Origin of the sequence: Corynebacterium doosanense CAU 212 = DSM 45436 (genome assembly GCF_000767055.1) — a bacterium.
In the GTDB taxonomy this organism is placed as follows: domain Bacteria; phylum Actinomycetota; class Actinomycetes; order Mycobacteriales; family Mycobacteriaceae; genus Corynebacterium; species Corynebacterium doosanense.
In genome coordinates this window covers 1,348,764-1,575,875 of the sequence record NZ_CP006764.1, presented here as the reverse complement: position 1 = coordinate 1,575,875, position 227,112 = coordinate 1,348,764, and the positions used below count along the sequence as shown (strand labels likewise).

Here is a 227,112-nt window from a genome sequence, read left to right as displayed (position 1 = left end):
CGTCCTCTGCGTCTCCCGCGACCTGCCCTTCGCCCACGCACGTTTCTGCGGCGCCGAGGGCATCGACCGCGTGACCTCCGGCTCGACCTTCCGCTCCAGCTTCGGCGAGGACTTCGGCGTCACCCTCGAGGGCTCGCCGCTCAAGGGCCTGCTCGCGCGCGCCGTCGTGGTCACCGACACCGACCACAAGGTCGTCTACACCGAACTCGTGCCGGAGATCGGCCAGGAACCGGACTACGACGGTGCCGAGGCGGCGCTGAAGTAGTGCAGCTCTCCGGATTCGCCGCTGGGCCCTACAAGACCAACACCTACGTCATCTCCGACGGGGACTCCTGCGTGGTCGTCGACCCGGGCATGCACTCCTACGATCGTGTCATGTCGCTGGGCCTGCGTGTCGACACCGTCCTGCTCACCCACGGCCACATCGACCACACCCGCGACGCCGGCGCGTTCGGTGTGCCCGTGTACATCCACCCGGACGACGAATTCATGCTCGCGGCGGGTGCGGGTGTGTCCGAGCAGTCCCGGGCACTGTTCGACGCGGAGAACATGGAGCGTATCGACGACCTCCGCCCCCTCACCGACGGCTCCGAGCTGTCCTTCTTCGGCGAGTCGTTCGTGGTGCGCCACACTCCTGGGCACTCCCCGGGATCCTGCCTGCTGGTGCACTCCGAGTTTGTCTTCGCCGGGGACGTGCTGTTCCGCGGGTCCATCGGGCGCACCGATCTGCCGGGCTCGGACCCGGCGGCGATGGATGCGTCGCTGCGCGGGCCGGTGTGGTCTCTGCCGGATGCGCTGGCGGTGCTGCCCGGGCACGGACCCACGACCACGATGGCTACGGAACGTGCGAGCAACCCCTTCCTGACCGCTCTGTAAGGTATGGGCCTGTGAGTGACAAGAAGAAGTTCCAGGCCCTGTCCGCCCCCAAGGGCGTGCCCGACTACGTCCCGCCCGTCTCGGCGACGTTCCTACGCGTGCGCGACGAGTTCGCCCGGCAGGCGCACCTGGCCGGCTACCAGCACATCGAGCTGCCCATCTTCGAGGACACCAACCTCTTCGCCCGCGGAGTCGGCGAGTCCACCGACGTGGTCTCGAAGGAGATGTACACCTTCGCCGACCGCGGCGACCGCTCCGTCACCCTGCGCCCCGAGGGCACCGCCGGCGTCATGCGCTCGGTCATCGAGCACAGCCTCGACCGCGGCCAGCTGCCCGTCAAACTCAACTACTACGGGCCCTTCTTCCGCTACGAACGCCCCCAGGCCGGGCGCTACCGCCAGCTCCAGCAGGTCGGCGTGGAGGCCATCGGCATCGACGACCCGGCCCTCGACGCCGAGGTCATCGCCCTCGCCGACCGCTCCTTCCGCGCGCTCGGCCTCACCGGCTTCCGCCTCGAACTCACCAGCCTGGGCGACGACACCTGCCGCCCCGCCTACCGCTCGAAACTGCAGTCCTTCCTCTTTGAACTGCCGCTTGACGACGACACCCGCCGACGCGCCGAGATCAACCCCCTGCGTGTGCTCGACGACAAACGCCCGGAGGTCCGCGAAATGACCGCCGACGCGCCGCTCATGCTCGACCACCTCTGCGACTCGTGCCGCGCGCACTATGAGACGGTCACCGGACTGCTGGATTCAATGGGCGTTGCCTATGAGGTCAACCCCCGCATGGTCCGCGGCCTGGACTACTACACCAAGACCACCTTCGAGTTCGTCCACGACGGCCTCGGTGCCCAGTCCGGCATCGGCGGCGGCGGGCGTTACGACGGCCTCATGGCCCAGCTCGGCGGCCAGGACCTCTCCGGCATAGGCTACGGCCTCGGCGTCGACCGCACCGTCCTGGCACTGGAGGCGGAGGGCGTTGTTCTGGACGGCGTGGACCGGCGTGTCGACGTCTATGGCGTCGCGCTCGGTGCCGACGCCAAGGTTCGGATGGCGCTGCTGGTGGACGCGCTGCGCGCCGCCGGGGTTGCGAGCGACATGTCCTACGGCGACCGCGGCCTCAAGGGCGCGATGAAGGGTGCCGACCGGTCGCATGCGCGGTTCGCGCTGGTGCTCGGCGAGCAGGAGCTTGCCGACTCCACCGTCGCCGTCAAGGACATGGCCGACCAGTCGCAGACCTCGGTGTCGCTGGATGCCGTGGTGGGCGAGCTGGTGGCGCGGCTCGGGCGCTAGTTTCTCGGGGGGTTTGTTCGACCACGGTTTGTCGACCGCAATGTGGATCGGGGGTCAGGCACATTGTGGTCGAGCAACCGTGGTCGAGGTTTCTGTGCCCCGGGCTATCTTTCGAATAGCTTCGGTCGGACACTTCGTGGGCACGAAGTGTCCGACCGAAGCTATTCGAAGGACAGGGGGCGGGGCCTTGAGCGGGGTGGTCGTGGCAAGCCTGGCGTGGACTGGGGCTGACCATGTGCAGTTTGCTGAACTGTCGTTTCGGGGTTTGAAGACCCGACGGAGGTCCTCTTGGGGAAAAATCGTCAGAACCGTACCGAATATGGTACGGTTTTGACGAAAGGGGAGGGGCAATGACCTATCGGCGAGATCTCTGGGAGATCGCTGCACATCAGCATGGGATAGTTACCGTGCGTGACGCTGAGGAAGCAGGAATTCCGGCAGTGGAACTACGGAAGCTGGCTCAGCGGGAAGCGTTGGATTCTTTCGGCAACGGGGTTTACATGCACGCGGATGTTCCACTGACCCGATTTTCCCAACCGGCCCTCGCGGTCAAACTGGCCGGAGAGCGAGCAATGCTGCACTGTGAGGCCGTCTTGGATCTAGTCGGAGTGGGACAGTTCAATCCTCCGAAGATTCGTGTCGCCACCACACGTCGGGTTCGCCGGACGCTGCCGGAATGGCTGGCACTTGAGCGACGGACTGATATTTCGGACGAGAACGTGACGTCGTACGAGGGAATCCTGGCGACAACTGTTGCACAGGCGTTGGCCGATGTTCGTGGGCGGCCGTCACTTCTGAGATGGGAATCGATGGTCGACCAGGCAATGGGGCTCGGGCTAGTGGACAAACAAGACTGCGAGGCGCTTCGGTTGCAGACAAAGGAATATTCATCGTGAATACTCCACCGCTGAACACTGCCCAGCTCAATGACCGGGTGCGGACCGTTGCGCGCATGCATCAGACATCTGAGGCGAGGGTCCGGAGAATGCTCGCCGCGATGATCATCTCGCAGATGCTTCCCTCCGGCGTCGCGGTCAAGGGTGGAATGGGCATCAAGCTACGCATGGGTGAAGCCGGCACACGCGCTACTGCGGATCTCGACGTGTTCTCAGCGGATCGCAGCGATCTCTTGACGGAGGACTTTGCTACGCGACTCCGCGAGGGCTGGGGAAGTGTGCCTGCGTCGAAAGGCGCGAAGAAGAAGAACCCGGAAGCTCCCGATCGAGTGGCTTTCACGGGTTCACTAAAGCGGTTTCCGGTGCACGACCCTGGCCTGGAAAAACCCCAGTATCTCATGCACCCGTTCAAGGTGACCCTTGAATTTCTGGGAAAGCCCTGGTCTTCCCTCGATGTTGAGGTGGCGGATCCGGAGGTCGGAGAAGCCGCATCGCACTCGAGAACTGTCGATGCGGAGTTGATCGAGCTCAATGGGCACTTCGGCTTCGGAGATCTGCAACCCGTACTTTTGATTGATCTGGAGTTTCAGATTGCGCAGAAGATTCACGCTCTGACTTTTCTCGGCGATGAGCGCCCCCAAGACCTGGTCGATCTGCAACTTCTGTGGTCCGCAGGGCCGAACGTAAGCAAGCTTCGAACCTACTGCGAACGCACTTTTGCTTTCCGGCGCGCCCAATCGTGGCCGCCGGTACCACTGAGGCCGATGGACGGCTGGGAGGACAGGTATCGGCTGGCAAGAGACGAGACTGTAGTGGACGGTCAGAGTCCCGTGCTCGAGGAAATTGGGGCCGCCCGCGACTGGCTGACGGGGAAAATCAGCGAGATCTGAACGCCTAGCACTCCGTGAGTGCCACCGGGAAGCCGAGGCGCGTGGCCAGCCCGCCGGTCGAGGTCTCCTTGTACTTGGTGAGCATGTCTCGGCCGGTCGCGGCCATGGTGTGCACGACGTCGTCAAGCGTGACTCGGTGATCGCCGTCGCCGTTGAGCGCCAGGCGCGCCGCGTTGACGGCCTTGACGCCGCCGATGGCGTTGCGCTCGATGCAGGGGATCTGCACCAGTCCGCCGACGGGGTCGCAGGTCAGGCCGAGGTTGTGCTCGAGCGCGATCTCCGCCGCGTTGCCGACCTGGGCCGGGGAGCCGCCCTCGATGGCGCACAGGCCGGCGGCGGCCATGGATGATGCCGAGCCGACCTCACCCTGACAGCCGACCTCCGCGCCGGAGATCGACGCGTTCTCCTTGATGATGATGCCCACCGCCGCCGACGTGAGCAGGAACTCGCGGGAGCGCTCGCGCAGGAACGCGCCGACGAAGTCCTTGGCGTAGTGCATGACGGCCGGGATGATGCCGGCGGCGCCGTTGGTCGGGGCGGTGACCACGCGGCCGCCGGCGGCGTTCTCCTCGTTGACCGCCAGGGCGTAGAGGTTGATCCAGTCCATGGCGGGCAGGCCGTGGGTGACGTCGTCGGAGTCGCGGTTCTTCAGCTTGTCCAGCAGGTCGGGGGCGCGGCGGCGCACGTCGAGGCCACCGGGAAGCGTTCCCCGGGCCGCGAGGCCGGAGGTGACGCAGTCCTGCATGGCGTCCCAGACGGTGTCGAGGTGATCGAGGGTGACCTGGGCGTCGCCGTGGATGGCGGCCTCGTTGGCCAGCATGACCTCGGCGATGGACATGCCGGTCTCGTCGCAGATCGCGCGCAGGTCCTCCCAGGTGGAGAACGGGTGCGGGACGGACTCGTCATGCTGCGCCGCGGCCGCGATGCCCGCGCCCTGGTCCTCGAGCTCCTGGCGGGTGGAGACAAAACCGCCGCCGACGGAGAAGTACTCCACACCCTCGGCCAGTACGTTTCCGTCGGCGTCCCAGGCGTCGAAGATGAGGCAGTTGGGGTGCTCGGGGACCGGGACGGGGTTCATGTTGAGTTCGTAATCGAGTTCTCCCGAAGGGCCGGAGAGGTGGCCGCGGGCGTCGATAGGCTCTCCCAGAACCGGACGCACGTCGGCGGTGACGGTGGTGGGGGTCCAGCCCACCAGGCCGAGGATGGTGGCGCGGTCCGTGCCGTGGCCGCGGCCGGTGGCGGCGAGGGAGCCGCGCAGATCGACGCGCACGCGGGCGGGGAAGGTGTCCAGGGAGTCGATGAAACTCAGCGCGGCGCGCATGGGGCCGACGGTGTGGGATGAGGACGGGCCGATGCCGATGCTGAAGAGGTCGACTGCGCTGATAGTCATGTGGATCTCACACTCCTTGCTGGACGTTGGGGTGACGGGGGTGACCGTCGAGTTGTCCCGGCCATCCTACGTGGCGTGGTGGCGGGCCCCGGGTCCCCGGGTCACAGTGCGTTCTACGTACTCACGGCTTGGGGGTTTGTGGGCCGAATCCGCCGAGTTTGTGAGTACGTGGAACGTCCGCGGGTCTGCCACGTTCCCAGTACTCACAAACCCGCGGATTCCACCCCGAATCCGCCGAGTTTGTGAGTGTGTAGAACGCCCGGCTGAACTACCCGCGCCCGTCCAACCCTCTGAGCATCTCCGTGAAGGGCGTGACCTCGGTGTCGGGGGAGACGCCGGAGTTACGGCGCCGCGCCCCGGACTGCCCCTCGGCCGTCACGCCGCCGAGACCGCCGACCGCGCCCGAGCCGCCGAGCATGCGCTCGGCCAGCTCCGCGGCCGCGCGACCGACGCGGCGCGTAAAACCAGCGCCCTCGGAGTTGCCGAAGTCCTCGGTGGCGGCGAACAGCGAGGTGGGCACGACGTCGGCGTGCATGTAAACCAGCAGCGGGCGCACCGCGAACTCCAGGGCCAGCGAGTGCCGGGCGGTGCCGGCGGTGGCCGCGATGATGGTGGGCATGGCGTTGATCGCGTCGTCGTCGAGCGCATCGAAGAACATCTTGAACAACCCCGAGTAGCTGGCCTTGAAGATCGGCGTGACCACCACCAGGCCGTCCGCGGCGGAGAGCTGCTCCTTCGCGCGGTCCAGCGCAGGGGAGGGGATGCCGGTGGTCATGACCTTGGCCAGGTCGTTGGTGAGCTCGGAAACCTCGATGACCTGCACCTCAAGCCCCTCGCCGCGGGTGGTAACCGCCGCCTGGACCGCCGAGGCGATCTGGTCGGCGATCTGGCGGGTGGACGAGGGCGTGGACAGCCCGGCGGTGACGACTGCGAGGGTGGGCATTAGTTCTCCTGTCCCGGGGTGACCTGGAAGTGCGGGTTGTCGCGGTGCTCGGCGAGCCAGGCGTGCGTCGGCGGCTCGGAGGGCACGTGCTCGGGGCGGCGTGCCTCCATGCGCTTGCGCAGCTCGGGCACGATCTGGGTGCCCAGGATCTCCACCTGCTTGAGCGCGAGCTCCAGGGGCAGGCCGGCGTGGTCGAGGAGGAACAGCTGGCGCTGGTAGTCGCCCACCCAGTCGGCGAACTGCATGGTGCGGTCGATGACCTGCTCGGCGGTGCCGACGGTCAGCGGCGTCATCTCGGTGAACTCCTCCATGGACGGGCCGTGGCCGTAGACGGGCGCGTTGTCGAAGTAGGGGCGGAACTCCTTCTTCGCCTGCTCCTCGGTGTCGGCGACGTAGAACTGCCCGCCGAGGCCGACGATGGCCTGATCGGCCTGGCCGTGGCCGTACTTCTCGTAGCGGTTGCGGTAGAGCTGCACCATCTTGGCGGTGTGCTCCTTGTTCCAGAAGATGTTGTTGTGGAAGAAGCCGTCGCCGTAGAAGGCGGCCTGCTCCGCGATCTCCACGGAGCGGATCGAGCCGTGCCACACGAAGGGCGGCACCTCATCCAGCGGGAACGGGGTGGAGGTGAAACCCTGCAGCGGGGTGCGGTGTTTGCCGGCCCAGTTGACGTTCTTCTCGCGCCACAGCCGGCGCAGGAGGTGGTAGTTCTCGATCGCCAGCGGGATGCCCTCGCGGATGTCCTTGCCGAACCACGGGTAGACCGGCCCGGTGTTGCCGCGGCCCATCATGAGGTCGACGCGCCCGCCGGAGAGGTGCTGCAGGAAGGCGTAGTCCTCGGCGATCTTCACCGGGTCATTGGTGGTGATCAGCGTGGTCGAGGTGGTGAGTTTGAGCTTCTCCGTCTTGGCGGCGATGTAGGCCAGGTGTGTCGTCGGCGAGGAGGGCACGAATGGCGGGTTGTGGTGCTCGCCGGTGGCGAAGACGTCCAGGCCGACCTCCTCGGCCTTGAGCGCGAGCTGGGTCATCGCGTGGATGCGCTCACCCTCGGTCGGGGTGGTGCCGGTGGTGGGGTCGGTGGTGACGTCACCGATGGTGAAGATGCCGAACTGCATGCTGCTGTGCTCCTAATCTCGGGGGTGACCTACAGTGTATATGACGTGTCAACAACTATCGACGGTTGTTATTCCCGAGCCGCCCAGACTCACGCCCCTGCGGCCTTGACCAGCTCCATCAGGTCAGAATTGCCCACTACCCGGATGGGCGCCTGCGAGTCCTTGCCGTGTTCGGTGAGGATGGCCACTACGGGCAGGCGCTTCTGCGTGTCGGGATGCGTGAGCGCGTCAATGGTCTCCCGGGCGGTGGCGGTGCGCGGGAGGAACACCGCGAAGTCCGAGCTCTCCGCGAACTCCAGGACCTCGCGCACCGTGCGGGCGTCGAGTTGGCTGTTGTCCCCCAGATCGGCCGCCACCCAGCGGGCGATGACGTTGGTGGTCAGCAGTCCCACGTACTGCCGGCCCTCGTAGACGGGGAGCTGGGAGATGTCCGTGCCCGCGATGATGTGCAGCACCTCGCGGATGTCCTCGCCCGGGGAGACGGTGCGCACCTCCTGGTTTCCCAGCACGCCGAGGGCCGTCGGGGGATCGAGCAGCCGGTTGCGGATCAGCTGGAGATGCGCCACCGTCTCGGGCAGCGGGTCGGCGATGGGGCGGAGATCGTCCGTGTACTCCCCGTGGCTGATGGCGTTGCGCAGCTGCGAGTACTCCTGCAGATCGCCCGCATCGCCGGGGGTGAGCAGCCGCCGCTCGCCCGCCTTCCGCGACAGCCAGCTCATGCCGTCGCTGTCCTTGGCGCGCAACCGGTCGCGCAGCTCCTGCTCGATGGCGTTGAAGGCGGCGAGGAACTCGGTGGCGCGTTGTCCGGTGGGTTCAGTCATGCCCACCACCGTAGTGGCGTCAGGCGCGGGCCCGGGCGCGTTTGGCGAGCAACCAGTCGTCGATAAGCCGGTCCGTGACCAGCGGGTCGATCTCCCGGACGCTGGCCGGGGGAGTGCGGGTGATCACCACGAGCTCCGCGGCGACGCTGAAGAACGTGGAGTCGGCGGGGACGAGCTCGGCCTCGATGGCCAGGTCGGCGAGAGAGTCGGCCTCGCGGATGAGCTGCGCACGTTCCGCGGCGACCTCGGCGGGGAGATCGCGGAGCGAGGACGGCGCGAGCGCAGGGAAGAGCGTGCCCATCCCGCCGGAGACGACGTCCTTGATGAAGCTGTCGAAGGCCGCCTGCGGATCCTCGGCGAACTCCTCCCGGGCCTGCCGGGCGCGCTGGGCCACCCGCTCGAGGGCGAACGCGCCGCAGGCGACGTGGAGGGAGTGGCGGTCGGGGAAGTTGCGGTAGAGCGTGGCCACCCCGACCCCGGCGTGCTCGGCGATGGACTCGAGGGTGACGTCCTCGATGGCGTTGGTGCGAAACATCGCCACCGCGGTCTCGATGATCGCGCGGCGTCGCCGTGCTGCGTCAGCTCTCATGGGGGAATCCGGGGGTTGTGTTGACCACTGGGTGGTGGAGGGGCATGATCTTCAGTCTAAGAAGTGAGAGTTTATCTACCGGTTAGCCGGATCGCCACCAGGGCCGTCTGCAGCTACCCCTTGAACCACCAGGAATGCCTGTGTCCACCAGATCCACCGAAACCCCCGAGGCGCCCCCAGCCCAGGCCGCGTGTTTCCACGTCACCGACCTCATTGTCTCCCGGAAGCAGTCCGGCCCCGCGTTGACCTTCGACACCGCGCCGGGCCTGACGCTGCTGCACCACGAGCGGGAGAACTTCGCCACCTCGCTCTCGCTGGCGCTGGCCGGACGGATGCGCACCGCCTCAGGAACCATCGCCCTGGAGACCGCCCACGGCACCTACGACACACCCCGGCAGCGGTTCCCGCACGTGGCGCTCGCCGGGGCCGCCGAGGTGGACCGCCTGGAACGCCTCGTGCCCACGGAGGAGATCGTGCGCGAGCAGATCGCCTGGCAGCAGCCGGCGTTTCGCCGCGCGCCGAGGCGTGCCCTCGAGGACACGCGTTACACCCGCTGGGCGGAGATCATGGGCCTGGACATCCGGCCCTCCGCCCCGCCGAGCGATCTCCCGGTGCTGGACCGCTTCCGGCTCCGCGTGGTCCTGGGAATGATCGCCCGCCCGGAGGCGGACATCCTCGTCGTCGACGACCTGGACCAGGTCAAGAACGCCGTCGCCCGCGACCAGATTCTCGCCGGGCTCCACCGGCTGTCCGCGACCCTGCCCGTGGTGGCGTCGACGGTGAACTCCGATGACGATGGGCGGGCAACGGCCGTCGTCACGCTTCTCTCCGGAACCGAGGCCTGACATGTCGCTCTTTCACATCGGCTCCGACACCCGCCGCTTCGGCCACGGCCTGCTGCCGCCGGCCGCGCTGGCGGTCATCTGCCTGCTGCCCCTGATCTTCGGCGGCATGTTCGTGTGGGCGTACTTCGATCCCTTCGGCGAGCTGGACCAGCTGCCCGTCGCGGTGGTCAACTCCGACACCGGCGCAGAGGGCCCGGACGGCCGCGTCGAGGCCGGCGACCAGGTCGTCGACGGGCTGCTGGAGAACCACGCGCTGAACTTCGTCGAGGTCGATGCCGAGGAGGCGAGGGAGGGGATCGCGCAGGGGCGTTACTACCTGGGCATCGAGATCCCCGAGGACTTCTCCGCGGCCTCCGTCAGCGTGCGCGACGAGCAGCCGCACCCGGCGACCATCAACGTGGTGCTCAGCAACACCAACGGTTTCATCCCCACCATGCTGGGCAACAACGCCACCACCATCATGACCGACACCATCGGCCGCCGGATCGGCCACGAGATCGTGGACCAGCTGTTTGTCGGCTACAACACCCTGGGCGACGGCATCGACCGGGCCGCCGACGGTGCGGGGCAGCTTGACGACGGCGCCCACCAGCTCAACGACGGCACCGCGCAGCTCGCCGACGGGACCGGTACCGCCAGCAACGGGGCCGGTCAGCTGGCCGACGGCGCGGGCCGACTCCGCGACGGGCTCTCCGCGGCGGAGTCGGGCATCGGCGAACTGCAGGACGGCGCCGTGGCGCTGGACGAGGGCGCCGGCCGGCTCGCCGAGGGCGCGGCCACCCTGGACGCCGGCCTGGGCACCGCCTCCACCGGTGCCGACAGCCTCGCCGAGGGCATGACCGCGCTGCAGGGCGGCACCGACCAGCTCGGCGCGGGCGCGCAGGCCGTGGCCGGGGGTGTGGACCAGATCGCCCAGCTCGCCGGTGGTCTCGCCGCCGCGGGGGAGCAGGCCCAGGCCGCGCTCGCGCCGCTGGAACAGCTCGCGGTCGACGTGGAGAACACCGGCCTCCCCGGCGCCGCGGAGACCGCCGCTCAGATCCGCGCGGTGGCCGGCCAGGTCGCGGCCGGCACCACCGTTCCCGCGGGGCAGCTCGTCGAACTCCAGGCCGGCGCGCACACCATCGCCGACCAGCTCACCAACCCCGAGGCGCAGTACCGCTCGGGAATCGACACCGCCGCTGCCGGATCGCAGGAGCTCGCGGACGGCCTGCGCCGCCTCAGCGAGGGCAGCGGCCAGCTCGTCGCCGGCACCGCCACCCTCTCTGACGGCACCGGCCGCCTCGTCGTGGGAGTGCAGACGCTTGCCGACGGCTCCAGCCAGCTCTCCGCCGGCTCCCAACAGCTCGTCATCGGCGCCGACGACCTCGCCGCCGGACTGGTCCGCCTCGACGAGGGGGCGGGCGCGCTGCACGACGGCTCCGGCCGCCTCGCCGATGGCACCTCCCAGCTGCGCCTGTCCATGTCTGACGCCTCCGGCCAGGTGCCCCGCTGGGAGGGCGATCGCCTCAACCAGGCCTCCGACACCGCCTCCGCACCCGTCACCCGCGAGCTCGTCGCCGAGAACCAGGTGCCCTTCGGCGCGGGCATGTCCCCGTTCTTTGTCTCGTTGTCCATGTGGTTCGGCGCCCTGGCCATGTTCATGGTCCTGCGCCCGCTCTCGCGCCGCGCCATGGACTCCGGCACCTCCCCCTTCCGCGTCGCCCTGACGTCCTACCTCCCGGCCGTGGTCATCGGCCTCATCCAGGCCACCCTGGTGTGGCTGGTGCAGACCGCGCTCATCGGCGTGCACCCGCAGCACCCCGTGGGTTATCTCCTGGGCATGTTCTTCGTCTCCGCCGTCTTCGTCGCGGTGGTGCAGTCCATCAATGCGCTCCTGGGCACCACGTCCGGCCGCCTGGTGGTGATGGTGCTCATGTCCTTCCAGCTCGTCGCCTCCAACGGCCTCTACCCGCCGGAGATGCAGCCGCGGTTCTTCCAGTGGCTGCACACCATTGACCCCATGCGCTTCAGCGTGGACCTGTTCCGCCACGCGCTCTTCGGCGTGCTGCCCTCGGATCACCGCCTACTCCAGGCGCTGGTGGTACTCACGCTCATCGGCCTCGGCGGGCTGGCGCTGAGCACGTTCGCGGCGTGGCGACACCGCGTGATCATGTACAAGGACCTGCACCCGGAGCTGAGCATTTAGACTCACTTCCCATGGCCGCCCCCGAGATCACCTCCACCCAGCTGTCGGAACTGCTCGGACGGGCGTCGTCGCTGCGCGATCTCAGCGCCAGGGGATCCGCCGCCGCGGCCGCGTTGACGGACGGCACCCACGGCGGCGCGGCGCACCCGACCTACCTCCACGAGGAGGAGGACTGGGTATTCTTCATCCCGCCCTGGGACGTGACCTGGCCCGCCGGCATGTACGCGCGCGCCGAGGCCGCCCGGATACCCGATCTGGCTTCTCTCATCGGCCGCGTCGCGGAGGCCTCCGCGCGGGTGGACGCGCTCGTTCCCCAGGCCCGCCACGCCGCCCCCGGTGTGCTGACCCGCCTCTTCGCCGGCGCCCGCACCGAACGCGCGCGCCAGGCCGCGCAGCAGGTCGATGCCGAGCTGCGCGCCGTGACCCCGGCAGCGGCCCGCCTCTTCGACCAGCTCGCCGTCCTCTCCGTAGCCGAGGAGCGGCAGCGCCAGGGGGTCTCGCTTATCGACGGCCCCGCCCACCTCACCGCCGCAGCCCGCGAGGCGCTGGCCACGGCCCTGTGCAGCCACATCGGCCAGCCCCGCGAACTCACCATCGAACCCTTCGACCCCACGCCCCACGTCGGGGTGCTCGAGCGAGCGCGGCTTTTGGCCGAGGCACCCGGCGGCGAGCCCGTCCTGCGTGCCCGCGCGGAGAAACTGCTGGACCAGCTGGTCTCCCAGCGGGTCGACGCCCTGCTGGAGCAGCTGCCCGTCTCCGCGCTGCGCCAGGCCACCGCCGACCGGTTGCGCATCGAGGGTCTCGAACCCGCCGGCCTCACCAGCGTCGCCTGGGTGGCCGAGGCACCCCGCGGCCGGCTCACCCAGCTCCCCGGCATCGGCGAGCGCACCGCGGAACGCCTGCACGCCGCGGCCGAGACGCTGCGCCGGGAGGCCGCGGCAGCCGAACCCCGCGCCATCGGCACCGAACCCACTGCGGCGGCCCGCGAACTCCTCCGGGTGGTCGCCCAGTTCGCCGGCGCGGACACCCTGGAGCCCGAGGAACGCGCCCGGAGGCGCCGCCTCGTGGACTACGTCCAGCTCATTCCCGACCCCGCCCGCACCTCCGAGTGGATCGTCGCCCGCACCGGCGACACGCTGTTCACCCGCCTCACCGAGGATCTCGCCTGGGGTGCTGCGCACACCGCGCTGCTCGACCCGCCCGCACCCGTTTCCACCCACGAGGCGACGTGGGACGACTACCTCGCCCGCCCCGCCTACTACCAGGGCCTGCTGGCCACGCTCCTGGCCGACGGCGACGGGGAGGACGGCCACGACCTCGACGCCCGCACACTCGAGGCCATCCGCGAACTCCGCCTGGACCGCTCGCTGCTCAACGACGATGTGCACCTGCGCGGCTACCAGTCCTTCGGCGCCCGCTTCGCCGTAGTGCGCTCGAAGATCATCCTCGGCGACGAGATGGGCCTGGGCAAGACCGTCCAGGCACTCGCGGCGGCCGCGCACATCGCCGCGGTGGACGGGGTGGAACGCACCCGCATTCTCGTGCTCTGCCCGGCATCGGTGGTGGTCAACTGGCGTCGAGAAGCAAGCAAATTCACGCGCCTGCCCGTCTACGTCGCCCACGGGACAACCAAACACGACGCCGTCGACGCTTGGCAGGGCACCGGAGGGATCTGCATCCTCACCTTCGACGGCGCGCGCACCATGGACATCGCCGCGCCGGAGGTGGTCATCGTCGACGAGGCACACATGATCAAGAACCCCCAGGCCCGGCGCTCAAAGGCGGCACGGACGCTAATCGACGCCGCCCCCCACGCCCTCCTCATGACCGGCACCCCGCTGGAGAACCGGGTCGAGGAATTCGCCACCCTGGTCAGCTACGTCGACCCCGAACTGCTCGCCGACGGGGAGTGGACCTCGGTGGAGTTCCGGCGCCAGATCGCCCCCGTGTACCTGCGCCGCAACCAGTCCGACGTGCTCGACGAACTGCCCGGCGTCACCGAGACCACCGACTGGATCGACCTCACCGAGGCCGATGCGGCGCACTACCGCGATGCCGTGGCCAGCGGCAACTGGATGGCCATCCGGCGCGCGCCGATGACCACGCCCTCGGCCATGCCCGCGAAGCTGGAACGCATCCTCGAGATTGTCGACGAGGCCGCCGAGGCGGGGCGCACCGTGGTGATCTTCACCTACTTCTTGCCGGTCATCGAACGCCTGGAGCAGGAACTGGGGGAGCGGGTGCTGGGCACGATCACCGGGGCGCTGGCGCCGGAGGCGCGGCAGGCGGCCGTCGACAAGCTTTCCGGGGCCGCACCCGGGTCGGTGCTGCTCAGCCAGATCTCCGCCGGGGGAACCGGGCTGAACATGCAGGCGGCGAGCGTGGTCATCATCGTCGAGCCGCAGGTCAAGCCGTCGATCGAGGCGCAGGCGCTCGCACGCGTCAACCGCATGGGTCAGACCCGGTCCGTGCTCGCGCATCGACTCATCGCCGACGACACCGCCGACGAGCGCATGCTGGAGATGCTCGGGCGCAAGGAGCGGATCTTCGACGCGTTCGCCCGGGAAAGCGAAGCGGCCGCCGTCGCCGACGCGCGGGACGTCAGCGAGGGGCGGCTCGCGGAGGAGATCATCGCGGCGGAACGCGCGCGGCTGGGGTTGGATCAGGCGTCGCGGTAGTTCCCGCGGCGCAGGAAGTCACACGAGGACATGTTGCCCGACTGGTAACCGGCCATGAAGGCGTTCTGGCGATCCTCGGAGGAACCGTGGGTCCAGGTGTCAGGGTTGACGTCGCCGCCGGAGCGCTGCTGGATGTTGTCGTCGCCGACCGCGCGGGCGGTCTCGATGGCGGTGGCGAGCTGATCGTCGGTGATCGGCTCGAGCAGGGCGTCCTCACCCTGGGCCGCGTGGTGCGCCCAGATGCCGGCGTAGCAGTCCGCCTGGGTCTCCAGAGCCACCGCGGCGGAGTCCTCGCCCGGATCGTTGTAGTTGCTCAGCCCGAGGGTGCCCTCGAGGTTCTGGATGTGGTGGCCGACCTCGTGCGCGACGATGTACTCCTGCGCCAGGGGAGCGTCGGAGCCACCGAGCTGCTCAATCTGCTCGAAGAACGTGACGTCGAAGTACGCGGTCTGATCGTTGGGGCAGTAGAAGGGGCCGGTCGCCGAGGACGCGCCGCCGCACCCGGTCTGGGTCTGGTTGGTGAACACCGTCACGCCCGGCTCGGCGTATTCGATCCCTGCCTGGGCCGGCAGAAGCTTGGCCCACATGGCGTCCAGCGACTTCACGGTGAAGTCCACGCGGCATTCGGCGTTGGCGTTGGCGTCCGCGCCGGTGGAGCAGTTCTCCAGCTGCTGGCCCTGGGCGCCCTGGCTGGGGTCCTGCTGGGCACCCTGGTTGAGATCCTCGGGGTTACCGCCGAGAAGGAGGAACAACCCCACGAGGAGCAGGCCGCCGATGCCGCCTCCCGCACCCAGGGCCATTCCGCCACCGCCGCCGCCACGGCGGACACGGCCGCCACCCTGTGCATTGTTCTTGAAAGTCATGCGCTGATCATGCCACAAAACCGGACGTTCACTTGCCGGCCCGCCAGAGGGCGACACCGGCGAGGCTGACCGGACAGCGTAGACTTGCCCGCGAATTAGTGTGCGCGAGGGTGCTGCCCCCGCGACATGCGGCCGAGAAGAATTAAGCAAACGGAAAGGACGTCAAGCGATCGTGCTGCGTACCCACCTCGCGGGAGACCTCCGCAAAGACACCGCTGGACAGACCGTCACCTTGACCGGCTGGGTGGCCCGCCGGCGAGACCACGGCGGCGTCATCTTCGTCGACCTGCGTGACCGCTCCGGCTACGCCCAGGTCGTCTTCCGTGATTCCGAGGTCGCCGAGCGCGCCCACGACCTGCGCAGCGAGTTCTGCATCCAGGTCACCGGCGTGGTCGAGCCCCGGCCCGAGGGTTCGGAGAACCCCAACCTGGCCTCCGGTGCCATCGAGGTCAACGTCACCGAGCTCACCGTGCTCAACGCCGCCGCCGCGCTGCCCTTCCAGATCGAGGACTCGTCCTCCTCCGAGGCCGGTGAGGAATCCCGCCTGAAGTACCGCTACCTGGACCTGCGCCGCTCGCGTCAGGCCCGGGCTCTGCGCCTGCGCTCCGACGCCAACCGCGCCGCCCGCGCCGTGCTGGACAACCACGACTTCGCTGAGATCGAGACCCCCACGCTGACCCGGTCCACGCCCGAGGGCGCCCGCGACTTCCTCGTGCCCGCTCGCCTCAAGCCGGGTAGCTTCTACGCCCTCCCGCAGTCCCCACAGCTGTTCAAGCAGCTGCTCATGGTCGGTGGCATGGAGCGTTACTATCAGATCGCCCGCTGTTACCGCGACGAGGACTTCCGCGCCGACCGCCAGCCGGAGTTCACCCAGCTGGACGTGGAGATGAGCTTCGTCGACCAGGACGACGTCATCGCTCTGGCCGAAGAGATCCTCACCTCCCTGTGGAAGCTCATCGGCTACGACATCACCACCCCGATCCCGCGCATGACCTACGCCGAGGCCATGAAGAAGTACGGCTCCGACAAGCCGGACCTGCGCTTCGACATCCCGCTCGTGGAGTGCACCGAGTTCTTCGCCGACACCACGTTCCGCGTGTTCAAGAACGAGTACGTCGGCGCCGTCGTCATGGACGGCGGAGCGTCGCAGCCGCGTCGTCAGCTGGACGCGTGGCAGGACTGGGCAAAGCAGCGCGGCGCCAAGGGCCTCGCCTGCATCCTCGTGGGTGAGGACGGCGAGCTGGGCGGACCCGTCGCCAAGAACATCACGGACGCCGAGCGTGCCGGCATCGCCGAGCACGTCGGTGCCAAGCCCGGCGACGCGATCTTCTTCGCCGCCGGCGACACCAAGAGCTCCCGCGCCCTGCTCGGCGCCGCCCGTGGCGAGATCGCGCGCAAGCTCGACCTCATCAAGGAGGGCGACTGGGCCTTCACCTGGGTCGTCGACGCCCCGCTCTTCGAGCCCGCCGCCGACGCCACCGCCTCCGGCGACGTCGCCCTGGGCAACTCCAAGTGGACCGCCGTACACCACGCCTTCACCTCCCCGAAGCCGGAATGGAAGGACAACTTCCAGGACAACCCCGGAGAGGCCACGGCCTACGCCTACGACATCGTCTGCAACGGCAACGAGATCGGCGGCGGCTCCATCCGTATCCACGAGCGCGACGTCCAGGAGCGGGTCTTCGACGTCATGGGCATCTCCCACGTGGAGGCCCAGGAGAAGTTCGGCTTCCTGCTCGACGCCTTCGCCTTCGGCGCGCCCCCGCACGGCGGCATCGCCTTCGGCTGGGACCGCATCGTCTCCCTGCTGGGCGGCTTCGACTCCATCCGCGACGTCATCGCCTTCCCCAAGTCCGGCGGCGGAGTTGACCCGCTGACCGACGCGCCGGCGCCCATCACGCCGCAGCAGCGCCGCGAGTCCGGGCTCGACGTCAAACCCAAGAAGGCTGAGGCAGGCCAGGCCGAGTCCGTCGTGGCCGACGTTCCCGTCACCGACGAGTCCTAGCTCGCATCCAGTCCCAACGAGGGGCGTCGCCCACCGGCGCCCCGAGGAGAAGTACCACTCGTGCACACCACGGAAACCGAGATCGTCGCCCTCGCCCAGGAGCTGCTGTCCCACCGCTACGGCGGCAAGCAGCACCTCTCGGAGGTGCACCGGCTCTCCGGCTCCGGCTCCGGCCCCGCCGTGGTGCTCCGGGCCCGGCTGGCCAACCAGCCGTTTCTCCAGCAGCGCTCCGTGGTGATCAAGTACGTCCCGGGCACCGGCGACGGGCTCGATGACGCGGCCCTGCTGCGCGAGGTCGCGGCGTACCAGTTCACCACCTCGCTGAGCGAGGAGGTGCGCCCCGGCCCCATGCTCATCGCCCACGACGTGGACAAACGTGTGCTTGTCCTCTCCGACTCCGGGGAGGGCACCACGCTCGCGCAGATCCTGGAGCAGCGTGACCCGGAGACCCGCGGCCGGATCCTGCGCAAGCTCGGTGTCGCGCTGGGCCGCATGCACGCGGGCACCGCCGGCAAGGGTGACGGCTTCGACGTCCTGCTCGGGCGGCTGCTCAAGGCGCACCCCGGCCTGCAGGAGGGCGGGGACATGCGCGAAAACTCCATCGGCCCGGCCATCGTCATCGGGCTGTCCCTCGTGGAGAGCGCCGGCTTCGACATCCCGGAGGAGGTACGCCACCTGGCCACCGAGGCGGGCCACCAGCTCACCTCCGAGCGCACCAGCGCCTTTTCCCCCTTCGACCTGTCCCCGGACAACATCATCGTGGCCGAGCAGGTCCAGTTCCTCGACTACGAGTGGGCGGGCTTCCGCGACGTCTTCTACGACCTCGCCTGCGTCATCGGCGGCTTCCCCCAATTCGTGGGCACCCGCCGCATCGAGGACGAGGAGACGGAGACCTTCCTCCGCGCGTGGGTGGACACCGTCGCGCAGGTCTGGCCCTCGGTCACCGACACACACCAGCTCCAGCACCGCATCGCCGCGGCGCTGACGGGGTGGGCGCTCTCCTCGGTGGCCATGCTGCACCACGGCTCGCTCACCAGCGCGCTCACCGCCGACGACGCGGCCAGCCCCGATCTCCTGCGCCCCGCGCACGAGGGCCCGTTCGACGCGGAGGAGCAGCTCATCCGTCAGGACTTCCACGAGACCTTCGACGCGCTCGCGCGCTTCGCCGCCGGCTCCGGGGACCCGACCCACGCGGTCGTTGCCACGTTCGCGGCCGCTGTCGCCGAGCGTGTCGACGCCCGGGAGAGGTAGCCGCCATGGCCCAGGACGGTCTGTTCGACGGCCCGGATGAGGTCGCGGAGGCCGATGTCGGCGCCCGCGGCTCCTCCTTCTTCGCCGCCGGGCCCTCGGCGCCGCTGGCCGCCCGCATGCGCCCGGCCTCGCTGGACGAGATCGTCGGGCAGGACCAGATCCTCGGCCACGGCAAACCCCTGCGCCGCCTCGTCGAGGGCTCCGGGGAAGCCTCGGTCATCCTCTACGGCCCGCCCGGCACGGGCAAGACCACCATCGCCTCGCTCATTGCCCAGGCCATGGGGCAGAACTTCGTCGGCCTTTCCGCGCTCAACGCCGGGGTCAAGCAGGTGCGCAGTGTCATCGACCGCGCCCGGCGGGACCTCGCCCGCGGCGAGCGCACGGTGCTCTTCATCGACGAGGTGCACCGCTTCTCCAAGACCCAGCAGGACGCCCTCCTGGGGGCGGTGGAAAACCGGACTGTTCTGCTGGTGGCGGCCACGACGGAAAATCCGTCGTTTAGCGTCGTTGCCCCGCTGCTCAGCCGTTCCCTGCTGCTCCAGCTCGTGTCGTTAGAGCCCGAGGGGCTGCGGGAGGTGCTCACCCGGGCGATCACGGACGAGCGCGGACTGGCGGGGCGGATCACCGCCACCGACGACGCGATCGAGCAGCTTGTACTGCTGGCCGGGGGAGACGCGCGCCGCTCGCTGACCTACCTCGAGGCCGCCGCCGAGGCCGTGGCGGACGGCGGGGTGCTGGACGTGGACGCGGTGAAGGACAACGTCAACCGCGCCGTCGTGCGCTACGACCGCGACGGCGACCAGCACTACGACGTGGTCAGCGCGTTCATCAAGTCCATCCGCGGCTCCGACGTCGACGCGTCGCTGCACTATCTCGCCCGCATGATCGAGGCGGGGGAGGATCCGCGGTTCATCGCCCGGCGCCTCGTCGTGCACGCCTCCGAGGACGTCGGGATGGCGGACCCGACGGCGCTGCAGGTGGCCGTCGCCGCCAGCCAGGCCGTAGCGCTGATCGGGATGCCCGAGGGTCGACTCGCGCTCGCCCAGGCCACCATCCACCTGGCCACCGCGCCGAAGTCGCCGGCGGTGAACTACGCCATCTCCAAGGCGCAGGCCGACGTGGCCGCCGGTCGGATCGGCCCCGTGCCCGCCCACCTGCGCGACGGGCACTACGAGGGCGCCAAGAAGCTGGGCAACGCCGTGGGTTACGCCTACCCGCACGACGACCCCCGGGGAGTGCTCGCCCAGCGCTACATCCCGGAGGACCTCGACGACGCCGTGTACTACGAACCCACCGACCACGGCGCGGAGAAGCGCATCCGCGACTACCTCGGCCGACTGCGAGGGATCGTCCGCGGGAAGGATCGGGGGCAGGGGTAAACTCGAGGGCCGATACGCCGGTGGCACGCCCGCCGGCCGATTTTTACGCCGTCTACGTTAGGAAACCCTCGCCGTGCAGACCCATGAAATCCGCGACCGGTTCACCCAGCACTTCGTCAACGCCGGGCACCAGGCCGTGCCCAGCGCGTCGCTGATCCTGGACGATCCGACCCTGCTGTTCGTCAACGCCGGCATGGTGCCCTTCAAGCCCTACTTCCTCGGCCAGCAGAACCCGCCGTTCCCCTCCGGCACGGCGACGTCGATCCAGAAGTGTGTGCGCACCCTCGACATCGAGGAGGTGGGCATCACCACCCGCCACAACACCTTCTTCCAGATGGCCGGCAACTTCTCCTTCGGGCAGTACTTCAAGGAAGGCGCCATCAAACACGCCTGGTCGCTGCTCACCGGCCCAACTGACGACGGCGGTTTCGGCCTCGATCCCGAGCGGCTCTGGGTGACCGTCTACCTCACCGACGACGAGGCTGCCGAGATCTGGGAGAAGGAGATCGGCGTGCCCGCCGAGCGCATCCAGCGCCTGGGCATGGAGGACAACTACTGGTCCATGGGCATCCCCGGCCCCTGCGGCCCCTGCTCGGAGATCTACTACGACCGCGGCCCCGAGTACGGCGCCGAAGGCGGACCGGAGGCGGACGACAACCGCTACCTGGAGATCTGGAACCTCGTCTTCATGGAGTTCGAACGCGGCGCGGGCGACAAGAAGGGCAACTTCGAGCTCGTCGGCGAGCTGCCGCAGAAGAACATCGATACCGGCATGGGCATCGAGCGGGTCGCCTGCATCCTCCAGGGCGTGGAGAACGTCTACGAGACCGACCTCCTGCGCCCCGTCATCGACGTCGCCGAGGCCGTCACCGGTGCCGTCTACGGCAAGGAGCACGAGTCCGATGTGCGCTTCCGGGTCATCGCCGACCACTCCCGTACCGCCATGATGCTCATCCTCGACGGCGTCTCCCCGTCCAACGAGGGCCGCGGCTACATCCTGCGTCGACTGCTGCGCCGCATCGTGCGCTCCGCCCGACTGCTCGGCGCGCAGGGCGAGACCCTGGGCCGTTTCATGGACACCATCATGGACACCATGACGCCCTCCTTCCCGGAGATCGCCGCTAACCGCGAGCGCATCTCCCGCTCCGCCGTGAACGAGGAGAAGGCCTTCCTCAAGACCCTGGAGTCGGGCACCGCGCTCTTCGACCGCACCGCTGCCGGCGTGCGCGAGTCCGGTGCTGCCGTGCTCGGCGGCCACGACGCCTTCGAGCTGCATGACACTTACGGCTTCCCCATCGACCTCACCCTGGAGATGGCCGCCGAGGCCGGCCTCGAGGTGGACATGGCCGGCTTCGATCTGGAGATGAAGCAGCAGCGTGAGCGCGCCAAGGCCGACAACAAGGCCAAGAAGCACGGGCACGTCGACGAGTCCGTCTACCGCGAGTGGGTGGACAACAACCCCACCGTCTTCACCGGCTACTCCGAGCTCACCGGCGACGCCACCGTCATCGGCCTGGTCAAGGACGGGGTCTCCGTGACCTCCGCGGCCGCTGGCGACGAGGTGGAGATCATCCTCGACGCCACCCCGATGTATGCCGAGTCCGGTGGTCAGATGGCCGACCGTGGCACGCTCACCGCGGGCGACGCGCTCATCGAGATCAGGGACGTCCAGCGGGTGGCCAAGCGGGTCTCCCTGCACAAGGCCACCGTCGTCTCCGGGGGCATCGAGCTGGGCACGACCGTCACCGCGCAGGTTGACGGCGGCTGGCGCCACGGCGCCCAGCAGGCGCACTCGGCCACACACCTCATCCACGCCGCGCTGCGTCAGGTGCTCGGACCCACCGCGGTCCAGGCGGGCTCGCTCAACCGGCCCGGTTACCTGCGCTTCGACTTCAACTACACCGAGCAGCTCTCCGACGAGCAGATGAGCGAGATCGCCACCATCGCGAACCAGGCCGTCGACGCGGACTGGGCGGTCAACACCGTCGAGACGTCCCTGGAGCAGGGCAAGGCCATGGGTGCGACCGCCCTGTTCGGCGAGAACTACGGTGACGTGGTGCGTGTCGTCGAGATCGGCGGACCGTTCTCCATGGAACTGTGCGGCGGCACGCACGTCGCACGCTCCTCCCAGATCGGCCCGGTCGCCGTGCTCGGCGAGTCCTCCGTGGGCTCCGGCGCCCGGCGCATCGAGGCCTACTCGGGCATGGACGCGTTCTCCTACTTCTCCAAGGAGGCCGCGCTGGTCTCCGGCGTGGCCAGCCAGCTCAAGGCCAAGAGCTCGGACCTGCCCGACCGCATCGCCCAGCTCACCGAGCGCCTGAAGTCCGCGGAGAAGGAGATCGCGCAGCTCCACCAGGCGCAGCTCATGTCCCGTACCGGGGAGCTCGTGGACCAGGCGACGCAGGTGGGTCAGTTCACCGTCATCGCCCTGAAGCTTTCCGACGGCATCTCCGCAGGTGATCTGCGCACCGTGGCCACCGACCTCAAGGGCCGGATCCGGGACCGCGCCGGAGTCGTCGTCCTGGCCTCGGCTGATGCCGGGTCCGGAAAGGTGCCCTTCATCGTCGGCGCCACCGAGCAGGCCGTGGCCGCCGGGGTGAAGTCCGGCGATCTGGTGAAGCTCCTGGGCCAGTACGTCGACGGCCGGGGCGGCGGCAAGGCCGACCTCGCGCAGGGCTCCGGCTCGGACGCGGCGGGCGTCGATGCCGGCCTCGCCGCGGTGCGGGACGCACTCGCCGGTATGTAGTCCGCCTACGGCAGGGTAAGGTAACGAACAGATTACGGACACGCCGCGGACAGTACGGAGAGCCCGCCGCCAGGCGGCTACATTGTGGCGTGCGCCGAATCATATGACCGTTGCACCCCCGTGAAGAAAGGCCGACCGTCCGTGAAGATCCCGATCCCCGATGCCCCCGGCGAGGACGACCCGGGCGCTGGTCGTCGCCTGGGCGTCGACGTCGGCACCGTGCGCATCGGGGTCGCCTCCTCCGACCGGGGAGCCGTCCTGGCCACCCCGGTAGAGACCATCCCGCGCAAGACGGGATTCACGGACCGGGACCAGGAGGACATCGACCGGCTGATCGAGCTGGTGGAGTCCTACGAGGCGGTCGAGGTCATCGTCGGCCTGCCCCGTGACCTCAAGGGCAACGGCTCCGCCAGCGTCAAACACGCCCGGGAGATCGCCTTCCGCATCAACCGCCGCCTGGTCAACCAGGGGCTGTCCATCCCCGTGCGCTTTGCCGACGAGCGGCTCACCACCGTCGCCGCCACGGCCGCGCTACGGGCCTCCGGAGTCTCGGAGAAGGCCGGCCGCGCCGTGATCGACCAGGCCGCGGCCGTCGAGATCCTGCAGTCCTGGCTCGATGCCCGGGCGGCGTACCTCCGCCGGGTCGAAGAATCCCGCGCCACCACGACCATCGACCACCCGACCGTCAGCAACGACCCGAACCACAGTGAGGTTTAGAACCACATGAGCAACTCGAGCCGGCCTCGCCCCGTCCGTCGTCAGATGGATCCGCTCTACGTCAGGCGCCGTCAGCGCGGCCTGGCCGTCCTCGTCGCCTCACTGGTGCTCATCATCGGCGCGATCGCCTGGATCGGTTACCAGCTGTCCTCCGGCTCCGCGGGCGGCGGGGTCGGTGACTACGAGGGCACCGGCAACGGCGTCGAGCAGCTCGTGGAGATCCCCGAAGGAGCCGCGCTGTCCCAGCTCGGCCCGGAGCTGGAGGAACGCGACATCGTCGCCTCCGACTCCGCCTTCCAGACCGCCGCGGCCAACAACCCCAACGCCGCCGCCGTGCAGCCGGGGTTCTACCGCCTGCAGGAGAAGATGAGCGCCACCGCCGCGGTGGAGGCGCTCACCAGCCCGGAGAACCAGGTTGAGCTGCTCGACGTCCACGGCGGAGCCACGCTGCTCGACGTCAAGGTCGTCGGCGGCGACACCCGCTTCGGCATCTACTCCCAGATCTCCCAGGTCTCCTGCCAGGACGGCCAGCAGGAGGGCTGCGTCTCCGTCGACCAGCTCCAGCAGGTCGCGGCGACCGTCGACCCGGTCGAGCTCGGTGCCCCGGAATGGGCCGTCGAGCAGATCCGCGAGCGCGGCAACGACGCCAAGCGCATCGAGGGCCTCATCGCCCCGGGCCAGTACGTCATCGACCCGAGCATGGACGCCCAGCAGATCCTCACCGACCTCATCAGCCGGAGCACCCGCAAGTACAACGACACCGGCATCGTCGACCGGGCCAGCGCCATCGGCCTGAGCCCCTACGAGCTGCTCACCGCGGCGTCCCTCGTCGAGCGCGAGGCACCGGCAGGCGAATTCGACAAGGTCGCCCGGGTCATCCTCAACCGCATCGCCGAGCCCATGCGCCTCGAGTTCGACTCCACCGTGAACTACGGCCTGGAGGACGTCGAGGTGGCCACCACCGACGAGGCCCGCGCGGCCGTGACGCCGTGGAACACCTACGCCATGGACGGCCTGCCGCAGACCCCCATCGCCTCGCCCAGCGATGAGGCCATCTCCGCGATGGAGAACCCGGCCGAGGGCAACTGGCTCTTCTTCGTCACCGTCGACCAGAACGGCACCACCGTCTTCAACGACACCTTCGAGGACCACCTCGCCGACGTGCAGCAGGCCATCGAGGGCGGCGTGCTGGACTCGAACCGCTAGCCGCCGACGTGGAGATCCGCCACCGCGCCGCCGTCCTCGGCTCACCCATCGAGCACTCCCGCTCGCCCGTGATGCACAACTCCGGGTACCGGGCGCTGGGCCTGGACGACTGGGAGTACTCCCGCATCGAGGTCGACGCGGCCGGCCTGGCCGCGACCGTCCGGGGGGCGGACCCGTCCTTCGTCGGTTTCTCCGTGACCATGCCGGGGAAGTTCGCGGCGCTGGAGCTCGCCGACGAGGTCTCCGAGCGCGCGCGCCTCATCGGCTCCGCCAACACCCTGGTGCGCCGCGGTGCGGGATGGTTCGCCGACAACACCGACGTCGACGGGGTCACCGGCGCACTCTCCGAGCTCTTCCGGGGCGACCTCTCCCGCGTCACCTCCGCCGTGATCATCGGCGCCGGCGGGACGGCCCGGCCCGCGCTGTGGGCCCTCGCCGACGCCGGGGTCACCGACATCACCGTGCTCAACCGCTCGGACCGCTCGGCGGAGCTCGGCGACCTCGTCGCTCACCGCGGGCTCAACGTCACCTACGTCGACTTCTCGGCCGACCTCCTCTCCCTGAGTAGGGCGAATGATCTCATCGTCTCCACCGTCCCCTCCGCCGGACTGGCCGGGCATGAATCGTCGCTCGGCCACGCGCCGATCCTCGACGTCATCTACGATCCCTGGCCCACGCCGCTGACCGTCAGCGCCGCCAGCAACGGTTATCCCACAGTGGGTGGACACGTGATGCTCGCGCACCAGGCTTATCCACAGTTCGAGCTTTTCACGGGCCGCGCCGCACCTTATCCACAGATGTGGGACGCCCTCCTCCTGTCCCTCGCGCAGGTGTCCTAGCGTCAGACCCCATGTGGGTCACCGTCTGTCTCTCCGCCCCGGTGCTGTGCTGCTGGGGTGCGTCCCTGATGCTTGTCGACGCCCGTTCCCACCGCCTTCCCGACCCCCTCACCCTGCCCGTCGCGGCCTCCGCGCTGGTCACTTCAGCGCTCCTCGCCCCCGGGGTGCTGCTCGCCGGGCTGCTCTGGCCGGCGCTCTACCTGGTGGTCGGTCTGCTCGTCGGCGGGGTCGGGGGAGGGGATATCAAACTGGCCGTCACGCTGGGCATTCTCGTGGCCGCGGCGGCGGGTGTGGCGGGCGTTCTCGCCGCCATCGGCCTGGCCGGGCTGGCCGGAGTGGTGGCAGGGGTCGTCGATAAGCAGCCCGCGACCGCGCACGGCCCACCGATGATCGTCGTGGCCGCCGTCGCGCTCGCGGTGGGTGTGGTGTGGTGACTAGACGAGGTCAATTCCGCAGCGTGGCGCGGGCCGTGGGATACTGGGGTAATGCTTCGTTGGACTACCGCAGGGGAATCACACGGCCAGGCCCTGGTGGCCATGATCGAACACATGCCCGCCGGCGTGCCCGTCGATGCCGGGGAGATCTCCCGGCAGCTCGCCCGCCGGCGCCTGGGCTACGGCCGCGGCGCACGCATGAAGTTCGAGGCCGACGAGTTGACCCTGCTTACGGGAGTGCGTCACGGGTTGACCATGGGCAGCCCCATCTCCATTCTCATCGGCAACTCGGAGTGGCCGAAGTGGACCACCATCATGTCGCCGGAGGCGGTGGACCTGGAGGATCCCGAGATCGCCCAGGCCATGAACTCCGGGCGCGGCGCCCAGCTCACCCGCCCGCGCCCCGGGCACGCCGACTTCGCCGGCATGGTGAAGTACGGCGTCGACGAGGCCCGGCCGATCCTCGAGCGCTCCTCCGCGCGCGAGACCGCCGCCCGGGTCGCCGCCGCCACCGTCGCGCGGTCCTTCCTGCGCGAGACCCTCGGCGTGGAGGTCATCTCCCACGTCATCTCCATCGGCGAGTCCGAGCCCTACACCGGCCCGGCACCCACGGCGGCCGACATCGACGCGATCGACGACAACCCCACCCGCGCTTTCGACGCCGCGGCGGGTGAGTCCATGGTCGCGGCCATCGACGCCGCGAAGAAGGCCGGTGACACCCTCGGCGGCATCGTCGAGGTCGTGGTCGAGGGCCTGCCCATCGGCCTGGGATCACACATCTCGGGCGACGACCGGTTGGACGCCCAGCTCGCCGCCGCGCTCATGGGCATCCAGGCCATCAAGGGCGTGCAGATCGGCGACGGCTTCGAGGAGGCCCGGCGCCGCGGCTCCGAGGCGCACGACGAGATGGTGCGCACCGAGGACGGCGTGGACCGGCTGAGCAACCGCGCCGGCGGCCTCGAGGGCGGCATGACCAACGGCCAGGTCCTGCGTGTGCGCGCGGCCATGAAACCCATCTCCACCGTGCCCCGGGCTCTGAAGACCGTGGACATGAAGGACGGTTCGGCTGCCACGGGTATCCACCAGCGCTCCGACGTGTGCGCGGTCCCCGCGGCGGGCGTGGTCGCCGAGGCGATGGTCGCGCTCGTGCTGGCCCGCGCCGTGCTGGAGAAGTTCGGCGGCGACTCGCTCGCGGAGACCCAGCGCAACATTGATTCGTATACTGCGTACGTGCGGCAGCGACTGCGCTTCGGAGAGTAGGGACATGCCCAACACAGAGGTAGAGACCGTGGCGAACATGTGTCCCACCACGCCCGTAATCGTGCTTGTCGGACCGCCCGGGGCGGGGAAGTCGTCGATCGGGCGCCGATTGGCGCGGGCCCTGAGCCTCACGCTGGTGGACTCCGACCACATCATCGAGCAGTCGCAGCAGAAGTCCTGCGGCCAGGTGTTCACTGAGCTCGGTGAGCCGGCGTTCCGTGCGCTGGAGGAGGAGGCGGTGGCCACCGCGCTGAAGTCGGGCGGGGTGGTCAGCCTCGGCGGCGGCGCCGTGCTCTCCGCGGCGACCCGCGCGCAGCTGCTCAACCACACCGTCGTGTGGATCGACGTCAGCGCCGAGGAGGGATTCCGGCGCACGCGCAATGAGGATTCCCGCCCGGTGCTGCAGGCGGAGGACCCGCGCGCGCACTACCGTCGCCTGCTGGAGAGCCGGGAGGACTACTACCGTGAGGTGTCTGACTACCGCGTGCGTAGCGACGAAAAGACGCCCCCCGGCCTGGTCGCCGAGATCCTCGGTTTCCTCGAGACCATCTGACACGTAAAGGAGCACCGAGAACCATGCAGACGATCACCGTCACCGGCCCGAATCCCTACGAAGTCACCATCGGCCACCGCCTCACCGGCTCGGTGGCCGCCAAGGTGCGCGCGCACGGCGCGGCGCAGGTGGCCATCATCCACCAGCCCACGCTGGCGGCCGTGGCCCGCGAACTGGCCGAGGAGATCGGCGCCTCGGGCACCACCGTGCACCTGCTGGCCACCCCGGACGCCGAGGACGGCAAGACCGTCGAGACCGCCACCCAGCTGTGGGATGCGCTCGGTGCGGAGGCGTTCGGTCGCCGAGACCTCATCATCGGCCTCGGCGGGGGAGCGGCCACCGATCTCGCGGGTTTTGTGGCCGCCACGTGGATGCGCGGGGTGGATGTCGTCCTCGTGCCCACCACGCTGCTGGCCATGGTCGACGCCGCGGTCGGCGGCAAGACCGGTTTCAACACCGCCGCGGGCAAGAACCTCGTCGGCGCCTTCCACGAACCCCACGCGGTGTTCATCGACCTCGACCGGCTCTACACCCTCGGTGAGGAGGACGTCAGCGCCGGCTCGGCGGAGATCATCAAGACCGGATTCATCGCCGACGAAGAAATCCTGCGTCACTACGAGGAGAACGTGCGCGAATGCCTCGAGCCCTCGGCGCGGATGGCGGAGCTCATCTACCGTTCCGTCGCCGTCAAGGCCCGCGTGGTCTCGGCCGACCTCAAGGAGGCCGGGGAGCGGGAGATTCTCAACTACGGCCACACCTTCGGTCACGCCGTCGAGCACTTCGAGAACTACCGCTGGCGCCACGGCAACGCCGTCGCCGTGGGCATGATGTTCATCGCGGAGCTCTCCCACGCCCGCGGGCTCATCGACGACGACCTGCTCGCCCGCCACCGCGCGGTGCTGGAGTCCGTGGGCCTGCCCACCACCTATGAGCCCGGCCGCTTCGACGACCTCTACCGGGTGATGACCCGGGACAAAAAGAACCGCGACGGCCGTCTCCGTTTCGTCGCCCTCGACGGCGAGGTCGGGCGCACCACCCGCATCCAGGGCCCGGGGCTCGACGAGCTGCGCGCCGCCTACGACCGCATCACTAGCTAAAGGAAGCCGCAGACAATGAGTACTACCGTGATGATCCTCAACGGCCCCAACCTCAACCGGCTGGGCAAACGCCAGCCGGAGGTCTACGGAACCGCCACGCTCGCCGACGTCGAGCAGGCGTGCGCCGCGCGCGCGGGCGAGCTCGGTCTCACCGTCGACTTCCGCCAGTCCAACCACGAGGGCGAACTCATCGACTCGGTCCACGAGGCCGCGGACCACGGCTGGCCGGTGATCATCAACCCCGGCGGCTTCACCCACACGTCAGTGGCGCTTCGCGACGCCCTCGCGGAGATCGCCGACGGCGACGGCTTCGTCGAGGTGCACCTGACCAACGTGCACGCCAGGGAGCCGTTCCGCCAGCACTCCTACCTCTCGCCGATCGCCCGCGGGGTCATCGCCGGCCTGGGTTCCTACGGTTACCTCGCGGCGCTGGGGTATTTCACGCCCTAGTGCCCGCCCCGGCTGGGTAGTGTGGGTGCATGGTATTCGCAGACAACCGCTTTGACACCCGCCGGCGTCAGCTGGCCACGGAGCTCGCCGCGCGGCGCCTGGACGCGATGCTGCTCACCGACCTCACCAACATCCGCTACCTCTCCGGGTTCTCCGGTTCGAACGCGGCCCTGCTGGTGGGCAGTGACCGCAGCGCACGCATCGCCACCGACGGCCGGTACACCACCCAGATCGCGGCCGAGGTCCCGGACATCGCCGCGCTCATCGACCGGCGCACCACCCTCGCCCTGCTCGAGGGCATCGACGAGTCTCGCCGGGTCGGCGTGGAGTCGGCGCACCTCAGCGTGGCGGCCTTCGAGAAGCTGCAGGGCTCCGTCCCCGAGGACATCACCCTCGTCCCGGTCTCCGGGTTGGTGGAGCCGCTGCGCCTGGTCAAGGACGGTGGTGAGCTGGCCGAGCTGGAATCCGTCGCCCAGCTCGCCACCGCAGCCTTCACCGAGCTGCTGGAGCAGGGCGGGGTCGCCGCCGGGCGCACCGAGCGCGACGTCGCCGCGGACCTGGAGTACCTCATGCGCCGCGCCGGATCGGAGCACACCAGCTTCGACACCATCGTCGCCTCCGGGCCCAACTCCGCGAAGCCGCACCACGGCGCGTCCGACCGGGTCATCGAGACCGGAGACCTGGTCACCATCGACTTCGGCGCGCACGTGCGCGGCTACAACTCCGACATGACCCGTACCCTCGTGGTCGGCGAGGTGGGGGAGTTCGAGCGCGAGATCTACGAGCTGGTGCTGCAGGCGCAGCTCGCCGGGGTGGAGGCCGCGACGGTGGGTACAGAGCTTGTCGACGTCGACGCGGCCTGCCGGGACATCATCGCCGCCGGCGGCTACGGCGAGTACTTCTCCCACTCCACCGGCCACGGCATCGGCCTGGACGTGCACGAGGGCCCGTACGCCGCGCAGTCCGGGACCGGCACACTCGCGGAGAACATGACGCTGACCATCGAGCCGGGAATCTACGTCCCCGGCCGGGGCGGGGTGCGGATCGAGGACACCCTCATCATCGGCGCGGGCGGCCCGAAGATCATCACCAATGCGGGGAAAGACCTGCTCGTGGTGTAGACTGACCACGTTTTATGCCCTGACCCAATCAGATTCACCCAGGAGACTATTCGTGGCATCCACCGCCGATTTCAAGAACGGCCTTGTGCTCAAGGTTGACGGCAAGCTCCAGCAGATCATCGAGTTTCAGCACGTCAAGCCCGGCAAGGGCCCGGCCTTCGTCCGCACCAAGCTCAAGGACGTCGTCTCCGGCAAGACCGTGGACAAGACCTGGAACGCCGGCGTCAAGGTCGAGACCGCGCAGGTGGACCGCCGCGACATGACCTACCTGTACAACGACGGCACCAACTACGTCGTCATGGATGACAGCTCCTTCGAGCAGTTTGAGCTCGACGAGTCCAAGTTCGGCGACGCCGCCAAGTTCCTCCTGGAGAACATGCGTGTGCAGGTCTCCTTCAACGAGGGTGAGGCGCTCTTCGCCGAGCTGCCCATCACCGTGGAGCTGGCCATCTCCCACACCGATCCGGGCCTGCAGGGCGACCGCTCCACCGGTGGCACGAAGCCCGCCACCCTGGAGACCGGTGCCGAGATCCAGGTCCCGCTGTTCATGGAGACCGGCAACGTTGTTCGCGTGGACACTCGCACGGGCGAGTACCAGTCCCGCGTGGCTCAGTAGTCCCACCTTGAGCAACACCGACATCAACTATCGCCGCCGCGGCTCCCGCTACCGGGCCCGCCGCCGCGCCGTGGACATCATCTTCGAGGCGGAGTTCCGCGACGTCGACCCGGTCTCCGTGGTCGAGCAGCGCGTCGCGCTCGCCGATGACCGCGACGCCGAGGTCGCGCCCGTCGCCGACTACACCCGGCAGCTGGTCACCGGCGTGGCGGAGCGTCTCGACGAGCTCGATGACACCATCTCGCGCTACCTCTCCGAGACGTGGCAGCTGCGCCGCCTCCCGGCCGTCGACCGAGCCGTGCTGCGCGTGCTGGCTTGGGAGATCGTGTTCAACGACGAGGTCGACGCGCCCGTCAGCGTGGTCGACGGCGTGGAGATCGCCAGCGAATACTCCACCGACGTCGCCGCCCCGTACATCCACGCCGTGCTCGACGACATCGCGCAGTCGATGTCCGCGGACAACCCGATGAACGTGGTTTCCGACGACGAGTAGGGTTTAGCGTCATGGGATTCAGCACCGACGACGCACTCGCCCCCAAAGTCTCCGAGGGTTTCCACCTGTCCGACCTGGACCCGGCCACCACGCCGGGTCTTTCGGCTGACGACAACCTGGACAAGGAGTTCGCTCAGCACGACGACGAACTCGGTGAGCTCCAGGAGAACCTCTTCGCCAGCAAGGCAGGATCCGTCCTCGTCATCCTGCAGGGCATGGATACCTCCGGCAAGGGCGGCATGATCGAGCGCCTGCTCAAACCGATGAGCCCGCTGGGCACCCGCGTGGTGGCCTTCGGCGCGCCGACGAAGGAGGAGCGCGAGCAGGACTTCCTCTGGCGCGTGCGCCCGCACCTGCCCAAGGCCGGAGAGATCGCCGTCTTCGACCGCTCGCACTACGAGGACGTACTCATCCAGAAGGTCGAGTCCATGGCGGATCCGGCGGAAATCGAGCGTAGATACGCCGCCATCAGCGACTTCGAGTCGGAGATCGCCGCGTCGGGGACAACCATCATCAAGGTGTTCCTGCACATCTCGCGCGAGTTCCAGTACGAGAACCTCGTGGAGCGGCTGACGAACCCCGAGAAGATGTGGAAGTACGACCCCGCCGACCTGGTCGCGCGCAGCAAGTGGGAGGAGTACATGACCGCCTACCAGATCGCCATGGAACGCACGTCGACTGATGACGCACCCTGGTACGTCATCCCCGGAGACGACAAGACCTACGCCCGCATGGTGGTCAAACACCTGCTGGTCGACGCGCTGCGCGATCTCGAACGTCCCTGGCCCGGGCTCGGCGAGGGTGTCGACGCCGACGAGGAGCTGGAGAAGCTCAAGAAGAGCTAGCGGCGAACTGCTCCGCCACGACCTGCAGGGTGTCCTGGATGTGCAGAACGCCGTCGACGGCCACCTCGAGCGCGGCGTCGAGCTGCGCGTCGCTCATGCCGGCGGCGGAGAAGATCTCGTGCTCCGTGCGGGCGATGAGGGTGTCGGCGTAGTCGAGGACGGCGGCCGAAGCCTCCATCTGGATGCTGTTGACGTGGTTGGCGGCCAGATACAGCGTGGCGTCGCCAGCCGAGGACGGAGTGTCCGAGAGCCTGTCGGCGCGGACGATGACCACCGAGCCGATGGCGGCGAAGGTGACGGGGAAGCCGTTGAGGTTGGCGGTCGCGGCGGGGGAGTTTTCCTCGGATTCGAGGGTCACGCAGAGGCGGGCCATCGCGTCGATGACTCGTGGCTGGTCCACGGGATTCATGACTGGTACCTCCAGGTAACGAGTTCGGGGAACTGCTGCTCGACGTAGGAGAACGCCGCGTCGATGGTCTCCAGGCAGGAGAGGACGAAGGCGCCGAGCTGGTCGTGGCTCAGGCCCTCGCTGACGTTGGCTTGGCGATACGCGCTGACCACGAGGTGCGAGCCCTCCTGCTCGAAGAAGCGCAGCGTCGGTGCGATCTGGTTCTGGTTCCACTGATTGAGCGCGTGCATGAGGCCAGCTCCGTCGCTGAGAGCCACCTGCCCGCGCCACAGTGAGTCGCAGACGAGGCGGTCGTTGTCGATGGTCAGCGCGATGGCGGAGTTGGAGTAGCCGGTGCGCAGGACCCGGCCCTCCTGCACGCACTCGATGCCCTCGGTAAGGAGGATCTCCTCGATGCGCTCGAGGGTGACCTCGGCGATGTCGTCGTTTTCCATGGTGCCTTTCCTCGGTCGGGGCAGTCTGATACTCACCCTATGCGGTCGCGGGTGGTTGGCCTCCCTCCCACGCGTTGGTCTTAACGGCGCGCCCTTAAGTCGTCGAGCTTTCGGAAGGTGTGCTCAAGACCGACTCCCGGGGCACCGGCCATCGAGTCCCAGGCCAGCCAGGCCAGCCAGGCCAGCCAGGCCAGCCAGGCCAGCCAGGCCAGCTAGGCCAGGGACTGGCCGCCCAACTCGTGCGCCAGTGCGCCTGCCAAATCGGGATAGCGGTAAAAGTGTCCACGGGCAGCCAGGGCCGTGTTCGACACCCGCTGGTCGGCGAGCGCCAGCTCCCGCGCGCCGTCGCGGCCGAGCAGCACGGCCGGGGCAAACTTGGGCAGCGGCACGAAAGCCGGGCGGTGCAGCTCCCGGCCCAGCGCCTTGACCAAGCCCCGGTTGCGCACCGGGTGTGGTGCGACGGCATTGACCGGGCCTGTCAGCCCGGAATCGACGACCGCCGTGGCATAGATGTCGGTGAGGTCATCGAGCGCGATCCAGGACATCCACATGCGGCCGTCCCCGAACGGACCGCCGAGCCCGGTAGATATAGCCGCAGACAGCAGCGGAAGCATCCCGCCTCCGCCGGACAGGACGATCCCCGTGCGCACCGTAACCACCCGCTTGCCGGCCCTTTCGGCAGGGGCGGTCGCGTTTTCCCAGTCGGTGACCACGTGGGCGAGAAAATCCTCGCCGGGTGCGGAGTCCTCGTCGAGCGGCTCGTCTCCGCGCTCGGCACCGTAGTAGCCGATGGCAGACGCACTGATCATGGCGCTCACCTGGGGACTCGAGGCCACGATCTCGGCCAGTCGCCGGGTCGGCCCGACTCGGGAGGCGTAGATCTTTGCTTTGTGGCTGTCGTTGAACCGGCCGAAGATCGGCTCGCCGGCGAGATGGACGAGGACGTCGACGCCGTGGAGAAGCTCCGGTGCAGGGCTGTTCATGTCCCAGTGCCGCTCGCCGTCTGAAGCCTCGCCCCGCACGAGCGGTATTATCGTGTGCCCCGCGACGGTGAGCAGCGCCCACAGCGCCGAGCCGACGGTGCCCGACGAGCCCGTCATGGCGATGGTCAGGGGAGTGGAGGATTGACGGGCGAGGAACGCCAGGTCCTGCTCGAGCTGGTGCTGCCGGTAGGCGAAGGCTGGGCGGAGCAGCCGCTCGGGGATGCGCGTGGACACCTCGTCGGTGATTCGTGTGCCTCCCGAAGGATCATCCGAGAAGTTGTGGGTGTGTGTCCATTGAGTGATCTGCCTCAGCGGGGAATTTACGCAGATATCCCGGAATGAGGACCCCTCGACATAACCCTCTGGGAGGTGCTGCGCGTTCCACCGCAGCCCGCCGGGAAGAGAAAACACCGTCATCCCACCGCGCAGGCTGTTTGCCTCGGTAACCGGGCGCATCGGCAGGAACCCAGGGGTCAGGCGGGTGACCGCTCCGGAACGAGTGTGGTAGTTCCAGACGAGGTCGCGAGGAAAATTGATGAGCTGATCCGCAGTGAACGACATAGCCCCACACTACGTAAGCAGACGTGCTATATTCTTCGGGACTTCGATTCACCATCCTTTAACGGACCGCACAGTGAGGCGGGAAAGGAGGCCACGATGAGTGAAGCACCAGCGCATCCGACGGAACTGCTCAGTTCCGACGACGTCGCACGCACGGTCGCACGCATCGCGCACCAGATCATCGAGAACACTGCGCTCGACTCGGAAGAGGCGCCGATTGTAGTTCTCCTGGGCATCCCCTCGGGCGGTGTCCCGCTGGCGGAGATGCTCGCGGCCCGGATCGAGGAATTCTCCGGCCAAACCATCCCCACAGGTTCGCTGGACATCACGCTCTACCGCGATGACCTGCGCAGCAAGCCACACCGCGCCCTCTTGCCCACCCGCATTCCGGCCGGCGGCGTCGACGGGGCGGTGGTCGTGCTTGTCGACGACGTCCTGTTTTCCGGCCGCACCATCCGCGCGGCGTTCGACGCTCTCGCCGACCTGGGACGCCCCGCGAAGATCCAGCTCGCTGTCCTCGTCGACCGCGGCCACCGGGAGCTGCCGATCCGCGCCGACTATGTGGGCAAGAATATTCCCACGGCCCGCGCGGAGGACGTGCGGGTGTACTTCGAAGCCATAGATGGCCGCGACGGCGTCGAACTCGTCCGGGCGGAAGGATAAATGCCCATGAAACATCTGCTCGATATCGCGAGCCTGTCCAGGAACGAGATCGTCGGCCTCATGGACGAGGCGGATCGTTTCCGGGAGACGCTGCTCGACCGGGAGATCAAGAAGCTGCCCACCCTGCGTGGGCGGACGATCTTCACCCTGTTCTATGAGAACTCCACCCGAACCCGGTCCTCCTTTGAGGTCGCGGGCAAGTGGATGAGCGCGGACGTGATCAACCTGTCGGCGTCGACCTCCTCGGTGAAGAAGGGCGAATCGCTCAAGGACACGGGCTTGACTCTCTCGGCAATCGGCGCGGACGCGATCATCATGCGCCACCCGTCCTCGGGCGCGGCGAACCTCCTGGCCGAGTGGGTTGCCCCGGGTGGCAACGGTCCCAGCGTGATCAACGCCGGCGACGGCCAGCACCAGCACCCGACGCAGGCGCTTCTCGACGCCGTGACCATGCGCCAGCAGCTCGGCGACCTGAACGGCCGCAAGGTGCTCATCGTCGGCGACTGCTTGCATTCTCGGGTGGTGCGTTCGAACGTTGACCTGCTGACCAAGCTCGGCGCTGAGGTCGTGCTGGTGGCGCCCAACAGCCTGCTGCCCACCGGTATGCAGCAGTGGCCGGTACGCGTCTCGCAGGACTTCGATACTGAGGTGAAGAGCGCTGACGTGGTCATGATGCTGCGGGTTCAGGCGGAGCGCATGAACGGCGGATTCTTTCCGTCGCAACGCGAATACGCCACCTACTTCGGCCTCAGTCGTGAGCGCGAGCGCGCGCTGAAGCCGGGAGCGATCATCATGCACCCGGGCCCGATGCTGCGCGGCATGGAGATCAACTATGGCGTGGCCGACTCCGAACGCGGACAGATCCTGCGCCAGGTCGCCAACGGCGTGCATGTGCGCATGGCCGTGCTGTTCACCCTCATCGCCAGCCCGAAGGAGCTCACACCATGAAAACCCTGATCAAAAACGTGCGCCCCTATGGCGAGGGCGAGCCCACCGACGTGTTCATTGAGGACGGTGTCATCGCCGCGATCGGTGAGAACCGCGACGCCGACGAGACCATCGACGGCGACGGCGCCGTGCTGCTGCCGGGTCTCGTCGACCTGCACGTGCACTTCCGCGAGCCCGGCCGCGAGGACACCGAGACCATCGTCACCGGCTCCCAGGCCGCGGCCGCCGGCGGGTTCACCGCCGTGTTCACCATGGCCAACACCAACCCGGTCACCGACCAGCCCGTCATCGCCGACTCTGTCTGGGCCAAGGGCCAGGCGGCGGGGCTGTGCGACGTGCACCCCGTCGGCTCCATCACCCAGGGCCTTAAAGGCGAGGCGTTGACGGAGTTCGGCATGATGAACCGTGGCGACGCGGGCGTGCGCATGTTCTCCGACGACGGCAAGTGTGTCACCGATCCGCTGCTCATGCGCCGCGCCATCGAATACGCCGCCGGGCTGGATGTTCTGCTCGCCCAGCACGCGGAGGAGCACCGCCTCACCGAGGGTGCCGTCGCTCACGAGGGCGAGAATGCCGCGCGCCTGGGCCTGCGCGGCTGGCCTCGCGTAGCCGAGGAATCCATCGTCGCGCGCGATATCCTGCTCACCCGCGACTACGGGGGCCGCCTGCACATCTGTCACGCCTCCACCGCCGGAACCGCCGAGCTGCTGCGCTGGGCCAAGTCCCTGGGCGTGAACGTCTCGGCCGAGGTCACCCCGCACCACCTGCTGCTCACCGACTCCGTGCTGGACAGCTACGACGGCGTCTTCCGTGTCAATCCGCCGCTGCGCGAGGAGTCCGACACCCTGGCTCTCAGGGAGGCGCTTCTCGACGGCACCATCGACGTCATCGCCACGGACCACGCACCCCACGGCTCCGAGGACAAGTGTGTGGAGTTCGACCACGCGAAGCCGGGCATGCTCGGACTGGAGACCTCGCTGGCCATCGTGTCGGAGATCTTCGTGCGCTCCGGACTGGCGGACTGGCGCTTCATCGCCCGGGTGATGAGCGAACGTCCCGCCGAGATCGCCCGCCTGGCGGATCAGGGCCGACCGATCGCCGTGGGTGAGCCCGCCAACCTCACGCTGGTGGCCGAGAAGGACTGGACCGTCGACCGCGGCCAGCTCGCGTCGAAGTCGGAGAACACACCCTTCAACGGCATGGACTTCTCCCACCGGGTGGTGGCCACGCTACTGCGCGGCCGGGTGACCTCCCGCGACGGCCAGGCCTGCGCGCCCGCGAATGCCTAGAACACCTCATGCTGAACAACCTGCACCGAAAGGCCAACATCAAGTGAGCACCTCCACCCGCCCCCGGGCCGTCCTCGTCCTCGCCGACGGACGCACCTTCGTCGGCCGCCCCTTCGGCGCCAGGGGCACATCGCTCGGTGAAGCCGTCTTCACCACCGCCATGACCGGCTACCAGGAGACGATGACCGACCCCTCCTACCACCGCCAGATCGTCGTCGCCGCCGCGCCGCAGATCGGCAACACCGGCTGGAACGACGAGGACTCCGAGTCCGTCAGCGGCAAGATCTGGGTCGCCGGCCTGGCCGTGCGCGACCTGTCCAAGCGCGTCTCCAACTGGCGTGCAGAGCGCACGCTGGCCGAGGAGATGGAGAAGCAGGGCGTCATCGGCATCGAGGGCGTGGACACCCGCACCATCGTGCGCCACCTGCGCAACTTCGGCTCCGTCGCCGCCGGGCTGTTCTCCGGCGAGGACGCTGACCAGCCCGTCGAGAAGCTCATCGAGATCGTGCGGGCCCAGCCCTCCATGGCCGGCCTCGACCTCGCCGCCGAGGTGAGCACCGACGAGCCGTACACCATCCCCGCGGAGGGGGAGAAGAAGTACACCGTCGTCGCCTACGACATGGGCATCAAGTCCGCCACGCCGAGGCACTTCGCCCAGCGCGGCATCGAGACGGTCGTCGTGCCCGCCGGCACCTCGCTGGAGAAGGTGCGCGAGTACCAGCCCGACGGCGTGTTCATCTCCAACGGCCCCGGCGACCCCGGCACCGCGGACGAGATGGTCGCCGTCACGCGCGACATCATCGAGGAGAAGATCCCGCTGTTCGGCATCTGCTTCGGCAACCAGATCCTCGGCCGCGCGCTGGGCCTGGACACCTACAAACTCAAGTTCGGCCACCGCGGCATCAACGTGCCCGTGATCAACCACGTCACCGGCAAGATCGACATCACCTCGCAGAACCACGGCTTCGCGCTCAGCGGCAAGCCCGGCGAGCAGTTCGACACCGACTTCGGACCCGCCACGGTCACCCACTCCTGCCTCAACGACGACTGCGTCGAGGGCGTCGCCCTGGACAGCGGCCTGGCCTACTCGGTGCAGTACCACCCCGAGTCCGCCGCCGGACCCCACGACGCGAACCCCCTGTTTGACCAGTTCATCGACCTGATGAGCAACCACTCGCCGAACGCCAAGTAAGCACGAAGGATCACTCACCACATGCCTAAGCGCAACGACATCAACCACGTCCTCGTCATCGGCTCCGGCCCCATCGTCATCGGCCAGGCCTGCGAGTTCGACTACTCCGGCACCCAGGCCTGCCGCGTGCTCAAGGAGGAGGGCCTGCGGGTCACCCTCATCAACTCCAACCCGGCCACCATCATGACCGACCCGGAGTTCGCCGACCACACCTACATCGAGCCGATCCACCCCAGCTACATCGACAAGATCCTCACCCGCGAGGCCGAGCAGGGCCACAAGGTAGATGCGGTGCTGGCCACCCTCGGCGGGCAGACGGCGCTCAACGCGGTCATCCAGCTCGACCGCGAGGGCATCCTGGCCAAGCACGGCGTGGAGCTCATCGGCGCCGACATCGAGGCCATCGAGCGCGGCGAGGACCGGCAGAAGTTCAAGGACATCGTCACCAAGGTCGGCGGCGAATCCGCCCGGTCCGCGGTGTGTTACTCCATGGAGGAGGTGCATGCGACCGTCGAGAAGCTCGGGCTTCCCGTCGTCGTGCGTCCCTCCTTCACCATGGGTGGCCTGGGTTCCGGCCTGGCGTACACCACCAAGGATCTCGAGCGCATCGCCGGCGGCGGGCTCGCGGCCTCCCCGGACGCCAACGTGCTCATCGAGGAGTCCATCCTCGGGTGGAAGGAGTACGAGCTCGAGCTCATGCGTGACACCGACGACAACGTCGTGGTCATCGCGTCGATCGAGAACGTCGACGCCGTCGGCGTGCACACCGGCGACTCCGTCACCGTCGCCCCGGCCCTGACGCTCACCGACCGCGAGTTCCAGGACCTGCGCAACCTGGGCATCGCCATCATCCGCGAGGTCGGCGTGGACACCGGCGGCTGCAACATCCAGTACGCCATCAACCCGGAGAACGGGCGCATCGTCGTCATCGAGATGAACCCGCGTGTCTCGCGCTCCTCCGCACTGGCGTCGAAGGCGACGGGCTTTCCCATCGCCAAGCTCGCCGCCAAGCTGGCCATCGGTTACACGCTCGACGAGGTCACCAACGACATCACCGGCGTCACTCCGGCGGCCTTCGAGCCGACGCTGGACTACGTCATCGTCAAGGCTCCGCGCTTTGCCTTCGAGAAGTTCCCGGGTGCCGACGAGACCCTGACCACCTCCATGAAGTCCGTCGGTGAGGCCATGGGCATCGGCCGCAACTACATCGCCGGGCTGAACAAGGTCATGCGCTCGCTGGAGCAGAAGCAGGCCGGGTTCTGGACCCGCCCCGACGAGTACTTCGCCGGCGAGCGCGCCACCGACCTCGACGCCGTGCTCGCGGACCTGAAGACACCCACCGACGGCCGCATGTACGACGTCGAGCTGGCACTGCGCCTCGGCGCCACCGTCGAGCAGGTCCACGAGGCCAGCGCCATCGACCCGTGGTTCCTCGCCGAGCTGGAGGCGCTGGTCGCCTTCCGCGAGGAGCTGTCCGGCGCCCCGGTCCTCGACGAGGACCTGCTGCGCGAGGCCAAGGTCTTCGGGCTTTCGGACGCCCAGATCGCCGCCCTGCGCCCCGAGCTCGCCGGCGAGAACGGCGTGCGCTCCCTGCGCTGGTCGCTCGGCGTGCGCCCGGTGTACAAGACCGTGGACACCTGCGCAGGCGAGTTCGAGGCCCAGACCCCGTACCACTACTCCGCCTACGAGTTGGACCCCGCGGCCGAGTCCGAGGTCTCCGAGACCGGCAAGGACAAGGTGCTCATCCTCGGCTCCGGCCCCAACCGCATCGGCCAGGGCATCGAGTTCGACTACTCCTGCGTGCACGCGGCCCTGGAGCTCTCCGAGCGCGGTTACGAGACCGTCATGGTCAACTGCAACCCGGAGACCGTCTCCACCGACTACGACACCGCCGACCGCCTCTACTTTGAGCCGCTGACCTTCGAGGACGTCATGGAGGTCTTCCACGCGGAGTCCCAGTCCGGCAACGTCGCCGGCGTCATCGTCCAGCTCGGCGGCCAGACCCCGCTGGGCCTGGCACAGCGCCTCGCCGACGCCGGCGTGCCCGTCGTGGGCACCAGCCCCGAGGCCATCAACCTCGCCGAGGACCGCGGCGAGTTCGGTCGGGTGCTTGCCGACGCCTCGCTGCCCGCCCCCGACTTCGGCACCGCGACCTCGTTCGCCGAGGCCCGCGACGTGGCCAAGGGCATCGGCTACCCCGTGCTCGTGCGTCCGTCCTATGTGCTCGGCGGGCGGGGCATGGAGATCGTCTACGACGAGCCCAGCCTCGAGGACTACATCAACCGCGCCACCGAGCTGTCCCCGGACCACCCGGTGCTGGTGGACCGCTTCCTCGACTCCGCCATCGAGATCGACGTCGACGCGCTGTGCGACGGCGAGGAGGTCTTCCTCGGCGGCGTCATGGAGCACATCGAGGAGGCCGGCATCCACTCCGGCGACTCCGGCTGTGCGCTGCCGCCGATGACCCTCGGCCCGGAGGACATCGAGAACGTCCGTCGCTCCGCCACGGCCATCGCCTTCGGCGTCGGCGTCAAGGGCCTGCTCAACATCCAGTTCGCCCTGAAGGACGACGTGCTCTACGTCATCGAGGCCAACCCGCGCGCCTCGCGCACCGTGCCGTTCGTGTCCAAGGCCACCGGCGTCCCGCTGGCCAAGGCCGCCGCGCGCATCATGCTGGGCGACACCATCGCCGGGCTCAAGGCCGAGGGCATGCTGCCCACGGACTACGACGGCGGCTCGCTGCCGCTCGAGCACCCCATCGCGGTGAAGGAGGCCGTGCTGCCCTTCAACCGTTTCCGGCGTGCCGACGGCTCCATGCTCGACACCCTGCTCAGCCCGGAGATGAAGTCCACCGGCGAGGTCATGGGCCTGGCCGACAACTTCGGCGCGGCCTACGCCAAGGCCGAGCACGCCTCGTTCGGCGAGCTCCCCACCGAGGGCACCGTGTTTGTCTCCGTGGCCAACCGCGACAAGCGCACCCTGATCTTCCCGATCCAGCGCCTGGCCACCATGGGCTTCACCCTCCTGGCCACCGCCGGCACGGCGCAGATGCTGCGCCGCAACGGCATCGAGTGTGAGACCGTGCTCAAGGCCTCCGACGTCCGCGAGGGCGCCGAGGGCCAGTCCATCGTCGAGCGCATCCTCGAGGGCGAGGTCGACCTCATCCTCAACACGCCCGCCGGCTCCGCGGGAGCACGCCACGACGGCTACGACATCCGCGCGGCGGCCGTGAGCAGCGGCATCCCGCTCGTCACCACCGTCCAGGGTGTCACCGCCGCGGTGCAGGGCATCGAGGCGCTGCGCCAGGGCGACCTGGATGTGCGCGCGCTGCAGGAACTCGACCACTCCCCGGCGCAGCAGTGAGCTTCGGCGAGCGGCTGCTGACAGCGACCCGGGAACATGGCCGGCTGTGCGTGGGCATCGACCCCCACGCGGCGCTGCTGGATTCCTGGGGGCTGGGCGATGACGTCGCCGGCCTGCGCGAGTTCTCGCAGCGGTGCGTCGAGGCCTTCGCCGGCCACGTCGCCCTGGTCAAACCCCAGGTGGCGTTCTTCGAGCGCTTCGGCTCCGCGGGGTTTGTGGTGCTCGAGGAGACCCTGGCCGCCCTGCGCGAGGCGGGGACACTCACCGTGGCCGACGCCAAACGCGGCGACATCGGCTCCACGATGGCCGGTTACGCCGACGCGTGGCTGGGGGAGACCTCGCCGCTGCGTAGCGACGCCGTCACCGTCTCGCCCTACCTCGGCGTGGATTCGCTGGCCCCGGTGTTCGAGGCCTCCCGGCGCACCGGCGGGGGAGTGTTCGTGCTCGCCGCCACCTCCAACCCGGAGGCGCCCGGTCTGCAGAACACCGCGGGTCCGGACGGGCGGAGCATCGCCCAGTCAGTAGTGGATCGCTGCGCGGAGCTCAACGCCGGGCAGACGACCGGGTCGATAGGGGTGGTGGTTGGCGCGACCGTCGATACGCCCCCCGATCTCTCCCGTCTCGCCGGTCCGGTGCTCATGCCCGGAGTCGGTGCCCAGGGCGCCGGGGCGGCGGACGTGGCGCGGATTGCGGCAGGGGTGGAGCACCTCGCCATCGCCAATGTGTCACGTTCCGTGCTCGGCGCTGGTCCGGACCCCGTCTCCCTGCGGAAACAGGCTCTGGAGGCGGCCCGGGACTTCCCGGCGACCGACGTAAACTGACCAGGCAGTTTCCCCGCCTTAGTGCCCTGACGTGGCAGTTTACGGGTGGGGAATGCCGCGTTGGCCGACCACGGTGCTAGACTTGCCCGGAGTCAGTGCCGAAAGATCCTAAAACTATCCGTAGTTGCAGGTCAGACGGCTGCTGAGCACCGGGCGGTAACGTCCAACAGACCACTACTCAAGAATCGAAAACGGAGGAACCCCGTGGCCCTTCCCAAGTTGACCGACGAGCAGCGCAAGGCCGCGCTCGCTAAGGCTGCTGAGGCTCGCAAGGCCCGCGCTGAACTCAAGGCTGAGCTCAAGCGCGGCGGAACCAACCTCAAAGAGGTCCTGGACAAGGCTGAGACCGACGAGATCATCGGCAAGACCAAGGTCTCCGCGATCCTCGAAGCTCTCCCCAAGGTCGGCAAGGTCAAGGCCAAGGAGATCATGGACGAGCTCGAGATTGCCCAGACCCGCCGCCTGCGCGGCCTCGGCGAGCGCCAGCGTCGCGCTCTGCTCGAGCGCTTCGGCTTCTCCGAGGATTAATTTATGGCTGGCGACAACCCCCGGGGTCGCCTGATCGTCCTAGCCGGACCCTCGGCCGTCGGGAAATCCACAGTGGTATCTCGGCTGCGCGCTGCCGTGGACAATCTCTATTTCAGCGTCTCCATGACCACTCGTTCGCCTCGTCCCGGGGAAAGTGACGGGGTGGACTATTTCTTCGTCACTCCCGAACTGTTCCAGCAGCGGATCGAGAACGGCGAGATGCTGGAATGGGCCGACATCCACGGCGGACTCCAACGCTCCGGCACACCGGCTTATCCGGTCAACGCAGCGCTGGACGAGGGCCGACCCGTCCTGGTGGAGGTCGACCTTGAAGGCGCCCGCGCCATCAAGGAACTCAAGCCGGACGCGGTCACCGTCTTTCTCGCCCCGCCGTCCTGGGAGGAGCTCGTGGAGCGCCTCACCGGGCGGGGGACCGAGTCGGAAGAGGTCATCTCCCGGCGCCTGCGAACAGCGGAGGAGGAGCTCGCCCACAAGGACGAGTTCGACCACGTGGTGGTCAACGACGACGTCGATGCCGCCGTCGGAGACATCAGCGCAATCCTGCTGGGAAGCTTCGACGCTGAGACGCTGGGACCCCGTGACTCAAATGAATGACAATCAGGAGTAGGTGCAAGTGACCAACCCGAACAACGAGACCAAGCCCGAGCCGGTCTATGACCCGCCGTCAGGCATCACCGGTCCGCCGATCGACGACCTGTTGGACACCGTGTCCTCCAAGTACGCCCTGTCGATCTTCGCCGCCAAGCGCGCGCGCCAGATCAACAGCTACTACCAGCAGCCGGACGACGGCGTCTTCGAGTTCATCGGCCCGCTGGTGACCCCGGAACCCGGCGAGAAGCCGCTCTCGATCGCGCTGCGCGAGATCGAGGCCGGACTGCTCGAGCACGAAGAAGGCAAGTAAGTCCGAGTCTTTTTCCTCTGAGGCCGCCCCCACCCCTGACGCACACCGTGCGACGAAGTGGGGGCGGTTTTGTGTGTGGAGGTGGCTAGACTCGGAAGCCTTAGCCACCGCCTTCTCACCCCTGGGGGAATCACCACCGTGTCAGATCCTTGCCCGAACCAGAGCACCGACCGCACCGCCCGCATCGTCGTCGGAGTGGGCGGCGGGATCGCCGCGTACAAGGCCTGCCAGCTGGTGCGTAACTTCGCCGAGGGGGGCGACGGCGTCCGGGTTGTGCCCACCGAGTCGGCGCTGCGGTTCGTCGGTTCGGCCACCTTCGAGGCGCTCTCCGGCCACCCGGTGTCCACCACCGTGTTCGACGGGGTGGACGAGGTCCGGCACGTGCGCATCGGCCAGGAGGCGGACCTGCTGGTCATCGCCCCGGCCACCGCCGACCTTATGGCCCGCCTCGCCCACGGGCGTGCCGACGACCTGCTCACCGCCACCGTGCTGGTGGCCACCTGCCCCGTGCTCGTCGCCCCGGCCATGCACACCGAGATGTGGAACAACGCCGCGACGAGGGCCAACGTGGAGATCCTCCGCAGCCGCGGCATCACCGTCATGGAGCCGGCGCACGGGCGGCTCACCGGGCCGGACACCGGCGCGGGCAGGCTTCCGGACGCCGAGCAGATCGCCGAGCTGAGCCGCACGCTGCTCGCCGGCCGTCGTCTGGAGCACGACTGGGACGGCAGGCGCGTGCTCATCACCGCCGGCGGCACCCAGGAGAACATCGACCCGGTGCGTTACATCGGCAACCGCTCCTCGGGGCGACAGGGATTCGCCCTGGCAGAGGCGGCCGCGCAGCGTGGGGCGCAGGTGACCATCGTCGCGGGCAACACGGTGGCCCTGCCGACTCCTGCGGGCGCGGAGATCGTGCCCGTGGTGAGCACCGAGGAGATGTACCGCGCGGTGCAGGAGCGGGCCGCGGCATCGGACCTGATCATCATGGCGGCCGCGGTGTCGGACTTCCGACCCGCCACCCAGGCCACGTCGAAGATGAAGAAGGGCAGCGACGACGGGGCGCTCAGCCGCGTCGAACTGGTGGAGAACCCGGACATTCTCCGGTGGAGCGTCACCGCACGCGACGAGGGGGAGATCCCGGCCGACACGGTGATCGTGGGTTTTGCCGCCGAGACCGGTGGGGACGGGCACAGCCCGCTCGAGCTTGCCCAGCAAAAGATTCAGCGCAAGGGCTGCGACCTGCTCATGTGCAATGACGTCTCCGGCGGCGGGGTGTTCGGCCAGGCGCGCAACGCGGGCTGGCTGCTCAACCGGGAGGGCGAGGTCCGCGACATCGCCGACGGCACCAAGCTGGACGTGGCGGTGCAGATCCTCGAGGGCGTCGACGAGCTCGCCCACGACCGCGATTAGACAGCTTGGTCTATTTGGGGGTAGGGTGGGGCGCATTAGCGATTAAAGCGCTCCCCGAAACTTCCACAGTGAGGACACCCCAGTGACGGAAAGCAACCCGGCCACCTCCCAGGCCGCCCGCACGGCCACGCGCCTGTTCACCAGCGAATCGGTCACCGAGGGCCACCCGGACAAGATCTGCGACGCCATCTCGGACACGATCCTCGACGCCATGCTCGAGCAGGATCCGGCATCACGCGTCGCCGTGGAGACGCTGGTGACCACCGGTCAGGTGCACGTTGTGGGCGAGGTACGCACCACGGGTTACGTGGAGATCCCCAAGCTCGTGCGGGACAAGCTCGTCGAGATCGGATTCATCTCCTCCGAGGTCGGCTTCGACGGCCACACCTGCGGCGTGAACATCGCCATCGGCGAGCAGTCCCAGGAGATCGGCATCGGCGTGGACACCGCCATGGAGGTGCGTGACAACGGCAGCGTCGACGTCGACGACCAGGCCGGCGCCGGCGACCAGGGCCTGATGTTCGGCTACGCCACCAACGAGACCCCGGAGTTCATGCCGCTGCCCATCGCGGTGGCGCACCGGCTCTCGCGCCGGCTGACCCAGGTGCGCAAGGAGGGCATCGTCGACCACCTGCGCCCGGACGGCAAGACCCAGGTCACCTTCGCCTACGACGGCGACCGTCCGAGCCACCTCGACACCGTGGTCATCTCCACGCAGCATGACAGCGACATCACCCAGGATGAGCTGAAACTGGAGCTGCGGAAACATGTCATCGACTGGGTCATCGCCGACGCCGGCCTGGAGCAGTACGTCACCGAGGACTTCGACGTGCTCATCAACCCCTCGGGTTCCTTCGTCCTCGGCGGTCCCATGGGCGACGCGGGCCTGACCGGCCGCAAGATCATCGTGGACACCTACGGCGGCATGGCCCGCCACGGCGGCGGCGCCTTCTCCGGCAAGGACCCGTCCAAGGTGGACCGCTCCGCCGCCTACGCCATGCGCTGGGTGGCCAAGAACATCGTCGCCGCAGATCTCGCCGAGCGCGCCGAGGTGCAGGTGGCCTACGCCATCGGCCGCGCGCAGCCGGTGGGCCTCTACGTGGAGACCTTCGGCACCGCCCAGAACGGGCTTAACGACGAGCAGATCCAGCAGGCCGTCTCCGAGGTCTTCGACCTCCGACCGGGCGCGATCATCCGCGAGCTCGACCTCCTGCGCCCCATCTACGCGCAGACCGCCGCCTACGGTCACTTCGGCCGCACGGACCTGGATCTGCCGTGGGAGTCCACGGACAAGGCGCCCGCCCTGCGCGCCGCCGCCGGCCTGTAGTATCGGCGGTCTTATGGCCAGCAGAAGCACCGCAGACACCGCGCAGCACAAGCCGGTTGCTGCGGTGCTTCCGCTGTTGGGCCTGGCGCATCTGGACCGCCCCTTCGACTACCTCGTCGCCGAGGAGCATTCCGCCGACGCGCAGCCCGGGGTCCGCGTGCGGGTGCGTTTCGCCGGCCGCCTCGTCGACGCCCTCGTCCTCGAGCGCCGCTCCGCCTCGGACCACGACGGCAAGCTGCGTTTCATCGACCGCGTCATCTCCCCGGAGGTCGTCTATCCCGAGCGGGTAAAAAAGCTTGTCGACGCCCTGTCCGACCGCTACGCCGGCGTGCGCTCCGATCTCCTGCGCTCCGCGATCCCCCCGCGCCACGCTGGGGCGGAGTCCTCGGACACCGACACCGCCTGGGAGGGCCTCGGCGAGGTGACCGAGCCCGACCTCTCCCCGTGGTCCGCCTACGAGCACGGGGAGTCCTTCGTCGACGCCGTGGTCTCCGGCACCCCCGCGCGCGCCGCCTGGCAGATGGCGCCGGGGGAGGACTGGGCCGCAGCGCTCGCCGCCCTGGCCGTCAAGGTCGCCCTCGGCGGCCGTGGCGCGCTCATCGTCGTGCCCGACCAGCGCGACGTCGACGCGCTCGAGGCCGCACTGCGCGAGCTTGTCTCCGCCAAACAGGTCACGGTGCTCACCGCCGGGCTGGGCCAGCAGGCGCGTTACCGGCGGTACCTGGCGATCCTCCACGGGCAGGCCCGCCTGGTCATCGGCACGCGCTCCGCGGCGTTCGCGCCCGTCGATAAGCTCGCCCTGACCGTCGTGCTTCACGACGGCGACGACAACCTCGTCGACCCGCGCGCCCCCTACGCCCATGCGCGGGAGGTGTTGACCACCCGCTCGAGCATCGAATCGAGCTCGTTCATCGTCGCCGGCTACACCCGCAGCGCCGAGGCGCAGCTACTTGTCGAGGCCGGGTGGGCGCACGGCCTGGTCGCCCCGCGCGAGACCCTGCGCACCCGCATGCCACTCATCCGAGCCGCCGGAGACAGCGAGTTCGAGCTGGTCCGCGACCCGCGTGCGCAGTCCGCCCGCCTGCCGCTCGTGGCCTTCGAGGCGGCGCGCAAGGCCCTGGACCGCAACCAGCCGGTGCTCATCCAGGTGCCGCGCAAGGGGTATGTGCCCACGCTGGCCTGCGGCAACTGCCGCGCACCCGCGCGCTGCCGGGTGTGCAACGGGCCGTTGGGGCTCCCGCCCGGAACCGGCGAGCACGGCTCCGTGCCCACGTGCCGCTGGTGCGGGCGACCCGACCCGCAGCACCGTTGTTCCGAATGCGGCTCGGTGAAGACCCGCGCGGTGGTGCTCGGCACCGAACGCACCGCCGAGGAGCTCGGGCGGGCGTTCCCGTCGACCCGGGTGATCACGTCCGGGGGCAGCCGGGTCATCGACGAAGTCGGGTGCGCGGCTGGACTGGTCGTCGCCACGCCGGGTGCCGAACCCCGCGTCACCGGCGGGCACTACGGCGCCGCACTGCTGCTGGACACCTGGGCGCTGCTCGGCCGGCAGGACCTGCGCGCCACCGAGGACACGCTGGCGAAATGGGCGGCGGTGGCGGCTCAGGTGTCGCCGCGGCGCGACGACGGCGAAGTCATCGTGGTCGCCGATCCGGGCCTCACCGTGGTCCAGGAGCTGCTGCGCTGGGACATGGTCGGCGCGGCAGAACGCGAGCTTGCCGAGCGACGTGCCGTGCGTTTCCCACCCGCCGTGCACATGGCCGCCGTCGACGGGGCGAATGCCTCGCTGGATCTGTTCCTCGAACTCACGGAACTTCCCGCTGGCGCCGAGGTGCTCGGGCCCGTCGACCTGCCTGCGTCAGCCAAACTGCCGGGTGACTACGATGAATCCCGGTTTGGCCCGGCCCAGCGCCTGCTCATCCGCACCCCGCTCGGCCCCCGTTCGGAACTGGGCAGGGCGCTGCGGCGCGGGATGGTGGCCCGGGCCACGCGCAAGGACGACCTGGCGCTGAGGGTGCAGGTCGATCCGGTGCATGTGGGTTAACAAACGAGGGAGTGCAATGACAGTCAGGCCGATCAGGATGTACGGGGACCCCGTGCTCAAGACCCGTGCCTCCGAGGTGACGGAGTTCGGCACGCCGGGCCTGCGCGCGCAGGTCACCGACATGCTGGAGACCATGGACTCGGCCGGGGGAGTCGGGCTGGCATCCAACCAGATCGGGCTGCTCAACCGGGTTATTGTCTTCGACACCTCTCACCAGCCCGGCGGACTGCGTGGGCACCTCATCAACCCCTCGTGGGTGCCGATTGGCGACCAGACGCAGATCGGCAAGGAAGGCTGCCTCTCCATCCCGGGCATCTCCATGGACACCGAACGCCACATGCAGGTTCTGGTCCGCGGCCGGGACGTGGACGGGCGACCGGTGGCAATCCAGGCCTCCCGACTGCTCGCACGCTGTTTCCAACATGAGATCGACCACCTGGACGGCATCCTCTTCCTCAAACGCCTCAGCCCCGAGCTGCGCAGGGAAGCCAACGCAATACTTAACGAAGAAAGGCCGTGACCATGCGCCTCATTTTTGCCGGAACACCGGAACCCGCCGTCGTGGCGCTGCAGGCGCTCATCGACTCCGAGCACGAGGTCATCGCCGTGCTCACCCGCCCGGATGCACGTAAGGGGCGGGGCCGTTCGCTGCACCCCTCGCCGGTGGCGGAGCTCGCGGTCGAGCACGGCATCGAGACGCTCAAGCCCTCGACGCTCAAAGCTGGCACCGAGGACGGCGACGCCATCCGCACCCGGCTTGCCGAGCTCGCCCCCGAGGCCATCCCCGTGGTGGCCTACGGCAACCTCGTGCCCAAGGACCTGCTGGATCTGCCCACCCACGGCTGGGTCAACCTGCACTTCTCGCTGCTGCCCGCGTGGCGCGGCGCCGCCCCCGTGCAGGCCGCCATCAATGCCGGGGACGAGGTCACCGGAGCCACGACCTTCCGCATCGACGAGGGGCTGGACACCGGCGAGATCCTCGGCGGGATCAGGGAGGAGATCCGCGACACCGACACCGCGGACGACCTGCTCACCCGCCTGGCTTACTCCGGTGCGGACCTCCTCGTGAGCACCATGGACGATCTCGCCTCCGGCGCCGCCAACCCGCAGCCCCAGGAGGGCGAGGCCACCTACGCCGCCAAGATCAGCACCGAGGATGCGCGCATCGACTGGGCGCGCGACGCCGATGCCATCGACCGGCACATCCGGGCGCACACTCCGGGCCCCGGCGCGTGGAGCATGCTGGGAGAGCAGCGGTTGAAGGTGGGGCCGGCAACGGTCGTCGATACGCGTCTTGAACCCGGGGAAATCCAGGTGAGCAAGACGTCCGTGCTGGTGGGCACGGGCACCACGGCGGTGCAGCTGGGCGAGCTCCAGGCGCCGGGCAAGAAGCGCATGAACGCGGCCGACTGGGCGCGCGGGCTGGCGGAAGACATCAACGGAAAGGTTCTCTCATGAGCGGCGGATTCAGGTCCAGGTCCAGGGGCAGCGACAAACCCGCGCCGAAGAAGCAGGTCAAACGCCGGGAGGAACAGTTCCGACCCGTTCCGGGCATCGACGCCGCGCGCCAGACGGCCTACGACACGCTGCGCCGGGTGAGTTCGGACGACGCCTACGCCAACCTCACGCTGCCGGGCCTGCTCAAGCAGCGCCGCATCACCGAGCGTGACGCGGCCTTCGCCACCGAGCTCACCTACGGCACGCTGCGCGTCTCCGGCGTGCTCGACGCCGTCATCGCCGAATGCTCTTCGCGCCCGCTCAGCGACATCGCGCCGGAGGTGCTCGACGCATTGCGCCTCGGCGCCTACCAGCTGCTCTACACCCGCGTCGAGGACCACGCGGCCGTGGACACCTCCGTCCGCCTCGTCGAGGCCGCGGGGATGGAGCACGCCAAGGGCTTCACCAACGGGATTCTGCGTACCATCACGCGCTCTCCGGACCTGTTGGAGAAGCTGACCCCCGCAGACCCCATCGCGGCGGCCGCCTTCCAGACCGCGCACCCCACGTGGATCGCCGAGTCCTTTTTCCAGGTGCTGCCCGCCGACGAGCTACTCCCCGCGCTCGAGGCCGACTCGGAACGCCCCAAGGTGCACCTCGTGGCCCGGCCTGGAGAGATCTCCGCTGAGGAACTCGCTCTGTCGGTCGGCGGCGATGAGGGCCAGTACTCGCCCTACGCCGTCTACCTCGACGGCGGCGACCCCGGCCAGCTCGAGCCCGTGCGCGACCGGCTGGCCGGCGTGCAGGACGAGGGCTCCCAGCTCATCGCCCGCGCGGTCGTCGAGGCCCCCGTCGCGGATGACCAGGGCCGCTGGCTCGACCTCGCGGCCGGCCCCGGCGGTAAGGCCGCGCTCATGGGCTCGCTCGCGCGTATCGACGGCGCGCACATCGACGCCGTCGAAATCTCCGAGCACCGCGCCGAACTCATTCGGAAGTCCGTCGTCGGCCTCCCCGTGACGATCCACGTCGCCGACGGCCGCGACCCGGGCCTGGAGCCCGGCTTCGATCGTGTGCTTCTCGACGCCCCCTGCTCCGGCCTCGGCGCCCTTCGGCGCAGGCCCGAAGCCCGTTGGCGAAAGACCGACGCCGCCCTCGCTTCGTTGAATGTGTTGCAGTTCGAGCTGCTGCGCTCGGCGCTGTCCCTGGTGAAGCCGGGCGGCGTGGTTGTGTACTCCACGTGTTCACCCGATGTGCGGGAGACCCGCGGGGTGGTGGATCGTGCGGTGCGTGAACTCGGTGCGGTGGAGGAGGACGCGCACGCGCTGGTCCCGGGCATGTCCGACACGGGCGAGGAGCTCAGCGTGCAGATGTGGCCGCACCGTCACGGCACGGACGCAATGTTCTTCGCGGTGCTGCGGAGGGGGTAGGAAGTCCACACGTGTGGACTGGCGGGGACAGGTATTGGGGGCCGTTCGGAGCACTCACAAACCAACGAAATTCGGTGGTTTGACGGTAGTTTGTGAGTGGCTAGAACGGCGGGAGTCCACACGTGTGGACTCCCCTCGGTGTGCACTAACTCCACCCAATCGAGCTAAAATTGACCGCTCGAGCTGAGTTTGGGTGGAGTTAGTAACGGCCCGTCCGCTACCGCCCCCGAAACTCGGCCTCCCGCTTCTCCGAACGCGCGGCCCGCGCCTCCTGCACGTCCTCCGAGTTCCACGCCGCGAGCTGGAATTCCTGCCGCTCCTCGTCGCTGAACGGGCGGTAGCCGCCCCAGGCGAATTCGGCCTTGAGGTTGCGGATGGTCAGTGGGGCTTTGGTGGCGCAGACGGAGGCGAGGGCCAGGGCGTCGTCAAGCGTCCCCGACATCGCGGCAAACCCGCACGTTACTGCTTCCTCGGAAGACAGCGTCGCGCCGGTGAGCAGCATCGTTCGCGCGCGGGCGCCGCCGACAAGGCGTTCCAACGAGCGCACGGTGACGTCGTCGAGGGCGATCGCGACGTCGACCACCGGAACGCGGAAGTAGGCGGAATCGGCGACGACGCGCAGGTCGCAGGCCATGGCCAGCTGGGTTCCGGCGCCGACGGCCGGGCCGTTGATGGCGCCGATGACCACGGCGGGCACGCGCTGAATGTGGCCGAGCATGGAGAACAGGGCGTCGAAGAAGCCGTCGGCGTAGACGCCGCCGCCGAGGTCTGCGCCGGCGCAGAAGGCGCTTCCGTCGCCGGTGATGACGATGGCTCGGGCGCCGGCGTCGACAACTTCGTCGAGGGCGGCGTCGATGGCGCGGCACATGTCCTGATCCAGTGCGTTGCGTTTGTGGTCGCGGGTGAGGGTGAGGGTGGCGACGGAGCCGTCGACAAGTGTGGACACGAGGTCTGCAGACATGGCACTCATTGAACCACGACGCGGTAGTCTGAGGGGCATGTCAGCACCGCTCATCTTCCCCTCGATCCTCAACGCCGACTTCGCCCGACTCGGGGAGGAGATCGCCGCGATCGCCACCGCCGACGGCATTCACGTGGACATCATGGACGGGCATTTTGTGCCCAACCTGTCCTTCGGCCCCTCGATCACCGAGACGGTCAACCGCCTGTCTGATCAGACGCTGGATATTCATCTCATGATCGAGAATCCCGAGCAGTGGGTCGAGCAGTACATCGATGCGGGCGGGGACATCATCACGTTCCACATCGAGGCCACCGAGGACCACGTCGCGCTGGCGAGGAAGATCCGCGGGCTCGCTGCCAAGGCCGCGTTCAGCGTCAAGCCCGGCACCCAGATCGAGCCCTACCTCGAGGATCTCGCCGAGTTCGACCAGGTGCTGGTCATGAGTGTGGAACCCGGTTTCGGCGGGCAGTCCTTCATGCCGGAGCAGCTGGACAAGGTGCGCACGCTGCGCACGTACATCGACGAGAACAACCTCGACGTGATCATCGAGATCGACGGCGGCATCAGCGCCGACACCATTGCGCAGGCCGCCGAGGCCGGCGTGGACGCCTTCGTCGCCGGTTCTGCGGTGTACAAGTTCGGCGACCCGGCGGCGGCGATCGCCAAGCTTCGCGAGCTGGCCACCCGCTAGGTGAACGACAACGCGCTAGCCGCAGCCATCGCCGCCGGCGACTCCGTCCGCGGCACCACCAGCCCGAACCCGTCGGTCGGTGCGGCAATCGTCTCCGGAGATGAGATCGCCGGCGTTGGTGCCACCCAGCCACCAGGCGGCCCGCACGCCGAGGTCATGGCCCTGCGCCAGGCAGGCGAGCGGGCCCGCGGCGCCACGGCCGTGGTCACGCTGGAGCCCTGCAACCACACCGGCAGGACCGGACCATGCTCGAGGGCGCTTATCGACGCCGGAATCAACCGCCTCCTCTACCTCAACAGCGACCCCTTCCCGCAGGCCGCCGGCGGCGCCGACTACCTCCGCGAGCGCGGCGTCGAGGTCGAGTTCCTGAACCAGCGCGTGGAGGCACTCGAGCCGTGGCTCGCGGCCACCAGGCTCGGCCGGCCACATGTGACGCTGAAGTTCGCCCAGACTCTGGACGGGTTCACGGCGGCCGAGGACGGCACGAGCAAGTGGATCACCGGGTCGGAGGCGCGCCGCCACGTGCACGAGGACCGGCAGCTGCGCGACGCCATCATCGTCGGCACCGGCACCGCCCTGGCGGACAACCCCTCGTTGACCGCGCGGGACGCCGACGGGAATCTGTTGGCGCGTCAGCCCAGGGGGGTGGTGATCGGGCGTCGAGAAGTGAACGCCAGCCATCTGGTGCAGTATCCGGACATCGACACCGCGCTGGACGCACTGTGGGAGGACGGCGCGCGGGACGTGCTGGTCGAGGGCGGGGCCGGACTCGCCGCGTCGTTCCTGCGCGAGGACAAGGTCGACGCCGTGCGCGCGTATGTCGCGCCGATGCTGCTCGGATCCGGCCTGTCCACCATCGGCGGCGGGTTGGCCACGACGCTTGCAGAAGCTCAGAGATTTAGCCTCGTGAATCACCGGCAGGTGGGCGAGGACATCGTCATCAACCTGACCAGAAAGGTCTGAATCATGTTCACCGGACTCGTGGAAGAAATGGGCACCGTGACGGCGTTGGAGCCGCAGGGCGACGCCGTGCGCCTGACCATCGGCGCGTCGACCGTGCTCTCCGACGCCAGGCTCGGGGACTCCATCGCCGTCAACGGCGTGTGCCTGACCGTGGCCACCCGCGATGACGCCAGCTTCACCGCCGACGTCATGCAGGAATCCCTCGACCGCTCGGCGCTGGGCGCGCTCACGAAGGGCACGAAGGTGAACCTCGAGCGTGCGATGGCCGTGGGCGATCGCCTCGGCGGCCACATCATGCAGGGCCACGTCGACGGCACCGCCTCACTTCTCAGCAGGACCGTCTCCGAACACTGGGAGGTGCTGCGCTTCAGCCTGCCCGCCGAGCTGAACCGCTACGTGGTGGAGAAGGGATCCATCGCGGTCAACGGCACGTCGCTCACCGTCAGCTCCGTTGGAGAAGACTTCTTCGAGGTCTCGCTCATCCCCACCACCCTCGCGGAGACGACCCACGGCTCGCTGGAGGTGGGCGACGAGGTGAACCTCGAGGTCGATGTCATGGCCAAGTACGTGGAAAAGATGCTGGGCAACCGGCAATGACGGACGTGCGCTAGGGGAGGGCTAAACTCAGCCGCTATGACCGAGGACTCCAGCCGCACCACTCTCGATTCCGTCGAGCGCGCCATCGACGACATCAGAAACGGCAAGGCCGTCGTCGTCGTCGACAACGAGGACCGCGAGAACGAGGGCGACCTCATCTTCGCCGCATCGAAGGCGACGCCCGAGCTGGTGGCGTTCATGGTGCGCCACACCTCCGGCTACATCTGCGTGGCCATGGAGGACGAGCGTGCCGACGAGCTCAACCTCCCGCCGATGGTCGCCCGCAACCAGGACGCGCGCTCCACGGCCTACACCGTGACCGTCGACGCGGCCACGGGAACCACCGGCATCTCCGCCACCTCGCGCTCCGAGACCATCACCCGCCTCGCCGATCCCGCACGCGGTGCCCAGGACTTCACCCGCCCCGGCCACGTCGTGCCCCTGCGCGCCGTCAAGGGCGGAGTGCTCGCGCGCAACGGACACACCGAGGCCACCGTCGACCTCGCCCGGATGGCCGGGCTCGAGGCCGTGGGCGCGCTGTGTGAGGTCGTCTCCACCGAGGACCCGGCGGACATGGCCCGGCTGCCGGAGCTGCGGCGATTCGCCGACGAGCACGACCTGGCGCTGATCTCCATCGAACAGCTCATCAACCATCGGCGCCGGACCGAGAAGCAGGTGGAACTGAGCGTCGCGACGCAGCTTCCCACCAAATTCGGCGAGTTCACCGCGCACGGCGTCCGTGGGCTTGTCGACGGCTCCGAGCACATCGCCCTGGTCTGCGGCGACGTCACCGGCGTCGAGGACAACAGCGAGGTGCTCGTGCGTGTGCACTCCGAGTGCCTCACCGGCGACGTCTTCGGCTCGAGGCGTTGCGACTGCGGCCCCCAGCTGGAGGAGTCCATGCGCCTGATCCAGGAGGCCGGTCGCGGGGTGATCGTCTACCTGCGCGGGCACGAGGGCCGGGGGATCGGGCTGCTGGCTAAGCTGCACGCCTACCACCTGCAGGACCGCGGCCTGGACACCGTCGACGCCAACCTCGAGCAGGGGCTGCCCGCGGACGCGCGCGAGTACTCCGTCGCCGGGCAGATCCTCGACGCCCTCGGGGTGGAGAAGGCCCGCCTGCTCACCAACAACCCGGCCAAGTGCCAGGCGTTGACCGGGTACGGCCCGGAGATCGTCGGGCGGCTCGGCGTGGACATCGAACCCACCCCGGAGAACATCACCTACCTGCGCACCAAGCGTGACAGGATGGGCCACGACCTGCCGGCCGTCGCCGAGTGGGACCAGCAGCACCCATGAAGAAGCTAGAAGGAGCCTCACCGTGAGTAAAGAAGGACTGCCCGCGCAGCACGACCTCGACGCCTCCGGCCTGCGCGTCGCCGTGGTCACCGCCACGTGGAACGCGGAGATCTGCGACCAGCTGCACGCCCGTGCGCTGGCCACCGGGCGCGAGGCGGGCGCGCACGTGGACGAGTTCCGGGTCGTCGGCGCGCTGGAGCTGCCCGTCGTGGCGCAGGAGCTGGCAGCGCAGTACGACGCCGTGGTGGCGCTGGGCTGCGTCGTGCGCGGCGGCACCCCGCACTTCGACTACGTCTGCGACTCCGTCACGGCCGGGCTGACCCGCGTCAGCCTGGACGAGCGCACGCCCATCGGCAACGGCGTGCTCACCGTCAACACCCAGGAGCAGGCCGTGGAGCGCGCCGGTGGCGAGGGATCGGTCGAGGACAAGGGCGCCGAGGCCATGCACGCCGCGCTTGATACGGCGATCACACTTTCGCGTTTGCGTCAGACCGGGGTCTAGAGTGGCCCGGTAGAGCATTATCTGGCATCACCCCGCATCACCCCAGAAGAGGACAGGCGTTACGCACCGTGGCTGACATCGATGACAGCACCAGCACCCCGGCCACCCCCCGGCAGCTGAGCGACGAGGACCGCGCGAAATTCAACGCGCTGGATCCCCACGCCGTGGTCAGCACCAAACCCTGGGAGTTCGAGACCCGCTCGAGTTTCCTGCGCCGCCTGGCCATCGGCTGGGTCATCCTCGTCTTGGCCATCCACATCTGGGTCGGACTCACCGTGGACATCGAGTACACGGGCGCGGCCATCACCGGCCTGGACAAGTGGGCCTTCCCGGGTGTCGGCCTCATCATCTCCCTGCTCTCCTGGTGGGCGCTGAACCGGCCCCGTCTGCGGGCGAACGCCGACGGCGTAGAGGTGCAGAACATCGTCGGCACCCGTTTCTATCCCTGGTACGTCGTCTACGGCCTCTCCTTCCCGCAGGGCTCGCGCATGGCGCGCATCGAGCTCCCGGAATTTGAGTACGTGCCCGTGTGGGCCATGCAGTCCGCCGACGGTGCCTCCACGGTGAAGGCCGTGTCCGAGTTCCGCGAGCTCGAAGCCCAGTACATGCCCGAGGACTAGGAGAACTAGCCGGACATGGCAGATCCCACCACCTACCGCCCCGCCACGGGCACCATCCCCACCGACCCCGGCGTGTACAAGTTCCGGGACGAGAACCGGCGGGTGGTCTACGTGGGCAAGGCGAAGAACCTGCGTGCGCGCCTGGGCAACTACTTCCAGGATGTCACCCAGCTGCACCCGCGCACGCGTCAGATGGTCTTCGCCGCCTCCTCGGTGGAGTGGACCGTGGTGGCCAGCGAGGTCGAGGCGCTCCAGCTCGAGTACACGTGGATCAAACGTTTCGACCCGCGCTTCAACGTCAAGTACCGCGACGACAAGACCTATCCCATGCTCGCGGTCTCCACGGGCGAGACGGTTCCCCGCGCGTTCTTCTACCGCGGTCCCAGGCGCAAGGGCGTGCGTTACTTCGGCCCGTACTCCCACGCCTGGGCCGTGCGCGAGACCCTCGACTCGCTCATCCGGGTCTTCCCCATGCGCTCCTGCACGAAGGGCGTGTACAACCGCCACGAGAGCCTGGGCCGGCCCTGTCTGCTCGGATACATCGACAAATGCTCCGCGCCGTGCGTGGGCAAGGTGAGCAAGGAGGAGCACCGGGAGATCGTCGACGGTTTCGTCTCCTTCCTCGCCGGCAACACCGACAAGGTGGTGCGCGGGCTGACGGAGGAGATGAACGCCGCGGCCGCGGATCTCGACTTCGAACGTGCCGCGAAACTTCGCGACGACCTCGGGGCCATCAACAAGGTCATGGAGCAGCAGGCCGTCGTGCTGGGCGACGCCACCGACGCCGACTTCATCGCCTTCTCCTCCGACGAGCTCGAGGCCGCGGTGCAGATCTTCCACGTGCGCGGCGGCAGGATCCGCGGCCAGCGCGGCTGGGTGGTGGAGAAGGTCGGCGACCAGGCGGGTGCGGACGCGCTGCCCACGCTCATGCAGAACTTCCTCATCCAGTTCTATTCCGACGCCGTCGAGCGCGAACACCTGGAAGAGGCGGAGGAGAACGCCCAGGTCGAGCGCCGCGGGGTGGACCAGTTCTCCCATGCCGAGGCCCGCGCCGTGAAGGTGCTGCCACGCGAGATCCTCGTGCAGTCCCTGCCCGACGAGGCCGACGAGGTCACCGCGCTGCTCAGTGAGCTTCGCGACGGCCCCGTTGACCTGCGGGTTCCCCAGCGCGGCGACAAACGCGCACTCATGGAGACCGTCGAACGCAACGCCAAGGACGCGCTGCGCCAGCACAAACTCAAACGGGTCGGTGACCTCACCGCCCGCTCCGCCGCGCTGCAGGACATCCAGGAGGCGCTGGGCATGGAGCAGTCGCCGCTGCGCATCGAGTGCACGGACATCTCGCACATCCAGGGCACCGACGTGGTGGCGTCCCTGGTGGTGTTCGAGGACGGCCTGCCCAAGAAGAGTGACTACCGCCGCTACCGCGTCAAGGAGGCCGCGGGGGAGGGGCGCTCCGACGACGTGGGTTCCATCGCGGAGATCACCCGCCGCCGGTTCAAGCGTTATCAGGAGGACAAACTCGCCCACCCGGAGGAGGACGACACCGTCTTCGAGGACGAGAACATCGTCGAGGAATCCACCGACAACAAACGTTTCGCCTACCCGCCGCAGCTGTTCATCGTCGACGGCGGCGCCCCGCAGGTCAACGCGGCGCAGGCGGTCTTCGACGAGCTGGGCATCGTCGACGTCACCCTCGTCGGCCTGGCCAAGCGCCTGGAGGAGATCTGGGTGCCGGGTGATGACGAGCCGGTCATCCTCCCGCGCAACTCCCAGGCCCTCTACCTGCTGCAGCAGATCCGCGACGAGGCCCACCGTTTCGCCATCACCTATCACCGGCAGCAGCGCTCCGTGCGCATGAGACGCAGTGAGCTGGACGAGGTACCCGGTCTCGGGCCGTCGAGACGCGCCGACCTGGTCAAACACTTCGGATCGGTGAAGAAACTCAAGGCCGCCACCACCGAGGAGATCTCCGAGGTCAAGGGCTTCGGGCCCAAGCTCGCCCAGCAGGTGTATGACCATCTGCACCGTGGGTGAGCCGAGCGTTTAGGATGGCGGTATGACTGACGCGCCGACCAGCCAGCCCCTGAAGCAGCGGTGGGAAACGCCTCCCGTCCTCATCACCGGCATGTCCGGCGGCGGACTGAGCAGCGCCGCGAAGGTGCTCGAGGACAAGGGTTTCTACGTCGCCCACAACATCCCCGCCAAGATCCTCGTGGACCTCTTCGAGCTCTGCGCGGCGGAGGACTCGCCCGTCGACAAGCTTGCCGTGGTCTCCGACGTGCGCACGCGCATGTTCGAGGGCAGCCTCCTGGCCACCAAGGCGGAACTCGCGGAACGTGGCATGGAACCCACGATCCTGTTCATGGACGCGCGTGACGACGTCCTGATCCGACGATTCGACAGCGTGCGGCGCACCCACCCGCTGCAGGCGGGTGACTCGCTGGAGGACGGCATCGCCCGGGAGCGCGAGGCCGTTGCCGACATCAAGGCGGGCGCGGACATCGTCATCGACACCTCCAACCTCTCCGTGCACGACCTGCGTCGCGCGGTGGAGGCCAGCTTCGGCACCATGGCCACCGACAAGCAGCACATCACGCTGAAGTCCTTCGGCTTCAAACACGGTGCGCCCCGCGACGCCGACCTCATGCTCGACGTGCGTTTCCTGCCCAACCCATTCTGGATCCCGGAGCTGCGCGGATACCGCGGCACCGACGAGCCGGTGTCCGACTACGTGCTCTCCCGCCCGGCGGCGGGCGAGTTCATCACCAACTTCGAGGCCATGCTGGAGTCGATGCTGGCCGGCTACCGCCACGAGGGCAAGGCCTTCATCACCGTGGGCATCGGCTGCACCGGCGGACACCACCGTTCCGTCGCCGTGTCCGAGGAGATCGGCCGGCGACTCTCGGGTCGCGAGGACCTCGAGGTCAACGTCATCCACCGCGACATCGAACGCGACTAGGACCGGAGATGACAGCGAATCCAGCACCGGAGGTCTCCCTCGCCTGCCTCGGCGGCGGCCACGGCCTCTACCAGACCCTCAAGGCTGCCCGGCTGGCCAGCCCGCACCGGATCACGGCAATCGTCACCGTGGCCGACGACGGCGGCTCCTCCGGCCGGCTGCGCCGCGAGCTCGGCCAGATTCCCCCCGGTGACCTGCGCATGGCCATCTCGGCGCTCGCGGGCGACAGCGAGGAGAGCCAGTTCTGGGCCTCCGTGCTCCAGCACCGCTTCGGCGGCAACGGCGCGCTTGCCGGGCACGCCGTGGGCAACCTGCTCATCGCTGGGCTCACGGAACTCATCGGCGACGAGCAGCAGGCCCTCGACCACGTCGCCGGCCTGACCAATTCCTTCGGCCGGGTGCTGCCCATGGCGTTGGAGCCGCTGGAGATCGAGGCGGAGGTCGCCGGGCTCGACGACGATCCCCGCATCATGCGGGAGGTGCGTGGCCAGGTGGCCGTGGCCTCCACCCCCGGCACCGTCCGGCGGGTACGGCTCGTTCCCGAGCGCCCCGCCGCCAACCCCGCCGCGGTCGAGGCGATCCGCGACGCCGACATGATCACCCTCGGCCCGGGATCGTGGTTCTCCTCGGTCATCCCGCACCTGCTGGTCCCGGGGATCGCCGACGCCATCCGGGAATCGCGGGGCCTGCGCGTGGTGGTGCTCAACCTCACCGCGGAAGCGGGGGAGACCGCCGGGTTCTCCCACGAACGCCACATCCACATGCTCGCGCAGCACGCCGACGGCCTCCGCCTGGACCGGGTGCTGGTCGACGCCTCCGTGTTACCCTCCGCGGGCGAACGCCGTTACCTCGAAGCCACCGCGGGCAAGCTCGGCGCCACGGTGGTCTACGACGACATCCGCGCCGTAAGTGCCGACGGCCGGGCCACCGACATCCACGACCCGGAGAAACTGTCGGCGGCCCTGAGCCGCGTGTGGCGCGGACGATAGACTGACGCGATCCCCGCGCGCCCCGTGATTCTCCCCCCTCCGAGTTCTCCCCTAGAAAGGTCCGGACCCACACTGTGACTGTGACTGCGACAACGTTGACGGACAAGGTCAAGAGCGAACTCGCCGAGGTATCCATCTCACGGCAGACCGCGCGCTGCTCCGAGGCCGCGGCACTCATCCGCTTCGCCGGGGTCACCGACACCGCGGGAGGGGTGCTGACCATCGAGGTCGACGTGGACAGCCTCGACGTGGCCCGGCGGCTGGACACCCTGCTCAACGAGCAGTTCTCCGTGCGCACCGCCCTGCACACCATCGGTCCCGGCGGCATGTCCAAGACGACCCGCCACCACCTCAAGGTGACCGACGGCGCCGCGGAGGTCATCCGCCGGCTGGGGCTGATCACCCGCTCCGGAGTCCCCGTGGTCGGGCTCCCGCCGCAGGTCATCTCCGGGGGAGTGGCCGACGCGGAGGCGGCCTGGCGGGGCGCGTTTCTCGCCCACGGATCCCTCACCGAGCCGGGCCGCACCTCCGCACTCGAGGTGACCTGTCCCTGCGCCGAGGCCGCGCTCGCCCTGGTGGGTTGTGCCCGCCGACTGGGCATCAGCGCCAAAACCAAGGAGACCCGGGGGATCGACCGGGTCATCATCCGCGACGGGGACGGTATCGGCGCGCTGCTCACCCGGATGGGTGCGCACCAGGTTCGCCTGGAATGGGACGACAAACGCCGCCGCCGGGAGGTGCGCACCACCGCGAACCGGCTGGCGAACTTCGACGACGCCAACCTGCGCCGCTCGGCCCGGGCGGCCGTGGCCGCCGCAGCCCGGGTCGAGCGGGCCATGGAGATTCTCGGCGACGACGTGCCCGAGCATCTCGCGGAGGCCGGCCAGCTCCGGGTGCAGCACCGGCAGGCGTCGCTGGAGGAGCTCGGCCGGCTGGCCGATCCGCAGATGACCAAAGACGCGGTGGCGGGCCGGATCCGCCGGCTGCTGTCCATGGCCGACAAACGCGCCGAGGAGATGGGCCAGCCGGACACGGGCGCCGTGGTCACCGACGAACTGCTCGACGACGAATAAATTCGCGTGGCATAAATCACACTCGGGTCGGGGTGTGGGCGGGGGCGCGTCGAAAAGATTCGGCGGCGGCAACCCCCACATGGTGCGTTTATCGGGGATAGCAACGTGGAACGGGGCGGCCCGGCCGCGGGGATGCGCCGGATCGGCGCATGATCGCCCGAATACAGGGGTGGTTTGGATGCCTTCCGGGGGCGGTGAACCGACTGCGGGAGCAGCGGGAACTGGGTAGGCTCGGAGTCATCGGGGAGCGCAGGCAACAGACTGGTGTCCGGCTCTCAGATTCGAATGAACTCGACATAAGGAGCATTTCAGTGACCACCCGCGTAGGCATCAACGGCTTCGGCCGCATCGGCCGCAACTTCTTCCGCGCCGTCCTCCAGAAGGACACCGACCTGGAGATCGTCGCGGTCAACGACCTGACCGACAACAAGACCCTCTCCACCCTCCTGAAGTTCGACTCCATCCTCGGCCGCCTCGGCGAGGACGTCGAGTTCGATGACGAGTCGATCACCGTCGGCGGCCGCAAGATCGCCGTGTTCGCCGAGCGCGACCCGAAGAACCTCGACTGGGGCAAGTACGACGTCGACATCGTCATCGAGTCCACCGGCTTCTTCACCGACGCCACCGCAGCCAAGGCCCACCTCGAGTCCGGCGCCAAGAAGGTCATCATCTCCGCCCCGGCCAAGAACGAGGACGCCACCTTCGTCTACGGCGTCAACCACGAGGACTACGACCCGGAGAACCACACCGTCATCTCCGGCGCCTCCTGCACCACCAACTGCCTGGCACCGATGGCCAAGGCCCTCAACGACACCCTCGGCATCGAGCGTGGCCTCATGACCACGATCCACGCCTACACCGGTGACCAGCGCCTGCACGACGCCCCGCACTCCGATCTCCGCCGCGCCCGCGCCGCCGCGCAGAACATCGTGCCCACCTCCACCGGCGCCGCCAAGGCCGTCTCCCTGGTCCTCCCGGAGCTCAAGGGCAAGCTCGACGGCTACGCCCTCCGCGTTCCCGTCATCACCGGCTCCGCCACCGACCTCACCTTCACCGCTGGCCGCGAGACCACGGTCGAGGAGGTCAACGAGATCATGCGTAAGGCCGCCGAGGCCGACACCTCCGGCGCCCTCGCCTACACCGAGGAGCCCCTGGTCTCCACCGACATCGTCTCCGACGATCACGGCTCGATCTTCGACTCCGGCCTCACCAAGGTCAACGGCAACCTGGTCAAGGTCGTCTCCTGGTACGACAACGAGTGGGGCTACACCTCCCAGCTCCTGCGTCTCACCGAGTACGTCGCCGCCAAGCTCTAGTTCTCCGGCCCCACCCGTATCCCGCCCAGTGGCCCGGAGCGTGCCCAGGCATGCTCCGGGCCACTGGCTCGAGACACCCAGAAAGTGAGTCATCATGACCTACAAGAACCTCCAGGATCTTCTCGACGCCGGCGTCGACGGCCGCCACGTCCTCGTCCGCTCCGACTTCAACGTCCCGCTCAACGACGCCGGCGAGATCACCGACCCCGGCCGGATCACCGCGTCACTGCCCACGCTGAAGGCGCTTATCGACGGCGGTGCCAAGGTCATCGTCACGGCACACCTCGGCCGCCCCGAGGGCGAGCCGAATGAGAAGTACTCCCTCAAGCCCGTCGCCGAGGCGCTGTCCGAGGAGCTCGGCCAGTACGTGGCGCTCGCCGCGGACGTCGTGGGCGAGGACGCGCACGAGCGTGCGAACGGCCTCACCGAGGGCGAGATCCTGCTGGTGGAGAACGTGCGTTTCGACCCGCGGGAGACCTCCAAGAACGACGCCGAGCGCGAGGAGTTCGCCCGGCAGCTGGCCGCACTCGCGGCGGACGACGGTGCCTACGTCTCCGACGGATTCGGAGTGGTGCACCGGGCGCAGGCGTCGGTGTACGACGTCGCCAAGCTTCTTCCGGCATACGCCGGAACCCTCGTGGAGAAGGAGATCGAGCGGCTGGGCAAGGTGGCCTCGGAGCCGGAGCACCCCTACGTGGTCGTGCTCGGCGGTTCCAAGGTCTCCGACAAGCTCGGCGTCATTGAGGCGCTGGCGGAGAAGGCCGACTCCCTGCTCATCGGCGGCGGCATGTGCTACACCTTCCTCGTCGCCCAGGGTTACGACGTGCAGAAGTCCCTGCTCCAGGATGACATGGTGGACACCTGCAAGGATCTCCTGGAGAAGTACGGCGAGAAGATCGTGCTCCCCGTGGACCTCCTCGCGGCCTCCGAGTTCGACTCCTCGAACGCGGAGACCAGGGTCGTCGGCCTCGACGGCATCCCCGAGGGCTGGCTGTCCACCGACATCGGCCCGGAGACGGTGAAGAAGTTCGCCGGCATCCTCGCCGAGTCCAAGACCGTGTTCTGGAACGGACCCATGGGTGTGTTCGAGCAGGAGGCCTACGCCGAGGGAACCCGCGGCGTGGCCCAGGCACTCATCGACGCCACGAAGAACAACGGCTCCTTCACCGTCGTCGGCGGCGGCGACTCCGCCGCGGCCGTGCGCACCCTCGGCCTCGACGAGGACGGCTTCAGCCACATCTCCACCGGCGGCGGCGCCTCCCTCGAGCTGCTCGAGGGCAAGGACCTGCCCGGCGTCTCGGTTCTCGAGTCCTAGAAACCCCCACTGAGAGGAAAGATCATGGCACGCACCCCGCTCATCGCCGGTAACTGGAAGATGAACCTCGACCACTTCGAGGCCATCAGCACCGTGCAGAAGCTCGCCTTCGCCCTGCCCAAGGAGTACTACGAGAAGGTCGACGTCGCCGTCACCGTCCCGTTCACCGACCTCCGCTCCGTGCAGACCGTCGTGGAGGCCGAGAAGTACCTGTTCACCTACGGCGCGCAGGACGTCTCCGCGCACGAGAAGGGCGCCTACACCGGTGAGATCTCCGCCAGCATGCTCGCCCGGCTGGGCTGCAGCTGGGCCGTCGTCGGCCACTCGGAGCGCCGCGAGTACCACAACGAGACCAACGAGCAGGTCGCCGCGAAGGCCAAGGCCGCGCTGGGCAAGGGCATCAGCCCCATCGTCTGTGTCGGCGAGCCCCTCGAGGTCCGCGAGTCCGGCGAGCACGTCGACTACGTCACCGCCCAGACCCGCGAGTCCCTCGCCGGGCTGAGCGCCGAGGACCTGGCCAACACCGTCATCGCCTACGAGCCCGTGTGGGCCATCGGCACGGGCAAGGTCGCGTCCGCCGCCGACGCGCAGGAGGTGTGCCGCGCCATCCGCGACCTCATCATCGAGCTCGCGGGTGAGGACGTCGCCGCGGGCATCCGCATCCTCTACGGCGGTTCCGTGAAGACGGACTCCGTCGGTGAGATTGTGGGCCAGCCCGACGTTGACGGCGGCCTGGTCGGCGGCGCGTCCCTCGACGGCGAGGAGTTCGCCAAACTCGCCGCCGCCGCGGCGCAGGCGGTCTGAGGAACCGGCTCCCGGGTGGTGTAGACTGCCCAGGAGTCACGCACAACGATCCCCCCGCGAAGAGGTACCCATGGTTCTCGCCCTCCAGGTCATTCTGGTTCTCACCTCGGTGATGCTCACCGTGTTCGTCCTGCTGCACAAGGGCAAGGGTGGCGGCCTGTCCAGCCTCTTCGGCGGCGGCGTGCAGTCCAACCTCTCCGGTTCCACCGTCGTGGAGCGCAACCTGGACCGCTACACCGTGGTCATGGCCATCATCTGGATCGCCTGCATCATCGCGCTGAACCTCATGACCGCGCTGACCTAGCCCGCGCAGAAAAGAGCCGCCTCCCTTCCACAGGGAGGCGGTTTTTTTCGTGCGTGGGGTCAGTCGATCTCGGTCGCCGCGTCGTCGGTGACAAACAGCACGGTCTCGAGCTTTCCCTCGGCCCCGGCGGCGGGCCACTGCGCGGGGTCTGAGCGGCGGACGACGTGCCCTGCGGCCTCGGCCTTCTCCACCCCGGAGACGAGCAGCCACACGCGCTGGGCTCGGGCGACCGCGGGCAGGGTCAGCGTGACACGCTCGGACGGCGGCTTGGGGGAGTCGTACTCGGCCACCACCAGCTTCTCCGTCTCGCGCACCGCATCGGTGCCGGGGAACAGGGTGTTGATGTGCCCCTCGCCGCCCATGCCCAGCAGGTGGAGATCAAACCCCTCGGGCGCGAACTTCTCCAGCTCGCCGGCGTAGAACTCCGCGGAGGACTCCATGTCCAGCTCGCCGAGGCGGTAGCCGTGGATGCGGTCGGTGGGAATGTCCACGTGATCGAGCAGCGCGGCGCGGGCCTGGCCCTCGTTGGAGTCCTCGTGGGAGACGGGCACGTTGCGCTCGTCGCCGAAGAAGACGTGGATGCGCTGCCAGTCGATCCGGCCGGAATCTTCGCGCAGCGCCTGAAGCACCCGGATGCCGGCGGTGCCGCCGGTGAGCACGACGCGGGCATCGGCACCACCCGACTGGGCATTTTCGACGACGTCGACGAAGCGCTGGGAAGCGGCGTCGACAAGCGAATCAAGAGTGGCGGTGCGTTCTACGGTGACCATGACGGCTCCTTTTCTCGGTGGGGTGTTAGCGGACGACGACCCGGCCGAGCCCGGTGAGCGCGCAGGCATAGGCCTGGTCGGCGTCGAGGTAACGCAGCTCCTCGGCCAGGCAGTCCGTGTCGCTGCGCGGATCCATGGCGACGAGCGCCTCCGGGTGGCCGGGAACACCGACCTTGATGGTGCGGGTGCCCCGCGTCTCGATGGTCACCTCGCCGCTGGCCCGGGTGATGGTGAGCTTGCGTATGGGGAAGTGGTCCTCGATGTCGTCGTTGGTGGCCGCGCGCTCCACGGGGACTCCGAGGCGGTCGGCGAGCCAGCCCGCGGCGATGTCCACGGAGGGATTGTCCGCGGGGCCGATGAGCTGCGCCCGGAGAATCTCGTCGTGCGGCGGGCGATCCAGCGCCGAGGCCACGATGCCCCGCCAGCTGGTGATCCGCGACCACATCATGTCCGAGTCACCCGGGGTGTAACCCGAGCTCACCCGCAGCAGCGCGTTGCCGGACACGTTGTGCCGGGCGTTGGTGATGCGCCGCTGGGCCATCGCACCGATGGGGTGCTCGGAGGGGTTGGCCGGGGCCGTGGTCGGCCACCACGCCACGATCGGGGTGTCCGGGAGCATGAGCGGGGTGACGATCTCCGCGGGATGGTTAGCCATCGGCCCGTGCAGGGTCATGATGACGGTCTCCGAGGAGCCGGAGTCGCCGAGGAAGAGCATCTTCGCGTCGAGGCGCGCGGGCTCGCTCTCCGGGGCGCCGAGGACGACGAGCACGCGGGAGGGGTGCTCCCGGGACGCCTCGCGCACCGGGGCGAGGATCGCCTCGATGTCGTCGTCCGCGTCGGCGACGACGATGAGCGTGAGCACTCGGCCGGTGGCCATGGAATAGTCTTCCTGCGTCTTCAGCAGGTTCTTGGTTATCTCGTGCGTGCTCGTGTCTGGCAGCGTGATGATCACGGTGGGGTGCTACTTCCTAGCGGGGGGGAATGACGGACAGAACTTAGGGACGCCGCCAGGTGCGGCCGTCGCGGGCGAGCATGGCGTCGGCGCTCGGCGGGCCCCACGATCCGGCCGGGTACTCGTCGGGGCGGCCGTTCTCCGCCCAGTGCGCTAGGATGGGATCGAGGATCTCCCAGCTGAGCTCCACCTCCTCGTTGGTGGGGAAGAGGCTCGCTTCGTCGAGAAGCGCATCGAGGATGAGCCGCTCGTAGGCCTCGGGAGACTGCTCGGTGAAGGCCTCCGCGTAGGAGAAGTCCATGTTGACGTCGCGGACCTCCATGGTCGAGCCCGGCACCTTGGAGCCGAAACGCATGAGCATGCCCTCGTCGGGCTGGACGCGGATGACCATGGCGTTCTGACCCAGCGAGCCGATCTCCCCGCGGGTGAACGGCTGGTGCGGGGCGTCCTTGTACACGATGGCGATCTCCGTCACCCGGCGGCCCAGTCGCTTGCCCGTGCGCAGGTAGAAGGGCACGCCCGCCCAGCGACGGGAGGTGATCTCCACCGTGCACGCGGCGTAGGTCTCGGTGCGTGACTCCGCGTCGAAACCCTCCTCCTCGCGCAGGCCGACGACCTTCTCCGAACCCTGCCAGCCGGCGGTGTACTGCCCGCGCGCGGTGGTGAGCTCGAAGGGCTCCACGGGTTTGACCGCCCGCAGCACCTTGACCTTCTCGTCCTGCATGTCCCTGGGGGAGAAGGAGAACGGCTCGTCCATGGCCACGAGCGCCAGCAGCTGCAGCAGGTGGTTCTGGATGACGTCGCGGGCGGCGCCGATGCCGTCGTAGTAGCCGGCACGACCGCCCAGGCCGATGTCCTCGGCCATGGTGATCTGCACGTGGTCGACGTAGTGCGAGTTGAGCATCGGGTCGAAGAGCTGGTTGGCGAAACGCAACGCGAGGATGTTCTGCACCGTCTCCTTGCCCAAGTAGTGGTCGATGCGGAACACATCGTCCTCCGGGAAGACCGCGTTGACGATGGCATTGAGCTCGCGGGCGGACTCCTGGTCGTGGCCGAACGGCTTCTCAATCACCACGCGCCTCCAGCTCTCACCCTTCGCCTCGGCCATGCCGGTGCGGTCGAGCTGGTGGCAGACATCGGCGAAACTCTCCGGGGGGATGGACAGGTAGAACGCCCAGTTGCCGCCGGTGCCGCGCGTAGCGTCCAGCTCGCTGAGCGTCTGCGCCATGGCGTCGAAGGCGGCGTCGTCGTCGAAGTTGCCGGTGACGAAGTTGAGGCCCTCGGCGAGGCGCTCCCAGACGTGCTCGTTCCACGTGGTCCGGGCCCGCTCCTCGACGGCCTTACGCACGTAGTCCTGGAAATCCTCCTTGGACCATTCCCGGCGCCCGAACCCCACCAGCGTGAATCCGGCCGGCAGCAGGCCGCGGTTGGCCAGGTCGTAGATGGCCGGGAGGATCTTCTTGCGGGCGAGGTCACCCGTCACCCCGAAGAGCACCATTCCTGCGGGTCCGGCGATGCGCGGGAGTCGTTTGTCCAGAGGATTGCGCAGGGGGTTTGTCCAGGCGATGCGGCGAGTCGGCATGATGGTCGTTAACTTTCTTTGCCCGTGAAAAAGGAATGGCGTGGCTGCTGAGAAAGACAACGCACCACCCGATCATAATGCCGGGCGGTGCGGGAATCTGGAATTTGCTAGCGGAGTCGGGATTCCATCGACTCGAGGAGCTCAGACCAGGAGGCGACAAACTTGTCCACTCCCTCGGTCTCCAGCACCTTGACCACGTCGGCGATGTCGATGCCGACCTTCTCCAGCTGGGAGAAGACTTCGCGGGCGTCGTCGGCCGTGCCGGTGAGGGTGTCGCCGTGCAGGCCGCCCTCGGCGAGGAAGGCGTCGATCGTGCCCTCGGGCATGGTGTTCACGGTCTCCGGGCCGGCCAGCTCGGTGACGTACATGGCCTTGGGGTACTCCGGGTTCTTCACGCCTGTCGACGCCCACAGCGGACGCTGCGGATTGGCGCCGGCGGGAAGATCGCCGGGGAAAGCGTCGAGGAACTCGGCGTAGGCCAGGCGGGCGTTGGCGATGCCGGCCTTGCCGCGCAGGGCCAGGGCCTCGTCGGTGCCGAGGGCCTCGAGGCGTTTGTCCACCTCGGTGTCCATGCGGGAGACGAAGAAGGACGCGACGGAGTGGATGGTGGACACGTCGTGGCCGTTCTCCGCTGCCTTGGCGATACCCTCCTTGAACGCCTTGACCACCTGCAGGTAGCGGTCGACGGAGAAGATCAGCGTGACGTTGACGCTGATGCCCTCGGCGAGCGCGTCCGTGATGGCGGGGAGCGACTCGTCGGTGGCGGGGATCTTGATCATGACGTTGGGGCGGTCGACCTTGGCCCAGAGTTCCTTCGCCTGGGCGAGGGTGGCGTCGTAGTCGGCGGAGACACGCGGGTCGACCTCGATGGAGACCCGGCCGTCCTTGCCGCCGGTGCTCTCGTAGATGCCGGTGAAGGCGTCGCAGGCGTCGCGCACGTCGTCGATGCTCATGGCGTAGACGGCGTCGTCGACGGCGCTGCGGGCCTCCTTGAGCGCGGTGATCTGCTCGTCGTAGGCGTTGCCCTTGCTCATCGCCGCGGCGAAGATCGAGGGGTTGGTGGTGACGCCGACGATGGACTTCTCGTTGATGACCTGTGTGAGGTTGCCCGAGGTGATGCGCTCGCGGGACAGGTCGTCGAGCCAGGTGGAGGTGCCGATGTCGAAGAGATCGTCAATATGGGTCATGGAATTCTCCTTGAAGTGGGGATGGAACTACCGGTTGGCGGCGGCGATGGACTCGCGGGCCTTGGTCACCACGGCCTCGGCGGTGATGCCGAACTTCTCGAACAGCGTCTCGTAGTCCGCCGATGCGCCGAAGTGCTCGAGGGAGACGTTGCGGCCCTTGTCGCCGGTGTACTTGTGCCACGGCATGGCGATGCCGGCCTCGACGGAGACACGCGCGCGGACCTGGGAGGGAATGACGGACTCGCGGTAGGCCTCGTCCTGCTGCTCGAACCACTCGAAGCTGGGCAGGGAGACGACTCGCGCCGCGGTGCCCTCGGCCTCCAGGGTCTTCGCCGCCTCGACGGCGAGCTGGACCTCGGAGCCGGTGGCCAGGAGGAGGACGTCGGGGGTCTCCTTGGAGCCCTCCACCAGGACGTAGCCGCCCTTGGCCACGCCCTCGCGGGCCTTCTCCTTCGTGCCCTCGAGCACGGGGAGGTTCTGGCGGGTGAGCACCAGGGCCTTGGGGCCGGCGTCGGTCTCGATGGCGTTGGCCCAGGCCGCTGCGGTCTCGTTGGCGTCGGCCGGACGGATGAGGGTTACGCCGGGGATGGCACGCACAGCGGCGAGCTGCTCAACGGGCTGGTGGGTCGGGCCGTCCTCGCCCAGGCCGATGGAGTCGTGGGTCCACACGTGGTAGGTGTCCGAGCGCATGATCGAGCCGAGGCGCACGGCCGGGCGCAGGTAGTCGGAGAAGACAAAGAACGTTGCGCCGTAGGGTTTGGTCGGGCCGTGCAGGGCGATGCCGTTGAGGATCGCGCCCATGGCGTGCTCACGGATGCCGAAGTGCAGGTTGCGGCCGTAGGGACGCAGCTCGAACATGTCGGTGGAGCGGTGCTCGGGTCCGAAGGAGTCGGAGTCCTTGATGATGGTGTTGGTCGAACCCGCGAGGTCGGCCGAGCCGCCCCACAGCTCCGGCAGGGTCTTGCCCAGCGCCTGGAGAACGGCCTCGGAGGCCTTACGGGTGGCCACGCCCTTGGCGTCGGGCTCCCAGGAGGGCAGCTCGGCGTCGTAACCCTCGGGGAGCTCGCCGGCGCGGAGCCGGTCAAAGAGCTTTTTGTTCTCCGGATTGGCCTCGGCCCACGCGTCGAACTTCTTCTCCCAGCCAGCGCGGAACTCCGCGGCGCGATCGCGCAGGCCACGGGTGTGGGTGAGAACGTCCTCGTCGACCTGGAAGGTGCGCTCGGTGTCGAAGCCGAGGATCTCCTTGACGGCGGCGACCTCGTCGTCGCCCAGGGCAGAACCGTGGGAGGCGCCGGTGTTCATCTTGTTGGGCGCCGGGTAACCGATGATGGTGCGCACGCGGATGAAGGAGGGGCGACCCGCCTCCTGCTGGGCATTGGCGATGGCCTCCTCGATGGCGACGACGTCCTCGCCGGACTCGACCTCCTGGACGTGCCAGCCGTAGGCCTCGTAGCGCTTGACCACATCCTCGGTGAACGCGATGTTGGTGTCGTCCTCGATGGAGATGGAGTTGTCGTCCCAGAAGACGATGAGGTTGCCCAGCTCCTGGGTTCCGGCCAACGAGGAGGCCTCGGCGGTCACGCCCTCCTGGAGGTCGCCATCGGAGGCGATGGCGTAGATGTAGTGGTCGAAGGGGGACTCACCCGCGGGGGTCTCCGGGTCGTAGACGCCACGTTCCCGACGCGCCGCCATGGCCATGCCCACGGCGGAGGCGAGGCCCTGGCCGAGGGGGCCGGTGGTGATCTCCACGCCGTCGGTGTGGTGGTACTCCGGGTGCCCCGGGGTCTTCGAGTCCCAGGAGCGCAGGGCCTTGAGGTCCTCGATCTCCAGGCCGAAGCCGCCGAGGAAGAGCTGGATGTAGAGGGTCAGCGAGCTGTGACCGGGGGAGAGGATGAAGCGGTCGCGGCCAGTCCACTCGACGTCCGAAGGGTCGTGGTTCATGGTGCGCTGGTAGATCGTGTACGCCAGCGGCGCGAGGGACATGGCCGTGCCGGGGTGGCCGGAGCCGACGTTCTGGACGGCGTCGGCGGCGAGGACACGCACGGTGTCGACCGCACGGGTGTCTATATCGCTCCAGTCACCGGGGTAACGGCTCTGGGTGCGGGCCTGCTGATCAGGAGTCAGAGACTTAGGGGACATGGCGCAATCCTCACTTCTACGTCGTTGTTTGGCCCGTGGTCGCGCGCGCGGCGCGACCCGGCCCGTAGGTCATCGCCCATACTAGTGTTTTCTCTGGGCAAAAAAGTCACATCTAAAAAATCGGCCGGGGAACCAATTACCCACCTACCGCGGTGCCTCGGTAGCATGGTGAAAGTTTGCTGGTCTTCCGGCGCACGGGAACTAATCCGTGCCCGTGGCCGACCACTAGTGACAGGGATGCGGTCATAGCCCGGATTACGCCGTCCCTGGTATCCGATGGATCACGCTTTTTCGGGCTCGTTTTTGGAGGAACAACACGTGGAGACCATCAAAGCCTATTTCGCGCTGACCAAGCCGAGGGTCATTGAACTTCTCCTCGTCGCCGCCATTCCGGCCATGCTCCAAGCGGACCGGGGCAGCGTGGACATTCTCCTCATCCTGGGAACGCTCGTGGGCGGCTGGGCCGGCGCGGCAGCGGCCAACACCTTCAACATGGTGGCGGACTACGACATCGACCAGAAGATGGGTCGCACCCGCGCCCGCCCGCTGGTCCGGCACAAGATCACCAAGGGCCGGGCGACCGCCTTCGCCTGGACGCTGCTCGTGCTCAGTGTGCTCTGGCTGTGGCTGGTCATCGGCTCGCCGCTGGCGGCACTGTTCATCCTCATCACCAACGTGTTCTACATCTTCGTCTACACCAAGTGGCTCAAGCGCCGCACCTGGCAGAACGTCATCTGGGGCGGAGCCGCAGGCTGCATGCCGGTGCTCGTGGGCTGGGCGGCCATCCGCGCCCATGCCCCGGAGGGGGAGCCGGGCATGTGGTGGCAGGCCATCATCATGTTCCTCATCATCTTCTTCTGGACCCCGCCGCACACCTGGGCGTTGGCCATGAAGTACCGCGACGACTACGCCAAGGCGGAGGTGCCCATGCTGCCGGTCATCGCCAGCCCGGCGCAGACCACCCGGCAGATCCTCATCTACACCTGGCTGACCGTCGCCGTGTCCCTGCTGCTCATCCCGGCAACGTCCTGGATCTACCTGGCCGGCGCGCTGATCTCCGGTGCGGTGTTCATCGTCATGGCCACCCGCCTACACGGCGACGTGGTCCGCGGCGAGGAGGTCAAGCCCCTCAAGCTGTTCATCCTGTCGAACAACTACCTCGCGGTGCTGTTCCTGGCCCTGTCCATCGACGCGGTGGTCAACTGGCCCACCATCCTCGAGCTGCTGACCTAGGCGAGTCGGCTGCGAGGGAGCGTCGATAAGCGACGCCCTTCTACGTGTTGCTGATCCGCAGGACGATCGAGCCGGTGGTCCGGCGCTCCTGCAGGTCGCGGTGGGCCTGCGCGGCCTCGGCGAGCGGGTAGGAGTCCGACACGCGGATGCTGATCTTTTTCTCCACTAGCGCCTGCGCCACGGCCTGCGCGCGCATGGTGAACTCCTCCGCGTCTGCGGTGTACGCGCCCAGTGAGGGGCGGGTGAGATAGATCGAACCGTGGGTGTTGAGGCGCTGCGGGTCGACCGGATCGACGGGACCCGACGCCGCGCCGAAGAGGCACACCAGGCCGCGCGGGCGGACCGCCTCGAGCGACTCGTCGAAGGTGGCCTGACCCACGCCGTCGTAAACCACGTCGACCCCGCGCCCGCCGTTGCGGCGACGCACCGACTCCGCGAGGCCCTCGGAGTAGCGGAAGACCTCGGAGGCGCCCGCCTGGTAGGCCAGCTCCTCCTTCTCGTCCGACGAGACGACGGAGAAGACCGTGGCCCCCAGCGAGACGGCGAACTGCGTGGCCAGCAGCCCGACACCGCCCGCGCCCGCGGTGATGAGGCAGGTGTCGTCCGCGCCGAGCTGGTAGACGGAGTGGGTGAGATAGTGGGCGGTCATGCCCTGGAGCAGCATGGACGCCGCCTCCTCGTCGCCCACGTCCTGCGGCACGGCGACCACCCGGTCGCGGGCGACGCAGACGAACTCCGCGTAGGAGCCGAACGCGTCACTCCACGCGACCTTGGTGCCCTCGGCGATCTCGCCGCGCGGATCCTCGACGACGCGGCCCACACCCTCCTGGCCGGGGATGAAGGGGAGGGCGGAGTGGTAGACACCCTCGCGGAAGTACGTGTCGATGTAATTGACGCCCGCGACCAGCACCTCGACGAGGAGCTCATCCTCTTTCGGGGTGGGCCGGGTGATGTCCTCGGCGTAGGTGAGGACCTCGGGTCCGCCGTGTCGGGTCACAAGGATGGCTTTCATGCCGTCCACGGTAGCCGAGCGGGGGTTAGACCGTGGCGGACTCGCGCTGGTGAGCGGCGTCGACGGCGATCCGGCGACGGCCGTGCGCCCACAGGAAGGCGGAGAGCGCCACCACGACCGACGACATGGCGATGTGCGCCGGAACCGTCCACCGGGGCACGCCCAGGTGGTACTGCGTGAGGCCGATCGCCCACTGCACCACGATCATGCACAGCAGCACGATGGCGGATTTGCGGGCGTCGGCGGGCACCCGCTTGCGGAAGAGGCCGAACGTGGCCAGTGCGGTGAGCGCCAGGTAGACGTACATGCAGAACGCGTGCACGTAGGTGAGGATCCGGGTGTCCAGCTCGAGGCGGCCATCGAGACCCACCCCATGGTCACCCGGGTGCGGGCCGGAACCGGTGACCATGGTGCCGGTGACCAGCACCGCGCTGAGCGCGATCGCAGCCACGAGCACCGCTCCCCGGATCGCGGGGCTGAACACCCGCAGGGGTTCGGCGTCATCGGGCTCGGCGATGCGCATGTAGAGCAGAGCGGCGATCCACACGAGGATCATCGACGGCAGGAAATGCACCGCCACTGCCCACCAGCGCAGATCGAGCAGGACGGACACGCCGCCGATGACGGCCTGCGCGATGATGCCCAGCCCGGAGAGCCAGGCGTAGAGCTTGAGCTCGGAGCGCCGGTGCGCCTTGTAGATGCTGATGCACAACAGCAGTGCGGCGGCGGCGACCACGAAGGTGAGCAGGCGGTTGCCGAACTCGATGAGCTGCTGGACCAGCGGCGCAGCGCCGGCCACGGGGACGAGCGACCCCTCGTGGCAGTTGGGCCACGTGTCGCAGCCCAGGCCCGACCCGGTGACACGGACGATGGAGCCGGTCACGGTGATGCCGCCCTGGCAGAGCAGCAGCACGAGCGCGAGCGCCCGCTGGGTCTTCAGGGTCGGAACCCAGGCCTTCCAACGGCCCGACCACGTCGGACGGTCGGCGGAGGCGGTTGCGGGGGAGGAGGTAACTGACACGGGGTGAATCCTAACGCGGGGTCGCGGAACATCTGGCAAGCACGGGAGGTGGACTATCTCACGATTCGAAGCGGAACCATTTCACGGCGCCGGCCGACGCGAGCGCCGCGAATCCAGCGAGGATGAGCAGCTGCGCCCAGGGAATGGTCCCCTCGAAGGCCGCGGTGAGCCCGGACGCGAGCGCCACCGAGGGCACGAGGTTCCACCAGCCCGCGTCGGCGAGCCCCTGGGAGTAGACCACCCAGCCGACGACGCTGACGAGGATCAGCCACACCAGGTTCGCCAGCCCGAGCACCAGCTCGGAACTGAGGGTGCCGCCCATGAGCAGACCCAGCGAGGTGAACGCGGCCATGCCCACCAGCAGCGTGAGCAGTCCGAAGGCCACGCCGACGACACCGGTCCGCCAACCGAGGATGAGCGCCAGCGCAGTGAGCACCACGAGCTGAAGCAGCACCATGGTGCCCACCCCGATGACCTTGCCGCCGATGATCGTCGCCGCCGGCACGCCGGAGGCCCCCGATCGTTTGAGGGCGCCGTATCGACGATCGAAGGCCAGCGCGATCGCCTGCCCGGTGAACCCCGAGCTGGTGGCGGCGACCGCGAGGACCATCGGGAAGATTTCGGAGACTCCGGTGTCGTCGCCGAGCACGGGCATGAGGGACGAGACGATGAGCACCGCGACGGGGATCACCAGGTTGAGCAACTGCTGCTCGCCGTGGCGGAGCATGAGCAGGGACTCGATGCGGCCCTGGGCGGCGATCATCTGTCGACGGCTCGCCCGGGCAGGCGCGGGTGTGAAGGTCCCGGGGGCAATGGTGGTCATGAGGGCGGTCAGCTCCTGAGTTCGCGGCCGGTGAGATCGAGAAAGACGTCTTCCAGGTCGCGGCGGGAGACGTCGAGGGAGCGGATGAGCACCTGCTGGGAGGCGGCGAGGTCGGCGACGGCGGCGACCAGGGAGGGCGAGGGGGCGGCGTCGAGAAGATAGGCGCAGTCCCGCACTTCGCTGAGGCCGCTGCGCCCGCCGTCGGTCCAGGCCTGCAGGTCCAGCGGCCGGTCGGTGGTGAAACTCAGCCGGTGGGTATCGCTAGCGGTGAGCTCGGCGGGGGAGCCCTGGGCGACGAGACGCCCGTGATCGATGATGACCACCTTGTCCGCCAGTGACTCCGCCTCGTCCATGAGGTGGGTCGAGAGGATGACGGTCACGCCGTCGTTTCTCAGCGAGGAGATGAGGTCCCACACCATGTGCCGGGACTGCGAGTCCATGCCGGCGGTGGGCTCGTCGAGGAAGACCAGCTCAGGCCGGCCGATGAGCGCGAGGGCGAGGGAGAGTCGCTGCTGCTGCCCGCCGGAGAGGCGTCGAAAAGTGGTCTTTTTCACCCCGCCGAGACCCACCAGGTCAATGAGCCAGTCGGGGTCGTGGGGGTGGGAGTTGTAGGACGCGGCCAGGCGCATCATCTCTGAGACGGTGATGCCGGAGTAGCTGCCGCCGCCCTGCAGCATGATGCCGATGCGGTCGCGGACCTGCTGCGGCCGGGTGGCGGGATCCATGCCCAGGACACGGATGCTGCCGGAGGTGGGCCGGGTGAATCCCTCGCACATCTCGATGGTGGTGGTCTTGCCCGCGCCGTTGGGGCCGAGGAAGGCCAGGACGGTACCGGGATCCACGGTCATGCCCAGCTTGTCGACGGCGCGGGTGCCGCCGAAGTCCTTGCTCACCTCGATCAGTTCGAGCGCGTATCCGTCGAAAGTTGTACTCACGACGCCCAGTCTAAGCCACCACCCGGGCGCGCCGGAGCACCAGCCACCCCAGCCCGATGAGCAGCGCGCCGAAGATGGCCGCGGAGACGTAGATGGTCAGCACGGTGGTGCCGGGAAGCGCCAGCCCGCGGGGGAGAACGAAGACACTCATCGCCGCTGAATAGATCATCACCGCGATCCGGAAGATCGGCCGGTTGGCCCAGGTGGCCAGGGGGAGAATCGCCCACAGCATGTACCACGGGTGCACCACGGGAAAGAGGATGACCAGGATGAACGTGCCCACCCCGAGGCCGCCGACCGGGTGGATCGTGCCGCGGAAGGTGGCAAACAGCATGCGCACGATGAAAGCCACGGCCACCACCACCCCGACGCCGCGGGTGATGATGAGGATCGCCTCGGTGTGGTCGCCGAGGCCCAGCAGCATGCCGATGACCCCGGCGATCACCCCGACGTCCGTGGTCAGGGACATCCAGCTGCGGATGGTCGCTGCGCCGCCCTGGCCGGTGACCCACCCCAGGTCGATGCCCGAGATGAGCGTCACCGCGGCGACGGTGGCCACCAGCCCCACGGTCATGACCAGCGCGGCGCCGAGGACGGAGAGGGTCGGCCCGAGGGCGCGGCCGTGCTCGCGCCGGTTGAGGTGCCGGGCCAGCGCCATGCCCACGAACCCCAGCCCCAGGAAGCCGGTGACCTTCACCATTCCCGCACTGGAGATGAGGGCGATGGACGCGGCGAGCAGAAGAACCCCGCGTGAGCGTTCCGGGCGATCCAGGGCATCCACTCCGCGCAGGCCCAGCTCCATGCCCGCCAGAGCCAGGCCGAGCAGGATCGCCTCATTGTGTATGCCGCCGATGAGGTGCAGCAGCGTCAGGGGGTTGAGCACCCCCAGCCACAGAGCCGTCGGCGGGCGGACGCCGCACCGGCGGGCGAGGTGCACGATCGCCCAGGCGGAGAGCGCGATACCCAGGACACTCACCCCGCGGTGCGCGAGGACCCCGAGCACGATGGACTCCCGGGTCACGTCGTTGATGAGCGCGGAGATCGCCAGCGCCACCGGGCCGTAAGGCGAGGGGGACTGTGCCCAGATGAAGGGGACCGAGCGGGCCAGGTGGTTCTCCGTGCCCAGCAGCTCGACGGGCCCGGCTGAGTAGGGATCCATGCCGTGGGTGACCACGGAACCCTGCGCCAGATAGGAGTAGATGTCCTGGGTGAACAGGGGGGCGGTGAAGAAGATGGGAAGCGACCAGGCCACCAGGGTGCGCAGCAGCTGGGCGACGGTCACCGACGCCGAGCCCACGTAGCGGGACATGAGCAGCCAGGCCAGGACGACCAGGCCCACGCCGATGAGCACGACCGACGAGGAGGTCTGCAGCATGCGGCTCATCACGTCGCCGAGCGGGAAGCCGCCGTAGGGGTTGTTCACCACCGGGAGGGCACCCGCGCCGAGGCCCCCGATGCCGATCATCAGCGCGCCGACCGTGCCCACCCACCGGAGGAGGAGGAAGTGGTGAAAGTCCTGTAGCCGGAGGCCGGGGGCGGCGGGGGAGGCGTCGCGGAGGGACTCGAAGTGGAGTTCGGCTGCGCGGGATCCGGGCCGGCCGAGCCGGGGAAAGTCCGGGATCGATCGCTTGGGCACGGGTCGATGATACGACATGCCGGGTGGGTGGACGCACAGGATGAATTAAGGCACACTAGTGTTGTCTAAAGGCAGCCACAAAGATGTGACGATGACGTGCAGGGACCGGAGGTGAGAAGCAGTGACCGAAGCGAGAGTCACCCGCACCAACGAAGGCGAAACTCGGCAGGACGTACTGGTACTGCTCCTCAAACTGGGGCCCGTCACGGCATCCGATCTTGGTGAGCGTCTCGGCTTTTCGGCCGCGGGTGTCCGCAGACACCTGGACAATCTGGTGAACGACGGGTTGGCGGAGACCACGAGCCGGAAAACCTCCGGCCGGGGTCGCCCCGCCAAACACTTCCGACTCACTGACCGTGGCCGCGCCCATTTCGGGCACGACTACGACAATCTCGCCTCCGCAGCTCTGGACACGCTGCGACAGGTGGGTGGGTCGGAGGCCGTCAGGGAATTCGCCCGGCAACGGGCGGAGTCGGTTCTCCGGGACGTCGCTCCGGCGACGTCCGAGGAGGGGTCGGTGGAAACGACGACCCGCCTCCTCGCGGAGGCCTTCGACCGTGGGGGTTACGCCGCCACGGTCACCAGCGCGGGGGCCGGCATCCAGTTGTGCCAGCACCACTGCCCGGTGGCGTCCGTCGCCGCCGAGCATCCCGAGCTGTGTGAGGTGGAGCATGAGGTGATCGCGTCGAAACTCGGCCATCACGTGCAGCCATTGGCGACCATTATCGACGGGCACGGAATCTGCACGACCAACATTCCGTTGAACCGGAAGCCAGAACCCGGGGCGGACCAGAACTCCCCGGATCACCCGAACCACCCCGGTAGCCCCGGTAGCCCTGAACACTCCGCCGAATCAGCGGAATCAGCGGCACCTGCTCCCACTTGGACCAACAACGAAAGGAGAACCTCATGACCCAGGCAAACACCAAACCAGGTCTTGACGCTCCCATGAGCGACGATGAGATCATCGATTCCATCGGCGCATACAACTACGGCTGGCACGACTCGGACGTCGCCGGCGCGGCAGCACAGCGAGGCCTCTCCGAGGCCGTCGTGCGCAACATCTCCGGGCTCAAGGACGAGTCCGAGTGGATGCTCAACCAGCGCCTCAAGGCGCTGAGCATCTTCGAGAAGAAGCCCATGCCCACGTGGGGCGCGGATCTCTCCGGCATCGACTTCGACACCATCAAGTACTTCGTGCGCTCGACCGAGGGGCAGGCGACCTCCTGGGAGGATCTCCCCGAGGACATCAAGAACACCTACGACAAGCTCGGCATCCCCGAGGCGGAGAAGCAGCGCCTCGTCGCAGGCGTGGCCGCGCAGTACGAGTCCGAGGTCGTCTACCACCAGATCCGCGAGGACCTGGAGGAGAAGGGTGTCATCTTCGTCGACACCGACACCGCCCTCAAGGAGCACGAGGAGCTGTTCAAGGAGTACTTCGGCACCGTCATTCCCGCGGGCGACAACAAGTTCTCCGCGCTGAACACGGCCGTCTGGTCCGGCGGCTCCTTCATCTACGTGCCCAAGGGTGTGCACGTGGACATCCCGCTGCAGGCCTACTTCCGCATCAACACGGAGAACATGGGCCAGTTCGAGCGCACGCTCATCATCGCTGACGAGGGCTCCTACGTGCACTACGTCGAGGGCTGCACCGCGCCGATCTACAAGTCGGACTCGCTGCACTCCGCCGTGGTGGAGATCGTGGTGAAGAAGGACGCCCGCGTCCGCTACACCACCATCCAGAACTGGTCGAACAACGTCTACAACCTCGTGACCAAGCGCGCGAAGGCCGAAGAAGGCGCGACCATGGAGTGGGTCGACGGCAACATCGGCTCCAAGGTCACCATGAAGTACCCGGCGGTGTGGATGACCGGTGAGCACGCCAAGGGTGAGGTTCTCTCCGTCGCCTTCGCCGGCGAGGGCCAGTACCAGGACACCGGCGCCAAGATGACCCACATGGCCCCGCACACGTACTCCAACGTCGTGTCCAAGTCCGTGGCGCGCGCCGGCGGCCGCACCTCCTACCGCGGCCTCGTGCAGATCAACGCCAACGCGCACCACTCGACCTCGAACATCGAGTGCGACGCCCTGCTGGTGGACAACATCTCCCGCTCGGACACCTACCCGTACAACGACATCCGCAATGACCACGTGAGCCTCGGCCACGAGGCCACGGTGTCGAAGGTCTCCGAGGAGCAGCTGTTCTACCTGCAGTCGCGCGGCATCCCCGAGGAAGAGGCCATGGCCATGATCGTGCGCGGCTTCGTCGAGCCCATCGCCAAGGAACTCCCCATGGAGTACGCGCTGGAGCTCAACCGCCTGATCGAACTACAGATGGAAGGGTCGGTCGGATAACTGTGACCACTGCTACCGAAAACAAGACTGTCTCCAACGCCTCCGGCGTGCAGACGAAGGGCGACGCGTTCTCGTCCTTCAACGTCGACGACTTCGACGTTCCCCACGGCCGCTCCGAGGACTGGCGTTTTGTCTCCCTGCGCAAGCTGCGCGGGCTGCACAACGGCGAGTTCGCCGACGCCGTCGCGCAGGACATCCACGTCCGCGCCGAGGAGGGCGTCACCTCGGAGACTGTCGCCAAGGATGACCCGCGCATCGGTCGGGTCGGCGCACCCAACGACCGTGTCGCCGCCCAGGCCTGGACCTCCATGCCGCAGGCGCAGTACGTGGGCATTCCCCGCGACACCAAGCTCGCCGAGCCCGTCACCGTGACCATCTCCGGCAAGGGCTCCGACGTCACCTCCTTCGGCGCCACCACCATCGAGCTGGAGACCGGCGCCGAGGCCATCGTGCACCTGCGCTACGAGGGCTCCGGTACCCACGCGGACAACGTCGAGTTCATCGTCGGCGACAACGCGCGGCTGACGGTCATCGTCGATGCCCAGTGGAACAAGGACGCCGTGCACGTCGGTGCGCAGCGCGCCCAGCTCGGCCGCGATTCCGTGCTCCACCACACCGTGGTCACCTTCGGCGGCGAGGTCGTGCGCATCACGCCCAGCGTGCGTTACACCGAGCAGGGCGGCGACGCCGAGATGCTCGGCCTGTACTTCGCCGACTCCGGCCAGTACATCGAGAACCGCCTGCTCGTGGATCACTCGGTGGCCAACTGCCGCTCCCACGTCCTGTACAAGGGTGCCCTCCAGGCTGATCCCTCGGATCCGCGCAAGGAAGCGCGCACCTGCTGGGTGGGCGACGTGCTCATCCGCGCCGACGCGCAGAACACGGACACCTACGAGACCAACCGCAACCTCGTGCTCTCCGAGAACGCCCGCGCGGACGCCATCCCCAACCTCGAAATCGAGACGGGCGAGATCGCCGGTGCCGGCCACGCCGCCACCGTGGGGCGTTTCGACGACGAGCACATGTTCTACCTGCAGTCGCGCGGTATCCCCGAGGAGAGCGCCCGCCGGATGATCATCCGCGGCTTCTTCACCGAGGTCATCAACAAGATTCCCGCCGAGTTCATCCGCGAGGACCTGGAGAAGCGAGTGAGCGAAGAGCTCACCCAGCTGCCGTCCTAGCACCCCTATCTGTAGAAGGAATAAACGTATGTCCACTCTTGAAATCAAGAACCTCCACGCCCAGGTGCTCCCGTCCGCGGAGGGCGCCGAGCCCATCCAGATCCTCAAGGGCGTCAACCTCACCATTAACTCCGGCGAGACCCACGCCATCATGGGCCCCAACGGCTCCGGCAAGTCCACCCTCGCCTACACCCTCTCGGGCCACCCGAAGTACGAGGTCACCGAGGGTGAGGTGCTTCTCGACGGCGTGAACCTGCTCGATCTGGAGATCGACGAGCGCGCCCGCGAGGGCCTCTTCCTGGCCATGCAGTACCCCACCGAGGTTCCGGGCGTCTCCTCGTCCAACTTCATGCGCACCGCCGTCGGCCATGTCCGCGGCGAGGCTCCGGCCCTGCGCGACTGGGTCAAGGAGGTCAACGCTGCCCGCGAGGCGCTCGACATCGACAAGTCCTTCGGCGAGCGCTCCGTCAACGAGGGTTTCTCCGGCGGCGAGAAGAAGCGCCACGAGATCATGCAGCTCGGCCTGCTCAAGCCCAAGTTCGCCGTCCTCGACGAGACCGACTCCGGCCTCGACGTCGACGCGCTGCGCATCGTGTCCGAGGGTGTCAACCGTTTCCAGGAGGAGACCGAGGGCGGCATCCTGCTGATCACGCACTACAAGCGCATCCTCAACTACGTCAAGCCGGATTACGTGCACGTGTTCTCCAACGGTCACATCGTCAAGACCGGTGGCGCGGAGCTCGCCGACGCCCTCGAGGCCGACGGTTACGAGCAGTTCATCGCCTAATGACTGCTCCCACCTCCACGTACACCAACCCCGACGGGACGCTCAAGCTGAGCGCCATCCGCGCCGAATTCCCCATCCTCGGTCGCACCGTGCGCGACGATCAGCCGCTGGTCTTTCTCGACTCCGGGGCGACCTCGCAGCGGCCCGAGAAGGTCTGGCGTGCGGAGGAGAGGTTCGTCCTGGGGACGAACGCCCCCGTGCACCGCGGCTCCTACCAGCTGGCGGAGGAGGCGACGGACGCCTACGAGAGCGCCCGCGCCAACATCGCCGACTTCGTCGGTGCCGAGGGCGAGGAGATCAGCTTCACCAAGAACGCCACAGAGGCGCTCAACCTCGTCGCCTACACGCTGGGCGACGACCGGGCCGGCCAGTGGCAGGTCACCGAGGGTGACACCGTCGTGGTCACCGAGCTCGAACACCACGCCAACCTCGTGCCCTGGCAGGAACTCTGCCGCCGCACGGGCGCGACCCTGAAGTGGTACTCCATGACCGAGGACGGCCGCGTCGACCTGGACTCCCTGGAGCTCGACGACACGGTCAAGGTCGTGGCCTTCACCCAGCAGTCAAACGTCACCGGAGACATCCCGGACGTGGCGGAGATCGTGCGCCGCGCCCAGGCCGTGGGGGCGTTGACCGTCCTCGACGCCTGCCAGTCGGTGCCGCACCAGCCGGTCAACTTCCACGCGCTGGGTGTGGACTTCGCCGCGTTCTCCGGCCACAAGATGCTCGGCCCCAGCGGCGTCGGCGTGCTCTACGGACGTCGGGAGCTGCTCGACAGCCTGCCGCCGTTCCTCACCGGCGGATCCATGATCGAGGTCGTGCGGATGGAGTCCTCCACCTACGCCCCGGCACCGCAGCGTTTCGAGGCCGGCACGCAGATGACCAGCCAGGTCGTCGGCCTGGGCGCCGCGGTGGACTTCCTCCGGGAGGTCGGCATGGAACACATCATGCGCCACGAGCACATGCTCACCGAGTATGCGCTGGAGCAGATGCAGCAGATTCCGGGCGTACGCATCGTCGGTCCGACCACCGCCGAGCGCAGGGGAGGGGCCGTCTCCTTCACCGTCGACGGCCTGCACCCCCATGACCTGGGGCAGCTGCTCGATTCGCGCGGCGTGGCCGTGCGCACCGGGCATCACTGTGCCTGGCCCGCGCACCGCGCGCTGGACGCCCAGTCCACCGCCCGCGCGAGCTTCTACCTGTACAACTCCCGCGAGGAGATCGACGCCCTCACGGCGGCGATCGACCACGCGCAGACCTTCTTCGGGGTGAAGTAGATGAACATGGAGGGCATGTACCAGGAGGTCATCCTGGACCACTACAAGAACCCCAAGAACGCCGGGCTGCGTGATCCCTTCGACGCCGAGGTGCATCACGTCAACCCGTCCTGCGGCGACGAGCAGACCCTCCGGGTGAAGCTCTCGGACGACGGCCGGGTGGTCGAGGACATTTCCTACGACGCCGACGGCTGCTCCATCTCCCAGGCCTCCACCTCGGTGATGACCGAGGAGATCGTCGGCCTGCCGGTGGCGGAGGCGATGGAGAAACTCGCCGAGTTCGAGAAGATGGTCACCTCCCGTGGCCAGATCGAGGGCGACGTCGAGCTCATCGGCGACGGCGTCGCCTTCGGCGGCGTGTCCAAGTTCCCCGCCCGCGTCAAATGCGCACTGCTGGGGTGGAAGGCCTTCCAGGCCGCCACCTCGGACGCGCTCAACAACAAGGAGCAGTAACCATGACCGAACCCAGCCCCAGCCCGAACTCCAGCTTCGACGGCGCCCGCGAGCGCCCGGAGCAGTCCGACGAGCAGCTCAAGCTCGCCGGAGAGGTGGAGGAGTACCTCCGCGACGTCATCGACCCGGAGCTCGGCATCAACGTCGTCGACCTCGGACTCGTCTACGACATCTGGATCGAGACCGACGAGAACGGCCGCGACACCGCCGTGGTCAACATGACCCTCACCTCACCGGCCTGCCCGCTCACGGACGTCATCGAGGACCAGGCCACCGCCGCGGTCCTCGGCAACACCACCGCCGAAGAGCTTCTGCTCAACTGGGTGTGGATGCCGCCGTGGGGCCCGCACATGATCACCGAGGAAGGCCGCGAACAGCTGCGCGCACTCGGCTTCGCTGTCTAAGCCGGACGCTGGGCAAACAGCGTCGATAAGCTGGTTTAATCCTGTTTGACAGGGCTGATAGGGTGGCACCTTGTGATTGCCACCAAAGATCTTGAAGTACGTGTCGGCGCCCGGACCCTGCTCAATGCTCCGGGCGCCCATCTGCGTGTGCAGGCGGGCGACCGGGTCGGACTCGTGGGGCGCAACGGCGCGGGCAAGACCACCACGATGCGCATCCTCGCGGGGGAGACGCAGCCCTACGGCGGCAGTGTCACCCGCACCGGCGAGATCGGCTACCTCCCGCAGGACTCCAAGGAGGGCAACGTCGAGCAGACCGCCCGCGAGCGGGTGCTCTCCGCGCGTGGCCTCGACGAAATCGGCCGCGCGATGTCGAAGCAGCAGGACCTCATGTCCAACTCGGAGGGCGACAAGCTAGACAAGGCCATCCGCAAGTTCTCCAACCTGGAGGAGCGTTACCAGTCGCTCGGCGGGTACGAGGCTGAGTCCGAACTCTCTCAGATCTGCGACAACCTGGGCCTCGAGCCCCGGGTGCTCGACCAGCAGCTGAAGACCCTCTCCGGCGGTCAGCGCCGCCGCGTGGAGCTGGCACAGATCCTCTTCGCCGCCTCGAACGGCTCCGGCAAGTCAGCGACGACGTTGCTTCTCGACGAGCCCACCAACCACCTGGACGCCGACTCCATCACCTGGCTGCGCGGATTCCTGTCCAAGCACGAGGGCGGGCTCATCATCATCTCGCACGACGTGGACCTGCTCTCGGACGTGTGCAACAAGATCTGGTACCTCGACGCCGTGCGCGCCGAGGCCGACGTGTACAACATGGGTTTCCAGAAGTACAAGGACGCCCGCGCCCTCGACGAGACCCGTCGCCGCCGCGAGCGTGCCAACGCCGAGAAGAAGTCCGCGGCCCTGCACAAGCAGGCCGCCAAGCTCGGCGCCAAGGCCACCAAGGCCGCCGCCGCCAAGCAGATGCTCGCCCGTGCGGACCGGATGATGAACCAGCTCGACGACGTGCGTGTCGACGACAAGGTCGCCAACATCTCCTTCCCGGACCCCGCCCCCTGCGGCAAGACGCCCATGCACGCCAAGGGCCTGACCAAGATGTACGGCTCGCTCGAGGTGTTCGCGGGTGTGGACCTGGCCATCGACAAGGGCTCCCGCGTCGTCGTCCTGGGCACCAACGGCGCCGGCAAGACCACCCTGCTCAAGCTACTCGCCGGCGTGGAGCGCACCGACGGCGAGGGCGGAATCGTCTCCGGCCACGGCCTCAAGGTGGGTTACTTCGCCCAGGAGCACGACACCATCGACGGCGACAAGTCCGTCTGGCGCAACACCATCGAGGCCTGTCCCGACGCCAACGAGCAGGACCTGCGTTCCCTTCTCGGCGCGTTCATGTTCCAGGGCGACAAACTCGAGCAACCCGCCGGCACCCTCTCCGGTGGTGAGAAGACCCGCCTCGCGCTGGCCACCCTGGTGTCCTCGCGCGCGAACGTGCTGCTTCTCGACGAGCCCACCAACAACCTCGACCCCATCTCGCGTGAGCAGGTCCTCGATGCGCTGAAGACCTACAAGGGCGCCGTCGTGCTGGTCACCCACGACCCGGGCGCCGTGCGCGCCCTGGAGCCCGAGCGTGTGATCATCATGCCCGACGGCGACGAGGACCTCTGGAACGACGAGTACATGGAGATCGTCGAGCTGGCCTAGCCGGGTTTACACCCCGCAATAGCCTGGGTCGACCTTCTCGTCGTTGACCCACTGGTCAATGGCCTCGGCGATCGCGCCGGAGTAGGCGTAGGCGCCCTCGGCGGTGGGGTGGATGAGATCGTCGCGAAGCAGCGTGGTGTTGTCGCGCGCGGCGTGGCACCAGTCCGCAATGTAGACGTTGTCCTGTTCCGCGGCCTCTTCCAGCAGCTCCGACTCGGCGTCGGCCATGTACCAGCGATCGCCGTAGGGAAGCATGTAGATGAGCAGGCGGTCGGGGCCGACGGTCTCGCGAATCTCGTCGAGCATCTCCTCGTTACCCGCGCCGAAGGATGGGCCGTTGGTGCCGAAGCCCATGATGACCACCTGGCCGAGCGTGCCCGCCGCGTCCATCTGCTGGAGGATGGCCAGGCCCTCCGTGTAGTGGCGGCTGACCGCGCCGTCGACCCAGATGCCGGGGAACTCCTCCTGCAGGGCGGCCTGGCTGGCCAGCATGACGGAGTCGCCGATGGCGGTGATCTGTGTGCCCTCGGGAACCTCGCGGTCGGGCTTCGGCGGAGCCTGCTGCACCGGCGGGGCACCCTGCGGCGCGGCTCTCTGCTGCATCTCCTCCAGGTCGAGCTCGAGCTGGGTCTTCGAGGGCGCGGTGATCAGGGCGTACACCACCCCGGCGAGCAGGGCGAGGGACACCAGGCCCGCGACAAGCGCCCGCCAGAAGGGCCGGCCGAACAGCGAGCGCATCGTGGCACGCCAGCCGCGGCGACGGAAGGGGTTCTCCACGAAACGGTAGGACAGCTCTGAGAGCACCAGGGTGATCAGCACCGCGAGGACGCCGGGCAGCCAGGCATTGTCCGGGGGGAGGACGGCGCGAAGGATCGTGACGACGGGCCAGTGCCACAGGTAGATGGAGAAGGAACGTTTGCCGATCCACCGCAGCGTCGAGACCGAGAACCATTCGTCGACGACGTTGCCTCCCTGCACCACGCCCGCGATGACGATGGTGGTCAGCAGGGTCGACAGGGCGATGCCGCCGTAGTACGGCCACGGCGTGGTGGCGTCGACGGTGACGAGCAGGATGAGCAGGCCCAGCAGGGCGAGACCGGGAATCCAGTCCGCGGCCCACTGGCGCCGGAAGAGCGCCCGGCCGGAGGGGAAGGAGTAGTTGGCGGAACCGGGGTTGTCGCTGGTGAGCAGCATGGCCAGCACCGAGCCGAAGAGCAGGCCGAACATGTGGGTGTCCGTGCCGTAGTAGACGCGGGAGGCGTCCTCGCCCGGGGTGTACAGCAGGGCCATCAGCGCGACGGAGGCGACGAGCAGCACGAGGGAGACCGTGAGCAGCAGCGTGCGCTGGCGCACCCGGTTGCGCAGCGGCCAGAGCAGGCCGGCGACGATCAGCGGCCAGAAGACGTAGTACTGCTCCTCGATGGCCAGCGACCAGTAGTGCGCCGTGACCTGGACGGCGGAATCGGAGAAGTAACTCTGGCCCTGCGCGATCTGCACCCAGTTGTTGACAAAAAATAAAGTGGAGAAGAACTGCGAACGCAGTTGCACGGCGACGTCGCCGCCGATGAGTCCGACGGCCACGGTTGTGGCGACAAGCACCAGCACCGCGAGAGGGAGAATTCGGCGCACCCGGCGACGCCAGAATCCCACCAGGTCAATTCCGCCTGTGAAGACAAATTCCCGGAGAAGAAGCGAGGTAATGAGAAAGCCGGAGAGGACGAAGAACACGTCGACCCCGAGGAAACCACCTGGTAGCCAGTCACCGAAGAAGTGATAGATGAGCACGGCGGTGACGGCGAGGCCGCGCACCCCGTCGAGGCCCTCTATCGAGCGGATGCGGCTGTTTTTCCGGAGTAGCTGAACGTTTTCGGACACGAGGGATAACCATAGCGCCCGGGGGCGGAAATATGCGTAACTCAGGGGATGATTCCCCGCGGTTTATTCACCCCCTAGTCGGCCCCGTAGTTTCCCGGCCGACTGTGGAATGCTCCCGGTCATAAACGCTGATATTGACGCAGAAGTGTGACCTTTTAAAAACGCGGGTTAGTCGGTGCTCGCGAGCGGCTGGCGGTGGAGCCGGGCGAAGTTGCGCAGCAGCAGATCGTCCACGGTGAGGTCGACGTTGACGGTGGTGGCGATGATGCTGTCCAGCTCGCCGGGTGCGTAGTAGCCCCGGCCTTCGTAGACACGCAGCCGGTAGGCGAAGGCCTCCGGGTCGAGCTCGGGGTGGAACTGCGTGGCGTAGACGTTCTTGCCCACCCGGAACATCTGCACCGGGCACGCTTCGCCCGAGGCGAGGAGGACGGCCCGGTCGGGCAGGGAGGTGATGGCGTCCTTATGGCCCACCATGGACCGGAAGGTCGGCGGCATGCCCTCGAGCACGGGGTCGACCTTGCCCTCGTCGGTGAGAGAGATGGCGACGACGGACGCGGTTTCCCCGTACGTCGGATCCACCAGGGCACCGATGGAGGTGCCCACCGCGCCGATGCCGTAACACGCGCCGAACAGCGGGAAGTCCCGCGCGAGGACCTCGTCCATGATCCGCGCGATGTCGGCCTCGACCCGCTGCTGCAGCTCGGACTTGACCTCGTCGGAGTTGTTGAAGGGCGAGCCGCCGAGGACGATTCCCGAGTAGTCGTCGATGCGGAAGTCACCCAGGGGGCGGGATTCCAGGCGAATCTGGATGATCTCGTCGTCGATAAGCCCCATCTTCTCGCGGAAACTCACCAGTTCTGCGGCCGAGGCATCGTCCTCGGGCCGGGTGCTGATGAGGAGGAAAGGTTTGAATTCTGCGGCCATGGGGGCGATTACCTGTCTGCGCGGGTGAGGTCGGCGTGCGCGGGATCGACGGGGACGGAACGGGTGATCAGTTTGTGGCCCAGCCAGAGCGCGAGGAAGGCTGGGATGCCCAGGTAGGGGCTGAGGATGGCCACGAGGTTCTCGTGGTTGATGATCGGGGAGTAGGCCTGCCCGAGGACCACCAGGATGCAGAGGATGAGCGCCACGAGAGAGCCGGTGGCGCCGAAGGTCGCGCGGTAGGGCAGCGCGGAGAGCGGAATGCCCTGCGCCTTGAGCGCCGCGCGGAACTTCACGTGGCAGTAGGCGATGCCGATCCAGGTGATGAACCCGGCCAGGGCGCTGATGGTGAGCAGGAAGACATACGCCGTGCCCTCGCCGATGAGCGAGGTGATGAAGCCGACCATGCCCACCGACGCGGTGACCACGAGCGCGCGCATGGGGACGCGGTGCCCGGAGAGTTTGCCGAAGAACTTCGGGGCCAGCCCCTCGTGTGCCATGGAGTAGAGCATGCGGGTGGAGGCGTAGAGGCCGGAGTTGCCCGCGGAGAGCACTGAGGTGAGGATCACCGCGTTCATGACACCCGCGGCGATGGCGATGCCGGCGTTGTCGAAGACGAGCGTGAAGGGGGAGACGGAAATGTTGTCCTCGGAGGCGTCGAGAAGCCGGGGATCCGTGTAGGGGATGAGGAAACCGATGACGGCGATGGCGCCGATGTAGAAGAGCAGGATGCGCCAGAAGATCGTGCGGATCGCCCGCGGCAGGGTGCGCTCCGGGTCCTCCGCCTCGCCGGCGGCGACACCGACGAGCTCGGTGCCCTGGAAGGAGTAGCCGGCGGCGATGACCACGGCGAGCACGCCGAGCCCGCCGTTGACGAAGGGGGCGTCCTCGGTGACCCAGTTGGCGAACCCGGGGGAGTCGTCGCCGAGGATGCCCAGGATCATGGCCAGCCCGAGCGCGAGGAACACCAGGACGGTGATGACCTTGATGGAGGCGAACCAGAATTCGCTCTCGCCGAAGGCCTTCGTCGATAGCGCGTTCAGGCCGAAGACCAGCAGGAGAAAGAGCGCCGACCACACGACCGCGGGCGTGTCGGGGAACCAGAACTTCATCACCAGGGCCGCGGCGACGAGCTCGGCGGCGAGGGTGATGGCCCAGTTGAACCAGTAGTTCCAGCCGATGGCGAAACCGAAGGAGGGGGAGACGAACCGGGAGCCGTACTCCTGGAAGGAGCCCGCGACCGGCAGGTACGCCGCCATTTCACCGAGTGACTGCATGACCAGCCACACCATGAAACCCACGAGGGCGTAGGCGACGAGCGCGCCGCCGGGCCCGGCCTCGGAGACCGTGGCACCGGAGGCTACGAAGAGCCCGGTGCCGATGGATCCGCCGATGGCGATCATGGTGAGGTGGCGCATCGACAGCGATCGTTTCAGACCTGGGTCGTGGGTGGCGTTAACCGACATGGGGGAATCCTGCTTGCCTGCTGGACAACGGGGTGAAAGCTAATCCACTAGTTTTAGCAGGCGAAACCTTAGTTACGGAAACCGTGCACCGGCGCGGGGATGAATCCACCCCGGTTGATGAAGGCGGCGTTGCCCACCTCGTTGACCGGAATGACGGGCGCGTAACCCAGCAGCCCGCCGAAGTTGACCTCGTCGCCGGCGCTCGTGCCGGGGGCGGGGATGACCCGCACGGCGGTGGTCTTGTGGTTCATCACGCCGATGGCGGCCTCGTCGGCGATCATGCCTGAGATGATCTCGGCCGGGGTGTCGCCGGGGATGGCCACCATGTCCAGGCCGACCGAGCAGATGGCCGTCATGGCCTCGAGTTTGTCCACGGAGATCGCGCCGGAGCGCACCGCGTTGATCATGCCCTCGTCCTCGGAGACGGGGATGAAGGACCCGGAGAGCCCGCCGACTCTGGCGGAGGCCATCATGCCGCCCTTCTTCACCGCGTCGTTGAGCAGCGCCAACGCGGCCGTGGTGCCGTGGGTGCCCACCTGGTCCAGGCCCATGTTCTCCAGGATGTTGGCCACGGAGTCACCCACCTCGGCGGTGGGTGCGAGCGACAGGTCGACGATGCCGAACGGCACCCCGAGGCGCCCGGCAGCGAGGTTGCCCACGAGCTGGCCGGCGCGGGTGATCTTGAAGGCGGCCTTTTTGATCTCCTCGGCGACCTCGTTGAGCGAGGCTCCCCGGAGGTTGCCCAGCGCGCGGTTGACCACGCCCGGTCCGGAGACACCGACGGAGACGACGCAGTCCGGCTCCTCTACGCCGTGGAAGGCGCCGGCCATGAACGGGTTGTCACCGACGGCGTTGGCGAAGACGACGAGCTTGGCACAGGCGATGGCGTTGTTGTCCTTGGTCGCCTCGGCGGCCTCCTTGATCACCCGTCCCATCTCGGCGGCGGCGTTCATGTTGATGCCGGCGCGTGACGACGCGATGTTCACCGATCCGCAGACGACGTCGGTGGTGGACAGGGCCTCGGGCAGGGAGCGGATCAGCCGCTTCTCCGCCGTGGTCGCACCCTTCTCCACCAGCGCGGAGTAACCGCCGATGAAGTTGACCCCGACCTCCCGGGCGGCGCGGTCCAACGCGCGGGCGACCTCGACCGGATCGCCGCCGTCGGCCGCGGTGATGAGCGACACCGGGGTGACGGAGATGCGTTTGTTGACGATGGGGATGCCCAACTCTCCCTCGATGCCGCGGCACACCTCGACCAGGCGGCTGGCCTGGGTGGTGACCCGGTCGTAGACGGCCTGCGCGGTCTCGGTCATGGTGGAGCGGGAGCATTCGAGCAGTGAGATGCCCATGGTGACGGTGCGGATGTCCAGGCGGTACTTCTCGATCATCTCGATCGTGTCGAGAATGCCGCGGGACTGGAACTCGAGAGACATGGGTGTTCCTAGATCTCGTTGACGGCGGTGAAGAGGTTCTCCGACTGGACCCGGATGACCAGTTTCTCCCGCTGACCCACCTCATCCAGCCGTGACTGCAGTGCCGAGACGTTGTCGTCGGGCAGCTCCACCCGCAGGATCATGGTGAACCACTGGTCCATGATCGTCTGGGAGACGTCGAGAATGTTGACGCCGCTGTGGGCGAGCTCCGTGGTGACGGCGGCGATGATTCCCGTGTGATCGGCTCCGGTGACCGTGGTGATGGCAAACATGGGCTCGATCCTAACGCGGCGCGGCTAGGCTCGGGTCGCATGGGCATCACCAGAGATCAGATCCGTGCCGAAATCAGCGACCTCCCCACCGGCGTGCGGGTGGCCGCGGTGAGTGTGGCCGCGCTCGACCTCGCGGCGAAGTCCGCCGCGCTGGCGGACATTCTCCGCCGTCCGGCCGCCTCGCTGCGCGGACCGAAGTGGCTCTGGGTCCTCGCCCAGGCGGTCAACGGCGTCGGCCCGGCGGCGTACTGGCTGGTCGCGCGACGGTGACCACGGGCAGCTACTGGCTTATCGACGCCCCCCGAGCCGTCCCCGGCTGGGCCGTCCTGCGGGAGAGCCGGGTCCTCGGCCGCGGCCGAGCCGACTTTGAGGAGGCGGTCGAACGATTCCGCTCCGGCCGCGCGCACCGTGCCGCCGGAATCCGCCTCCACCGCGAGGGCGAGGACGTGCGGATGACGCTGCTCGGGCTGAACTTTCACTGCCGCGTCGCGTACGAGGAGCTCAGCGCCGACGAATACGTGTTCACGTACGTCGCCAAACAACAGCACCCGGAGGAGGGCGAGGAGAGTTTTGTCGTGCGTATCGACGCCTCGGGCACCGTCACCGGTTTTGTCACGGCGATCTCGCGCCCGGACCTCGCCCCCGTGCGATTCCTGCAGCGTCTCGCGGCGCGCAGGTATCTCGCCGGGATGACCCCCGCGGGTTAGTTTCCGCGGATCGCACCCTCGGCGAGGTCGAGGACCTTCTCCATCTCCGCGAAATCCTGGCCGGAGGAGAGCCGGGTGATGAAACCGTCCATCAGCGTCTCCAGGAAGGCCTGGAGCACGTCCACGGAGACGTCGGTGCGCATGGAGTCCCTGGCCAGGTTGCTCCGTAGCCTCTCCCGGACCGCGGCATCGAGGCTCTCCTGGTGCTGCTGCCACTTGGCGCGGAACGTGGTGTCGGTGCGCAGCATCGAGGCGATCTCCAGCCGCGTGACCAGCCACTCGTGGTGACTGGGGTCGCGGAGGATGCCCCGCATGACCTCAATGAGGCCGTCCCTCGCCACGACGTCGGCCTGCCGGTCCGCGTCGGCGCGGGCAATCTCCAGGAAGAGGTTCTCCTTGTCGCCGAAGTGGTGGAAGATGGCGCCGCGGGACTTGCCGCTGGCCTCCTCCAGCCGGCGGACGGTGGCACCCTCGTAGCCGTACCTGGCGAAACAGGTCCGGGCGGCCTCGAGAATCTCCTGTCGGCGACGTTCGAGCTCGGACTCACTCACTATGGGCATGGCGAGGCAGGCCTTTCTTGGATACGAAGAAAGGGGGCCCGGACACCGACGAGCGGCGCGGACCCCCTTTCAGGTCAACCGGAGGGCGAAGTCAGTTAAGACTTGACCATCTGGCGGAGCACGTACTGCAGGATTCCGCCGTGGCGGAAGTAGTCGGCCTCACCCGGGGTGTCGATGCGGACGGTGGCGTCGAACTCCACGGTCTCACCGCTTTCCTTGGTGGCGGTGACCTTGACGGTCTTCGGGATCGTCTCGCCGTCGTTCAGCGCGGTGATGCCGGAGATGTCGAAGGTCTCGTGGCCGTCCAGGCCGAGGGAGCCGTGGGACTCGCCGGCCGGGAACTGCAGCGGGATGACGCCCATGCCGATGAGGTTCGAGCGGTGGATGCGCTCGAAGGACTCGGTGATGACGGCCTTCACGCCGAGCAGGTTGGTGCCCTTGGCGGCCCAGTCACGGGACGAGCCGGTGCCGTACTCCTTACCGGCCAGAACGACGAGCGGGGTGCCCTGCTCGTGGTAGTTCTGGGCGGCGTCGTAGATGTAGGCCTGGGGAGCGTCGTCCTTGGTGAAGTCGAGGGTGTAACCACCCGCGACGTCGACCAGCTGGTTGCGCAGGCGGATGTTGGCGAAGGTGCCGCGGACCATGACCTCGTGGTTGCCACGACGGGAACCGAAGGAGTTGTAGTCCTGGCGCTCGACACCGTGCTCGTCGAGGTAGTTCGCCGCCGGGGTGCCCGGCTTGATGGAGGACGCGGGGGAGATGTGGTCGGTGGTGACCGAGTCTCCCAGCTTGGCCAGCACGCGGGCGCCGGTGATGTCCTCGACGCCGGTCGGCTCGGCGGGCATGCCGTCGAAGTAGGGGGCCTTACGGATGTAGGTGGACTCGTCGTTCCACTCGTAGGTCTTACCCGTCGGGATGTCCAGGTTCTGCCAGGCCTCGTCGCCCTTGAACACGTCGGCGTAGTCCTCGACGTAGAGCTCGCGGGAGATCGCCTTGGAGATGGTCTCCTCGATCTCCTCGGTGGAGGGCCAGAGGTCCTTGAGGAAGATGTCCTTGCCGTCCTGGGACTGGCCGATGGCCTGGGTTCCGAAGTCGAAGTCCATCGTGCCGGTCAGGGCGTAGGCGATGACCAGCAGCGGGGAGGCGAGGTAGTTCATCTTCACGTCGGGGGAGATGCGTCCCTCGAAGTTACGGTTACCGGACAGGACCGCGGTGGCGGTGATGTCGTTGTCGTTGACCGCCTCGGAGATCTCCTGGGGCAGCGGGCCGGAGTTACCGATGCAGGTGGTGCAACCGAAGCCGGCGAGGTAGAAGCCGACGGCCTCCAGGTCCTTCCAGAGGTCGGCGCGCTTGTAGTAGCCGTCGACGACCTGGGAGCCCGGAGCCATGATGGTCTTGACCCACGGCTTCGGCTTGAGGCCGAACTCGTTGGCCTTGCGGGCCAGCAGGCCGGCACCGACCATGACGGAGGGGTTGGAGGTGTTGGTGCACGAGGTGATCGCGGCGATGGCGACCATGCCGTGGTCGATCTCGAACTGTCCACCGGCACCGGACTCGACGGTCACCGGGTGGGAACGACGGCCCTGTGCGCCGGTGGCTGCGGACTCGCCGCGGCCCGGGAAGGCGGCGTTGTAGTCGGCGGCCGCAGCCTTGGCGTCCTCGAACTGGTTCTCGCCCTCGGCGCCCATCTTCTCGCCGTGGACGGACTTGTCCTCGGACACCTCGTCCTGGGTGAAGTCGGAGAGCTGGGTACGGAAGGTGTCCTTGGCCTCGCTGAGCAGGATGCGGTCCTGCGGGCGGGTCGGGCCGGCGATGGAGGGAACGACGGTGGAGAGGTCGAGCTCGAGGTACTCGGAGTACTCGGCCTCTGCCGCGCCCTGCTCCAGCCACATGCCCTGGGCCTTGGCGTAGGCCTCGACGCGGGCGGTCTGCTCCTTGTCGCGGCCGGTGAGCTCGAGGTACTTGATGGTCTCCTCGTCGATCGGGAAGATCGCCGCGGTGGAACCGAACTCGGGGGACATGTTGCCGATGGTGGCGCGGTTGGCCAGCGGGACGGACTTGACGCCGTCGCCGTAGAACTCGACGAACTTGCCCACGACACCGTGCTGACGCAGCATCTCGGTGACGGTGAGGACCACGTCGGTGGCGGTGACGCCGACCGGGATGTCACCGGTGAGCTTGAAGCCGACGACGCGGGGGATGAGCATGGAGACCGGCTGGCCGAGCATGGCCGCCTCGGCCTCGATGCCGCCGACGCCCCAGCCCAGGATGCCCAGGCCGTTCTCCATGGTGGTGTGGGAGTCGGTGCCGATGCAGGTGTCGGGGTAGGCGAGTCCGTCGTTGTCGAAGACGACGCGGGACAGGTACTCGATGTTCACCTGGTGGACGATGCCGGTGCCCGGGGGAACCACGCGGAAGTTGGAGAAGTTCTCCGCACCCCAGCGCAGGAACTGGTAACGCTCCTCGTTGCGCTGGTACTCGATCTCGACGTTGGTCTCGAGCGCGTCGGGGCGGCCGAAGGCCTCGGTGATCACGGAGTGGTCGATGACCATCTCGGCGGGGTTCAGCGGGTTAACCTGGTCCGGGTTTCCGCCGAGGGTGGAGACGGCCTCGCGCATGGTGGCGAGGTCGACGACACAGGGCACACCGGTGAAGTCCTGCATGAGGACTCGGGCCGGGGTGAACTGGATTTCGGTGTCGGGTTCAGCCTGCGGGTCCCAGTTGGCGATCGCGTTGATGTGATCCTGGGTTACGTTCTTGCCATCTTCGGTACGCAGCAGGTTCTCGCCGAGAACCTTGAGGGCGTAGGGCAGTTTCTCCATGCCGGGCACGGCGTCGATGGCGAAGTAGTCGTAGGACTTATCTCCGACCTCGAGGGTGCGCTTGGCGTTGAAGGAGTTCTTGCTCTCAGTCACAGTGAGCTCCATTTCTTTGACTTTCACGGTCGAACCCCGGGCATTGGGTGTTAGTGCGGGCGGTTCAACGTTCTACTTTACGGTCCTAGACTCGCGTCTGCCGGAGATTCTAACGGTACGAGCGTTCTGTTTGAATTCGACACGCTCCACCACCCCCGAAAAGTTCTCCGCGACCGCTAGCGTGGACGCCATGACTGATCCTGCGGAGCTCGCCCACCAGTTGAGTGTCGACCAGGTCGCCTTCGCCGACCTCCCGGACGACCCGGCCCTACAGGATCAGCTCGTCGAGGCGCTGGACGAGGGGACCGGGATCGTGATCACCCCGCCGGGCGGCGAGACCCCTGCCGGGCTACGTGATCTCGCGCAGGACGTGCTGGACGCCTCCGAGCTGGACACCGTCATCGTGCGCAGTCCCGACGCCCTGGCCGCGGTCAGCCATGTGCATTCCCGATCCTCGCTGGAGAGCGCGCAGGAGCACCTCGTCGCGCAGCCCGACTATGTCGTGGGGGTCCGGGAGTTCCTCGGGGAGGTGGGCTCCTTCGACATGCCGTGGCTGGCCCTCGCGGCGGTCGCCGCGCTGGCTCTGCTGGCGGTGGTGGCGTGGACCGCCGTTTCCGTCAGGTCCACAGGCTTGACCCAATAGGAAAGACACGATTTGGTTACAGTGTGACCAAGGTCACCCTCGTATGGACGTGTCCTAAAACTGCAGGCCACCCCGCCTTTGTTAAGGGCGGGGCTGACTGTGCTGCCATGGACTCAAGTTAAAGGAGTGTCCCTTGACCATTTTGTGACTTATGGTTCTCGTGTTGGCTCGCGGGGCACAGGATGTCCCGGAACCGTCAGGCTCGACGACTTGACTGTCGTCGTCGCTCTTACTCAGGCATGTGGGGAAGCACGCCGCGCGTGAGAGGGGCCTGCCGGGACCAACGGCACCTGCCGTGGGCCGCGTTATTGACGTACCCACCAATGTACGCCCGGTCAGGTCTGCCACCTTGACCTCGGGCATTTTTGAGGAGTTTTCTCGTGGCCCCCACATTCCGCATGCGGCGGATTTCGGCGACCCTCGCCGCAGTCTCAGTCGTGTCCCTTTTCGCCGGCGTCAGCCCGGCGATCGCCCAGACCAACCTGTCCTCCGAACTTTTTGCCTCGGCGGTGGCGTATGAACAGCCGTCGAAAAGCGGCATCGAGGGTGTCATCGCCCGGGCAGAGTCGCAGATCGGCACGCCCTACGCCTGGGGAGGCGGCGACGCCTCCGGACCCACGCAGGGCACCCGTGACGGCGGCATCGCCGACTCCTACGGCGACTACCAGCTCGCCGGCTTCGACTGCTCCGGACTGGTGAAGTACGCCTTCGCCGGCGCCGGGGTCGAGCTCCCGCACTACACGGGATACCAGTACCTGCGAGGCACCCCGGTCCCCGTCTCGGACATGCAGCGCGGCGACCTCATCTTCTACGGCACCGACGGCGGCTCGCACGTGGCCCTGTACCTGGGCGACGGCATGATGATCGAGGCCCCCGGATCAGGGGATGTGGTGAAGAAGTCACCCGTCCGGTGGACCAATCTTTCCGCGAATGCGGTCCGCCTGCTCTAAGATCAAGGTATGCCTTACAACGAATATGATGCGCTGCTGGTCCTCTCCTTCGGCGGGCCGGAAGGCAACGACGAAGTCCTTCCGTTCCTGCAGAATGTGACCCGGGGCCGGGGCATCCCGGACGAGCGCCTGGTCGAGGTGGGCAAGCACTACTACCACTTCGACGGCGTCAGCCCGCTCAACGCTCTCAACCGCGAGATCATCTCCAACCTCGAGGCGGAGCTGACCCGCCGCGGCACGGAGCTGCCGGTGTATTTCGGCAACCGCAACTGGCACCCGTTTGCCGAGGATGCCGCCGCGCAGATGGTCAAGGACGGTGTGCGCAACGCCTTGGTGTTCGCCACCTCCGCATGGGCGGGTTTCTCCGCGTGCCTGCAGTACAACGAGGACATCCGTCGGATCCGCGAATCCCACCCCGAGCTGCGGCTGACCAAGCTGCGGCAGTTCTACGACCACCCGCTCTTCATCGCGGAAATGGCCGACGCCGTGCGCGAGGCCTACGCCGAGGTTCCCGAGGATCGCCGGGACCACACCCGACTGCTGTTCACTGCGCACTCGGTGCCCACCGATGCCGACAACCGCGCCGGCGGCGAGGGCGGCAAGAACCTCTACTCCCGCCAGGTCGCGGAGGCCTCCCGCCTCATCGCCGCGGAAGTCGGCGTCGCCGACTACGACCTCGTCTGGCAGTCCCGCTCCGGCAACCCGGCCACCCCCTGGCTGGAGCCGGACGTGGTCGACCACACCGAGGCCATCGCGCAGTCTGACGGAGTGCGTTCTGTGGTGGTCTGCCCGGTGGGCTTCATCTCCGACCACATGGAGGTCGTGTGGGACCTGGACACGGAGCTGCAGGAGGCGGCGGACGATCTCGACGTCACCGTGCACCGCACCCGCACGGCGGGACCGTCGCAACGCTTCTCGACGATGGTGGCCGACCTCATCGCCGAGATGACCGACGACAAGCCTGCCCAGGGCATCGGTCAGCTCAGCGTCCAGGGCTGCACCGTCAACGGCGCCGCCTGCCGGCCGGGCTGCTGCTCCGAGCTCTAAACCGGAGCTCTAAACCCGCGCGAATTCGCCCGCCGCGTAGCTCACTCCCGCCATGCGGGCCGCGCGGATGTGCCGCCACAGGCTGAGCAGGTGCGGGTCGAGGCTGTGATCACCCATCCGGTCGGTCACCGTTTCCACGATCGCGGCGACCCGGTCCGCGCGGGCGAACAGCTGGGCGGCCCTGGGCGGCGTGGCCCCGGGCAGGCCGGGGGTGTCGTAGAAGTCCGCGAGCGTGCCCACCGTCAGCCGCGGGCTGTGCAGCGCATCCGTGCGGTAGCCGCTGGCCTCGACCAGATTCGCCGCCTCCGACGTGGCGCGGGTGAGCAGCGCGTCGGCATCCCCGGGGGACAACCACTGGGGTGCCGGCAGGGGTGCGGGGAGAGCGAGCCACCGGCCGTCGCCAAGCAGAACATGTTCCGAGCCCACGGCGATGGCCTCGCGCTCGCCGTCGGGAAGCCCCGACGCCTCACCCGGGCCCGACAGCACCAGCCGCACCCGCGGCTCGCCGTCGGTGAACTGCCCCGACCTCGCCTGGGACAGCACGTCCAGGGAGGCGGAGAAACCGAGATCGCGCCACGCGTCGATGAGATCGTCCGCGGACTCCAGTCCGTGCAGCCAGGCGGCCAGCCAGACCGACGCGTTCTGCAGGGGGGACCAGACCTCGGCGCGCATATCCATGTTCAGGCACTGTAATAGATACAGTGTCAGCCCATGTACGAGGACATTTTTTCCGGACACCGAAGGAACCGCCCCAGGGAATACCCCATCGTCGACGCCACGCCCGGCATCGTCGTCGAGGTGCACGGGGACGAGTTCGTGGGTGCAATCGTGGGGTGGGAGAAGACCTACGACGGCGAGTTCGTCCGCCTCGAGGACCGCCGGGGAAGGCAGCGGCTGTTCCAGACCCTGCGGGGAGGGTTCCTCCACGAGGGAGAGCGCGTGAGCCTGCGCCGGCCCGTGAAGAAGCAGGAACCCAGGAAGTCCAACTCCGGCTCGCGGCGGGTCGAGGGGGTGCAGGCCAAGGTGGCCGCCCCGTCACGCATCTGGGTGGAGGGCATCCACGACGCCGCCATCGTGGAACAGGTCTGGGGCCATGACCTGCGGGTTGAGGGGGTTGTGGTCGAGTACCTCGAGGGTCTGGACAATCTGGAGCAGCGGCTGCGGGAGTTTCAACCCGAGCCGGGCCGGCGTGTCGGGGTGCTCGCCGACCATCTGGTCAAGGGCTCCAAGGAGACGCGGATGACGCAGACCGTCGGGGAACACGTGCTGGTGACGGGTCACCCGTTCATCGACATCTGGGCCGCCGTGCGCCCGGCGAGTGTGGGCATCACGGCGTGGCCCGAGGTTCCGCGCGGGGAGGACTGGAAGACCGGGGTCTGCCGGCGGCTCGGCTGGTCCGACCCGCGGGAGGGCTGGCACCGGGTCTCCAGCTCGGTGAAGTCCTTCCGCGACCTGGACCCCACGCTCATCGGTGCGGTGGAGCGGCTGGTGGACTTCGTCACCGACCCGGAGGTCAACAAACGCGACCTCATGTAGCTTGGGGGCGTGGGAGCACTGATCTGGTTTATCACGGCCGTGGCCTTCGGCCTGCTCGAATTGGCGGCGGGGGAATTCACGCTGCTCATGCTCGGGGGCGCGGCCCTGGCCACCGCCGGGGTGGCCCTGGCGGACGTCCCACTGTGGGCGGAGCTGGCCACCTTCTCCGCCGCGGCAGCGCTCCTGCTCCTGTTCCTCCGCCCGGTGCTCAAACGGCGCCTGGCCAAGCCGCTCCAGGCGGACAACCACCCGCGCGAGCTGGTCGGCACGAGCGCTGAGGTCCTCGAGGACATCGGCGCCGAGGGCGGCCAGATCCGTCTCGACGGCTCCATCTGGAGCGCCCGTTCTCTAGACCCTGACGTCACCTTCGCCGAAGGCGAACGAGTGCGCGTCGCAGATATCGACGGCCCCGTCGCCGTCGTGTGGAAGGAAACATGACCGGAACGATAATTTTTGCACTCCTGGTGGTCTTCGTCATCCTCGTGGTGGTGAAGTCCATCGCCATCATCCCGCAGGGTGAGGCGGCCGTCATCGAACGGCTCGGCCGGTACACCCGCACCGTCGCGGGCGGGATCACCGTGCTGGTGCCCTTCATCGACTCGGTGCGAGAGCGCGTCGACACACGTGAGCGTGTGGTCTCGTTCCCGCCCCAGGCCGTGATCACCCGGGACAACCTCACCGTCGCCATCGATATCGTGGTGACCTTCCAGATCACCGACCCCGCCCGCGCGATCTACGGCGTGGACAACTACATCAACGGCGTGGAGCAGATCTCCGTGGCCACGCTGCGTGACGTCGTCGGCGGCATGACCCTGGAGGAGTCCCTGACCTCGCGCGACACCATCAACCGCCGCCTGCGCGGCGAGCTGGACGCGGCCACCGCCAAGTGGGGCCTGCGTATCAGCCGCGTCGAGCTCAAGGCCATCGACCCGCCGCCGTCCATCCAGCAGTCCATGGAGATGCAGATGAAGGCGGACCGCGAGAAGCGCGCCATGATCCTCACCTCCGAGGGTAAGCGCGAGTCAGACATCAAGACCGCTGAGGGCCAGAAGCAGGCCCGCATCCTCACCGCCGAGGGCGAGAAGCACGCCGCGATCCTCAAGGCCGAGGCCGACCGCCAGGCCGCCATCCTCGCCGCCGAGGGTGAGCGTGCCTCCAAGTACCTCAACGCCCAGGGTGAGGCCCGGGCGATCCAGAAGGTCAACGCCGCCATCAAGTCGGCCAAGCTGACCCCGGAGGTGCTTGCCTACCAGTACCTGGAGAAGCTGCCGGAGATGGCCGAGGGACAAGCCTCCACCATGTGGATGATCCCCGCCCAGTTCGGCGACACCCTGGAGCAGTTCGCCAGGTCCTTCGCCAGCAAGGGCGAGGACGGCGTCTTCCGCTACGAGGCACCCCACGTCGACGAAGAAACCAAGGACATGGCCGAGACGGAGAACATCGACGACTGGTTCAACACCGAGTCCTCTCCGGAGATCGCCCGCGCTCTGGCCGAGGCCAACGCCGTGGCGCAGAAGCCGGTGCCACGCGCGGACCGCCCCGAGGCCAGCCCCCGGCCCGGCACCCGCGTCGATCGCGAGCCGCAGTCAGGCGCGACGACCGCTGCCCGGGCCCTCGAAACCGGGACGACCGGCGACTCGTTCGGCCCCGTCACGGGTTACCCCGTCGGCGAAGTCGATGAGGTGGACCGCTAGCTTCCACCCGGCGGCCTCCGCCGCCCACCCCGCCGCGCCGAGCCGCTGGGACATCGCCTGTTTGGAGATGCCCAGCTGCTCGGCCGCTTCGTTCTGATTCATCCCGCTGCGCACCAGCGAGGTGGCCTCACGGCCCTCGATGGTGCGCTTTGCCAGCACGTGGGCCAGAAGCGTGAAGGCGGCCTGGATGTCCTCGCCGCCGGTGCCCGGCGCACTGGAGCGCACCTTCACCGATCCGGCCCGGGTGCCCACGGCAGCAGTCGCCCTGTCCTCGGCCCCGGCGGGGGAGTCCACGCCGATGCCGATGGCCCAGTCGCCGTCGGAGAGCAGCGCCATGACCACGTTGGTGAGCGCCTCCGCCGTGTCCACCCGCGAACGGATGTCCTCCACCCCGACGTTCTCGAAACCCGCCACCCCGGGAAGGCTCGAGAGAGCCTCGGCGGAGCGGCGCACGATGCTCGAACGCTTGATCTCCCGACCCCGGTAACGTGCGTGAATAGCCAACATAGGGGGGAAGTCTACGCCTCGGGCTTGACTGGGAGGCGACTGTCGACCGCGAGTCCGATGATTCCCGCCACAGCGAGGGCGACGGTGATGGCGACAATGAGGGGGTCCGCCTCACCGGTCAGGGTGTCGCCGAAGAGCACGGTGGCGATGGTACCGGGGGCGGAGCCGAGGAAGGTGGCGGCGGCGAACGTCGAGACGCGCACGTCCGTCATCGCCGCGGCGTAGTTCATCACCGAGAACGGCACACCCGCGATCATGCGCAGGGAAATCACCGGCGCCCACCCGCGCTGCCGCAGGCGAGAGTTGATCCGGCCGATGGCCGGGTGGGTCAGTCGGGGTCGGATCCAGTCGGCCAGCAGGCCACGGACCACCACCAGCGACACCGCGGCGGAGACGGCCGTGGCCGTCAGCGCCACGAGGATGCCCGTCCCGGGCCCGAGGAGAATGCCCGACAGCAGCGTGAGGATCGTCCGGGGCACGGGAAACTGCGTGACGCCCACGTAGGCGAACCAGAAGGCCACGACGAACCACGGGCCCAGCGCGTCGGCCCAGTCCCGCAGGGTGGAGAGCGGGGGCACGTCGAACAGCGTCATCACGGCGACCCCGGCGGCCGCGAAGAGGGCCAGGAGGAGAAGACGCGTCAGTGTGGATCTGCTGGGGGATGCCACGGCGGCCTTTCTCGTCGGAGGGAGGGTGAAAGAAAAATCTCCCCCAGCCTGGTTGGCTGGGGGAGAATCTGTGCCCGAGGGGGGACTTGAACCCCCACGTCCGTTAGTAGGACACTAGCACCTCAAGCTAGCGCGTCTGCCATTCCGCCACTCGGGCTGAGTAGTTGTCTGTGCAACGTGAACTAATCTAGCCCGCGCCGGATTGATTCGACAAATCGCCAGTTCACGCCGCATTTCTGCAAACCACATCGATGGTATTTGGTAGAACTGAGACATGACCAATTACAACCAGTCCCGATTCCCCGGACCCGACCCCTACGCACCCCTCAAGGACCTGCCCACCTTCACCCTCACGTCGACGGACATCCGCGACGGCGAGCAACTGCAGGAGGATCAGCTCGCGGACAAGTCGATCTCCCCGCAGCTGTCCTGGGCGGACCTTCCGGAGGGCACCAAGTCCCTCGCCGTGACGTGCCTCGACCCCGACGCCCCCACGGGTGCCGGATTCTGGCACTGGTCGGCGTTCAACATTCCCGTCGACACCACCGAGCTGCCGTCCGGTGCGGGTTCGAAGGCGGACCTGGGCGTGGGTGCGGTCTCCCTGCGCAACGACTCCGGCGCCCCCGAGTACTACGGCGCCGCCCCGCCGGAGGGCCACGGCCCGCACCGCTACCTCTACGCCGTGCACGCCGTTGACGTGGAGAAGCTGGACATCGACGAGGATTCCCCGGCAACCGTGCTCGGATTCAACCTGTACTTCCACTCGATCGGCCGGACCATCATCTGGGGCTGGGCAGAAACCGAGTAATGCAGATCCCGCTGCCCATCCGCGCCGGCGGAGCGTTCATGGCTCTCACGCTGGTGCTCGTCATTTTCCTGGTCGTCTCGGTATTTTCCGACGGCTGGATGGCCAATTTTGAGGTCACCACCCGCACGCTGCTCATCCTCGCGTCCGCGATCATCCTCGGGGCGTTCGCCACCGTGCGTCGAGATCAGGCCGCGAGCAGGACGCAGGTGGTGGCCCTGGCGGTCGGCGTCGGCCTCGTGGCCGTGTCCATGCTCGTGCCGGCCACGACCGTGTATGTCATGCAGCAGTACTGGCTCGCGCTCTACGCGGTCGCCGCCCTGCTGTGCGCGCTTATTCTGCGTCGCTCCGCCATGTGAGACCGGAGCCCACGGCCTCGGAGATGTTCGACAGGCCGTGGGCCCGGATCTGCGCGGCGATGCCGCGGTGGATGTCCCGGATCCAACCCGGCCCGCCGTAGATCATGGGGGTGAAACCCTCCAGCAGATCCGCTCCGGCGGTGATGCGCTCCCAGGCCTGCTCGGGCGTGAAGATTCCGCCGACGCTGATGAGAGCCAGACGGCCGTCGACACGCGAGTGCAGGCGACGGAGCACCTCCAGGGAACGATCGGCGACCGGGGCGCCCGAGATGCCGCCCGCGCCGAGCGACTCGACGTCCGGGGTGCGCAGACCCGCGCGGGAGATCGTGGTGTTGGTGGCCACGATGCCGGCGAGTCCCAGCTCGACGGCGAGATCCGCCACCGCGTCGACGTCCTCGTCGGAGAGGTCCGGGGCGATCTTCACCAGCACCGGGATGCTCGCGCACTCCTGCACCGTGGTGAGGATCGGGCGAAGTAACTCCACGGCCTGCAAGTCGCGCAGGCCCGGGGTGTTGGGGGAGGAGACGTTGACGATGATGTAGTCTGCGATGTCGCTGAACAGCGTCGCGGAGGTGCGGTAGTCGGCGACGGCGTCCTCGGCCAGCTTCGTCTTGCCGATGTTGATGCCCACCACGTTGCGGTAGTTGCGCCGGCCCATGTTGCGCCGAGCCTGCGCCGCACCGAGGTTGTTGAACCCCATGCGGTTGAGCAGGGCCTTGTCCTCGGGCAGACGAAACAGCCTCGGGGCGGGGTTGCCCGGCTGGGGCGAGGCCGTGACCGTGCCCAGCTCCGCGTGGCCGAACCCCACGGCGGTCCACACGTCGGGGGCGGCGGCGTTCTTGTCGAATCCCGCCGCCAGGCCCAGCGGGCGCGGGAAGGTGACCCCGAAGAGCTCCTGGGACAGGACCGGGTCGCGGACCGGCAGCACCCGGGAGAGGACAAACCGCGCCGGAGGGACCGCCTGCGTGAGCGTGAGGGCGTTCATGATGAGCTCGTGGATGCGCTCCGGCTCGATGCGGAACATGGCTTTCAACGCCAGGTCGTAGACACCCATGGTGGGGGTTACCTCTCAGTTGGAATGATCTGCAGTCCGCGGGCTCCGCCGAGGACCAGCCCGTCGTCGGTGGCGACCATCTGCCGCACGTCGGCGATGGTGGCCACGTGAGATTCTTCCACGGGAACGCCGCCGGAGATGTCATACCCCGTGGCCGTGTTGGTCGCGGTCGACGCGACCCAGGCAAGGTGCCCGTCCCAGGCCGCGGCCCAGGGCGATTCCGGGGTCGGCGCGGTCTGCTGGAGGCGGATGACGTCGTCGAGCGTGTAGATCATGATCTGGTGGCCGATGGTGTCCGAGACCACCGCGATGCCCTCAGAGCCAGCGCCCATGCCGCCCATGCTGCCCGCGCCGAGCCCGGCTCGCAGGGTGCCGCCCTGCTCACCGTCCTGCCACCTGAGGTCCTGGACGCGGGTCTCCGAGCGGTTGAGGCGCACGACGGCGTCCTCTCGTCCCTCGCGGGGCAGGGCGAGTAGCTCATCGGTGGTGCCGGCGACGGCGAATTCCTCGGCGAGCTCGCCGTCGCGGTAGACCTGCACGTCCTCGGTGCCCTGCGGCGCGGCGATGATCTCCCCGGACGAGGTGAGCACGGCGGTCTGGGCGGGCGCGGTGAGCGAGACCGTCTCGCCACCGAGCACTCGTGCCTCCGATCCGCAGGTCAGGACGATGTTCTCGCCCGTGGCGGTGACGTCGGTGCACCCCGCCGCGTCGACGGAGTCAACGGACCCCGACCGGAACTGCGCGAGCGTGCCGGTGAGCAGCTCGTCGCCCACCCTCGCCGCCAAGGTGTCCCCGGCGCGCACCAGGTCCGTCACCTCGCCGATCTCGATGACCTCACCCTCCGGGTCCATCTCGGCGGGGGAGGCCGCGGGAGTGGCGTTGCCCATGACCTGCTCGGGGCCGTGCTCCGACGGCGACTGCTGCTGGCAGGCCGCGAGCGGGAGGGTAGAAGCGAGTACGAGGGCGGAAAGTCGACGGTTCACGCTAGGTCACCCTACCCGCGACACATCATCGAGAGCCCGATCGATCGCACGGGGAACCCGGGTGGCCGCGGCCGCCACCGCCCGGGCGACGTCCGCGGGCTCGGCGGCCTCGACCATGACGGCGTCGACTCGGCCCAGCACCCAGGCCAGGGCCACCGACGCCGGGGAGACCCCCAGGCCCTCGCCGGCGGTGTCCACGGCATCGACCACCGTGCGGGCGGTGGAACCCGTGTACGCCTGCGCCTCCGGGGAGCTGTCTCCCGTGAGCAGGCCGTGGGCGGAGGGGTTCTCGGCGATGACACCCGTGCCCAGGTGTCCGGCGGCCGGAAACAGCTCCTCCTCCGCGCCGCGCTTGAGCAGGGAGTATTCGTGGTGCACGGCGGTCATGCCCGGGGTGACGGCAAGTTGCCACCCGCGGTAGCCCCGCACCCCGGCGTAGCGCGCCCGGCCGGTCTCCACGGCCCACCGCAGCGTGTCGGCGACCTCCTCCGGGGGAGTGCGCGGGTCGAAGTGCCCGGCGCTGAGCAGGTCGACGTGCTCCAGACCCAGGCCGCGGAGCAGGTCATCCAGCTGGCCCAGCAGGGCGCGCCGCGAGCAGTCCACCCGCTGGCCGACCGGTTGGGAGGGGTCGACACCGATCTGGGCGGAGATCACCAGATCGCGCGGGTTCACGGGGGCCAGGGCCGGAGCGGAGGCAGGGGAGACGTCGAGAAGCGTTCCTCCCTCTTCGAGGAAGCGGGTGACCGCGTCGGGGTTTGTCGTCGATACGCCTATCTCCGAGACCCGGAGTCCGCTGCGGCCCACGTTTCGTTGCTTCACTTCGCCCACCCTAGTTGTAAGGTGTGGCCGCATGATCACACTCGCAAGCGCGGCGCCGGCGGCTCCCGAGGCCGCTGCAGACGCCATGACCTGGACCCAGGTCATCGTCCTCTCCATCGTCCAGGGGCTCACCGAGTTCCTCCCCGTCAGCTCCTCGGGGCACCTGCGCATCGTCTCGCAGCTCTTCTGGGGGCAGGACGCCGGCGCGTCGTTCACGGCCGTGGTCCAGCTGGGCACGGAGGCCGCGGTGCTGGTCTTTTTTGCCAAGGACATCTGGCAGATCATCGTCGGCTGGTTCCGCGGGCTGGCCAACAAGGACGAGCGCGGGCTGAACTACCGGATGGGCTGGATGGTCATCGTCGGCACCCTCCCCGTCGGCTTGGCCGGCTTCTTCCTCCAGGACCTCATCCGCGACCAGCTGCGCAACCTCTGGGTCACCGCGACCGTGCTCGTGCTGTTCTCCTTCGTCTTCATCGCCGCGGAGAAGTTCGGCAGGAAGGACCGCCCGGTGGAGGATCTGACCATGAAGGACGCCATCATCATGGGCCTGTGGCAGTGCCTCTCGCTCATCCCGGGCGTCTCCCGCTCTGGCTCGACCATCTCCGGCGGCCTGCTGCGCAACATCGACCGCGAGGTGGCCACCCGCTTCAGCTTCTTCCTGGCGATCCCGGCGGTGCTGGCCTCGGGCCTGTTCTCGCTTCCCGACGCCTTCAGCCCCGAAGCCGGCCAGGCGGCCACCGGCCCGATGCTCATCGTCGGCTCACTCATCTGCTTTGTGCTGGGTTACATCTCCATCGCCTGGCTGCTGCGTTTCGTGGCCAACCACTCCTTCGCCTGGTTCGCCGCCTACCGCATCCCGGCCGGCCTGCTGCTCATGCTCCTGCTCGCCCTGGGTGTCATCCAGCCGTACTAGTCGTACCAACTCGCGGACGTACTAGGGTGGGGCCATGCGTTCGTGGCCCATACCTGAAGTCCCCACCGTCGACGGCGAGTCCGTGCAGCTCACGCTGTACGACACTGCCGACCAGCAGATCCGCCCGGTGGAGGGGTCCGGGATGTACGTCTGCGGCATCACCCCCTACGACTCCACGCACCTGGGCCACGCCGCCACGTACGTCACATTCGACCTCATTCATCGGCTGCTTATCGACGCCGGTTCCGACGTGAATTACGTGCAGAACATCACCGACGTCGACGATCCGTTGTTCGAACGCGCCGAGCGCGACGGCGTGGACTGGCGCGATCTCGGCCAGAGCCAGATCGAACTCTTCCGCACCGACATGGAGCAGCTCTCGGTGATCCCGCCGCGCGACTACATCGGGGCGATGGAATCAGTGGACGAGGTCATCGAGATGGTGCAGACCCTGTTGGACAGAGGCGCGGCCTACATCGTCGACGACCCCGAGTTCCCCGACGTCTACGCGTCCGTGCACGCCACTTCTCATTTTGGATATGAATCCAACTACACCGGGGAGCAGATGCGCGAGGCCTTCGCCGAGCGCGGCGGCGACCCGGACCGCCCCGGCAAACGCGACCCGCTGGACGCCCTGGTGTGGAAGGCCGAACGCGACGGCGAACCAGCGTGGGACTCGCCCTTCGGCCCGGGCCGTCCGGGTTGGCACGTCGAGTGCTCGGCGATCGCCACCAACCGCCTCGGCGCGCCGTTCGCCGTCCAGGGCGGCGGCTCCGACTTGGCCTTCCCGCACCACGAGTTCTCCGCCGCGCACGCCGAGGCCGCCACCGGGGTCGAGCGCATGGCCGGGCACTACGTGCACGCGGGCATGATCGCCCTCGAGGGCACCAAGATGTCCAAGTCGCTGGGCAACCTCGTCTTCGTGCACAAACTCACCGCCGCCGGCCACGACCCCTCGGCGATCCGCCTGGGCATCTACGCCAGCCACTACCGCAGCGACCGCGACTGGTCGGACGAGGTCCTCGCCCGCGCAGAGCAGCGCCTCGCGGCGTGGCGCGCGGGAGGCGGCTCCCTGGCCGAGACGAAGGCGGCCGTGCAGGAGCTGCGCGAGTGCCTCGCGGACGACCTGGACACCATCGGCGCCCTCGAGGTCGTCGACCGCTGGGCTCAGGGTTCGGGCGAGGACGGACGTGATCTCATGCGCACCGCGCTTGACGGGCTGCTCGGCGTGCGGCTCTAGGGGTTTTCGGTGACAATGGACAACATGACCATCCGCTCGGAATATCAGCCGACCGTCGACGAATTCATCGACGACCTCACCCAGTTCGCCACCGGTTCCTACCTCGGTGAGGACGAGAAGGAGTTCTGGGAGGCGCCCTATGACGCCACGGCCCTCCCGGAACTGAAGTCCATCCTCGAGCGCCTGCTCGACGCCCTCGACGTCCTGCCGGCGGATCCGCCCGCCGAGGCGCTCACCGCCGTGGTGTCCACCTCGTACAAGGAGCTCACCGAGTTCAACCGCAGGCACGAGAACGCGGTGATCGAGCCGGAGGAGCGCGAGGAGATCGCCAAACTGGTGTACGAGGCCTCCGCCTCCACCGGCGCCGACGACGAGGCACTCGGGGAGCTGCCTGACTTTGACTACTAAGCCGGCCGCCATCTTCTGGGACATGGACGGCACGCTGGTCGATTCCGAACCCCAGTGGGGTGTGGCCACCTACGAGCTGTCCGAGCGCCTGGGCAACCGGCTGACCCCGGAGCTGCGCGAACGCACCGTCGGCGGCAGCTTCATCAACACCCTCGACATCTGCGCACGCCACGCGGGCCTCACGCTGGCGGATCTCGACGTCGACGCCGAACGCGAGCGCATGTACGCGCGGGTGAGCGAGCTCATCGCGGACATCGAACCCAACCCCGGGGTTCGATCACTTCTCGACGAACTTTCCCTGCCCATGCTGGTGACCACCAACACCGAGCGCATTCTCGCCGATCCGTGCATCGACGCCGTCGGCCGCGACTACTTCGTGGATTCCATCACCGGGGACGAGGTGCGCGATCCCAAGCCGGCGCCGGACATGTACCTCGAGGCCGCGGCCCGCGTGGGCGCGGATCCGGGAGACTGTGTCGTGTTCGAGGACTCCTGGGCGGGCATGAGCGCGGCCGCCGCCGCGGGGTGTGTCGTCCTCGGCCTGGCCCGCGCGGTGCCCGAGGGAGTGAGCTCCCTGTTTGACCTTCACGGCTCGCTGAGCCTGGAGGGGGTCACGGCAGACCACGTTGAGCAGTGGTTCGCCCGCCTGCACTAGTCTCTAGTGCTGTGAAGAACTTCGATGAGCTGTACGCAGAACTGACGGAACGCGCCGCCACCCGGCCCGAAGGGTCGTCCACCGTGGCGGCGCTGGACGCGGGTGCCCACACGATCGGCAAGAAGATCATCGAGGAGGCCGGCGAGGTGTGGATCGCCGCCGAGTACCAGTCCGGCGAGGAGCTGGCCGAGGAGATGGCGCAGCTCATGTACTGGACCCAGGTGATGATGCTCAAGCGGGGCCTGAGCCCCGACGACATCTACAAGTACCTCTAGGAGCGCACCGAACATGATCACCATCGCCGTCCCCAACAAGGGATCGCTGTCCGAGGCCGCCGTCGAGATCCTCGCCGAGGCCGGGTACAAGGGCCGCCGCGACAAGGCGCTCAACGTCATCGACGAGGCCAACGGCGTGGAGTTCTACTTCCTGCGCCCCAAGGACATCGCCATCTACGTCGCCGCCGGCCACCTCGACCTGGGCATCACCGGGCGCGACCTGGCCCGCGACTCGGGCGCGGACGTCGAGGAGGTCTACTCCCTGGGCTTCGGTTCCTCCACGTTCCGCTACGCCGCTCCGGCCGGTGAGCAATGGGACGTCGATAAGCTCGACGGCAAGCGCATCGCCACCTCCTACCCGCACCTGGTGCGGGAGGATCTGGCCTCGCGCGGGCACAGCGCCGAGGTCATCCGCCTCGACGGCGCGGTGGAGATCTCCATCAAGCTGGGTGTCGCCGACGTCATCGCCGACGTGGTGTCCACCGGCGCGACGCTGCGGCAGCAGGGCCTGGAGCCCTTCGGTGAGCCGATCGTGTCCTCGGAGGCCGTGATCATCAAACGCAGCGGCCGAGAGCTGGGGGAGGAGCACCGGGTTCTGGTCAGCCGCATCCGGGGTATCCTCACGGCGCAGAAATACCTCATGATCGCGTACAACATCTCCCGGGATGCGCTCCCGCAGGCGAGTGAGGTTACCCCCGGATTGTCGGGGCCGACGGTGTCGCCGCTGTCCAACGAAAACTGGGTTGCCGTGCAGTCTCTCGTGCCCAGGAAGGCCGCGAACGAGGTCATGGACCGGCTCTCGGCCCTCGGTGCGGAGGCGATTCTCGCCAGCGAGCTACGCATCGCGCGAATCTAGCTAATGTAGGGTGCCATGACTACTCGTACAGAAGAAGACCTCCTCGGCACCCTCGAGGTTCCGGCCGACGCGTACTACGGCATTCACACCCAGCGTGCCATCGACAATTTCCAGATCTCCCGCACCACCGTCTCGCACGTGCCCGAATTCATCCGCGGCATGGTCACGGTGAAGAAGGCTGCGGCGATGGCTAATCGACGGGTGCATGCCCTCGAAAAGGACAAAGCCGAGGCCATCATCTGGGCCTGCGACCAGATCCTCGAGCACGGTCGTTGCATGGACCAGTTCCCCATCGACGTGTTCCAGGGCGGCGCGGGCACCTCGACCAACATGAACACCAACGAGGTGCTGGCCAACCTCGCGCTCGAGCACCTGGGGTACGACAAGGGCCGCTACGACATCATCAACCCCAACGACCACGTCAACATGTCGCAGTCCACCAACGACGCGTACCCCACCGGCTTCCGCCTCGGCGTCTACGAGGCCATGCAGACGCTGATCACCTCCTTCGACGAGCTGCAGGAATCCTTCCACGTCAAGGGTGGCGAGTTCGCCGACATCCTCAAGATGGGCCGCACCCAGCTGCAGGACGCCGTCCCCATGACCCTCGGCCAGGAGTTCAACGCCTTCGCGGCGAACCTCGCTGAGGAGCAGTCCATCCTCCGCTGGAGCGCGGAGAAGCTCCTGGAGATCAACATCGGCGCCACCGCCATCGGCACGGGTGTGAACACCCCGCCCGAGTACCGGGTGACCGTGGTGGAGGCCCTGCGTTCCATCACCAAACTGGACATCACGTCCTCGACCAACCTCATCGAGGCCACCAGCGACACCGGCGCGTACGTCAACGCCCACTCCGCCGTGAAGCGCGCCGCGATGAAGATCTCCAAGACCTGCAACGACCTGCGTCTGCTGTCCTCCGGCCCGCGCGCCGGCCTCAACGAGATCAACCTGCCCGCCCGCCAGGCCGGCTCCTCGATCATGCCGGGCAAGGTCAACCCCGTCATCCCCGAGGTGGTCAACCAGGTCTGCTTCAAGGTATTCGGCAACGACCAGACCGTGTCCATGGCCGCCGAGGCCGGACAGCTCCAGCTCAACGTCATGGAGCCGGTCATCGGCGAGTCGCTGTTCCAGTCGATCCGCATCCTGCGCAACGCCGCCGACACCCTGCGCAAGTTCTGCGTCACGGGCATCACCGCCAACGAGGACGTCTGCCGCACCTACGTCGAGCGCTCCGCCGGCATCGTCACCTACCTCAACCCCTTCATCGGCCACCACAACGGCGACCTCATCGTCAAGGAGTCTCTGGCCACCGGCAAGACCCCGCGCGAGCTCGTGCTCGAGCACGGGCTTCTCGACGAAGAGACCCTCGACCGTGTGCTGAGCAAGGAAAACCTCATGCACCCGCGCTACCAGGGCAAGCTCCTCGTCGACGGCGAGTGAGCGAGTACACACGGTGTTCGCCCTGCCGTGACGGCCGGGGCGGAGCACACTTGAGGGGTACCAGTAACACCTCTTGAGTGGGAGCTTTCACCGTGATCTTCATTCACGTCCTTATCCTGCTGGGCGCCATCGTCATCGGCGCCCGCATGGGCTCCGTGGCCATCGGCGCAGCCGGCGGCCTCGGGGTCCTTCTTCTTGGTGCCACGGGAATTCCCGTCACCCAGGACGACATCCCCTTCGACGTCGTCGGCATCATCATGTGTGTCATCGTCGCCATAGCCGCCATGCAGCGGGCCGGGGGAATGGACTTCCTGGTCCACCTGGCGGAGAGGTTCCTCCGGCGCAATCCGAAACAGATCACGTTGTGGGCGCCCGTCGTCACGTATCTCATGACCGTGGCCGCTGGCACCGGGCACACCGCCTACTCCACGCTACCGGTCATCGTCGAGGTGGCCAAGGAGGGCCGCGTGCGGCCGTCGCGCCCGCTGTCGGTCGCGGTGGTGGCGTCGCAGATGGCCATTGTCGCCTCGCCGATCTCCGCGGCGGTGGTCTTCATGGCCTCGGCAGTTGAGCCGCTCGGGGTCAGCTACCTGACGCTGCTGGCCATCATGATCCCCGCCACGGCGCTGGCGATCATCCCGTCCTCGCTGGTGGCCAACCGGATGGGCAAGGAACTGGAGGATGACCCCGTCTACCGCGACCGCGTCGAGCGCGGGCTGGTCAGCCATCCGGCGGCCTCGGGTTACACCGAGCAGAAGGGCGCCAAGGCCTCGGTGGGCATCTTCCTCGCCGCCATCGCGCTCGTGGTCTTCTACGCCACCATCACCTCCGACCAGGTCGGGCTCATCGCCGAGCCGACGGTGCCGCGAAACGAGGCCATCATGGCCATCATGCTCACCACTGCTGCAGCGATCACGGCCGTGACCAGGATCCCCGCCGCGGAGATCGTCACCACGCAGGTGTTCCGCTCCGGCATGTCGGCCGCGGTGTGTGTGCTCGGCGTCGCCTGGCTGGGCACCACGTTCATCAACCACTACCTCGAGGACATCCAGGGCCTGGCCGGCGACGTGCTGGGGGCGCAGCCGTGGCTGCTCGCCGTGGTGCTCTTCTTCGCTGCCTGCCTGCTCTACTCGCAGGCGGCCACGGCCAAGGCGCTCATCCCTGCGGCCATCGCCATCGGGGTCAGCCCACTGACGGCCGTCGCGGCCTTCCCGGCGGTGTCCGCGCTGTTCGTTCTGCCCACTTACCCGACGCTGCTCGCGGCCGTGGAGATGGACGACACCGGCTCCACCCGGATCGGCAAGCTGGTCTTCGACCACCCCTTCATCATCCCCGGAGTGGTAAACATCGTGGTATCCGTTTTGCTCGCCTACCTAATCGGCTCCGTGCTCATCTAACCCTGAGGAGAAAACGTGCTTTCCGACGTCGAGATCGCCCAAGCCCACACCCCCGAGCCCATCGCCGACATCGCCCGCCGGGCGGGCGTGCCCGACGAGGCGCTCATCCCGTACGGCTCGACCAAGGCCAAGGTGGACATCACCAAGCTCGACTGGTCCGGCAAGGACGGCAAGCTCGTCCTGGTCACCGGCGTCTCGCCGACGCCGGCGGGGGAGGGCAAGTCGACCACGCTCATCGGGTTGACCGATGCGTTGACGCAGCTGGGCCAGCGTGCCGTGGTCGCGCTGCGCGAGCCCTCCCAGGGCCCGGTCATGGGCATCAAGGGCGGCGCGGCCGGTGGCGGCTACTCGCAGGTTGTGCCCATGGAGGACATCAACCTGCACTTCACCGGTGACTTCCACGCCATTGCGGCGGCCAACAACACACTTGCTGCGATCGTCGACAACCACCTGCAGCAGGGCAACACCCTGGACATCGACCCCCGTCGGATCACCTGGCAGCGCTGCCTCGACGTCAACGACCGGGCCCTACGCGGCGTGGTCACCGGCCTGGGCGGCAAGGCGCACGACGTCCCCCGCGAGACCGGCTTCACCATCACCGCGGCCTCGGAGATCATGGCCATCCTCGGCCTGGCCACCTCCCTGGAGGACCTCAAGGCCCGCCTCGGCGCCATCACCGTCGGCTACACCTATGCCGGCAAACCCGTCACGGCAGACGACCTCAACGCGGCCGGTGCCCTGACCGCCCTGATGAAGGACGCGCTCAACCCCAACCTCGTCCAGACCCTCGGCGGCTCGCCCGCGTTTGTCCACGGTGGGCCCTTCGCCAACATCGCCCACGGCTGCAACACGCTGCTGGCCACCCGCACGGCCATGAAGCTCGGCGACATCGTGCTCACCGAGGCCGGCTTCGGCTCGGATCTGGGCGCGGAGAAGTTCTTCGACGTCAAGGCCCGCTTCGGCGACCTCGACGTTGCCGGCGCCGTCGTGGTGACGACGATCCGCTCCACCAAATACAACGGCGGAGTCGCGCGTGCGGACCTGGGCACGGAAGACGTCGACGCCCTGCGCGCGGGAGTGGCCAACCTCGAACGCCACGTGGAGAACGTGCGCAAATTCGGTGTCACCCCGGTCGTGTGCGTCAACCTCTTCACCGGGGACACCGAGGCCGAGCGCGAGTTCATGCGCGACTGGGCCAGTGACTTTGGCGTCGCGCTCGCCGAGTCTGAAGTGTGGGCCAAGGGCGGCGACGGCGCCACGGAGCTGGCCGAGCTGCTGCTGGACAACTTTTCGGAGGGCACGTCGAAGCAGCTCTACTCGACTGAGGGCGGTGTCAGGGAGTCGATCGAGACCATCGCGATGGAGATCTACCGCGCCGACCGCGTCGAGTACTCCGTCAAGGCGCTCAAGGACCTCGCGGACATCGAGACAAACGGCTGGGGAGACATGCCCGTGTGCATCTCCAAGACCCAGTACTCCTTCTCGGACGACCCGGCGCAGCTCGGCGCGCCGACCGGTCACGTGCTCCACGTCCGCGAGCTGCTCCCGCGCACCGGCGCCGGGTTCATCGTCGTGCTCACGGGTGACGTCATGACCATGCCGGGGCTGCCCAAGAAGCCGTCGTCGGAGAACATCGACGTCGACGCTAACGGCAAGATCTCTGGTCTGTTCTAGGCTTCTCGACGGTCGTTTGTCCACACGAGTGGACTGTCGGATGATAGATATCCGGGCGATGTGAGGCGTCCACAGTCCACACGTGTGGACTGTCGGATGACAGGTATTAGGCGCCTCCTCGGCCTGCTTACTTGTCGAAACTTCACCCCGGCTGCCCAAGCTGAGGGCATGATGTTGGGTGACGTCACCTACTGGTACCGAAGGATCCCGCTCATGCCCGCCTTGAAGTTTCCCCGAGCCCTCTACCTGGCCGCCGCAGCCGGATCAGTCATTGCCGCCGCCGTGCCCTCGGACCGTGCGACCCGACTGGTCAAGCCCGCGCTCATGCCGTTACTGCTGGCTTCGAACCCGCAGAAGTCCGCCCTCCTCGTCGCGGGCCTGGCCGGCGGCTGGGTGGGGGACATCATCCTCATGGGGAAGGATTCCCGCAGCGCCGATCCCGGGGTCAGGGCCCGAAACCTCAAGCGGGGGAGCGCGGCATTCCTGGTCAACCAGCTGGCCTACCACGCGCTGCTGCTCCGCTCAGGGGCCCGACCGACCTGGAAAAACGCTGCCCTGCGCGCGCCCATGATCCTCGGTGGAGTGGGGCTGGCTGCCATGAAGAACCCGGCCGCGCTTCCCGCTGCCGGCGGTTACGGCTCCGCCCTGGCGCTGACCAGCATCCTCGCGCAGGATTCCAGCTCGAAAGCGGCGCTCGGCGGCAACCTCTTCGTGCTCTCTGACGCCCTGATCCTCGGTCGACTGACCCTGTTGAAGGAGGGCTCGCGTATCGACGCCCTCACCGACGCCGCCGTCATGGCCACCTACACGGCGGCGCAGTTCCTGCTCGTCGACGGTGTTACTAACTCCACCCAAAGTCGCCCGAAACCGCGTTTTTAACCGAGATTGGGTGGAGTTAGAAACGGCTTAGTCTGCCGCCGACCCCGGCCACCCCGGGTACTCGGGCGCCACGCCACCGAAAGCCGGGCAGATGGGCTGGAACGAGCACCAGTTGCAGAGCTTGCCCTTCTTCGGGCGGAAATCGCCAGACTTACCGTCGGCCTCGATCTTCGCCCACAGGTCGGCGAGGTCGCGCTCGAAGTATTCGAGTTCCTCTCGCGAGGGCGCGAGATACATGGAGTCGAGAACCTTGAGGTACATGAGACGGAGTTGGTGGGGGATGACGTCGAAAAGCCGCCAATACACCAGGGCGTAGAAGCGCATCTGGAACTGGGCTTCGGAGGAGAAGCGCGGGGAGGGCTTTTTGCCGGTCTTGTAGTCCACGACCCGGATTTCGCCGCTGGGGGCGACGTCGACGCGGTCGATGAAGCCACGCACGGGCACGCCGTTGGGCAGCACGGTGTTGACGTATTTCTCCACGGAGTCGGGGTCGAAGCCCTGGGGGTTCTCCATCTCGAAGTATCCGCGCAGCAGTGTGCGGCACTCGACCAGGAACGCCGTGAGATCGGGCGCGAGTTCCGCAATCTCCGGTTCCTTGGCCACCATCTCCTCCCACGAGGGTTTGAGCATCTTCACCGCCACCGGATAGGTGCGCTCCTCGCGCGGCAACCCGTAGATTCCCTCCAGCACCGCATGCACCAGCGTGCCCCTGACCTGCGCGACAGTTGACGGCTCGGGGATCTTGTCGATCGCCCGGAAGCGGTACTTCAGCGGGCACTGCTGGTAGTCGCTGGCGCGCGACGGGGAGAGGGCGAGGGGAGAGACAGCCATGGTTCGCACCTTAGCGTGGCAAGGTAGACGCCATGAATCAGACACAGGATCTGCTCCGTTTCGTCGCCGACTCGCCCAGCGCCTTCCACGCCGCCCGCGAGGTGGCGGGCCGGCTCGGCTACCCGATTCAGGACGAATCCGCGGAGTGGGACGCCAGCCCCGGCGGTCACACCGTCGTCCGCGGCGGCGCCGTCATCTCCTATGTCATCCCGGACAACCCCACGGGCTTCCGCATCATCGGCTCGCACACGGACTCGCCGGGATTCCTGCTCAAACCGCAGCCGGACTACGACAACCAGGGGTTTCACCAGGTCGCCGTGGAGATCTACGGCGGACCGATCCTGGAGTCCTGGTTCGACCGGGAACTCACCGTCGCCGGCAGAGTGGTGCTTATCGACGGCACTGAGCACCTTGTTGACACGGGCCCGGCACTGCGCATTCCCAACCTGGCGATCCACCTCGGCCGGGAGGACATCAACCGGCAGCTGCACGTGCAGCCGATTGCTCCGAAACCCATCATGGCCGTCGTCGCGGAGACCCTCGGCGTGGACGCCCGCGACATCGCCGGCCACGAGCTCATCACCGCCGACGCGCAGCCCGGCGCGGTGATGGGGGATCTGCTGGCCGCCGGTCGTCTGGACAACCTCAGTTCCGTGCATGCCTCGCTCACCGCGTTCCAGCGCGCGGCGGAGGATGCCGAAGAGATCATTGTCCTGGCCGCCTTCAACCACGAGGAGGTCGGCTCACAGTCGGTCCAGGGCGCGGGCGGTCCGCTGCTTGCCGACGTGCTCACCCGCACCGCCGAGGCGCTGGGGCAGGATCCGCGGCGGATGTTTGCAAATTCCTCGATGGTCTCCGCGGACGCCGCGCATTCCGTGCACCCCAACTACCCGGGCAAACATGACCCCACACACAGACCCATCATCGGCCGGGGCCCGGTGACCAAAATCAACGCCAACCAGCGTTACGCCTCCGACGCCCGCACGGTGGCGATGTGGGAACGCGCCTGCGCCGGGATCCCGCACCAGAGTTTTGTGTCCAACAACGCCTCGCCCTGTGGTTCGACCATCGGGCCGATCTCCGCCACCCGCCTGGGCATTCCCACTGTCGATGTCGGCGTGCCATTGCTCTCCATGCACTCCGCCCGCGAGCTGGTCGGGGTGAAGGATCAGATGTGGTTCGCCGATGCCCTTGAGGCATACTTGGTCGGTCAATAGATTTACAAGGAGCCCCATGCCATATTCCGGACCGTTTCAGCCCGGCGACAAGGTGCAGTTGACTGACCCGAAGCGTCGTCACTTCACCATCACGCTCGTGCCCGGCGCGAACTTCCACACCCACAAGGGCATGGTCGCCCACGACGACATCATCGGTGCGGACGAGGGCAGCATCGCCACCTCGACCCTGGGCACGGACTTTCTCCTGTTCCGCCACCTCATGGTCGATCACGTGCTGTCCATGCCGCGTGGCGCCGCGGTGATCTACCCCAAGGACTCCGCGCAGATCCTCGTCGAGGGCGACATCTTCGCCGGAGCCCGCGTGCTCGAGGCCGGCGCCGGCTCGGGTGCGCTGTCCATGACCCTGCTGCGTGCCGTGGGGGAGAAGGGCCATGTCTTCTCCTACGAGATCCGCGAGGACCACCTCAACTTCGCCGTCGACAACGTCACCGAGTACTTCGGCGAGAAGCCCGAGCACTGGACTCCGCGTCTGGGCGACTTCGGCGAGATCACCCAGGAGGATCTCGGCGGTCCCGTGGACCGGGTCATCCTCGACATGGTGGAGCCCTGGCACTTTCTCGACACAGTCAAGGACGTGCTCATCCCGGGCGGTGTGTTCATGACGTACGTGGCCACCGTCCCGCAGCTGATGAACATCATGGAGGGCATCCGCGAGACGAAGTCCTTCATCGAACCCCGCGCGTGGGAGACGCTTCTGCGCGAGTGGAAGGTCGAGGGCCTGGCCACCCGCCCCGAGCACCGGATGAACGCGCACACCGCGTTCCTGGTGTGGACCCGCCGGCTTGCCGACGGAGTGGAACCCCCGCGTCCGCAGCGAAAGGCCCGGCGCTAGTCTTAGGGTATGACTACTGAGGCTGACCTCACTCGCGAAATCAGGGCGCTGAAGGCGCGCAACGCCAAGATGGCGGAGATGCTCAAGGCCTCGCGCGACAAGCTCACCGACCTCAACGCGCAGCTGGAATCCATCGCGGAACCGGCGTCGACCTACGGCATCTTCCTGGGTCATTCCGGGCATTCCGGTCACCACGGCGAGGTGTTCACCTCCGGGCGGCGCATGCGGGTGAAGATCACCCCCTACATCGAGGAGATCCGGGTCGGCGCGCTCGTGCGCCTCGGCGAGGGCGCCGTCATCGTCGAGGACTGTGGCTTCGAGGACTCCGGTTCCATCGCGACCCTCGTGGAGAAGATCGAGCGGGTCCGTGCCGTGGTCGCTGACCCGCAGGGCAACGAGTCGGTTGTGCACCTGGCACAGCCGCTTATCGACGCCGCCCGTGCCGGCGATACTGTGCTCATCGACGCGAAGGCCGGCGTGGCTTTCGAGAAGATCGACAAGACCGAGGTCATGCAGCTTGCGTTGGAGGAGGTCCCCGACGTGACCTTCGCCGACATCGGCGGCCTGGAGCGCCAGATCGAGCAGATCCGCGACTCCGTGGAGCTGCCCTTCGCCCAGCCCGAGCTCTTCCGCACCTACCGGCTCGCCCCGCCGAAGGGTGTGCTGCTCTACGGCCCTCCCGGCTGCGGCAAGACGATGATCGCCAAGGCCATCGCCAACTCACTCGGCGACGAAGGCTCGTTCTTCCTCAACGTCAAGGGCCCGGAGCTGTTGAACAAGTACGTCGGCGAGACCGAGCGGCGCATCCGCATGATCTTCGAGCGTGCCCGCGAGCTGGCCTACGACGGCAAGCCGGTGATCATCTTCTTCGACGAGATGGAGTCGCTCTTCCGCACCCGCGGTTCGGGTGTGAGCTCGGACATGGAGACCACCATCGTCCCGCAGCTGCTCACCGAGATGGACGGCGTGGAGGGCCTGCGCAACGTCATCATCATCGGCGCCACCAACCGCGAGGAACTCATCGACCCGGCCATCTTGCGCCCCGGCCGCCTGGACATCAAGGTGCGTGTCGACCGCCCCGACCGCGACGACGCCCGCGACATCCTGGCGCGTTATCTCACGGACGATGTGCCGCATGTGGGTGCCATCGGGGATCTGGTGGACACAGGCGTCGACAAGCTCTTTTCGGAGCGGCCCTACGTGGAACTCACGCTCATCGACGGCAGCACCGAGACTCTCGGGTATTGCGACTTTGTCTCCGGCGCGATGATCGCCAACATCGTCGACCGCGCGAAGAAGGCCGCCATCAAGGACCATCTGTCCGGGGTCAACGAGCAGGGCGTGACGGCCGAGCACATGGCCGCGGCCGTGACCGCGGAGCAGAACGAGAGCGAGGACCTGCCCAACACCGCCACGCCCGACGAGTGGGCGCGCATCGCCGGGCGGCACGGCCTGCGGGTGGTGTCGGCGCGCGTATTAGGCTGATCCACCATGACGCGTTACATGGGCACCGAGACCGAGTACGGCATTTCCACCCCGTCGCAGCAGGAGGCGAGCCCGATCGTCACCTCCACGCACGCGGTGGTGTCCTACGCCGCGATGCGCACCGGGGCGCGCTCGCGCTGGGACTACGAGGACGAGCGCCCGCTGTCCGACGCTCGGGGCTTTGACCTGCGGCGTTACCGCACAGTCCCCGTGGTGGACTCGGACGCGGTGGGCATCGCCAACGTCATGACCGCCAACGGCGCCCGCTACTACGTCGACCACGCGCACCCCGAATACTCCAGCCCGGAGGTGTCCAACGCCTGGGACGCGATGATCTACGACGCCGCCGGCGACCTGGTCCTGCGCCAGTCCATCGCGGACATCCAGCGGCTCTCCGACCAGGGCATCTCCCTGCTGAAGAACCACGATCCCTGCCCGCCGCTGAAGATCTACAAGAACAACGTCGACGGCAAGGGCGCCTCCTACGGCTCGCACGAGAACTACCAGTACTCCCGGCACACGGACTTCGACGCCGTGGTCGCGGGCCTCATCCCCTTCTTCGTCGCCCGCCAGGTCATCATCGGCGCCGGACGTCTCGGAATCGGCGAGGCGGGGGAGGAGGACGGCTTCCAGATCACCCAGCGTGCCGACTACTTCTTCCAGGAGATCTCGCTGGAGACGACGCTCAACCGCGGCATCGTCAACACCCGCGACGAGCCGCACGCCGACGCCAACGAGTTCCGCCGCCTGCACACCATCGTCGGCGACGCGAACATGTCGCAGTACGCGAACTTCCTCAAGCTCGGCATGACCAAGCTCGTGCTCGACGCCATCGAGGCCGGAGTGGACTTCTCCGACCTGCGGCTGAAGGATCCGGTGGCGGAGCTCAAGCACATCTCCCACGATCTCACGCTTACCCATGAGACGACGCTTATCGACGCCCGTTCGCTCACCGCCCTGGGCATCCTGGCCGAGTACCGCGCCCGGGTCACGCCCGAGGACGAGGTGGACGAGAAGGTCCTGGAGCTGTGGGACGAAATCGCGGCCGACCTCGCCCGAGACCCGCTGAGCACCGCCGACCGCCTCGACTGGACCGCCAAGTACTCGCTGATCAAGGGCTATCTCGACCGCGGCGTGCCCATCGGGGACGCGAAGCTCAAACTCATCGACCTGCAGTACACCGACATCGACCCGGCGAAGTCGCTCTATCACGCGCTGGTGCGCAAGGGTCGGATGAAGACACTGGTCGGCGACGACATCATCGCCGCCGCGGTGGAGAATCCGCCGAAGGATTCCCGAGCGTACTTCCGCGGGCGAATCACGCAGAAGTTCCCCGAGCACATCAAGTCCGCGTCCTGGCAGATCGTCGAGCTGGAGTATGACGGCGTGACCGTGCGTTACGCCACCCCGCAGGTGGATGCGCTCACCGAAGCGGAGGTGGGTGCGGCCATCGACGCCGCGGAGAATCCGGCCGATCTCGTGGCCCGCCTGCGCACTGCGGGCATCCATCCGTCGTAGGATTACCTAAGAAAGTTCGCGAAGGTTAAGGAGAACACGCATGGCTCAGCAGCAGATCCATTCCGGAGGCAACGGCGGAGACGACGCGGAGGACGCCGTCGACCAGGGCCAGGTGCAGATCCAGGGCGCGGACGATCTCCTCGACGAGATCGATGGCCTGCTGGAGACCAACGCCGAGGAGTTTGTCCGCTCCTACGTGCAAAAGGGCGGCCAGTGACCGTCTTCACCCGCCGGATCATGGGGGTGGAGACCGAGTACGGAATCTCCGGCAAGCTCAGCCCCGAGGAGACCGCGCGGTATCTGTTCCGGCCCGTCGTGGCCCAGCATTCCTCGACCAACATCTTCACCCGCAACGCCTCCCGGCTCTACCTCGACGTCGGTGCGCACCCCGAGGTGGCCACCGGCGAGTGCGACTCGCTGCACCAGCTGCTGTGCCACGAGCGCGCCGGCGACCTCATGCTCACCGATCTCGCCGTCCAGGCCGAGCAGGCGCTCGCCGACGACAACATCGGCGGACAGGTCTACCTGTTCAAGAACAACGTCGACTCCGTGGGCAACTCCTACGGCTGCCACGAGAACTACCTCGTCGGGCGCGACACCGTGCTCAAGGCGCTGGGCAAGCAGCTGCTGCCCTTCATGATCACCCGCCAGCTCATCTGCGGCGCCGGTCTCTACCGCGACGGCCAGTTCCTGCTCTCCCAGCGCGCCGACCAGGTGTGGGAGGGCATCTCCTCGGCGACGACTAGGGCCCGGCCGATCATCAACACCCGCGACGAACCGCACGGGGACTCCGAACGTTTCCGCCGCATGCATGTCATCGTCGGCGACTCCAACATGTCGGAGACGACCTTCCTGCTCAAGGTCGGTTCTACGCTGCTGGCCCTGGAGATGCTCGAGGCCGGCTACGAGCTGCCGGACTTCGAGCTGGACAACGCCATCAGCCACGTCCGCGACATCTCCCGCGACGCCACCGGCGCCACCGCGCTGAGGCTCAAGGCCGGGGGAGAGGTCTCCGCCCTGGCCGTGCAGAAGGCGTTCTGCGAGGCCGCGCGCCGCTGGCTTGCCGAGCGCGAACAAGACTCCGACCTCGACTACGTGGTGGACCTGTGGGAACGCCAGCTCACGGCGGTTGAGACGCAGGACTTCTCGGTCGTCGACACCGAGATCGACTGGGTGATCAAACAGAAGCTCCTACGACGCTACGAGGGCAAAGCGTCCGAGGCGAAGCTCGCGCAGATCGATCTCACCTACCACGACATCCGCCCGGGCCGTGGCCTGTTCTCCGTGCTGGAGAAGCGCGGCCTGGCCCGGCGCGTGAGCACCGACGAGGAGATCCGCGCGGCCGTGGACACCGCCCCGCAGACCACCCGCGCCGCGCTGCGCGGCCGGCTGCTCACCCGCGCGGAGGAGCTGGGCAAACAGGTTACCGTGGACTGGGTGAACTTCCGCTACGGCGCGGACCGGGTGGAGCTGCTCGATCCCTTCGCCGCGGCCGACGAGCGGGTCGACGCCCTCATCGCCGCCCTGGAGGCCGGGGATGAATAGCTCGGACGAGGACATTCTCTACCGCCGCACCAACCTCACCTTCGCCCTGCTCGGCGCGCCGAAGGGCCGCTCGCGCGAGTGGATCCGCCGCAACGTCGACGGCTATCAGAAGGTCTCCGAGAAGACTCTCCAGCGTGACCTGCGCATCCTGCGCAGCATCGGCGTGCCGCTGGTGATCACGGGCGACGAGATCGCCGTCGCCTCCGACGCCCGGGACCTGCCCGCCATCGACTTCACCCCGGCCGAGGCCACCGCCGTGGGTATGGCGGGTGAGCTGGGCAAGGCGGGCGCGCTCGGCGCCTTCGCCCGCTCCGGCTGGACCAAGATCGCCGCCGCCGGCGCGCGCCGCGACCTCTCCGGCCCCCAGCTAGCGTCCTACACGCCGTACAACGACACCACCCGCCTGGAACCCACGGTCCTGTCCACGATCCTCACCGCCGTCGCCCGGAAACGCCGCATTTCCTTCACCTACCGCGCCAGCCCCACCGACGAGCCGCAGCAACGCACCATGGACCCTTGGGGCCTGGTGCCCGAGGCGGGCCGCGTCTACCTGGTGGGATACGACCTCGACCGCGAGGCCCCGCGCAGCTTCCGCGCCGTGCGCCTCAGCGACGTGCACACCACCGGGGAGAGCGCCGAGCACCCGGCCGAGGGCAACCTCCAGGACATCGTGCGGGGATCGCTCAGCGCCCGGAGCCAGCTTGTCGACGCCGTACTCAGCGTCACCGACGGTCGGGGCGGGGAATTCGGGGAGCCCGTCGACGGCCGGGTCACCCTGACGAACGTCGACGCCGACTGGCTGGTGCGCGCTGCCGCGGCGGCGGCGCCGGAAGTGATCGTCGAGAAGCCCGCCGAGATCAGGCGGCGCGTGATCGAGCTGCTGGAAAAGGCCGCCTCATGAGTGACCGCATGTCCGACCTCGTCCGGGCGCTGAACCTCATCCCGTACTTCCGGGCGCACCCGGACCACAGTCTCTTCGAGGCCGCGAGGGACCTCGGGCTCGAGCACCGGCAGATCGTCGCTGACCTGCAGCGCCTGCATACCTCCGGCGTGGGCACCCACACCGAGGAGCTCATCGACCTGACGTTCAACGCCAACCGCACCTCGGTGACCATCACCGAGGACCAGGGGATGACCACGCCGCTGCGCCTGACGGCCACCGAGGCTGGGGCGCTGCTGCTCGTGCTGGAGTCCCTGGAATCGCAGCTGGTGGAGAAGGAGGCGGCCGTCAGCGCGGCGGCGAAGATCCGGGCGCACATGGCGGAACGCACCGCGGGAATCTTCGACGCACAGCCGGACGTGGAGGACCCCGACCTGGTAGCGGTCAACGACGCGCTCGCCCGGGCCCGGCGACTGAGCTTCGAATACTGGGCCGCGAGCAGCGACGAGGTGTCCCGGCGCACGGTGGATCCAGCGCGCCTGTTCCTGCACGAGGGGGCCTCCTACCTCGCCGCGTGGGACCCGGAACGCGCGGGGCACCGGAACTTCCGCATCGACCGCATCCGCGACGCCCGGGTGTTGGAAGAGCCTGCAGACCCGCACCTGCGGCAGCTGCCGGAGGATCCCTTCGCCTTCACCCGGGAGGCGGAGATCCTCATCCGCGAGGACGCGGCCTGGCTCTCGGAGTATCACCGGATGAAGCTTGGCAATGCCCGGTCAGACGGCTGGGTAAGCGCCACGATGCCTTTCGGGTCCGAGGAGTGGCTGATAAGGTTCTGCCTGTCACACGGCGACCGGATCAGGCTCGTGCAGCCGGAGGATCTCTCCCGGCGTGTCGCGCAGCGCGTCACCTCCGCTCTGGCCGGTTACGATCAGTCGACGGCCCGCAACTCGTAGGCCCCGCTCATTTTTGAAAGGTTCTCATGCCTAACCTCGGTGCTACCGAAATCCTCATCATCCTGCTCATCATCCTGGTGCTCTTCGGCGCCCGGAAGCTGCCGGAGCTGGCCCGGTCCGTGGGCCGTTCCGCGCGCATCTTCAAGTCCGAGGTCAAGGAGATGAAGAACGAGGACGCTGCCGCAGCTGCTCCCGGGGCTACGGCGGCCACCGCCGCCACTGCCCAGCCGGCGCAGGGGGAGCAGGATTTCTGGGACCGCCCGGAGAACAAACCCCGCGAGATCGAGCGGCCCGACCCCACCCAGGAACGCCTCCGCCACGTTGACCCGCTGGAGGCACCGCGCCGCGACCTGAACCAGCCCTACAACAACCAGTAGAGCCGGCCCCGATGAAGCTTCGCCCCACCAGGAAGCCGAAGAAGCAGAAATCCCCCACGGGAGAGATGGAGCTCGTCGAGCACCTCAAGGAACTGCGCACCCGCGTGATCATCTCGCTCGTCGCGCTGGTGTTCGGCACCGTGGTCGGTTTCATCTGGTACCAGTCCGCCCCGCCCGGGATGCAGACACTCGGCGAGATCCTCCGCGGACCGTACTGCTCCCTGCCGGCGGAAAACCGGGTGGCCCTGGGCAACGGCGACGAATGCCGCCTCCTGGCCACCAGACCAACAGAGATGTTCATGCTCCGGCTGAAGGTCGGCGCGCTCGCGGGCGCGGTGATCTCCTCCCCGGTGTGGCTGTACCAGCTCTGGGCCTTCATCACGCCCGGCCTGCACAAGCAGGAGCGCCGGTGGACGGTCACGTTTGTCACCCTCGCCGTGTCCCTCTTTGTCGCCGGCGCGATCCTGGCCTACTACGTCATCGCCGTGGGCCTGGGTTTCCTCATCACCATCGGCGACGAGACACAGACGGCCGCGCTGACCGGTGGCGACTACTTCCACTTCCTGCTCGCGTTCCTGGTGATCTTCGGTGTGTGCTTCGAGGTACCCCTGATCATCGCCATGCTCAACATCGTCGGGCTCCTCGGCTACAACCAGATGAAGGGCAAACGCCGCATCATCTGGGTGGCCACCTTCATCTTCGCCGCGTTGCTCTCGCCGGGCGGGGACCCGTTCTCCATGCTCATCCTCGGCATCGCGGTGGGCGTGCTCATCGAGCTGTCGTTGCAGTTCTGCCGGTGGAACGACAAACGCCGGGGCATCGACTCCGAGGAGTTCGCCGAGCTGGGCGACGACGACGCCTCCGAGCTGGCCTACCGCCCCGACCCGATCATGCCCGCGGAACCCGTGCGGCCCGTGGCCCCGGCCAGCTCGTCCACGGCCGCCGTTCCGGACAAGCCCGCCCCCTCAGTCGTGCCGAACAGCGGCAGCTACTTCGACGACGTGCTCTAGGCGCAGCCCGCCCCGGCCAGCACGTACCCTGGTGGGCATGTCACATCTCGACGAATTTCTCGCGCGCCTGAATTTTCCCCTCGATGACTTCCAGCTCGAGGGTTGCCGCGTGGTCGAACTGGATCGCGGGGTTCTCGTCTGCGCACCCACCGGCGCGGGCAAGACCATCGTCGGCGAATTTGCCGTTTCCCTCGCGCTGTCGCGGGGCACGAAGTGTTTCTACACCACGCCGATCAAGGCGCTGAGCAACCAGAAGTTCCACGACCTGGTCAAGGCGCACGGCGCGGACGCCGTCGGCCTGCTCACGGGTGATCTCTCCATCAACGCCCAGGCGGAGATCGTCGTCATGACTACCGAGGTCCTGCGCAACATGATCTACGCGCAGTCCAGTGCTCTCGACCGCCTCACCCACGTGGTGATGGACGAGATCCACTACCTGGCCGACCGCGAACGCGGCGCGGTGTGGGAGGAGGTCATCCTCGGCCTCGACGATTCGGTGAGCATCATCGGTCTCTCCGCCACGGTGTCCAACTCGGAGGAGTTCGGTGAATGGTTGCGCACGGTGCGCGGAGACACCGAGGTCATTGTCTCCGAGCACCGCCCGGTCCCGCTGGATCAGTGGATGATGGTCAGCCATCAGGTCCACCCGCTCTTCGAACCCGGCTCGGCCCGGGTCAACGGCCAGCTCATGCAGCAGATCGACCGCCTGGAGAACACCGAGGAACGCTACCGCCCACTCGGCAGGCCGGAGGTGCTGGAGATTCTCCAGGGCAAGAACATGCTGCCGGCAATCACCTTCATCTTCTCCCGCGCGGGCTGCGACGGCGCGCTCATGCAGTGCCAGCGCTCGCGGCTCATCCTCACCACGCAGGAGGAGGCGAACGAGATCCGGGAGATCGTCGACGCCGGGGTCGAGGGGATCCCCGAGGAGGACCTGGAGATTCTCAAGTTCAAGCAGTGGCGCTCGGCGCTGAGCCGCGGTTTCGCCGCCCACCACGCCGGCATGCTGCCGGCCTTCCGGCACATCGTGGAGGAGCTTTTCGTCCGCGGCTTAGTCAAGGCCGTCTTCGCCACCGAGACCCTGGCCCTGGGCATCAACATGCCGGCGCGCACGGTGATCCTGGAGAAGCTGGTCAAGTTCAACGGCGAAGCCCACGTGGATCTCACCCCGGGCCAGTACACCCAGCTGACCGGGCGCGCGGGACGGCGCGGCATCGACGTCATCGGCAACGCCGTGGTCCAGTGGGCGCCGGCGATGGATCCGCGAGCGGTGGCCGGGCTGGCGTCGACACGCACCTACCCGCTCATCTCAACCTTCACGCCCGGTTACAACATGGCCATCAACATGCTGAAGATGAACGGCCTGGAGGGCTCGCTCCGGCTGATCGAGAAGTCCTTCGCCCAGTTCCAGGCCGACGGCTCCGTGGTGGGCGACGTGCGCAGCATGGAACGCGACGAGGAGAAACTGGTCTCGCTGCAGGAGCGGCTCACGGCCGACTTCCGCCGCCTGAACGTGCCCGGCGACATCGACGACGTGCTGGAGTACGTGCGCCTACGCCAGCGCCTCACCCACGAGGAGCGCGAGGCGAAACGCCGCGTCGCCGACGAGCGCGGCCGCGAGGTCACGGCCGTGCTGAGCAAGCTCCAGCTCGGCGACGTCATCGCGCTGCCGGGCCGCAAGCGCCCGGACCTGGCCGTGGTGGTGACCCCGGCGAACCAAACCCAGGACCCCCGCCCCTGGGTGACCACGGAGAAGGGCTGGTCGGGGCGTATCGACGCCTCCGGCCTGTCCGTCGCCCCCGTCGTGGTCGGCCGGATGCGCCTGCCCAAGAACGTGCGCACCCGGCCGCGGCAGAACACCCGTTTTGTGCAGGCGGAGTTCAAGCGTCACTTCTTCGACCGTCCGAAGTCCCTCAAGGCACGCGCGCGGATCTCCCCGGAGTTCCGCGAGGCCGTGCACGCGCACCCGGTGCACTCCTGGCCCACCGATGACCGGGAAACGCTCGTCCGCTTGACGGAGGACTATGCCAAGGTCAAGTCGGGTCTGGAGGCTAAGCGGCGCCGCGTGGCCACCGCCCAGGACTCTCTCGGCCGCGACTTCGAGCGCATCCTCGGCCTGCTCACGGAGATGGACTACGTGGAGATCCAGGACGGCGAACCCGAGGTCACCGACGAGGGCGAGCGCCTCGCGCAGATCCACAGCAGCTCCGACCTGCTCGTGGCCCAGTGCCTCAAGCGCGGGATCTGGGAGGACCTCGACCCCGCGGAGCTCGCCGGCGTGGTCTCCGCCTGCGCCTTCGAGAACCGCAAGGCCACCCTGGTGGGCGAGGTTGAGGTGCCCACCGACCCCATGGTCGACGCGCTGGACGCGACGTTCCGGGTGTGGTCCGAACTCGCCTCCGACGAGCAGCGCCACCAGCTCAAGGTCACCCGGGAGCCGGAGAGCCAGTTCGCCGCCGCGTGCCACCAGTGGGCCGCCGGGGCACCGCTCGCGTACTGCCTGCAGGCCGCAGCCGCTTCCGGGGCGGAGCTCACCCCGGGTGACTTCGTGCGCTCCTGCCTGCAGGTCAACGACCTGCTGGAGCAGGTGGCCAAGACCGGCTACACCGAGGCGATCCGCAAGAACGCCAGGCGCGCAATCGGCGCCGTGAGCAGGGGAGTCGTCGCGGTCAGCGCCTGAGCAGACAACGCAGCGTGTGCCAGTACGGGGCGACGGGAGCGACCGTCGCCAGCCCGAGGTTGCGCCCGCCCGGGTCGAAGACCAGGGCCTGGGTGGCATAGACCGCGCCCTCGTGGAGGACGGCGGCGCCGGAGTCCCCCTTAATCGCACCGCTGCGCAGGAGGTGGGCCGGGCGCACGAGCGTCGATACGCGAGACAGCGCGAAGGGCAGCGGCAGCAGTGCCCGTCCCTCCCGCAGGCCGGAGGCCGCGTCGGTGAGGACACGCGCGCCCAGGGGCAGGGGAGTCCGGGCGACCCGCGGGACGGTGGTCGGCGGCGCGGGCCGGTCCATCTCCGCCACGGCGATGTCCGTGCCGGGCACGCGGTGCACGGCCACGACCCGGCGGGTGAATCCCCGTCCGCGCACGTGTGCCTCGTCGCTCTCCCGGAAGAAGTGCGCGCAGGTGAGCACGAACCGGGTGCGGTGCTGCTCGCGCGGGGTGAGGTCGGCGGCGATGAGCGTGCCGGTACAGAAGGAGCCGCGGCGGGTGAGTCGGACCGGGTGCATGGTGCCCCAGCCTACGATGGGCCGCATGAATGAGCAGCACCGCATGGAACGCGCACAACGTTTGGTCACCCAGCAAGGCCTCGCCGGGCTGATCATCGGCACCGGCCCCGAGATGGCGTACTTCACCGGGCACGGCGAGGGCTCGCACGAGCGGCTGACCTGCCTGGTCATCACGGCGGACTCCCACCGCATCGTCGCGCCCATGACCGACCTCGCGGGTTTCGACTCCGCCATCGGCTGGCGCGACGGGCAGGACGCCCACGCCCTCGCCGTGGAGATCCTGCCCCCGGGCCCGGTGGCACTGGGTTCGTCCCTGACTACCCACCACGTGCTGCGTTTCGGAGAGCTTATCGACGCCCCGCTCACGCACCTGCCCGCCGGGCTCTTCGACGTCAAGGAGGACGCGGAGATCGCCGAGCTGCGCCGCGCGGGACAGGCGATCGACCGCGTGCACGCCCAGGTCCCGGGCCTGCTGCTGCCCGGACGCACCGAGGCCGACGTTGCCGCGGAGCTGCACCACCTCATCCTCGCTGAGCACGACGTGGTGGACTTTGTCATCGTCGGTTCCGGGCCGAACGGCGCGAATCCGCACCACTCCTTTTCCGGCCGGGTGCTGCAGCCGGGAGATCCGGTGGTGGTCGATCTCGGCGGCACGTTGAACTCCGGGTATCACTCGGACTGCACCCGCACCTACGTGGTTCCGGGCGCGCAGGCGCCGGAGGATTTCTGCCGTGCCTACGAGGCGGTGCGCGCGGGCTACCTAGCTGCGCTGGAGAAGGCTCGGCCCGGGGTGACGGCGGGTGAGGTCGATGGGGCTGCGAGGGCGTCGATAAGCGATGCCGGATGGGGCGAGTACTTCACCCACCGCACGGGCCACGGGATCGGGCTGTCCACGCACGAGGAGCCGTTCATCATCGCGGGCAGTGAGCGGGTCCTGGAGCGCGGGATGGCGTTTTCCATCGAACCGGGGGTGTATGTGCCGGGGCGGTGGGGGATCCGGATCGAGGACATCGTGGTGCTGGGCGAGGAGCTGGAACGGTTGAATGTTCAACCCACAGTGATAAGGTAGGTGATATTCCACAACTCGCCCTATTCGTCGTCCACCACCCAGTTGTGCCCACCCTCGACCTCGTCCTACCGCGGTCAGACTGGAGTGCTCTTCCGTGGGCACGTTCAATGAGAAGCGCACCCTCGGCTCGTTGTCCTTGACCGGATACACTGTCGGCTCATGAGCATCCTCCTCCTCGGCGCGACCAGCGACATCGGCACGGAAATCGTCAAGCTGATCGGGGAGGGGGAGCAGGTGGTCCTCGCAGCCAGGGACCCGGAGAAGATCCCGGAGCTGCCCGGAACCACCCACACGCTGGCCTTCGAGGCCACCGACCTCGACTCTCACCGGGCGCTCGTCGAGGAGGCGGAACGCCTTGCCGGGCCCATCGACACCGCCATCGTGGCCTTCGGCATCCTCGGGGATCAGGAGCGCGCGGAGACGGATGAACACCATGCCGCCGAGATAGCCCTGGTGGATTATGTCGCCCAGATCTCCATGCTCACCGTTCTCGCCGACCACATGAGCTCCGGGCGCATCGTGGCGTTTTCCTCCATCGCCGGCTGGAGGCCTCGGCGCGCCAACTACGTCTACGGCTCCACCAAGGCCGGCCTCGACGCCTTCTGCCAGGGACTCGCCGACCGCCTCCACGGCACCGACCTGGAGCTCTACATCGCGCGTCCCGGGTTTGTCATCGGCTCGATGACCGAGGGCATGTCACCCGCGGTGATGTCGGTGCGCCCGGAGCAGGTCGCCCGCGCGGTGGTCGAGCGCTTCGGTCGCCCCGGCACCTTCTGGATCCCACCGGGGCTGCTCGTCCTGGCCACCATCATGAATCTGGTGCCACGCCCGATCTGGCGGCACATGCCACGGTGATTCTTAAGAGCGCGGTGAATGCAGCATCAAAAAAATAGCTTTACGCCACTAGGCCCTGAAGCAGCTTGAGGAGGCTACCTAAATTAGTGGCTTTTATATAGTTCAAATCGTTAGCATCACATTGCCCGAAGGCCCGCGCAAGAATATATTTAACCTTGGCTTCCTTATCCCTAATGCGTATGCGATCGTCATCTGAAACAGTACCGGATCTCGAGTCGATGGGGGACCCGGACGCCATATAGAAAGCTTCAGCGCAAGAAGTCGGAATATCGCAAATAGAATAATGAGTTTCGTCTTGGGGTAAAAAGTCCTCGAGCTGGGCTTCCAGAGCCTGTGGATCCAGCCCAGAGCCAGCGTACCCCCAAGTTTCTGTCAAGATCTCAATTACGCGATTACGTGGAAGTGTATTCTCCAATTCCCTTACGTCCAACTTAGCAGTCACGCAGAAACCGTCTTCCTCGAGAGAATACTCTGATTTATGCTCGTAGGGAGGTTTATCCCCGTCTAGTAACTGTATTACAGTTCGATCCAATGAGTCTAAACGGCCAGACCAAATACTCGTAGCACCGCATCCGCCAATCGGAAGCATCATCAGCCGTCCATCATCAACGGCCGAACCAAGGCCAAATTCTTTCTCTGCGATTTCGGTTGAAAACAGCCGAGTCAAGCTTTCAATGTCTCTGGAACCCTCGACTAGTAGGAAGCATTTGACATTATGATCTGAAAGCACTCCTAATGAGGACTGAATTAACGGAAGCAAATCACTAGCCGAAGCCACGGTGCCCATGCCTCCAGGAGAATACCAATGTACTGAGTCATCGGTGATATATCGAATGGAATCGACCGGTGCCAGACGCACAAAGTTTGGAGAATGGGTGGTAAGGATTATCTGCTGTCCACCTCCACTCGATAAATCGAAAAGGGTGCTCCAAATCTCGGTTTGAAGTTTGGGGTGAAGGAAAACTTCAGGTTCTTCTACCGCATAGATATGATTGGAACTCATGTTCGAGCCGATCTGGGCTCGAAAGAAGCTTAATAATGCCAATCGGCGCATTCCGCTTCCTCGCATGCTCAGCGGAACGCCCATGTGGTCCACGAAGGAGGCCTTGGAAAAGGCCTTCTTCCAGTCGGGCTTGAGATCATCCGGATGGAAAGTAGTAGCGAGTGAGGGTGCGATCCGACCCAGTTCATCGGCAACTGCCCGGAACTGAATCTCCATGTCTCGAATGATCATTTTGGTGACTTTGCCGAGTGATTCGGAGTGCGATTTAAGCACCCGTTCGACCACGGCGGTTGCTGGGCTTTGAATAAACGACTCCCCTTCGTTGGAAACTTGTTCTGCTTTAAAGAGGGAAAACGAGGGGAGTACGTCGTTGAGTCTAGCGACGAAGTCCTTTAAATCAGAGTCCGGATTGGACAGCTCATACTCGTCAAGTAAGATAAATCTATCCATTTCGGTATATAGTGCGCGCCTATAAGCTCCGGAAGATCGGTGGTCGGCTACCCTGTCACCTATTCCCCATTCACTAACCAGATTTTTAAGGTCTTTTATTTTCAATTCCAAGAGTGATGTTTGATTCTCTGCCAAGACTGGGTGCGGTGCGATAATCGTGGTTTTTGGTTTACTTCCGGTGAAATCTCTCTTTATCCTCAACATTCCTTCAGGGGTTAGGAGTAACTCGTCGGCCAATGTCGTCTTTGCGGTCGAATCGATAACGATATCGGACGGAACGTCGTCGAATACTATTTCAACCCAGGATGATTCGATGGCAATCCCATTGATTTTAGTTACAAGAGGTTCTGGGATCTGCTTCCCATTGAAAAAGAGGTTCATCGCTTCGAGTGCTGTCGACTTACCAGCATCATTTTTTCCGCATAGCACCGTGGTTGCCGGATCGAGGAAGATTTCAACGGGTTTCGAGGCACCCTTGATCCCTAGGTATCGTATCGATTTGATGATCATCTTTGCGCCTTCATCTAGGTTTGGTGTTGGAACTGGGGAACGACGACTGCATAGGTATATGTTGAAGCGTGGGAGCTTGTATCGCTATTGATCACCAGAAGCTTTTTACTTGCTCAACCGAGTTTTGATGATACTGCATCTGACTTCGGTTGGCACGTGGTTGGGGAGGTGAGCTATTTAAATGCTATGGCCTTTAGCAAGCGTGACTCGCTTATCAAAGTTGTGCCTGCTGGCTTCATATGTTGAGTTATCTGTAATCTGGAATCGCAGGTCCTATTATCGTTAGTTTGCGAGAAATGTTTTTGGGCCCCGCTAACGTTTGGTCACCTCGTACTCACCCTCGCCGGTGGCCATGAACTCGGTGTGCGGCTCCGTCGGCCGCCCGCAGGCCTTCGCGCATCCGACAAAATGCACTCTGCCGGGCGTGTCGGCGCGAAACGCGTCCTGGCGCACATCGGTCAGCCCATGGCGGCACGCCGGCGCGCCCACGCACGCGCTGATGCGCACCAGGTCCGTCGCCTCGTCGAAGCTGACCCCCAGGGGCGCGAGCACCCGCACGGCCGCCTCAGCCACGTGAGGTTCGAGCCCGTGCAGCACAAATGTGCGCCGCGCCGTGACCGTGACCTCCGCCTCCAGCACCGTCAGCAGCTTCGCCACCTTCGCGCGGATCACCCCGAAGGCGAGCGCCCCGCCCAGATCGACCGTGCCGTCCGGGCGTTCGAACCATCCCAGTTCGGCGGGCTTATCGACGCCTCCCGCAGCCGAATCCGACATTGCCGACAGTGCCGACAGCTTGTCCGGGACCTCCGCCAGACCCCGGATCTGGATGTTGCCCCGGGATGTGATGTACAGGTCGCCGTCGCCACGCGAGGCCGCCTCAACCAACACGGCGAAGTCCGCCGCGCTCAGGCGCCGGCCCGCTACGTGGATTCGCACGGTGGTGCCGTCAGCGGACGAGATGAGTCTCATGCTCGATGACTCTAGTTAAGCTGTCCCGCATGGTTACCTACCACGCGGGTTCGGGGCGTCGATTAGCGTCGACCCTGGGCCCCATCGCGGCCGACACCTTTGCGGGCCTGTTCCGCGGCTACCTTCCGCAACGCCCGCCGGAGTCCTACGCCCCCGGCGCCGACGCGGGCACACTGTTGCGCTCCTGGCCGATCCCCGCGGTCGGGCTGCGCGGGCGGCAGCAGGCCACCAGCTTCGATTACGTCACCACCGACTCCCGCGGGCAGGGGCTCGTGGCCAGCGGCGCGCTCTTTCGCTCCGGCCGCCCGGGTCCGTTGGTCGGTTTCGCGCCGTCGACACAGGGCGTGGCCCGGCACTGCAATCCCTCCTACAGCTGTTCCGTTGGACTGCGCGGCTTCTGGCCGCCGGACTTCATCGCCGCCTACGAGCAGCCCTCCATCAACTGGTTCCTCGACGCGGGCGCGGACGTGGTGCTCATCGACTATCCACGTGACCCCGTGCATAACGTCCAGCTCTACTGCGACCACCTCGCCGGCGCGAACGCGTTGGCCGACGCCGTCACCGTCGCCCGGTGCCTCGGCGCGGGTGGCACGCTCGGGCTGTGGGGCTTCTCACAGGGCGGCGGGGCCGTGGGCGCCTACCTCGAACACGGGGCGGGAGAGAAGCCGGCGGCGGCCGTGGTCGGTGCTCCGCCGGCGCGTCTCGACGACGTCGTCGACCACGTCGACGGCTCCCTCGTCTCCGGGGTCATCGCCTACACCGTCGCCGGCCTCATGGTCTCTGACGAGGACATCCACGCAGAAATCGCCGGACAGCTTACCCCTCGCGGGCTGAAGCAACTCGACGACAACCTGGCCACCTGCTCCGGCGGCTCCCTGCTGACCTCGGGTTGGCACCACACCTCGACGTGGACCGCCTCGGGCAGGCCACTGGGGGAGCTTATCGACGAACTCCCAGCCACCAGCGCAGAAATAGGCCGTCGCCGTCTCGGAGCCCACGACCCCGACGTCCCGGTTCGGCTGTGGGGATCGATTCATGATGACGTCATTCCCTTCCCGATGATCGATAAGCTTCACCAGGCCTGGCCCAGCGCTGAGTGGCATGCGCGGGAACTGCGCCGGATCCCAGGCCGGACCGGGCTCAACCACTTCGCCCCGTATTTCCAGTGGCTTCCCGACGACTCCGCCTGGCTGCTTGGCCACCTCCGCTAAGGTGGCAGCCATGCCGTTTGCTCTAGTAGTTGCCTATATCGCCCTCGAAGCCGTCGTGTTCTACCTGGTTGCCACCTGGATCGGGGTCGGTTGGGCGTTGCTCGCCTTCTTCGGTCTCATGATCGTCGGTGGACTCTTCGGATTGAGCCAGTTGCGCTCGGTGACGGGAAAGGCGGCCCAGGCTGCTCAGGAGGCTCAGGAGGGAGGCAGCAGTGCCGCTGGGAGCGGGCAGGTCAGCGCCGGAAAGATCGCCGGTGAGCTCGGGCTCATCATGGTGGGCACCCTGCTCGCCGCCACGCCGGGATTTGTCACCGGCGTCGTCGGACTGCTGTTCATCTTCCCCCCGACCCGCGCGCTGCTGCGGAAGTTTGTCGCTGCCCAGGTGACCAAGTCGGTGGAGAGCTTTGGCACCCGGATGTACACCCGGTCGCCGATGTCGCAGAACCACACCAACTACGGCCACTTCGTCATTGACGAGGATCCCGAGGAACTCCGCCCGTGACCCTTCTCATCCAGCTAGTGTTGGCGGCCGCTTCGGGCTGGCTCGCCTACGCCTCCTATGAACCCATCGGCTGGTGGCCCGCGGCCATCATCGGGATTGGGCTGCTCTATTTCACTCTGGGGTTCCGGCGCCCCTCTCTCCGCCGGGGCGCCCTCATCGGTTTCGTGCACGCCCTGGTCATGTACCTGTTCGCCCTGCCCTGGATCGGCGAGCTGGTGGGCACCTTCCCCTACGTGGCGCTGGCCGCCAGTTGTGCCCTCTACGCCATCCTCACCGGCGTCGGCGGGGCAGCGATTGCCCGGTGGAAGTGGGGATTCCTCGCCTTCCCGTTGCTCTATGTCGCCGTCGAACACCTGCGCAGCTCCGTGCCCTTCGGCGGTTTCGCCTGGGTGCGCCTGGCGTGGGGTCAGGTGAACGGGCCACTCGCCGAGCTCTCTTCCTGGGGCGGTCCCGCCCTGGTGACCTTCGCCGCCGCCCTCGCAGGCACGGCATTGTGCGCGCTCGCTCTCAGCCTGCTTCACCGCCCCACGCCGGCGGGCCTGCGGGTCGCCGGCGCCCTCGGAATCATCGCCCCGCTGGGGCTGGGCATCATCGCTGGCCTGGGGAGCTCTCCCAACACCGGTGAGGTCAATGTCGCCGCGATCCAGGGCAATGTGCCGCGCCTCGGCCTTGACTTCAACGCCCAGCGGCGTGCGGTGCTGTCCAACCACGTGCGGGTGACCGAAGAGCTGGCCGCTCGTGGCGAACGTCCTGACCTGGTGATCTGGCCGGAGAACTCCTCCGATGTCAATCCCTTCCAGGATCGGCAGGCCGCACAGCTCATCAACGAGGCCGTGGCGGCCGTCGGGGCACCGGTCCTCGTGGGCACGATCACCACCGATGAGGCCGGCTACTACAACACCATGCAGGTCTTCGACCCGGAGGACGGCGCGGGGGAGTACCACCGTAAGGTCTACCTCCAGCCCTTTGGCGAGTACATGCCCATGCGAGACTTCTTCCGCAAGTTCACCGACATGGTGGACCTGGCCAGCGATTTCAGTCCGGGGGACGGGAACTTCACCGTCACCATGAACGATGTCACGGTCGGCGTGGCCACCTGCTTCGAGGTGATCAAGGACGACGCCTACCGCACGTCCATCGCCAACGGCGCGCAGATCCTGGTCACCCCGACAAACAACGCCACCTTCGGCTTCAGCGACATGACCTATCAGCAGCTCGCCATGAGCAGGATGCGCGCCATTGAGACGGACCGCGCCGTGGTCATCGCGGCGACGTCCGGAGTGTCGGCGATCGTGCATCCGGACGGCTCCGTCTCCCAGCAGTCGGAGATCTTCGAGCCGGCCGCGCTGACCGAGACACTCCCGCTCAAGGACACCGTGACGCCTGCGGCGACGCTCGGCGCAATGATCCAGTGGGCTCTGACTATTATGGGTGTCGTCTTCACCGTGGCCGCTCTGGCGACCACCCGGTCCCGCAAATAGGAAACGAGAGCATGGCTAACCCAAGCGACAACACCCTGGTGATCATCCCGACGTACAACGAGATCGAGAACCTGCCCATCATTGTGCGCCGGGTCCTCGAATCGACGCCGTCGGCGCACGTCCTCGTCGTCGACGACAACAGCCCCGACGGCACCGGCGACAAGGCCGACGAGCTGGCTGCCGAGCACGACACCGTCCATGTCCTGCACCGCACCACCAAGGACGGGCTGCTCGGCGCGTACCTGGCGGGATTCCGCTGGGGCCTGGACGAGGGCTACGACGTGCTGGTGCAGATGGACGCCGACGGCTCCCACGCCCCGGAGCAGCTGCAGCGCCTGCTGGACCAGATCGACGATGGGGCCGACCTGGTCATCGGCTCGCGTTACGTCGACGGCGGCGAGGTGGTCAACTGGCCGAAGAACCGTTTCCTGCTCTCCCGGGGTGGCAACCTCTACATCGGTGCCGCCCTGGGCACCGGCCTCACCGACATGACCGCCGGCTACCGGGCGATCCGCCGCGAGGTCCTCGAGGCTCTCGACCTCAACGAGCTGTCCACCGCCGGGTACATCTTCCAGGTCCATCTCGCGTTCAAGGCCTGGGAGCAGAGCTTCGACGTGCGTGAGGTCCCGATCACCTTCACCGAGCGCACGCTGGGGGAGTCCAAGCTGGACGGGTCCTTCGTCAAGGATTCCCTCCTCGAGGTGACCAAGTGGGGCGTGGCGCACCGCGCCACCCAGGCCAAGAACTTCGCCGAGGAGATGGGCAAGCTCGCCGCCCACGAGGCGCACACCGCAGGACTCGATCGTCTGCCCGCGCGGATCCGCGAGCGCGCGGCCTACGCCCGCGACTTCGCTGGCGAGATGATCTCCCTGGGCAAGCACGAGCTCGAGGGCCTTAAGCGCTAACCGGGCACACAAAGAGACCGGCCCCAGCGATGTGCGGGGGCCGGTCTTTTCGTTGATAAGCGGGGAACTAGCTGTTCGCCTGCTCCTCCTGCTGCTCCTTGAGCAGACGGGCCGCGCTGCGACGACGCTTGCGCAGGATGTCCAGGCGCTCCTCGAGCAGGACATCGAGCTCCTCGAGGGAGCGGCGCTCACGGAGCATGTCCCAGTGGGTGCGCGGCGGCTTGACCGCCTTGGACTCGACCCCCTCGCCCTCGATGAGGGTGCCTACCTGGCCGTTCTTGCACAGCCATTCGACGGGAATCTCGGCGTCGTCAGCGAAGGGGACGTCGAAGATCTCGCCGTCCGGGGTGCGGTACTTGACCATCTGACGCGGAGCGAGGTCGTGGTCACGATCCGTCTCGTAACTGACGGCACCCATGCGGCTGCCACGGAGTACGCGGTCTGCCATGCGTGATCATCCCTTTCAATTGGGGGTATTTATGTCTGCCACAGTATAACGACCGGTGCCGCCAATTTGTTCCCCCGCCATGGGTTATGGTGGGGGAGTGGACGACAAACACGCGACCTGCGCATGGTGCGGCAGGGAAATTCCGCAGGGGGGACGCGGCCGACCGCGGAAATTCTGCCGCCCCTCGTGCCGCCAGCGAGCCTATGAGCAGCGTCGGCAGCTGACGGGGACGGGGATTTCGGCGGACGCGGTTATCATGAAGCCGGACAAGGTGAGAGCCCTGGGAGACGATCTTTTCGAGCTGCGCTGCGCGGCCGAAGACATCGCCACGGCGGCCGAGGAAGGTGCCCGGGCGGACGAGATCCGGGAGCTGTGCACGGAGCTGGTGGCCCTGGCCAGGCAAATCGAGAAGTTGAGGACCTAGAGGATCCAGATGAAGAAGTCACGAGTCAACCCGAAAATCGTCATCACCGTCGGCGTGGTGCTCATCGTGCTGCTGGCTGCGGTCGCACTGGTGCCCGTTCTCTGGGCGGCCATCGCCGGACCAGGTGTGAAGACGGGTCCGCTGGACGCCTCGGACGCAGAGCCCGCCACCACCGACATCAACGGCACCTGGCAGGTCACCCCGGGCACCCCGCCCAACACCTCGTCCGTGGGTTTCACCTTCGACGAGATCCTGCCTAATGAGGAGCGTTCCACCTCGGGCTCCACCCAGGGCGTCTCCGGTTCCGTCGTCGTGGAGGAAGGCCAGATCACCGCGGGCGAGATCATCGTCGACATGACCAACGTCGTCACCGACCGGGACGTGCGCGACGAGAGCGTGCGCAACAAACTCTTCGAGACCTCGAGGTTTCCCACCGCGGCCTTCCACATCACCGATCCCGTCGACGTGTCCCACGTGCCCGACGACGGCACCGCCGTCCCCGTGGAACTCACGGGTGATCTGACCATCAAGGGCCACACCCACGAGATCACCCATACCTTCGACGCGCTTCGCGACGGCGATTCCATCGTGATCTCCGGAAGCCCCGTCATCGACCGCAACGACTATGGGGTGGAATCACCCGAGATGATCGCCGCGAAAATCGCCGATGAGGGAACCATCGACCTCCGGCTGAGCTTCCGTAAGGACCACTGATGAAGATCGCCCTGTGGCTGCGCCTGGTCGTCGTCATCGTCTTCGGAATCTTCGTGGCGGTGCAGAAGATGTGGCTCATCGCCGGCATCGCCGCGCTGCTGGTTCTGCTGACCGCATGGCAACTCGTGGCGGCGTACCGGCACGGGGAAGCCTCCTGATCGACAGGTCTGCCCAATGATCTCTTACCAGGATGTGCACCGGGGAGAGGTCCATCGGGGGCTGCTGGAAGAGCTCGGCTGGCGGAAACCACGCAAGGATTCTGCCACCTTCTCCAAAGGTTATGCCCGGTTTTTCGTCGAGATGACGGTCACCTACGCCAGCTATGCCCACACCCCGGGTGATTACACCGTCATGCCCGACATCAAGGTCGGTAATGAGCAGCTGGGACAGTGGACAAAGCAGCACCTCGGTGAGAGTTCACGTTATGTCGTCCCGATATGGAGCCCCAACCAGATCTGGAAGGAGCTCCTGCTGGGCCTCAACGACGGTTCAGGCACATTCTTTCCGATACTCACCTCGCCCACGCACATCAATGTTGCAGGCCTTACGGAACTGAGTTCGCGCATCGATAGGTTTGCCCAAGAACTTGACCTGCCGGAATTTGTCGACTCCCACCTGGAGGACTATCTGGACATGCGGGGCGGGAGAATGCTCGCCACCTCGATGCTTCAGTTCCGCCTGTACGGCAGACATCAGCTGGCGCGGGATGTCGCGGATCGTGCTGTGTCGCTGAACCGGGCGCGAGGGTTCGGGGAGATTGACGAGTACGCGGATCGGCTGGACGAGGTCCTCAGCTATACGGACAGTCTGTTCGCGACCTAGTCACTGCCGGAGGCTGGTGGCGGGGTGGTCCCGCAGACGCGCAGGAGCATCTCTATATACTGAACAAACTTCACCGGGTCCTGAGATAGCAGCATGCGCCGGTTAGGCCTATTAACATCACGGTGACGTTAATAGGCCTAACGGAGAACCCCTCCGAGGATCGTGATTCCTATCGGACCAGGGCCAGAAAGAGGGGGCACGGGTGGCGCTAACCTGTGCTCCTATTCATTGCGGGATCGAAATTCATTCCACTTCGGTGAGTAGCAAAAGTAGGTGTCGAATTCTGCCTGGCGCTGCGAAAGGCTCGTAGGGGCAACATCGCCACGTTCGATCCGTTCGAGGACGCGGAAATATTCGAACCGGTCCACACCTGGTGTGATCGTGATGAGAACTTCTGCAGGAACGCCCTTTACGGCGCCAAACGCGTGGGTCGTCATTTCGGGGACAACAGCCAGCTCGCCCGCGGAGATTCGGACTATTTTGTCTTGAATGAGCATGTCGAGTTTCCCATTCAGGACATAGAAGATCTCGGAGCTCAGCTTGTGGAGGTGTGGGGGTGCACCGGGCGCGCCTGCGGGAAGCTGTACTTGCTCGACGCTGGCAACCCCTCCAGTGTCGGACGAATCGGCAATCAGTCTCACCGCCAAACTTTGGGGGTCGTCGGGGTCTCCGATGGTTTCAGGTTGTGCAAAAATCACGTTTCCTCCATATGGTTCGATATCGAACTAGCACCGTGATGAGGATTGAAGCACAGTTAGATTCTTCCCGCAATAGGTGGTTAGGTAATCGCATGTCTGAAAATGAACGGAGCATTCCGAACGCGTCGAAACCGCCGGTCAACCCGTCGATGCGTAGGTGGCTTGACGTGTTGCCCGAATCCGACGTGTGCCGAATGGAATTGATCGTGCGGTTGAATTCCGTTACGGCTGCCGGTGAGCGGCGACTCGATGAGGTGCATCGGCAAAGTGCACTCAAGAAAGGAGACTTCGATATCCTCGCGAGCCTTTTCAGGATGGATATCCCGTGCTCGGCGGCACGTTTGCGGGACGCCATGTTCATGTCGAAGGGTGGCATGAGCGCACGTTTGGCCAGCCTTGAGGATCGGGGCCTGGTTCGCACCGAGGTTTCAGGATCTGATGCCCGGGTGAAGTTGTTGGCTTTGACTGAGAGCGGCCGGTCAGCGCTCGAAGCTGCATTGCCTGCTCACGTTCGTGTGGAGCGCGAGTTAATGGCAGCGCTGAGCGCTGACGAGCAGTCTGAGCTATTGAGGCTTGTTACCAAACTGGCGGATCGTCTGAAGTAGAGTCTGGCAACACGGTCCTGAGAATTGATTGAGAATGACGCAAAACCCTATCCGCCCAGTTGTCCGATAATGTACATTATGTCATTTCAGACTCCCCGGCCCTTCCCCTCCAAAAGGCGGCGCCCCGGGCGCACGCCTCTCAAAGAGAACCGGCCGTCACAATCAGCTCGGGTTGACCGAGTATTGCTCCACCATCGCCGGGTGGAACCAAGCCCACTCCACGGAATCCGCATCGCGGTCGTCGAGAACGGCCTCGAGACGATCCAGGTAGTACTCCCAACCGGGGCCGATGTCACCGGCACCGCTGAAGTCGGACAGCGTCTGGGTGAAGGTCAGCGACGTAGCCTCATCGCCGTCCGCCTCCAGAGCCACGGCCAGGGTCCAGTCGCCACCGGGAGCATCCAGCAGGGTCACGGCGAGGCGCTCGGAGGGCGAACAGTCGTCGATACGCACCTTTCCCTCCTGGTCGGGCGATTCCACGAACGTCAGTGACACTTCCCCGCTGCCCGGCTCGCCGGTGTACGTTCCGTACCAACGTCCGAGCTGGTCAGAGTCGGTGAGGAACTCCCAGACCCTGTCCACGGGATGCGCGATGCTGCGCGAGAGCTGGATGAGGGCGCCGTCGGTGGTGGCGAGTGATTGGCCGGTGGGCTGTTTATCAGTCATGCGGCCCATAGTATCGAGTATCACCCGCGGGTAGGCTGCGGAGTTATGAAAACACACGTGACCCCCTACCGTCGTTTCCCCGGAACCGCCCGCGAGGCCATGGAGTTCTACCACGGCATTTTCGGTGGTGACATCGAGATCATGAACTTCGGTGCCATGCACTCGCCCGAGGAGATCGGCGACAACGGCGACAAGGTCATGCACGCGCACATCATCGTCGACGGCACTCCCCTCCTCTACGCGGCCGACTTCATCGGTGGCATGGAGATCACCGCGGGCGAGGACACCCCGATCGCCGTCACCGGTGCAGCGGACTCCCTGGACGAGGCCCGCGGCTACTGGGACGCGCTGGCCGAGGGCGGAAAGATCGAGATGCCCTTCGAGACCGCCCCATGGGGTGCGTCCTTCGGTGCGCTGCAGGACAAGTTCGGCACGCACTGGTTCTTCAACGTCGAGGGCTAGGCCGGCTCTAGCGCCGCCCGCCCCGGTTGCGGTGCGTGAGTTCGATCTGGACGGTGTCGAGCATTCCCAGGGAGAACAGTGCGCGGCGCAGCGCGAACTGGTAGTCCCACAGGCGCCGGTAGACGGCATCGAAACCCTCCGCGGCGGCCTCGCGTTTGTGGCCGTCGAACAGTGAGGCCTGGAACTCCAGGCTCAACTGCGCATGCGTTCCCACGTGCGTCTGCGCAACGATCCGCAGCCCCGAATTCCGGTCCACCAGCTGGTGCAGCTGTGTCATCGTGGGGTAATCCAGCCCGGGCCAGATGTAGTGCGTGAGCACCCTGAGCGCGTCCCGGGCAGCCGGGCTCATCTTCTCCGTCGCGACTGTGATCTGAATGGCGGCCCGCCCGCCGATCTCCAGCATGCGGTCGATCCCCCGGATCATGTCCACGCGCTGCGCCGGGGACACGGTCTCCAGTTTCTCCACGGAGACGACGGCGTCGTAGCGCGAGCGCCAGTCCTTCGCCCCGGTTAGCACAGAGTCGCGCACCACGGTCTGCACCGAATCCCCCACCCCGGCCAGGGTCAGCCGCTCCTTGACGGCCGCGGCCAGGTCCACGTCCCCGGTGAGCGTATCGACGGCCGCCTTCCGCAGCGCCGCTGCCACGGCGACCGCGCCGCCGCTGGAGGGGAATTCGAGCACATGCGTCCCGGTGCGCACACCGGCCGCGTCGAGAAGTAACTCGGCCGCCCGGTGCTGTGCGTCCCCCAGATCCGCCCGCTCGGCGAGTACGGGGGGCGCAAACGTGCAGACATCCACGAAATGATGCCCGGGCTCGCGTCCCCGGCCAGCGCCCGGAACATAACTGGGCACGGCCTCGCGCACGGTCGTGGGCACCGCCGAGGCGAAGACCCCCGCGTTCGCGCTCATGCCGTCCCCGGCGAAGAGCCGGACCAGGTCCGGGGGCAACTCCCCCACGCCGCTGAAGTCCGGGCTGATCTTCGGCGTGCGGGGCCGGAAGCCACTGTCGATGAAGGCCGCCAGGACCGCGGTGAGGTCCGCGGACCGCCATTCACCGGCCAAGAAAGATTCGGCGAGACCGGTCCACCCGGCAGCGGACAGGCGGGCGAACAGACCCTCGTGGATCACGGTGAGGTCGCCGTCGCGGGAGGCGGTGAGCCCGGCCTTGCTCAGCGCGGAGGCGAACTGTGCTTCCGCGGCGCGCGAACGCACGGCCCCCAGGACCGGGCGGGGCAGCTCCGCCACGGCGGGCCAGGCATTCCCGTCGATGACGTCGAGATGATTCGCACTCACCCGGGCAAGGTTAGTGCGTGGTCCGGGCGTTTCCGGCCAGGCTCTCCGACGCGACCCCGCCGATATCACGACAAGGTACTAGTATGACCAGGGTTGAGAACATCAGTGACCAAATTTTTTTGAGGAAGTGCCAATCACCATGACCGAAACCCCGTACCGTCCGTCGGGCGACCGACACCACGTGGTCGTCATCGGCTCCGGAATCGGCGGCATGTCCGCGGTCCGCGAACTGCACGGTGCCGACGTCGACATCACCCTTATCGACCGCACCAACCACCACCTGTTCCCGCCGCTGCTGTACCAGGTGGCCACCGGCATCCTCTCCCCCGGCGAAGTTGCTCCCCAGACCCGTCAGTACCTGCGCCGTCAGGACAACGTGGACATCGTGCAGGGCAACGTGACGGACATCGACGTCTCCGCACAGACCGTCACCGCCGAGCTCGGCGAGAAGTCCCGCACCTTCTCCTACGACTCCCTCGTCGTCGCGGCCGGTGCCGGCCAGTCCTACTTCGGCAACGACCACTTCGCCGAGTTCGCCCCCGGCATGAAGACCATCGATGACGCGCTGCACATCCGCGCACGGGTCATCAACGCCTTCGAGCAGGCCGAGCTCACCGAGGATCCCGCCGAGCGCGAGCGCCTGCTCACCTTCGTCATCGTGGGCGCAGGCCCGACCGGCGTCGAGCTCGCCGGCCAGCTCGCCGAGATGGCCAACCGCACCCTGAAGAACGAGTTCTCCCACTTCAACTCCTCCGCGGCGCGCATCTACCTGCTCGACGGCATGGCTCAGGTCCTGCCGCCCTTCGGCAAGCGCCTGGGCCGCAACGCCCAGCGCAACCTGGAGAAGAACGGCGTCATCGTCAAGCTCAACGCCATGGTCACCAACATCGACGCCGATTCCGTGACCTACAAGTCCACCAAGGACGACACCGAGCACACCATCCAGGCGCCGTTCAAGATCTGGTCCGCCGGCGTCGCCGCCTCTCCCCTGGGCAAGATGATCGCCGACCAGGCCGGCGTCGAGGCCGACCGCGCCGGTCGTGTCCCCGTCAACCCGGATCTCTCCGTCGGTGAGCTGAAGAACGTCTTTGTCATCGGTGACATGATGGGCCACCCGGACCGCCTCCCGGGCGTCGCCCAGACCGCCATCCAGGGTGGCGCGTACGTGGCCAAGAACCTGGCCAAGGAAGTTTCCGGCGAGCAGTCGCCGGAGCAGCGCGAGGCGTTCGACTACTTCGACAAGGGCTCCATGGCCATCGTCTCCCGCTTCGCCGCCGTGGTGAAAATGGGCAAGGTCGAGGTCACCGGGTTCGCCGGCTGGGTCATGTGGCTCGGCGTGCACCTCGCGTTCCTGCCGGGCGTGCGCAACCGCGTGTTCACGGTCCTCAACACGGGCATCAACGTTCTCTCTCCCGACCGATCCAACCTCGAGGTCACCTCGAAGCAGTGGAAGAGTGCGTTCGGGGACGACGCCCGCTAGCAGGCTCTCCCCTTAAAATCCCCGTCCCCGCCGATCACCGGCGCGGGCGGGGTTTTCACTGGATCAGACCGCGCGCAGGAACGCCACGAGGAAGGTCGACTCGTCGTCGAAGGGTTGGAGATCCCAGCTCTCGAAGGTGTTGTCCACCGCAAAACCCGCCTCGAAGGCGAGCTCGAGGAAGTTATCGAATCCCCAGCCACGTCCCGCCCCGAACCCGACGATGAACCGCCCGTCGTTGCGGAGCGATTCCCGGATGTTCTTCAGCGCGGACAGTCGGCCGTCCTCGGCGAGAAAGCCCATGACGTTTCCCGCGGACACGGCGAGATCGAATCCCGACTCTGCGACGGGATCCTCCGACAGGTCGCCCACGTACCAGGTGCCTTCCGGGAAGGCGGCCTCAGCGTGCCCGATGAGCACCGGGTCGACGTCCGTGCCCACCACGGTGTGTCCCTGGCGCAGCAGATAACCTCCGAGGCGACCGGTTCCGCAACCGGCGTCGAGGATCCGGGAACCTCGTTCGGACAGGGCGTCGATAAGCCGTGCCTCGCCGTGGATGTCCTGGCCCTGAGCCTCCATGATTTTCCAGCGTCTGGCATAGTTTTCCGAGTGAGCGGGGTTAGCTGCGGTTACTTCTTTCCACGTGGCCATACGGCCAAGCCTAGAGGACAATTTCACCGAGGATTCACTAAGGAGTCACATGGAGCCCAAGGGCCGCGCCCCGAAGTTCAACGTGCCACTCGAACGCGCCATTGAGCACTGCCGCATCATCGTCGACGGCAAACGCATGCCGGGCGAGTACCACACGGCCTCCGCGCTGCGTGAGGTCACGGAGCACGAGAACGGGTTCGTCTGGCTCGCGCTCAATGATCCTTCCGCGACCCAGATGGAGCGAGTGGCCGAGGAGTTCGGCATCCACCGGCTCATCGCCGAGGACGCGTCCTCCCGGCATCAGCGGCCCAAGATCGAACGCTACGACAACCAGCTGTTCCTCGTCGTCCGCGCCGTGCAGTTCACCGACGACGAGGAGGTCGCCGACACCCGCGAGGTGATCACCACGGGCGACGTGCAGATGGTGGTGGGGCCGAAGTTCATCATCACCATCCGCCACGGGGCCAGCCTGCCCAACATCTTCGCGGAGATGGACACGGAACCGAGGATGTTCGCCGCGGGGCCGATCTCGGTGGCCTGGCGCATCTCCGACGTGCTCGTCGACCAGTATGTGCATGTCACCGGCCTGCTCGAGGGCGAGGTGGACGAGCTCGAGGACGAGGTGTTCACGCCCGGTTCAAAGATCAGCATCGACAGGATCTACCTGTTCCGCCGGGAGATCCTGGAGATGCGCCATGCCACCGACCCGTTGAGCGAGGCGCTGGCCACCCTGCTGCGTGACCACAAGGACCTCATTCCCAAGCAGGTGCGCTCCTACTTCCGCGACGTCCAGGACACCGAGCTGTCGGTCCGGGACCGGATCGCTGGTTTCGATCAGCGACTCGCCTCGCTCATCGACGCGTCCGTCGCCAAGATCACCCTCCAGCAGAACCAGGACATGAGGGCCATCTCCGCCTTTGTCGGAATGGCCGCGGTACCGACCCTCATCGCGGGTATCTACGGCATGAACTTCGACAACATGCCGGAGCTGCACTACCGCTACGGCTACTTCATCACCCTCGCGGTCATCGTGGGCATCATCGCCGGGCTCTGGTACTGGTTCCGCCGCAACGGCTGGCTCTAGCCGGTGCTAGCTGGCTCTAGCTGGGCATGCTCACCGGCATCGTGCGCAGCACGGTCCGGGCCACGAGCTTGCCCTCCCGGGTCATCTCGATCTGCCACAGGTGCGTGCGCCGGCCGACCTGGATCGGCGTGGCCTCGGCCTGGATGGTGCCGCTGCGCACCGCGCCGATGAAGTCCGTGGAATTGTTCACCCCCACGACCGGCGCGCCCGCGGCCACCATGCTGGCGATGGAGCCGGCGGACTCCGCCATGGTGGCGAAGACTCCCCCGTTGACCATGCCCGCGGGCTGGAACAGGTGCGGCTTCACCGGCAGCTCGGAGCGCACCAGCCCGTTGGAGACGTGGGTGTACCGCAACCCCAGTAGGCCATCAATGCCCTGGGCTGCCTCATTGAACTGGTCCAGCGTCTGTTGGTTGATCGGCTCTTTTGCCGCGGCGAGAAGCGCCTCCATGAAATCCATGCGCCCGACTGTAGCCCCAGTCTCGAAAAAATTGTTTGATCATATCTTCGTGCCGCAATTCGCGGAAGTTTGCCGGGGAAAGCACGTAGGCTGGGCCCCATGACTAACAGTGACACTCAGAATGAGAATCTCGCACAGATCGGTGTCGTGGGTTTGGCCGTCATGGGCTCCAACCTCGCCCGCAATTTCGCCTCCCGCGGACACACCGTAGCGGTGTACAACCGCTCCACGGACAAGACGGACAAGCTGATCTCCGACTTCGGTGAGACCGGCAACTTCATCCCGTCGAAGACCGTGGAGGAGTTCGTTGCCTCCCTCGAGCGCCCGCGCAAGGCCATCATCATGGTCCAGGCCGGCACCGCCACGGACGCGGTGATCAACCAGCTCGCCGACGCCATGGACGAGGGCGACATCATCATCGACGGCGGCAATGCGCTGTTCACCGACACCATCCGCCGCGAGGCCGAGATGGCCGAGCGCGGCCGCCACTTCGTCGGTGCGGGCATCTCCGGCGGCGAGGAGGGTGCGCTCAACGGCCCGTCGATCATGCCGGGCGGCCCCAAGGAGTCCTGGGACACCCTTGGTCCCCTGCTCGAGTCCATCGCGGCCAACGTCGGCGGCACCCCCTGCGTGACCCACATCGGCCCGGACGGCGCGGGGCACTTTGTCAAGATGGTGCACAACGGCATCGAGTATGCCGACATGCAGGTCATCGGCGAGGCCTACCAGCTGCTGCGCTTCGGCGCCGGCCTGGAGCCCGCGGAGATCGCGGAGATCTTCGCCGAGTGGAACCGCGGTGACCTGGAGTCCTACCTCATCGAGATCACCGCCGAGGTGCTGCGCCAGGTCGACGAGGAGACCGGCAAGCCGCTCGTTGACGTGATCCTCGACGCCGCCGGCCAGAAGGGCACCGGCCGCTGGACGGTCAAGGAGGCCCTCGACCTGGGCATCCCCACCACCGGCATCGGCGAGGCCGTCTTCGCCCGCGCGCTCTCCTCCTCCCTCGGCCAGCGCAAGGCCGCCCAGGGCAACCTGCCCACCGGCACCCTGAAGACCTTCGCCGATCTGGGCCTGAACAGGGACGAGTTCATCGACGAGGTGCGTCGCGCACTCTACGCCTCCAAGCTGGTCGCTTACGCCCAGGGTTTCGACGAGATCAAGGCCGGCTCCGAGGAGCACAACTGGGGCGTCGACCCCCGCGACCTGGCCACCATCTGGCGCGGCGGCTGCATCATCCGCGCCAAGTTCCTCAACCGCATCGTGGAGGCCTACGACAACAACGCGGAGCTGCCCTCCCTGCTGCTCGACCCGTACTTCAACGGCGAGCTCGGTGATCTCATCGATCCGTGGCGCAACGTCGTCGTCTACGCCACCCAGCTGGGACTGCCCGCCCCGGTGTTCACCTCCTCGCTGGCGTACTACGACTCCCTGTGCGCGGAGCGCCTCCCGGCCGCGATCATCCAGAGCCAGCGTGACTTCTTCGGCGCGCACACCTACCAGCGCATCGACAAGGAGGGCACCTTCCACACCGTGTGGTCCGGTGACCGCAAGGAGATCCAGGTCTAGCAAAGGATCGCTTCTCGACGCCCGCCTGCCCGGCTCGTTTCCCCGGGGAGGCGGGCGACGGCTAGAGTCATACCAATGACTTCCTTCGCCGACCTCGGCCTCCCGCGCGGCATCGTTCAGGTGCTCGACCGACAGGGCATCACCGAGCCCTTCCCCATCCAGGAAGCGGCCATCCCCGACGCCCTCTCCGGCAAAGACGTCCTGGGACGTGGGCCAACGGGTTCCGGAAAGACCTTCACCTTCGGCCTGCCCATGCTCGCCCGCCTGTCCAACTCGGGCGCCTCGCGCCCCGGCCGCCCGCGCGGCCTGATCCTCTCGCCCACCCGTGAGCTGGCCGCCCAGATCAGGGAGCGTCTCGACGATCCCGCCGCCGCCCTCGGCCTCCGTGTCATTGAGGTCGTTGGTGGCGTGAACATCAACAACCAGATCCGCTCCCTGGCATCGCCCGTGGACATCCTCGTGGCCACGCCGGGTCGCGCGCAGGACCTGCTCAACCAGCGCAAACTCGACTTCTCCGCGGTGGAGATCACCGCGGTCGACGAGGCCGACCACATGGCCGACATGGGCTTTCTCCCCCAGGTGCGCAAGCTGCTGGATGCGACGCCCCGCGGTGGGCAGCGACTGCTCTTCTCGGCGACCCTGGACGGTGACGTGCAGAAGCTCGTCGACCGGTACATGAACAATCCCGTGACCCACTCCACCGCGCCGGTCGGCGGCGCCGTGGACACCATGACCCACTACCGGCTGCTCGTCGGCGACCGGGACAGCCGCGGCGAGGTTGTCGAGCGCATCGCCGCCCGCGAGGGCAAGACCATCATGTTCATGCGCACCAAACACGGCGTGGACCGCCAGGTGAAGAAGCTGCGCCGCCTAGGCATCAACGCCGAGGGCATCCACGGCGACAAGTCCCAGGGTGCCCGCACCCGGGCCATCACCGGGTTCGGTGACGGCTCGCTGCCGGTTCTCGTGGCCACCGATATCGCGGCACGCGGCATCGACATCAACGACGTCTCGCTCGTCGTCCACCTGGATCCCCCGTCCGAGCACAAGGCCTACCTGCACCGAGCGGGCCGTACCGCTCGCGCCGGCACCTCCGGCACCGTGGTCACCCTCGTCATGGACGAACAGCGCAAGGATGTCGCCCAGCTCATGCGCAAGGCCGGTGTCGAGGCCACCGAGGTGAGGGTCACCCCGGATTCCTCCGAACTGGCCGACATCACCGGCGCTCGCGAGTTCCACGGTGCCCCGCTGCCCCCTCCCGGCCAGCCGCAGCAGAAGAAACCCGCCCAGGGTGGCCGACCCGGGCGCCCGGGCCGCCCCGGCTCGGCGAAGAAGTCCACCCACCGGGGAAGCCGGCAGCGTCAGCGATGATTCTCGAGCCGGATGACTGGCTGCGCCGGCAGGCGCACCACGAGGCCGAGGTGGATCTGCGCACGTCCGCCCACCTCGAGCGTCGGCAGCACCACACCAAACATCCGGTCTACGACTTCCTCTTCGAGTACTACCCCGTCCGCCCGGCTCACCTGCGCCGCTGGCACCCCGGGGTGGAGGACTCCCTGCACGACCCCGACGGTCTCGCGCCGCACCCGCAGTGGCGCAACTACATGCGCGACGGGGACTTCGTCTCCGTCGACCTCGCCGAGTTCTGGTTCCGCCGCGGCAGCTCGCTGACCTACATGCGTGATCTCATGGCCACCAGCGCCACCAATGCAGCCCAATTCGACTGCTTCGGCCTCCACGAGTGGGCGATGGTCTATCAGGGCCGAGACATCCGCCACGATCTTCCGCTGCGTCTCAGCCCGGAGGACACCGATGAGGTGGTGCGTTCCCACCGTCTCAAGTGCACCCACTTCGACGCCTACCGCTTCTTCACCCCTCCGGCCCGCCCGTTGAACCTCACCGTGCTCACCAGGGAGGATCAGCCCCAGCGGGATCAGCCCGGCTGCGTGCACGCCACGATGGACCTGTACAAATGGGCGGCGAAGCTCGGCCCGCTGGTCCCCGGAGAGCTGTTTCTGGAGACCTTCGACCTGGCCCTCGACGCGCGGATCCTCGACATGGAGGCCTCGCCCTATGACTGCCGCGCGCTCGGTTTCGGCGCCGTGTGCATCGAGACCCCCGAGGGCAAGGCGGAATACGTGCGCCGCCAGCGGGCGTTGGCCGAACGTGCCGAACCCCTGCGGGCCCGGCTTGTCGCGCTGGTCGACGCCGCCCGGAACGCTACGCTGACGGGTTAGTCACCGAGCGCGCGAAAGGTCGTTTCGAATGGGTCGTCATTCCAGCAGCACACCGTCCACCTCCGCAGGAGTGAACCCGGTCCTCGCCCTCACTGCAGTCCTGGTTCTCCTCGCCCTGATCCTCGTGGGTGTGTGGTGGTGGACCCCACGCGGCGGCGAGCAACCTCCCGCTACCGCGGCCGGAGAGGACTGCACGCTCGTGCCCGTCGCCGCCACCGACCCCGAGCTGGGCCGGTTGCTGGCCTCGCAATGGGACGGCGGGGAGACCAAGGACTGCATCAACGTCGAGTTCGTCGACTCCGTGGACCAGGCCGCGGTGCTCGTGGCTCCCCAGTCGCCGGAGACCGACCGGCTGGTGTCCGACTCGGGCCGTTCCCTCGACGGTGCCGCCACCCCGGTCGCGTCGACGGCGGTGGGCCTGGCAGGTCAGTCGACGGTGAATCCCGCGGAGCTTGACCCCGCGACGGTGTCGTTCCCCGTTTCCGAACAGCCGGAGGCTTCCGCGCTGGTCGCGGACGCGCTGGGAGTCACCGGCCCCCTCAAGGACAACCCGGGGTCTTTGTGGACCGCCACCGCGGAGGACCGCGTGCCGGAGGGCAGCCAGTTTTCGCGTATCGACGACACCGAGCTCGTCTACTACGCCCATCCTCTCGCGGCCACCGGAGACGTCTCCGAACAGCAGACGGCTGCCGCGGCGGAGATCACCCAGTGGGCGCGGTCGGTCTACGACGGTCCCGAAGCCTCCCCCACGGTGGACGCCGATGACCCCGGTGCCACGGGCCCTGCCGCGAACGTGCTGTTCCTGCTGGACACCTCTCAGGCAATGGCGCCCTTCTACGACGCATCCGCACACGCCATCGGCTCGGCGTCGCTTGATGCCACCGGCGCGGGGTCCCAGGTCGGCCTGTGGAACTACTCCTCGCCGCAGAACCCCGGAGTCACGCAGGGCTGGCGCACCAACATCACCTACACCTCCGCCGGCGCGGACCTCGACGCGGCCGTTCAGCGCTTCGGCCTCGGCGGCGAGCCACAGACCCGGTCCTCGCTGCTGGCCGCGCTGGGCAACGCCGCGGATCAGGCCGCGGCCACCGGGTCCCGGGCGAACGTGGTCCTGGTGACCACGGGCACCCGCGAGGACCTCAGCGACGAGCAGTTCCGCAGCGCCCTGGCCGGCATCGACCGGCGCAACGTCTCGCTGTCCGTCGTGCACGTCGGCCCGGGGCAGCCCGATGCGGTGATCGAGCAAGAGGCCGACAGCTTCACCGCCGCGCCCGATGCTACGGCGGTGGACGGCGCCGTCCGCGCGGCCGCCGGGCTGTAGGGGCTGGGAAACGACCAAGCCCCGCTACCCCCGTGAGCAGGAGGGTGGCGGGGCTTTGCGCAGTGCGGGGTGAGTCAGCTGGTGCGGCGAGCCCGGCGGGCAGCGAGATCGTCGAGGCTGATGACGTGGTCGTCGGCGTCGATACGCTCCGACGGGAACGAGGCGATGGTGCCGGTCAGTTCCTTCATGATGCCCGGGACGGCGATGCCGAAGACACCCTGGCCGCCGCCGAGTAGGTCGATGACCTCTTCGGCGGAGCGGCACTCGTAGACGGTGGTGCCGTCCGAGACCAGGGTGATCTCGGCCATGTCGTTGACGCCGCGGTTGCGCAGGCTGTCGACCGCGAGGCGGATGTTCTGCAGGGAGATGCCGGTGTCGAGGAGGCGTTTGACGATCTTCAGGACGAGGATGTCGCGGAACGAGTACAGACGCTGGGAGCCGGAGCCGCGGGCGTTGCGGATTGACGGCTTCACCAGGTCGGTGCGTGCCCAGTAGTCGAGCTGACGGTACGTGATGCCGGCGACCTGGCAGGCAATGGGCACGCGGTAGCCCACTTCGTCACCGGGTCCGATGTCGAAGAGGGATTCCTGGATGAAGTCCTGCGAATCGGCGGTGCGATCCTCGTCGTTGAAGCTGCTCACGTAATTACTCCGATGGGGTTTAACCGAACCGACACGTATGTGTCATTAAATGCCAAGGGTAGGCCAACGTCAAGGGCAGGCTGCCCGACACGCCGAACCATCAACCTCAACTTTAACTTTAGGTGCGGTCTTCGCCCCTGTCACTTCCGGAGTCATCCGTCTCACCGGGCTCCTCCATCCCCATCTCCTGGAGCATGCGACGGAACTCGTCGTCGACCTCCGAGGTCACCTCCGGGGCGTCTTCGACGTCGGCCGACTCGTCGGACAGTTCGATGTCGAGGTACTCCCCCAGCTCCGCCTCGTTGACATGCAGTGACGCCTGGGTCAGCACGTCCTCGGCGACGAGCACCGGCAGGTCGAGGATCTCCGAGAGGATGAGGATGTCACTGGGGCGGGCATCGAACTGCTCGCCTCCCGTGGTGGTGATCTCGCCGATGAAGACACCCTCGAAATAGCTGGTCAACGCGAGTTGCTCGACACCGCCGTCGAAACGCGAGAGCACATCCGCGAGGACGTCGCGTGTGCCGGGACGACGGCGTTCGGATCCCTCGTCGAGCGAGCGGTCGCCGAGCTCGGCGGCGTCGATGGGCGAGAGCCACAGCGGGATGATGCGGTTCTCCTCGCGCCACACCAGAACGGCGCAGGTGAAGCCTTCCGGGCCCACGATGTGGATGCCGTGGAAGTCGACCTCGATGAGAGCGTTCTCCATGGTCAGGCGTCGAACTCGGAACGCAGGGCGTTCTTCACCAGGGAGGCGTGCAGGGAGACGACGAGGGCAGAGATCTGCTGGCTCATCTCCTCCGCACGCTCGCGCGCGGAGTCATCCTTGCCGTGGGCCACGGGCCCGGCGAACTGGCCGATGAGGTCGGCCTGCCGCTCGGCGGCCGTGCGCAGGCGCTTGAGCTGCGGGGCGGAGAAACCGAACTCCTGCAGCGAGAGCGCGGTACTGACGACACGCACGTCATCCGCGGTGAAGAAACCGGAGGCGTCGGCCGTGATGATGCCGCTGGCCGCGAGCGCGGTCACGTCGCCGGCCTCGCAGTGGGCCTGCTCCGCGACATCGGACTCGGAGAGCCTGGTCTTCGCCGGCCGGCGGAACTTCTCCGGGGAGATGATCGGATCGGTCTCCCCGACCGAGCCCAGCGCGCGGACCTGCCCGGAATCCATGGCCTCGAGCTGTTCGCGGATGACCTTCAGGGGCAGGTAGTTGTCCCGCTGAGTCACCAGGATGTAGCGCAGACGCTCGACATCGTCGTCGGTGAACCGGCGGTAACCGGAGGCCGTACGCTGCGGCGTGATCAGGCCCTCCGATTCCAGGAACCGGATCTTGGACACGGCGACATCGGGAAACTCGGCCCGGAGTCGCTCGAGCACCACACCGATGGACATGGTCTTTGCGCTGGGCCGGGCCGGCTGCGTCTTGCGTACTGCACTCACTGGATGTCGATCATTTTCTTCGCTCGGGGACGGGGGTCGGGGGTCGGATTGACCCCCTGATGCTGCGGGAAGTCCGGGCCCGCTGGGTGAGCGGGCCCGGACGACTGCGGCAGGGAGCTCTACTTCTCGGCGGTGAGGAACACCAGGCGGAACTTGCCGATCTGGATCTCGTCGCCGCTGGTGAGCACCTGCGAGTTACGCGGCTCGCGGTTGATGTAGGTGCCGTTGAGCGATCCCACGTCCACGACCTCGAACTCGCCGTCGTTGATGCGGAATTCCGCGTGACGACGCGACACGGTCACGTCGTCGAGGAAGATGTCCGCCTCCGGGTGGCGGCCGGCGCTGGTCGACGCCTGGTCGAGGAGGAAACGAGCGCCTGCGTTGGGGCCACGCTTGACCACCAGCAGGGCCTGGCCCTCGGGGAGATTCTCAGATCCGTCGGACGCGGGAGCTGCGGGTTGCGCACTGGATTCAGCGTCCTTGAGGAGATCAGAGCGGAAGACCGATGTGGTCTCTACCTGGGTCTCCGGGGTGCCGTTGTTTTCACTCATTTTCATTACCTCCGAGTGGGGCGAAGTTTGACTGTCCCTATCATAGCGACTTACCTGACCCGCGCCTGCGGCGCGTCGCCGCCATCACACCCGCGCGGCCAAAAGGCCCGGTAGGCGCACGTTAACTGAAAAAGCTCTCCATCGTCGCCAGGGCACCGCTGCCCCCGCCGGACAGCGGATTGTCCGAGACCATGTACGTCCACGTGGCCGACGGACGCGCCAGCCCCTCGCCCAGTTCCACGCCCTCGGCGGTGATGCGCGCGATGCGGAACGTGTCCACCGACTTGTCCACTGCGCGCTGCGCGAGGTCCTTGAACTCGCGGACCGCGATGCGGTGGTACTCGTCGATCGGCGTCTCCTTGGCGATCGCCCGGAGGTGGATGGACTCGCGCACGTCGTCCATGAGCGCCAGGTGCTCCGCCCACTCGTCGTCCAGATGGAAGAGCATGATCTGCCGCGCCGCGTGGGCGAGGGCTTCGGGCGGAAGCCCCGCGAGTTCTGCGGCCCGCTCCGGCGCGCGGGCACTGAGCTCCTGTACCGCCCTGTCCGTGTCCAGCAGCGCGGCGCGGCGCTCGTCGAGGATGATGCGCTGGTCCGCCAGGAGTTTGTTGTACTTCCAGGTCTGGGCGTGGATGGTGAGCAGTTGGCCCTCGGTCACCCGCTGGCAGTGCTCGACGAACTCACGGATCTTCCTCGTGGGGATCTGCCCGTCCTCCTCCGGCTGCGCGGAGACGGCGATGTCTCCCCGGCCGGTGACGACAACATCGTCCTCCAGGCTGACAAAGAAGATGGACAGCCCGGGGTCACCCTGGCGACCGGCGCGGCCACGGAGCTGATTGTCCAGCCGGGCGGTGCGGTGGCGGGAGGTGCCCAACACCGCCAGTCCCCCGAGCTCGGCCACCCCGTCGGCCAGGCGGATGTCGGTTCCTCGCCCGGCCATCTGCGTGGACACGGTGACCCGGCCGCGCTCGCCGGCGTGGGCGATGATGCCCGCCTCCTCCTCGTCGTTCTTGGCGTTGAGCACGGCGACCTCGATGTCCCGGGCGCGCAGCGCCTCCGCGAGGTACTCCGACTCAGCGACGTCGTGCGTGCCCACGAGGATCGGCTGTCCCGTCTCATGGATCGCCGCGATGCGCTCGACGAGCGCGACGTTCTTCTCCGCGACCCCCGCGTAAACCAGATCGTCCTCGTCGATACGCGCGAGCTCACGGTTGCGGTCGATGACGGAGACCCGCAGCCCGTAGAACTCCCGCAGCTGGTTGACCGCCTCCACCGCCGTGCCCGTCATGCCGCAGATGGCCGGGTAGCGGCTCATGAGCGCCTGCAGGGTGATCTGATCGAGGATGCGCCCGCCGTCGGAGACCGTCAGGCCCTCCTTGGCCTCGACCGCGGCCTGCAGCCCGTCCGGCCAGCGCTGCAGGTCGGCGACCCGGCCGCGGGAGGCGTCGATGAGTGCGAGTTTGCCGTCGTCGACGATGTAGTGGATGTCGCGGATGAGCAGCGCGCGGGCGTGCAGGGCCAAGTTGACCCGGACGAGGACGTTGCCGGCGTGCTCGCCGTCATACAGCGAGTCGATCCCGAGGCGTCGTTCGATCTCGGCAGCACCGGAGTCGGTGAGGAACACGTTACGACGGTCCCCGTCCACCGTGAAGTGCCGGCCCTCCTTCAGCGCGCCTACAGCGGCGGTGATCTCACCGGTGGATTGCGAACCCGCCACCGAGCCGGCGAGCACCAGGGGGACCAGCGCCTCGTCGACCAGCACGGAGTCCGCCTCATCGACGAGGGCCACGTCGCCCGGTGCCTGGACCTGCTGGGAGCGGTCGGTGATCTGGTTGTCGCGCAGCAGGTCGAAGCCGATCTCGTTGACCGGGGCGTAGACCACGTCGCAGAGGTACGCCTCGCGCCGCTCGTCCGCACTCATCTTCTCCGTGACGGCCGCGACCGAGAGCCCGAAGAACGACACCAGGGGGCTCATCCACTCGGCGTCACGCCCGGCGAGGTAGTTGTTCACGGTGATGACATGGACCCGTTTGCCCGTCAGCGCGAAACCCGTCGCGGCCATGGCGCCGGCGAGAGTCTTGCCCTCGCCGGTGGCCATCTGGATGACATCGCCCTCCAGCAGGCGCAGCACCGCCTGGGACTGGACGGTGAACGGGGTCATGTCCAGCGTGCGGGTGGCGGCGACGCTGAGGATCGCCAGGAACTCGGACTTGTCGGTGATCTCCCCGTCGACGGCCAGTGCCCGGGCGCGCTGGGCCAGCGTGGCGTCGTCCAGCGCGGACAGCTCGCTGAGCAGGTCCTCCGCCCGGGTCACCACCTGCTTGGACCTGGTGTCGTTGCGCTCGGACTGCGCGCCGAGCGCCTTCCAGAACCAGTCGAATGCTCCCACGTAACCAACCTCAGATCTGCTCGGGTGAATCGGTGGGGACCAGCTTAGATCAGGGCCCCCGGGACCCTTCGACCTACACTTGCCCAACTATGGACCCTCATTCCCGCTGCCCCTGCGGTACCGGCCTGACGTACGGCGACTGCTGCGGCCGATACCACGCCGGCGAGCCCGCCCCCACCGCCGAGACACTCATGCGCTCCCGTTTCACGGCGTTCGCCACCGGCAACACCGATTACCTCCTCCGGACGTGGGATCCCCTGACCCGCCCGGAGACCCTCGACCTCTCGGAATCGCCCGTGCGTTTCTACCGTCTCGACATACTGGACGTCTCCGCGGGTGGTTTGCTTGACGACGCCGGCGAGGTCGAGTTCGAGGCCTTCTACAAGGGCCAGGTCGCCGGTTCCCAGCGGGAGCGGTCCCGTTTCGTCCGCGGTTCGGACCGGCGCTGGTGCTACTCCGCCGGAGACGTTTCCTGACCTGCGGATTATTCTCCGAAGATCACACTGTTGTAAGGTATCGGTGTTGCCCGGAGACGGGCAGCGGCGGGCTGTGGCGCAGTTTGGTAGCGCACTACACTGGGGGTGTAGGGGTCGCAGGTTCAAATCCTGTCAGCCCGACAAAGAGCAGGTCAGAGGAGAAATCCTCTGACCTGCTTTCTGCTTTTCTGCCCTACCCGGTCTGCTCCACCGACCGGGCCACCAGCACCTTGGCCGCCTTCGGCGCCTTCCCGCAGGAGGCGATCGCCCCCTCGACGTAGGTGCGTTCCATGTCGACTGCCCAGCAGCGGCCGTCGATATGCGAGACCTGCCCGCCGGTGGCCGTGAGATCGCCGAAGCGCAGGCGCTCCCCCGCCTCCAGGAGGCGCTGCGCCACCGCGAGCTCGGCGACCTGCCCGGCGGAATCAAACACGCCGCGGCCGCGGTTTCCCGGGTGGAAAAAGTCACCCGCGTGGGCGTGCTCGAGGAGCGAGGCGGCAGCCGGTTCGTTGAGCTGGCCATAGCTGTAGGCCCAGGGCAGGAGCATGAGGGCCGGGGCGAAGCGGTGGCCCTTGGTGTGGGAGGTCTCCCAGACGGAGTGTCCGAGGGGGCCGTCGCGAAGCGTCGCCGCCAAGGGGCGGCCCTTGACCGCGCAGCACAGGTCACGTTTTCCGTGCGTGCACACCAGCAGCAGAGGTTCCGCCACCGCGGTGCCGCCGTTGGCCATGGGTGTCTCCAGTTCGAGGTCGAGGATGGCCTCGGGCCCGTCGACGCGCAGGAGCTCCGTGGTCGCGGACTGCGCATGCACGATGAACAGGTGCGGGCGCTCCACCAGGCGGCCCTCTCGGCCGGGGCGACGGATGAGCTGCAGCCCGGCCCGGCCCTTGAGCGCGGACTTCAGGCGTGCAGTGAGTTCGGGGCCGAAGGTGCCGCCGTCGAGGACGTCGCGGCTCCAGCCACCGGGGTGCTCGAAGCAGACAAACACCGAGCCCTGCTTCGCGGAACCCGGGAGAGGTTCGACGTGGACGTCCGAGCAGCGGGGCAGGGTCATGAGTTGACCCGGACGGTGAGCGCGCGGGTCTCCAGGCCGATGCTGAATTCGGTGACCGTGCCCACCGTGTCGCCGTCGACCTCGAACACCTCGGGTTTGGAGAGCTTCGCGGTGAACTTCTTGCCGGTCTGGTAGCTCAGCGTGGAGATGTTGCGGTGCATGCCACGGCGGCGGTCCGTGTTTCCGACGGCCTTGGCCACGGACTTGGACACCATGTGCCAGAAGATCGACCCGAAGATCTGGCCCCAGCCGAGAAGATCCTTCGGCCGCATGACCAGGATGTCCAGGATCCCGTCGTCCGGCTCGGCGTCGGGAATCAGCTGGATGGTGCCCACGAGCTCGCCGCAGTTGCCGATGATGACCGAGTGCGCCTTGCTGGTCGCCGGGGGCTCGTCGTCGAGCTGGTGCCGGACCTGGATCCGGTCGCCGCCGCCGAGGGACTTGGAGATCGCCACCGCGTAGGCCAGGACGCCGAAACGTTTCTTCAGGTCATCGTCGGTGTTGACGATCATCTGCGCGTCGATGCCCACCCCGGCCATGACCGCGAAATGGATGCGCTCCTCGGAGCCATCGGTACGCACCACGTCCGCGTGGCAGAAGTCGATGGACCTGTCCCGCCCTGCGTAGGCCGCGCGGACCGCCCGGTTGAAGTCGAGCGGCAGGCCCAGGTTGCGTGCCAGCAGGTTGCCCGTGCCCTCGGGAATGATGCCCAGGGCGGTGTCGGAGCCGTGGAGACCGGTGGCAACCGAACGCACCGTGCCGTCGCCACCGCAGGCGACCACCATCTCCGCCCCCGAGGCCGCGGCCTCCCGGGCCTGGGACTCCCCCGGCTCGTCCTCGGTGGTCTCCACCCATTCGACCGGGCCCCAGCCGAACTCGGCCACCGCGGCGTCGACCTTTGCATGGAGGTGCTCCACGTCCACCTTGACGGGGTTGTAGATGATCACGGAACGCTTCGCGGTGTCAGACATGCCTACAGCCTAAAGGGCGGGCTGCTCAATTGCCCTTCCATTCCGTCCAGTCGATGCCGAAGAAACGCAGGATCCGGTACGTGCCGTAGCCGTCGCCGAGCTCGTCGTTGGCGTCCTTCGTGCCGCCCGGCCACACGTGTCCCCCGCCGCCGATGCGGATGTGCTCGAGCGGCCGGTCGCAGTCGGACCACCGGAAGTCCAGTGTGCCGGCGGTTTCCCGGGTCGCGGTGACCGGGCCGGAGCAGTTGTTGCGTTCGGCGGCGTTCTCCAAAACGTCATCGACGGAGGTATAGGCGGTCTCGTGGCGTTCCCCGCCGTAGTAGCCGATCACGTCGTCGGCCGTCCCGTGCAGGTCGATGTGGGCGACGGGAGTGTCCTTGCAGTTCTCGTGCACCTTCTCGTAGTACGCGGCGGCCACGGTGGCGACCCCGGAGATCTGCTCGGGTATCTGGCAGGCGAGTGCCGCGGCGAATCCCCCGCCGTTGGAGAAGCCGATGACCGAGATGTGGTCCGCGTCCACGTCGTAGGCGTCGTCCACCGCGGTGACCACGGCCTGGGAGTAGGCGAGATCCTCGGCCATGGAGGTTGAGGCGTAGGGCGCGGGCGCCCAGGCCTGGTCCACCCCCTCCATGTACGCCACCAGCGCCGCGGCCGAGTCCAGCCGGGTGGTGTCCTCCAGGGTCTCCGCGCGCTCGCGCCAGCCGTGGAAGGCGAGGATGAGCGGCCAGTTCTGCTCCGGCGAATACCCCTCCGGGACGTGCAGCAGGAAGTCCCGCTCCCGCCCATCGACGGTGACCCTGATCCGTCCGCTCGTGCCCGGTGCGACGGGTCCGTCGACGGGTGCTGGCTCAGCGTCGCTCGGGGCATCGGCGGTCGCGGGTGTCGCCGGAGCAACGGTCTCGGGAGTGATGGTGTAGGTCGTGGTCGGCTGCCGCTGTCCCATGGGCTGCAGCGGAGCACAGCCCCCGAGAACCAGCGCCAGCACCGCCACACACACCGCTGCCAGCGACCGCCCGGGCCGGGCGGCGGAGAGAACGCGACTCATGGTTGGTCATCCTACGGGAGGTAGATTGGGCCCCACGATGCGAGATTCCCTTTCCCGACCCGCCTCGGCCAAAGACGCGCCGGGCTTTTCCGACGCCGCCCACCGGTGGGCCTCCGCCGGAGCCTTCGCCCACGGCGCGGACATCTACGACTCGGTGCGACCGTCCTATCCTCCCGAGGTCACGGAGCTTATCGACGCCGCCCGCAGCGTGGTCGACATCGGTGCCGGCACCGGCAAACTCACCGCTTCCCTTCTGTGCGGCCGCGAGGTCCTCGCGCTGGATCCCTCCAGGGACATGACCCGTGTGTTGAAGAATCGATTCGACATCCCGGTGTGGCGGGCCACGGCCGAGGCCACCGGGCTGGCGCAGGACTCCGTAGATGCCGCCACCGTCGCACAGACCTGGCACTGGGTTGACGTCCGCGCGGCCTGCACCGAGCTGGACCGGATCATCCGGCCCGGCGGATCGGTGGTGCTAGCGTGGAACACCCTGGATGTCTCCCACCCGTGGATTCTCCGCCTGGCCAGGATCATCCACTCCGGCGACATTCAGCGCGAAGGGTTCCTGCCCGAGGTTGACGATCCGTGGCGAATCGAGAGGGAGCTGCGCTGCCGGTGGCACCAGAACCTCACCACCGACGAGATCTTCCTGCTGGCGCAGACCCGCTCCTACTGGCTGCGCTCCGACGAAAAGATCAGGGACCGGGTAGCGGAGAACCTGCGGTGGTACCTCTTCGACCGGCTGGGATTCGCCCCGGGGCAGCTGCTCTCCATCCCCTACCGGACGGACGCTTTCCTCCTGCGTCGCCCTTAGCTAGGGTCGGCGGGTATGAGCGAGCGACTGGACAGCATCGACGAGGCGGTCGAGCAGACAATGGCCTGGGTCAGCTATGGCGAGCCGAACTCCGCCGACCTCATCGACGTGGCCGGGTCGAACTACCCGGTGGCGGGGAGGTACGGCGGCTTCCGGGGAAACGACGAGCGCATCGTCTCCCACACGGAGTTTGTCCACGGCCTCGACGAATCAACGTGTGTCATCCAGATCGTCTCCCCCGACGGGGTGGTCGAGCTCGACGTGGACGGAGAATCGGCCTCGTACGACTCACACGAGGCCGGCATCCGGGCGTTCTATGAGTGGGCCGACCGAAGCTAACCCAGCAGCGCCTTGTCGGATAGGGTCGCTCCCTTGATGTTGGCGAACTCCGCGAGCAGGTCATGCACGGTGAGCCCGGCCTTCTTCTCGTCGTCGGCCTCGTAGACGATCCGGCCCTCGTGCATCATGATGAGCCGGTTGCCCAGGCGGATCGCCTGCTCCATGTTGTGGGTGACCATCAGCGTGGTCAGGCCTCCGTCCTCGACGATGCGCTGGGTCAGGGTGGTCACCAGGTCGGCCCGCTGGGGGTCGAGGGCGGCCGTGTGCTCGTCGAGAAGCATGATCTTCGGCTCGGACATGCCCGCCATGAGCAGCGAGAGTGCCTGGCGCTGGCCGCCGGAGAGCAGGCCGACCTTCGCGGTGAGGCGGTTCTCCAGTCCGAGTTCGAGGGTCTTGAGCTCCTCGACGAACCGTTCCCGGCGGGCCGAGCTGAGGCTGCGGCCCAGGCCTCTGCGCTGGCCACGTTTGAAGGCCAGGGCCATGTTCTCCTCGATGGTCAGCTCGGGCGAGGTGCCCGCGAGGGGGTCCTGGAACACCCGGCCGACCTCGTGGGCTCGGCGGTGCTCGGGGGTCTTGGTGACGTCGTGCCCGTCGATGGTGATCTGGCCCCGGTCGACCGGGAGGCGGCCGGAGATGGCGTTGAGCAGCGTGGACTTGCCCGCGCCGTTGGATCCGATGACGGTGACGAAGTCGCCCTTGTTGAGCACGAGGTTGAGGTCGACGAGCGCGCGGCGCTCATTGACCGTTCCGGGAAAGAACGTGCGGGAGATGTTGTTGACGTTGAGCATGGGCGCTTTCAGGTCCTTTCCGCGACGGTCTCGGGGATCTTCGCGCCGGCCGAGGCCGCGGCGGGCACCGCGTCGGGCACGTTGGGCTTCCGGCGCCCGAACTTCTGGCGCACCTGCGGTGCCAGCAGTGCGCCGATGACCAGGACCGCCGAGACCAGTTTCATGTCGTTGGGGTTCAGGCCGATGGACAGGGCGGCGAAGATGATCATGCGGTAGAGCACGGCGCCGACGACGACGGCGAAGATGGCCAGCCAGAGGTTGCGCTGGCTGAGGATGGCCTGGCCGAGGATCACCGAGGCGAGGCCCACGACGATGAGGCCGATACCCATGGAGATGTCGGCGAAGCCCTGGTACTGCGCGACGAGCGCGCCGCACATGCCCACCAGGGCGTTGGAGAGCGCGAGGGTGAGGATCTTGTTGTTGTCCGTGGAGGCACCGAAGGAGGTGATCATCTGGGCGTTGTCACCCGTGGCGCGAATGGACAGCCCCAGGTCGGTGCGCAGGAACCACAGCACGATCAGCGCCAGCACGGAGATGCCCACGGCGAACAGCACCACTCCCGCCCAGGTGCCCAGCAGGTCGGCGTCCTCGAGCGGGGTGAACACCGAGTCGGTGCGCAGCAGCGGGATGTTGGCGCCGTCCATGATGCGCAGGTTGATCGACCACAGACCGATCTGCGTGAGGATACCGGCGAGCAGACCGTCGATGTTGCCCTTGGTGTGCAGCAGGCCGGTGACGATGCCCGCTAGGAAACCCGCGACGAAGCCTGCGGCAGTGGCGAGGAACGGGTTCCAGCCCGCGACGATGCCCGTGGCGGCCGTGGCCGCGCCGGTGGTGAACGAGCCGTCGACGGTGAGGTCGGCGAAGTTGAGGATGCGGAAGGTGAGGTAGACGCCGAGCGCCATGACCCCGTAGAGCAGGCCGAGTTCTAGCGCCCCGATCATACGGTCTCGGCCTCGTCGAGAATCTCCTGCGGAATGGTCACGCCCTGGGCCTTGGCGGCTGCTCCGTTGACCACGTAGGTGAACTCCGAGGCGGTCTCGACCGGCATCTCGGCCGGGTCGGCGTCCTCCTGCAGGATGCGCAGCGCCATCTCGCCGGTCTGGCGGCCGAGCTCCTCGTAGTCGATGCCGATGGTGGCCACGGCCCCGCCCTCGACGGTGCCCTCCTCGGCGCCGATCACGGGGATCTTCTTCTCCTCGGCGACCTGGATGAGCGAGGACAGGCCGGAGACGACCATGTTGTCCGTGGGCACGTAGAACGCGTCGACGTCGCCGATGGCCTCGGCGGCCTGGGGGATCTCGGTGACGTTGGTGACGGTCTGGATGACCACCTCGATGCCCTGCTTCTTGGCGGCCTCGGTCATGGCGTCGACCTGCACCTGCGAGTTGACCTCGCCGGAGGCGTAGACGATGCCGATGGTCTTGGTCTCCGGAACGATTTGGGTGAGCAGCTCCAGCTGCTGTTCGAAGGGGGCCGCGTCCGAGGTGCCGGTGACGTTGTCGCCGGGCTTCTCCAGGGAGTCGACGAGGTCCGCCTCGACCGGGTCCGTCACGGCGGTGAACAGCACGGGGACGTCGGTGAGGTTCTGCACGGTGGCCTGCGCGGCGGGCGTGGCGACGGCCAGGGCAAGGTCCAGGTCGGACGAGGCGAACTGCTGCGCAATGGTCAGCGCGGTGGCCTGCTCGCCGTTGGCGTTCTGCTCGTCCCACTCGACTTCGACGCCAGCGTCCTCGAAGGCGGACTTGAAGCCCTCGGTGGCCGCGTCGAGCGCCGGGTGCTGCACCAGCTGGTTGATGCCGATGTGGTAGCTCTCTCCCCCGTCCGCCGACGAGGCCGAGTCGGAGCCCGAGTCGCCGCACGCGGTCAGGGAGAGGGTGGCTGCGGCAGTGACCGCTGCCAGGGTGGCCAACTTCTTGATACGGGGGAAGGACATGGCGCGCACCTTTCGGGGAACTTTTCGGAGTTGTATGTAACTGTCCTGAAAATTTACCCTGCGTTGCGACGCACAACTAAACGGCTCGCGTGAACTGGCGCACCCTCTACTTACCCCCGGCGAACTACTTCTTCTTCGTTCGGCGCTCGCGGACACGCACGGCGATGCGGACCGGGGTGCCGTGGAAACCGAAGCGCTCGCGGAACTTGCGCTCCAGGTAGCGGCGGTAACCGGCGTCGAGAAAGCCCGTGGTGAACAGCACGATTGTCGGCGGCCGGGTCGACGCCTGGGTGGCGAAGAGCACCTTGGGCAAGCGGTTGTTCTTCATCGGGGGCGGGTTGGCCGCGATGGCCTCGCGCAGCCAGGTGTTGAGCTGACCCGTCGATATGCGTCGGTCCCAGCTCTCCAGTGCCTCCAGCATCGCGGGCTCGAGGCGTTGCAGCGAACGGCCGGTCTTGGCGGAGATGTTCACCTTGGTCACCCAGGGCACGTGGGTCATCATCTCGTCGAATTCCCGGTCGAAGAGGTCGCGGCGATCCTCCTCCATGAGGTCCCACTTGTTGAAGGCCACGACCAAGGCGCGGCCGGAGTCCAGCACCATGCCGAGGACACGCTGGTCCTGCTCGGTGATGGGCTCGGAGGCGTCGATGAGCAGGACGCAGACCTCGGCGGCGTCGATGACACCCCGGGTACGCAGCGAGGCGTAGTACTCGTGGCCCTGGGCGTTCTTCACCTTGCGGCGCAGGCCCGCGGTGTCGACGAACCGCCAGGTCTTCTCCTCCAGCTCGATGATGGAGTCCACCGGGTCGACCGTCGTGCCGGCGACGTTGTCCACGACGCTGCGCTCAAACTTGGCGAACTTGTTGAGCAGCGAAGACTTGCCCACGTTCGGCCGTCCCACGAGAGCTACTCGACGCGGGCCCTCGGTGATCGAGCTCTTGCGCGGGACCTCGGGGAACTTGCTCAGCGTCTCATCCAGCACGTCGGCGCCGCCACGACCGTGCAGCGCGGAGACCGGCCACGGGTCGCCGAGACCGAGGGCGTAGAACTCGGCCATGTCCGCGTACTGCGACTCCGAGTCGAACTTGTTGGCCACGAGGATGACGGGCTGCTCGGCGCGCTTGAGACGGTCGGCCATGACCGCGTCCGTCTCGGTGATGCCCACCGTGGTGTCCACCACGAGGATGATCACGTCGGCGTCGATCATGGCGCCCTCGGCCTGACGGGCGATGGCGGCGTGAATGCCCTTGACGTTGGGGTCCCAGCCGCCGGTGTCCTGCACCCAGAAGCGCTGACCGTTCCAGTCGCTCAGGTAGGAGATGCGGTCGCGGGTGACGCCGGGGAAGTCCTCGACGACGGCCTCGCGGCGCCCGATAAACCGGTTGACCAGCGAGGACTTGCCCACGTTCGGGCGGCCGACGATCGCGACGGTGGGCAGAAGTTCCGTGACGGTGTCCGGGCGGGCGATGCCGAAGGACTCCTCGACGCTCTCCCAGTCCTCATCGTCCATGTCATCCATGTCGTCGTCATACTGCGCCTCACCGAAGTCGGAGTCGTCGAAGTCTTCCTCGTCGTCTTCGGAGAATTCGTAGTTGAACTCCTCCTCGTCGAAGTCGCTGGATGCCCAACCGGCGCCGGGTGCCAGCTCCTCCTCGTCGTGGAAGACGTCCCTGGCGTCCATCTCTCCGCCATCGGGGGTGTGGTAGACGAACTGGGTCTCTTCTTCTGGCTGGTCAGGGGTGTTGCGGCGGTCACTCATCGGGAGGACTCCTTCAGCAGTTCGATGAGGCGCTGCTCGACGGCGTCGCGGCTCATGTGGGAGGTGTCGATGATCTCGGCGTCCTCGGCGGGGCGCAGCGGGCTGGCGGCGCGGGAGGAGTCGAGCTCGTCGCGGCGCTGGACGTCGGCGAGCACGGTGTCGAAGTCGACGTCGCGTCCGGCGCGGATGTCCTGGTCGAAGCGGCGGCGGGCGCGGACCTCGGCCGAGGCCGTGAGGAAGGCCTTGGCCGGGGCGTCGACAAGCACGACCGTGCCGATGTCGCGGCCCTCGACGATCGCGCGGTGCGCGGTGGCGGCCAGGTGGCGCTGGAGGGCGACCAGGTTGGCGCGCACCTCGGGGATGGCGGAGACGGCGGAGACGTTGTGGGTGACCTCGGCGCCCCGGATCTCAGCGGAGACGTCCTCGCCCGCGAAGATGACCGAGGTGGAGTCGGGGTCGTTGTTGACCTCGAGCGGCAGATCGGCGGTGGCGGCGATGACGGCATCGGTGTCCGCCGGGTCCACGCCGGCGCGCAGGACCGCGAGGGTGGCCACGCGGTACATGGCCCCGGTGTCGACGTACTTTGCATCCAGCTGCTTGGCCAGCGAGCGGCACGTGGTGGACTTGCCCGTGCCCGAGGGGCCGTCGACGGCGAGGATCAGGCCACCGTCCGGCATGTTGGAGATGCTCACATTCCCACCACTTTGTACAGCGAGGTCAGCTCGGAATCGTTGAGCGCGCGCATGGTGCCCGGCTTCTGCTCCCCCAGCTGCAGGGTGTGCAGCTTGGTGCGCACGAGGCGCTGGACGGGGTAGCCGACCTCCTTGAACATGCGGCGCACGATGTGTTTGCGGCCCTCGTGCAGCTCGACACGCACGAGGGAGAAACCCTGGTTTTTGTCCACGATCTGGACGAAGTCGGCCTTGGCCACGCCGTCCTCGAGCTCGACGCCCTCCTTGAAGGCGTTGATGAGCTTGGCGCCGGCCTCGCCGAGCACGGTGGCCAGGTAGGTCTTTTTCACCTCGTAGCGCGGGTGCATGAGGCGGTTGGCCAGCTCGCCGTCGTTGGTCAGCAGCAGCAGGCCTTCCGTGTCGGCGTCGAGGCGTCCGACGTGGAAGAGGCGGTTGCCGGAGGCGATGCGGTCCGCGAGAAGATCGCCCACACACGGGCGGCCCTCGTCGTCGGACATCGTGGAGACGATGCCGCGGGGTTTGTTGAGGATGAAGTAGTCGAGGTTCTCGTTGACGTTGACGCGGGTGCCGTCCACGCGGATGATGTCCACGTCCGGGTCGACCTTGACGCCCTGCGTGCGCACGATCTTGCCGTTGACCTCGACCTGGCCGTTGTCGATCATGATTTCCGCGTGACGACGAGAAGCCACGCCTGCCCGGGCGAGTACCTTCTGCAGGCGCTCGACGCGCGCGGTCGGTGCCGCGGCGCTGGGGCTGTCGGCGGGTTTGTCGTCCTCCCACCACGCATCTGCGAGGGGGTGGTCTTCGGCTGCCTGCCGACGTTCTTCGTGGCTGACGTTCTGGCGGCGGGCCGGCTTGGCGTTGGACATCAGCCGGTCACTGTCTTTGCGCCTGGGCTGGTCCTTCTTGTCCGGTGTGCCGTCTCGGCGAGCGGGTGGGGTCACGGTAATCGTGTCCTGTTCTCTATGGGGGATTGCCTCTGCCGCGAACGGGCATGAGGAAAAGTGCAGAATACCTGTCCACCATAACCTATGAGCCCCCGAACAGGCACATTCCGCGGAAACAGGGTCAGAAGTCGACGTCGATCGAGTCGATATCCGGCAGCAGTGGCGCGAGGTCCGGCAGGCGCTCCAGGGAGTCGATCCCGAGCAGCTCGAGGAACAGGTCGGTGGTGGCGTATTTGTGGGCACCGGTGGCGGGGTCGGTGTCCACGTCCGTGATCAGTCCCCGCAGCTCGAGCGTGCGCATGACCCCGTCGACGTTGACGCCGCGCACGCCGGAGACCTGTGAGCGGGTGACCGGCTGGCGGTACGCGACCACCGCGAGGGTCTCCAGGGCCGCGCGTGACAGACGCGTCTGCGTGCCGTCGAGAAGAAATTTCTCCACCGCGTCCGCGTATTCGGGCCGGGTGTAGAGCCGCCAGCCCTCGGCGGTCTCGCGCAGGTCAAACCCCGACCCCCGTTCGTCGAACTCGGCGGCGATGGCGCGCAGGCAGTCGGCCACCTCCCCGGCATCGGTGGCCAGGGAGCGTGCGAGGGTCTCGACGGTGACCGGGTTGTCCACCACCAGGAGGATGGATTCCAGGCGTGAGCGGAGCTGAGAGTGCAGGGGCAGGCTCATGGGGGCACACGCTACTCCCAGTTCGCGGCCGCAACGACGGCTGGATCCACGTCCGCGCCGGTCCAGGAGACACTCAACTCGCCCAGCGCCTCGGGCTGTTCGGTCTCCACGGCGCGGGCCTTGTACAGCTCCAGCAGTGCCAGGAATCGGCCGACGATCTCCATGCTCGCGGTGCAGTCGCGGGTCAGCGCGGCAAAGCTCAGCCAGCGCTGTGCGCCGAGGAGCCGGAGGGTCTCCAGGATTTTGCCGGCCTGTTCAGGGACGGAGACGGTGTCGCTGTGAATATGGCCCAGGCCGACCTCCTCCGGTGGGCGGGGGCGGAACACACCCGCGGCGAGCTGGGCGAAGCTCGCCGGGGTGTGTCCGAGGGCGACCGGCGGGAGCAGATCCGCGAACTGTGCCTCCATGCCCACGGTGCGGGGATAACGACGACGTGCGCCACGCTGCCAGTCCGCGAAGAGGTCCGCGACCCGGCTGTACGCGCGGTACTGCAGCAGGCGGGCGAACAGCAGGTCGCGGGACTCGAGGATGGCCAGGTCCTCCTCGTCGTCGACCACTCCCCGGGGCAGCAGCCGGGCGGCCTTGAGATCCAGCAGGGTCGCCGCGACGACAAGAAACTCCGTGGTCTCCTCGAGCGCGTCGGAGCGGCTGAGCTCGCGGGTGTAGCCGATGAACTCGTCGGTCACCTCGGACAACGCGACCTCGGTGACGTCGAGCTTTTTGTCGCCGATGAGCTGGAGCAGGAGGTCGAACGGGCCCTCGAAGTTGGTCAGGGCGAGGGTGAACCCCGTGATCTCGGGCTGTTCGGCGACACCCGATCCATCGACGGTGGACGAGCGTGGGCCGACCTGGATGGTGGCGGTCACGGCTGAGTGATCTAGCCGGTTCGCTCAATCACCTCGAGGGCGAGGTTGCGGTACTGCTGCGCCCCCTGCGAACTCGGTGCCCACGTGGTGATCGGCTCGCCGGCGACGGAGGTCTCCGGGAATCTGACGGTACGGGTGATGACGGTGTCGAAGACCTGGTCCCCGAACACCTCCACGACGCGGCTCATGACCTCGCGCGCGTGGGTGGTGCGCCGGTCGAACATCGTCACCAGAATGCCGATGATCTCCAGGTCGAAGTTGATGCGGTCGCGCACCTTCTCCACGGTGTCGGTGAGCAACGCCAGGCCACGGAGTGAGAAGTACTCGCACTCCATGGGGATGATCACGCCGTCGGAGCAGGCCAGCGCGTTCACGGCCAGCAGGCCGAGGGAAGGCCCGCAGTCGATGATGATGTAGTCGTAGTCGCGGCGCACCGGTCGCAGGGCCCGGGCCAGCGTCTGCTCGCGGCCGACCTCGTTGACGAGCTGGATCTCGGCGGCCGACAGGTCGATGTTCGCGGTGACCAGCTCCAGGCCGGGCACGTTGGTCTTGTGGATCGCCGAGTGGATCGAGGTGGTGTTGTCCAGCATGAGGTCGTAGACCGTGACCAGTTCCTCGTCGTGGGCGACACCCAGGCCGGCGGACAGAGCGCCCTGCGGGTCGAGGTCGACGAGCAGGACGCGCCTGCCCTGTTCCGCGAGGCAGGCCCCGAGGTTTATGGTCGTGGTGGTCTTGCCCACCCCGCCCTTCTGGTTGACCATGGAGATCACCCGCGCCGGGCCGTGCTTGTCCAGCTGGGGTGCCGGTGCGGGCACGCGCCTGGGTCGTCCGGTCAGGCCGGTTTCCGGCTCCTCGAACAGGCCGCTGTCGCTCACAGTCACACCCTCTTCCTTGACTGGGGTCGGTATCCGGCACGAATTACATCGCTGTTAGTAGCTAAGCGTACAACGGGCGCGGCGCGGGGTGCGGCGACACCCCGTGAACCAGGGTGTGTCTAGTGTGCAGGCTTGTCCTGGGTCGCGCGGGTGCGACGCACAAAGGCGGCTGCGATCAGACCGAGGACCACGAGCACGGCGAGCCCTCCGCCCAGGAACACGGCACGACCCGGACCGGAGGAGTCGGCGGGAGCGCCGTCCGAACCCAGATCCGGCCCCACGGCTGCCGCCTCCACGGCGGTGCGCGCGGCGGGCTCGGTCTCCGCTGCGGTGAGTCGGATGATGGCGTGCGCGACGTTGCTGAATATTCGCTTTACTGGGGTCCACCGGTCGCGTGTCCGGGGGCCGGCAGGCTGAGGACGGGTTCGTAGGCGTCGGGGCCACTCGTGGTGCGGTCGGGGGCCACCACGCTTACGCTCCTCCCGCCGTGTGTATAGGGCACACGGCGGAAGGAGCAAGCCAATGGTACGAAAGATCAGAGCGAAGCTGATACTGCAGCTACGCTCCGAGGGCCTGTCCGGACGCACGATCGCCGCGTCGCAGGGCATGTCCCGAAAAAGCATCACCGCGGTACTGGAAGCCGCCGACACCGCGGGTGTGAGCTGGGATGATGTCGCCGAGCGTCCCGAGGACGAGGTCTATGACCTGCTGTTCCCGGGCCGGGGACAGCACCACAGCGTGTTCGCCCAACCGGACTGGGAGAAAATCCACCGGGAACTCGCCAGGGTCGGCGTGACCCTGAAGCTGCTGCACGGCGAGTACACCGATGAATGCGTCGCCACCGGAGCGCCGGCGATGGGCTACGACCGGTTCTGCCGGACCTACCAGCGCCACGTCCTGGTCACGGGAGCAGCGTCGAGGGTGGGACACAAGGCCGCCCAGAGCGTCGAGGTCGACTGGTCCGGGCCGACGATGACCCTGCTTGACCCGATCAGTAGTACCCCGAGGCCGGTGTACCTGTTCGTCGGGTGCCTGCCCTTTAGCCGCTACTCGTTTGTCTACCCGAGTCTGGACATGACGCAGGAGTCCTGGCTGCGGGCCCATGTCGCGATGTTCACCGCCTTCGGCGGATCGGTACCGCGGATCGTGCCCGACAACCTCAAAACCGGGGTGATCACCCATCCCCGCGACGGTGAGATCGTCCTCAACGACGCCTACCGCGAGATGGCCGCACACTACTCGGCCGCGGTGCTGCCGGGCCGGGTACGCAAAGCGAAGGACAAGCCGAGCGTGGAAAACACCGTGTGGCATGTCGCGATGCGGGTCATCGCCCGGCTACGCGACCAGCAGTTCACATCCCTGCCGGAGCTGACGGCCGCGGTCACCGCACAGGTCGCGGCCTACAACGCCGAGCCTTTCCAGAAGCGGGACGGCTCCCGGGCCAGTGTGTTCACCACCGAGGAACAACCCCTGCTGACCGGGCTTCCGCAGGTCGCCTATGAGATCAGCCGGTGGGTCTACGGCCGGAGGGTCGGGCGCAACGGGCACGTGGTGTGGGAGAAGAATTTCTACTCGGTGCCAGTCACCCATATCGGCACAAGCGTAGATCTGCGGATCACCGACCGTGTCCTGCAGATCTACTCCGGCCAGCAAAGGGTGAGCAGCCACCTGCTGTTTCCCGAGGGATCAGCCAATCAGTACCGCACCAACGACGCTGATCTACCCGCCGGGGAGCGCTACCAACCGTGGGACGCCCCGCGCGTGCGGGAGTGGGCAGGCCGGGTCGGCCCGTCCGCGACGGTGGTGGTCAACCGGATCTTCGAATCGGTGGCCGTCGACGAGCAGGGCCTGAATGCCGCCCTGGCGGTGTTGCGGTTGACGCGGCGGTATTCCGCCGAGCGGGTCGAGGACGCCTGCAGGCTGGCGCTGGCCGGGCATGTCCGGTCCCCGCGGTACGTGCACCTGCACCCGATCCTGGCCACCGGGCAGGACCAGGCCACCCGGCAACGCCCACCACGGGAGGAACCGGTCGAGGAAGGCGGATTCGTCCGCGGCGCCGACTACTACGCAGGAGACGTGAAATGAGCGGCATCGACATGGAAACCACACGCAAACTCCGCGACATGGGCGCGACCGCCCTGCTGGAGGCCATCGACGCCGAAGACGAGAACCTCGTCCTGGGGATGGGATTCGAGGAACGGCTGCACCTGATCGTCGATGAGGCGTATGCCACCTTCACCCACGGCAAGGTCGACGGGCTGATCCGCCGGGCCGGCCTGCGCTACCCGGCAGCTGATCTGCGTCGGATCGACCTGGTCGAGCAACGAGGACTGAATCGCAACCTGCTGGCTACCTTGGCGACCTGCGGGTTCATCGAGCGCCACCAGAATGTCGTGTTCCAGGGGTTCACCGGGTCAGGGAAATCCTATCTGGGGTGCGCGCTGGCGAAGCAGGCCTGCCAGCACCGGTACCGGGCGCACTACATCCGAATGCCGGATCTGGAGGAAGCCTGGGCCACCGCACGCGACAAACCCCAGGGGACGACGAAGTTCCTCAAGAAGTACGCCGCATTCACCGTCCTGGTTATCGACGAGTGGCTGCTGGATCACCCGGATGAGGCCATGCGCAGCATGCTGCTGGAACTACTGGAACGCCGCTACGACTCCGCGTCGACGGTGTTCTGCACCCAGTACGCGAAAAAAGACTGGCATCAAAGGCTCGGATCCGGGGTGCATGCCGATGCGATCATGGACCGGATCGTGCATAACACGATCTGGGTCGACACCGGCACCCACAACATGCGCGAGCACGTCACCATGAGCCAGTAGGAATTGTCCTGCGGACGCCGGTGGCCCCCATCACGACGGCTGCCGGCCCCCGCAGGCAATATCGCTGGCCCCCAACCACACGATCGGGTGGCCTTCACACCTACGAATACTCAGTTGCCCGGGCCGACGACCTGGATGTGGAACGGGTTGTCCGGGGTCTGGCCCTCCGGGTAGGTCAGGGTCATGGAGAGTGCCTCGGTGTCGATCTCCCGCTCCACGTTCTCGATCACCTGGTTGTTCACGTCGACGTAGCGCAGGGTGACGTTCTCCCGGTCGACCTGGTTGAACTCGCGCAGCAGGTTGGCGGCCTCCAGGGCACCGAGCTTTACGGTGAGGACGTTGCCGTCGATCGTTGCGGGCAGGTCGATGTACCTGGTCTCAGCGGTGTCGACGTGCTCGGCGGGTTGGCGCGGAGGGGTTGTTGCTGCAGGGAGCGCGGAGGATTCGGGAGCAGCGGCCGCGGGGGCCGACTCGGCTCCGGGTGCGGCCTGGGCCTGAGCCGGGGCCGGAGCGGCCGCATCAGCCGCGGCGCCCGGCGCTTCACCCGGGGCAGGCAGGGCCGCACCCTGCTCCGTGACCAACGTGACTGACCGGGTCTGCCCGAGCGCGTTGAAGGTGACCACGGTCGACGCGCCCGGCGTTTCCGGTGCGGTGACCGTCACGACAGTGCCCGCAGAATGCACGTCCCAGCCCTCGCCGCTGTAGCCGCCCTGCACAGGGACCCCGAGGTCGACGGTGGTGGTCTCTCCGGGGGCGACGGCGATCGGGGCCGCCAGCACGGCGTTCATCTGCTCCATGTTCATCCCGGACGGGATCTGCGCGGTCGCAGTCTGTCCGGGGGTGGAGATCAGGGCGATGGCCACGTCTGCGATCACGGCAGCGGCTCTTCTGGGTCGGGCGTTGTGCACGGGATTTTCCTTAACGGTGACAAGGCTCCCGCAGGGTTGGGGAACAAGACTATACAAGACGTCTTGACACCCTACACACGTTTACCCAAAGTTCACGCCCTCGGGTGTGTTTCCCGCCAGACGCGACGTAGGTTCTCGGCGCTGACGTGGGTATATATCTGCGTGGTGGTCACCGAGCTGTGCCCGAGGAGCTCCTGCACCGAACGCACGTCTGCTCCGCCCTCGAGCAGGTGGGTGCCGTAGCTGTGGCGCAGGGTGTGCGGGGAGATCTGCTTCTCGATCCCCGCCCGCTGCGCCGCCGCCTTCGTCGCCGCCCAGGCGCTCTGTCGCGACAGCGGGCCGCCGCGGGTGTTGAGCAGCAGCGCGTGCGACTTGCCGGTGGCAAACAGTGGGCGGGCTCGCACGAGGTACTCGTCCACCGCGTCCAGGGCTGCCGATCCGACGGGAACGATGCGCTGCTTGTTGCCCTTTCCGGTGATGGTGAGAATGCCGTCGGTGTCCGTGACGTCGTCGACACTCAGCGCCGTGATCTCCGAGATCCGCGCGCCCGTCCCGTAGAGCAGCTCCAGCAGTGCCCGGTCTCGCGTATCGACGGCCGTGGCCACCTCACCCGTGGGAATCGCCTCGAGCAGCCGGGTGACCTCGTCGATGCTCAGTGTGTCCGGGAGGTAGAGCCCGGTGGCCGGTGGGGACACCTCGGCGGCGACGTCGACGGAGAGTTCACCCTCCGTGACCCCGAACCTGTGGAGGCCCCGCGCGACCACCAGCGCCCTGCCGGCCGAGGAGGCGGCCAACGCTGGCCGGCCGGTCCTGCCCGTGCGCAGGTCGGTGACATACGCCTCGACGTCCGCGGTGGTGACCGCGGACAGGTCGCTGAGGCGGGCGTCGTCGAGCCAGTCGAGATAACGCAGTACGTCGCGTCGGTAGTTGCTCAGGGTGTTCTGGCTCAGGCCGCGCTCGACGGCCAGGTGGCTGAGCCACGTCTCCGCCAGCGCGCGCGGATCGACGGACATGTCAGATCTGTTTCATGTCCGGGCGCGCCCCGGCATCCTGGCGGCGCCGGGCCAGAGCCGTGGGCCGCAGCGGGAACCCAGCCTCGGCCGGCCGGGCATCGCCGCCCCGCTCGACGACCTCGCTGGCCGCGAAGATCCCGGCGACGGCGATGGAGTTGCTGATCTCCCCGCGGAGGACCCGGGCGCGGGCCTCGGCGAGCGGTACCCAGTCCAACGTGAGGTCGGTCTCCTCGTCCCCCTCGGCGACGGGGCGTTCCACCTCGCGCAGGCCGGTGGCGAGGTAGATGCGACAGGCCTCGTCGCAGAAGCCGGGCGAGGTCACCAGGTCAGCGAGGACACTCCAGTCGGCGGCCTCGAGGCCCGCCTCCTCGACGAGCTCGCGCTTCGCTCCCACCAGTGGGTCCTCGTCCACGATGTCCAGGAGGCCGGCGGGAATCTCGGTGAGGCGGGTGCCCACGCTGTGGCGGTACTGCCGGAGCAGCGCGACGTTGCCGGCCTCGTCGACCGCGGCGACGGCCACGGCGCCGAAGTGCTCGACCACCTCGCGGGTCTTCTCTGCCCCGCCGGGCATGATCACCCGGTCGCGCCGCACCGCCAGAATGGGTGACTGCAGGAGCAGCTCGCTACCGGTAACGGTGAATTCGTGGCTGCCGGGTGCGGAACTAGTCATTGACCCAGCCTAACTCTGCGGTTCGGGTGTCCTGGCATCCGCGCTCTCCGCGGCGCCGTAGTTGCCCGACTCACCGCCGATGCGCTGCGCCACCGCGAGGACCACGCTGGCGGCGGCCCAGGGCTCACCGAAGGAGTCCACGGTGCTGGTGCGCGCTCCCTCCGCCCGCAGCGTCGCAATGAGCGCCCCGTCCTCCGCGGACTCGATCGGACCGGCGGCCACGGTCGCGCCACCGGCGCGGTCCACGGCGTCGAGGAAGCGGGCCTGGTTGGCCACCGTGTTCTCCTCACCGGCTTTCCCGGTGAGCAGCACGACGCCCTGGGTGGGCAGGATCGTCCCGTCCTCGTAGTCGATGAACCCGGTGTCGCGCAGGGTCTGCAGGGCGCGGGCCCGGTCCTCGGTCGGGGCCTCGGGCTCCCCCGTCTCCGGGTTGAGCAGGAGCGCGGTGGCCAGCAGCTCACTCACCTTGGTCACGCCCTCGGCGTCGGAGGCGAAGTACTTGTCGTTGAGGGTGATCGTGCCCGCGTCGATGGCCCCGGAGCCGGCGAGCAGATGCTGCAGCTCCTCCTGCGCGGCCTCGTCCGCATCGGCGGTGCGGAAGATCAGTACCGGGCGATCCGCGAGGGCACCGGCCACCAGCTCGGCCGAGTCCTCCTCTGTCGGCTGGGCAGACGAGGTGGTGGGCTCCGGCGCGGTGGCGGGGTCCTCGGCCGCCTGCGCAGACTGCCCCGCAGAGGTGTCCGCCCCAGGGATGCTCGGTGCAATGACCAGGGCGCCCAGTGCGACACCGGCGGCGACGCCGAAGCCCAGCCCGGCGGTGAAGATGGCGCCGCGGCCCGAGGAGTTTCTGCGCATGTTCAGCTCTCTTTCACTGGATCAGTTAACGGAACAGGCCCTGGAACCACAGCGCGAGGGAGTTCCACGCGTCCACGAGGTTCTGCGTGAAACTACTGTCCCCGCCGAGACCGACCACGAGGACAATCGTCGCGAGCGCGACGAGAATACCCAGCAGCGCCCACAGCCAGGCCAGGCTGGCGCCTCCGGTGCGGTTGACGGTGTAGAGGTTGGTCACGGCGGCGGCGTCCACCAGCCGCTCCCCCAGCTTCAACCGGGTGAGCACCGAGCCCGGGGTCGCGCGGTCGGTGTCCGCGAAGACGTCGGTGAGGTTGAGGGGCGCTCCGGCGTTGACGATGAGCTCCGCGTCATGCTCGGCGGCCAGCAGCAGTGCGAGGTCGGTCGGCGACTCGATGGTGGCCGGGAAGGTCAGCGCGCCCACCCCGAGGTTCTGGATGCGTTCCAGACCGACGGCGTTGCCGTCGGCGTCCGCGGGAAGAATCACCCGCGCATTGCCGCGCAGCGTCTCGGCGTCGACGTCGGCGGGGTCGCCGACGATCACGGAGGGTTCGTAACCCATCTCGACGAGCGTGTCCGCCGCGGCACCGACCCCGATGATCGCCGGGTCGTACTCGCGGATGAAGTTGCGCAGCCCGCGCAGCTGTTCTCGGTGCTGTGCGCCGGGGCTGACCACGAGCACCTTGCGCCCGGAGAGATCGTCGCCGATGTCGGGCACGCCGAGGCCGTCGATGAGCAGCGGGGCCTCGGTGTGGATGACCTCGAGGCTGTCGCGGTAGTAGGACTCCATGTGGGTGACCAGCGAGGTCTGCGCTCCGGCGAAGGAGGACTCCGCGCTGGTGCGCTTCAGCGGGGTCGCGGAGGCGAGCAGCTTGGAGCCGTTGTGCACGGTTCCGTCCGCCTCAATGCGGCCCTTCTTGGCTCCGTCGCGGAAGCCCGCACGCAGTTCTGCACCGGCGTTCTCGAACAGGGGGATACCGGCGTCGAGAAGCATGAGCGGGCCGAAGTGCGGTGCCGATCCCGTGGTGAAGGGCCCGGCGTTGACCACGGCCGCGGGGGCGGCGTCAACGAGGTACTCGGCCTCGCGACGGGAGATGTTCGGCGCGTCGATGACGGCGATGTCGCCGGCGCGGAGTTTGCGGCGCCCCTTGCCGGTGGGAGAGCAGTCCCGGAGGGTGCCGGTGATGTCGGGAAGCGGGGACGTGTCCGAGGCGCCGACAGCGTCGGAAGCACGGGTGGAAGGACTCATAACCGGTGATTGTGCTGCCAACTGTCCCGGAAGTGGTGGAGGCGCGCGGGTGGTCAGCTCCGGTATCCGGAGACCTCCGAGCGCGCACGTTCGAAGAGCTCCGCCGCGTGCGCCCTGCCCGTCTCGGTGTCGTCCAGGCCGGCGAGCATCCGGGCGAGTTCCTCGACGCGCTGCTCGTCGGTGAGGGTGATCACCCCGGAGGTGACGGTCTCGTCCCCGACGTTCTTGGCCACGTGCAGGTGGGTGTCGGCATAGGCCGCGACCTGCGGGAGGTGAGTGACCACGATGACCTGGTTGTCGGTGGCCAGTCGTGCTAATCGACGCCCGATTTCCACCGCGGCCCTGCCTCCGACGCCCGCATCCACCTCATCGAACACGAGCGTGGCGCCGCGGGTACCGGCGGAGAGGATGACCTCCAGGGCCAGCATCACCCGGGACAGCTCGCCGCCGGAGGCGGTCGTGGCGATCGCTCGGGCCTCCGTGGCGTCGTTGGGCGCGAGCAGGAGTTCCACCTCGTCGGCGCCGTGAGGGCCGGGCTCGGCCGGGGTGACGGCGACCTCGAGCCGGGCCTTGGGCATGGCCAGGCCGCGGAGTTCCTCGGTGACGCTGGCGGCGAGGCGCTCCGCGGCTGATCTTCTGGCCTTGCTCAGCTTCTTCGCTGCCGAGCGCACGGACTTCTCCGCCTCTGCGACCTGGGTGGTCAGCGCCTCCAGCGCCTCGGAGGACGTATCGATCTTGGCCAGCCGTTTGGCCGCCTTGGCCCGCCAGGCGATCACGCCGTCGGCGTCGGCCGCGTACTTGCGGGTGAGGGACTTCAGTTCCTGCTGTCGGTGGAGCAGCGAGTCGAGCTGCCCCGGGTCGACGGCGAGGTCGGCGAGGTAGCTGCCCAGTTCGCCGGTGACCGTGGACAGCCGGGAGGTGACGTCGGTGAGCTCGGCCCCCAGAGCCGTGAGGGCGCTGTCGCCGGAAGAACCCAGCGCCTCGGCCGCACGGCCGATCAGGGTGGAGGCGGGTTCCTCGTCGGAGTACCCGCCCAGGGCCTCGGGGCCGTCGATGCTGGTCAGGGCCGTGGTGGCGGCCTCACGCAGGCCGTCGACGTCCTGGAGCCGGCGGATCTGCTCGAGTACCTCGGAGTCCTCCCCCGGTTCGGGCGAGACCGCGTCGATCTCACCGATGGCGAAGTTCAGCCGGTCCACCTCCTGGGCCAGCTCGCGACGCGAGCGGGTGCGCTCCGCGAGATCACGCGCGAGTGAGCGCCAGCCGGTGTAGGCGGTGCGGTAGGTCTGCGCCAGCGGCGCGATCGCCGGGTCGAACCGGTCCAGGGCGGCGAGTTGCTGCTCCGGCGCAAGGAGGCGGAGCTGGTCGTTCTGCCCGTGGATGGTCAGCAGTGGCGACGTGAAGTCCTGCAATGTGGCCGCGGGCACCCCGCGTCCGCCGAGGAAGGCGCGCGAGCGGCCGGTTCCGCTGACGGTGCGGGCGGCGATGTACTCGCCGTTCTCGTCCGTCTCCACGTCGGCTGCCTGGGCCCGCTCCGCGAGCTCCGCTCTGGCGGTGTCGCTGAGCTGGGAGACGTCGAAATGACCCTCCACGCTGGCCTTGTCGGATCCTGAGCGCACCCGGGACGCGTCGGCGCGACCGCCCGTGAGCAGCCGCAGACCGGTCACCACCATGGTCTTGCCGGCGCCGGTCTCACCGGTGAGAACGGTCAGCCCGCCGGAGAGTTCCGCGGTCGCCGAGACGATGACACCGAGGTTGGCGATGGAGATGTCCGAGAGCATGACCCGCATGCTACCCGACTCCGGCTACCGCACACCTGTGCGAACCGCCGCGGCCGGGCCGTCAGATGGGGGCCGGGCCGCGCCACCCGGACACGGGCAGGCGCAGTTTGCTCACCAGCCGGTCGGTGAACGGGCGGTCGTCGAGACGCACCCAACGCACCGGCCGCTCCCCGCGGACCACCTCGATCCGCGAGCCGGGAGGCATGTCCACGACGCGGTGGCCGTCCATCACGGCGACCGCGGCCGAGGTGGTGGCCAGCGACTCCACCGCCACGCGCGACGAGGGCGCGACGATGAGCGGCTTGGTGAACAGCGCGTGCGCGTTGTTGGGGACCACGAGGATGGCGTCGAGCTGCGGCCACAGCACCGGCCCGCCGGCGGAGAAGGAATAGGCCGTGGACCCGGTCGGGGTGGCGATGAGCACCCCGTCGCACCCGAAGGAGCTCACGGGACGCTGATCCACCTCGAGGATGGCATCGAGCACCCCGCGGCGGTTGACGTTCTCCACGCTGACCTCGTTGAGCGCCCACCCGCGGCCGATCTCCTCGGAGCGGTCGTTGAGGATCACCGCGTCGATGGTCATCCGGTCGACCACGCGGTATTCCCGGTCGATAACGTACTGGATCGCCTGGTCGAGGGAGTCGGCCTCCCACTCGGCGAGGAAACCCACGTGCCCGAGGTTGATGCCCAGCACGGGGACATCCTGGGCGCGGGCGATGTCGGCAGCGCGCAGGAACGTGCCGTCGCCGCCCAGAACTAGAACCAGCTCGCAGTCCCGGGCGGCCTCCGGGCCGTGTTTCACCCGGGGAAGATCCGCCAGCTGGGGGTGGGCGTCAAGGGCGTCCGGGTTCTGCGGAAACAGCACGCGAACGCTGATGCCCGCAGCGGCGGCCAGCTCCGCGGTCCGTGCGGCCGCCACGATGTTGGATTCCCTGCCCGTGTGCGGGACCAGGAGGATCTGTCGTTGTTCACTCACTGCGGTCCCTCCTTCACGGCCGTGTCGATCATGGCGCCGAGCGTCTCCGAAGACACCGCGGCCGACCCGCCGTCCTTGACGAGCCACAGGAAGTACTCTACGTTGCCGCTCGGCCCGGGCAGCGGGGACGCCACCACGGCGCGACAGCTCAGCCCCAGCCTCAGCGCGAAGTCGGCCACCTCCCGGATCACCTCGGTGCGCAGCTGCGGGCTACGGACCACACCCCCGCTGCCCAGGCGGTCCTTGCCCACCTCGAACTGCGGCTTGATCATGGGCAGCAGATCGGCGCCCTCGCTCATGCACTCCGCGATCGCCGGCAGCGTGAGCCGCAGGGAGATGAAGGAGAGGTCGCCGACCATGAGGTCGCATTCTCCGCCGGCCTGTTCCGGGGTCAGCGTGCGCACGTTGGTGCGGTCGAGAACGGTGACCCGCTCGTCGTTCTGCAGCCGCCAGATGAGCTGGCCATAACCCACGTCCACGGCCACGACCTCGCGAACCCCGCGGCGCAGCAGCACATCGGTGAACCCGCCGGTGGAGGCGCCGGCATCCAGCGCGCGCCGGCCCGACACCTCGAGCCCCTGCGCCTCGAAGGCCTGGAGCGCGCCGAGCAGCTTGTGGGCGCCGCGCGAGGCCCAGTCCTCCCCGGCGTCCTCCACCCGTATCGACGCCTCCGGCTCCACCACCGACGCGGGCTTCGTCGCCCGGAATCCCCCGACACTGACCCGCCCGGCCTTGATCATCTCGACGGCGTGCTCCCTCGACCGGGCGATCTTCCGGCGGACGAGTTCTGCGTCGAGACGCCTGCGTGCTGGTGGCATGGTGAGAGGTACCTACTGTTTCTGTTGGAGAGCGTCATTGAGCAGTGCGTGGGCCGCCTCGAGCTGGGCTGCCTCCTCGGCGAGCGTCGGCGCGGGTGCATCGAGTATGCGGTCGACTTCCTCCCCGAGTTCCTCGGGGCTTATCGACGCCTGCCCAGGATCCTGCGGCTTCGCCGTCACCACCACTGCCCCACAGCCTGCCGCGCGGCGGGCGACTCGGGCCGGACCCCGGTGGGCGGGGTGTCCCGGGCCCAGGCCTCGGCGAGAACAGTCCGCAGTGCCTGGATCGGGGTGCTGGCGTCCGAACCGCCGGTGAGCACCACCTCGTCTCCCTCCCTGACGGCCCGGAAACCGCCCTGGGCACCGGGCGCAAGCTCGGACGCCTCCTGGGGGAGTGCGGCCATGGAGTCGGCGACGTAGGTCGGACGCTGGTGTGCCGGGGCTGCCAGCAGTGCATAATGCCCGGACACGCCGGTGAGGACGTGAAGCACGGGCATGCCCGCGGCGACGGCGCCCTCGATGTCGGTGTCCAGCCGGTCACCGATGGCCAGGGGGCTCTGGGAACCAAGGAACTCCGCTGCCTGACGGAACATGGTGGGCTGCGGCTTGCCGGCCACAGCGGGGGTCACACCGGTGGCGGAGACGACCGCGGCCACCATGGATCCGTTACCGACGGCGAGTCCCCGCTCGGTCGGAAGCGTGGTGTCCATGTTGGAGGCGACGTACTTGGCACCCGCGCCTATGGCCAGGGCAGCCTCGGTCAGCTGCGCCCAACCGGTCTCCGGGTTATGCCCGTGCAGGACCACCTCGGGCCGATCGTCGGCGGAGTCCACCACAGTGAATCCCGCGTCCCGGGCAATGTCCCGGAACGCGGCGGTGCCCACCACCAGGGCACGGGTGACCTCGGGGTACAGCTCGCGCGCAAGAGACGCGGCTGCCTGAGAGGAGGTGAGCACCCGGGACGGATCGACCGGGAGGCCGATGGCACCGAGCTTCTCGGCGACGTCCACCGGGCTGCGCGAGGCGTTGTTGGTGATGTAGAGGGCGGCGATGCCCGAGTCCGTGATGGACTCCACGGCCTCGGCGATGGCTAGGCCCCCCTCCCACACGGTCCCGTCGAGATCCAGCAGGAGGGCGTCATGGGTGTCTGTCAGGCTCATGGGGATAGAGCCTAGTTGAGCTCAGCCAGCCGCTCAGCGGCGTCCGTCGTCTCATCGATGTCCACGGACACGACGTGCTCGAACCACTGGCGCGCTTCTTCGGTGCGGCCGTTCGCGATCAGGGCGTCGGCATAGGCGTAGGAGAGTCGCGCGCTGGACAGCGACGCGCCGTCGAGCGACGGCTGCATGCGCTCCAGGGTGACCAGGGCCGATTCCTTCTGGCCCAGATCCAGTCGCGCACCAGCCACCACGATGGCGAGTTCGATGCGGGCTTCCTCGTCCAGCTCCTTCGCCTCCGGGCTGCGGCCGAGCTCGATGGCCTTCTCCGGACGGCCGAGACCACGCTCGCAGTCCGCCATGAGCACGAGGAGCCCCGGACCTCCGGAGATGCGGCGGGCGGCACGAAGCTCCGCGAGCGCCTCCTTCCACTCCCCGGCGTGGTATGCGACGACACCGTTGAGCTCACGGGCAATGCCGACCCGGCCGGCGCGGTTCTTCACGGCGCGGGCGTGCGCGAGCGCCAGGGTGGGCTCGTCATCGACGAGGTCCATGGCCATGAGGATGTGCTGGCCGGTGGCTTCCGCGTTCTCCTTGGACAGAACGCGCAGATCCTGCCTGATCATGGGGTCAAGCTTCTTGGTGTCCAGACCCTCGGGCAGGTCCGGCTCCGCGTGACGCTGGTCCAGGCGTTCCTCGCGGAAACCGGGGCGGTTGGGCCCGTTGGTGCGGGAGTCCCTGTCATCGCGGCCGGAGCCGGCGCGCTGGGAGTGGCGACGCGCGCCGGATGCCGACCCCCCGGAAGACGTGTTACCCCTGCGGTTGCTGGACTGGCGGTCGCGACCGGGACGATGCTCGTTCATGGTGGGGAGACTTCCTTAGTGCTCGAGGGGGATGAAACAAAAAATACGCATGATCCGAGAAACATAGATGTTTATCAGATCATGCGTATTTCTTCGGATTCACTATTAATTTGTTGTTGTTTTAGGTCGGCGGCAACTTACTCTCCCACACCCTCCCGGGTGCAGTACCATCAGCGCGGGCAGGCTTAGCTTCCGGGTTCGGAACGGGACCGGGCGTTTCCCTGCCGCTATCAACCACCGACACACACATGGAACACCACCCCAACCGGGGTGATCACCGTAGACCACATGTGCCGTGTCAGACACTGCATAATGAACGCGAGCATGTTTTTCTGTTCCCCCATTACGTGGGAATCATGCGTGCAGCAGAACCACCACCACCCCACCAACCGGGGGCGGCAGATACTTTAAAAACTATTGTGTTTGAAGTCGGTGCATTAGTACCAGTCACCTCCATGGGTTACCCCACGTCCAGATCTGGCCTATCAACCCCATCATCTATAGGGGACCTCAAAAGAAACCTCATCTCAGAACAGGCTTCCCGCTTAGATGCTTTCAGCGGTTATCCCTTCCGTACGTAGCCAACCAGCAATGCCCCTGGCGGAACAACTGGCACACTAGAGGTACGTCCGTCCCGGTCCTCTCGTACTAGGGACAGCCTTCTTCAAGTTTCCACGCGCGCGGCGGATAGAGACCGAACTGTCTCACGACGTTCTGAACCCAGCTCGCGTGCCGCTTTAATGGGCGAACAGCCCAACCCTTGGGACCTACTCCAGCCCCAGGATGCGACGAGCCGACATCGAGGTGCCAAACCATCCCGTCGATATGGACTCTTGGGGAAGATCAGCCTGTTATCCCCGGGGTACCTTTTATCCGTTGAGCGACACCACATCCACTAGTAGGTGCCGGATCACTAGTCCCGACTTTCGTCCCTGCTCGACCTGTACGTCTCGCAGTCAAGCTCCCTTGTGCACTTACACTCAACACCTGATTGCCAACCAGGCTGAGGGAACCTTTGGGCGCCTCCGTTACATTTTGGGAGGCAACCGCCCCAGTTAAACTACCCACCAGGCACTGTCCCCAACCCAGATCATGGGCCAAGGTTCAGGTATCCAATCCGATCAGAGTGGTATTTCAACAACGACTCCACCACCACTGGCGTGATGATCTCTAAGTCTCCCACCTATCCTACACAAACCGAACCGAACACCAATACCAAGCTATAGTGAAGGTCCCGGGGTCTTTTCGTCCTGCCGCGCGAAACGAGCATCTTTACTCGTACTGCAATTTCACCGGGCCTGTGGTTGAGACAGCAGGGAAGTCGTTACGCCATTCGTGCAGGTCGGAACTTACCCGACAAGGAATTTCGCTACCTTAGGATGGTTATAGTTACCACCGCCGTTTACTGGGGCTTAAATTCTCAGCTTCGAACACCACAAGGGTGTCCTAACCGGTCCTCTTAACCTTCCAGCACCGGGCAGGCGTCAGTCCGTATACATCAACTTCAACGTTTTCGCACGGACCTGTGTTTTTGATAAACAGTCGCTTCCCTCTATTCTCTGCGACCACCACCAGCTACCAGCCGTCAAGACTGTCACCAGCAATGGCACCCCTTCTCCCGAAGTTACGGGGTCATTTTGCCGAGTTCCTTAACCACAGTTCACCCGACCGCCTTAGTATTCTCTACCTGACTACCTGTGTCGGTTTCGGGTACGGGCCATACATGCACATCGCTAGAGGCTTTTCTCGACAGCACGGGATCACCAACATCAGACCATGAGGTCCTACGCATCACGCCTCAGCCTTGATGGTGTGCGGATTTACCTACACACCGGCCTGCACGCTTGCACCACAATCCACTAAGTGGCTCGGCTACCCTCCTGCGTCACCCCATCACTTGGCTACTACCGGATCAGGCCCCACGCACGCACACCACCTGCCCCACCCGAAGGCGGGGCTTGGCGGTGATTATGGGTGGTTAGTATCCCCGATTCACCATGGTCGCACACATACGGGTACGGGAATATCAACCCGTTATCCATCGACTACGCCTGTCGGCCTCGCCTTAGGCCCCGACTCACCCTGGGAAGACGAACTTGACCCAGGAACCCTTAGTCATCCGGCGGTAAGGATTCTCACCTTACACTCGTTACTCATGCCTGCATTCTCACTCGCACACAGTCCACCCGCCCTCACGGTCAGGCTTCACCCCATGCACGACGCTCCCCTACCCATCACACCTTTGGTGTGATGCCGCGGCTTCGGCGGTGTACTTGAGCCCCACTACATTGTCGGCGCACAACCACTCGACCAGTGAGCTATTACGCACTCTTTCAAGGGTGGCTGCTTCTAAGCCAACCTCCTGGCTGTCTTCGCGATCACACATCCTTTTCCACTTAGTACACCCTTAGGGGCCTTAGCCGGCGATCTGGGCTGTTTCCCTCTCGACCATGAAGCTTATCCCCCACAGTCTCACTGCCGTACAACACTTACACCGGCATTCGGAGTTTGGCTGACATTGCTAAGATGGTAGTCCCGCTCAATCAACCAGTAGCTCTACCTCCGGCAAGCTCATACGACGCTGCACCTAAATGCATTTCGGGGAGAACCAGCTATCACGGAGTTTGATTGGCCTTTCACCCCTACCCACAACTCATCCCCTCAGTTTTCAACCTAAGTGGGTTCGCGCCTCCACAACCTCTTACAGCTGCTTCACACTGGCCATGGGTAGATCACTCCGCTTCGGGTCCAGGACATGCCACTACTACACACTAGTTAGTATTCGCTTTCGCTACGACTACCCCACAACGGGTTAACCTCGCGACATGCCGCTGACTCGCAGGCTCATTCTTCAAAAGGCACGCCATCACACACAAGAGGTGCTCTGACGGATTGTAAGCACATGGTTTCAGGAACTATTTCACTCCCCTCCCGGGGTACTTTTCACCATTCCCTCACGGTACTAATCCGCTATCGGTCACACTGAGTATTTAGGCTTACCGGGTGGTCCCGGCAGATTCACAGCAGATTCCACGAGCCCGCTGCTACTCGGGTAAACACCAACCCCCCACACCTGGCCTTCATGTACGGGACTCTCACCCTGTTCCGTGGGCCATCCCAGACCACTTCCACTAACCACGCGCAAAAAAAGGGCACACCGTCGGGTAACCGGTGAACAATGCTCCCCACAACACCACGCATGCAACCCCTACCCAGGTATCACACACACGCGGTTTAGCCTGATCCACGTTCGCTCGCCGCTACTAGCGGAATCATTATTATTTTCTCTTCCTACGGGTACTGAGATGTTTCACTTCCCCGCGTAACCCCCGAACCACTATGAATTCATGGAACGGTGACACCCCATAACAGGTGCCGGGTTTCCCCATTCGGACATCCTCGGATCAACGCTCAGTTGGCAACTCCCCGAGGCATAACGCAGCCTCACACGTCCTTCATCGGCTCAGCATGCCAAGGCATCCACCATGCGCCCTTAACGAACAAACACAAAAACTTGTCCGGGCAACACACACAAAATCACACAAAAAGAACAGAAAAAAACACACACCAACCACACCCACCACCACACCAGGGCAGCAGGTGCCAATCAATGAAATGCTCGCGTCCACTATACAGTTCTCACACAACACACCCCACCACCAGCCCACCACCCCACAACCCCCACCAAGGAGGATCACTCAGGAGCAGTAACCGACAGCACGGTCCACGGGAACACACACACGTGTTGTCCCAGACACCCGACAGCATGCCAACGCACCATTCAATTATTTGTCTCCTCCACCACCGGGGCAGACGCACCACACACGGAAAGAACCGTTCGTGCAGCTTCCACTGCCAGAAAACCATGTGGCAGGTGCACACTCGGCAACCTCAACCACACCCCACACCAGCCGGGAAACTACCCGACCCATGGGGAAAAACTACTATCTCAAAAATCTCCTTAGAAAGGAGGTGATCCAGCCGCACCTTCCGGTACGGCTACCTTGTTACGACTTCGTCCCAATCGCCGATCCCACCTTCGACCACTCCCCCCAGTAAACTGGTTGGGCCATGGGCTTCGGGTGTTACCAACTTTCATGACGTGACGGGCGGTGTGTACAAGGCCCGGGAACGTATTCACCGCAGCGTTGCTGATCTACGATTACTAGCGACTCCGACTTCATGGGGTCGAGTTGCAGACCCCAATCCGAACTAAGGCCGGCTTTAAGGATTAGCTGAACATCACTGCATCGCAACCTGTTGTACCGACCATTGTAGCATGTGTGAAGCCCTGGACATAAGGGGCATGATGATTTGACGTCATCCCCACCTTCCTCCGAGTTAACCCCGGCAGTCTCTCATGAGTCCCCACCATCACGTGCTGGCAACATAAGACAAGGGTTGCGCTCGTTGCGGGACTTAACCCAACATCTCACGACACGAGCTGACGACAACCATGCACCACCTGTACACCGACCACAAAGGGAAAGACCATCTCTGGCCCGGTCCGGTGTATGTCAAGCCCAGGTAAGGTTCTTCGCGTTGCATCGAATTAATCCACATGCTCCGCCGCTTGTGCGGGCCCCCGTCAATTCCTTTGAGTTTTAGCCTTGCGGCCGTACTCCCCAGGCGGGGCGCTTAATGCGTTAGCTACGGCACAGAAGACGTGGAAGCCCCCTACACCTAGCGCCCACCGTTTACGGCATGGACTACCAGGGTATCTAATCCTGTTCGCTACCCATGCTTTCGCTCCTCAGCGTCAGTAACTGCCCAGAGACCTGCCTTCGCCATCGGTGTTCCTCCTGATATCTGCGCATTTCACCGCTACACCAGGAATTCCAGTCTCCCCTACAGCACTCAAGTTATGCCCGTATCGCCTGCCCATCCGGAGTTGAGCCCCGGAATTTCACAGACGACGCGACAAACCACCTACGAGCTCTTTACGCCCAGTAATTCCGGACAACGCTCGCACCCTACGTATTACCGCGGCTGCTGGCACGTAGTTAGCCGGTGCTTCTTATCCAGGTACCGTCACCCCGAAGGGCTTCGTCCCTGACGAAAGGAGTTTACAACCCGAAGGCCGTCATCCCCCACGCGGCGTCGCTGCATCAGGCTTTCGCCCATTGTGCAATATTCCCCACTGCTGCCTCCCGTAGGAGTCTGGGCCGTATCTCAGTCCCAATGTGTCCGTACACCCTCTCAGGCCGGATACCCGTCGACGCCTTGGTAGGCCATTACCCCACCAACAAGCTGATAGGCCGCAGGCTCATCTCGTACCGAAAAAACTTTCCACCACACCCTTACGATGCAGTCCTATCCGGTATTAGACCCAGTTTCCCAGGCTTATCCCGAAGTACGAGGCAGATCACCCACGTGTTACTCACCCGTTCGCCACTAATCCACCCAGCAAGCTGGGCATCATCGTTCGACTTGCATGTGTTAAGCACGCCGCCAGCGTTCATCCTGAGCCAGGATCAAACTCTCCACAAAAGAATGCAGAAACATTCAGACGCATCAAAGAGTCCAAACAACTGACAAAAAACAATCAAAAAACAAACATGAACCACCAAACATGATCCACGCCCACAATCCACGCAGGGATGAATCGACGAGACAAACCCCCACACGAACCGCTACACCACACCCCGAACCACAACAGCCCGAGAGTGGTAGGCGCATCACAGAACATGATCAACCATCCATGTATCACCAACCACCAACCAAACCCCGTGACAGAAGGGACAACATCAGCCGGTGGGGCAACCACACGAACATTCATGGTCAACCACACGCCATGCACCCACCCCACACCACCCCGCACAACGGAAGCGATGCCGTGGTAAGAAAAAACAAATAAAGTACATTGGCACACTATCGAGTTCTCACACAACACTGACCGGCAGGTTTCCGGAAGATTCTCGCTTCCTTCGGCCCTGCGGCCGGAGACTCACCTTAACAATTTTCTTCCGAAGAAGTCAACCTGGGGTTCATCTCCTTGTCACCTGCAACCTGCGGGAACTTGGTTCTCGCTGTCTCGGCAACCCGGATTAAGTTACACGCGGCACCGAGGGCTGTAAAATCGCCAGGTAGAACGGCGAAACCCCGCAGCCACACGGCTGCGGGGTCTTGTATCAGGGCACCGGGACTAGACGGCCTTCACGCCGGCGAAGTTCTTCTTGCCCTTGCGCAGAACGAGCCATGCTCCGTGCAGCATGTCCTCCGCGGCGGGTTCCCAGGTGTCGTCGCTGACCCGTTCGTTGTTCACGTAGACGCCGCCCTCGGAGACGGAGCGTCGGGCGTCGCCCTTCGACTTCGCCAGTCCGGTGCCGACGAGGAGATCGACGATCGTCCGCGGGTCCGCGTCGGAGACCTCGAGAACCGCGGTCTCCGAGACGGCGGACGCCAGGGTCTGCTCGTCGAGTTCCGTGAGCTCCGCTCGTCCGAACAGCGCCTGGGAGGCCAGCTCGACGGCCGAGGTCGCGTCGGCACCGTGCACGAGCGTGGTCATCTCCCGGGCGAGTCGCTGCTGCGCCTCACGCTTGAAGGGCCGCTCGGCCACCGCGACCTCGTACTCGGCGATCTCCTCCCGGCACAGGAACGTGAACCACTTGAGGTAGTTGATCACCACAGAGTCGCCGACGTTGATGAAGTACTGGTACCAGGAGTAGGGGCTGGTCTTCTCCGCGTCGAGCCACAGCTTGCCGCCGCCCGTCGACTTGCCGAACTTGTTGCCCTCAGCGTCGGTGACCAGCGGCGCGGTCAGGCCGTGGACCTTGGCGCCGTCGATACGCCGGTTTAGGTCGACACCGGAGATGATGTTTCCCCACTGGTCGCTGCCGCCGACCTGCAGCATCGCGCCGTAGGTGCGGCGCAGATGCACGTAGTCGTTGGACTGCAGCAGCATGTAGGAGAACTCGGTGTAGGAGATGCCGTCGGCCTCGAGGCGTCGTTTGACGGTGTCGCGGTCCAGCATGGTGTTGAGGGAGAAGTTCTTGCCCACGTCGCGGAGGAAGTCGATGACGTTCATCTGCAGCGTCCAGTCGGCGTTGTTCACCATGACCGCGTCGGAGTCGCTGCCCGTGTCGAAGTTGACGAAGCGGCGCAGCTGGCCCTTGATGGACTCGAGGTTGGCCTGGACGTCGGCGTCGGCAAGCATGCTGCGCTCCCCCACGTCGCGGGGATCGCCGATCATGCCCGTGGCACCGCCGGCCAGGGTGATCGGGCGGTGGCCGAACTCCTGGAACCGGCGCAGGATGAGCATGGGCACCAGGTGCCCGGCGTGCAGGGAGTCACCGGTCGGGTCAAAGCCGGCGTAGAGCGCCTGCGGGGTGGAGAACGTCTCACGCAGTGCGTCGAGGTCGGTGGACTGGTTGATCAGCCCACGCCAGGAAAGTTCGTCGACAATGTTGTCGGTCATGCGGTCCTCTCGGATTCAGTTGGCGGGCGGCCAGGTTATGGCCTCATCGATGAGCAGCGTGGGAATACCGTTCTCAATCGGATAAGCGATCCCGAGCCGCTCGTTGACCAGGACACTCTTGTCCTCGAGATAGACCAGTGGGCCCTTGTCTTTGGGGCAGGCAAGGACGTCGAGAAGCTTGGGATCCAGACTCATGCGGTCAATCCTAGCGGGGAGTACCGGGATGCTTATCGACGGCTGGTTCACTCAACGTCTCGACAATGCGGACCGTCTCCACCGCAACCCGTGTGACCTTGGCGATGAGATCGACAATGTAGTGCGGGTTGCCCACCTCATCTGCCCAGTCATTCGGGTCGTTGACGATGCCGGACGCCTTGTCCTTCTTTACCTGGTAGCGGTCAATGATCCACGAGAGTGCGGAACGAGAGCCCAGCAAGTACTCATCGGCCTTGGCGGGGATGTCCGTGACGGTGACTCGCTTGTTGTAGCGCAGCGTGGTCACGTCGTTGACGTTCTTGCCGGTCTCCGGGTCTTTCTTCTTCGCCCAGACCATCTTGACCACCCGCCACGTCTCCCGGTCCGCCTCATCACCGGAGACGTTGACGGTGACCGGCCACGGCTCGACGTGCTCGTAATTGACGTGCAGATCCATGAGCTGCTTACCCGCAGCCGCGAACTTATCGAACTCCGCGCGGGTGGCCGGGGTCTCAATGTGCGGGAGCATCTTCTTCAGGTCGGCCGCGTACTCGGTGCGGTAGTGCGGATCGTGCAACTTGCCGTAGACGAAGTGAAAGATGTCGTCGCCCGTGATGTCCTCCCCCAGTGCGTCCCGGTACAACATCTTGATCTCACCGGTGATGTTGTCGACGCGACGGTAACCGTCGATGACTTCGCCGATTTGGCCGAATGTGGAGTGCTCGCTGTCTTGCTTATCGGCGACTTCCGCAAAAAACTCGCCATCGCCAGCCTCCGTAAGAGCCCAGGTAAAGCGCGGGAAAAACTGGCCGGAATGAAGAGCATGCATGTTGGGCAGTTGGTCGGTTGCAACAATTGCGTACTGGTACATCGCAGCAGGTCCCGTCATCATGATGCCTATATTGCGATGCGCCGGAGCCGGAAACATCGACGGTAGCCTGTAGCCCCTGTCGTTGAGGTCGGCACTGAAATAGACAAATGCGCCTGCGAAAGGACGGTACAGCGAACGATAGATTCGATCTGGCCGTACTGATATCGCACGTTGTTTTATAGCCAGATTTTTGAGAATATGAGTCCAAGAAATCTTCGACGGGTCCGACAGCTCGGGATTCAGACTGAGGAATTGGTTGAAGTTAGGCTCCGTCGCCTTTGCCAGCCCTTGCTCGCCAGCCCAAGTTTCGAATCCTTTTTTCGCCTCGTCGTAAGTTGAGACCAGCGTGTTCAAGTTATTTAAGAGCGCATTCTTCGTTTGGGCGTAAGCCCAGGAATCCCTGGCCGTTGAAAGACCACGCGAAAAGTCTTCGAAGAACTGAGGACTCTCAGCCCCCTTCTTTGAACCGATGACTGGCCACGATGAAAAATCTTCGCCACGCTGGGACAGCCAGTCGCCATGCTGGTTGGGTTCAATTGCACTCCACACCAGATTCTGGATCGACGACGAGTTGACAATATTGAGCTTTACTTCGGAACTCAGGTAGTCGCCGATGTCGCGGTAGTGGATTCGGAACCCTGGCCTTGCAGAATTCTTGATGCCGATGGTGATGGCAACAGTGTTTCGCGAGCCTGACCCGAAGACCTTCCCACCTTCCCTACGTGACTGCTCGCCAGCAGTCCTCTGGTTTCCCCTCAGATTGAACACATAAAGGTCATTGAAGTCTTCTGCCATGGATAGGCGCACGCCATCTCCGGTGTTCGCGTCGATCCATCCACCGTTGGACACGAAGGCGACGATCCCTTGCTCACCGATGCGGTCGGTGGCCCAACGGAAGGCTCGCAAGTAGGAGTCGTAGAGCGAGTTCTTGTTGGTGGCGGTGGACTTTGCCGCGTACGTCTCCGCGATGCGTTTGTCCAGGGTCGGGTACTTCAGGTTCGCGTTATTGTCGTTGGCGGAGTTCTGCCCCGAGGAGTACGGCGGGTTGCCGATGATGACGTTGATCGGGGCGTTCTTCTGCCGCTGGATGCGCTCGTTGTTATTCTTGAACACCTCCAGGTCAAGAATGTCACCGTCTTCGTGGATCTGGAAGGTGTCGGCAAGCGCAATGCCGTCGAAAGGGACGTAGTCGGGCTCCGGATCTCCGTTGCGCTGAGCTTCCTCTGCGCGCAGGGCATTGTAGGTGGTCTCAATGTTCACGGCTGAGACGTAGTAAGCCAGCAGCATCACCTCGGTGGCATAGAGCTCCTTGGCGTACTTGCGGGCCAAGTCCTCGGGCCTGATCAGCCCGGATTGCAGCAGTCGGACCATGAAGGTGGAGGTTCCCGCGAAGGGGTCGAGGACGATGGTGCCTTCATCCGTAAGCCCGCGGCCGAAGTGCTCCCTGGATACGTCGTCGGCGGCGCGGAGAATGAAGTCCACGATCTCCACCGGGGTGTACACAATGCCGAGTGCGTTGGCCTGCTTCTTGAAGGCCTTCTGGAAAAAGCGCTCGTAGAGCTCCTTGATCACCTGCTGCTTACCGGACGCAGACGTTACCTGCGAGGCGCGCACCCGGACGCTGGCGTAAAATTTCTCCAGGGACTCGGTTTCCGTCTCCAGGTTGGCGCTCTCCAGCACGTCGGCCATGCGCTGCATGACCTGGGCCACCGGGTTGTGCGCGGAGAAGTCGTGTTCCGTGAACAGTGCGTCAAACACCGGGGCAGTGATGAGGTGCTGGGACAACATGCTGATGGCTTCGTCATCGGTGATCGAATCGTTGAGGTTGCCTCGTAGGCCCTCGACGAACCGGTCGAACTCTCGGCGGAGTGCGGGATCGGCGCCGTCGATAAGCGCTTTAATGCGCGTGATCTGCGCCTGGGCAATGGTGGCTACGTCTTCCGCCCAGTCTTCCCAATAGGTGCGAGTGCCCACCTTGTCCACCAGCTTGGTGTACATCGCCTCCTGCCACTGCTCCAGGGAGAACAGCGCCACCTGCTGCGCGAGATTCTCGTCCTCGCCGGTATCGGAGGCGGGGCGGGCATCGTTGTCATCGAGCTTCTTCTTGGCGTTGTCCACGTGCCCGACCTCGATGGGAAGCTCCTGCGCGCTGCCCTCGTTCAGGGCGATCGAGTTGACCTTGGCGTTGAACCGGTCATCGTGAGCGCGCAGGGCGTTGAGGATCTGCCACACTACGCGGAAACGGGCATTGTCATTGAGCGCCTGCGACGGGCTCGTCCCCGGGGCGACCGCGACGGGCAGGATGATGTAGCCGTAATCCTTGCCCTCGGCCTTCCGCATGACCCGCCCGACCGACTGCACCACGTCCACCATGGAGTTGCGCGGATTGAAGAAGATCACCGAGTCCAGGCCCGGGACGTCCACGCCTTCGGACAGGCACCGCGCGTTGGCGAGAATGCGGGATTCGTTGGCGGGCATGTCGGCTTCGAGCCAGGAGATACTGGAGGAACGAATAAGCGCGTTCATCGTGCCGTCGACGTGTTTGGCGGCAACTTCGAGGTCGATATTGTGCTTAGCCTCCTCGTCCACGTTCTGCTGGAATCCCAGCTGGACCTTGTGCGAGGAGATCAGGGAAGGGAACGACTCGGCGATCTGCTTTGACGTCTTGATGTCTTTGGCAAACGCCACCGTCCGGCGCATGGGCGCGGCGTTGAGCTCAAACCCGTCCTTGCTCCCTTGCAGTTTGCCGGAGCGCTTGGCCAGCGCGTTCCAGGCGCCAATCATTGCCGAAGCGGTGGTGAGGTTCACGTCCTGGCCGGGGGCGAAAGCCATGGCGTCGGCCGCCACTTCCTCGTCCACCGTCATCACCAGCACCTTGTAGTCGGTGAGCAGGCCTTTCTCCACGGCCTCTCCGAAACCGAGGCGATGGAACTCAGGGCCGAATACAGCCTCATCGTCCATGGAAGCCAGCTCTGCGGAGTGCTCGGCGGCCTTGCCCTTCACGGTGTCGTCGAACAGCCGTGGGGTGGCGGTCATGTACAGCCGCTTGTGGGACTTGATGTAGTCGGCGTCATGGACCCGGACAAAATTCGAGGCGTCCTCCCCGGCCAGAGTCACGCCGGTGGTGCGGTGAGCCTCATCGCAGATGACCAGGTCGAAGGGCGCCATGCCGTCTTCCTGTGCGTTGTGAACCGCAGGAAGGGACTGATAGGTGGAAAACACCACGTGCAGGCCCTGCGCACGTTTGCCCCCGGCACCGAACGCGGCCGCAATGGTTTTCCCGTCCGTGGAGACCGGAACTTCCAGATCGTGCGGCGCGATGTCCTCGGCAGCCTTACCCGCCTTGGTGTCCGAGCACACTGCGAAGCTGCGCAGCTCCGTGGTGGACTGCGCGGTCCACTCCCGCAGCGTCTGCGAAAGCAGGGCAATCGACGGCACCAGAAAAAGGATGCGCGCCTTGTTGCCGTTCGCCTCGGCTACCTGCTCCGCCAGGCGCAGCGAGGTGAAGGTCTTGCCCGTTCCGCAAGCCATGATGAGCTTGCCGCGGTCGTGGGTCTCGAACCCCGCCATGGCCTTCGCGATCGCCTCGGCCTGGTGCGGGCGGGGATCAAACGCCTGCTTCTTGGTCAGATTGATCTGGATCTCCGAGCCGGGGAAAGCAACATCCCAGTTCACCGGTGCCGAAGCAATGTCGGCCATGCCGATCCGGCTTGTCTCAATCATCTGGTTTTCCAGCGCCGACTCCGCGTTGGAGGACCACTTGTCCGTGGTCGAAATGATGAAGCGGTGGGAAAAGTGCTCGCGACCGCGCTCGGTCTGGAAGGAATGACCACTCGCCTCGAAGAAGGAATCAATATGACTCTTCTGAATGCTGGTGGTGGGCAGGTAGAACTTCGCCTGGATGGCCACCCAGCTGTCGTCCTCGATCCGGTGCGCCACCAAGTCAATCCCGGTGTCGGCCTTGCCGTTGTTGTAGCGCCAGTCGCCCCACCGGTAGACCTCATCGAACTGGTTCGCCAGTGTGGGCGCGGTGCGGAAGAAGTTGACCATCAGCTTCTCAAAAGCGATACCGTACTTGCCCTGCGGCTGATTCTCGCGCAGTTGGTGCAGAACTTCTTCGAAGGCAGACATGGGGTTCATTATGTCTGAACGGCCACGAATCCCCGGTCAGAAACGCCCGCAACGTCATCACCCACGACCGACGGTTGCGAGCAACTTTCTCTATTCGCGAAATGTACTCTGATATCTAGAGATAACCGGCTGGAGCCATCCCGATCAACCTCGCAAAAAAGTCGCCGCACGAACCCTGCGTGCTGAGTACCCTTCTTTGACACCATCAGCTCTCTCCCCCACCCGCGTAAGCGAGCCCAGGTCAGTCTGAATCGCTGCCTCAGGAACTTCTCTAGATCTCGGTGCCAGGTTCTTTCGGCTGCAGCTCAGCTGGGTCGAACTGCGAAGAATCCTCTAGGGGATGCCCGAAATCCAAGTCCCGCTGCACGGGCTTACCCATTGCTTCGCTGATAAGTTTACAAAGACTGTCCCTCCGGGATAAGAAGAATCCCTCGAAGTCATCGACGCGAAGAAAATCGGACTCGATCAAGTGCTCAGCTAATACCTGGTTTAGTTCGGAATCCGATAGACCGGACTGCACCTCGACTTTGTGAATGTATCTGGACGGAGCGTTGCCGCCAATCGCGCGATTTGTTCTTGCACTAAGAGTAGTCTTGTTCACAATCGACTCTTGATGCTCCTGATCGATCGCGTTTTCTGTACACCATTTTTTTGGGAAAATGTGATGAATATCTACGCCCATTTCACGGTGTTGGAAAGCCCCAAACTTCTTTCCCTCGATCCAGTCCCTCGATCCTCCTGACATCATGAGAGCTGCGATGCCCTTATAGGCAGCTGAGCTTCGGGTGCGAATGGAATGAAGCCTCGACTCCACAAAGTTCGCGTCCTGCACCGTGCGAGGGGTGGCCGCACCTTCATGTTGAGTTGCCCAAGCAGGTACAGTCTCCAAGTCGCGAACAAAGCGAGTTTCAATCGAAGACCCGTAAAGCTCTCCGAGCACTCCGCACCAGTACCAAAGCTTCAGGCGGTTCTTTACAGCGTGGTGGTCAGACTTCGCCCCCAGCACCACCCGGAGCGCCGCCAACGGCACGAGCTGTTTAAGGTAAGGCACATCCTTCGCTTTGAATATGTGCTCGTCCGCCAAGAAACTGGCCGCCCACACAAAAGCGTTCATCAATGGTTCTCGCCACCGAAGATACTCGTCTAAGGTCAGTTGGAGAATATCTTCTCTCTTAGCCGATACACCAAGCTTACGACCTTGTTCAGCATCTAGGCTCCGGTAATAAGTTGATAGCAGTGTAACTGCCTGTAGAAAGTCAGTGTTCTCCACCAGCTCGAGGGCATCGTGATCTTCCCATGCTTTCCTTATCGCCTTCCAGTCATCGTTCAGTCGAAAGTCCGTACTGGTTTGCTCGTAGTACGTCTTATCGCCGGCGAATACGGCAGTGAGAGGTTCGAATACATTTAGCGGCAGCCCCCCGACGTTAACTTTTCGAACACCGTCGCCACCGCTGCCTTATCTGTTCGGCGGTCCAGGTCGATAGCAGGAATCTGATAGTCCTGGATCTTCGGCGTGATCTGACGGTTGTACTCGTACCCCAATGACTGGTTGGGATGCTTACGAAACCACTCGAATGTGCCAAAGGAGTCATACAGCAAGTTGCACGGAAAATACCCGGCCTCGATCTGCGCTTCTGTCGTACTTAGGTCCATCACCACGTCTCGATTAAAGTTGGTCCTCACCACACCGTCAGCAGGCACAGAGATAACGGATTCGTCGCCGAGGCTATCTTCATCGAGCAGGTCATCGATCTTGACAAAATATCGCCGTACGAGCAGCTTTCCTCGAGAGTCTTTAGTTTGCACAATTCCGTTCCCCGTCAACGCCTGGGTGAGACTGGTGAGTCGCTGCTGTCCGTCAAGAAGGAGGTACTCCGGTTCTGCCATCACGGTTGCCTCGGTCCCCTCGATCGGACGGGGCTTGAACCGAAGTGTCTCGTTCCCAGTCTCCAGCCGCATCAAAATCCCTAGCGGGTGGCGCCGAAGAATCGTGATGAGTAACTGCCGAACGCGCTCATCTTCCCATTTGTAACCGCGCTGGAAATCGGGCAGTTGTATCCTTCCTTTGATTGCACCGTCGAGAAGAGAAGATAGGTTGTACATGTCCGAGCTAAATCCCATTTTTATCCTTTACTCTAAGATTCGAAACAGTAAACCCGCGGGTGGTGAGGAGCCGGCAGGCCCGCCCGCCTGATTAGGTAACTTTCACTAGCGGTAGCGGATTGCCAATATATTACTAAAATTGTTGAATCATTGTCAGCGAGATATTTCCGCGCGTCGGTTAAGCGAGCCTTTACCCGCCGTCGAACTGCCCGAACTGCAGCTTCAGCGCCCGGGTGTGGCTCTCCAGCTCCATGAGGTTGCGGTCGACGATGGCGGTGCGGGTCTTGGTGGCCTCGGTCTCGATGAGGTCGAGCGACTTCCACACCTCGTCCACAGCCCGGGGATCGAAGGGGTTTCCCACCTCGCGGTAGCCGGAGATCAGGCCGGGCAGGAAGTCACGGATGATGGTGGTGTACTGCATCTTCTGCTCGGTGGCCTCGTCGAGTTCCACCCATCGGCCCAGGACCCAGCCCAGGGCGCCTGCCATCGACTCCGCCTTGGCGCGGATGGGGTGGGGGACGTCGTCGCGACGCAGCGGGACCAGCGCGTTGTGCAGCCGCGTCGACAACACCCCCGGGTCCTCGATCATCTCCGGTGCCGGCAGCTCCCGGGGTTTCGGCTTCGGGGTGAGCATGACTCCGGCTCCCCAGGCGCCGATGGCCGCGACGAACCACAGCGAGCCGATGCCCACCACGAGGTGCAGGACGACGACGATCAGCGCCAGGGTGATGCCGACAATGTTGGGGCGGCTCGTCCAGAACGGCTGCTGGTCACTGGTAGGCACGGATCTCCTTGAATGCTTCGGCGAGGTCGCCGTCGAGGGCGTTGAAGACCTTGCCACCGGTCAGCTCGGCCAGGGCCGCCATTTCCCGGGCATTGGCCTCGCCGTAGAGGATGACAAACACGGGCACGTCCTGCTGCTGCGGCGAGAGTCCGGCGTGGAAGTTCCGGAACTGCTCGAAGGTCATGCCTTCCGTGAGTTCTCCGTCGGTCATGAGAACTATCGACGGAATGGACCCGCCGGAGGCGTCCACGTCGTCGTAGGCGACACGAAGTGCCTCGTAGATGGCGGTCGACCCGTCTGCACGGAAGTCGCTGACCTGGTAGTTGAGGGTGTCCCTGATCGCCCCGTCCTCGCGGTCGAAGGTCACCTCGGTCGGCTGGCGGGGAGCGGAGGCGAAGGGGATGAGGCTCACCTGCTCGTTGTCACGCAGCCCGACCTCGCCCAGCGGGGTGGCGGCCGTGCCGTCGATCAGCGAGTGCATGATGTTCTGGAGCGAGGACAGCCGCTCGCCCTCCATTGAGCCGGAGGTGTCCAGGACAAAGGCGGTGGATCCGGGCCGGCGGAGCTCGTTGGCGTAGGCGGCGAGCAGCTCGTCGGTGACCGCCATCGATCCGGGGAACGGCAGCTCGATCACCGAGGTGTCCGCGAGCTCCGCGGGCAGATCCCCGCCCGTGGTCGGGCGCAGGCTGGCCTCGGTGAGTTTCTCGGGGTGCTCGGCGAACCACTGCGCGAGTGCCGCGACCTGCTCGCCCGCCCCGTCGTGGGCAGGTTCTGCCATCGTGGAGAGCGGATAGTCGGCGGAAATGACCCCGTCGGCGGGGACGACCACCTGGATGTCCATGCCGTCGTGGCGCAGGTCGGTGAGCACGGACTCGTAGTTGATGATGGCGTCAACCGAATCCGGGCGCTCCTCGAAGGCCTGGGCGAGCCAACCGGAGGACCCCGAGGTCAGGGCCTGCCCGGCGAAGAACCCACGCAGGTCGGGAGCGACGCGCTCGATGTCCTGGGTGGTCAGGGCCGTGCCCGTGTCAGCGAGCGCGGTGGCCACCGATACCAGCGCGGAAAATCCGGAGTTGGACGAGGTCGGGTCGGTCATGCCGAAGGTGAAGTCTTCCCCCGTGGCCGCGTCCCGGATCTCGGCCCAGGTGGGCTGTCGTGCATCCCAGCCGAGCTCGCGAGCCGTGGCGGACTGCACGCCGAAACCGACCGGGCTGGAGGCGATCTCGTGGGAATCGGCGAGCTTGTCCCCCGCCCCGCGCAGGTGGACGTAGCGGTTGGTGGCGAACCAGGTGGCGTCGACCTGGTGGTCGAAGACGCCGTCGGCAAGCTCCCTGGAGTTGGTCAGGGTGCCGCCGGGGTACTCCACGGTGATGGGAAAGCCCAGGTCATCCGATGCCTCCTCGAGGGCGGGTGCCAGGCCCTCGAGTTCCGTGGCGGCGACGATGGACAGGGGCTCGTCGTCCCGGGTCAGGGCGGGCAGCCCCGAGCAGGCGGCCGCGAAGAGAGCCGTGACGGCGAGTACCGCGGTGATGAGCAATCGACGGCTGGTGGCAATCATGGGGTCTCCTGAACGTCCTGCTCGAGATCCGGGGGCGGATCGGGGCTGGTGTACTGGTCGCCGACCCGCTGGATGAGTTCCTCCAGGACCTCGTAGCTGGGGGTGTCCACCACGTCGTAGAGCGGCGGCGGTTCGGCGACGCCGTGCTCCTGCAGCGTGGCGCCGAAGACGGCCGGGTCGTTGGTGCGGAAGCCGTGAGCCGCGGCGAGGCGCTGCAGCTCCGGGTCCTCCCGCAGCAGGCGGGCGACCTCGGAGCCGCCGTCGCTGAAAGCCACCACGGAGTGGTTGCTCAGCGTCGTGGGGCTGAGGTACGCGAGGGTCATGTCGCCGTTGATGCGGGAGTTCTGCGCCATCTGCTGCTCGAGGAACTGCGCCTCGTACACCATGACCATGGGTTTGGACCCGACGCCCTGCGAGAGGTAGTCGCCGAACGGGCCCGCGGAGGAGGACTCGGTGTAGCCCTGCCCAGTGAACAGCGGGGCCACTTCGGGCACCAGAGCGGGCACGTCCGAGGTCTGCGCGATGCTCGCGTCACCGACCACCCACGAGAGGATGGCCAGGTACATCGCGGCGGAGTTGGAGGTGCGGATGTCGGTGGTGGCAATCTGCACCGCCCGCGGGCTGGGATAGGAGTCGCCGAGATCGCGCCAGCGGGTGCCCTGCCCGGTCATCTCGACGTACTTGGCCATGTCGATGACCCAGTGGTCCCCGCTGCGCCGGGCCACCCCGGAGGGTTCCAGCAGCTGCATGATCGGGGTGAAGGTGGCCACCGCCATGGGCGAATAGAACGGGGTGGAGACACCCTGGTTGTCGTGCTCGCTGGCAATCTTCTGCGCGGCGGGCGCGGAGGAGGGGAACGCGAAGTCCACCTCCGCCAGCCGCGGGTCCGTGGCGATTCCCCGGGATCCGGCGGTGGTGAACTGGACCTCGATGTTGTGTTCCGAGAGGATCTCCCGGACCTCGGGGTCCTCGAAGAAGGATCGTTTCTCCGAGCCGATGATCCCGGTGACCACCTCGTCGCCGCTCAGGCGCGGCGACAGCGACACCAGGTTGCTGTCCCGCCCGAAGACGACCGCGGCGGCGACCACGAGGAGGAACATCATCCCCGCGACGATGCGGCCTCCGGAGGAGCGGTTCTTCGTTCCCTCACCTGACATGACAAAAAGGTTAAGCCAAACCCAGGTGCGGTGCTGGACAACCGCCCAATTAATTCCGGAGGACTAACCCCGCACGGGTGCCTGCGCCCACCGGCGGTGCTCGGCGGCCGCCTCGACCACCCGGCCGCGCTGCTCGGCGACCCGGGCCCCGGCGGTTCCGCCCCGGGTGGAACGGGACGCTACGGCACCCTCTACGGTGAGCACCTCGCGGACCTCGGGGGTCAGGCGCGGGTCCACACCCGCCAACTCTTCGTCCGTGAGATCCACCAGGCCCACTCCCCTGCTCTCCGCGACTCGCACGGCGGAGCCGGAGGCCTCGTGTGCCTCGCGGAACGGCACGCCCTGGCGCACCATCCACTCGGCCAGATCCGTGGCCAACGTGAAGCCGGCCGGGGCGAGCTCGTACATGCGCTCGGGGTGGAAGGTCAGCGTACGCACCATGCCGGTCATCGCGGGCAGGAGCAGCCGCAGCTGGGCGACGGAGTCGATGACCGGCTCCTTGTCCTCCTGCAGGTCGCGGTTGTACGCCAGCGGCATGGCCTTGAGTGTGGACAGCAGCCCGGAGAGGTTGCCGATCAGCCGGCCCGTCTTGCCGCGCGTGAGCTCGGGAATGTCGGGGTTCTTCTTCTGCGGCATAATCGAGGACCCGGTCGACCAGGCGTCGTCCAGCGTGGCGTAGCCGTACTCCGGAGTCACCCAGTAGATGACCTCCTCCGAGAGCCGGGACATGTCCACGGCGATCTGGGCGAGGACATAGGCGGCCTCGGCGGCGAAGTCGCGTGACGACGTCCCGTCCAACGAGTTGTCGGACGAGGAGTCGAATCCCAGCTCGGCCGCGATGGCCTCGGGGTCGAGGTCCAGGGACGAGCCGGCCAGCGCGCCGGAGCCGTAGGGCGAGACGGCGAGTCGTTTGTCCAGGTCCCGGATGCGGTCGATGTCGCGCAGCAGGGGCTGCGCGTGGGCGAGCAGATCGTGGGCCAGGAGGATCGGCTGCGCCGCCTGGGAATGGGTCTTGCCCGGCATGATCGCGTCCGGGTAGGCGGCTGCCTGGGCGGCCAGGGCGTCGACGAGATCGGCGGTGTCGGCGGCCACGTCGCGCACGGCGTCGCGAAGCCACATGCGGAACAGCGTGGCCACCTGGTCGTTGCGGGAACGTCCCGCGCGCAGGCGGCCGCCGACCTCGGGGCCGACGCGGTCGATGAGGCCACGCTCCATCGCGCCGTGGACGTCCTCGTCCGTCGGCTCGGGGGCGAAGGTGCCGTCGGCGACGTCCGCACCCAGCTGATCCAGCCCGGAGAGCATGGTGTCCAGGTCGGTGTCGCTGAGCAGCCCGGCCTTGTGCAGGACCCGGGCGTGGGCCTTCGACGCGAGCACGTCATAGGGGGCGAGAACCCAGTCAAAGTGGGTGGACACGCTGAGGGCGAACATCGCCTCGTCGGGGCCGCCGGAGAAGCGACCGCCCCACAGGGCGCCCTCGTTGGTGGCGTGCTTGGGCAGGCCACTCATTTATTTGGCCTCGCGGTCGCGCTTGTTGGCGATCTGGGAGGACAGGCCGTGAAGCTTGACAAAGCCCTTGGCGTGCGACTGGTCGAAGGTGTCGCCGGTGTCGTAGGTGGCCAGGTTGAAGTCGTAGAGCGAGTGGCTGGAGCGGCGGCCGTTGACCGTGGCCTTGCCGGCGTGCAGCACCATGCGGATGTCGCCGGTGACGTGCTCCTGGGTGGTGTCGATGAACGCGTCGAGCGAGCGCTTGAGCGGGCCGAACCACAGGCCGTCGTAGACCTCCTCGGACCAGCGGGCGTCGATGAGGCGCTTGTAGCGGGCGAGCTCGCGCTCGACGGTGACGTCCTCCAGGGCCTTGTGGGCGGTGATGAGCGTCAGCGCGCCCGGGGCTTCGTAGACCTCGCGGGACTTGATGCCGATGAGGCGGTCCTCGACCATGTCCAGGCGTCCGATGCCCTGGGCGCCGGCGCGGCGGTTGAGCTCCTCGATGGCCTGGAGCGGGGTGACCTTCTTGCCGTCGATGGCAGTGGGGACGCCGGCCTCGAAGGAGATGATGACCTCGTCCGGGGCGTTACCCATGGCCGGGTCCTCGGTGTAGGAGTAGAGGTCCTTCGTCGGCGGGTTCCACAGGTCCTCGAGGAAGCCGGTCTCGACCGCGCGGCCGAAGACGTTCTGGTCGATGGAGAACGGGGACTTGGTGGACTGCTCGATCGGGAGGTCAATCTCCTCGGCGAAGGCGATGGCCTTGTCGCGCGTCCAGGCGAAGTCACGGGCGGGGGCGACGATCTCCAGGTCCGGGTCCTGGTTGAGGAAACCGACCTCGAAGCGGACCTGGTCATTGCCCTTGCCGGTGCAGCCGTGGGAGACGTGGGTGCCGTTGAACTGCTGGGCCGCCTGCACGAGGTGCTTGACGATCAGCGGGCGGGAGATCGCCGAGACCAGCGGGTACTCCCCCATGTACATGCCGTTGGCCTTGATGGTGGGCACGCAGTACTCGTTGGCGAACTCGTCCTTGGCGTCGATGACGATGGACTCTGCGGCGCCGCAGTCCAGGGCGCGCTGGCGGACGGACTCCATGTCCTCGCCGCCCTGTCCGAGATCGAGGGAGACGGCGATGACCTCGCCGTCGAGCATCTTGCCCAGGTAGGGGATGGCGACGGAGGTGTCCAGGCCGCCCGAGTAGGCGAGAACGATGCGGTTGCTCATGAAAGTGTTTCTCCTCTAAAGCTCTAACAATCTACGGAAATCGAATGATGATGTTACTGGTCGGGCTGTGAGTCCGTCACCTGTGGGTGAGTTGCTTGGCCAGTTGCGCACCCGTGAGCGGATCCCGGGCCAGAACAAAAATGGTGTCGTCCCCGGCGATGCAGCCGACCACGTCCTCCAGGCCCACCCGGTCGATGAAACTGGCCAGGTACTGCGCGGCCCCGGGCGGGGTGCGCAGCACGGCGGTGTTGCCCGAGTGATCCGTGTGCACGACCAGCTCGTCGATCATGCGCCGCATCTTCTCGCGCGGCCCGCCGGGGCCGGTGCCGAGGTTGGCCTCCGTGCCCGCCACGGCGTAGAACGAGCGCCCGCCGTCGTCGGGTCGTATCTTCCGGGCGCCGAGCTCGTCGAGATCCCTCGACAGCGTGGCCTGGGTGATGTCGATGCCCTCGTCGAGCAGCAGGTCCGAGAGCTGCACCTGGGAGGCGACCCTGGTCTTGGCCAGGATCTCCAGGATCTTGCTCTGCCGGGAGGCCCGACTCACCGGGGCACTCACTCCCCTGCCCCGGACGGCTGGTTCTCCAGCAGCCACACCAGCAGCGCCTTCTGCGCGTGCAGGCGGTTCTCGGCCTCGTCGAACACCCGGGAGGCGGGGCCGTCGATGACCTCGGCGGTGACCTCGTTGCCGCGGTAGGCGGGCAGGCAGTGCAGGAAGATGGCGTCATCGGCTGCCTGGGACATGATGTCCGCGGTGACCTGGTAGGGCAGGAACGGCGTGCGCCGGTCCTTGCCGTCGGACTCCTGGCCCATGGACACCCAGGTGTCGGTGATGACCACGTCCGCGCCCGCGACCTCGGCCAGGTCATCGGTCACCGTCACGGTCGCGCCGGTCTCCTGCGCGCGGGCACGGGCACGGTCGACGAACTCGGGTTTCGGCTGGAAACCCTCGGGTGCGATGACGGAGATGTCCATGCCGGCCGTCGCAAAGCCCAGCATGTAGGAGTTGGCCATGTTGTTGTCGCCGTCGCCGAAGTAGACGGCCTTTCGCCCGCGGATGCCCGCCGGCCCCTGGTCCGGGGAGAGGTTCTCCACGACGGTCTGCAGGTCGGCGAGGATCTGGCAGGGGTGCAGATCGTCCGTCAGGGCGTTGACGATGGGCACCGTCGCCGTCTCCGCCATGTCGACGAGATTCTGCTGCGCGCCGGTGCGCCAGACGATCGCCTCCACGTAACGCGAGAGGACCGCGCCGGTGTCCTGGAAGGTCTCGCCCTTGCCCAGCTGGCTCGCCCCCTTCTCGGTGACGATGGCGTTGCCGCCGAGCTGGGCGATGCCGACGTCGAAGGAGAAACGGGTGCGTGTCGACGTCTTGTCGAACAACACGGCCACCGACAGCGGCCCCTCGAGGGGGCGTCGGGACAGCGGGGCCCTTTTCAGTTCGGCGGCGAGGGTGAGCACCTCGGCCTGCTCGGCGGGTGACAGGTCGTCGTCCGCGAGGAAGTGTCGTGCGTGAGCCATGGGGAATGTCCTTTACTTCCGGAGTTCGGTGAGGGTGTCGGCGACGCGTGAGACGGCCAGATCGATCTGCTCGTCGGTGATGACCAGGGGCGGGGTGAGGCGGATGACGTTCTCCGCCGGGGCGTTGAGGATGAGGTCGTGGGAGAGCCCGGCGGTGACGGCCTGCTTGGCCACCGGTTGGTCGAGCACCACTCCGAGCATGAGGCCGCGTCCGCGAACCTCGGTGACGCCGTCGAGCTCGAGCAGCGCCGCGGTGAGGCGCTCGCCCATGGCGCGGACCTCGGCGAGGAAGGTGTCGTCCACCACGTCGAGCACCACGCGGGCGGCGGCGCAGGAGACGGGGTTGCCGCCGAAAGTCGTGCCGTGGGCACCGGGCCCGAAGAGCTCACCCGCCCGGCCGGTGGCGATGCACGCCCCGATGGGCATTCCGGCCGCCAGGCCCTTGGCCATGGTGATGACGTCGGGCAACACTCCCTCGTGCTGGAAGGCGAAGAAGTCGCCGGTGCGGCCGGCGCCGGTCTGCACCTCGTCGACCATCATGAGGATGCCGTGCTCATCGCACAGCTTGCGCACCCCGGAGAGGAATCCCGCGGGCGCGGGCACGACCCCGGTCTCGCCCTGGATCGGCTCGAGGATGATGGCGGCGACGCTGGCCGGATCCGTCTCCACCTGGGCGCGCAGGATGTCCAGGTCTCCGTAGGGGTAGAACTCCACCCCGCCGGGAAGCGGTTCGAAGGCGGCGCGTTTGTCGGGCTGGCCGGTCATGGCGAGCGAGCCCATGGTGCGGCCGTGGAAGCCGTTCTGGGCGGCGAGGATGCGCCGTCGCCCGGTGGCGCGGGCGAGTTTGAAGGCGGCCTCGTTGGCCTCGGCGCCGGAGTTGCAGAAGAACACCCGGGCGTCGGCACCGACCCGTTCGATCAGTCCCGCGGCCACCTCGACCGCCGGGGCGGAGACAAAGAGGTTGGACACGTGGGCGAACTTGGCCACCTGGGTGCTCACCGCCTGCACCACCGCGGGGTGGCCGTGGCCGAGCGAGTTCACGGCGATGCCGGCGAGCAGATCGATGTACTCCCGGCCCTGCGCGTCGGTGACCAAGGCTCCACTGCCGCCGGTGATCTCGATCGCGGGTTGGCCGTAGGTGTTCATGAGCACGTCGGGCCACAGTTTCAGGGGGTCGCTCATCGTGCATCGTCCTTTCTGAAGACCGTGCCCTCGGGGTAGTTGTCGCGCACGTAGTTGTCGGGCAGCACCATGGTGCCGATGCCGCCCATGGTCAGCAGCTCCAGCAGTACCGAGTGGGCGAAGCGGCCGTCGATGACGTGCGCCGCGTTGACCCCTCCGGTGACGGCGGTCAGGCAGGCCTCCATCTTGGGGATCATGCCGGAATCCAGCGTGGGCAGCAGCGCGGACAGCTCGCTGGCCTCGATCTTGGACACCAGCGAATCCTGGTTGGGCCAGTCGGTGTAGAGCCCCTCCACGTTGGTGAGCATGAGCAGGCGTTCTGCGCCCAGCCCGGCCGCGATCGCCGCGGCGGCGGAGTCGGCGTTGATGTTGTACACCTGGCCCTCCTCGTCCGGGGCGATGCCGCAGATGACGGGGATGCGCCCGGCGTCGATGAGCGACTCGATGGATTCCGGATTGACGTCGACGATGTCGCCCACCAGCCCGATGTCCGTGGGCACGCCGGCGACCTCGACGTATCGCTTGCGGGCGGTGAACAGCGAGGCATCCTCGCCCGAGCACCCCACGGCATAGGGTCCGTGCTGGTTCATCAGGCCGACGAGCTCGCGCCCGACCTGCCCCAGCAGAACCATGCGCACCACGTCCATGACCTCGGGCGTGGTGACCCGGAAGCCACCCTGGAACTCGCCCTCGAGGCCGAGACGCTCCAGCATGGTGTTGATCTGCGGGCCGCCGCCGTGCACGACGACGGGTTTGGCGCCGACGGTGCGCAGGAACACCATGTCCGCGGCGAAGGCGGCCTTGAGTTTCTCGTCGGTCATGGCGTTGCCGCCGTACTTGACCACCACGATCTTGTCGCGGAAGTGCTGCAGCCACGGGAGTGCCTCGGCGAGGACGTGTGCCCGCGCCTCGTCGTCGAGATGCCTGGTGAGATCGGTCATGAGAGATTCCTAGGTGGAGTAGGCCGAGTTGATCTCGACATAGGCGTGGCTGAGGTCGGTGGTGCGCACGAAGGCCGTGCCGTCGCCGCCGGTGCCGAGGTCGACCCGGACGACGATGTCGGCGCCGCTGAGGTCCACGTCCCGCGCGCCGGGAGCACCGGTGGAGGCGAGGCAGACCGGCTCGTCGTTGAAGTACACGTCGATCCCGTCAGGGTCCATTTCCGCGTCGGCCATCCCCACGGCGGCGAGCACGCGCCCCCAGTTGGGGTCGGAGCCGAAAATGGCGGTCTTGAACAGGTTGTCCCGTCCCAGCACCCGCGCGGCCTCAAGCGCCTCCTCGTCGTTCCGGGCGCCCTCGACGACGATGCGCACGCGTTTGGTCACCCCCTCCGCGTCCGCCTGCAGCTGGTCGGCGAGGTCGGCGCAGGCACGCAGCACCGCATCGTTGAGTTCGCTTTGCGACGGCTGATTGCCCGACGCCCCCGACGCCATGAGCACCACGGTGTCGTTGGTGGAGGTCGAGCCGTCGATGTCCAGGGTGTTGAACGTGGGCACCACGGCGGCGCGCAGCGCCTCGTCGAGCATGGCCGGGGTGGCCTCGGCGTCGGTGGTCAGGCAGACGAGCATGGTGGCCAGGGAGGGGGCCATCATGCCCACGCCCTTGCCCATGCCGCCGACGGTGAAGCCGGGGCCCTCGGCAAGGGTCTCCTTGGCCACGGTGTCGGTGGTCATGATGGCCTCGGCGGCGGCGTGACCGTCCGTGCCGAGGTTTCCCGGCAGCGCCGCGATCCCCGCATGCACCTTCTCCATGGGCAGCAGCTCACCGATGATGCCGGTCGAGCACACCGCCACGTCGAGCGGAGTGATGTCCAGCAGCTCAGCGATGAGCTGGGCGGACTCGGCGGCGTCCCGGTCACCCTGCTCACCGTTGCACGCGTTGGCGTTGCCGGCGTTGAACAGCACCGCGCCCAGGTTGCCGTCGGAGACGGACACCCGGGTGTACTTGACCGGAGAGGCGACGACCTTGTTGCGCGTGAACACGGCCGCGGCATGGCGCAGCGGGCCGTTGTTGACCACCAGGGCCATGTCCGGGTTGCCGGAGGGTTTGATGCCGGCCGTGGTGGCCGCGGCGGTGAAACCCGCGGGAGTGGTGACGCTCATGGGTACTGGGTTCCTTCTCTGATCAGGGGGCGACGGCCGCGGTGGGCAGTCCGGCGGTCTCGTCGAAGCCTAGTGCCAGGTTCATGCACTGTACGGCGGCGCCGCCAGTGCCCTTGGTGAGGTTGTCAATGGCGGAGGTGACCAGCAGGCGGCCCGATCGCTCATCGACCTCGACCTGGACATGGCACATGTTGGAGCCGACGACGTTCTGGGTCTGCGGCTGCACGCCCTCGGGGAGCAGGTGCGCGAAGGGCTCGTCCGCGTAGAAGTCGCGGTAGGTCTGGGTCGCGGTGGCCTGGGAGACGCCGTCGATAAGCGGGGCCGTCGCCGTGGTGAGGATGCCACGCGGCAGCGGCGCGAGGACCGGGGTGAAGCTCACGGTGACCGTCTCGTCGGTGTATTCCGCGAGGTTCTGCGCGATTTCCGGGGTGTGGCGATGTTTGCCCGCGGTGTTGTAGGCCTTGAGCGAGCCCATTGTCTCGGCGCCGAGCAGGGCGACGGAGGCCTTCTTGCCCGCGCCGGACACGCCGGTGATGGAGGTGACGGCCACGTCGGGCGTGATCAGGCCCGCAGCCACGGCGGGCAGGAGCGCGAGGGTCGCGCCGGTGGGGAAACACCCCGGGACGGCGATGCGGCTCGCGCCGGTGAGCGCCTCGCGGTGGCCCGGCATCTCGGGAATGCCGTAGGGCCAGGTGCCGGCGTGCGCGGAGCCGTAGTAGTGCTCCCACTCCCCCGCGTCCTGCAGCCGGTAGTCGGCGGCGCAGTCGATGACCGTGGTGGTCTCCGGAAGCTGGCGGGCGATCTCGGCGGAGAAGCCGTGCGGCAGACCGAGGAAGACCACGTCGTGGCCCGCGAGGGTGGCAGGAGTGGTTTCCTCGATCACCCGGTCTGCCAGGGTGGGCAGGTGCGGGCACGCTTCGGCGACGGAGACGCCGGCGTTGGAGTTGCCGGTGAGCGCGCCGATGCGCAGCTCGCCGGAGAGGTACTTCGGGTGTCCGAGCAGTAGCCGGAGGATCTCCCCGCCCGCGTACCCGGTGGCGCCTGCGACTGCAACCTTGAGTGTCATGCCTGCCACCCTAGAGGTTTATGCAGTCTGTTGCAAATTATACAGTCGTATTAACTGGACAGGCTGGACGGTCCCACCGGGGTCGCACCCACCGTTCCTCCGGCGAACATGACGTAGCGCCACGAGGAATCGAAGACATGCAGGTTGCCCAGCGGGTCGGCAACCACGGTGTAGCCATGTCCGGAGCCGGTCCCGTCCGGGGCAAGCCTCGCGGGAGTGGCCGTATAACCCTGGTTCCAGCACACCGTGTGAACGGCACCTGAACCTGACCTCGTTGCGGCGGGAATCTGATGGGAGGGATCAACGCAGTCGGGCATCTGGGCGCGGGCGCGTTCGCTGCGGCACAGGACAAACGGGACACCTTCCACCGTCAGCAGCTCACAGCCGACGTCGCCCTGCTGGTTGGTGAAGGCGAAAGAGGCGGGCTGAGCGGCGGCCGGGGCGGCTGCAGCGGAACAGACGAGCGCGCCGGCGAATACCGCCGCGAAGGTCTTCTTCAGGGAGGAGCGGAACATGGGAAACACCTTTCGGACAGGGCCGGGCGGGGACGACGACTGGGTGCTGCGGGGCCACCGGATCTCGGACGGTGATCCTGCTCACATCCTAACCCGGGATGCCCGGTCCCACATCCGGAGCCGGTCGGCGCGGAGCGCAGAAAAAAGCCGCCACCCCTCCACAGGGATGGCGGCGAATTTTTCTCCTGTTAGCTACGGAACCAGCCGAAGCTGCCCAGCAGCGCGGTGGTGTCCGCGAAGTCCTCCAGGTCGGGCGCGTGCCCGGTGACGGCGACAAACGCATCGACCGTCTCCGAGCGGGTGGCCGGCACGGAGTCCGTGCGCACCAGGTGCTCGGCCACCAGGGCCGGAGTCGAGGTGGTGTCGAGAACATCGAGGATGGAGCCGGATTCCTGCTCGGCTTCGGGGCGGGCGGCGGAGAACGCCGCTCCAATGAGGTTCATCAGGTTGTTCATGAGCGTTCACGTCCTTTCTTGACTGTTGCCCGCGGGGGTGTTTTCCCCGGTACTCCAGCCAGTGTAGCGCAACGCTCACTAGTTAGCAACCTTTAGTTAACCTCGTGTTCACCTCGGCGGAAATTACAGCGCTCCGAAGGGCTCCAGACCGAAGTAGTGGCCGATCGCGTCGCGGGCAACCCAGCAGATGGCCACCACGATGAGCGCGGCGAGGACGGCGTACACCGACCAGCCGAGCGCCTTCATCTGCGGCGAGGCATCGGTGTCACCGACGACGACACCGTCGGCGTCGCGGATCGGGTCGCCCGTCATGCAGCGCATTCCCAGGGCGAAGAGCACCGGAATGCCGGCACCGAAGACCAGTCCCAGCGCGGTGACCCGCAGAATTGCGGTCAGCATCTCAATGAAAGTCATTTTTCTCTCTCCTGTTCTCAGCGGCGGCTAGTTGGCTGCGCCGGACGCGGTGGACGCGGTGGGCGCGCCGGAACCGGCGGCACCGGCAGTGGCGGGTTCGGGTTTGTCGACCGCGGCGATGGAGGAATCCGTGTTCTCGGAATCCTCGTTCCAGTCGGCGTTGACGTTGGAGGGGTCGATCTTGTTGCGCTGGGAGCGGAAGAAGATCCAGCCGGACATAACCGCGAGGATGGCGAAGTTGACCACAGCGCCGAGCAGCGGCCCGCCGAGCTGGCCGACACCGACGGCGATCCACCAGGTGGCGAAGCCGACCATGGCGGCGCAGGGCAGCGTGATGATCCACGCGGACGCCATGCGCATCGCCACGCCCCAGCGCACCTTTGCGCCGCGACGGCCGAGGCCGGTGCCCAGGATCGAGCCGGTGGCGACGTGGGTGGTGGACAGCGCCATGCCGCCGGCGGCCGAGGTGAGGATGATCGCAGCCGAGGCGGACTCGGCCGCCATACCCTGGGGCGACTCGATCTCCACGAGACCCTTGCCCAGCGTGCGCATGATGCGCCAGCCGCCCGAGACGGTGCCCAGGGCGATCGCGAAGGCACAGGAGGCGATGATCCACAGCGGGATGCGGTCGGTCGAGTTGATCTCGCCGGCCGCGACCATGGCGAGGAAGATCACGCCCATAGTCTTCTGCGCGTCGCTCGAACCGTGTGCAAGGGACACCAGGCAGGCCGTGACGACCTGGCCGTGGCGGAAGTGGTCGTTCTTCAGCTTGTTGGGGATCGTGTTGGTGAGCCAGTAGATCATGGCCGTGCCGAACGCGGAGATGAGGCCCGCGACGAACGGGGCGACGAACGCGGGGATGATGATGTGGCCGAGGATCGAGGTCCAGGCGACGCCCTGCGTACCCATGGCGCCGAACGCGGAGCCGATCAGCCCGCCGAACAGCGCGTGGGAGGAGCTCGAGGGGAGGCCGAGCAGCCAGGTGAACAGGTTCCACAGAATGGCACCGATCAGACCCGAGAACACGACCATCAGGAGCGGGATGCCCTGCGCGGGGACCCCGGAGGCGTCCGGGGTCATGTCCATGTTCTCGAGATTGACGATTCCCTTGGCCACCGTGGCCGCGACGTTCACGGAGAGGAACGCGCCGACCAGGTTGAGCACGGCCGCGATGAGGACGGCGGTGAAGGGTTTCAGCGCGCCGGTGGCCACCGAGGTGGCCATGGCGTTGGCTGTGTCATGGAAACCGTTGGTGAAATCGAACGCGAGGGCTGTGAACACCACAAGCGCGAGCACAATGAGGATTGTCGACACTGTCGGTCAGCTTTCTGGAGGGGTGGAAAAACGGGGGCCTGAAAACTGAGAATCGACCGTTCCGATGCACAGGTTTCAGGAGAATTGAACGCCAGTCCACCCCACCTCGCAACAGGTGGTGGGCCTTACCCCCGCCCGGTCAGTACCACCCGTCAGGCGCGCATTTCTGCACCCAGGCGCGAGGCGGCCAATTCGGCCGCAGCCAGGCGCCGCGCGCTGGCCTCCTCGTCCGTCAGCGTGCGGTCCACCGCACGGAACAGCAGCTTCAGGGCCAGGGACTTCTTGCCCACTCCCAGCTGCTCACCACGGAAGACATCGAACAGCTGCACGGACTCGACCAGCTCGCCCGCGCCCTCCTGCACGGTCCGGCGCACCTCCTCCGCCGGAACCTCCTCGTCGACCACCAGGGCGATGTCCTGATGCAGCGCGGGGAACGCCGACAGCACCGGTGCGGGAAGCTTCTCGGTCAGGGGAAGCTTGTCGACGTTGATTTCCATCGCGCACGTCCGGGCCGGCAGCTCGAGGGCCTCGAGCACCTGCGGGTGCAGCTCGCCGGCGTAACCGACCACGACGCCGTCGACAGAGAACTCGGCGCAGCGGCCGGGGTGCCACGGCAGCATGTCGGCGCGGCTGATCTCCAGCTGCACGCCCGCCGCGCGGGCCACCACGTGGGCGGACTCGATGGCGTCGGCGTAGGAGTAGGAGCGTCCCTCTCCCCACGGGCCGGAATGGTCGATCTCTCCGGAGCCCACGGTGGCCACGTGCAGCGGCTGGTAGGGCAGGGAGTCGATCACCTCGGCGAGGGTGGCGGCGTCGGGGCGAACGGTGACGTCCGGCATCGGCGTGGAGGCGCCGCGCTGAAACGAAACCTGCTGGACGCCGAAGAGGGACAGGTCGCGCCGGCCTCGCGCGACGTTGCGCGAGACGGCCTCGAGCATGCTGGGCAGCAGCGAGGTGCCCAGGATCGCGTAGTCGGTGTCGAGCGGGTTCTGCACGCTGACCACCTTGCGGCGGTCGTCGTCACGCGAAAGTCCCCAGGAATCGAAGGTGGTGTTGGCGATGAACGGGCTGGGGAGGATCTCCGCGTACCCCTGGTAGGCCAGGGCGTGCCCGATGGCACGGCGGCGGCGCTGTGCGGGGCTCAGGCCGCGGCCGCCGACCGGGGTCGGGAGGATCGACGGGACGGCGTCGAGGCCCTCGAGGCGCACGATCTCCTCGATGAGGTCCACGGACTGGGACATGTCGGTGCGCCAGGTCGGGGGGACGACGGCGAGAACCTCGCCCTGCTCCGCCACGCGGCAGCCGACCTCGGTGAGGCGGCGGATGACGGTCTCGCGGGAGTAGTCCACCCCGATGAGCTCACCCGGGTGCTCCGGGCGCAGGTCAATGGGATCGGCGAGCGGCACCTGTCCGTGGAGTGTGCGGGTGGCCTCGACCTGTCCGCCGGCGATCTCCACGAGCAGGGCGCAGGCGTAGTCCAGGGCGGCCTCGACGATGGCCGGGTCCACGCCGCGCTCGAACCGGCGGGAGGCCTCGGAGCTGAGCTTGTGGCGCCTCGACGTCCGCGCCACCTTCCGCGGGTCCCAGATCGCGGACTCGAAGTAGACGGTGGTGGTCTCGGCGGAGATCTCGGAGGTGGTGCCACCCATGACACCGGCGAGGGACTGGATGCCGCTCTCGTCGGCGATGACCACGTCCTCCGCGGACAGCTCGCGCGTGACATGGTCAAGGGTCTCGAACTTCTCGCCCTCCTGCGCGGTGCGGACGGTGAGGCCGCCGGCGATCTTGTCCGCGTCGAAGGCGTGCATCGGGGTGCCGAGCAGAAACATGACGTAGTTGGTCACGTCGGTGGCGGCGTTGACCGGCCGGGATCCGAGCAACATGAGCTCGCGCTGGAGCCAGAACGGCGACTCCGCCTTCGGGTCGATCCCGGACACGGCGCGCAGGCCGAAGCGGATGGCGCGGGTGTCCTCGTGGATGTCCACGCCGAGGGTCTCGCCGCCGGGCTCGGGGACGGCTCCCAGGTCGATGCCGGTGACATCGGCTTCGGTGGCCGGGTCGCGGAAGGTCAGGCCGAAGCCGCTGGCCAGCTCGCGGGAGAGACCACGTGCGGAGAGTGCGTAGCCGCGGTCCGGGGTGATGTTGACGTCGAAGACCGTGTCCTCCAGCTGCAGCAGCGACTTGGCGTCGTCGCCGGGCTGGCCGTAGTCCTCGCTGAGCGTGATGATGCCGGAGCTCTGCTTGTCCGCCAGTCCGAGCTCCGCAGCGGAGCAGATCATGCCGTTGGAGATGTGGCCGTAGGTCTCCCGCGCGGCGATGGCGAATCCACCCGGCAGCACGGTGCCGGGCAGCGCGATGACCACCAGGTCCCCCTCGGCGAAGTTGCGGGCGCCGCAGATGATGCCCTGCTTCTCCCCCGTGCCGTTAGCCTGGCCCACGTCGACCTGGCAGTAGCGGATCGGCTTCTTGAACTCCGTGAGTTCCTCGATGTGGTCGACCCGGCCGAGGACGAGCGCGCCCTCGGTCTTCTCGATGGGCTCGTAGCCCTCGGTCTCGAAGCCGACGCGGACGAATCCGGTGTCCAGGTCCTCCGTGGACACGGACCAGTTCTCCTGTGCCGGATCCATGGAGCGCAGCAGGCCGGTCAGCCAGTTCTGTGAAATGAGCATGGTGGTGAAAGTTCTCCTTGAGTCTGACCGAGCGGCCTTAGGCCTGGATTCCGAAGGGCAGGGTGAAACGGACGTCGCCCTCGACCATGTCGCGCATGTCGCTGAGCCCGTTGCGGAACTGCAGGGTGCGCTCGAGGCCCATGCCGAAAGCGAAGCCGGAGTACTCCTCCGGGTCCACGCCCACCGAGCGCAGGACGTTGGGGTTGACCATGCCGCAGCCGCCCCACTCGATCCATCCCGCCCCGCCCTTCTTGTTGGGGAACCACACGTCGACCTCCGCGGAGGGTTCGGTAAACGGGAAGTAGTTGGTGCGCATACGGGTGTGGGTCTCCGGGCCGAAGAGTGTCTTGGCCAGGTGGTCCAGGGTGCCGCGCAGGTGAGCCATGGTCAGGCCCTTGTCCACGGCTAGCCCCTCGACCTGGTGGAACACCGGGGTGTGGGTGGCGTCGAGCTCGTCGGTCCGGAAGACACGGCCCGGGCAGGCGATGTAGACGGGGACGTCGCGCTCGAGCATGGTGCGCACCTGCACCGGCGAGGTGTGGGTGCGCAGGACCTGCTGGGAGCCCTCTCCCCCGACGTGGAACGTGTCCTGCAGCGTGCGTGCCGGGTGGTCGGGTTTGAAGTTCAGGGCGTCGAAGTTGAAGTATTCGGCCTCGACCTCGGGGCCCTCGGCGATCTCCCAGCCCATCCCGAGGAAAATGTCGCCGATCTGCTCCTTCAGGGTGGTGATCGGGTGCAGCGCGCCCACCTGACGACGCGTGGTGGGAACCGTGACATCCACGGTCTCGGCCACCAGCTGCGCGGCCTTCTCCTGCTCTTCGATGCGGGCGTGGACACCGGCGTAATGCTTCTCGACGCGCCCCCGGGCCACATTGACGTTCTTGCCCGCATCCTTGCGCTGCTCCTTGGGCAGCGAACCGAGCGCCTGGCGGGCGCGGGCGATGAACGAGACATCCCCCAGGTGCACACGCCGCGCCTCCGCCAGACCCGCAAGGTCGGTGGCGGCGTCAAACGCCGCGGTGGCCTGATCGGCCGCTTCGGTGAGCGCCTGCTCCGTCAGCTGGATGTCTGCCTGATTCTCGGTCACCGTTTTAGCTCTCCTGCCACATAGTTCACTGCCTTGACCAACGAGTAGGAATACTACCTACCGGCCGTGTCCGAGCGTGACTGTGCCCGCGCTGACGCGTACAGGCAGATCGACGCCGCGGTAGCGAGGTTGAGGGATTCCGCGCGGCCCCGGATGGGGATGGAGATGCGGTGGTCGGCGAGCGAGAGCAGCTCCTCGCTGAGGCCGTGGGCCTCGTTGCCGAACAGCCAGGCGGTGGGGCCGGACAGCAGCTCGTCCGCCTCGTCCAGATTGACGTCGCCGTCCGCGTCGGTGGCGAGAATCGTCAGTCCCTTGGCACGCAGCTGGCCCAGGACGTCCTTGATGCCGGCCTCCCGGGCGACGGGCACGTGGAAGAGTGAGCCTGCGGAGGCGCGGGCGGCCTTGCCGGACTGCGGGTCCACGGTGTCACCGGCGAACACGACGGCGTCCGCGCCCATGGCGTCGGCCACCCGGATGAGCGTGCCGGCGTTGCCGGGTTCGGACGTCTCCACGGGCACCGACACCAGGCGCGGGTCCTTGCCCAGTGCCTTGCCCACGGTCCACATCACCGGCTTGCACACGGCGAACAGCCCGGTGGTGGTCACGGTGTCGGAGAGGTGCTTGGCGGCCCGGTCATCGATGGGGTGGGTGAACACGTCCATGTACCCGGCGGCGGCCACGATGTCCGGGAAGCGGTCCGCGGCCTGCTCGGTAACAAAAAGATCCGTGGCGGAGCCGGTGGCCACGGCCGCGTCCACGGCGTTGGGCCCCTCGACGAGGAAGCGCCCGGCAGATCGCCTCTCCTTGGCACGGTGGAGCTTGGCGGCGTTGGCGACCCTGGGGGTGCGCTCGGTGAACGGTTGCGAGTAATCGAGAGCCATGACTGCCAAGGCTACCTGCCACCTAGTTCACGGCCCAGGTCAGTTCACGCCCCTTCTCGTCATAGCGGAAGTACCAGGCACCGGTGGCGATGAGAATCATGTCGATGACGAGCCAGTGGGCGAGGGCGAGGAACCCGAAGAAGCCGACGACAAAGAAAAACAGGAAAAGCGTGCCGATGAGGAAGGCGGAGATGGCCAGCATGGTGAAGCCGATGACATTGTTGCCCACGTAGATATGGTGGAGCCCGGCCCAGCCGCCGAACAGGCACAGCAGGAGCGCGATGGGCTTCGACTTGCGCTTTCCGCCGGCCCCGTCGGCCCCGTCGGCCGGGTCCAGTGACGGACCCGGAGACATTTCCCCCTGATCACGGCCGGTTTCAACTGCCCTCCCGGGGCTCGGATAAGGCTCTAGCCCGTGGTAGCTGGGCTGGATTTTCGTGTGGTCGTCGGGGTTGCTCACGCCTGGTCGCCTCTGTCGTGTCAGTTCAATCAACGAGCACCAATGACCGAAAGTCTACCGCCCGGGCGAGGGCGCCACGCAGAAATTCACGCCGCCCTGCCTGAGGTTTCAGGCAGGGCGTCCGGTGAACGGTGGCGATCAGTTCAAGGCAATAACCGCGTGGGTTACTTGGCCACCTCGTAGCGGGAGGTGTCCAGTCCGAGCGCCTCGACCACGGTGAAGAAGAGGTCGGTCTGGTCGCTCAGGCCGGCGACGTTGGCCGCGGACGGGCCGTAGGCGGCGATGCGCAGCTGGGAACCGGTGTGGCCCTCGCTCTCGACCTCGGGATCCTCGGAGGTGGCGTAGCCGACGGTCATGACCGCTCCGTCAGTGGTGTTCAGGCGGGCGGACAGACCCGGGTAGACGATGTCGCGGACCTGCTCGACGGGGAGCTCCTTCTCCTCGGCGATCTTGGCCAGGTCCTCCTCGTCAACCCCGCCGAGAATCTGCGAGGTGTGTGCGTGGTCGGCGGTGACGACAACGAGGGTCTCGCCGTCCTTCTCAGCGAACTCCAGGGCTGCCTGGACGGCCTCGTCGAGATCGACGGTCTCGCCGATCTGGCCGCACGGGTTGGCGGAGTGGTTCTGCTTGTCGATCGACGCGCCCTCGACCTGGAGGAAGAAGCCGTCCTCGTCGCCCTTGAGCAGGTCGATGGCCTTGGTGGTCATGTCGGCCAGGACGGGGACCTCGGCGGTGCGCTTGGGGTTGTCGGCGCAGGTGATGGGCTCGGCGAGGTAACCCTGTTTCGAGGCCTTCGGGCCGTCCCAGCGCACGGGCATGTTGCCCTCGGAGAACAGGCCGAGCACAGGGGCGTCCTCGTTGGCCTCGGTGATGGCCTCAAGCTCCTCGGAGGTGGTGGGCACCTGGTAGCCGCGCTCCTTGGCCTGGTCCAGCAGGGTCTTGCCCTCGTAGTCGCCGGCCGTGGCCTTCTCGCCGAAGGTCTCCATGCCGCCACCGAGGGTGACGTCGGCGCGGGTGGTGAGGATCTGCTCGGAGATGGAGCCCTCGCCACCGTTCTCCAGGGCGTTATCCGGGCAACTCTTGGTGGTCTCCTCCGGGCCGTAGCACTTGCGCAGGGTGACGTGGGAGGCCTGGACTGCCGGGGTGGCGTCCTGGATCTCGGAGGTGGAGACGTTGCCGGTCGCCTTTCCGTTGGCCTTGGCGATCTGCAGCAGGGTGGCCTGCGGTGCGCCGTGGATGTCGACCGAGACGGCGTTGTTGTAGGTCTTGGTGCCGGTGGCCCAGGCGGTGCCGGAGGCGGCGGAGTCCGTGACGTAGTCCGGCTTGCCCTCCTTGTCCAGGGCGTAGTGCGTGTACTGACCGGTGACCGGGAGGGAGTCGATGCCGTCGAAGGCGCCGCCGGCACCCTCCGCGTAGTTGCGGGCCAGGGTGATCTCGGAGTCGCCCATGCCGTCGCCGATGAGCAGGATGACGTTCTTGGCACCGGTGGCCTCGATGGCCGCCTGCAGGGAGTCCTTCTGGTCTCCGTCGAGACGACGCGCGCCGCCGTGCTCGGAGAGGTTGCCGGCGGCGTCGCGGGAGACGGGGGAACCCTGGTTGCCGGATGCTGCGGTGGCGCTCGAGGAGCCGTCCGCGGCGGAGGTGACCGTGCTGGTGGCGCTGGAGGTGGAGGAGCCCTCCCCGTTGGCGTTACAGGCGGTGGCCGCGAGGCACACGGTCGCGGCGGTGGCGACGGTGGCGATGATGCGGCGGGAGGAAGAACGGGAGGACGAGACAGCCACGGGGACTCCTGAGGTGAGAGGACGACGGCCTCGGCTGAGACCACCGGTCATATTAGGAAAGTCATATGAATTCCCGTGCGCGTCCTGTTTAACCGCGGGCGAACGAATGGTGAAAATCTGGGGAGGGGCTGAAAGGAGCGTCGATAAGCCTTCCTTTTTCCCTGGTGGACACAGCACGACACCCCAGCACCCCCGGGATGAACCGGGGAAACTGGGGTGTCGTGGCGGAGCGGGGAGAAGACTTACGCGGCGCGGGGCGCGTTGACGTCCTCCGGCAGCGCGGCCTTGGCGGCCTCGCACAGTGCGGAGAAGGTGGCGAAGTCGTTGACCGCGAGCTCGGCGAGGATCTTGCGGTCCACCTCGACCTCGGCCAGGCGCAGGCCGTGGATGAGGCGGTTGTAGGTGATGTCGTTCATGCGGGCAGCGGCGTTGATGCGCTGGATCCACAGCTTGCGGAACTCCGACTTGCGTGCGCGGCGGTCGCGGTACGCGTAGGTCATGGAGTGCAGCCACTGCTCTTTCGCCTTGCGGTAGAGGCGTGAGCGCTGTCCGCGGTAGCCCTTGGCGGACTTGAGGATTGCGCGGCGCTTCTTCTTGGCGTTAACGGAACGTTTGACGCGTGCCATCGTGGTACTTCCTTACAGATTCAGAGGGTGTTCGTGGGGCGGTGAAACAGGCTTAGGAAATTAAGCCTTGCCAAGAAGGCGCTTGATGCGCTTGGTGTCGGCCGGGGCGACGTCGACGGTGCCCTTGAGGCTGCGGCGGCGCTTGGAGGACATGGCCTCCATGAGGTGGCGCTTGCCGGCCTGCTCGCGGCGCAGCTTGCCGGAGCCGGTGACCTTGATGCGCTTGGCGGTGCCCTTGTGCGTCTTCTGCTTCATAGTCTTCAAAAATCCTTACTCAAATTGACTTGCGTACGGGGTGCTACTTCTTACCCTTGCGGTTCGGCCCGAACAGCATGGTCATGTTTCGGCCGTCCTGCTTCGGGCGGCTTTCCACGATGCCGTACTCGGCGACCTCTTCGGCCAGACGCTCAAGGAGGCGGTAACCCAGTTCCGGGCGTGACTGCTCACGACCGCGGAACATGATGGTCACCTTGACCTTGTTCCCCTTCTCCAGGAAGCGGATCACGTTGCTCTTTTTGGTCTCGTAGTCATGAACGTCGATCTTCGGACGGAACTTCTGTTCCTTGACCACAGTCTGCTGCTGGTTCTTGCGGGCCTCACGGGCCTTCTGATCCTGCTCGTACTTGTACTTACCGAAGTCCATGATCTTGGCGACCGGCGGCTTGGCGGTCGGTGCGACCTCAACCAAGTCGAGGTCTGCCTCGTAGGCGACCTTGCGGGCGTCATCCGTGCGGACGACTCCCACCTGCTCGCCGGACGGTCCGATCAAACGGACCTCCGGGACACGGATCCGTTCATTGATGCGAACGTCAGAAGTTTCAGCGCTGATGTGGACTCCTCAATATCGATGGGGTAAACGTGTTTCGCTACCAAGTGTCGAAAGTGGTTAAGGAGATCATCCCTGGAGGCACACAAAAAACCCGTCTGTTCCGATGAAACCGGACAAACGGGAGAGGTCTCCGCTAGAGCGTAATGCTCTACCTTGTACCCGTGACCAACCTCGATGACGAGGCGGTATGGGGTGGGAGTTTCTCCGCTTGCGACCCGCTCACCTGGAGAAGTGGACGGGTGGTAGTGCCCACCACCGTAACAGGCCACCGCGCTCAGGCAAAATCACCGCGCCGAACACTCCTCTGCCGGCTCGATGACCCCCGATTCCACCAGCTCCTCCACCCCGGTGGCCAGCTCGCCCAGCATGTCGGTGGCCGTCTCGTGGGACCCGTCCGCCGGGTGGGCGATGACGGCGAGCCCGATGATGCCCTCGCCGGCGGGAACGGAACCGAACTGCCGGTAGGTGTAGGTGTAGGTCCCGCCCTCGATCTTCTCGGCCGACCAGCCGCCCTTGAACCGGGCCCCGCGCACCTTGCCGATCCCGTCCTCCTGCCACTCCGCGATCTCCCCCATGGCGTCGTAGACCTCATCCGCGTCCTCGATGCACGGAAGCTGCGTGGCAAACCTTGCCTGCGGCTCCAGCTTCCACACGGAGTTACCGAAGGGCCCGCCGGCGTAGTGGGTGACGGCGTGGCGCACGTTGCCCGGCCCGCCTGCCCGCCACATCACCAGCTCAACCGCGTGTGCCGCCTCCAGCTCGCTGCCCAGGGAGTTCCACAGCTGCGTGGCGGCCGCGTTGTCCGAGGTGGAGACCGCGGCGTTAATCTGGGACTCCGACGCCATCCCGTGCTGGGCCGCCGCGATGGCGATGGGCACCTTGAGCGTGGACCACGCCGAGGAATCGCCCGGGATTCCCGCCGCGGCCTCCCCCTCCCGGAAACTCACCGCCACCCCAGCGATCCCGTCGTGTTCTTCCTCCACCTCGGCGACCAGGTCGGCCAGGTCCTCCTCCACCAGGGATCGCGTATCGATGACCGCCTGCCCCGCATCCACGCCGACTGACGGCTCGGGTGTGTCGGCGCACCCGGCCAGGGCCACTGTCAGGGTCGCCGCCATGGCCAGGGACAGGGCTGGGGCGATCGCCGCTCCCGCCCGTCGCGCTCTGGTCATGCTTCTCCCGATGTGCTGTGCCCCGC

The 227,112-nt window shown here is 66.9% G+C and carries 216 protein-coding genes, 2 tRNA genes, 3 rRNA genes and 1 pseudogene (1 of these 222 cut by a window edge); 117 read left to right on the top strand and 105 right to left on the bottom strand.

Annotation, left to right across the window (positions count from 1 at the left end; genetic code table 11):
* The 5 genes from tpx to CDOO_RS07710 all read left to right on the top strand — a co-directional run.
* On the top strand, positions 1–265 hold the 3' portion of the coding sequence (tpx, locus tag CDOO_RS07730) for a thiol peroxidase (protein WP_018021768.1). Its footprint begins 233 nt before the window's first position; the window shows 265 of its 498 coding nt (coding positions 234–498); its start codon lies off the left edge, out of view; it ends in the stop codon at positions 263–265.
* Positions 265–876 carry an MBL fold metallo-hydrolase gene (locus tag CDOO_RS07725; protein ID WP_018021767.1) on the top strand — a complete coding sequence of 204 codons (612 nt, stop codon included), beginning with the start codon at positions 265–267 and terminating at the stop codon, positions 874–876. The genes tpx and CDOO_RS07725 overlap by 1 nt, the downstream gene beginning before the upstream one ends.
* An 11-nt stretch (positions 877–887) precedes the next feature.
* Positions 888–2,171, top strand: a complete 1,284-nt coding sequence (gene hisS / locus CDOO_RS07720; protein ID WP_018021766.1) for a histidine--tRNA ligase — start codon at positions 888–890, stop codon at positions 2,169–2,171.
* Positions 2,172–2,521: 350 nt separating this feature from the next.
* Positions 2,522–3,067, top strand: a complete 546-nt coding sequence (locus tag CDOO_RS07715) for a type IV toxin-antitoxin system AbiEi family antitoxin domain-containing protein (protein WP_018021765.1) — start codon at positions 2,522–2,524, stop codon at positions 3,065–3,067.
* Entirely contained in the window at positions 3,064–3,957 is an 894-nt protein-coding gene (locus CDOO_RS07710) for a nucleotidyl transferase AbiEii/AbiGii toxin family protein (RefSeq protein WP_018021764.1), read from the top strand. Before CDOO_RS07715 ends, CDOO_RS07710 begins: the two co-directional genes overlap by 4 nt.
* A 4-nt stretch (positions 3,958–3,961) precedes the next feature.
* On the opposite strand, the gene CDOO_RS07705 is transcribed toward CDOO_RS07710, so the two are convergent.
* The 5 genes from CDOO_RS07705 to CDOO_RS07685 form a co-directional block, all read right to left on the bottom strand.
* Positions 3,962–5,347 carry an L-serine ammonia-lyase gene (locus CDOO_RS07705; RefSeq protein ID WP_018021763.1) on the bottom strand — a complete coding sequence of 462 codons (1,386 nt, stop codon included), beginning with the start codon at positions 5,345–5,347 and terminating at the stop codon, positions 3,962–3,964.
* 268 nt (positions 5,348–5,615) lie between these two features.
* A complete protein-coding gene (locus tag CDOO_RS07700; protein WP_018021762.1) occupies positions 5,616–6,290 on the bottom strand; it encodes an FMN reductase in 675 nt (224 codons plus the stop codon).
* Entirely contained in the window at positions 6,290–7,402 is a 1,113-nt protein-coding gene (locus tag CDOO_RS07695; protein WP_018021761.1) for a CE1758 family FMN-dependent luciferase-like monooxygenase, read from the bottom strand. The genes CDOO_RS07700 and CDOO_RS07695 overlap by 1 nt, the downstream gene beginning before the upstream one ends.
* 89 nt (positions 7,403–7,491) lie before the next feature.
* Positions 7,492–8,223 (bottom strand): CBS domain-containing protein, encoded by a 732-nt coding sequence (locus CDOO_RS07690; protein ID WP_018021760.1) that lies wholly within the window; start codon positions 8,221–8,223, stop codon positions 7,492–7,494.
* 19 nt (positions 8,224–8,242) lie between these two features.
* A complete protein-coding gene (locus CDOO_RS07685) occupies positions 8,243–8,812 on the bottom strand; it encodes a TetR/AcrR family transcriptional regulator (RefSeq protein WP_018021759.1) in 570 nt (189 codons plus the stop codon).
* A gap of 140 nt (positions 8,813–8,952) precedes the next feature.
* On the opposite strand from CDOO_RS07685, the gene CDOO_RS07680 reads away from it, so the two are divergent.
* Genes CDOO_RS07680 through CDOO_RS07670 form a run of 3 tightly spaced genes read left to right on the top strand, consistent with a single transcriptional unit; the run spans position 8,953 to position 14,520 of the window.
* A complete protein-coding gene (locus tag CDOO_RS07680; RefSeq protein WP_018021758.1) occupies positions 8,953–9,657 on the top strand; it encodes a hypothetical protein in 705 nt (234 codons plus the stop codon).
* Between the two features lies 1 nt (position 9,658).
* A complete protein-coding gene (locus CDOO_RS07675) occupies positions 9,659–11,842 on the top strand; it encodes a YhgE/Pip family protein (protein WP_018021757.1) in 2,184 nt (727 codons plus the stop codon).
* Between the two features lie 11 nt (positions 11,843–11,853).
* The gene (locus CDOO_RS07670) at positions 11,854–14,520 is read left to right on the top strand and encodes a DEAD/DEAH box helicase (protein WP_018021756.1); all 2,667 of its coding nucleotides are present in this window, start codon (positions 11,854–11,856) and stop codon (positions 14,518–14,520) included.
* On the opposite strand, the gene ypfJ is transcribed toward CDOO_RS07670, so the two are convergent.
* Complete coding sequence (gene ypfJ / locus CDOO_RS07665; RefSeq protein ID WP_018021755.1) at positions 14,505–15,383, bottom strand: KPN_02809 family neutral zinc metallopeptidase; 879 nt, start codon at positions 15,381–15,383, stop codon at positions 14,505–14,507. The genes CDOO_RS07670 and ypfJ overlap by 16 nt on opposite strands.
* Positions 15,384–15,555: 172 nt before the next feature.
* Between ypfJ and aspS the strand changes: the two genes are divergently transcribed.
* The 16 genes from aspS to CDOO_RS07585 all read left to right on the top strand — a co-directional run bounded on the left by aspS (position 15,556) and on the right by CDOO_RS07585 (position 32,395).
* Positions 15,556–17,388, top strand: coding sequence for an aspartate--tRNA ligase (gene aspS, locus CDOO_RS07660; protein WP_018021754.1), 1,833 nt, complete (start codon positions 15,556–15,558; stop codon positions 17,386–17,388).
* A 60-nt stretch (positions 17,389–17,448) separates the two neighbouring features.
* On the top strand, positions 17,449–18,639 hold the full coding sequence (locus CDOO_RS07655; protein ID WP_018021753.1) for a protein kinase family protein: 1,191 nt from the start codon (positions 17,449–17,451) through the stop codon (positions 18,637–18,639).
* A gap of 5 nt (positions 18,640–18,644) precedes the next feature.
* Positions 18,645–20,018, top strand: coding sequence for a replication-associated recombination protein A (locus tag CDOO_RS07650; RefSeq protein ID WP_018021752.1), 1,374 nt, complete (start codon positions 18,645–18,647; stop codon positions 20,016–20,018).
* 73 nt (positions 20,019–20,091) lie between these two features.
* A complete protein-coding gene (gene alaS, locus CDOO_RS07645; protein WP_018021751.1) occupies positions 20,092–22,764 on the top strand; it encodes an alanine--tRNA ligase in 2,673 nt (890 codons plus the stop codon).
* Positions 22,765–22,911: 147 nt separating this feature from the next.
* On the top strand, positions 22,912–23,481 hold the full coding sequence (gene ruvX / locus CDOO_RS07640) for a Holliday junction resolvase RuvX (protein ID WP_026159327.1): 570 nt from the start codon (positions 22,912–22,914) through the stop codon (positions 23,479–23,481).
* 6 nt (positions 23,482–23,487) lie between these two features.
* Positions 23,488–24,687, top strand: a complete 1,200-nt coding sequence (gene mltG / locus CDOO_RS07635; RefSeq protein ID WP_038573369.1) for an endolytic transglycosylase MltG — start codon at positions 23,488–23,490, stop codon at positions 24,685–24,687.
* A gap of 8 nt (positions 24,688–24,695) precedes the next feature.
* The gene (locus tag CDOO_RS07630; RefSeq protein ID WP_018021748.1) at positions 24,696–25,526 is read left to right on the top strand and encodes a shikimate dehydrogenase; all 831 of its coding nucleotides are present in this window, start codon (positions 24,696–24,698) and stop codon (positions 25,524–25,526) included.
* Between the two features lie 11 nt (positions 25,527–25,537).
* Positions 25,538–25,960, top strand: a complete 423-nt coding sequence (locus CDOO_RS07625; RefSeq protein ID WP_018021747.1) for a prepilin peptidase — start codon at positions 25,538–25,540, stop codon at positions 25,958–25,960.
* A 51-nt stretch (positions 25,961–26,011) separates the two neighbouring features.
* The gene (gene aroC, locus CDOO_RS07620) at positions 26,012–27,220 is read left to right on the top strand and encodes a chorismate synthase (RefSeq protein WP_026159325.1); all 1,209 of its coding nucleotides are present in this window, start codon (positions 26,012–26,014) and stop codon (positions 27,218–27,220) included.
* 4 nt (positions 27,221–27,224) lie between these two features.
* Complete coding sequence (locus CDOO_RS07615) at positions 27,225–27,773, top strand: shikimate kinase (RefSeq protein ID WP_081610341.1); 549 nt, start codon at positions 27,225–27,227, stop codon at positions 27,771–27,773.
* 23 nt (positions 27,774–27,796) lie between these two features.
* Positions 27,797–28,870, top strand: coding sequence for a 3-dehydroquinate synthase (gene aroB / locus CDOO_RS07610; protein ID WP_018021744.1), 1,074 nt, complete (start codon positions 27,797–27,799; stop codon positions 28,868–28,870).
* A gap of 15 nt (positions 28,871–28,885) precedes the next feature.
* Entirely contained in the window at positions 28,886–29,320 is a 435-nt protein-coding gene (gene aroQ, locus CDOO_RS07605; RefSeq protein ID WP_038573368.1) for a type II 3-dehydroquinate dehydratase, read from the top strand.
* Positions 29,321–29,349: 29 nt separating this feature from the next.
* Positions 29,350–30,441 (top strand): M24 family metallopeptidase, encoded by a 1,092-nt coding sequence (locus CDOO_RS07600; protein WP_018021742.1) that lies wholly within the window; start codon positions 29,350–29,352, stop codon positions 30,439–30,441.
* A gap of 52 nt (positions 30,442–30,493) precedes the next feature.
* Entirely contained in the window at positions 30,494–31,057 is a 564-nt protein-coding gene (efp, locus tag CDOO_RS07595; protein WP_018021741.1) for an elongation factor P, read from the top strand.
* Between the two features lie 7 nt (positions 31,058–31,064).
* Complete coding sequence (gene nusB / locus CDOO_RS07590) at positions 31,065–31,550, top strand: transcription antitermination factor NusB (protein WP_018021740.1); 486 nt, start codon at positions 31,065–31,067, stop codon at positions 31,548–31,550.
* Positions 31,551–31,561: 11 nt separating this feature from the next.
* The gene (locus CDOO_RS07585; RefSeq protein ID WP_018021739.1) at positions 31,562–32,395 is read left to right on the top strand and encodes a PPK2 family polyphosphate kinase; all 834 of its coding nucleotides are present in this window, start codon (positions 31,562–31,564) and stop codon (positions 32,393–32,395) included.
* Here the strand turns inward: CDOO_RS07585 and CDOO_RS07580 are convergent.
* The 3 genes from CDOO_RS07580 to CDOO_RS07570 form a co-directional block, all read right to left on the bottom strand.
* Positions 32,382–32,804 carry a hypothetical protein gene (locus CDOO_RS07580; protein ID WP_018021738.1) on the bottom strand — a complete coding sequence of 141 codons (423 nt, stop codon included), beginning with the start codon at positions 32,802–32,804 and terminating at the stop codon, positions 32,382–32,384. The genes CDOO_RS07585 and CDOO_RS07580 overlap by 14 nt on opposite strands.
* A complete protein-coding gene (locus CDOO_RS07575) occupies positions 32,801–33,238 on the bottom strand; it encodes a YbjN domain-containing protein (RefSeq protein ID WP_018021737.1) in 438 nt (145 codons plus the stop codon). The genes CDOO_RS07580 and CDOO_RS07575 overlap by 4 nt, the downstream gene beginning before the upstream one ends.
* A gap of 212 nt (positions 33,239–33,450) precedes the next feature.
* On the bottom strand, positions 33,451–34,782 hold the full coding sequence (locus CDOO_RS07570; protein WP_018021736.1) for a TIGR01777 family oxidoreductase: 1,332 nt from the start codon (positions 34,780–34,782) through the stop codon (positions 33,451–33,453).
* 96 nt (positions 34,783–34,878) lie between these two features.
* On the opposite strand from CDOO_RS07570, the gene pyrR reads away from it, so the two are divergent.
* The 15 genes from pyrR (at position 34,879) to CDOO_RS07495 (ending at position 52,153) form a co-directional block, all read left to right on the top strand.
* The gene (gene pyrR, locus CDOO_RS07565; protein WP_018021735.1) at positions 34,879–35,445 is read left to right on the top strand and encodes a bifunctional pyr operon transcriptional regulator/uracil phosphoribosyltransferase PyrR; all 567 of its coding nucleotides are present in this window, start codon (positions 34,879–34,881) and stop codon (positions 35,443–35,445) included.
* Between the two features lie 6 nt (positions 35,446–35,451).
* The gene (locus tag CDOO_RS07560) at positions 35,452–36,393 is read left to right on the top strand and encodes an aspartate carbamoyltransferase catalytic subunit (RefSeq protein WP_026159322.1); all 942 of its coding nucleotides are present in this window, start codon (positions 35,452–35,454) and stop codon (positions 36,391–36,393) included.
* The gene (locus CDOO_RS07555) at positions 36,390–37,682 is read left to right on the top strand and encodes a dihydroorotase (protein WP_018021733.1); all 1,293 of its coding nucleotides are present in this window, start codon (positions 36,390–36,392) and stop codon (positions 37,680–37,682) included. Before CDOO_RS07560 ends, CDOO_RS07555 begins: the two co-directional genes overlap by 4 nt.
* A 43-nt stretch (positions 37,683–37,725) precedes the next feature.
* Positions 37,726–38,874 carry a glutamine-hydrolyzing carbamoyl-phosphate synthase small subunit gene (carA, locus tag CDOO_RS07550; protein ID WP_018021732.1) on the top strand — a complete coding sequence of 383 codons (1,149 nt, stop codon included), beginning with the start codon at positions 37,726–37,728 and terminating at the stop codon, positions 38,872–38,874.
* Between the two features lie 21 nt (positions 38,875–38,895).
* The gene (gene carB, locus CDOO_RS07545; protein WP_018021731.1) at positions 38,896–42,237 is read left to right on the top strand and encodes a carbamoyl-phosphate synthase large subunit; all 3,342 of its coding nucleotides are present in this window, start codon (positions 38,896–38,898) and stop codon (positions 42,235–42,237) included.
* Positions 42,234–43,058, top strand: a complete 825-nt coding sequence (gene pyrF, locus CDOO_RS07540; RefSeq protein WP_038573367.1) for an orotidine-5'-phosphate decarboxylase — start codon at positions 42,234–42,236, stop codon at positions 43,056–43,058. Before carB ends, pyrF begins: the two co-directional genes overlap by 4 nt.
* A gap of 204 nt (positions 43,059–43,262) precedes the next feature.
* The gene (gene mihF / locus CDOO_RS07535; protein ID WP_018021729.1) at positions 43,263–43,586 is read left to right on the top strand and encodes an integration host factor, actinobacterial type; all 324 of its coding nucleotides are present in this window, start codon (positions 43,263–43,265) and stop codon (positions 43,584–43,586) included.
* A gap of 3 nt (positions 43,587–43,589) precedes the next feature.
* Positions 43,590–44,201 (top strand): guanylate kinase, encoded by a 612-nt coding sequence (gene gmk, locus CDOO_RS07530; RefSeq protein ID WP_026159321.1) that lies wholly within the window; start codon positions 43,590–43,592, stop codon positions 44,199–44,201.
* Positions 44,202–44,220: 19 nt separating this feature from the next.
* A complete protein-coding gene (gene rpoZ, locus CDOO_RS07525; protein WP_018021727.1) occupies positions 44,221–44,508 on the top strand; it encodes a DNA-directed RNA polymerase subunit omega in 288 nt (95 codons plus the stop codon).
* 138 nt (positions 44,509–44,646) lie between these two features.
* Positions 44,647–45,918 (top strand): bifunctional phosphopantothenoylcysteine decarboxylase/phosphopantothenate--cysteine ligase CoaBC, encoded by a 1,272-nt coding sequence (gene coaBC / locus CDOO_RS07520; RefSeq protein ID WP_018021726.1) that lies wholly within the window; start codon positions 44,647–44,649, stop codon positions 45,916–45,918.
* 82 nt (positions 45,919–46,000) lie between these two features.
* Entirely contained in the window at positions 46,001–47,245 is a 1,245-nt protein-coding gene (metK, locus tag CDOO_RS07515; RefSeq protein ID WP_018021725.1) for a methionine adenosyltransferase, read from the top strand.
* Between the two features lie 13 nt (positions 47,246–47,258).
* Positions 47,259–49,289, top strand: a complete 2,031-nt coding sequence (locus CDOO_RS07510; protein ID WP_018021724.1) for a primosomal protein N' — start codon at positions 47,259–47,261, stop codon at positions 49,287–49,289.
* Between the two features lie 16 nt (positions 49,290–49,305).
* The gene (def, locus tag CDOO_RS07505) at positions 49,306–49,809 is read left to right on the top strand and encodes a peptide deformylase (protein ID WP_026159319.1); all 504 of its coding nucleotides are present in this window, start codon (positions 49,306–49,308) and stop codon (positions 49,807–49,809) included.
* Positions 49,810–49,811: 2 nt separating this feature from the next.
* Positions 49,812–50,747 carry a methionyl-tRNA formyltransferase gene (fmt, locus tag CDOO_RS07500; protein WP_026159318.1) on the top strand — a complete coding sequence of 312 codons (936 nt, stop codon included), beginning with the start codon at positions 49,812–49,814 and terminating at the stop codon, positions 50,745–50,747.
* A complete protein-coding gene (locus tag CDOO_RS07495; RefSeq protein WP_018021721.1) occupies positions 50,744–52,153 on the top strand; it encodes an RsmB/NOP family class I SAM-dependent RNA methyltransferase in 1,410 nt (469 codons plus the stop codon). The genes fmt and CDOO_RS07495 overlap by 4 nt, the downstream gene beginning before the upstream one ends.
* A gap of 217 nt (positions 52,154–52,370) precedes the next feature.
* Here the strand turns inward: CDOO_RS07495 and CDOO_RS07490 are convergent, their stop codons facing one another.
* Positions 52,371–53,114 (bottom strand): enoyl-CoA hydratase, encoded by a 744-nt coding sequence (locus CDOO_RS07490; RefSeq protein ID WP_018021720.1) that lies wholly within the window; start codon positions 53,112–53,114, stop codon positions 52,371–52,373.
* Positions 53,115–53,151: 37 nt separating this feature from the next.
* Between CDOO_RS07490 and rpe the strand changes: the two genes are divergently transcribed.
* The 14 genes from rpe to secG all read left to right on the top strand — a co-directional run bounded on the left by rpe (position 53,152) and on the right by secG (position 66,552).
* Positions 53,152–53,808 (top strand): ribulose-phosphate 3-epimerase, encoded by a 657-nt coding sequence (gene rpe / locus CDOO_RS07485; protein ID WP_018021719.1) that lies wholly within the window; start codon positions 53,152–53,154, stop codon positions 53,806–53,808.
* Positions 53,809–54,771: a bifunctional diaminohydroxyphosphoribosylaminopyrimidine deaminase/5-amino-6-(5-phosphoribosylamino)uracil reductase RibD gene (ribD, locus tag CDOO_RS07480; RefSeq protein ID WP_018021718.1), complete on the top strand. Its 963-nt coding sequence runs from the start codon at positions 53,809–53,811 to the stop codon at positions 54,769–54,771.
* Between the two features lie 3 nt (positions 54,772–54,774).
* Positions 54,775–55,368 carry a riboflavin synthase gene (locus tag CDOO_RS07475; RefSeq protein ID WP_018021717.1) on the top strand — a complete coding sequence of 198 codons (594 nt, stop codon included), beginning with the start codon at positions 54,775–54,777 and terminating at the stop codon, positions 55,366–55,368.
* A gap of 36 nt (positions 55,369–55,404) precedes the next feature.
* Positions 55,405–56,667, top strand: coding sequence for a bifunctional 3,4-dihydroxy-2-butanone-4-phosphate synthase/GTP cyclohydrolase II (locus CDOO_RS07470; protein WP_018021716.1), 1,263 nt, complete (start codon positions 55,405–55,407; stop codon positions 56,665–56,667).
* A gap of 22 nt (positions 56,668–56,689) precedes the next feature.
* Entirely contained in the window at positions 56,690–57,169 is a 480-nt protein-coding gene (gene ribH / locus CDOO_RS07465) for a 6,7-dimethyl-8-ribityllumazine synthase (RefSeq protein ID WP_018021715.1), read from the top strand.
* A gap of 68 nt (positions 57,170–57,237) precedes the next feature.
* Entirely contained in the window at positions 57,238–57,789 is a 552-nt protein-coding gene (locus CDOO_RS07460; RefSeq protein ID WP_018021714.1) for a PH domain-containing protein, read from the top strand.
* Positions 57,790–57,804: 15 nt separating this feature from the next.
* Entirely contained in the window at positions 57,805–59,826 is a 2,022-nt protein-coding gene (gene uvrC, locus CDOO_RS07455; protein WP_018021713.1) for an excinuclease ABC subunit UvrC, read from the top strand.
* A gap of 22 nt (positions 59,827–59,848) precedes the next feature.
* On the top strand, positions 59,849–60,751 hold the full coding sequence (gene rapZ / locus CDOO_RS07450; protein WP_018021712.1) for an RNase adapter RapZ: 903 nt from the start codon (positions 59,849–59,851) through the stop codon (positions 60,749–60,751).
* 8 nt (positions 60,752–60,759) lie between these two features.
* Positions 60,760–61,740, top strand: coding sequence for a gluconeogenesis factor YvcK family protein (locus tag CDOO_RS07445; RefSeq protein ID WP_018021711.1), 981 nt, complete (start codon positions 60,760–60,762; stop codon positions 61,738–61,740).
* Between the two features lie 95 nt (positions 61,741–61,835).
* A complete protein-coding gene (gene whiA / locus CDOO_RS07440; RefSeq protein ID WP_018021710.1) occupies positions 61,836–62,813 on the top strand; it encodes a DNA-binding protein WhiA in 978 nt (325 codons plus the stop codon).
* Between the two features lie 311 nt (positions 62,814–63,124).
* Entirely contained in the window at positions 63,125–64,129 is a 1,005-nt protein-coding gene (gap, locus tag CDOO_RS07435; protein WP_018021709.1) for a type I glyceraldehyde-3-phosphate dehydrogenase, read from the top strand.
* A 94-nt stretch (positions 64,130–64,223) separates the two neighbouring features.
* Positions 64,224–65,444, top strand: coding sequence for a phosphoglycerate kinase (locus tag CDOO_RS14325; RefSeq protein WP_018021708.1), 1,221 nt, complete (start codon positions 64,224–64,226; stop codon positions 65,442–65,444).
* Between the two features lie 24 nt (positions 65,445–65,468).
* Entirely contained in the window at positions 65,469–66,248 is a 780-nt protein-coding gene (tpiA, locus tag CDOO_RS14320; protein WP_018021707.1) for a triose-phosphate isomerase, read from the top strand.
* Between the two features lie 70 nt (positions 66,249–66,318).
* The gene (gene secG / locus CDOO_RS07420) at positions 66,319–66,552 is read left to right on the top strand and encodes a preprotein translocase subunit SecG (RefSeq protein WP_018021706.1); all 234 of its coding nucleotides are present in this window, start codon (positions 66,319–66,321) and stop codon (positions 66,550–66,552) included.
* A 59-nt stretch (positions 66,553–66,611) separates the two neighbouring features.
* Here secG and pgl read toward each other — a convergent pair whose 3' ends face one another.
* The 5 genes from pgl to tkt all read right to left on the bottom strand — a co-directional run bounded on the left by pgl (position 66,612) and on the right by tkt (position 73,182).
* Positions 66,612–67,322, bottom strand: coding sequence for a 6-phosphogluconolactonase (gene pgl, locus CDOO_RS07415; protein ID WP_018021705.1), 711 nt, complete (start codon positions 67,320–67,322; stop codon positions 66,612–66,614).
* A 25-nt stretch (positions 67,323–67,347) separates the two neighbouring features.
* Complete coding sequence (locus CDOO_RS07410; protein ID WP_018021704.1) at positions 67,348–68,274, bottom strand: glucose-6-phosphate dehydrogenase assembly protein OpcA; 927 nt, start codon at positions 68,272–68,274, stop codon at positions 67,348–67,350.
* A gap of 43 nt (positions 68,275–68,317) precedes the next feature.
* Positions 68,318–69,856, bottom strand: a complete 1,539-nt coding sequence (zwf, locus tag CDOO_RS07405) for a glucose-6-phosphate dehydrogenase (RefSeq protein ID WP_081610339.1) — start codon at positions 69,854–69,856, stop codon at positions 68,318–68,320.
* 107 nt (positions 69,857–69,963) lie between these two features.
* Positions 69,964–71,043 carry a transaldolase gene (gene tal / locus CDOO_RS07400; RefSeq protein ID WP_018021702.1) on the bottom strand — a complete coding sequence of 360 codons (1,080 nt, stop codon included), beginning with the start codon at positions 71,041–71,043 and terminating at the stop codon, positions 69,964–69,966.
* 27 nt (positions 71,044–71,070) lie between these two features.
* Positions 71,071–73,182, bottom strand: a complete 2,112-nt coding sequence (gene tkt / locus CDOO_RS07395) for a transketolase (RefSeq protein WP_018021701.1) — start codon at positions 73,180–73,182, stop codon at positions 71,071–71,073.
* A gap of 276 nt (positions 73,183–73,458) precedes the next feature.
* Here tkt and CDOO_RS07390 point away from each other — a divergent pair, with 276 nt between their 5' ends.
* Positions 73,459–74,415, top strand: coding sequence for a heme o synthase (locus CDOO_RS07390; RefSeq protein WP_425389133.1), 957 nt, complete (start codon positions 73,459–73,461; stop codon positions 74,413–74,415).
* Between the two features lie 40 nt (positions 74,416–74,455).
* Here the strand turns inward: CDOO_RS07390 and CDOO_RS07385 are convergent, their stop codons facing one another.
* Genes CDOO_RS07385 through mptB form a run of 5 tightly spaced genes read right to left on the bottom strand, consistent with a single transcriptional unit; the run spans position 74,456 to position 79,860 of the window.
* Positions 74,456–75,427, bottom strand: coding sequence for a quinone oxidoreductase family protein (locus CDOO_RS07385; protein ID WP_026159315.1), 972 nt, complete (start codon positions 75,425–75,427; stop codon positions 74,456–74,458).
* Between the two features lie 25 nt (positions 75,428–75,452).
* Positions 75,453–76,448, bottom strand: a complete 996-nt coding sequence (locus CDOO_RS07380; RefSeq protein ID WP_018021698.1) for a COX15/CtaA family protein — start codon at positions 76,446–76,448, stop codon at positions 75,453–75,455.
* Between the two features lie 58 nt (positions 76,449–76,506).
* Positions 76,507–77,271, bottom strand: a complete 765-nt coding sequence (locus CDOO_RS07375; RefSeq protein WP_020384590.1) for an ABC transporter permease — start codon at positions 77,269–77,271, stop codon at positions 76,507–76,509.
* An 8-nt stretch (positions 77,272–77,279) separates the two neighbouring features.
* On the bottom strand, positions 77,280–78,206 hold the full coding sequence (locus tag CDOO_RS07370; RefSeq protein ID WP_018021696.1) for an ABC transporter ATP-binding protein: 927 nt from the start codon (positions 78,204–78,206) through the stop codon (positions 77,280–77,282).
* Positions 78,207–78,216: 10 nt separating this feature from the next.
* On the bottom strand, positions 78,217–79,860 hold the full coding sequence (gene mptB / locus CDOO_RS07365) for a polyprenol phosphomannose-dependent alpha 1,6 mannosyltransferase MptB (protein WP_051064032.1): 1,644 nt from the start codon (positions 79,858–79,860) through the stop codon (positions 78,217–78,219).
* A gap of 103 nt (positions 79,861–79,963) precedes the next feature.
* On the opposite strand from mptB, the gene CDOO_RS07360 reads away from it, so the two are divergent.
* The 8 genes from CDOO_RS07360 to CDOO_RS07325 all read left to right on the top strand — a co-directional run bounded on the left by CDOO_RS07360 (position 79,964) and on the right by CDOO_RS07325 (position 88,000).
* Entirely contained in the window at positions 79,964–80,755 is a 792-nt protein-coding gene (locus CDOO_RS07360) for a helix-turn-helix transcriptional regulator (RefSeq protein ID WP_018021694.1), read from the top strand.
* Entirely contained in the window at positions 80,752–82,197 is a 1,446-nt protein-coding gene (sufB, locus tag CDOO_RS07355) for a Fe-S cluster assembly protein SufB (protein WP_018021693.1), read from the top strand. Before CDOO_RS07360 ends, sufB begins: the two co-directional genes overlap by 4 nt.
* A 2-nt stretch (positions 82,198–82,199) precedes the next feature.
* Positions 82,200–83,378 (top strand): Fe-S cluster assembly protein SufD, encoded by a 1,179-nt coding sequence (gene sufD, locus CDOO_RS07350; protein WP_018021692.1) that lies wholly within the window; start codon positions 82,200–82,202, stop codon positions 83,376–83,378.
* A 28-nt stretch (positions 83,379–83,406) separates the two neighbouring features.
* Complete coding sequence (sufC, locus tag CDOO_RS07345) at positions 83,407–84,165, top strand: Fe-S cluster assembly ATPase SufC (RefSeq protein ID WP_018021691.1); 759 nt, start codon at positions 83,407–83,409, stop codon at positions 84,163–84,165.
* Entirely contained in the window at positions 84,165–85,442 is a 1,278-nt protein-coding gene (locus tag CDOO_RS07340) for a cysteine desulfurase (RefSeq protein ID WP_018021690.1), read from the top strand. Before sufC ends, CDOO_RS07340 begins: the two co-directional genes overlap by 1 nt.
* Complete coding sequence (sufU, locus tag CDOO_RS07335; RefSeq protein WP_018021689.1) at positions 85,443–85,895, top strand: Fe-S cluster assembly sulfur transfer protein SufU; 453 nt, start codon at positions 85,443–85,445, stop codon at positions 85,893–85,895.
* A 2-nt stretch (positions 85,896–85,897) separates the two neighbouring features.
* On the top strand, positions 85,898–86,299 hold the full coding sequence (locus tag CDOO_RS07330) for a metal-sulfur cluster assembly factor (RefSeq protein ID WP_018021688.1): 402 nt from the start codon (positions 85,898–85,900) through the stop codon (positions 86,297–86,299).
* A gap of 72 nt (positions 86,300–86,371) precedes the next feature.
* Positions 86,372–88,000: an ABC-F family ATP-binding cassette domain-containing protein gene (locus tag CDOO_RS07325; protein ID WP_018021687.1), complete on the top strand. Its 1,629-nt coding sequence runs from the start codon at positions 86,372–86,374 to the stop codon at positions 87,998–88,000.
* A gap of 6 nt (positions 88,001–88,006) precedes the next feature.
* On the opposite strand, the gene CDOO_RS07320 is transcribed toward CDOO_RS07325, so the two are convergent.
* The 5 genes from CDOO_RS07320 to CDOO_RS07300 all read right to left on the bottom strand — a co-directional run bounded on the left by CDOO_RS07320 (position 88,007) and on the right by CDOO_RS07300 (position 93,967).
* A complete protein-coding gene (locus CDOO_RS07320; protein ID WP_020384589.1) occupies positions 88,007–89,875 on the bottom strand; it encodes an acyltransferase family protein in 1,869 nt (622 codons plus the stop codon).
* Positions 89,876–90,043: 168 nt separating this feature from the next.
* The gene (locus CDOO_RS07315) at positions 90,044–90,799 is read right to left on the bottom strand and encodes a glutamine amidotransferase (protein WP_018021685.1); all 756 of its coding nucleotides are present in this window, start codon (positions 90,797–90,799) and stop codon (positions 90,044–90,046) included.
* A gap of 8 nt (positions 90,800–90,807) precedes the next feature.
* Positions 90,808–92,262 (bottom strand): amino acid permease, encoded by a 1,455-nt coding sequence (locus CDOO_RS07310; protein WP_020384588.1) that lies wholly within the window; start codon positions 92,260–92,262, stop codon positions 90,808–90,810.
* 68 nt (positions 92,263–92,330) lie between these two features.
* The gene (locus CDOO_RS07305) at positions 92,331–93,695 is read right to left on the bottom strand and encodes a PFL family protein (protein WP_018021683.1); all 1,365 of its coding nucleotides are present in this window, start codon (positions 93,693–93,695) and stop codon (positions 92,331–92,333) included.
* A gap of 8 nt (positions 93,696–93,703) precedes the next feature.
* Complete coding sequence (locus CDOO_RS07300) at positions 93,704–93,967, bottom strand: ACT domain-containing protein (RefSeq protein ID WP_018021682.1); 264 nt, start codon at positions 93,965–93,967, stop codon at positions 93,704–93,706.
* Positions 93,968–94,006: 39 nt separating this feature from the next.
* Here CDOO_RS07300 and CDOO_RS07295 point away from each other — a divergent pair, with 39 nt between their 5' ends.
* Together CDOO_RS07295 and CDOO_RS07290 are read left to right on the top strand one after the other, a co-directional pair.
* Complete coding sequence (locus tag CDOO_RS07295; protein WP_018021681.1) at positions 94,007–94,237, top strand: PLDc N-terminal domain-containing protein; 231 nt, start codon at positions 94,007–94,009, stop codon at positions 94,235–94,237.
* Positions 94,234–94,674 carry a DUF1990 domain-containing protein gene (locus CDOO_RS07290; protein ID WP_018021680.1) on the top strand — a complete coding sequence of 147 codons (441 nt, stop codon included), beginning with the start codon at positions 94,234–94,236 and terminating at the stop codon, positions 94,672–94,674. Before CDOO_RS07295 ends, CDOO_RS07290 begins: the two co-directional genes overlap by 4 nt.
* Here the strand turns inward: CDOO_RS07290 and CDOO_RS07285 are convergent.
* Together CDOO_RS07285 and can are read right to left on the bottom strand one after the other, a co-directional pair.
* The gene (locus tag CDOO_RS07285; RefSeq protein WP_018021679.1) at positions 94,671–95,234 is read right to left on the bottom strand and encodes a TetR/AcrR family transcriptional regulator; all 564 of its coding nucleotides are present in this window, start codon (positions 95,232–95,234) and stop codon (positions 94,671–94,673) included. The genes CDOO_RS07290 and CDOO_RS07285 overlap by 4 nt on opposite strands.
* Positions 95,235–95,329: 95 nt before the next feature.
* A complete protein-coding gene (gene can / locus CDOO_RS07280) occupies positions 95,330–98,149 on the bottom strand; it encodes an aconitate hydratase (protein WP_211209007.1) in 2,820 nt (939 codons plus the stop codon).
* Between the two features lie 190 nt (positions 98,150–98,339).
* On the opposite strand from can, the gene CDOO_RS07275 reads away from it, so the two are divergent.
* From CDOO_RS07275 to CDOO_RS07265, 3 genes and pseudogenes are all read left to right on the top strand, one after another.
* A complete protein-coding gene (locus CDOO_RS07275; protein ID WP_026159313.1) occupies positions 98,340–98,792 on the top strand; it encodes an Rv1476 family membrane protein in 453 nt (150 codons plus the stop codon).
* Between the two features lie 539 nt (positions 98,793–99,331).
* A pseudogene (locus CDOO_RS07270) lies at positions 99,332–99,742 on the top strand (NlpC/P60 family protein); the annotation flags it as partial.
* Between the two features lie 9 nt (positions 99,743–99,751).
* Positions 99,752–100,789, top strand: a complete 1,038-nt coding sequence (locus CDOO_RS07265; protein ID WP_018021675.1) for a ferrochelatase — start codon at positions 99,752–99,754, stop codon at positions 100,787–100,789.
* A 9-nt stretch (positions 100,790–100,798) separates the two neighbouring features.
* Here the strand turns inward: CDOO_RS07265 and CDOO_RS07260 are convergent, their stop codons facing one another.
* Positions 100,799–101,467 (bottom strand): hypothetical protein, encoded by a 669-nt coding sequence (locus CDOO_RS07260; RefSeq protein ID WP_026159312.1) that lies wholly within the window; start codon positions 101,465–101,467, stop codon positions 100,799–100,801.
* A 33-nt stretch (positions 101,468–101,500) separates the two neighbouring features.
* On the opposite strand from CDOO_RS07260, the gene CDOO_RS07255 reads away from it, so the two are divergent.
* The 3 genes from CDOO_RS07255 to CDOO_RS07245 are packed head-to-tail and all read left to right on the top strand — an operon-like array spanning position 101,501 to position 104,019.
* Positions 101,501–102,325 carry a DUF3097 domain-containing protein gene (locus tag CDOO_RS07255; RefSeq protein WP_018021673.1) on the top strand — a complete coding sequence of 275 codons (825 nt, stop codon included), beginning with the start codon at positions 101,501–101,503 and terminating at the stop codon, positions 102,323–102,325.
* Positions 102,326–102,334: 9 nt separating this feature from the next.
* Entirely contained in the window at positions 102,335–102,763 is a 429-nt protein-coding gene (locus CDOO_RS07250) for an NfeD family protein (protein WP_018021672.1), read from the top strand.
* Positions 102,760–104,019, top strand: a complete 1,260-nt coding sequence (locus CDOO_RS07245) for an SPFH domain-containing protein (RefSeq protein WP_018021671.1) — start codon at positions 102,760–102,762, stop codon at positions 104,017–104,019. The genes CDOO_RS07250 and CDOO_RS07245 overlap by 4 nt, the downstream gene beginning before the upstream one ends.
* Here the strand turns inward: CDOO_RS07245 and CDOO_RS07240 are convergent.
* The 3 genes from CDOO_RS07240 to CDOO_RS07230 form a co-directional block, all read right to left on the bottom strand.
* A complete protein-coding gene (locus CDOO_RS07240; protein ID WP_018021670.1) occupies positions 103,912–104,526 on the bottom strand; it encodes a hypothetical protein in 615 nt (204 codons plus the stop codon). The genes CDOO_RS07245 and CDOO_RS07240 overlap by 108 nt on opposite strands.
* Before the next feature lie 11 nt (positions 104,527–104,537).
* Entirely contained in the window at positions 104,538–105,194 is a 657-nt protein-coding gene (locus tag CDOO_RS07235; RefSeq protein WP_018021669.1) for a VTT domain-containing protein, read from the bottom strand.
* Positions 105,195–105,265: 71 nt separating this feature from the next.
* Positions 105,266–105,351: transfer RNA gene (locus CDOO_RS07230), tRNA-Leu, on the bottom strand.
* Positions 105,352–105,468: 117 nt separating this feature from the next.
* On the opposite strand from CDOO_RS07230, the gene CDOO_RS07225 reads away from it, so the two are divergent.
* Positions 105,469–106,002: a YbhB/YbcL family Raf kinase inhibitor-like protein gene (locus CDOO_RS07225; RefSeq protein WP_038573364.1), complete on the top strand. Its 534-nt coding sequence runs from the start codon at positions 105,469–105,471 to the stop codon at positions 106,000–106,002.
* On the top strand, positions 106,002–106,358 hold the full coding sequence (locus CDOO_RS07220; protein WP_018021667.1) for a hypothetical protein: 357 nt from the start codon (positions 106,002–106,004) through the stop codon (positions 106,356–106,358). The genes CDOO_RS07225 and CDOO_RS07220 overlap by 1 nt, the downstream gene beginning before the upstream one ends.
* Here CDOO_RS07220 and CDOO_RS07215 read toward each other — a convergent pair.
* The 3 genes from CDOO_RS07215 to CDOO_RS07205 are packed head-to-tail and all read right to left on the bottom strand — an operon-like array spanning position 106,333 to position 109,214.
* Positions 106,333–107,412, bottom strand: a complete 1,080-nt coding sequence (locus CDOO_RS07215; protein ID WP_018021666.1) for a quinone-dependent dihydroorotate dehydrogenase — start codon at positions 107,410–107,412, stop codon at positions 106,333–106,335. The genes CDOO_RS07220 and CDOO_RS07215 overlap by 26 nt on opposite strands.
* A gap of 8 nt (positions 107,413–107,420) precedes the next feature.
* A complete protein-coding gene (locus tag CDOO_RS07210; protein ID WP_155861317.1) occupies positions 107,421–108,395 on the bottom strand; it encodes a hypothetical protein in 975 nt (324 codons plus the stop codon).
* A 6-nt stretch (positions 108,396–108,401) separates the two neighbouring features.
* Complete coding sequence (locus CDOO_RS07205; RefSeq protein ID WP_038573361.1) at positions 108,402–109,214, bottom strand: aldo/keto reductase; 813 nt, start codon at positions 109,212–109,214, stop codon at positions 108,402–108,404.
* Positions 109,215–109,245: 31 nt separating this feature from the next.
* Here CDOO_RS07205 and CDOO_RS07200 point away from each other — a divergent pair, with 31 nt between their 5' ends.
* The 10 genes from CDOO_RS07200 to CDOO_RS07155 all read left to right on the top strand — a co-directional run bounded on the left by CDOO_RS07200 (position 109,246) and on the right by CDOO_RS07155 (position 118,951).
* Positions 109,246–110,127 carry an undecaprenyl-diphosphate phosphatase gene (locus CDOO_RS07200; protein ID WP_018021663.1) on the top strand — a complete coding sequence of 294 codons (882 nt, stop codon included), beginning with the start codon at positions 109,246–109,248 and terminating at the stop codon, positions 110,125–110,127.
* Positions 110,128–110,161: 34 nt separating this feature from the next.
* Positions 110,162–111,367 carry a cysteine--1-D-myo-inosityl 2-amino-2-deoxy-alpha-D-glucopyranoside ligase gene (gene mshC / locus CDOO_RS07195; protein ID WP_018021662.1) on the top strand — a complete coding sequence of 402 codons (1,206 nt, stop codon included), beginning with the start codon at positions 110,162–110,164 and terminating at the stop codon, positions 111,365–111,367.
* A gap of 24 nt (positions 111,368–111,391) precedes the next feature.
* Complete coding sequence (locus CDOO_RS07190) at positions 111,392–111,775, top strand: hypothetical protein (protein ID WP_026159309.1); 384 nt, start codon at positions 111,392–111,394, stop codon at positions 111,773–111,775.
* A 22-nt stretch (positions 111,776–111,797) separates the two neighbouring features.
* Entirely contained in the window at positions 111,798–112,430 is a 633-nt protein-coding gene (locus CDOO_RS07185; RefSeq protein ID WP_018021660.1) for an HAD family hydrolase, read from the top strand.
* A gap of 11 nt (positions 112,431–112,441) precedes the next feature.
* Positions 112,442–112,705 carry a phosphoribosyl-ATP diphosphatase gene (locus tag CDOO_RS07180; protein WP_018021659.1) on the top strand — a complete coding sequence of 88 codons (264 nt, stop codon included), beginning with the start codon at positions 112,442–112,444 and terminating at the stop codon, positions 112,703–112,705.
* A 13-nt stretch (positions 112,706–112,718) separates the two neighbouring features.
* Positions 112,719–113,561: an ATP phosphoribosyltransferase gene (hisG, locus tag CDOO_RS07175; protein WP_018021658.1), complete on the top strand. Its 843-nt coding sequence runs from the start codon at positions 112,719–112,721 to the stop codon at positions 113,559–113,561.
* A gap of 15 nt (positions 113,562–113,576) precedes the next feature.
* The gene (gene aspA / locus CDOO_RS07170) at positions 113,577–115,001 is read left to right on the top strand and encodes an aspartate ammonia-lyase (protein WP_018021657.1); all 1,425 of its coding nucleotides are present in this window, start codon (positions 113,577–113,579) and stop codon (positions 114,999–115,001) included.
* Positions 115,002–115,147: 146 nt separating this feature from the next.
* On the top strand, positions 115,148–116,398 hold the full coding sequence (locus CDOO_RS07165) for an anaerobic C4-dicarboxylate transporter (protein WP_425389151.1): 1,251 nt from the start codon (positions 115,148–115,150) through the stop codon (positions 116,396–116,398).
* A gap of 15 nt (positions 116,399–116,413) precedes the next feature.
* Positions 116,414–118,072, top strand: a complete 1,659-nt coding sequence (locus CDOO_RS07160) for a formate--tetrahydrofolate ligase (protein WP_018021655.1) — start codon at positions 116,414–116,416, stop codon at positions 118,070–118,072.
* A 213-nt stretch (positions 118,073–118,285) separates the two neighbouring features.
* On the top strand, positions 118,286–118,951 hold the full coding sequence (locus CDOO_RS07155) for a lysoplasmalogenase (RefSeq protein ID WP_020384584.1): 666 nt from the start codon (positions 118,286–118,288) through the stop codon (positions 118,949–118,951).
* Positions 118,952–118,978: 27 nt separating this feature from the next.
* On the opposite strand, the gene CDOO_RS07150 is transcribed toward CDOO_RS07155, so the two are convergent.
* The gene (locus CDOO_RS07150) at positions 118,979–119,782 is read right to left on the bottom strand and encodes a RecB family exonuclease (RefSeq protein ID WP_018021653.1); all 804 of its coding nucleotides are present in this window, start codon (positions 119,780–119,782) and stop codon (positions 118,979–118,981) included.
* A 32-nt stretch (positions 119,783–119,814) separates the two neighbouring features.
* Between CDOO_RS07150 and CDOO_RS07145 the strand changes: the two genes are divergently transcribed.
* Genes CDOO_RS07145 through CDOO_RS07095 form a run of 11 tightly spaced genes read left to right on the top strand, consistent with a single transcriptional unit; the run spans position 119,815 to position 132,303 of the window.
* On the top strand, positions 119,815–120,999 hold the full coding sequence (locus tag CDOO_RS07145) for a M18 family aminopeptidase (protein WP_018021652.1): 1,185 nt from the start codon (positions 119,815–119,817) through the stop codon (positions 120,997–120,999).
* Positions 121,000–121,015: 16 nt separating this feature from the next.
* Complete coding sequence (locus tag CDOO_RS07140; protein ID WP_020384583.1) at positions 121,016–121,852, top strand: tRNA (adenine-N1)-methyltransferase; 837 nt, start codon at positions 121,016–121,018, stop codon at positions 121,850–121,852.
* 9 nt (positions 121,853–121,861) lie between these two features.
* Entirely contained in the window at positions 121,862–123,337 is a 1,476-nt protein-coding gene (gene arc / locus CDOO_RS07135) for a proteasome ATPase (RefSeq protein ID WP_018021650.1), read from the top strand.
* A gap of 6 nt (positions 123,338–123,343) precedes the next feature.
* On the top strand, positions 123,344–124,855 hold the full coding sequence (gene dop / locus CDOO_RS07130) for a depupylase/deamidase Dop (protein ID WP_018021649.1): 1,512 nt from the start codon (positions 123,344–123,346) through the stop codon (positions 124,853–124,855).
* 40 nt (positions 124,856–124,895) lie between these two features.
* Entirely contained in the window at positions 124,896–125,072 is a 177-nt protein-coding gene (locus tag CDOO_RS07125; protein WP_018021648.1) for a ubiquitin-like protein Pup, read from the top strand.
* 20 nt (positions 125,073–125,092) lie between these two features.
* On the top strand, positions 125,093–126,400 hold the full coding sequence (gene pafA / locus CDOO_RS07120) for a Pup--protein ligase (protein ID WP_081610344.1): 1,308 nt from the start codon (positions 125,093–125,095) through the stop codon (positions 126,398–126,400).
* Positions 126,393–127,301: a helix-turn-helix transcriptional regulator gene (locus tag CDOO_RS07115; RefSeq protein WP_018021646.1), complete on the top strand. Its 909-nt coding sequence runs from the start codon at positions 126,393–126,395 to the stop codon at positions 127,299–127,301. The genes pafA and CDOO_RS07115 overlap by 8 nt, the downstream gene beginning before the upstream one ends.
* Positions 127,298–128,236, top strand: coding sequence for a helix-turn-helix transcriptional regulator (locus tag CDOO_RS07110; RefSeq protein WP_018021645.1), 939 nt, complete (start codon positions 127,298–127,300; stop codon positions 128,234–128,236). The genes CDOO_RS07115 and CDOO_RS07110 overlap by 4 nt, the downstream gene beginning before the upstream one ends.
* Positions 128,237–128,262: 26 nt before the next feature.
* Entirely contained in the window at positions 128,263–128,613 is a 351-nt protein-coding gene (tatA, locus tag CDOO_RS07105) for a Sec-independent protein translocase subunit TatA (protein WP_018021644.1), read from the top strand.
* An 11-nt stretch (positions 128,614–128,624) separates the two neighbouring features.
* On the top strand, positions 128,625–129,623 hold the full coding sequence (tatC, locus tag CDOO_RS07100; RefSeq protein ID WP_018021643.1) for a twin-arginine translocase subunit TatC: 999 nt from the start codon (positions 128,625–128,627) through the stop codon (positions 129,621–129,623).
* Positions 129,624–129,660: 37 nt separating this feature from the next.
* Positions 129,661–132,303, top strand: a complete 2,643-nt coding sequence (locus tag CDOO_RS07095; protein WP_018021642.1) for a DEAD/DEAH box helicase — start codon at positions 129,661–129,663, stop codon at positions 132,301–132,303.
* Here CDOO_RS07095 and CDOO_RS07090 read toward each other — a convergent pair.
* Positions 132,293–132,850: a trypsin-like peptidase domain-containing protein gene (locus CDOO_RS07090; protein ID WP_051064030.1), complete on the bottom strand. Its 558-nt coding sequence runs from the start codon at positions 132,848–132,850 to the stop codon at positions 132,293–132,295. The two genes, CDOO_RS07095 and CDOO_RS07090, sit on opposite strands and share 11 nt — an antisense overlap.
* A gap of 25 nt (positions 132,851–132,875) precedes the next feature.
* On the opposite strand from CDOO_RS07090, the gene CDOO_RS07085 reads away from it, so the two are divergent.
* Positions 132,876–133,919 carry a M24 family metallopeptidase gene (locus CDOO_RS07085; RefSeq protein WP_018021640.1) on the top strand — a complete coding sequence of 348 codons (1,044 nt, stop codon included), beginning with the start codon at positions 132,876–132,878 and terminating at the stop codon, positions 133,917–133,919.
* Positions 133,920–134,078: 159 nt separating this feature from the next.
* Entirely contained in the window at positions 134,079–134,774 is a 696-nt protein-coding gene (locus CDOO_RS07080; protein WP_018021639.1) for an SDR family NAD(P)-dependent oxidoreductase, read from the top strand.
* Between the two features lie 40 nt (positions 134,775–134,814).
* On the opposite strand, the gene CDOO_RS13610 is transcribed toward CDOO_RS07080, so the two are convergent.
* Both CDOO_RS13610 and CDOO_RS07075 read right to left on the bottom strand, forming a co-directional pair.
* Entirely contained in the window at positions 134,815–136,737 is a 1,923-nt protein-coding gene (locus CDOO_RS13610; protein ID WP_081610336.1) for an ATP-binding protein, read from the bottom strand.
* Positions 136,738–137,049: 312 nt separating this feature from the next.
* On the bottom strand, positions 137,050–137,706 hold the full coding sequence (locus CDOO_RS07075) for a hypothetical protein (protein ID WP_018021638.1): 657 nt from the start codon (positions 137,704–137,706) through the stop codon (positions 137,050–137,052).
* A gap of 29 nt (positions 137,707–137,735) precedes the next feature.
* On the opposite strand from CDOO_RS07075, the gene CDOO_RS07070 reads away from it, so the two are divergent.
* Genes CDOO_RS07070 through CDOO_RS07055 form a run of 4 tightly spaced genes read left to right on the top strand, consistent with a single transcriptional unit; the run spans position 137,736 to position 141,805 of the window.
* The gene (locus CDOO_RS07070; RefSeq protein WP_018021637.1) at positions 137,736–138,917 is read left to right on the top strand and encodes a lipase family protein; all 1,182 of its coding nucleotides are present in this window, start codon (positions 137,736–137,738) and stop codon (positions 138,915–138,917) included.
* A 10-nt stretch (positions 138,918–138,927) separates the two neighbouring features.
* Positions 138,928–139,419: an FxsA family protein gene (locus CDOO_RS07065; protein ID WP_020384580.1), complete on the top strand. Its 492-nt coding sequence runs from the start codon at positions 138,928–138,930 to the stop codon at positions 139,417–139,419.
* Positions 139,416–140,900, top strand: a complete 1,485-nt coding sequence (lnt, locus tag CDOO_RS07060; protein WP_018021635.1) for an apolipoprotein N-acyltransferase — start codon at positions 139,416–139,418, stop codon at positions 140,898–140,900. The genes CDOO_RS07065 and lnt overlap by 4 nt, the downstream gene beginning before the upstream one ends.
* A gap of 11 nt (positions 140,901–140,911) precedes the next feature.
* Complete coding sequence (locus tag CDOO_RS07055) at positions 140,912–141,805, top strand: polyprenol monophosphomannose synthase (RefSeq protein ID WP_018021634.1); 894 nt, start codon at positions 140,912–140,914, stop codon at positions 141,803–141,805.
* Positions 141,806–141,872: 67 nt separating this feature from the next.
* Here CDOO_RS07055 and CDOO_RS07050 read toward each other — a convergent pair whose 3' ends face one another.
* Entirely contained in the window at positions 141,873–142,253 is a 381-nt protein-coding gene (locus CDOO_RS07050) for an RNA polymerase-binding protein RbpA (protein WP_018021633.1), read from the bottom strand.
* A 79-nt stretch (positions 142,254–142,332) separates the two neighbouring features.
* Here CDOO_RS07050 and CDOO_RS07045 point away from each other — a divergent pair, with 79 nt between their 5' ends.
* The 4 genes from CDOO_RS07045 to CDOO_RS07030 are packed head-to-tail and all read left to right on the top strand — an operon-like array spanning position 142,333 to position 144,213.
* Entirely contained in the window at positions 142,333–142,677 is a 345-nt protein-coding gene (locus tag CDOO_RS07045) for a hypothetical protein (protein WP_038573359.1), read from the top strand.
* 9 nt (positions 142,678–142,686) lie between these two features.
* Positions 142,687–143,391: a YceI family protein gene (locus CDOO_RS07040; RefSeq protein WP_018021631.1), complete on the top strand. Its 705-nt coding sequence runs from the start codon at positions 142,687–142,689 to the stop codon at positions 143,389–143,391.
* Positions 143,391–143,549 carry a hypothetical protein gene (locus CDOO_RS14095; RefSeq protein WP_018021630.1) on the top strand — a complete coding sequence of 53 codons (159 nt, stop codon included), beginning with the start codon at positions 143,391–143,393 and terminating at the stop codon, positions 143,547–143,549. Before CDOO_RS07040 ends, CDOO_RS14095 begins: the two co-directional genes overlap by 1 nt.
* 16 nt (positions 143,550–143,565) lie before the next feature.
* Positions 143,566–144,213, top strand: a complete 648-nt coding sequence (locus tag CDOO_RS07030) for a hypothetical protein (protein ID WP_018021629.1) — start codon at positions 143,566–143,568, stop codon at positions 144,211–144,213.
* Positions 144,214–144,434: 221 nt separating this feature from the next.
* Here the strand turns inward: CDOO_RS07030 and CDOO_RS07025 are convergent, their stop codons facing one another.
* Positions 144,435–144,911, bottom strand: a complete 477-nt coding sequence (locus CDOO_RS07025) for a cupin domain-containing protein (RefSeq protein ID WP_018021628.1) — start codon at positions 144,909–144,911, stop codon at positions 144,435–144,437.
* Positions 144,912–145,003: 92 nt separating this feature from the next.
* Between CDOO_RS07025 and CDOO_RS07020 the strand changes: the two genes are divergently transcribed.
* Entirely contained in the window at positions 145,004–145,516 is a 513-nt protein-coding gene (locus CDOO_RS07020; RefSeq protein ID WP_162138664.1) for a MarR family winged helix-turn-helix transcriptional regulator, read from the top strand.
* A 162-nt stretch (positions 145,517–145,678) separates the two neighbouring features.
* Here CDOO_RS07020 and CDOO_RS07015 read toward each other — a convergent pair whose 3' ends face one another.
* A complete protein-coding gene (locus tag CDOO_RS07015) occupies positions 145,679–146,182 on the bottom strand; it encodes an SRPBCC domain-containing protein (RefSeq protein WP_245616205.1) in 504 nt (167 codons plus the stop codon).
* Positions 146,183–146,227: 45 nt separating this feature from the next.
* On the opposite strand from CDOO_RS07015, the gene CDOO_RS07010 reads away from it, so the two are divergent.
* Complete coding sequence (locus CDOO_RS07010; RefSeq protein ID WP_026159306.1) at positions 146,228–146,644, top strand: VOC family protein; 417 nt, start codon at positions 146,228–146,230, stop codon at positions 146,642–146,644.
* A gap of 7 nt (positions 146,645–146,651) precedes the next feature.
* Here CDOO_RS07010 and CDOO_RS07005 read toward each other — a convergent pair whose 3' ends face one another.
* Positions 146,652–147,938: a class I SAM-dependent methyltransferase gene (locus CDOO_RS07005; protein ID WP_018021624.1), complete on the bottom strand. Its 1,287-nt coding sequence runs from the start codon at positions 147,936–147,938 to the stop codon at positions 146,652–146,654.
* A gap of 139 nt (positions 147,939–148,077) precedes the next feature.
* Here CDOO_RS07005 and CDOO_RS07000 point away from each other — a divergent pair, with 139 nt between their 5' ends.
* On the top strand, positions 148,078–149,418 hold the full coding sequence (locus tag CDOO_RS07000; RefSeq protein WP_018021623.1) for an NAD(P)/FAD-dependent oxidoreductase: 1,341 nt from the start codon (positions 148,078–148,080) through the stop codon (positions 149,416–149,418).
* A gap of 63 nt (positions 149,419–149,481) precedes the next feature.
* On the opposite strand, the gene CDOO_RS06995 is transcribed toward CDOO_RS07000, so the two are convergent.
* Entirely contained in the window at positions 149,482–150,066 is a 585-nt protein-coding gene (locus CDOO_RS06995; protein WP_026159305.1) for a class I SAM-dependent methyltransferase, read from the bottom strand.
* A gap of 49 nt (positions 150,067–150,115) precedes the next feature.
* Between CDOO_RS06995 and corA the strand changes: the two genes are divergently transcribed.
* Positions 150,116–151,150, top strand: coding sequence for a magnesium/cobalt transporter CorA (corA, locus tag CDOO_RS06990; protein ID WP_018021621.1), 1,035 nt, complete (start codon positions 150,116–150,118; stop codon positions 151,148–151,150).
* Between the two features lie 16 nt (positions 151,151–151,166).
* On the opposite strand, the gene CDOO_RS06985 is transcribed toward corA, so the two are convergent.
* On the bottom strand, positions 151,167–151,610 hold the full coding sequence (locus CDOO_RS06985) for a PaaI family thioesterase (protein WP_018021620.1): 444 nt from the start codon (positions 151,608–151,610) through the stop codon (positions 151,167–151,169).
* A gap of 99 nt (positions 151,611–151,709) precedes the next feature.
* Here CDOO_RS06985 and gndA point away from each other — a divergent pair, with 99 nt between their 5' ends.
* The 4 genes from gndA (at position 151,710) to CDOO_RS13275 (ending at position 156,734) form a co-directional block, all read left to right on the top strand.
* Positions 151,710–153,176, top strand: coding sequence for an NADP-dependent phosphogluconate dehydrogenase (gndA, locus tag CDOO_RS06980; protein ID WP_018021619.1), 1,467 nt, complete (start codon positions 151,710–151,712; stop codon positions 153,174–153,176).
* 75 nt (positions 153,177–153,251) lie between these two features.
* Positions 153,252–154,547 carry a DEAD/DEAH box helicase gene (locus tag CDOO_RS06975; protein ID WP_018021618.1) on the top strand — a complete coding sequence of 432 codons (1,296 nt, stop codon included), beginning with the start codon at positions 153,252–153,254 and terminating at the stop codon, positions 154,545–154,547.
* Positions 154,544–155,413: a hypothetical protein gene (locus CDOO_RS06970; protein WP_018021617.1), complete on the top strand. Its 870-nt coding sequence runs from the start codon at positions 154,544–154,546 to the stop codon at positions 155,411–155,413. The genes CDOO_RS06975 and CDOO_RS06970 overlap by 4 nt, the downstream gene beginning before the upstream one ends.
* A gap of 28 nt (positions 155,414–155,441) precedes the next feature.
* A complete protein-coding gene (locus CDOO_RS13275; RefSeq protein WP_018021616.1) occupies positions 155,442–156,734 on the top strand; it encodes a vWA domain-containing protein in 1,293 nt (430 codons plus the stop codon).
* Between the two features lie 74 nt (positions 156,735–156,808).
* Here the strand turns inward: CDOO_RS13275 and CDOO_RS06960 are convergent, their stop codons facing one another.
* The 5 genes from CDOO_RS06960 to secA2 form a co-directional block, all read right to left on the bottom strand.
* On the bottom strand, positions 156,809–157,375 hold the full coding sequence (locus CDOO_RS06960; protein ID WP_018021615.1) for a MerR family transcriptional regulator: 567 nt from the start codon (positions 157,373–157,375) through the stop codon (positions 156,809–156,811).
* A 118-nt stretch (positions 157,376–157,493) separates the two neighbouring features.
* The gene (locus CDOO_RS06955; RefSeq protein WP_018021614.1) at positions 157,494–158,084 is read right to left on the bottom strand and encodes a bifunctional nuclease family protein; all 591 of its coding nucleotides are present in this window, start codon (positions 158,082–158,084) and stop codon (positions 157,494–157,496) included.
* Between the two features lie 2 nt (positions 158,085–158,086).
* On the bottom strand, positions 158,087–158,764 hold the full coding sequence (gene ftsR, locus CDOO_RS06950; RefSeq protein ID WP_018021613.1) for a transcriptional regulator FtsR: 678 nt from the start codon (positions 158,762–158,764) through the stop codon (positions 158,087–158,089).
* Between the two features lie 167 nt (positions 158,765–158,931).
* Positions 158,932–159,363: an oxoglutarate dehydrogenase inhibitor Odhl gene (gene odhI, locus CDOO_RS06945; RefSeq protein WP_018021612.1), complete on the bottom strand. Its 432-nt coding sequence runs from the start codon at positions 159,361–159,363 to the stop codon at positions 158,932–158,934.
* 121 nt (positions 159,364–159,484) lie between these two features.
* Positions 159,485–161,752 (bottom strand): accessory Sec system translocase SecA2, encoded by a 2,268-nt coding sequence (gene secA2 / locus CDOO_RS06940; protein WP_018021611.1) that lies wholly within the window; start codon positions 161,750–161,752, stop codon positions 159,485–159,487.
* Between the two features lie 89 nt (positions 161,753–161,841).
* On the opposite strand from secA2, the gene CDOO_RS06935 reads away from it, so the two are divergent.
* Both CDOO_RS06935 and CDOO_RS06930 read left to right on the top strand, forming a co-directional pair.
* Positions 161,842–162,228: a YchJ family protein gene (locus tag CDOO_RS06935; protein WP_020384577.1), complete on the top strand. Its 387-nt coding sequence runs from the start codon at positions 161,842–161,844 to the stop codon at positions 162,226–162,228.
* Between the two features lie 67 nt (positions 162,229–162,295).
* A tRNA-Pro gene (locus CDOO_RS06930) sits at positions 162,296–162,369 on the top strand.
* A 52-nt stretch (positions 162,370–162,421) separates the two neighbouring features.
* Here the strand turns inward: CDOO_RS06930 and CDOO_RS06925 are convergent.
* Genes CDOO_RS06925 through CDOO_RS06915 form a run of 3 tightly spaced genes read right to left on the bottom strand, consistent with a single transcriptional unit; the run spans position 162,422 to position 165,295 of the window.
* Positions 162,422–163,279, bottom strand: coding sequence for a sucrase ferredoxin (locus tag CDOO_RS06925; protein ID WP_018021609.1), 858 nt, complete (start codon positions 163,277–163,279; stop codon positions 162,422–162,424).
* Positions 163,276–164,250 carry a diacylglycerol/lipid kinase family protein gene (locus CDOO_RS06920; RefSeq protein WP_018021608.1) on the bottom strand — a complete coding sequence of 325 codons (975 nt, stop codon included), beginning with the start codon at positions 164,248–164,250 and terminating at the stop codon, positions 163,276–163,278. The genes CDOO_RS06925 and CDOO_RS06920 overlap by 4 nt, the downstream gene beginning before the upstream one ends.
* 25 nt (positions 164,251–164,275) lie before the next feature.
* Positions 164,276–165,295 (bottom strand): CE1 family esterase, encoded by a 1,020-nt coding sequence (locus tag CDOO_RS06915; protein WP_018021607.1) that lies wholly within the window; start codon positions 165,293–165,295, stop codon positions 164,276–164,278.
* Positions 165,296–165,332: 37 nt separating this feature from the next.
* Here CDOO_RS06915 and CDOO_RS06910 point away from each other — a divergent pair, with 37 nt between their 5' ends.
* Together CDOO_RS06910 and CDOO_RS06905 are read left to right on the top strand one after the other, a co-directional pair.
* Positions 165,333–166,109 (top strand): class I SAM-dependent methyltransferase, encoded by a 777-nt coding sequence (locus CDOO_RS06910; protein WP_018021606.1) that lies wholly within the window; start codon positions 165,333–165,335, stop codon positions 166,107–166,109.
* A 15-nt stretch (positions 166,110–166,124) separates the two neighbouring features.
* The gene (locus CDOO_RS06905; protein WP_018021605.1) at positions 166,125–166,448 is read left to right on the top strand and encodes a hypothetical protein; all 324 of its coding nucleotides are present in this window, start codon (positions 166,125–166,127) and stop codon (positions 166,446–166,448) included.
* Here CDOO_RS06905 and CDOO_RS06900 read toward each other — a convergent pair.
* The 10 genes from CDOO_RS06900 to CDOO_RS13935 all read right to left on the bottom strand — a co-directional run bounded on the left by CDOO_RS06900 (position 166,445) and on the right by CDOO_RS13935 (position 175,265).
* Positions 166,445–167,236, bottom strand: coding sequence for an ABC transporter ATP-binding protein (locus CDOO_RS06900; RefSeq protein WP_018021604.1), 792 nt, complete (start codon positions 167,234–167,236; stop codon positions 166,445–166,447). The two genes, CDOO_RS06905 and CDOO_RS06900, sit on opposite strands and share 4 nt — an antisense overlap.
* 8 nt (positions 167,237–167,244) lie before the next feature.
* Complete coding sequence (locus CDOO_RS06895; RefSeq protein ID WP_018021603.1) at positions 167,245–168,180, bottom strand: ABC transporter permease; 936 nt, start codon at positions 168,178–168,180, stop codon at positions 167,245–167,247.
* On the bottom strand, positions 168,177–169,172 hold the full coding sequence (locus tag CDOO_RS06890; protein WP_018021602.1) for an ABC transporter substrate-binding protein: 996 nt from the start codon (positions 169,170–169,172) through the stop codon (positions 168,177–168,179). Before CDOO_RS06890 ends, CDOO_RS06895 begins: the two co-directional genes overlap by 4 nt.
* 124 nt (positions 169,173–169,296) lie before the next feature.
* A complete protein-coding gene (gene der / locus CDOO_RS06885) occupies positions 169,297–170,931 on the bottom strand; it encodes a ribosome biogenesis GTPase Der (RefSeq protein WP_018021601.1) in 1,635 nt (544 codons plus the stop codon).
* On the bottom strand, positions 170,928–171,623 hold the full coding sequence (gene cmk / locus CDOO_RS06880; RefSeq protein ID WP_018021600.1) for a (d)CMP kinase: 696 nt from the start codon (positions 171,621–171,623) through the stop codon (positions 170,928–170,930). The genes der and cmk overlap by 4 nt, the downstream gene beginning before the upstream one ends.
* Positions 171,620–172,567, bottom strand: a complete 948-nt coding sequence (locus tag CDOO_RS06875; protein WP_026159304.1) for a pseudouridine synthase — start codon at positions 172,565–172,567, stop codon at positions 171,620–171,622. The genes cmk and CDOO_RS06875 overlap by 4 nt, the downstream gene beginning before the upstream one ends.
* 124 nt (positions 172,568–172,691) lie before the next feature.
* A complete protein-coding gene (gene scpB / locus CDOO_RS06870) occupies positions 172,692–173,243 on the bottom strand; it encodes an SMC-Scp complex subunit ScpB (protein WP_018021598.1) in 552 nt (183 codons plus the stop codon).
* A gap of 11 nt (positions 173,244–173,254) precedes the next feature.
* Entirely contained in the window at positions 173,255–174,097 is an 843-nt protein-coding gene (locus CDOO_RS06865; protein WP_051064036.1) for a segregation and condensation protein A, read from the bottom strand.
* Between the two features lie 23 nt (positions 174,098–174,120).
* The gene (locus tag CDOO_RS06860; protein ID WP_018021596.1) at positions 174,121–174,984 is read right to left on the bottom strand and encodes a ParA family protein; all 864 of its coding nucleotides are present in this window, start codon (positions 174,982–174,984) and stop codon (positions 174,121–174,123) included.
* A 119-nt stretch (positions 174,985–175,103) separates the two neighbouring features.
* Complete coding sequence (locus tag CDOO_RS13935) at positions 175,104–175,265, bottom strand: hypothetical protein (protein WP_155861314.1); 162 nt, start codon at positions 175,263–175,265, stop codon at positions 175,104–175,106.
* A gap of 241 nt (positions 175,266–175,506) precedes the next feature.
* On the opposite strand from CDOO_RS13935, the gene istA reads away from it, so the two are divergent.
* Positions 175,507–177,069, top strand: a complete 1,563-nt coding sequence (gene istA / locus CDOO_RS06855) for an IS21 family transposase (RefSeq protein ID WP_038573144.1) — start codon at positions 175,507–175,509, stop codon at positions 177,067–177,069.
* Positions 177,066–177,812: an ATP-binding protein gene (locus CDOO_RS06850; RefSeq protein ID WP_018023087.1), complete on the top strand. Its 747-nt coding sequence runs from the start codon at positions 177,066–177,068 to the stop codon at positions 177,810–177,812. Before istA ends, CDOO_RS06850 begins: the two co-directional genes overlap by 4 nt.
* A 110-nt stretch (positions 177,813–177,922) precedes the next feature.
* On the opposite strand, the gene CDOO_RS06845 is transcribed toward CDOO_RS06850, so the two are convergent.
* The 43 genes from CDOO_RS06845 to CDOO_RS06645 all read right to left on the bottom strand — a co-directional run bounded on the left by CDOO_RS06845 (position 177,923) and on the right by CDOO_RS06645 (position 227,086).
* Positions 177,923–178,720 carry a hypothetical protein gene (locus tag CDOO_RS06845; RefSeq protein WP_155861401.1) on the bottom strand — a complete coding sequence of 266 codons (798 nt, stop codon included), beginning with the start codon at positions 178,718–178,720 and terminating at the stop codon, positions 177,923–177,925.
* 92 nt (positions 178,721–178,812) lie between these two features.
* Complete coding sequence (xerD, locus tag CDOO_RS06840; RefSeq protein ID WP_018023010.1) at positions 178,813–179,733, bottom strand: site-specific tyrosine recombinase XerD; 921 nt, start codon at positions 179,731–179,733, stop codon at positions 178,813–178,815.
* 1 nt (position 179,734) lies between these two features.
* Positions 179,735–180,403, bottom strand: a complete 669-nt coding sequence (locus CDOO_RS06835; RefSeq protein ID WP_018023009.1) for an NUDIX domain-containing protein — start codon at positions 180,401–180,403, stop codon at positions 179,735–179,737.
* 9 nt (positions 180,404–180,412) lie between these two features.
* Positions 180,413–181,258, bottom strand: a complete 846-nt coding sequence (locus CDOO_RS06830) for a copper transporter (protein WP_018023008.1) — start codon at positions 181,256–181,258, stop codon at positions 180,413–180,415.
* Positions 181,259–181,283: 25 nt separating this feature from the next.
* On the bottom strand, positions 181,284–182,504 hold the full coding sequence (steA, locus tag CDOO_RS06825; RefSeq protein WP_018023007.1) for a putative cytokinetic ring protein SteA: 1,221 nt from the start codon (positions 182,502–182,504) through the stop codon (positions 181,284–181,286).
* A 53-nt stretch (positions 182,505–182,557) separates the two neighbouring features.
* A complete protein-coding gene (recN, locus tag CDOO_RS06820; RefSeq protein WP_026159507.1) occupies positions 182,558–184,282 on the bottom strand; it encodes a DNA repair protein RecN in 1,725 nt (574 codons plus the stop codon).
* Between the two features lie 61 nt (positions 184,283–184,343).
* Entirely contained in the window at positions 184,344–185,258 is a 915-nt protein-coding gene (locus CDOO_RS06815; protein WP_018023005.1) for an NAD kinase, read from the bottom strand.
* Positions 185,255–186,076 (bottom strand): TlyA family RNA methyltransferase, encoded by an 822-nt coding sequence (locus tag CDOO_RS06810; RefSeq protein WP_026159506.1) that lies wholly within the window; start codon positions 186,074–186,076, stop codon positions 185,255–185,257. Before CDOO_RS06810 ends, CDOO_RS06815 begins: the two co-directional genes overlap by 4 nt.
* A 12-nt stretch (positions 186,077–186,088) precedes the next feature.
* Positions 186,089–186,256: a hypothetical protein gene (locus CDOO_RS13930; RefSeq protein ID WP_162138675.1), complete on the bottom strand. Its 168-nt coding sequence runs from the start codon at positions 186,254–186,256 to the stop codon at positions 186,089–186,091.
* Entirely contained in the window at positions 186,253–187,236 is a 984-nt protein-coding gene (locus CDOO_RS06805; RefSeq protein ID WP_018023002.1) for an HAD-IIA family hydrolase, read from the bottom strand. Before CDOO_RS06805 ends, CDOO_RS13930 begins: the two co-directional genes overlap by 4 nt.
* A gap of 11 nt (positions 187,237–187,247) precedes the next feature.
* Positions 187,248–188,096 (bottom strand): tetratricopeptide repeat protein, encoded by an 849-nt coding sequence (locus tag CDOO_RS06800; RefSeq protein WP_018023001.1) that lies wholly within the window; start codon positions 188,094–188,096, stop codon positions 187,248–187,250.
* A gap of 124 nt (positions 188,097–188,220) precedes the next feature.
* Positions 188,221–188,338: ribosomal RNA gene (gene rrf / locus CDOO_RS06795) — 5S ribosomal RNA — on the bottom strand.
* 174 nt (positions 188,339–188,512) lie between these two features.
* Positions 188,513–191,605: ribosomal RNA gene (locus CDOO_RS06790) — 23S ribosomal RNA — on the bottom strand.
* Positions 191,606–192,061: 456 nt separating this feature from the next.
* A 16S ribosomal RNA gene (locus tag CDOO_RS06785) occupies positions 192,062–193,586 on the bottom strand.
* Together the 16S, 23S and 5S rRNA genes form the textbook arrangement of a ribosomal RNA operon.
* Before the next feature lie 655 nt (positions 193,587–194,241).
* Positions 194,242–195,513, bottom strand: coding sequence for a tyrosine--tRNA ligase (gene tyrS / locus CDOO_RS06780; RefSeq protein WP_018022451.1), 1,272 nt, complete (start codon positions 195,511–195,513; stop codon positions 194,242–194,244).
* Positions 195,514–195,528: 15 nt separating this feature from the next.
* Positions 195,529–195,708: a Trm112 family protein gene (locus CDOO_RS06775; RefSeq protein ID WP_018022452.1), complete on the bottom strand. Its 180-nt coding sequence runs from the start codon at positions 195,706–195,708 to the stop codon at positions 195,529–195,531.
* Positions 195,709–195,718: 10 nt separating this feature from the next.
* On the bottom strand, positions 195,719–200,710 hold the full coding sequence (locus tag CDOO_RS06770; RefSeq protein WP_018022453.1) for a DEAD/DEAH box helicase: 4,992 nt from the start codon (positions 200,708–200,710) through the stop codon (positions 195,719–195,721).
* 271 nt (positions 200,711–200,981) lie between these two features.
* Positions 200,982–201,980, bottom strand: a complete 999-nt coding sequence (locus tag CDOO_RS14315; protein WP_245616204.1) for a hypothetical protein — start codon at positions 201,978–201,980, stop codon at positions 200,982–200,984.
* A 134-nt stretch (positions 201,981–202,114) separates the two neighbouring features.
* Positions 202,115–202,813 carry a DUF262 domain-containing protein gene (locus CDOO_RS14310; RefSeq protein WP_245616203.1) on the bottom strand — a complete coding sequence of 233 codons (699 nt, stop codon included), beginning with the start codon at positions 202,811–202,813 and terminating at the stop codon, positions 202,115–202,117.
* Positions 202,814–203,003: 190 nt separating this feature from the next.
* A complete protein-coding gene (locus tag CDOO_RS06760; protein ID WP_018022454.1) occupies positions 203,004–203,597 on the bottom strand; it encodes a hypothetical protein in 594 nt (197 codons plus the stop codon).
* Complete coding sequence (locus tag CDOO_RS06755; protein WP_018022455.1) at positions 203,584–205,155, bottom strand: vWA domain-containing protein; 1,572 nt, start codon at positions 205,153–205,155, stop codon at positions 203,584–203,586. The genes CDOO_RS06760 and CDOO_RS06755 overlap by 14 nt, the downstream gene beginning before the upstream one ends.
* Entirely contained in the window at positions 205,152–206,312 is a 1,161-nt protein-coding gene (locus CDOO_RS06750) for a hypothetical protein (RefSeq protein WP_026159433.1), read from the bottom strand. Before CDOO_RS06750 ends, CDOO_RS06755 begins: the two co-directional genes overlap by 4 nt.
* A 63-nt stretch (positions 206,313–206,375) precedes the next feature.
* On the bottom strand, positions 206,376–207,809 hold the full coding sequence (argH, locus tag CDOO_RS06745) for an argininosuccinate lyase (protein WP_026159434.1): 1,434 nt from the start codon (positions 207,807–207,809) through the stop codon (positions 206,376–206,378).
* Positions 207,810–207,818: 9 nt separating this feature from the next.
* Entirely contained in the window at positions 207,819–209,018 is a 1,200-nt protein-coding gene (locus tag CDOO_RS06740; protein ID WP_018022458.1) for an argininosuccinate synthase, read from the bottom strand.
* 76 nt (positions 209,019–209,094) lie between these two features.
* Positions 209,095–209,574, bottom strand: a complete 480-nt coding sequence (locus tag CDOO_RS06735; RefSeq protein WP_026159435.1) for an arginine repressor — start codon at positions 209,572–209,574, stop codon at positions 209,095–209,097.
* Entirely contained in the window at positions 209,571–210,533 is a 963-nt protein-coding gene (gene argF / locus CDOO_RS06730; protein ID WP_018022460.1) for an ornithine carbamoyltransferase, read from the bottom strand. Before argF ends, CDOO_RS06735 begins: the two co-directional genes overlap by 4 nt.
* 12 nt (positions 210,534–210,545) lie before the next feature.
* Complete coding sequence (locus tag CDOO_RS06725) at positions 210,546–211,715, bottom strand: acetylornithine transaminase (protein ID WP_018022461.1); 1,170 nt, start codon at positions 211,713–211,715, stop codon at positions 210,546–210,548.
* Positions 211,712–212,656, bottom strand: a complete 945-nt coding sequence (gene argB / locus CDOO_RS06720; RefSeq protein ID WP_018022462.1) for an acetylglutamate kinase — start codon at positions 212,654–212,656, stop codon at positions 211,712–211,714. The genes CDOO_RS06725 and argB overlap by 4 nt, the downstream gene beginning before the upstream one ends.
* Before the next feature lie 9 nt (positions 212,657–212,665).
* Positions 212,666–213,817, bottom strand: a complete 1,152-nt coding sequence (gene argJ, locus CDOO_RS06715) for a bifunctional glutamate N-acetyltransferase/amino-acid acetyltransferase ArgJ (RefSeq protein WP_018022463.1) — start codon at positions 213,815–213,817, stop codon at positions 212,666–212,668.
* A gap of 22 nt (positions 213,818–213,839) precedes the next feature.
* A complete protein-coding gene (gene argC / locus CDOO_RS06710) occupies positions 213,840–214,883 on the bottom strand; it encodes an N-acetyl-gamma-glutamyl-phosphate reductase (protein WP_018022464.1) in 1,044 nt (347 codons plus the stop codon).
* Between the two features lie 50 nt (positions 214,884–214,933).
* Entirely contained in the window at positions 214,934–215,398 is a 465-nt protein-coding gene (locus tag CDOO_RS06705) for a hypothetical protein (RefSeq protein ID WP_018022465.1), read from the bottom strand.
* A 188-nt stretch (positions 215,399–215,586) separates the two neighbouring features.
* Positions 215,587–215,853 carry a hypothetical protein gene (locus CDOO_RS06700; RefSeq protein ID WP_018022466.1) on the bottom strand — a complete coding sequence of 89 codons (267 nt, stop codon included), beginning with the start codon at positions 215,851–215,853 and terminating at the stop codon, positions 215,587–215,589.
* Positions 215,854–215,976: 123 nt separating this feature from the next.
* Positions 215,977–216,267 carry a hypothetical protein gene (locus CDOO_RS06695; protein ID WP_018022467.1) on the bottom strand — a complete coding sequence of 97 codons (291 nt, stop codon included), beginning with the start codon at positions 216,265–216,267 and terminating at the stop codon, positions 215,977–215,979.
* 27 nt (positions 216,268–216,294) lie between these two features.
* Entirely contained in the window at positions 216,295–217,581 is a 1,287-nt protein-coding gene (locus CDOO_RS06690) for an inorganic phosphate transporter (protein WP_018022468.1), read from the bottom strand.
* A 152-nt stretch (positions 217,582–217,733) separates the two neighbouring features.
* Entirely contained in the window at positions 217,734–220,250 is a 2,517-nt protein-coding gene (pheT, locus tag CDOO_RS06685; RefSeq protein ID WP_018022469.1) for a phenylalanine--tRNA ligase subunit beta, read from the bottom strand.
* Positions 220,251–220,287: 37 nt separating this feature from the next.
* The gene (gene pheS, locus CDOO_RS06680; RefSeq protein ID WP_018022470.1) at positions 220,288–221,337 is read right to left on the bottom strand and encodes a phenylalanine--tRNA ligase subunit alpha; all 1,050 of its coding nucleotides are present in this window, start codon (positions 221,335–221,337) and stop codon (positions 220,288–220,290) included.
* Positions 221,338–221,390: 53 nt separating this feature from the next.
* On the bottom strand, positions 221,391–222,218 hold the full coding sequence (locus CDOO_RS06675; protein ID WP_018022471.1) for a TrmH family RNA methyltransferase: 828 nt from the start codon (positions 222,216–222,218) through the stop codon (positions 221,391–221,393).
* Between the two features lie 22 nt (positions 222,219–222,240).
* Positions 222,241–222,573, bottom strand: a complete 333-nt coding sequence (locus CDOO_RS13270; RefSeq protein ID WP_018022472.1) for a TM2 domain-containing protein — start codon at positions 222,571–222,573, stop codon at positions 222,241–222,243.
* Between the two features lie 269 nt (positions 222,574–222,842).
* Positions 222,843–224,459, bottom strand: coding sequence for an alkaline phosphatase (gene phoA / locus CDOO_RS06665; protein WP_018022473.1), 1,617 nt, complete (start codon positions 224,457–224,459; stop codon positions 222,843–222,845).
* Positions 224,460–224,701: 242 nt separating this feature from the next.
* Positions 224,702–225,085 (bottom strand): 50S ribosomal protein L20, encoded by a 384-nt coding sequence (rplT, locus tag CDOO_RS06660; RefSeq protein ID WP_018022474.1) that lies wholly within the window; start codon positions 225,083–225,085, stop codon positions 224,702–224,704.
* 60 nt (positions 225,086–225,145) lie between these two features.
* Entirely contained in the window at positions 225,146–225,340 is a 195-nt protein-coding gene (gene rpmI / locus CDOO_RS06655; protein WP_018022475.1) for a 50S ribosomal protein L35, read from the bottom strand.
* 43 nt (positions 225,341–225,383) lie between these two features.
* The gene (gene infC, locus CDOO_RS06650) at positions 225,384–225,914 is read right to left on the bottom strand and encodes a translation initiation factor IF-3 (protein WP_081610375.1); all 531 of its coding nucleotides are present in this window, start codon (positions 225,912–225,914) and stop codon (positions 225,384–225,386) included.
* A gap of 284 nt (positions 225,915–226,198) precedes the next feature.
* Positions 226,199–227,086: a hypothetical protein gene (locus CDOO_RS06645; RefSeq protein ID WP_018022477.1), complete on the bottom strand. Its 888-nt coding sequence runs from the start codon at positions 227,084–227,086 to the stop codon at positions 226,199–226,201.
* Positions 227,087–227,112: the final 26 nt, after the last annotated feature.

Excerpts from the sequence above, each read along its gene's own strand:
- CDOO_RS07715 (WP_018021765.1), top strand. The coding sequence starts at position 2,522 with ATGACCTATCGGCGAGATCTCTGGGAGATCGCTGCACATCAGCATGGG.
- CDOO_RS07705 (WP_018021763.1), bottom strand. The coding sequence starts at position 5,347 with ATGACTATCAGCGCAGTCGACCTCTTCAGCATCGGCATCGGCCCGTCC.
- CDOO_RS07700 (WP_018021762.1), bottom strand. The coding sequence starts at position 6,290 with ATGCCCACCCTCGCAGTCGTCACCGCCGGGCTGTCCACGCCCTCGTCC.
- CDOO_RS07695 (WP_018021761.1), bottom strand. The coding sequence starts at position 7,402 with ATGCAGTTCGGCATCTTCACCATCGGTGACGTCACCACCGACCCCACC.
- CDOO_RS07690 (WP_018021760.1), bottom strand. The coding sequence starts at position 8,223 with ATGACTGAACCCACCGGACAACGCGCCACCGAGTTCCTCGCCGCCTTC.
- CDOO_RS07685 (WP_018021759.1), bottom strand. The coding sequence starts at position 8,812 with ATGAGAGCTGACGCAGCACGGCGACGCCGCGCGATCATCGAGACCGCG.
- CDOO_RS07675 (WP_018021757.1), top strand. The coding sequence starts at position 9,659 with ATGTCGCTCTTTCACATCGGCTCCGACACCCGCCGCTTCGGCCACGGC.
- CDOO_RS07670 (WP_018021756.1), top strand. The coding sequence starts at position 11,854 with ATGGCCGCCCCCGAGATCACCTCCACCCAGCTGTCGGAACTGCTCGGA.
- ypfJ (WP_018021755.1), bottom strand. The coding sequence starts at position 15,383 with ATGACTTTCAAGAACAATGCACAGGGTGGCGGCCGTGTCCGCCGTGGC.
- CDOO_RS07650 (WP_018021752.1), top strand. The coding sequence starts at position 18,645 with ATGGCCCAGGACGGTCTGTTCGACGGCCCGGATGAGGTCGCGGAGGCC.
- mltG (WP_038573369.1), top strand. The coding sequence starts at position 23,488 with ATGAGCAACTCGAGCCGGCCTCGCCCCGTCCGTCGTCAGATGGATCCG.
- CDOO_RS07625 (WP_018021747.1), top strand. The coding sequence starts at position 25,538 with ATGTGGGTCACCGTCTGTCTCTCCGCCCCGGTGCTGTGCTGCTGGGGT.
- aroC (WP_026159325.1), top strand. The coding sequence starts at position 26,012 with ATGCTTCGTTGGACTACCGCAGGGGAATCACACGGCCAGGCCCTGGTG.
- CDOO_RS07615 (WP_081610341.1), top strand. The coding sequence starts at position 27,225 with ATGCCCAACACAGAGGTAGAGACCGTGGCGAACATGTGTCCCACCACG.
- aroB (WP_018021744.1), top strand. The coding sequence starts at position 27,797 with ATGCAGACGATCACCGTCACCGGCCCGAATCCCTACGAAGTCACCATC.
- aroQ (WP_038573368.1), top strand. The coding sequence starts at position 28,886 with ATGAGTACTACCGTGATGATCCTCAACGGCCCCAACCTCAACCGGCTG.
- CDOO_RS07600 (WP_018021742.1), top strand. The coding sequence starts at position 29,350 with ATGGTATTCGCAGACAACCGCTTTGACACCCGCCGGCGTCAGCTGGCC.
- CDOO_RS07585 (WP_018021739.1), top strand. The coding sequence starts at position 31,562 with ATGGGATTCAGCACCGACGACGCACTCGCCCCCAAAGTCTCCGAGGGT.
- CDOO_RS07580 (WP_018021738.1), bottom strand. The coding sequence starts at position 32,804 with ATGAATCCCGTGGACCAGCCACGAGTCATCGACGCGATGGCCCGCCTC.
- CDOO_RS07575 (WP_018021737.1), bottom strand. The coding sequence starts at position 33,238 with ATGGAAAACGACGACATCGCCGAGGTCACCCTCGAGCGCATCGAGGAG.
- CDOO_RS07570 (WP_018021736.1), bottom strand. The coding sequence starts at position 34,782 with ATGTCGTTCACTGCGGATCAGCTCATCAATTTTCCTCGCGACCTCGTC.
- pyrR (WP_018021735.1), top strand. The coding sequence starts at position 34,879 with ATGAGTGAAGCACCAGCGCATCCGACGGAACTGCTCAGTTCCGACGAC.
- CDOO_RS07560 (WP_026159322.1), top strand. The coding sequence starts at position 35,452 with ATGAAACATCTGCTCGATATCGCGAGCCTGTCCAGGAACGAGATCGTC.
- CDOO_RS07555 (WP_018021733.1), top strand. The coding sequence starts at position 36,390 with ATGAAAACCCTGATCAAAAACGTGCGCCCCTATGGCGAGGGCGAGCCC.
- carB (WP_018021731.1), top strand. The coding sequence starts at position 38,896 with ATGCCTAAGCGCAACGACATCAACCACGTCCTCGTCATCGGCTCCGGC.
- gmk (WP_026159321.1), top strand. The coding sequence starts at position 43,590 with ATGGCTGGCGACAACCCCCGGGGTCGCCTGATCGTCCTAGCCGGACCC.
- CDOO_RS07510 (WP_018021724.1), top strand. The coding sequence starts at position 47,259 with ATGGCCAGCAGAAGCACCGCAGACACCGCGCAGCACAAGCCGGTTGCT.
- def (WP_026159319.1), top strand. The coding sequence starts at position 49,306 with ATGACAGTCAGGCCGATCAGGATGTACGGGGACCCCGTGCTCAAGACC.
- fmt (WP_026159318.1), top strand. The coding sequence starts at position 49,812 with ATGCGCCTCATTTTTGCCGGAACACCGGAACCCGCCGTCGTGGCGCTG.
- CDOO_RS07495 (WP_018021721.1), top strand. The coding sequence starts at position 50,744 with ATGAGCGGCGGATTCAGGTCCAGGTCCAGGGGCAGCGACAAACCCGCG.
- CDOO_RS07490 (WP_018021720.1), bottom strand. The coding sequence starts at position 53,114 with ATGTCTGCAGACCTCGTGTCCACACTTGTCGACGGCTCCGTCGCCACC.
- rpe (WP_018021719.1), top strand. The coding sequence starts at position 53,152 with ATGTCAGCACCGCTCATCTTCCCCTCGATCCTCAACGCCGACTTCGCC.
- CDOO_RS07475 (WP_018021717.1), top strand. The coding sequence starts at position 54,775 with ATGTTCACCGGACTCGTGGAAGAAATGGGCACCGTGACGGCGTTGGAG.
- CDOO_RS07470 (WP_018021716.1), top strand. The coding sequence starts at position 55,405 with ATGACCGAGGACTCCAGCCGCACCACTCTCGATTCCGTCGAGCGCGCC.
- uvrC (WP_018021713.1), top strand. The coding sequence starts at position 57,805 with ATGGCAGATCCCACCACCTACCGCCCCGCCACGGGCACCATCCCCACC.
- rapZ (WP_018021712.1), top strand. The coding sequence starts at position 59,849 with ATGACTGACGCGCCGACCAGCCAGCCCCTGAAGCAGCGGTGGGAAACG.
- CDOO_RS07445 (WP_018021711.1), top strand. The coding sequence starts at position 60,760 with ATGACAGCGAATCCAGCACCGGAGGTCTCCCTCGCCTGCCTCGGCGGC.
- CDOO_RS14325 (WP_018021708.1), top strand. The coding sequence starts at position 64,224 with ATGACCTACAAGAACCTCCAGGATCTTCTCGACGCCGGCGTCGACGGC.
- tpiA (WP_018021707.1), top strand. The coding sequence starts at position 65,469 with ATGGCACGCACCCCGCTCATCGCCGGTAACTGGAAGATGAACCTCGAC.
- secG (WP_018021706.1), top strand. The coding sequence starts at position 66,319 with ATGGTTCTCGCCCTCCAGGTCATTCTGGTTCTCACCTCGGTGATGCTC.
- pgl (WP_018021705.1), bottom strand. The coding sequence starts at position 67,322 with ATGGTCACCGTAGAACGCACCGCCACTCTTGATTCGCTTGTCGACGCC.
- zwf (WP_081610339.1), bottom strand. The coding sequence starts at position 69,856 with ATGCCGACTCGCCGCATCGCCTGGACAAACCCCCTGCGCAATCCTCTG.
- tal (WP_018021702.1), bottom strand. The coding sequence starts at position 71,043 with ATGACCCATATTGACGATCTCTTCGACATCGGCACCTCCACCTGGCTC.
- tkt (WP_018021701.1), bottom strand. The coding sequence starts at position 73,182 with ATGTCCCCTAAGTCTCTGACTCCTGATCAGCAGGCCCGCACCCAGAGC.
- CDOO_RS07390 (WP_425389133.1), top strand. The coding sequence starts at position 73,459 with ATGGATCACGCTTTTTCGGGCTCGTTTTTGGAGGAACAACACGTGGAG.
- CDOO_RS07385 (WP_026159315.1), bottom strand. The coding sequence starts at position 75,427 with ATGAAAGCCATCCTTGTGACCCGACACGGCGGACCCGAGGTCCTCACC.
- CDOO_RS07375 (WP_020384590.1), bottom strand. The coding sequence starts at position 77,271 with ATGACCACCATTGCCCCCGGGACCTTCACACCCGCGCCTGCCCGGGCG.
- mptB (WP_051064032.1), bottom strand. The coding sequence starts at position 79,860 with ATGTCGTATCATCGACCCGTGCCCAAGCGATCGATCCCGGACTTTCCC.
- sufB (WP_018021693.1), top strand. The coding sequence starts at position 80,752 with ATGACCCAGGCAAACACCAAACCAGGTCTTGACGCTCCCATGAGCGAC.
- sufC (WP_018021691.1), top strand. The coding sequence starts at position 83,407 with ATGTCCACTCTTGAAATCAAGAACCTCCACGCCCAGGTGCTCCCGTCC.
- CDOO_RS07340 (WP_018021690.1), top strand. The coding sequence starts at position 84,165 with ATGACTGCTCCCACCTCCACGTACACCAACCCCGACGGGACGCTCAAG.
- sufU (WP_018021689.1), top strand. The coding sequence starts at position 85,443 with ATGAACATGGAGGGCATGTACCAGGAGGTCATCCTGGACCACTACAAG.
- CDOO_RS07330 (WP_018021688.1), top strand. The coding sequence starts at position 85,898 with ATGACCGAACCCAGCCCCAGCCCGAACTCCAGCTTCGACGGCGCCCGC.
- CDOO_RS07315 (WP_018021685.1), bottom strand. The coding sequence starts at position 90,799 with ATGGCCGCAGAATTCAAACCTTTCCTCCTCATCAGCACCCGGCCCGAG.
- CDOO_RS07310 (WP_020384588.1), bottom strand. The coding sequence starts at position 92,262 with ATGTCGGTTAACGCCACCCACGACCCAGGTCTGAAACGATCGCTGTCG.
- CDOO_RS07305 (WP_018021683.1), bottom strand. The coding sequence starts at position 93,695 with ATGTCTCTCGAGTTCCAGTCCCGCGGCATTCTCGACACGATCGAGATG.
- CDOO_RS07300 (WP_018021682.1), bottom strand. The coding sequence starts at position 93,967 with ATGTTTGCCATCACCACGGTCACCGGAGCCGATCACACGGGAATCATC.
- CDOO_RS07295 (WP_018021681.1), top strand. The coding sequence starts at position 94,007 with ATGGGCATCACCAGAGATCAGATCCGTGCCGAAATCAGCGACCTCCCC.
- CDOO_RS07285 (WP_018021679.1), bottom strand. The coding sequence starts at position 95,234 with ATGCCCATAGTGAGTGAGTCCGAGCTCGAACGTCGCCGACAGGAGATT.
- CDOO_RS07275 (WP_026159313.1), top strand. The coding sequence starts at position 98,340 with ATGACTGATCCTGCGGAGCTCGCCCACCAGTTGAGTGTCGACCAGGTC.
- CDOO_RS07265 (WP_018021675.1), top strand. The coding sequence starts at position 99,752 with ATGCCTTACAACGAATATGATGCGCTGCTGGTCCTCTCCTTCGGCGGG.
- CDOO_RS07260 (WP_026159312.1), bottom strand. The coding sequence starts at position 101,467 with ATGGATATGCGCGCCGAGGTCTGGTCCCCCCTGCAGAACGCGTCGGTC.
- CDOO_RS07255 (WP_018021673.1), top strand. The coding sequence starts at position 101,501 with ATGTACGAGGACATTTTTTCCGGACACCGAAGGAACCGCCCCAGGGAA.
- CDOO_RS07245 (WP_018021671.1), top strand. The coding sequence starts at position 102,760 with ATGACCGGAACGATAATTTTTGCACTCCTGGTGGTCTTCGTCATCCTC.
- CDOO_RS07240 (WP_018021670.1), bottom strand. The coding sequence starts at position 104,526 with ATGTTGGCTATTCACGCACGTTACCGGGGTCGGGAGATCAAGCGTTCG.
- CDOO_RS07225 (WP_038573364.1), top strand. The coding sequence starts at position 105,469 with ATGACCAATTACAACCAGTCCCGATTCCCCGGACCCGACCCCTACGCA.
- CDOO_RS07220 (WP_018021667.1), top strand. The coding sequence starts at position 106,002 with ATGCAGATCCCGCTGCCCATCCGCGCCGGCGGAGCGTTCATGGCTCTC.
- CDOO_RS07215 (WP_018021666.1), bottom strand. The coding sequence starts at position 107,412 with ATGGGTGTCTACGACCTGGCGTTGAAAGCCATGTTCCGCATCGAGCCG.
- CDOO_RS07200 (WP_018021663.1), top strand. The coding sequence starts at position 109,246 with ATGATCACACTCGCAAGCGCGGCGCCGGCGGCTCCCGAGGCCGCTGCA.
- mshC (WP_018021662.1), top strand. The coding sequence starts at position 110,162 with ATGCGTTCGTGGCCCATACCTGAAGTCCCCACCGTCGACGGCGAGTCC.
- CDOO_RS07190 (WP_026159309.1), top strand. The coding sequence starts at position 111,392 with ATGACCATCCGCTCGGAATATCAGCCGACCGTCGACGAATTCATCGAC.
- CDOO_RS07185 (WP_018021660.1), top strand. The coding sequence starts at position 111,798 with ATGGACGGCACGCTGGTCGATTCCGAACCCCAGTGGGGTGTGGCCACC.
- hisG (WP_018021658.1), top strand. The coding sequence starts at position 112,719 with ATGATCACCATCGCCGTCCCCAACAAGGGATCGCTGTCCGAGGCCGCC.
- aspA (WP_018021657.1), top strand. The coding sequence starts at position 113,577 with ATGACTACTCGTACAGAAGAAGACCTCCTCGGCACCCTCGAGGTTCCG.
- CDOO_RS07165 (WP_425389151.1), top strand. The coding sequence starts at position 115,148 with ATGGGCTCCGTGGCCATCGGCGCAGCCGGCGGCCTCGGGGTCCTTCTT.
- CDOO_RS07155 (WP_020384584.1), top strand. The coding sequence starts at position 118,286 with ATGCCCGCCTTGAAGTTTCCCCGAGCCCTCTACCTGGCCGCCGCAGCC.
- CDOO_RS07150 (WP_018021653.1), bottom strand. The coding sequence starts at position 119,782 with ATGGCTGTCTCTCCCCTCGCCCTCTCCCCGTCGCGCGCCAGCGACTAC.
- CDOO_RS07145 (WP_018021652.1), top strand. The coding sequence starts at position 119,815 with ATGAATCAGACACAGGATCTGCTCCGTTTCGTCGCCGACTCGCCCAGC.
- CDOO_RS07140 (WP_020384583.1), top strand. The coding sequence starts at position 121,016 with ATGCCATATTCCGGACCGTTTCAGCCCGGCGACAAGGTGCAGTTGACT.
- arc (WP_018021650.1), top strand. The coding sequence starts at position 121,862 with ATGACTACTGAGGCTGACCTCACTCGCGAAATCAGGGCGCTGAAGGCG.
- dop (WP_018021649.1), top strand. The coding sequence starts at position 123,344 with ATGACGCGTTACATGGGCACCGAGACCGAGTACGGCATTTCCACCCCG.
- CDOO_RS07125 (WP_018021648.1), top strand. The coding sequence starts at position 124,896 with ATGGCTCAGCAGCAGATCCATTCCGGAGGCAACGGCGGAGACGACGCG.
- pafA (WP_081610344.1), top strand. The coding sequence starts at position 125,093 with ATGGGGGTGGAGACCGAGTACGGAATCTCCGGCAAGCTCAGCCCCGAG.
- CDOO_RS07115 (WP_018021646.1), top strand. The coding sequence starts at position 126,393 with ATGAATAGCTCGGACGAGGACATTCTCTACCGCCGCACCAACCTCACC.
- CDOO_RS07110 (WP_018021645.1), top strand. The coding sequence starts at position 127,298 with ATGAGTGACCGCATGTCCGACCTCGTCCGGGCGCTGAACCTCATCCCG.
- tatA (WP_018021644.1), top strand. The coding sequence starts at position 128,263 with ATGCCTAACCTCGGTGCTACCGAAATCCTCATCATCCTGCTCATCATC.
- tatC (WP_018021643.1), top strand. The coding sequence starts at position 128,625 with ATGAAGCTTCGCCCCACCAGGAAGCCGAAGAAGCAGAAATCCCCCACG.
- CDOO_RS07095 (WP_018021642.1), top strand. The coding sequence starts at position 129,661 with ATGTCACATCTCGACGAATTTCTCGCGCGCCTGAATTTTCCCCTCGAT.
- CDOO_RS07090 (WP_051064030.1), bottom strand. The coding sequence starts at position 132,850 with ATGCACCCGGTCCGACTCACCCGCCGCGGCTCCTTCTGTACCGGCACG.
- CDOO_RS07085 (WP_018021640.1), top strand. The coding sequence starts at position 132,876 with ATGAATGAGCAGCACCGCATGGAACGCGCACAACGTTTGGTCACCCAG.
- CDOO_RS07080 (WP_018021639.1), top strand. The coding sequence starts at position 134,079 with ATGAGCATCCTCCTCCTCGGCGCGACCAGCGACATCGGCACGGAAATC.
- CDOO_RS13610 (WP_081610336.1), bottom strand. The coding sequence starts at position 136,737 with ATGATCATCAAATCGATACGATACCTAGGGATCAAGGGTGCCTCGAAA.
- CDOO_RS07075 (WP_018021638.1), bottom strand. The coding sequence starts at position 137,706 with ATGAGACTCATCTCGTCCGCTGACGGCACCACCGTGCGAATCCACGTA.
- CDOO_RS07070 (WP_018021637.1), top strand. The coding sequence starts at position 137,736 with ATGGTTACCTACCACGCGGGTTCGGGGCGTCGATTAGCGTCGACCCTG.
- CDOO_RS07065 (WP_020384580.1), top strand. The coding sequence starts at position 138,928 with ATGCCGTTTGCTCTAGTAGTTGCCTATATCGCCCTCGAAGCCGTCGTG.
- CDOO_RS07055 (WP_018021634.1), top strand. The coding sequence starts at position 140,912 with ATGGCTAACCCAAGCGACAACACCCTGGTGATCATCCCGACGTACAAC.
- CDOO_RS07050 (WP_018021633.1), bottom strand. The coding sequence starts at position 142,253 with ATGGCAGACCGCGTACTCCGTGGCAGCCGCATGGGTGCCGTCAGTTAC.
- CDOO_RS07045 (WP_038573359.1), top strand. The coding sequence starts at position 142,333 with ATGGGTTATGGTGGGGGAGTGGACGACAAACACGCGACCTGCGCATGG.
- CDOO_RS07040 (WP_018021631.1), top strand. The coding sequence starts at position 142,687 with ATGAAGAAGTCACGAGTCAACCCGAAAATCGTCATCACCGTCGGCGTG.
- CDOO_RS14095 (WP_018021630.1), top strand. The coding sequence starts at position 143,391 with ATGAAGATCGCCCTGTGGCTGCGCCTGGTCGTCGTCATCGTCTTCGGA.
- CDOO_RS07030 (WP_018021629.1), top strand. The coding sequence starts at position 143,566 with ATGATCTCTTACCAGGATGTGCACCGGGGAGAGGTCCATCGGGGGCTG.
- CDOO_RS07020 (WP_162138664.1), top strand. The coding sequence starts at position 145,004 with ATGTCTGAAAATGAACGGAGCATTCCGAACGCGTCGAAACCGCCGGTC.
- CDOO_RS07015 (WP_245616205.1), bottom strand. The coding sequence starts at position 146,182 with ATGACTGATAAACAGCCCACCGGCCAATCACTCGCCACCACCGACGGC.
- CDOO_RS07010 (WP_026159306.1), top strand. The coding sequence starts at position 146,228 with ATGAAAACACACGTGACCCCCTACCGTCGTTTCCCCGGAACCGCCCGC.
- CDOO_RS07000 (WP_018021623.1), top strand. The coding sequence starts at position 148,078 with ATGACCGAAACCCCGTACCGTCCGTCGGGCGACCGACACCACGTGGTC.
- CDOO_RS06995 (WP_026159305.1), bottom strand. The coding sequence starts at position 150,066 with ATGGCCACGTGGAAAGAAGTAACCGCAGCTAACCCCGCTCACTCGGAA.
- corA (WP_018021621.1), top strand. The coding sequence starts at position 150,116 with ATGGAGCCCAAGGGCCGCGCCCCGAAGTTCAACGTGCCACTCGAACGC.
- CDOO_RS06985 (WP_018021620.1), bottom strand. The coding sequence starts at position 151,610 with ATGGATTTCATGGAGGCGCTTCTCGCCGCGGCAAAAGAGCCGATCAAC.
- gndA (WP_018021619.1), top strand. The coding sequence starts at position 151,710 with ATGACTAACAGTGACACTCAGAATGAGAATCTCGCACAGATCGGTGTC.
- CDOO_RS06975 (WP_018021618.1), top strand. The coding sequence starts at position 153,252 with ATGACTTCCTTCGCCGACCTCGGCCTCCCGCGCGGCATCGTTCAGGTG.
- CDOO_RS06970 (WP_018021617.1), top strand. The coding sequence starts at position 154,544 with ATGATTCTCGAGCCGGATGACTGGCTGCGCCGGCAGGCGCACCACGAG.
- CDOO_RS13275 (WP_018021616.1), top strand. The coding sequence starts at position 155,442 with ATGGGTCGTCATTCCAGCAGCACACCGTCCACCTCCGCAGGAGTGAAC.
- CDOO_RS06955 (WP_018021614.1), bottom strand. The coding sequence starts at position 158,084 with ATGGAGAACGCTCTCATCGAGGTCGACTTCCACGGCATCCACATCGTG.
- ftsR (WP_018021613.1), bottom strand. The coding sequence starts at position 158,764 with ATGTCCATCGGTGTGGTGCTCGAGCGACTCCGGGCCGAGTTTCCCGAT.
- odhI (WP_018021612.1), bottom strand. The coding sequence starts at position 159,363 with ATGAGTGAAAACAACGGCACCCCGGAGACCCAGGTAGAGACCACATCG.
- CDOO_RS06935 (WP_020384577.1), top strand. The coding sequence starts at position 161,842 with ATGGACCCTCATTCCCGCTGCCCCTGCGGTACCGGCCTGACGTACGGC.
- CDOO_RS06925 (WP_018021609.1), bottom strand. The coding sequence starts at position 163,279 with ATGACCCTGCCCCGCTGCTCGGACGTCCACGTCGAACCTCTCCCGGGT.
- CDOO_RS06920 (WP_018021608.1), bottom strand. The coding sequence starts at position 164,250 with ATGTCTGACACCGCGAAGCGTTCCGTGATCATCTACAACCCCGTCAAG.
- CDOO_RS06915 (WP_018021607.1), bottom strand. The coding sequence starts at position 165,295 with ATGAGTCGCGTTCTCTCCGCCGCCCGGCCCGGGCGGTCGCTGGCAGCG.
- CDOO_RS06910 (WP_018021606.1), top strand. The coding sequence starts at position 165,333 with ATGCGAGATTCCCTTTCCCGACCCGCCTCGGCCAAAGACGCGCCGGGC.
- CDOO_RS06905 (WP_018021605.1), top strand. The coding sequence starts at position 166,125 with ATGAGCGAGCGACTGGACAGCATCGACGAGGCGGTCGAGCAGACAATG.
- CDOO_RS06900 (WP_018021604.1), bottom strand. The coding sequence starts at position 167,236 with ATGCTCAACGTCAACAACATCTCCCGCACGTTCTTTCCCGGAACGGTC.
- CDOO_RS06895 (WP_018021603.1), bottom strand. The coding sequence starts at position 168,180 with ATGATCGGGGCGCTAGAACTCGGCCTGCTCTACGGGGTCATGGCGCTC.
- CDOO_RS06890 (WP_018021602.1), bottom strand. The coding sequence starts at position 169,172 with ATGTCCTTCCCCCGTATCAAGAAGTTGGCCACCCTGGCAGCGGTCACT.
- der (WP_018021601.1), bottom strand. The coding sequence starts at position 170,931 with ATGAGTGACCGCCGCAACACCCCTGACCAGCCAGAAGAAGAGACCCAG.
- scpB (WP_018021598.1), bottom strand. The coding sequence starts at position 173,243 with ATGAGCCTGCCCCTGCACTCTCAGCTCCGCTCACGCCTGGAATCCATC.
- istA (WP_038573144.1), top strand. The coding sequence starts at position 175,507 with ATGGTACGAAAGATCAGAGCGAAGCTGATACTGCAGCTACGCTCCGAG.
- CDOO_RS06850 (WP_018023087.1), top strand. The coding sequence starts at position 177,066 with ATGAGCGGCATCGACATGGAAACCACACGCAAACTCCGCGACATGGGC.
- xerD (WP_018023010.1), bottom strand. The coding sequence starts at position 179,733 with ATGTCCGTCGATCCGCGCGCGCTGGCGGAGACGTGGCTCAGCCACCTG.
- CDOO_RS06835 (WP_018023009.1), bottom strand. The coding sequence starts at position 180,403 with ATGACTAGTTCCGCACCCGGCAGCCACGAATTCACCGTTACCGGTAGC.
- CDOO_RS06830 (WP_018023008.1), bottom strand. The coding sequence starts at position 181,258 with ATGCGCAGAAACTCCTCGGGCCGCGGCGCCATCTTCACCGCCGGGCTG.
- steA (WP_018023007.1), bottom strand. The coding sequence starts at position 182,504 with ATGAGTCCTTCCACCCGTGCTTCCGACGCTGTCGGCGCCTCGGACACG.
- recN (WP_026159507.1), bottom strand. The coding sequence starts at position 184,282 with ATGCTCTCGGACATCTCCATCGCCAACCTCGGTGTCATCGTCTCGGCG.
- CDOO_RS06810 (WP_026159506.1), bottom strand. The coding sequence starts at position 186,076 with ATGCCACCAGCACGCAGGCGTCTCGACGCAGAACTCGTCCGCCGGAAG.
- CDOO_RS06805 (WP_018023002.1), bottom strand. The coding sequence starts at position 187,236 with ATGAGCCTGACAGACACCCATGACGCCCTCCTGCTGGATCTCGACGGG.
- CDOO_RS06800 (WP_018023001.1), bottom strand. The coding sequence starts at position 188,096 with ATGAACGAGCATCGTCCCGGTCGCGACCGCCAGTCCAGCAACCGCAGG.
- tyrS (WP_018022451.1), bottom strand. The coding sequence starts at position 195,513 with ATGACCGACAACATTGTCGACGAACTTTCCTGGCGTGGGCTGATCAAC.
- CDOO_RS06775 (WP_018022452.1), bottom strand. The coding sequence starts at position 195,708 with ATGAGTCTGGATCCCAAGCTTCTCGACGTCCTTGCCTGCCCCAAAGAC.
- CDOO_RS06770 (WP_018022453.1), bottom strand. The coding sequence starts at position 200,710 with ATGTCTGCCTTCGAAGAAGTTCTGCACCAACTGCGCGAGAATCAGCCG.
- CDOO_RS14310 (WP_245616203.1), bottom strand. The coding sequence starts at position 202,813 with ATGTACAACCTATCTTCTCTTCTCGACGGTGCAATCAAAGGAAGGATA.
- CDOO_RS06755 (WP_018022455.1), bottom strand. The coding sequence starts at position 205,155 with ATGATTGCCACCAGCCGTCGATTGCTCATCACCGCGGTACTCGCCGTC.
- CDOO_RS06750 (WP_026159433.1), bottom strand. The coding sequence starts at position 206,312 with ATGTCAGGTGAGGGAACGAAGAACCGCTCCTCCGGAGGCCGCATCGTC.
- CDOO_RS06740 (WP_018022458.1), bottom strand. The coding sequence starts at position 209,018 with ATGAGCAACCGCATCGTTCTCGCCTACTCGGGCGGCCTGGACACCTCC.
- argF (WP_018022460.1), bottom strand. The coding sequence starts at position 210,533 with ATGGCTCACGCACGACACTTCCTCGCGGACGACGACCTGTCACCCGCC.
- CDOO_RS06725 (WP_018022461.1), bottom strand. The coding sequence starts at position 211,715 with ATGAGCGACCCCCTGAAACTGTGGCCCGACGTGCTCATGAACACCTAC.
- argB (WP_018022462.1), bottom strand. The coding sequence starts at position 212,656 with ATGACCGATCTCACCAGGCATCTCGACGACGAGGCGCGGGCACACGTC.
- argJ (WP_018022463.1), bottom strand. The coding sequence starts at position 213,817 with ATGAGCGTCACCACTCCCGCGGGTTTCACCGCCGCGGCCACCACGGCC.
- argC (WP_018022464.1), bottom strand. The coding sequence starts at position 214,883 with ATGACACTCAAGGTTGCAGTCGCAGGCGCCACCGGGTACGCGGGCGGG.
- CDOO_RS06705 (WP_018022465.1), bottom strand. The coding sequence starts at position 215,398 with ATGTTCCGCTCCTCCCTGAAGAAGACCTTCGCGGCGGTATTCGCCGGC.
- CDOO_RS06700 (WP_018022466.1), bottom strand. The coding sequence starts at position 215,853 with ATGAACAACCTGATGAACCTCATTGGAGCGGCGTTCTCCGCCGCCCGC.
- CDOO_RS06695 (WP_018022467.1), bottom strand. The coding sequence starts at position 216,267 with ATGACTTTCATTGAGATGCTGACCGCAATTCTGCGGGTCACCGCGCTG.
- pheT (WP_018022469.1), bottom strand. The coding sequence starts at position 220,250 with ATGCTCATTTCACAGAACTGGCTGACCGGCCTGCTGCGCTCCATGGAT.
- CDOO_RS06675 (WP_018022471.1), bottom strand. The coding sequence starts at position 222,218 with ATGGCTCTCGATTACTCGCAACCGTTCACCGAGCGCACCCCCAGGGTC.
- CDOO_RS13270 (WP_018022472.1), bottom strand. The coding sequence starts at position 222,573 with ATGTCTCCGGGTCCGTCACTGGACCCGGCCGACGGGGCCGACGGGGCC.
- rplT (WP_018022474.1), bottom strand. The coding sequence starts at position 225,085 with ATGGCACGCGTCAAACGTTCCGTTAACGCCAAGAAGAAGCGCCGCGCA.
- rpmI (WP_018022475.1), bottom strand. The coding sequence starts at position 225,340 with ATGAAGCAGAAGACGCACAAGGGCACCGCCAAGCGCATCAAGGTCACC.
- CDOO_RS06645 (WP_018022477.1), bottom strand. The coding sequence starts at position 227,086 with ATGACCAGAGCGCGACGGGCGGGAGCGGCGATCGCCCCAGCCCTGTCC.